The organism is Halobacillus sp. K22 (assembly GCF_052246795.1).
GTDB lineage: Bacteria > Bacillota > Bacilli > Bacillales > Halobacillaceae > Halobacillus.
On record NZ_JBQQCN010000003.1, the window covers coordinates 1 to 230,686 of the forward strand.

The following is a 230,686-nucleotide window of genomic DNA, read 5'->3' on the forward strand; positions in this document are numbered from 1 at the left end:
CCAGCCGTTGATGAACGGCTTATGTCTCGAGTGTCTGGGTGATGGAACAAGACGAGTTATTTCCCCACCAGCCCTTCTCACCATTTGATTAACGGATCCATTTATCTCGAAATCGAGTCTTCAACTAACCGGCCCTTTAGCTTAATAATGAAAAATCTCTTTTCGTTATTAAGCGGCAAGCCATTTTAATGGGTTACGTTGCGCTCCCCAGGCTTATAACAATTATTTTCACCGAGCTTTCCATTTATGAATATTGTATTAATCAGACTTATGTGTTTGAGGTATTTATAGGCTTAGTCAGTTTTAGTAGGGATGAATTTATTACAGGAAAAACTGTTAATTATTGGAGTATTGGATTTCATTGATATGGCCCTATCCGTGTTGAATCATTATCTGCAATATTTACATGTGCGGAAAAGGAAACTTCACTTTAGGTGTTTCCATCATGCGCTGGTCCCCTTGATATAAATAATTAAGAGGAAACTCGCTATGACTCTCGAGGAAAGGACTCCGATAACGAAAGCATGAACTAAAAAAATATAAGCTTATTAGAGTTAAAACTTGAACAAGGAAAGGTAAATTTAATGAATATTTATGAACAAAATTACTGGTCTGTGTACGTGAACTTCCTTGAAGATTTTCAGGATTTAGAATATAAGGGTTATTCAATACCTTACCTATGTCATTATGCAAGCTTGGTTAGAAGTAATAAAAGATTAGTAGCGAAACTTCATAATAAAAATTTTTTTAAAAGCTTAAAAGTAAAAGTTTATGATTCAAAGGAAGTACAAGAAAAGTTTAATGACTTTATAAATGCTCATAAAAATGAAAGAAAGGTTAAAACAACAGGCAAAGTCGTTATACATGATGTTTATAACCTTTTGCGTTTCCCTATACAAATAAAGAGAAATCTTTTTACAAAGGATAATAGCTTGTTTTTAACAGAGTCCACGAAAAGTAAGCCAAAAAGCAAACCAAAAAACAAACAGGAAAATAAAAAGAAAATTAAACAAAGAAATAAAAAAAGTAAATCGAGATATAAACGAAGTAAAGAAATAAGCAGGCCACAGAAACAAAGAAAGAAACAAAAAATCAAAGTGTCTAATGGTATTAAGGTGAAAGTTAAAGCAAGAAGTCGCTCGACTTTAGTTAATAGTAATACCAATCATGCGAGCCATCGTAAGACTTTCAACTCTTATCTTCCGTCCTTTGATCAATCTACTATTAAACGTATGCAGATTAAAGCAACCCGGATCATAAATACTTTTCCAAGGAACCACGTATATCATGACAAAATATTTAAAAAACGATTTTTCGCGCAAATTAGCAAAATAATAAGTCGAATTGAAGAGTGTAACGGTCTTTTTGCACAGGAGGATGTATCTGCAGTCATTGTTCCATCTACGCACTACCCTGAAAGTAGAACCTTAGTCATGGTGGCAGCGGAAAAAGGGATCCCTACCATATGCATGCAGCACGGTATCATCTCGAGTGAGTTTGGATATTTACCTAAGATCGCTGACGTTGATGGGGTATATGGTCAGTTTGAAGTGGATTGGTTTAAGTCAAAGGGGATTGATGAAAATGGACTGAGTATCATAGGCCATCCCCGGTTTGATTTCTTAAACAGACCACCATCCATGAAAAAGGCAGATATGATAAAGGCGTTAGGGTTGCAGCCTAATAAAAAGAATATTTTGATGGTCGTAAGAGGAAATAACCAACTTGGTATGTGGAAAACTTTTCTTGATCATATCCCTTTTAAAAAGGAAGCAAATATAATTATCCGCGACTTTACCACTAAGCCACACTCATTAACTCAATCCCATCCATTTACATTCTCTTCAAGACACGTCCGCCTTTATGATCTTATAAAGGCCTCTGATGTAGTTGTATCCTATTGTTCTACGGTAGCTCTTGAGGCTATGATCGCCGGAAAACCTGTTTTCATTATGAATGAACAAATCCCAGGCTATGTTGGCTACTATGATGGGTTAAAGGATTTGTTCCATACTAATCCTGCCACTTTATCTGCGACAGTTAACGAGTACATCAAATCTAAGAAAAGCCATAAAAAATATTCGGAAATAAAAAGGGAATTTCTAGCATACGCTTATCCTGGTGGAAAGCTTTCTCATGTACGACTCATGAAGTTAATACGAAGGTTAACCTCATAATATTCTCAGCGCCAAATATATATGGTGAATATAAAGGGAGAGTGGGCTTATGAATATTCTGGTAACAGGAGGCGCTGGTTTCATCGGTCGCTGGGTAGTGAAGCTCTTATTAGAGGAACATCACAATGTGTGGGTGCTAGATGACTTATCGAACGGAAGTATTAAAAACATTGAAGAACTGCTGGTGTATAAAAATTTCAAAGCATTTATTCATGGAGATATCAAGGATCAAAAGACGGTAGAGAATCTTTTTTATCCTGGGATTGATTTGTGTTATCACCTCGCAGCCAGCATCAATGTTCAGGATAGTATTGATGATCCAGAAACCACTTTTAATAATGATACAGTCGGTACTTTTTATTTGCTGGAACAATGCCGTAAGCGCAACGTCAAAATGGTGTTCATGAGCACGTGCATGGTGTATGACCGTGCGGATGAGAAAGGGATTACGGAAAAAGATCCGATCAAGCCTGCATCCCCTTATGCAGGGGCAAAAATTGCCGCTGAAAATATGGTTTTATCCTATTATTACGCCTATGGACTTCCTGTAACGGTGGTTCGTCCATTCAATACGTATGGACCGTTCCAAAAGACTGGGGGAGAAGGTGGAGTTGTTGCGATCTTTATTAAAAATAAGTTAAATGAACTTCCATTGCAAATATATGGAGATGGAACGCAGACGCGAGATCTCTTGTATGTAGAGGATTGCGCAAGTTTTGTGGTGCAGGCTGGCTACAGGGACGAAGTAAATGGAGAAATTGTGAATGCCGGGTTAGGCCGTGATATTTCTATAAACGAGCTGGCTGAAATGATTGCAAGCGACCCCAGTCATGTTAGGCATGTGGAGCACATACATCCGCAAAGTGAAATTCCTAAATTGCTTTGTGACTACAGCAAGGCGAAACGTTTGCTTGGGTGGGAACCTGCGATTTCCTTATCAGAAGGGATTCAAAAAACGGAAGAGTGGATCGCCAATACGAGATTAATTTAAAAGGGGCTTAAAAACGTGGGAGAAAAGCTAGCCATTTTTGGGGGAACCCCCGTACGTGATTCCATGCTTCCTTATGGAAAACAGGCGATCGATGACCAGGATATTCAAAAAGTCGTCGAAACTTTGAAAAGTGATTATATCACCACGGGGCCGGCTATCAGGGAATTCGAAAAAGGGGTGGCTGATTATGTAGGAGCGGCGCATGCTGTCGCCTTTTCCAATGGTACTGCCGCTTTACACGCTGCATGTTTTGCGGCAGGAATCGGCAAAGGAGATGAGGTGATTACGACTCCATTGACTTTTGTCGCCAGTGCAAATTGTGTGTGGTATACAGGTGGAAGACCGGTGTTCGCTGATGTAGATCCACACACATACAACATCGACCCTGTTTCAATTGAGTCGCAGGTGACTCGAAGAACGAAAGCGATCATTCCTGTGGATTACTCAGGTCAGCCGGCAGATTATGAAAAGATTCAAGCGATTGCAGACAAATACGGATTGGTCATTATTGAAGATGCCGCGCATGCTATTGGAGCTGAATATAAAGGAAAAAAAGTAGGTTCTTATAGCGATATGACAATGTTCAGCTTTCATCCTGTTAAGCACATTACAACAGGTGAAGGGGGCGTCATTGCAACAAACAACCGTGATTATTACGAGAAGTTAATGATGTTCCGAACACACGGTATTACCCGAGATCTTGAGAAGCTTTTAGAGAAGCGCCATCCCTGGGAATATGAAATGCAATTTTTAGGTTATAACTACCGAATGACCGATATTCAGGCAGCTTTAGGGAGCAGCCAATTGAAGAAGCTGGACCGTTTTGTAGCGAAACGTCGGAAGTATGTGAAGGATTATAATGAGGCGTTTGCAGCTTTGAATTACCTTGGAATTCAGGAGCAGCTTGCCGATACGGTATCTTCTTACCATCTATACGTGATTCGCTTGGATGGACCATTAAAAGGTTTAAGAAAAGAAATTTTTGATGCGCTTCGCGCAGAGAATATTGGTGTAAACGTCCATTACATCCCTGTGCATACCCAACCCTATTATAAAGAGCGAGGGTACACCAAGGGATTATGTCCGGTTGCGGAACACGTATATGAACAGATCCTAAGTCTACCTTTATATTCAGGAATGAGTCCCGATGATGTTCAGGATGTTGTCAAAGCTGTAAAAAAAGTCATAGCTTATTATGTGAATAACGCTGGTGGTGTTTGATGAAAATTGCTTTCAGAGTAGACGCCTCATCCGATGTGGGCACAGGACACGTCATGAGGTGTCTCACACTTGCGAATGAACTTCGAACGTTAGGGGCAGCGTCCTTTTTTATATGCCGTAAGAATCCTGGGGACATGATCGACCACATTAAAAAGCAAGGCTATCACGTCTATGAAATTTCAGGTGGATCGGATGCTTGGAAATATGAGGAAGACCAGGTCATACAGATATTGGAAAAACAATCAGAGATAGATTGGCTTGTGGTGGACCATTATGGTCTTGATGTGCAGTGGGAGAAGATAGTCCGTCCTTTTGTTCATAAGGTCATGGTGATTGATGATTTGGCTGATCGCCACCATGATTGCGATTTGCTCCTTGACCAAAACTTGTATCAAAACATGAACCTTAGGTATGATGGGCTTGTTCCTGAGAGTGCGACGCTATTCTTGGGTCCCTCCCACACACTTTTAAGAGAAGAATTTTTATCAACATCTAAGAAAGAAGAGTGGGATGGAAGAATTGAACGGATCCTTGTTTCATTTGGAGGAAGCGACCCGACAAATGAAACGTTGAAAGTACTTAGAGCTATAGAGATGCTAGATCAAAAACCGAACGTGGACGTTGTAATTGGGAAATCCAGTCCACATGTAGAGGAAATTTGCGACTACTGTCAGGAGAAGACATGGACTAAGGTTCATATTCAAACAAAAGAAATGGCAAAGCTCATGGCAGCTGCTGACCTTGCCATAGGGGCTGGCGGAAGTACGGTGTGGGAGCGGTTTTATATGCGTCTTCCTTCACTTGTTATAGAAACAGCCTCGAACCAAAAAGAAATCATAACCTTTTTACAGGAAAAAGGAGCGATCGTTTATTTAGGACATAGCATCGCGGTCAGTGATAAGGATATTTTCATTCAACTGAAAAAAGTCTTAGATGACAAACCATATATCATGGGGGTTTGGCAATCTATGAATGAGATTTGGAAAGATCATCAACCTTACGGGGTTTCCAAATACATGATGGGTGGAGAACATCATGTATGATTTTCAGTTACGGAGTATGGAAAAGGCTGATTTACCGCTAGTATGGCAGTGGAGAAATGCCGAACATATCAGGAAGCACATGTATAACAATCAAATAATTCCCTGGGAAGACCATCTGGCTTGGTATGAAAAGGAACAGTCCAATCCATCCGCCGTTTCCAAAATTTTCATACACCAGGGTCGTCCTCTTGGTGTCGTCCGGTTCACAGGTATTGATCAGGAAAATGAAACGTGTAAGTGGGGTTTTTATATTGGAGATAAAGATGCGCCTAAGGGTTCCGGGACCATCATGGGTATATTAGCGCTCGACTTTATTTTCGGAACTTTTCCAATCAGGAAAGTGTGTGCGGAAGTGCTTGATACCAATCAGGTTAGTCTCCGTTATCATGAAAAGCTAGGGTTTAAACAAGAGGGTCGTCTTCTCCAACAGCTAAAAAGGAAGAAGCTGCTCATCGACGTTATCCCAATGGGGTTGTTTAGAGACGAATGGATCAAGCACCGTGAAATTCTGGCTGGGAGGCTGTGATATGGAAATAAGAGTTGGAAACAGGAAAATTGGACCTGGATCTCCCCCTTTTATCATTGCTGAAATGTCGGGTAATCATAACCAGTCTCTTGACCGGGCACTTGCAATTGTTGAAAAAGCGGCTAGTGCAGGTGCTCATGCATTGAAAATCCAAACATACACGGCTGAAACGATGACTTTAGATCACAAGGGGCAGGATTTTCTGATTACTGATTCCGGGAGTCTATGGAAAGGAAAGAATCTTTATCATTTATATAAAGAAGCCTACACACCTTGGGAGTGGCATGAGGAAATCTTCACTAGATGCCGTAAACTTGGTGTGATTGGTTTCAGTACACCATTCGACGAATCGTCCGTGGACTTTCTGGAAGGTTTAAATGTTCCTATGTATAAAATCGCGTCCTTTGAAAACACGGATTTACCATTAATCCGTAAAGTAGCAAAAACCGGAAAACCTGTCATTATATCGACAGGAATGGCAACAGTCGGTGAAATATCTGAAATGGTAGAAACATTTAAACAAGCGGGAGGGCAAGAGCTTGTGCTGCTTAAATGCACGAGTAGTTATCCCGCAAGCCCTGAGTATTCTAATATTTCTACGATTCCCCACATGCGGGACTTATTCCAATGCCAAGTCGGATTATCTGATCATACGCTCGGGACGGGGGTAGCCGTTGCGAGTGTGGCCTTAGGAGCTACGGTCGTTGAAAAACATTTTACATTGGCGAGGAAAGATGGGGGTGTGGATGCCCAATTTTCATTAGAACCATCTGAGATGAAAGAGCTGGTAGAAGAGACGACACGAGCCTGGCAATCAATTGGACATATACAATATGGACCAACGGAAAGCGAAAAAGAATCAGGCAAGTTTCGGAGGTCGTTATACATCACCGAAGATCTGAAAGCAGGCGATTCACTTACCAAAGATAACTTGCGTACCATTCGGCCAGGTTTTGGTTTGCCTCCAAAGTACTACGAATTGTTGCTCGGAAAGAAAGTAAATGCTGAGGTGAAAAGAGGTACGCCGATGTCCTGGGATTTTATTGGATAGTAAAGAGGTGAATCTATGAAAGTGCTGGCTATTGTGCAAGCAAGAATGGGATCAACTCGACTCCCTGGGAAGATCCTGAAGCAAGTAAACGGAAAGTCATTACTTGAATATCAAATAGAGAGAATGAAGCGGGCGAAGAACATTGATCAATTGGTTGTAAGTACTTCAAGTTTGAAGGCTGACGATCTTATTATTGATCTGTGTCAAAAATTGAATGTGGATACGTTCCGCGGCTCAGAAAAAGATGTACTTGGGAGGTATTATGAAACGAGTTCTTTTTATAAAGGAGAAGTGATTGTGCGTCTAACGGCGGACTGCCCTCTTATTGATCCTGAGGTCATAGACGGGGGAATTTCCTTATTTCTAAAGAATTACCCTAAGTTCCTGTATGTTTCCAACACGAGAAAAAGATCCTATCCCAGGGGGATGGATACAGAAGTTTTTTCCTATCAGCTGCTCCAGGACGCTTTTATGAATGCCAATATGCCCCATGATCTGGAACACGTCACTCCCTTTATGATCAAAAGGATCGACAGCTCTGCTGTGGGACAATTCGTGTACCATCGTGATGAAAGTAAGCACCGATGGACAGTAGATACAATGGAGGATTTCGCATTGATCGAAAAAATACTGAGCACACTTTATCCTTCAAAGCCTAAGTTTTCGATGGAAGATGTATTGGACTTATTAGAAAGAAACCAGGAATGGTTACGAATTAATGAAAAAGTGAAACAAAAAGAAGATGGGACTAATTAAAATATTATTTTGATCAAGAAGCCGAAGCTAGGGAGCTTATCGGCTTTTTTGTAGTCATGATGGTGTGGTAGCTGGCTTATGAGAGTGGCAAGTTGAAATGAAGCAGGGATAGTTATTGAAAAGTGTAATCATAGGGTCATTCGGGAAAAGGATGAAATAAATGTTATAGAGGCTAGAAAAAGTAAGGTTCTACAGCTAATTATTAGAAGGAGGTAAGTGGAAATGGCTGATCAAAACTCAGAAAACCAGGAAGCCCTTAAGAAAATTAAAGACTTGATTAAAGATGAGAAAGTGGCAATGCTGACAACGATATCCCCTGAGGGCAAACTTATGTCCCGGCCCATGCACACCCAGGAAGTAAAATTGGACAAGGAAGAATTTTGGTTTATTACTGAAAAAGATACAGAAAAATATAGGGATATTGGCCGCAATTCAGCCGTTAACCTGGCCTATTCCGGAAGTTCCTATGTATCGATCAGCGGGACGGCTGAATTCGTTCAGGATGAAGATAAGAAAAAAGAATACTGGAATAAGATTGTCGAAAAAGTGCTGAACGCTTCAGCTGATGATCCGAATGTTATCCTGGTGAAAGTGAAGCCTGAAATTGCTGAATACTGGGAATCCGGCTTGAATGTCAAGACCGTTAAAGAATTTGTGAAAAAGATGGCCAGCAGTAATTCGATAGAAGAAGAAAACGAATTGAAAGATACTGTTCACTTCGATGAAAAGTCGAGATAACTTCTTACTAAGCATATTCTGATGATTTACTTTATAATTTGTAATCAAGCAAGTGAACAACTTTAAGATGATGATACTAGAAAAGATATTCACTTAAAATTATTAAACCCTACCAGAGTTCCTTAGAACTAAGGTGGGGTTAATTTTTGGTTTTATTTCGCTATTGTTTTGGTGTCGGATTAGCACAGCCACATCTAAAATGAAAGTGTTCAGTGCAGTAAGCCGGGAAGAAGTTCTTCTTTACTTCATTTTGGAAGCTCGATGACAAACTCCTCTTTTACAGGGTTCGATTTGGCATCATCATATTTATAAGTGTTTAAATAGGGTGAATATGTGTTGACATAAATTTTATTTTCGTTTGATTTAACATTCAACAATCGCATGTAGCCTTGTCCGCCTTCTGGCCCACTTTGATAATTGGCCATCATTTGATATACCTTCCTATCTGGTTTACCATCGTCATTATCATCAATTTCATCAATGCGTGTTTTACTGCCATAGTAGTGCCCGCTCAAGGTAGCTACAACGTTTTTATTGGGTTCTACAACGTTTTCAAATATTTTCTCACCGATCGGGCTGTGCTTTCCAGAAGCTAATAAATAATCGTGAAAACTGAGAAAAGCGATATGATTAGGATATTTGGCCAACACACGGTTTACCCAGTCGATTTCGTCCTTCGAAATTCCCCAGCCCATGTAAACCATAATATAATCATCCCCGTTCTCGCTGATTAAATCATAATGGCCTTGATTATCTTTATACGACCCGCCGTATGATGACTGCTTCTCAAAACGATGATTTCCAAAATACTTTGAAAACTGTATATATTTACTGGGACTATTTAGGTCGAGATCATGGTTACCGGCTAAAATTCCATAAATAATTTTAGCTTTTTCTAGAATTTTCATGTACATATCAGCGTACTGCCACTGTTCTTCATTATTCCATTCATTTACGATATCGCCGGTATGAAAGACGTAAGGAATGTTAATATAGTCTCTGTTTGCAGCAATCCAATCAACCATATTTTTGTATATATGAGGATAGTTTTTTGAATAATACTGGGTGTCTGACATCCACACGAAAGTGTAATCATAGGGTGAGTCTTTCTCGATTTTACTGTTAACCGATATGGAAGACGTGGACGTGTCACCAGAAGCGATTGTTACCTGGAAAATGATAATCATAAGAAAGCTTGCAAATAGGGTGGCGACCAGTATTTTTTTAAGGATATGCTCCATAGCTGTCCCCCTTTAAAATGTGAATTTTATTAAATCATGTTGATTACTTGTCCTTTGAATTTAGTGTAGCTTCACAGGGAAATTATTATACAGCAGGGAGGCGCGGCAGAGGTTGGTAAAATTTAAAAGTGGTAAAAAGCCAAACTTATCGTTTAAGCAGGATTAAGTGATTACCACTTCCGGTTGCTCGGGGGTTAGTTAAATAAGTAACTAATATAAATTGACATCTTTTGTACTTTCTTGCTATTATTAAATTGTTCTTTATAACGAAATTTTAGTTGGTAATCCCTTTAATAAAAGGAGGCAATCAATGAAAAAGGAATGGAAGCAACCGACATTAGAAACGCTTCATGTAACTCAGACGATGAAGGGCGGCCACTGGGGCTGGGATGGTGACCATAAAGATGACCACGACCATGATGAAGATTGTTGGCCAGTAGGTGGAGTAGGCGATAGCTGAAGAGCTATCGCCTGTTTTTTCTCTATAGAGAATGCCATAGAGGGAGGGTATTACTGTGTTTCAGCTAGTCACAACAAAAAAACATCAAAAAAATTTTGAACGGACCTGGGAGTATTTTTGTCATAAGAATCGCTGGTACAACGATCCTTATGCCAGCAATGGGGTTCGTTATAATCTTATGAATAAAAACGAAACCATCGGTACCATAGAATTTATCCCTTTCCTACCCAATAGCCCCACTAGCACAATTGAAGGGAAATCCTGTGACTTTTCAAGATTTTATGATATAGCCAAACAGGGAGGAAAGGTTTGGGAAGTAGATAAATTATGTATCAAAGAAAAATATCAAAGGAGAGGATATTTTGATCAATTCATTCAAGTCCTCTATGAGCATATGTCTGAATACAAACCTATCTACTATCTAGCCTTTATAGAAGAAAAATTTTATCGAATGCTGAAAATAAACTTTGGACTTCAAATGGAGGTTTTAGGGGAACCTTTGATGGAACACAGTACAAAGCTTGTTCCCATTTCTATTAAGGTGGAAGACCTTATCCAACGTCATGATCAGGAGTTTGAAGGAATGAAAGCTGCGCGGGGAAGAAAAAGAGGTTTGTTTCGATTATTAAGAGCCTTCTGGATCAAAAGAAGAGAATGAACATGTTCTCTATTTTCGATGAATAAATCTGCCATAAATTAGATAATTATAGGTATTATATTAAGTTTAAATAATACTTTGTAAAATAAAGTTCACGTTTTTTGTTGTATAGTATTGACACGTTCTTTATATAGAACTAAACTATATAGTAATATCAGCTCACAAATTAAGGAAATATTTTTTTGTTCGTACGTTCGTTATATAGCACTAATGTACTTATATAAGAAAAGGTGGATCTCATGAGAAAGAAAACATTGATTTACGATGATCATATGTCCAAAGATATCAATATCAAGGAGTATTTTGACGTATTAAGAGATCGCTTTTGGCTTATTTTAATCATTACCCTTGTAACGACTACATTTGGGTATGCTTACAGCCAAATGAATAGCACGTCGCTTTACCAAACGTCAAAGAGAATTATTCTCGGATCTGGTGAACAAGACATGAATACTTTAATGGTCATGATTAAAGACCCAATCATCATGAGTGAAGTTCAAAGTAAGCTGGGATTAGATGGCTCCCCTGAAGGGCTGGCTAACCGGATTGAAGTTTCCAGGATCGATGAATCACAAGTTGTTTTAATTTCTGTCACGGATACCAATCCTGAACGAGCTGCTCAGATAGCAAACACGACAGCCAGCGTGTATAAAAGCAAAATTGTCGAGATCCTGAATTATGAGCAAGTTCAGCTTCTATCACAAGCAAGTGTCAATCCTGTTTCAATCACTACAAATCAAAACCGGCCAATATTTATCGGGTTTCTTTTCGGACTAATCACAGCTATTGGGCTTGCTTACTTATTGGATTCAATTGATGGAGCTGTTAAATCAAGGAGAGAAATTGAGGATATACTTAACCTCCCTGTTCTTGGTGAAATTTCGTATATGAATCGTCGGAACTCGGTGACTAAAAAAGCAAAAAAAGGATCAGAAAATATGGAAGTAAGGAGTGAATCTGTTGGTATTAAGCAAAATTAGGAAGTTAACGAACAAAAACAAGAAACCATTAGTCACCTACACGAACCCCAATTCCATAATTGCCGAACAGTTCCGTACCATACGGACTAACATCCACTTTTTAACCGATCAAAACAAGCGTAAAGTGTTTCTCATTACTTCGCCGAATAAACAAGAGGGAACATCCACTGCGATTGCGAACTTAGCTATTTCAATGGCTCAGAATAAGGAAAAAGTTCTCTTGATCGATGCGAACTTACGAAATCCCAGCTTGCATCAATTATTTAAAGCCTCCAATAATATCGGATTGACCAATGTAATTAGTGGTAGTTCTAAATTAAATGAAGCCATTGACCAAACTGGAATCTCTCAATTGAATTTATTGACGAGTGGCACGATATCCCCAAATCCATCGGATCTCATGGGGGACTATCGGATGGAAAATCTTCTTCAGGAAGTTGGAGAAGCGTACGACCTTGTTCTGATCGACACTCCGCCTGTACTTAAGTCCACTGAAACTCGAATATTGGCAAGCCTCTGTGATGGTGTGTTTATCCTTTTAAATCGTGGCAAAACGAAAGTAGAGGAAGCGGAAGAATCAAAAAAAATTATGGATCTTGCTCACGCCAACGTACTTGGTCTCTTATTAAATGACAATAAATAACTTATGCTCTTACGTTCTTAATAAAGAATAATAATTCGTTAAAACGTGGTGATGTCTCCTCGCCATTATCAATGGAGGCACTCGGTCATGCTGTGGGTTATGTTGATCAATATAACCTTAGACGCTAGTCGTCGGTGGTGTGGCGTGAGGGCGGGTTGAATGCCCATTCTTTTAAAATTTTTAGGAGTAGGATTTATGAGGTCCTTTTCCTAAAAATTTTGAAAGTCCTACATATTATTTGTTACATCTAGAGTTTGCACTAAAGAAGGGAGCGAATGTATGACATATCGACAAAGGTTGTCTTTATTCATATTCATTGATTCATGCATTATTCTTAGCTCAATTTTATTTAGTCGTTTGTTGGTTACTTCTGAATTGTATTTAGCAATGTTACCGGTTGTTATTACCATTACAGCTATCCTGCTCAGTCACCTGATCTTTGCATACCGATTGAGCTTATATCGAAAAGCCTGGGAGTATGCAAGTATTGGGGAATTGATTCTTATATTAAAAACCGTCTCCTACTCCTTGCTCACTACAGCCGGCTTGCATTTCCTTTTCTTTCAGACGGTGTACCCAAGAGCGATTGCGGTCATTTGGATGATGAACCTTCTAGTAATAGGTGGTTCTCGTTTCATTTGGAGAATATATCGTGACAATTATTTAATACAGTCCGAAACGAACAAAAGGACGTTGATCATAGGAGCGGGGGCAGCCGGAACTATGGTAGCAAGACAGCTGCTAAATAATTACGATACAGACTTATTGCCCGTGGCTTTTATTGATGATAGTCCTAGGAAACAACGCTTAGATATCTTCGGAATACCCGTTGTAGCAGGTGTCGATCAAATTCAAAAGTATGTGGAGAAGCTCAATATTGAAAATATCATCATCGCGATTCCTTCGCTAAGTCGAAAGGGTATCCAGAACATCTTTCAAGAATGTGCGAAGACAGACGCTAAAACGCAGATATTACCAATGTTAGAGGATCTGGTAACAGGAAAAGTTTCTGTGACACAATTTCGGGATGTGAAAGTTGAAGATTTATTAGGTCGCGACCCGGTTGACTTGGACATCGACCAGATTTCAGATTATGTCCATAATCAAATCATTCTTGTAACAGGAGCAGGTGGATCCATCGGCTCGGAGATTTCCAGGCAAATCGTTAGATTTAAGCCTAGACAGTTAATTTTGCTTGGCCATGGAGAAAATAGTATTCATGCCATTGAAATGGAATTAAGGGAAACATACGCAGACATGAACGTTGATATTAGGACAGAAATCGCTGACATTCAAGATGATCAAAAAATGATAGATGTCTTCAATTTCTATCATCCGGATGTCGTCTATCATGCTGCAGCGCATAAACATGTGCCTCTTATGGAACGTAATCCGGAAGAAGCTGTGAAGAATAATGTTATTGGCACTTTCAACGTTGCAAAGGCTGCTAGTTGGAGCAACACGGGAAGGTTCGTAATGATTTCCTCCGATAAGGCGGTTAATCCTACAAGTGTGATGGGAGCGACCAAACGACTTGCCGAAATCATTATTCAAAACATGAATAAAGTGAGTGAAACTAAATTCGTTGCAGTACGATTCGGTAATGTACTTGGCAGCAGGGGAAGTGTCATTCCTATTTTTACTAAGCAAATTGAAAATGGCGGGCCCGTTAAAGTCACCCATCCTGATATGGTTCGCTTTTTCATGACCATCCCTGAAGCGTCCAGTCTTGTTATTCAAGCCGGTGCGTTGACCGAAGGGGGAGAAATTTTCGTGCTTGATATGGGAGAACCCGTTAAGATCGTTGACCTTGCTCAAAACTTAATCAAACTTTCTGGTCATAATATGGAAGAAATCGGTGTTGAATTTACAGGAATTCGTCCGGGGGAGAAGTTATATGAAGAATTGCTTAAAGATGAAGAAATCGAAAAAGAGCAAGTGTATCCGAAAATCCATTTAGGTAGAGCAACGGATATGATCATGGATGATATTGAAGAAATTATAGACAATTATCATCACCTGGATAAAGCCACGTTAAGAGAACAGTTATTGATTTTAGCAAATAACGAAAGGTTGCCCCGACCGGGATCTCCTGTTTCAATTACAAGTTGATAAAGGTGGAAGAATACCATGACTAATAAAGTTTTATTTTGCGCCACTGTAGATTACCATTTTCAACTGTTTCACTTACCTTACTTGAAGTGGTTCAAGGAAGAAGGGTGGGAGGTTCACGTCGCGGCCAATGGAAATATCCAACTGCCCTATGTAGATGTGAAATACGATATTCCCATTCAGAGATCTCCACTTGCCCAGAAAAATATAGAGGCCTACAAAACCTTAAGACATTTAATGGATGAAACCCATTACCAAATTGTTCACTGCCATACACCTATGGGAGGAACACTGGCGCGGCTTGCAGCACGGACTGCCAGAAAAAAAGGGACCAAAGTAATCTATACCGCTCACGGGTTTCATTTTTGCAAAGGGTCCCCCCTATCCAACTGGTTATTGTATTATCCGATTGAATGGAAGCTGGCTTCCTATACGGATTGTTTAATCACCATCAATCAGGAAGATTATCAGTTGGCTAAGAAGAGATTTAAAACCAAACATATCGAACACGTTCATGGTGTAGGAGTGGACACCGATGAACTTAAGCCATTATCAACTAAAGAGAAGATGGAAGCTAGAAAGTCATACGGCTATAAGCCGGATGACTTTTTATTATTTTATGCGGCAGAGTTCAATAAGAATAAGAATCAGAAGCTTCTTATTCAAGCATTAACTTTATTGAAAAAAGATGTTCCACAAGCTCGGTTATTATTAGCTGGTGAAGGGGAGACCTCGAATGATTGTAAGGAACTCACCAAAAAACTGGGGGTTGCACATATGGTTGAGTTCCTCGGGTATAGGAATGATACCAGAGAATTAGTAGCGATGTGTGATGCTGTAGCAGCTTCAAGCTTAAGAGAGGGACTGCCTGTCAATATCATGGAAGCCATGGCCTGTTCGATCCCGGTAGTCGCCATTAATAATCGAGGGCATCGCGAACTGGTGAAAGATAATGTAAATGGGTGGGTCTTACCAAAAAATGATGTCCCCGAATTTTCAAAAAAACTGAAATCAATCGCCGATTTTGCAGATGTGAAGGAAAACCTCGGTATAAACGGACGGAGTATGATTTTGAATAAATATAGTACGAATAAAGTGATCAAGCAAAATAGCCGTGTTTATCAAACATATATGACTGGAGGTGAGCGGAATCTATGGGCAGTCCATTGAGAGTCTTGCATGTGGTGGTTAATATGAATCGAGGCGGAGCGGAAACCTTAATTATGAACCTTTATCGCAACATAGACAGATCGAAGGTTCAATTCGATTTTCTTACATGTAAGAAAGGCGTTTTCGATGAAGAAATTAAAGGTCTGGGTGGAAGAATACACCGAATCCCTTATGTAACGGATATTGGCCATAAAGGATATATCACTTCTTTACAAAAATTCTTTCAGGAAAATCAGAACTATCGAATCGTCCATTCCCACATGGATAAAATGAGTGGTTTTGTGCTGAAGGCGGCGAAACATGCGAAAATTCCGGTAAGGATTGCGCATAGTCATAATACAAACAGTGAAGGGGGAACAGGTGCTAAACTATATAAATGGTATGCGGGGAAGCAAATTTCAGATAATGCGAATGAATTCTATGCCTGTTCAAAAGCTGCAGCGTACTGGCTTTTTAAGAAAGAGGCGAATTCAACAAAAATTCTAAAAAATGGTATTGAACAAAAAAAGTTCACCTTTACGACTTCTATAAGAGAAAAGGTGCGCTCCTCTTTACGAATTGAGAAAAATACATTGCTTATTGGCCACGTAGGGAGATTCTCACTTCAAAAAAATCACATGTTTCTACTTGAGGTTTTCGCTGAATACCGAAAAAATAATTCTCAAGCCAAATTAATGCTGGTGGGTGATGGAGCATTAAAAGAAAAAATTATAGAAAAGACGAGAGAGTTAGATATTGAAGACGACGTCTTATTGTTAGGGGTTCGAACAGACATCCATGAATTACTTCAAGCGATGGATGTATTCGTATTTCCATCTTTTCATGAGGGTTTACCTGTTACTTTGATTGAAGCACAGGGAGCTGGAATTCCATGTGTGATATCAGACAGAATTTCCAATGAAGTGGATATGGGTGTGGGGTTAATTGAGAAATTACCCATAGGTCCTGACAACTTCTCCAGGTGGGTGAATGAAATCGACCTTACATCAAATTACATTCGCCACTCTATTCCTGCTGAAGTGTTAAATAGTAAAGGGTATAACATTAATTATACAGCTAAACACATTCAACAGGAATATTTGCATCTGGGAGGTGTTGGTAGTTGAATCTCCTAACTGTGTTCACTCCGACATATAACCGAGCCTATTGCTTAGATAAATGCTATGAGAGTTTAAAAAAGCAAACCACACAAGACTTTGTTTGGTTGATTATTGACGATGGTTCTTCCGATCATACGGAAGAATTGGTGAAAAGTTGGGTAAAGGAAGGATTTATAAATATTCAATATGTAAAGCAAGAAAATCAAGGAATGCATGGCGCCCACAATACAGCTTATGAGTTAATTCAGACCGAATTAAATGTTTGTATCGATTCAGACGATTATATGCCGGAGGATGCCGTTGAAAAAATAACATCATTTTGGAGGAAATATGGAAATCACTCGGTTGGTGGAATGATTGGTCTTGATTCTTATACGGACCAGAAGATTATAGGAACAAAGCTTCCTGACCATATCAAACGTTCTACGCTTTTTAATCTATATCATAAATATAAGGTCCAGGGTGATAAGAAGCTAGTTTATCGAACAGAACTTACAAAAAAATACCCTTACCCATTATTTAATGGGGAAAAGTATGTTGGATTAGCGTACAAGTACTTCAAGCTTGATGAACAGTATGAAATGCTTTTGTTGAATGAAGTGTTATGTTGTGTCGAGTACTTAGAGGACGGATCGTCGAGGAACATGTTAAATCAATATCGAAGAAATCCAAAGGGTTTTTCCTTTTATCGAAAAGAACTTATGAAATTATCATTCACTGGTCCCACCTTCCAATTCAGGCAATCGATCCATTATGTATCTAGTAGTCTACTGGAAAAAAACTGGCGTTTTATGAGTGAATCACCAAAAAAGTGGTTAACTTATTTGGCTATCTTACCCGGAACTCTATTGTATTTATATATAACGAATAAAACGAAGGATGTCACCTATTGATTGTCGTTCCTTTTGAAAGGAAATGAATATGGCTCAATTATGGATGAACCTTGCGCTGGTATTCAGTTTATCTTATTGTGCAAGATTTGCTGGAGTGAACATACAAACGAAGACAGTCATGCTGCCAAAGCCGAACAAGTTTTTTGTATTATTAGCATTAGCTGCTCTGGTTGTCGTATCTGGATTACGGTCAAATATAGGAGATACGTATTTTTACAAACGAATCTATGAAATAAACGACTTCACATGGGAGTTTATTCAATCACAAAAAGATATTGGTTTTGGAATTTTGCAAGCTATTCTTAAGAACATCTCCAGTGATCCACAACTCATGATATTCACGACTGCTCTTATTACGAACACACTAATTGTAGTAGTGCTTTACAAATATTCCAGACTATTCGAACTAAGTTTATACGTTTATATTACCGGTGGTTTGTTTATCGTATCTATGAATGGTATTAGACAAGTTTTAGCTGCTGCGATAGCTTTCACAGCTTTGAAGTACATTATGAATGGAAATGTGAAGAGGTATATAATGGTCATTCTATTTGCCTCTTTATTTCATCAAAGTGCGCTAGTATTACTGCCTATTTACTTTCTTGTACGTTTTAAAGCATGGTCAAAAGCAACAATTGCTTTATTGTTATTATCCGTTGTTATAGTTATTGGATTTGATCAATTTTCACTAGTATTGTTCAATGCGATAGAAGATACCCAGTATGGTGAATATGAAGAGTTCACTGAAGGAGGAGCTAGTTTATTAAGGGTGATTGTTTTTGGCGCTCCGATCCTATTGGCATATCTCGGAAGGGATAAATTAAGGGAGATTTTCCCTAAGAGTGATTATATCGTTAACTTAACCTTAGTTGGTTTAGTTTTTATGATCGTTTCTACACAGAATTGGATATTCGCCAGATTCTCTATTTATTTTACTTTATATCAATTAATCCTTATCACATGGGTAGTTAAGCTTTTTCGTCCACGGGATGAAAAGCTTATTTATTTTGCCATTATTGTCTTATACTTCGGATATTTTTATTTTGAGAATGTTATAAACTTGAATTTAGAATATCGGAGTGACTATTTATCTTGGTAATAATCTTTAGGAGGTTTGTTTATGACCGTTCTTGTAACAGGTGGCGCCGGATATATTGGCAGTCACACTTGCGTGGAGCTGTTGAACGCTGGTCATGATATTGTAGTGATAGATAATTTCTCCAATAGTCATCCAGAAGCATTGAAAAGAGTAAAAGAAATTACAGGAAAGACTTTTCACACTTATTCCATCGATATATTGGATGAAGATGGTTTAGCACGCATTTTCACAGAGCATGAAATTACTGCTGTGATTCATTTTGCCGGCTTGAAAGCCGTAGGGGAATCCGTTTCTGAACCTCTTTGGTATTATAGCAACAACGTTATTGGGACCATCCTTTTATGTGAAGTGATGAAGAGAAATGGTGTAAAGAATCTGGTATTCAGTTCATCTGCTACAGTATACGGTGAACCTGATACAGTACCTATACCGGAGAATTCGTTATTAAAAACGACAAACCCTTATGGAAGAACGAAGTATATGATTGAAGAAATTCTTAGAGACATTCATTTTGCAGATCCTGAATGGAGTATAGCACTGTTAAGATACTTCAATCCGATAGGAGCTCACGAGAGCGGGAAGATTGGAGAAGCGCCACAAGGAACACCGAATAATTTACTTCCATATATCTCTCAAGTTGCCGTCGGGAAGTTAGGTGAATTGAAGGTTTATGGTGATGATTACCAGACCCATGATGGAACAGGGGTGCGCGACTATATTCATGTGATTGATTTGTCACTAGGTCATGTTAAAGCATTGGAAAAGGTGAAAAGTTCAAAAGGAGTTCATACTTATAACTTAGGTACAGGCCGAGGATATAGCGTTTTAGAAATGGTTAAAGCATTTGAAAAAGCTTCAGGACGTGAAATTTCCTATACCATTTTAGGAAGGCGTCCAGGTGATATCCCTGTATGTTTTGCAGATACGAGCAAGGCTTTTGAAGAGCTTGGCTGGAGAGCAGAAAGAGAAATCAATAAAATGTGTGAAGATACATGGAGATGGCAAAGGAGAAATCCAGAAGGCTATACTTCTATAGAAACAGAGAAACAAACTTCGTTGGAGAAAGAACCGACGAAGTTTTTTGTTACTCATAAACAGGAGAAGGTTCTTAATGAATAAACTAAACGAATTGACACAGACCCATGTGTATCATGTTTTATTAAGTGTTTACAATAGAAGTCATGAATCGAAAGAACTTGACGTAGTCGACATTATCCACGAGATGAAAAAGAAACTCTCTTCTAATATTCAGTCCGTTCATAAAAGGAGTTAATCGTACAATGAAGAGAATGTTAGATTTCGCTATTTCCTTTATTATGATTCTTTTACTGGCGGGTGTTTTCCTGATTGTTAGTTTAACAGTGAAATTGAAAATGGGATCTCCTATCTTATTTAAACAAAAAAGACCTGGTCTGAATGGTAAGCCTTTTGAACTTTATAAGTTCCGGACGATGAATGACCGTAAGGATGGTCAAGGTGATCTTCTTTCCGATGAACAAAGGATGACAGCGGTTGGTGAGTTCTTAAGAAAGTATTCTTTAGATGAGATTCCGCAGCTCCTTAATGTAATGAAAGGGGATATGAGTTTAGTTGGACCAAGACCATTATTACTGGAATATCTCCCTTTATACAATGAAGAACAATCAGTGAGGAATGATGTCAAACCTGGAATAACAGGTTGGGCTCAAATCAATGGAAGGAACGCCATTACTTGGGAAGAAAAGTTCAAATTGGATGCCTGGTATGTAAATAATCGTACTTTGCTGCTCGATTTAAAAATCTTACTCTTAACTTTCTCCAAAGTAATAAAAGGTGAAGGAATTCACCAAGATAACCACGTGAGCATGGAAAAATTTAAAGGATCACAGGATGTGATGTAAATGGAATTGCTGTTGATTGGGGACGGAGGGCACAGCAAAGTCATTCAAGATATCATCCATGCTGAAGGTAAGCACAAGATAATAGGATTACTGGATGATAAATATGAGAAAAAGACAATAAGGCAGCACACCTTCGTAGGACCTCTCGATACTATTTTTGACTTGAATCGAGAAAATGTAGGGATCATCTTAGCTATTGGAAATAATAGAGTTCGAAAAAAGCTGGTCAAGCAATTTCAGATCCATCCGAGTCAGTTTATCACTGTTATTCATCCATCAGCTATCGTAAGCCCATCAGCTAGGATAGGACGAGGAACTGTCATTATGCCGAAAGTGGTCGTTAATGCAAACGCAGTTGTAAGAGATCACTGTATTTTAAATACCGGATCAACGGTAGAACACGACTGCTTTGTTGAGAACTTTACACATTTGTCTCCAGCGGCTACTTTGACTGGTCAGGTGGTTTTAGAAGAAGGAGTGAACATAGGTGCTTCTGCTACTGTTATACCAGGCTTGAAAATTGGCAGTTGGACAATTATTGGAGCAGGAGCGACGGTGGTTGAGAATATTGCGGCGAATCAAACGGCAGTTGGATGCCCTGCCAAGATCATTTCAAAAGCATCAGTAATTTAAAGAGGATGTGTGTAAATGTCTGATTCCAAAATTTTTTTATCTCCGCCACACATGACTGGAAATGAACAGAAATATATTAAAGAAGCATTCGATTCAAATTGGATTGCTCCTGTAGGGAGAAACATTGACTTATTTGAACAAGAGATTGCTCATTATGTTGGGGCTAAGGGAGCCGTCGCTGTCAGTTCAGGAACAGCCGCGATCCACTTAGCTCTTTCTTTATTAGGTGTAAAAAAAGGTGATACAGTATTTTGTTCAAGTTTGACGTTCGTTGCAAGTGCCAACCCTATCATATATCAAGGAGCCGAGCCGGTTTTTCTTGATTCAGAACCAGATACTTGGAACATGTCTCCCCAGGCCTTAGAAAGAGCCTTAATAGAAGCAAAGAAAAAAGGAAATTTACCGAAGGCCATCATTGTCGTCCATCTGTATGGGCAACCTGCAAAAATGGATGAAATCATGGGACTGAGTGAGGTTTATGGTGTTCCAGTTATCGAAGATGCTGCTGAAAGCTTAGGATCCACTTATCAAAAGCAAATGACCGGAACTATCGGCAAATTTGGAGTTTTTTCTTTTAACGGGAACAAGATCATCACAACATCAGGAGGCGGTGCATTGGTGTCAGACGACTTGGAAGCTTTGGACCGCGCCAGGTTTTTAGCTACGCAAGCACGTGACCCTGCGATTCATTATCAACATAGTACAGTTGGTTTCAATTATAGAATGAGCAATATTCTTGCCGGTATCGGTCGAGCTCAAATGGAAGTGATTGTAGATAGGGTTAAAGCGAGGAGAGAAATTTTTAATAGATACCAGCAACCACTCTCTTTTCTTCCAGGAGTCAGTTGTATTCCGGAGTTAATAAATACCGAAAGTAATCGATGGCTGACTGCTCTTACCATTAATGAAGAACTAGCTGGAACAACAAGCTTGCAAATTGTCCGTGAAATGGTGAAACAAAATATAGAAGTTCGTCCGGTGTGGAAACCTCTGCATTTGCAACCTTTATTCAGAGGCAACAACTATTACTCACACCAAGAAGGAGCTAGTATCTCAGATCTTTTGTACACACGCGGTGTTTGTTTACCATCTGGTTCGAGCCTGACGGAAAATGACCAAAGTAGAATCATAGAATGCTTAAGGTATGTAATTGAGCATGCTGAGGTTACAGAAAGAATCGTATGACTCTATATGAAAAGGGATTTTTATAATGATTGGAAAAAATATAATGAAAATCAGAAAAAGGAAGAACCTATCGTTATCAGAGTTAGCTGAGCGGGCGTGTATATCCAAGTCTTACTTAAGCAATATCGAGAGAGAAATCAATCAAAATCCTTCTATATTAATGATCCGAAAAATATCCATAGCTTTAAATGTTGATATCGAAGAAGTTCTTAATTCGAGTAAATCTCTCCAAAATTATTCCTTACCTATCGAGAAAGAGTGGATCGAATTCGTCTATGATTTACAGTCTTCCGGGATGAAAAAGGATCAAATTCAAGAGTATAAAAGTATTATGGAGTTCATCCGGTGGCAGAACTTGCAGCAGAATAAATAACCAATGAAAGGAGTGAACCTTCAATGACCAAACCTATTCGCATCCTCCAGGTGGTGGGAGGGATGAACCGTGCAGGAACAGAGACCATGCTGATGAATTTGTATAGAAACATGGATCGGAAACAGATTCAATTCGACTTTATATCTTATAGTCCAGAAGAGGCGCATTATGATGAGGAAATTAAGCGTCTCGGAGGCAGAATTTTTCACCTTTCACATACTTATTCCATCAAAGAACTTTATCAAATCATCAAAAAAAATGGGCCTTATCAAGCCATCCATTCTCATACCCTGTTTCATTGCGGAATTTCTAATCTTGCTGCATGGTTAGCGGGAATTAAAACGAGAGTTTCCCATGCCCATACCACCCTTGATAAAAGTGATTCGTTGATGCGGAAGATGTATCTATTCTGTATGAGAGGAGCAGTCAGGATATTTTCAACTCATTATTTAGCTTGTAGCGAAAAGGCTGGTTTATATCTATTCGGTAAAAATGCTCCATCTCACCCGAAATATAAATATTTTCCTAATCTTATCAACTATCAAGACTATTGGAAGGTCCACGATGATGAAGTAAAAGCACTGAAAGATGAATTAGACCTTGAGAACAAACTGGTGGTCGGGCATGTCGGGCGTTTTGTGGATGCAAAAAACCATCACTTTCTTTTAGATGTTATGAAGGTTCTCATTCAGAAAAATAATAACATCCAATTGCTTTTAGTGGGAGACGGCGATTTAAAAAAGGAAATCGAAGCAAAAGCTAGAGAATATAAATTAGAAAATCACATTCGATTTTTAGGAATTAGACAAGACATCCCTACACTTCTCCATTGTATGGACGTTTTTGTTTTTCCATCTACTTATGAAGGGTTAGGTCTGGTATTACTTGAAGCTCAGGCAACCGGACTTCCATGTGTGGTTTCCGAAGCGGTTCAACCAGAAGCTGATCTAAACCTTGACTTGATGAAGAAATTGGAATTACATTCCGGTCCTGATTTATGGGCAGAAAAAATCATGGAACAAGTTGGACAGAAAGAAGAGAGCAAGGAGAAAATTCAGGATCGATTCGAGAATCATGAATATAGTGTTCCGCAAGCCGTTCATAAAATAATGAAGATTTACAAACCGACAGGTGGGAAGTTGTATGAAAGACGTATTGATCGCTTCGTATGATATGGAAGTAGGTGGCGTGGAAAGAAGTTTAATCAGCCTTTTGCACAACTTTGATTATGACCAATATAAAGTAGATCTCATGCTATATAGTCATACCGGCGACTTTATGGATTTACTTCCCTCCTCTCCTCATCTAGTAAATGAAATGAAGCCATATAAAACCTTTCGAATGTCCATCCTTCAGACGATGAAAAGTGGACATTTTCTGATTGGCTTGATGAGACTTCTAGCTAAATGTCAGGCAAGACGACACCAATCAGAAGAAAACGGATATAAGCAAATGCAATATATATGGAAATTATTGATACCTTATCTTCCGAAATTCGAAAAGACCTATGATGTAGCCATCAGCTATCTGTGGCCTCATTACTTCGTAGCAGAGAAAGTGAAAGCAAAAACTAAAGTAGCCTGGATCCACACTGACTTTTCAACTGTTGATACGGATGAGAAATTGGATATCGAAATGTGGAACCATTTTGATCATATCGTAGCTGTTTCTGAGGATTGTAAAAAGACTTTTATAAAGAAGTACCCTTCTCTTATCTCAAAAGTTGAAGTTATTGAGAATATAACCTCTCCGGATCTTGTTAAAGAATTGGCTGAAGAGCAAATTGAGAATCCAATGAAAATGGATGAACGCTTCAAACTGGTTACCGTGGCAAGGCTTTCCTATGCAAAGGGAATCGATCAAGCAATTTTGGCATTAAAACACCTGAAAGAACGAGGCTATAAAGATATCGCCTGGTATGTAGTCGGGTATGGGGGAGACGAAGAAGAATTGAGGAAGCTTATCCAAGAACATGAATTAGAAGATGATTTTATTCTTCTAGGAAAGAAAATCAATCCCTATCCCTTTATCAAAGCATCTGATCTATATGTACAGCCTTCCCGATATGAAGGAAAGGCTGTAACAGTAACTGAAGCGCAGATTTTAAGTAAACCTGTCCTAATTACTAAATATCCGACGTCGAGAAGCCAAGTGAATGATAAGGTGGACGGAATCATTTGTGAGAAATCTTCGGAAGGGATCGCTGATGGAATAGAAAAATTGTACTTACATCCATCGACTAGAAATCAATTATCATCACACTGTGAGAAAAAGGATTTTAGCAATCCTGAAGAACTGAACAAATTATATGAGTTGGTATAGAAGGGAGGGAGTCAGGTGGATGCAGAGAAAGTTAGTATAGTTGTTCCAATTTACAAAGTGGAAAAATATATCCACCGGTGTATAAAGAGTATTCTCCAGCAAACCTATACAAATATTGAAGTTATATTAGTGGATGATGGATCGCCAGATAAATGTGGTGATATTGCTGATGAATATGAGAGGCGCGATTCGAGAGTGAAAGCTTACCATAAGGAAAATGGCGGTTTATCCGACGCAAGAAACTATGGAATGTTACATGTAACCGGTGAGTACACCATGTTTGTGGACAGCGATGATTGGTTGGAACTAGAGGCAATTGAGAAGATGGTCTATCATAGCAAGGCCTTCAAAGCGGATGTCATACAATCCGCTTTTTATTATGCCCATGAATCTTATCTGCTCTTTGATCAAAGGTATTATTCCAAAAATGGTGACATTCTTATTCTTGATAATGAAACGCTCATGAGGGAGCTAATAAAAAACGAAACAGTAAAGAATTTTGCCTGGGGAAAGCTTTATAAAACTACCTTGATCAAGGATATACCATTTAAAAAAGGAGTTCTGTTTGAGGACGTATTTTGGGCTCATCAAGTCATGCATAGAGTTAAGCTGTTTATTGTGATCCAGTCTCCTTTATACAATTATTTGCAACGAGAAAACAGTATTGTCGCTACTTACTCGGAGAAAAACTTGGATATTCTGCAAGGATTGAAAGAAAGACACGCTTTTGTAGAAATACATTATCCTTTCTTAAAGAATGATTCATACAAAGTACTCTTAGAAACAGCCCTTATTCATTATAATCTTATATTACTTAGTAGAAAGATCGATCAAGGTCATAGATACCGTAAAGAAATAGAAGAGTATGTAACGGAAAGATATAGGGAGTTTAACAAAGCAACGATTAAAGAGAAGCAGTTGAATTGTCAGCTGCGTTTATTTAAAACAAATCCACATTTGAATATTCTTTATCTCGGAGTTAAGAAATATAGTAGAAAAATTAAAATTTTTGAGAAACAGCATAGACTAGAAAAAATAACCTTAATTAAATTGAAGGGATAGTGTGGTGTTTATATAGTGAAGAGAATTCACGAGAGAAATGATGATAGATTTAACCTAAAAAGAGTAGAAAATAGGGAAGTTTTAGAAGGATCAAAAGTAGAAGAGGTTGATCCTAAATTTTTAATAAATAGTAAACGTTTTGACATCATGGCTAAATATATATATGGAAAATGTGTATTAAATAATATTGAAAGTAAATGGGCCTATAATCTTTATGAGAATCACCTATGGGTATTTAATAGATACGATGAAGATGATGGATCAGGTAAAAAGGGGATTAAAAAATTCGTAAACTCCTATCACAAAACTTTGGAGTCCATAAAAGAAAACGGTTTTGATGAAGAGAAGTCAATAATTCCTGTTGATGAGAATTATGTACCTATAGATGGAGCTCATAGAATAGCAACAGCAGCATTATTAGGGGAAAAAGTAAAAATTCAAAGGTTCAAGGGTTCCCACCAAGGGTATAATTATAAATTCTTTCAGGATAAAGGAATGTTAACTAGATGGTCTGATGAAATGGCTTATGAATATTGCCAAATAAAAGGTAATACTTATATATGGGTAATTAAGCGCAGAACAGAAGATGAAATGAAGATGATAACCAAATATCTAGGTGATGCTGGTGTAGGTATTTATTATGAAAAATTAGTTAAATTTAATAATAAAGTAAAAAAAATTTCAATTTCTAGGAATGAAAAAAAAGACGAATACCTAACTGTATTCTTGCTAGAATTTCCAGAAAAAGCTTCTCTAAACAAGCTTAAAAATGACTTTCAAACCAGATTTAATTGTGGTGTGTATATGTCTAAAACTAAAGATGAAACAAATACATTAAGCCAGAGATTTTTTAAAGGTAATATTTTTAATGATAATAATAGTTATAAAGGTTTAGAATTACAAGTAGATAAGGAATTAATTAAGTATTGTTTAAACAAAGTTTTCAATAGAGGAAAATTGATACTTATAGATCTTAAACAAAATATCAGAACCTCATTAGAGGGGAGGAAGAGGATATAATGAAAAAAAATTTATTGTTTGTTATTGACTCACTAAATTGTGCAGGAGCTGAAAAGAGTTTAGTTACACTATTATCTTTATTGGATTATGATAAATACAATGTAGATTTATTGTTATTTGGTTACGGAGGATCTTTAGAAAAGATAATACCAAGAGAAGTTAACTTACTTCCTCCCCTAAGGTACACCGATTTTAGTTCTTTAAGTTTTCGAAAAGCCATAAATACATCTTTGCAAAACTCAGAGTATAATATGATGTATGCTCGGTTAAAATATTCTTTTTTAGTGAGAAAGAAAAAAAGTCTTCGTAATGTTGTAAAAGCTCGAATGTATTGGGAAAGTGTCTCAAGGGTAATAGACGAGAGGAAAAAAGAGTATGATACTGCTATTGCATATGCGCAGGGTGTACCAACTTTTTATGTTGCTGAAAAAGTTAAAGCTAGGCAAAAGCTCGCTTGGGTGAATATCAGTTATAGGATGGAAGAAAAAGATAAGGAATTCCAGACGGAATATTACGATAAGTTTGATAAAATTGTTGCGGTATCGGAAACCACAGAAAAAGTTTTTAAGGAAACTTTCCCTAATTACTCTTATAGTATTAAAGTGATCTACGATATTAATAATGAAAAATTAATAACCAAGATGGCTGAGGAAGAACAACCATATAAAAATGATAGTCAACCTTTAAGAATTCTTACGATAGGAAGGTTAGATTATCAAAAAGGATACGATATAGCTTTAGAAGCTTGTGAAAAATTGAAGCAGAGAGGTGTTAACTTTAAATGGTATGTTTTGGGCAAAGGACCATTACAAAGAGATATAGTAAAAGCTATTAACGACAAAGGATTGGGAGACTATTTTATATTGTTAGGAGTAAAAGCTAATCCCTATCCTTATGTAAAAAATTCTGACATTTATGTGCAAACTTCTAAATTTGAAGGTTTTGGTCTTGCTATTGCAGAAGCGAGAATGCTAAATGTTCCTGTGGTTACCACTAGGTTTGATGCCGTTTATAATCAAATGATCCACGGGAAGAATGGCTTGGTGGTTGATATGGATGGCCATAGTATTTATGAAGGAGTAATGAAGTTAATAGAAAACCCTTCACTTAGGAAACAAATTATAGAATATCTAAAAGAAGAGAAAAAAGGAAATACGGAGGAACTAGAGAAATTTTATGATTTAATAAGTTAACTTGAGGTGGTGGAGGGATGAAAAAAAGAGTATTATTCATGGTAATCAATATGAATATTGGCGGTACTGAAAAAGCATTACTTAATAAGATAGCTGAGATGCCAAGTGATCAGTATGATATAACAGTTTTAATGTTAGAAAAAAAAGGCGAATTATTGAAATATATCCCTGAACATGTTCATATTGATGTTCTAGATAATTATTCAAATATTAAACCTATAATCAATACCCCACCACGAGAATTAATTAAAAAGGGTATAAAGGCAGGGAATATTGTTAATGGACTAAGCTTTTCAGTGATATACATTTTATCTAAATTCTTGAATAATAATAATTTACTTATGAAGTTTGTATTGAAGGACATTAAGAATTATAAAGGTACTTATGATCAAGCAATAGCTTATGCAGGGCCAATGGACCTCATAAGCTTTTTTATATTGAATAAAGTAAGAGCTACTGAGAGAATTCAATGGATTCATTTTGATGTGACAAAAATTGGGTTCAATAAAGGTTATGCTGAAAAAATATACAGTAATTTTGATAGAATTCGTGTAGTTTCAGAAGAAGGTAAAAGAAGCCTTCTAAAAGTGGCACCAGGATTGAAAGAGAAAGTTCTGGCCTCTCCTAACCGAATATCAGAGACGAAGATTAAAGAAATGGCAAGTGAAAGCACAGGGTTTCAGGATAATTATAATGGTTTCAGGATACTAACTGTTGGTCGTTTAAGTTATGAAAAAGGACAAGATTTAATAATAAAGGTAGCTGCGGATCTAAAAAGAACTGGATTTAAAATTAGGTGGTATTGCATTGGTGAGGGGAAAGCAAGAGAAGAATATGAAGAATTAATAAAATTATATGGACTGCAGGAAGACTTTATATTATTGGGAGCAACTTTAAATCCTTATCCATATATGAAAGAGTGTGACCTATATGTACAACCCTCTAGACATGAAGGGTACTGTTTAACACTAGCTGAAGCGAAAGTCTTTAACAAACCCATCGTCAGTACTAACTTTACAGGAGCATATGAACAGTTGGACCAAAGGAAAAACGCAAGGGTTGTGAACTTTGATGAACTTGAAATGAATGAAAACATAATTATGCTACTAAAAAACATTAACAAAGTTTATCAGTTGTTTTAGAGACAAGAAAAAACTTATCTAAATCTGGATACATTAAGAAACGTAGCGGCTACTTTCGCACTCCAAAAGTTATGTTAGGAGATAAATTATAAAAAGTGAATACTTTTAATAAAGATATTTATGAATATATGGTGATATTAAATGGTATTAACATTAGAAAATTATTCATAAGAGGTAAAAAATAGTCTAAGAAAAATACTTCAATAATATTAATTAGGTGGTCTGTTATGAAAAGAATATTAGTGGATGCGTATTACTACCTTAATCTAGGAGATGACCTCTTCTTAAAAATTCTATTTGATAGATATCCAAATGTACAATGGGATTTATTAACTCCCTATAAAAAATATGAATTGGTTTTTAAGGAATATCGTAATGTCAAAATAATTAAATCATTAAGTCAGAAAATTATTAATCGAAAATATAATTTGTTTAAAAAGATTAACGATAACTTTTTTGATTATAAAAAATACGACGCCTATGTGAATATTGGTGGGTCGATTTTTATGGAGAGAGAAGGTTGGGAAAATAATATACAAAGCAGAAAGAACATTCCATTAAGATTTAAAAAGAATGGAAAAAATACTTTTATTATCGGATCTAACTTTGGTCCGTTTGAAAGTAAATCATATATAGAACAACATAAAGAATTATTTAAATATTTTGATGATATATGCTTTCGTGATTTTTATTCTTACAATCTTTTTCATAATCTAAATCAAGTTAGAGTTGCACCTGACGTGGTATTTTGTTTAGATACTGATGGTTTCTATTCTAAAGAGGAAAAAAGCGTAGGTTTTTCCTTAATAGATTTACAAAATAGGAGTGGTTTAAGTGAATATCAACAACATTATGAAAATAAGATTATTGAGTTTATAGAAGAGTATCTGAAAAGAGACTATAAAATCAAATTATTCTCTTTCTGCAAAAACGAGGGAGACCTATATGCTATAAATAGAGTACTTAATATGATGAACACCGTTCGAAGACATAATATTAAAGTTATTAAATATGAAGGAGATATTAATTATTTCCTTAAAGAATATAAAAGTTGTAAAACCATAATAGGAACTCGTTTTCATTCAATAATATTGGCACTGATATTTAAACAAAATGTATTTCCAATAGTATATAGCGATAAAACATTTCATGTTTTAGAAGATTTAAATATGACAGATCATTATAGTTATATTAAGAATGTTAACGATTTACGTGTAAAGGAAGTTATTAGAAATATTCATGATAACACTCTCAATAATGAAAATACTTTAATTTCTGCTGAAGGACAATTTAAAGGTTTAGATAATTTGTTAAAGGAATCCTGAATCATAATATATTATAATTAGTAAGTGTAACCCATATTTGTTACTAAAAATCAGTGATGGGAGTAAATGACAAGCATTAACATAGAATGATGGACAAAGTATTCTATACAGGAGTAACTGACATGGAGGTCCCTGAATAAAAGGTTACAGCTTATTCATTAATTTATGTAACTTAAACAAGAGGAGAAGGATATGAAACCTTTAATAAGTATTATAGTTCCAGTATATAATTCCGAATATTTTATCGGAAATTGCATTGAATCTATTCAAGCTCAAAAGTTGAAGGATTTTGAACTACTGCTAATAAATGATGGTTCAACAGACAACAGTGGGGAAATTTGTGAGAAGTATAGACTGGAAGATATAAGAATAAAGGTGTTTCACAAAAAAAATGGTGGTGCAAGCTCCGCGAGGAACCTGGGTATAAGAATGTCATCAGGAGAGTATATAGGCTTTGTAGACAGTGATGACGTAATTAATGAGGGAATGTACTTTAAGATGTATGAATCTATTAAAATAAATAATGCGGAAATAGTAGCGTGTGGCTATAAAGAGATTAGCGACTTTACAAAAGAAACAAAAGATTTTCTAACTCCACTTAACCATAAAGATGTAATAATTGGTGATGAGATTAAAAGAGAATTAGAAAAATTATTAGTTCAAAACAAAATTTTAGGTTACTCAAGTCTCTGTAATAAATTATATAAAAATAGTCATATAAAGAAAAATGGTTTATATATTAGTGAGAATATAAGTATTGCGGAAGATCTTTGCTTTAATATAAATGCTGTAGCTCAGGCGAATTGTATCTGTTCTATTAACGAATCCTTATATACTTATAGAAGGGTAAACCCAAAAAGTATCATGAATAGTAGTAATTCGTTATGTTTACATATAGATGCTAGGAAAGAGATTTTAAAAACATTAAAGAAAAATCACATTACTAATAATGTTTATGAGAAATGTTTAAGATACGAAAATTATAGAACTGTGGCGGATTATATTAGTGAATTTAAAAAAATTTCATATTCTAAAAATACTCGGAAAGATAAAATCATCAAATTATATAGATTAATTCACCATCCTTACTTTATAAAAGCTCTTAATAATTATAATCAATCACTTTTTTTGAGAAAAGCTAAAGTTATAATAGTCATGATAAAAAGCTATCTGGTATTAGAAAGAATATTTGTAAAACCTAAGAATTACAACATGAAAAGGAGCTGAGGGTAATTTCTATAGATATTAGTATAATTGTTCCTGTATTTAATGTAGAGAAATATTTAAGTAAATGTATAGAATCTATATTAGCTCAGAAATTTACTAATTTTGAATTGATTTTGGTCAATGATGGATCTAAAGATCGTAGTGGTACTATATGTGATCATTACGCTTCTCATAATAAAAAAGTAAAAGTTTTTCATACTGAAAATCGTGGCCAAGCAGCTGCGAGGAATTTGGGATTAAGAAAGGCTAGTGGAGAATATATAGGGTTTGTAGATAGTGATGATTGGATAGAAAGCAACATGTTTAGTTTACTATACAAGCAGAGCTCAAAAAATAAATCTGACATTTCTATTATAGGAATTAGAGAAATTGATGAAAATGGTAGGCAACTAAGCGAGTATATACCAAAAGAAATTACTTTCCGAGATATACTTCAGAGAGCTTACCCCTGCAATAAACTTTTTAAAAAGGAATTGTTTATTAATAACAACCTTTACTTTAAGGAAGGTAGATATTATGAAGATTTAAATCTTATTGCTAAGCTATATATTAAATCAAACCACATTAGTTTAATTGATGAAATTTCTTATAATTATTTAAAAAGAAGTGACTCAACTACATCCACAAGAGATAATAGAATCTTAGATAATTTATGGGCTTACACAGAAATTAAAAATTATTTAATAAATGAGGGTTTATACAAAGAATTTGGTAAGGAATTTGAAGAAGGTATTAAATATTTTAGAGTTTATTATATTAAATTGCTATATGACTATCCTACTTCTTTTTTCTTTAAAAACGCATTTCGGTTTATTAAAGATTTTGAAAAAATTGGTGGTTTTGGAAATTTGAACTATATTAAGCTATTCAATAAACATATTATTTATTGTTTTTATAAAAGTTGTTTTAGGATCAAGAAATACACTTTTAAGATACTAAGGTGAAAGGCGTGAATTATATGTTAGAGACGGTGAAAAAAATACTTATGCTCTTTAACAAAAGAGAAAAGAAAAAACTTACTATTTTATTTATTATGATGATAATGGCCGCTCTTTTAGAGACATTAGGAATAGGTCTCATTATTCCATTTGTAGGAATCATCACTAATCCTGATCAGATACAAAATCAAGCAATACTTAATAATATTTATAATACGTTAAATTTCCAATCACATACATCCTTTGTCGTTTTTGCAGTGGGGGTATTTCTCTTTGTTTTTTTAGTGAAAAATCTATATTTACTTTTATTCCAATACTCCCAATTTCGAGTTATTTTAAACCAACAGGTTAAATTATCAAGAATACTGTTTAAAGAATATTTAACTAAGCCTTATACCTTTCATTTGCAGCGCAATACGTCAGACTTACTGCGAAATGTGAATGGGGAAATATCTAAAGTTTTTCAAGGGATTATTATGTCTAGCTTTCAATTGTTTACTGAACTACTAGTAATTACTTGTATCCTGATTTTGTTATTTATCACATCTCCTATAGCAACTCTTTCTGCTTTCATCCTCTTAGGTGGGGGCGTTTTAATTTTCTTTAAATTCTTCCGTAAAAAAATATCAACATTGGGTAAAGAACAACAAAAGGTAAGCGGATTAATGATTAAATGGATAAATCAAGGTCTTGGTGCTAGCAAGGTGGTGAAGGTATCTGGTAAAGAAAACTTTTTTATCAACGCTTTTACTAGACAGAGTCAAATAAAAGCCAACAATAGCCGGTATATGAAAATGCTAGAACAAGTACCAAGGTTATTTATTGAAACATTATTAGTTTCAGTAGTTTTAATTACCATGGTTATTATTGTTATACAAGGAAAAGATACTACAGAACTCATTTCTACGATGGCGCTGTTTGCTATGTCCGCATTTCGCCTAATGCCTTCAATCACTAGAGTAGTCGCAATGATTACTTCCATCAAATATAGTCAACCTGCTTTGTCAGTCATATATAATGATTTGTATTCTGATGAAGACACATTCTCAGATGTAATAACAAAACCAACCAACTTTTTTATCAATAAAGGTGAAAAAACTTTTAAAGATTCTCTACAAGTTGATAATGTTTCCTATAGATATCCTGATCAGGACGTTTACTCAGTAAAAGATGTTTCTCTAACCATACCAATTGGAGAATCTGTAGCATTTATAGGTGAGTCCGGAGCCGGGAAAACGACAATTGTTGATATCATATTAGGTTTGTATACCCCGGAAAAAGGAAGGGTGCTTGTAGATGGAAAAGATTTAAATACTCAAAAGTCTATGTGGCAACAAAAAATTGGATATATTCCACAATCTATATACCTGTCAGATGATTCTATAAGGGGAAATATTGCATTTGGCATAGAGAGTGGAGACATAAATGATGAAGAAGTTTGGAGAGCATTGGCTCAGGCACAATTAAAAGAGTTTGTTATGGAACTTCCTCAGCAATTGGACACTAAAGTAGGCGAGAATGGAGTTAGATTATCAGGAGGTCAAAGACAAAGAATAGGTATTGCCAGGGCATTATATCACAACCCTGAGATATTATTTATGGATGAAGCCACATCCGCTTTGGATAATAATACAGAATCGGAAATAATGAAAGCAATTGATGGTTTAAAAGGAGAGAAAACCTTAATTATTATTGCTCACAGGTTAAGCACCATTAAAAATTGTGATCTAGTTTTCGAAATGAATAAAGGCGAACTTGTATCTATAGAAGATCATAGAAGGAAAAAGTCAATTATGTAGATGAATAATATAGATATATGCTGATTATCTCGTAAAGGAGAAACGGATGGAATTCTCAAAAAATGATATTAAAATTCTTCAAGGGGTAGCTATCTTAATGATGCTAGCTCTTCATTTATTTGCAAGAAAAGATGTAGGGGGTCTATACGAAACTTTTCCTTTATTTAATGATGTACCACTTGTATATTACTTTGGTTTGTTTGGGGATGCTTGTGTTCCTATTTACTTATTTGCAAGTGGATATGGATTATATATAACAATGAATAAGAGTGTATCTAATAGCAGTAAAAACCTAAGAAGGATAGTTCAATTACTTATAAGATTTTGGGTGATATTATTCACGTTTTTAGGGATAGGTCTAATTATGGGAAATATGCAGGCATTTTCAGGAGGGTTTTATGAATTTTTCCTGAATTTTTTCTTATTATCTAATTCTTATAATGGTGCATGGTGGTATCTGCAAACCTATACTATTCTTATTATATTGAGTCCCTTCCTATTTAATTTTATTAAAAAGCATAACCCTTGGTTGGTAGTCATGGTATCTGGTCTGATATATCTTTTAGCTTATATCCAACGTATTAAGCACGTAATTGATTTTGGTGATAATAGTGTAGTTAATATAGTTGTAAATGCCTTAGTATTAGTTGGTACGTCTCAATTTGCGTTCTTAGCCGGAGCCATATTTGCTGAGAAAAAAATATATTCATGGTTTACTCGGCAACTTCAAAAGCTCAAAAGAAAAAATACTTTATGTATATTAGGGATAGTATTGTTGATTATCATTCACTCCATTTATGAATCTATGATTATTGCTCCTTTAACAGCTATTAGTTTTATTTGTCTGTTTAGTGCCATGGATAAATCCAAATTTTTAAGAAAAGTTTTAACCTATTTTGGTGTTCATTCCACAAACATATGGCTAACACACATGTTCTTTTACATGTCGATGTTTCCTGCAATAGTATTTGCGCCTAAATATCCCATCCTCATATATATGTTGTTAATTGTTCTGTGCTTGGTTACTTCGTATCTTATTAATCTTATATATAGTCCTCTTCAGCAGCTTATCGATAAACATTGGAAAAAAGATATAAACCTTATTCCTAAGAGGAGAAAATACCAGACCACTAATGTCGGTTGACGTATTTTGGAGAAATCGTAAGAAAATTCAATAATGATATTGCGTTCTTTAAGAAAGTATAGTATGTTCTTTATATAGAACTGTATTAGTTAAAGTCTTTTATCATAAATAAGGGACGTTTATTTTTTATTATAACGTTCTTTATTGAGAATTTAAATTCGTTATTCAAGTGAAAATATAAAAGAGGGATTATATGAGTGCGATTCTAGGGGTTGTCAGTATTAGCAATGATAAGACCATTCAAGCAGATCAGTGTAATTTAATGATGGATACATTAAATCAATATCCCTGTGACGATAGGCAGACATGGGAAGAAGATCATGTGTTCTTTGGGTGTCATCATCAATGGATCACGCCTGAATCTGTGAAAGAAAAGCTGCCGTTTCATGACCATGAAAGAAAACTTGTAATTACAGCTGATGCTATTATTGATAACCGTGAAGAGTTGCTTGAAATTCTACAAGTTACAAAAGCAAGAAGGAATATACCTGATAGTCAATTAATCTTATTAGCCTATCAAAAATGGGGTAGGGATTGTCCGAAGCACTTAGTAGGAGACTTTGCATTTTTAATATGGGATGCACGTGAAAGGAAGTTGTTTGGGGCAAGGGACTTCTCTGGAGCTCGAACTTTATATTATCACTATTCCGATAATGTTTTTAGTGTGTGCACTACTATAGAACCAATAAAAGAAAGATTTAATTGTAGGACATTAGATGAAGGTTGGATAGCGGAGTATTTAGCAATAACAGGGACGATTGACACTTTAGATGCTCATTTAACTCCTTACAAAGATATAAAACAGATTCCCCCATCGCATTCTATCACTGTTAATCAAGATGGATTAGAGCTTGAAAGGTACGTGTATTTATACCCTGTGGAGAAGCTGAAGCTTAAATCCAGTGAGGAATATGTAGAGGCCTTTCAAGAAGTATTTAAAAAAGCGGTAGATTCAAGGTTACGTTCTATAAAGAAGGTAGGGTCCCAACTAAGTGGCGGATTGGATTCTGGAGCAGTGGTGGCTTTTGCTGCAGATACTTTATTTAAAGAAAACAAATCATTAGATACTTATAGTTATATTCCTCATAAGGATTTTGAAGATTTTACACCAAAGCAATTAGTTCCTGATGAAAGGCCCTATATAAAATCCACAGTTAATCATATACCAGGTATAAACGATCATTATTTAGATTTTCAAGGAGAAGACTCTTATTCTATTATTGATGATTTAATAGATACAATGGAAATGCCTTATAAATTTTTTGAAAACTCCTTCTGGTTAAAAGGGATTTATGAATATGCTAGTCGTAATGGAGCGGGGGTACTCTTAAATGGAGATAGAGGAAATTTCTCTATATCATGGGGGCCGGCTTTGGATTTTTACTCGATATTGTTTAAGAAAATGAAATGGTTACAGCTCTATCAGGAGTTAAATAGCTACAGTCATAGAGTAGGTGGGGCAAGGATCAGATTGTTGCCCGAAATTGTGAACATTGGATTCCCAAAGCTAAAGTTATTAACAAAGCAAACAAGCTCTTCATCAACCAATAAGTTTATCAATGAAAATTTTGCGGAGCGAATGAAAGTATATGATTATTTTTCCGGAAGAGGGATTGACCGTTCTGGGTGGTTGAATTCATCTAACTCATATGAAGCTCGAGAAAGTATTTTTTCTAATATGTACCCTTGGAATACAGGGAGTACATTAACTACTAAATTATCTTTAAAGCATAGTTTATGGAAGCGTGATCCTTCGAATGATCTTAGAGTTGTCCGTTTTTGCCTTTCGGTGCCAGATGATCAATTTATCCAAAAGGGTATGGATAGAGCGTTAATAAGACAGGCGACTAAGGGTTTTTTACCAGATCAAGTACGCTTGAATCAAAAGAGTCGAGGAGCTCAGGGTGTAGATTGGCTCCATAGAGTGAAACCGCACTGGAACTCTATCGAAAATGAAATTAACGAATTAACAAAAGATAAAGCAATGCAAGAGTATGTCAGTGTTGAAACTATAGAAAAAGCCTTAGAAATAACAAAAAATGAAAAGAATATTACCGCAATAAGCTCAAATTATAAAGTATTGATGAGAAGCTTAATATTTTATAGATTTATGAAAAGAAATTATTGAGAGGAGGTGATAAATATGAAGAAAGAATGGACTTGTCCTAAATTAGATGAATTAAATGTTACAGAAACGATGCTTGGTCAAGAAGGAGACCATCTTGATAATGACTTCCCAGAAGGCACTCATAGAGGTGATCTTACCTTTAGTTAATGGTCATACGTAAAGGCGTACATTAATTATTAAAAGCCCCCTAGTGCAAGATAAGGCTAGGGACTTTTAATAGTTAAAAATCTTTACTTCGAGAAAGGCGTTGAGATATGAAGGAAACTTTCTCTTACCAAATTTTTGGTTTGAATATATCTAGTGATTTTGAGTTATTTAATAGAAGTTTACAGATTAATGGTACTCCCGCTATACAAGTTGAAGAATTGGATTTAGTAGACAAACGGTTAAAGGAATTAAAAGAAGCTCAATATTATAAGATTGAAAGAAATTCTGCTTTATTTTATATCCCTGATGTAGCTATTTTCTTAGTAGAGAATGGAAGAAACATTTATTATACTTCACTGACTAGTAAGCGAAGGGATCACATTCCGTTATACATCCTTGGCACTTGCATGGGAATCATCCTTATGCAAAGAAGAATACTCCCCTTACACGGCAGCGCTATTTCCATCGACGGAAAAGCCTATGCCATCGTCGGAGATTCCGGAGCAGGGAAATCAACCTTAGCTTCAGTATTTCTAAAAAGAGGACATAAATTATTAAGTGATGACGTCATCCCAGTCTCGTTTTCTGAGGAAGGTGTCCCAATGGTGACGCCAGCTTATCCGCAACAAAAGCTATGGCAGGAGATTATGGATCATTTTGGTTTAGAGTCTAGTGGGTATGAGCCGATTATTGATAGGGAAACGAAATTTAAGGTGCCTGTGGTGGATCAATTTGAGGAACGTCAGCTGCCACTAGCTGGAGTGATTGAATTGACGAAGTCGGAAGACGATCAGATTTATATGGAACCAATTCAGGATTTATATCGATTCAGTACTTTGTACAACCATACGTATAGGAATTTTATTATTCGTCGGGCCGGTCTTATGGATTGGCATTTTAGCACCTCATCCAGGATCTTGCCACATATTGATATGTTTCATATGAGAAGACCAGTTTCGCAGTTTACTGCCAATGAATTGGCGGACAAGATTTTAAGTGCCATAGGTAAGGAGGAATCAGTAGTATGAGTCAATCAGTAGCTTTGATGAAAGTGGTCCAGCAAAAGGAAGGGCAGATTGTGAGTGATATGGATGGAGAGCGCGTGATGCTCAGCATTGAAAATGGAAAGTATTATAATTTAGGAGAGCTTGGCGGTGAGATATGGGACAGGATTGAAGAACCGAAAGCTGTCCGTGATTTAATTGAAGATTTGTTGGAGACTTACGAGGTGGAGCGGGGCATGTGTGAAGAACAGGTCCAATCGTTCCTTAACCATTTAAAGGAAGAGAATTTAATAGAAGTGAAAGCGAAGGCTTCAGAATAACAGTCTTGGAAAGGAATTAAGCTCATGAGGAAATGGATGACTTTTTTGTCCTTGAGTAAGGAATCGAAAGGGTTGTTGCTGGAGTCTTATTTTTATTTAGGTTGGGCGAGAATTCAAAAACGCCGGCCATTTTCTGAGTTAGCTCCTTCCCTGGGAGAATATATGAAGGAAACGGGTAAGGAAAAAGAGGCTACAGACCGTAATACAGTAGCGAAAGTTTCTCAAGCTATCCATATCATGAGTAAGTACACGTTGTGGGAGAGTCGCTGTCTTGTTCAAGCATTGGCGGCAATGAAAATGCTTGAAAAAAGAGGCGTCGAACATACTCTTTACTTGGGTACGGCAAAAGAGGATAGCGGAGAGATGGTCGCTCATGCCTGGTTGAGGAGTGGTCCTTATTTTGTCACAGGCGCGAAGGGAATGGAGCGCTTTACTGTTGTCAGTACCTTTGCGAAGCAGTTAGGAGGTGAATCCCTTGAGCAGAGATACAACTCTTCAATTAGCGAACGTACCTAAAGAGGTTCATTTAATTATTCAGTTGCTTAAATCAGAAAAACAACAAGAGGTTGATGACCTCTCGGAAGAATGGTTTAAGGAAATCGATTGGCAATTATTCATCAAACAGGCGATGCATCATCGACTGTATCCGTTGCTGTATTCCAAAGTAAAAATGGTCGGTGCGGAACGTATTCCTGAGTTTGTGGAAGAAAAACTTCGTGTTGAATATAAGCGTAATACTTTTCAAATGTTGCAATTGAGTGGCGAGATGGAGCGTATGAGTCGTTTGTTCTCATCTCATAACATTCGGTTGCTTTTTTTGAAAGGCCCGATGCTATCACATGAGCTTTATGGGGATGTTTCCTTAAGGACATCGGGGGACTTGGATGTGATGATTCCATTAAATGACCTCGAAAGGGCAGAGGAGCTTCTGGCAAGCCATGGGTATCAAAAAGATGATTATATCGAGACCGTGTTAGCAGATTGGAAGTGGAGACATCATCATGTCACTTACTATCATCCACAAAAGAAAGTGAAAATCGAGCTTCATTGGCGTTTGAATCCCGGTCCGTGTAAAGAGCCTGGATTTGAACATTTATGGAAGCGGAAGGATATAAGCTCGATCTCAAAAACCCCCATCTACATACTGGGGAAAGAAGATTTATTTTTGTTCTTGGCTGCACATGGAGCGAGGCACGGGTGGTCCAGATTACGGTGGTTGGTAGATATGGACCGATTGGTGAAAGTACCAATGGACTGGAAGCATCTCCGCCAACTATTGAATCAATATCACTTCCAGCACGTTGGAGCTCAAGCTCTTTACCTATCCTCTGTCCTTTTGGGCACCCCTGTTCCATTGGACATGCCCATAACGAAAAAGTCTCGTACATTGGCGCAGCAAGCCGTTTTCTACTTAGAGTCTATGGTCAACCTTCATTCAGAACCTTTACCTCAAGAGATTGCAGATTATCACAAACGTCATTTATTTTCATTGATGTCATCGAATCAGAAATTCTTTTTTATACTGAGTTTTTTGTATCCTTATCCTGAGGATGCTGAGCTTTTGCCATTGCCTAAAAGACTTCACTTTTTATATTTTCCGCTGCGACCATTTCTGTGGGGGTGGAGGAAGACAAGGAAACATGCAATCACATAGGGGGACGCGAGATAATGAAGTATGTTCTCTATTTTTTGAAGGAGATCAATAGCTATTCAGGAAAAGTCTTATATATTAATTTATTTGCCATGACTATCATCGGGCTTCTTGAGGGTGTGGGCATCTTACTACTTGTCCCTTTAATTAGCTTGAGTGGAATTGTGGATTTAGGCACACAAGGCTTGCCTTTTATGGATGCTTTTCAGTTCGTCGAACAAATTCCGCCTGAAATTGGACTTCCATCGATCCTTTTATTTTATGTAGGAATTGTTATTGCTCAAAATTTACTTCAACGAAAGATAACAGTAAGAAATGCAGTGATCCACCAAGGGTTTATGAGGCACTTGCGATTGAAAACGTATGATTCACTTCTTCATGCGAAATGGCATTTTTATTTGAATACTAGAAAATCCGACTTAGTGAATATTATGACAGGGGAAATTGCTCGAGCCGCCAGTGGTACCCAGTCTTTTTTACAGTTTGCAGCATCTTTAGTTTTCACGTTGATTCAAGTGGGGCTCGCGTTCCTTTTGTCTCCTAATATTACAACCTTCGTCATTACCTGTGGCTTTATTCTTATTCTTTTTAACCGGAAGTTTTTGAAGCGTTCTCTTGAATTGGGAAATCGCAGTTATAGTTTGAACCGGCAATACCTTTCTGGAGTAACGGACCAGATGAATGGTATGAAGGATTTGAAGAGCAATACGCTTGAAGAATCAAGGAGTCGTTGGTTCGATAGAATTACCAAAGGAATGCAGGATGAACAGGTGGAATACACGAAATTGAAAGCGACCTCCAGGCTGTACTATAAAATGGCATCTGCTGTTTTGATCGCTGCGTTTATTTTTATTGCAATTCAATTATTTAATGCTCAAGCCGGGCAATTGATGTTAGTGATCGTCATTTTCTCTCGATTATGGCCGAGGGTTACAGGAATTCAAGCCTCTATGGAGCAAATCGCAAAAGTCATCCCCTCCTTGAAAGCAGTCAATGAATTAAGGAATCAAAGCGAGCAGGACCGTGAATTTCTGGAAGAAAATCAATGGAATGACCCATTGGAGGTGAACGAAGCCATCCAGTGCCGCAACCTTTCTTTTCGTTACAAAAAGGAGAGCCATTATGCTCTTAAGGATATTAATATAGACATTCCCTCTAATCAAATGACGGCTTTTGTCGGGCGCTCAGGAGCGGGGAAGAGTACATTAATTGATATGCTGATGGGGTTGAATCACCCGGACCAGGGAGAGGTCCTTATTGATGGAGAGCTGATTACGGATCAAAAAATCCGTTCCCTTCGAAAAGCCATTAGTTATGTACCTCAAGATCCATTTCTTTTTAATGAAAGTATTCGAGATAATTTGGAACTAGTCGATCCGAATGCGAGTGAAGAAGAGATATGGGAAGCTTTGGAGTTTTCATCCGCAGCAGAATTCGTACGGAAGTTACCTCAAGGACTTGATACACTCATTGGTGATCGTGGAATCAAGCTTTCCGGAGGAGAACGTCAGCGCTTAGTGTTAGCCCGCGCGATCTTAAGAAAACCATCAATTCTCATTTTAGATGAAGCAACGAGTGCGCTGGATTCTGACAATGAGAAGAAAATACAAGAAGCCATTGAACAATTGAAAGGAAAAATGACAATCATAGTTATCGCCCACCGATTGTCAACCATCCGAAATGCAGACCAGGTTATTGTCTTAGAAGAAGGAGAAGTAGTGCAAAAAGGGGAGTTTCAGCAACTGGCTAATGATAAGAAAAATGTCTTCAGTCATTTGTTGAGTAATCAAATGAAAGTCGTTCATTAAAAAATTTTTGAAGTGCCGTTCTTTATTAAGAATAGATAGGAGAAAAGAGAAAATCATTCTCTTCTTTCACGATCGTTTCATAATCTATAGGTCTAGTATTAAACTGAGTAACACCGATTAACTATAGGGCAAACCTATCTCCAGCTTTTTATTGTAATACGAAATAGTTCCATGATTAATGCAAAGATGCTGAACGGAAGACGTGCGGAGGGAATGGCAAAATGAAAACATTGTTTGTTATAGTCATATTTGTACTTACTTTATGCATCATTTTAGTCATTCCTTATACAATTTGGGATAACAAAAGAGTGAAGATCGTGGAAGAAGAGGTTACTATTGAAGGTTTATCAGCTCAGTTGAATGACCTGAAAATCTTGCAAGTATCAGATCTTCATGAAAAATCTTTTGGAGCCAAGCAAAAGAAACTGATTGATAAGGTTAATGCAGTCGATTATGATGTCATCCTTTTTACAGGAGACATGATGGATGGAATCGCGAGTTCGAACGAAGCCCCTTTTTTTAATTTGATTGATGGAATTGACAATAAAGAACATGCTTACTATGTCGCAGGGAATACAGACCCTTCTAGTTATGAAGTCGAGGGAGACTCACTGGTAAGAAGTTCTTTTATTAGAGAAATGGAGCAACGAGGAGTGCAGCTTCTTGAATCTTTAGAAGTGCTTAAGTATGGAGGGGAAGAACTTAGGATTATTGACTTTGAACTATCTGTTTTAAAAGCTGAACATGGATTTGTGGTTGCAAATGGAAGAGTAAAGCCCAGGCACTCCCGCACCAAACCATATATCGAATATCATAATCAATTATTGCAAGAACTTGCTCAAGAACTGGATATTGAGAATAATAAGGGTCTGACGGTAGCTATCAATCACTATCCTGTTTCTGATCCTCGTATTGATCAGTTGAAAAATACTTCTTACTATAATTTGAGAGACTATGATTTAATTATAGCTGGTCATTATCATGGAGGACAAATACGCCTCCCTTTAGTAGGTGCACTATTTATTCCCGAACCCTGGTATGCAAATGGAGGAATACTTCCACCGAATAATCGTGTGAAAGGGCTGTGGGAATATGAAGGAATTAAACAGTATGTAAGCACTGGTCTAGGGAGCAGTAATGCGATCGGCTTTTTGAATTTTCGTTTGTTCAATACTCCGGAAATAAACGTCATCACTTTTAAAAGGGGTTAGTATTCTATGTGAGTCGGTTTATATCAGAGGAAGAGAGGGTTATAAAATAGATTGAATGTGCTATGACTGTCACTGGGATTAAAAAATAAAAATAACCCAAATAAGAGGTTTAATGACCTGTTATTTGAGTTATATAGAACGGTAGATATTTTTTTAGTCTAATGCACGATACAAGAAAGCACTGAATTCAGCTCTTGTTGCTTCTTCATTAGGTCGGAATGTGTTGTCAGCGTATCCTGTAGCGATAGAATTGTCAGCTAATGTGTACACATCATCATATGCCCAATGAGAAGATTTGATATCTTTAAAGCTGTAAGAACTGCTTGTACTGTTTAATTCGAAAGCTCTAGTAATCATGGCTGCTATTTCAGCTCTGGTAATATCTTCATCTGGTTTAAATGTGTTGTTCCCGTAACCATTGATTACCCCAGCTTTGACTGCAGCGTTTATGTATTCATAGGCCCAGTGAGAAGAAGAGACATCTTCGAATTGGCCAGACGAAGAAGGTTGAAGATCTAGTGACTCGCTCACCATTTTAGCAACTTGCGCTCTGGTGACATTGGCGGCAGGTCCAAAACTACCATTAGATAACCCATTGATGATCCCTTCGTCACTTAAATGCTTAATTTCGTCATAAGCCCAGTAATCAGGTGATACATCGCTGAAGAAAATATCATCTATAAATCTTTTAGCGCCTGTGTATTTATCTCCCCAATAACCAGAGAAGACGGGGTCAATGGCCACTCCTCTGCTTTTGGTAGCGGAAATCATTTCCCCATCACCTATATAAAACCCTACATGGGAAATACCTGCTTTATGTGTTCCAGAGAAGAAAACCAGATCTCCTTTTTGGAGATTTGATGCTGCTACATATGTACCTTCTTTATATTGGTCATAGGAACCTCTTGGAAGATTGAGTCCTACTTTGTCCATTACATAGTATGTAAATCCCGAACAATCAAACCCATCCGGTGTTTCTCCACTCCATTGGTATGGAGCTCCGAGGTGCTTTTTTGCGCGATCAATCACTTCATAGCCTGAAGCTGCTCCTGCGTATGTATGCGGTACGAATAAAAACATTCCCATAAGACTAGCTATAACGACACTTACAAATTTCCTCCCCAAAAAAATACCTCCTAAATTATGTATGGATTGGTAGCTTATTCTCATATATTATCGTAGCATATGATAATTCGACACGATTTTACAGTTGTATAACAAATATGATAAATTTCTATTACTTTTTGTAATCCATCAGGCTATGGTTATTTTTCCTCATCAGTTAGGATATAGGAAAGTAGACTTAGATGGTTGGAATTTGGACTTCACCCGTCTTCCTCTACGACTCAATTTTCATGTAGTATAGTCGTTGTCTCCGCCTAAATCTAAAAAGAAGCTGACCTCCCGTGAGAAACGAGAGACCAGCTTCTTATTTTTTCTGTTCAAACCTTTACTTTACCCATTCATCAATTAAATCCTGATTTTCTTCCACCCATTTTTCAGCCCCTTCAAGAGGCTCTTCAGTACCTTCTACATATTCGATAAGCTCACCGATTTGTTGATCATTCATCTTCCAATTTTTAAACCACTCGCTCACTTTTGGATAATCTTCCTCAAATCCTTGTCTTGTAGCATGGTGGATTTTCTCTACGCCACCGTAAGTGTTTTGTGGGTCTTCGAGGAATTTCAAGTCATATTTAGAGAATACCCAGTGCGGACTCCAAAGTGGTGCAACAATTGGTTCTTCATCTTTGACGGCTTCTTTAATTTCAGCTAGCATCGCGGATTCAGAACTTGAAAGCAGTTCATAGTCAAGTTCATAATCCTTAATTAATTGTTCCGTTACTTCCATTGTACCTGCGCCAGGACCAAAACCAACAATTTCGCTATTAAACAGTTCTTTATGTTCATTTAAGTCTTCTATGCTATTCACTTCTTCTACATATTCAGGAACCACAAGTCCTACTTTTGCATTGTCATACCAGGTAGCTTCTGAAAAATTAACCGAATCTTGATATTTCTCCAAGTAATTCGCATCCTGAACCGGTAACCAGATTTCCAAACTGGCATCTAGATCGCCACTTTCTAACGCCTTCATCGTACTACCCATATTTAAATTGTTTAATTTTACGTTATAACCTTTTTCTTCTAAAATTACTTTCCACATATTTGTTACGGCAATGTTTTCGGCCCAGTTAACTTGACCAATCGTTAATTCTTTATTCTTTCCCTCTGATTCTGTATCTGTTTGCTCACTATTTGATTCCCCGCTAGTACTTCCACATGCGGTCAGTACGACCACCATCAGAATCGCTAAAATAAAACTAAGTTCCTTTTTCCACTTGTACATACTGAAAACTCTCCTTTGTTGTTATTTATTTTAATTTTTACAAACTGTAAAAAATTAAATACGTTAAGAATTTTTTTAATATAAAAGGTATGAAGAAGTCCACTCTTCCTTAGGAAAGAGGGGACTAACCCTGTGACAAGGCAGGCTGTAATTGTTTTCTATAGACTGCCTGAACACTTCCTGGCGCCTTAATCTTGTGGATCTTTCGGTAAAAATTCGAAAATCTTACCGCTTCTTATACTTTCAACTAAGTCCTCTAACCAATGGTAGTATGTTTTAGATTCTTCTAATTGGTCATAGTATTTTTTTGCTTCTGCAACAATTTCAGGTGTACTGGCAGAATCTTTTATAACATTTATAAAATCCTCTTGAGCTTCCGTAATGGCTTCCAAGTTCATCTTCGCTTCGCGTTCCCACATCTGACAATAAAACGACATAAAGGATCGGAAGAAATTTTTCTCAGCTGCATACGTATGTTTCCTGGAACCTCGGGTGAATGTTTTTTTCACCATATCTATTTCCTGGAGCCTGCGGACGCTTGTACTCATACTCGGTTTACTCATTCCAAGTTCGGTACGCATTTCATCAAGTGTCATCTGATCTTTGAAGTACATCGTCGCATATAAGTTTGCAGCAGCTGGTGTCACTCCATATAAATCCATTGTCTCTGCAATGGCACCAATAACTTTATCCTTGGCTTTTTCCATTTTAATGCTTGATCTTTCAGTGTCACTCATAAGGTCGCTCCTTCAATATAAAGTAAACTGTGTTAAATTTTTATCAAATGTTCTTCACAAACCTAATATTAACGTGTTCAGTTTAAATGTCAAATTAGAATCTAATTTTCGGCCCTGATGAAACACCGCCACCATAGTAATCATAAGCGTTATAGTTTGCTTCATTTTTTCCTGTGATTTAGATTCTAAATAGTTTTGACAGCATTTTAAAGACGTGTTAATGTTTACTTTGTTAAATAAATTTTTAATAAAGTTAATTTACTTCGGAATTGGAGTTGATAGATATGGATCTAAAACTAAAACAATACATCAATGGCAAATGGGTGGACGCGGACTCAGGAAATACGCGCACCATTATTAATCCATTTAATCAGGAAATTATTGCTACGGTTCCAGAAGGTGATGAATCAGATGCTAAAGCAGCCATTTCTGCAGCGAGAGAAGCATTTGATAATGGAGAATGGGCTTCTACCCCAGCAACGGAACGCGGGACGATCGTAAATAAAATTGCCAGTTTGATTGAAAGAGATAAAGAAGAATTGGCGCACTTAGAATCGTTGGATACTGGTAAGACAGTAGACGAAAGCCGTGGAGACATGGAAGATATCGCTGGAGTTTTTCGCTATTACGGGGAGATTGCAGATAAAGATGGAGGAGAACTAATTGATTCTCCTGTACCGAACTCAAGCAGCAAAGTGGTACACGAACCAGTTGGAGTTTGCGGGCAGATTACACCTTGGAATTATCCGTTACTGCAAGCTTCCTGGAAACTGGCTCCAGCTCTTGCGACGGGAAACACCTTAATTATGAAGCCGAGCGAAATCACCCCACTTACTACTATTAAAGTCTTCGAATTGATGGAAGAAGCTGGCGTACCTGCTGGTGTGGCTAATCTTGTGCTTGGTGCAGGCAATACGATTGGTGCTGAGTTGTCAAGCAGTACAGATGTAGATCTTATTTCTTTCACAGGTGGTATTGCGACAGGGAAGAAAATTATGCAGGCGGCTAGTGGAAATGTGAAGAAGCTCGCTCTTGAGCTCGGCGGCAAGAACCCGAATATTATCTTCGCGGATGCCGACTTTGAATTAGCTGTCGACCAGGCGTTAAACGGAGTATTTTTCCACGCAGGACAGATTTGTTCCGCTGGTACAAGACTGATTGTTGAAGAAAGTATTCACGATGAGTTTGTTCAGGCACTTGTGGAACGAGTGAAGCAATTCAAATTGGGAAGCGGATTTGACGAAGACACTCAAATGGGGCCACTTATTTCAGCGGAACATCTTGCGAAAGTAGAAAAATATGTTCAAGCAGGGGTTAGAGAAGGAGCTACATTAGCTGTAGGCGGTAAACGTCCGGAAGATCCAGAATTACAAAACGGCTTCTTCTTCTTGCCTACAATCTTTACAGACTGCACTACAGAGATGAGCGTTGTACAGGAGGAAGGTTTTGGGCCAGTCATTACGGTTGAGAAGTTCTCTGCAGAACAAGAAGCCGTAAAGCTTGCCAATGACTCCATCTACGGTCTTGCCGGCGGTGTCTTTACAAACGACATTGCAAAAGCGGAACGCTGTGCAGCGAAGATGCGGATGGGAACGGTTTGGATTAATGAATTTAATCTTTATTTTCCACATGCACCATGGGGTGGATTTAAGCAATCTGGCATTGGGCGTGAACTAGGCAAATTAGGGATTGAAGAATATACAGAGACGAAACATATATTCCAAAACCTTAAACCTGAACCGATCAACTGGTTTTAAACTATTTAACTAGCAATCTTTAAGGGAGAGACCTAAGTCTCTCCCCAGGTTTATGGATGATATCAATCAAATGAATTTCATAATGAAGAAGGTCTTCTGAGCAAGGATTTTATCTTGCTTGTACTTTTTCGAATCACAACATCTAAGGAGGAACACAAAATGGCTATGATTGAATCATATGATTATGTAATTGTTGGTGGCGGTAGTGCAGGTTCGGTACTTGGCAACCGTTTAAGTGCAGATGGTAAAAAAAGCGTACTTGTTCTAGAGGCTGGACGCAGTGACTATTCATGGGACTTACTCATTCAAATGCCGGCAGCATTGCCGTTCCCATCAGGGAAAAACCTTTATGACTGGCAGTACGAATCAGATCCTGAGCCGTATATGAATGGGCGTCGAATCCCGCATGCGCGCGGAAAAGTACTTGGAGGTTCCAGTTCCATTAACGGTATGATCTATCAACGCGGAAATCCAAAAGATTATGAACGCTGGGGAGCCGATGAAGGGATGGAAAGTTGGAGTTGGAAGCATTGTCTTCCTTATTTCAAGCGTCTCGAGAATGCGCTTGAATCGCCGAATGATGACCTTCGCGGTAACGATGGTCCAATCAAATTGGAACGCGGTCCAGCTAAAAATCCTTTGTTCGAAGCTTTCTTTGAATCAGGTGTACAGGCTGGGTATAACAGAACCCCTGATGTAAACGGATTTCGTCAGGAAGGTTTTGGTCCATTTGATAAGCACGTGTACAAAGGGCAACGTCTGTCTGCATCCCGTGCTTACTTGCACCCGGTCATGGACCGCGAGAATCTAACAGTCAAGACACGTGCTTTTGTTACAAACATTGACTTCGATGGGACGAAAGCTAAAGGATTAACGTATAAACGAAACGGAAAGATGCATCAAGTACAAGCCGGAGAAGTTATTCTTTCAGGTGGGGCGATCAACACGCCGCAGTTGCTTCAACTCTCTGGTGTTGGTGATGCGAAGCACCTTCGCTCCCTTGGCATTGAGCCAGTTGTCGATCTTCCGGGAGTAGGGGAAAACCTTCAAGATCACCTTGAAGTATATGTGCAACATGCGTGCCCGGTCCCGGTTTCTGAACAGCAAAACCTGAAGAAGTGGCGTATGCCATGGATCGGCCTTCAGTGGATACTTGGACGCACAGGTCCGGCAGCAACCAACCATTTTGAAGGGGGAGGATTTGTCCGTTCTAACGAAGATGTGGACTATCCGAACTTGATGTTCCACTTCTTACCGGTAGCGGTTCGTTATGATGGACAAGTAGCACCGACTGATCACGGATTCCAAGTCCACATCGGGCCTATGTATTCAGATGCACGTGGGTCTTTGAAGATTAAGTCGAAAGATCCAAAAGAGCACCCAAGCATGGTGTACAACTACCTTTCCACTGAACAAGATAAACGTGAGTGGGTAGAAGCGATCCGCATCACTCGTGAGATTATGTCTCAACCTGCTATGAAACCTTACAATGCTGGAGAAATTTCTCCTGGTCCTACGGTTCAAACCGAAGAAGAAATTCTGGATTGGGTAAGAGAAGATGCGGAGACGGCGCTGCACCCGTCTTGTACAGCTAAGATGGGACCTGAATCAGACCCGATGGCCGTGGTTGACCCTAACACGATGAAGGTTCACGGGCTTGACAATGTACGAGTGGCGGACGCATCTGCCATGCCTTATGTAACAAACGGAAATATCCATGCTCCTGTATTGATGCTGGCAGAAAAGGCAGCGGACCTTATCCTTGAGCGTAAACCGCTCGATGCTCTTGATGCTGATTATTATCGTCACGGTGAGCATCCAGCTGATGCAGGTACTGTAACTAAATAATGCTTCTTGTGAGAAGGTCTCTATCAAAAAAAGAGTTTGTTTATGAAGCAAACCTTTTAGATAGAAGGCCTTTTCTCTTTTCATATAGGCTTATTAAGCAAAAGGGCCGGATAGTTGAAGACTCGATTCCTAGATATCTTGTAGAGAAAGGGACTCCAGGGAACGGCTCGCTTTCCGCGGGCATGTGGTGAGCTTCCTCAGGCTTCGCCTTCCGGGATCTCACCGATCATGTTCATCCCGCAGGAGTCTTCGCCGTTCCCTTCCGCCCCTTTGCGATCATTGAGAGCTCAAAATTCTCTGCATAAACGCCTTCCAATGAACAAGTATAACCTAGGATCCTACGAGGGTATAACTGTAAAAACCCTGTTATATAAGCATTTTGAGGCAGATTCAGAATGGCTTCTATCTCCTAGAGCAGGGTCCGTTCACAAGAAATGGCAGGGTTGGTGGGGAAATGGCGAGACTCCCATGGGAGAAAGAACTAGGTGAGATCCCGCAGGGAGTGAAACGACTGAGGAAGCTCGCCGTTCCCCCATAGGAAAGTGTTCAAATGTGGAATCACCCCGATAGACACGAACAGCATAAGCCGACCATCAAAAGGATGGCGGTTTTTCCATCCGTTGATGATCGGCTTATGTCTCGAGGGTCTGGGTGATGGAACAAGACGAGTTATTTCCCCACCAGCCCTCTTCCAAATATAGTAACGATCCCCATTTATCTCGAAACTGAGCCTTCCAGTAAGGGGAGCTTTAGTGGAAGATCAACACGATTATTTTACCCTCTTAAATACAAAAAAACTCCGGAAAAATAGGCTCGTATTCGAACCTGTTTCCGGAGTTTTTTGTATATAAACATGAAGTTTATCTACTAGTTTCTAATCAAGTAATCAAATGCACCAAGAGAGGCATTTGCACCATCGCCCATAGAAATAATAATCTGGTTGTTTGGACAGTCGGTTACGTCACCGGCAGCAAACAGACCAGGTACATTCGTAGAACCTTGCTTATTGGTGATGATTTCACCAATACGGTTGGTTTCTACATCTTCGTCTAACCATTCTGTATTCGGCACAAGACCGATTTGAACGAAGACACCCTGAAGAGCAATGTGCTGTTCTTCACCAGATTCACGGTCGATATACGTAATACCATTTACGTTTTCGTCACCAGTGATTTCTGTAGTTTGAGCATTTGTCTTCACATTAACGTTTGGAAGACTATTTAGTCGTTCTTGGAGAACCTCATCCGCTTTCAGCTCGTCGGCAAACTCAAGTACAGTAACGTTTTGAACAATGCCGGCAAGATCGATAGCTGCTTCAACGCCGGAATTTCCGCCGCCGATGACCGCTACGTCTTTGCCTTCGAACAATGGACCGTCACAGTGAGGGCAGTAGGCTACACCTTTGTTCTTGAACTCTTCTTCGCCTGGAACACCGATTTGGCGCCAGCGTGCACCTGTAGAGATAATAGTACTCTTACTCTTCAGAACCCCGCCATTCTCGAGTTCAATTTCGAACAATCCGTCATTCTTTTCCAAACCTTTGACGCGTTGAAGGTTCATGATATCGATATCATAGTCTTTCACATGTTCTTCAAGGCTTGCTGCGAATTTCGGTCCTTCGGTGTTTTTTACACTGATAAAGTTCTCGATGGTCATGGTATCAAGGACCTGACCGCCGAAGCGCTCGGCTACGACTCCCGTGCGAATCCCTTTACGTGCAGAATAAATAGCAGCACTGGCACCTGCAGGGCCACCGCCGACAACTAACACATCGTATGGGTCACGGTTTGTAAATTCTTCTGGGGAAGGGCCGTCACTGATTTTTGCAACGATTTCTTCAAGAGTTATGCGGCCGCCGCTGAAGAATTCTCCATCAAGATAAACAGCTGGAACTGCCATTACATTATTTTCTTCTGCTTCTTCTTTAAAAGCAGCGCCATCAATCATTGTATGAGTGATGCCAGGGTTTATTACGCTCATAATATTTAGAGCCTGTACCACATCAGGGCAGTTATGACAGCTTAAGCTTACATAAGTCTCAAATTTATATTCTCCGCTGATGTTTTTAATTTGTTCCACCATGGTATCATCAATTTTTGGAGGTCTTCCGCTTACTTGAAGTAAAGCAAGCACTAACGATGTGAATTCATGACCGAGCGGAACACCGGCAAAGGTAATCCCTGTTTCCTCTTGAGGGCGGTTCACGCTAAAGCTGGGTGTGCGTTTAAGTTCTGCATTTGTAACCGTAATTTTCGGTGACATGGAGGCAAGCTCATCGGTGAGAGCCAGCATGTCGCGGGAGACATCATCGTCTCCCGCGCTGACTTTCAGTTCGATGTCACCTTCTAAAAGCTTTAGATATTCTTCTAATTGTGCTTTTATTTGTGCATCTAGAACCATTTATTTCACTCCTTAAATTTTGCCAACTAGATCAAGGCTTGGCGTAAGGGTTTCTTCGCCTTCTTCCCATTTAGCCGGGCAAACTTCGCCAGGATTGTTTCGTACATATTGAGCGGCTTTGATTTTACCTACAAGATTATCTGCATCGCGGCCGATTCCGCCTGCGTTAATTTCTACGGTTTGGATAACGCCATCCGGATCAATCACGAATGTACCGCGTTCAGCCAGGCCATCTTCTTCGTTCAATACGTCGAATTGACGGGAAAGCTGTTGAGATGGATCCCCGATCATTGGATACTTGATTTTGTTAATTTTTTCAGAGCTATCGTGCCAGCCTTTGTGTACGAAGTGAGTATCTGTAGAAACAGAGTATACTTCAACACCAAGGTCTTTCAGAGTTTCATAGTTATTTTGAAGGTCTTCAAGTTCAGTTGGGCACACGAAAGAAAAGTCTGCTGGATAGAAGCAAACAACGCTCCACTGACCTTTGAAATCCTGTTCTGTTACGTCAATAAAGTCTTCACCGTCTTTGAATGCTTTTGCCTGAAATGGTTGTACTTCTTTTCCGATTAGAGCCATAGTAGAATTCCTCCTAATATTTGTGATAAGATTTCTGCTTTTACTAAGCAGTTTTTTATAATAATTCTAATCCAGTAACTATTATTATATAGAATGCGTTTTTTGTCAACACATCCATAATACCGTCGAAAAATCATTTATCCAATGGGTGGTAGGTGGAATTAATTAACCTGTTTGTGGCTAAATAATTCCTTACACTCTACCTATAACAAAGACATGAGTGACTGTCTAGGCAAAAGGGTTAAGACAGGTAGCACTAGATAGTGATTTAATTGTCTTTAGGTGTAATACAAGGATATAGTTACACCCCGCATTATCAATGACTCCCGATAATTGAAATTCGTACCATTAGAGAAAAATCTCTCATAAAACAGGTATTTTAGAAACAAGTAAAACCAATAAATAATCGCCCAATTCGGGAGATTATTTAATGTACAGGGTGAAACGATAAACTCCTTAATAAAGAAAGCCATTGCCATTTTCGAGAATGATTTCTTCTCTTACGAGGCGAGCGAAGTGTTACAACAGTTATTCTTGCCGCGCTTAGAGTAAAGCCAATAAAGAAATGCATTTTCAACGATTCCCCTTATAGTGATCACCAAAACAGGGTTTCTTCTAGAGGCAGGATCGCTCTGGCATGAAGAGTTAAATAATTCCTAAACCATGTAAATGATTGGAAAGTCCTATATAGTATTGACATTGATTCTCACTTGCAATAACATGGTTACAGATGAAAATGATTCTCAATATCAAAAAGGAGGAACACATATGTTAAACCATCTTTTACATAAAAAATGGGGGCTGCTTTTAATTGTATTACTTTTGACTGCACTGCTTGCAGCTTGTGGTTCGGACGGGGCTTCTTCAGAAAGTAATTCATCCGATGAAGGTACTGATTCATCAAGCGAAGAATCCAATACGCGAGAGATTGAACACGCCATGGGGACAACAACCATTGAGGGAACTCCTGAAAAAGTTGTAACTCTTTATCAAGGAGCAACGGATACAGCTACTGCATTCGACATAGAGCCAGTAGGAATTGTTGAATCCTGGGTAGAAAAACCGATTTATAAATATCTTCGAGATGATTTGGAAGGTACGCCATTAGTAGGGGAAGAAACCCAGCCGAATTTAGAGGAGATTGCTAAGTTAGATCCTGAAGTTATTTTTGCATCAAAACTTCGTCACGAGGATATCTATGAAAAACTAAATCAGATTGCTCCTACTGTAGCTATTGACCAGGTCTATGAATTCAAGGAAACCGTCAAACTGATGGGAGAAACGTTAGATAAGCAAGATAAGGCAGACGAAATTCTGACCAACTGGGATGAGCGACTTGAAGACTTCAATACAAAAGCTTCTGAAAAGTTAGGTGACGAATGGCCGCTTAACGTATCTATCCTGAATTTCCGAAGCGATCATGCCCGCATTTATTTTGATAGTTTTGCTGGAACGATTCTTAGAGAAGCAGGATTTACTAGACCAGAGAACCAGCAGTCAGATGAATGGGGTATGAAGTTAACAGATAAAGAAAGCATTAATGAAATGAATGCTGACGTTTTCTATATTTTCATGAGTGATGACCCTGCTATTAAAAACAATTATGAAGAATGGACAAGCCACCCTCTTTGGCAGAACCTGGACGCTGTGAAAAATGATGAGGTTCACATGGTGGATGAGGTTACTTGGAACATGGCTGGAGGGCTACGCGCAGCCAATCTAATGCTGGACGACTTGTATGACCGGTTTGATTTAGAAAAATAAATTCCAAAGATAGGGGGACTCCTCCTATCTTTGTTGCTTTGGGGAGAGGCCTAATGAGCAAATTTACTACCAACCGACATATCAGATGGACGACCCTGCTGGGGTTTGTAGTTCTATTTATATCTGCTGGATTTTTGAGTATAGCTACAGGAAAAACCTCTATACCTCTCTCTACCGTTTGGGACGCATTCGTTCATTATGACCCTTCCAACACGAATCAGGTCATTATTCGAACGTCTCGCATAACCCGGACTTTGATAGCTATGACCATAGGAGCCAGTTTATCCATTGCCGGAGCTCTAATGCAGGCATTAACGCGCAATCCTCTGGCAGCTCCTGACATTTTCGGAGTCAATGCAGGGGCCTTATTTTTTATTGTAGCTTCAGCAACCTTCTTTTCGGTGGAATCCTTAAGCGGGTATATGTGGATTGGTTTTGCAGGAGCGGGAGTTGCCGGAATAATTGTATATTTACTAGGTTCCATGGGGGAAGACGGTTTGTCTCCTATTCGCATTGTCTTAGCGGGTGCTGCAATTAGTACACTTTTTATTTCATTTACTCAAGGGATGCTCGTATTGGATGAACAACGTATGCAAAGCGTATTGTTTTGGCTGTCGGGTTCTGTAGCAGGGCGGGAATTAGACCTTCTGTTGCCAGTTCTTCCTTTTATCTTAGGAGCCATTTTTCTTTCGTTTTTTATTGGGAAGCCTTTGAACATCCTAATGACTGGAGACGATGTGGCTAAGAATTTAGGTCAAAACACTGGTTTGATCAAACTCGTCATTGGATTCACTATTGTATTCTTAGCTGGAGGATCCGTAGCTGTAGCAGGGTCGATTGGGTTTATTGGCCTGGTTGTCCCACACATCGTTAAAGGAATCACTGGACCTAATTATCAATGGATTTTACCGATTAGTGGTCTTTTCGGGGCTACACTTTTGTTGTGGGCTGATGTTGCAGCACGACTTGTTATTGCACCCCAAGAAATGCCGATAGGTGTCATGACGGCTCTTTTCGGAACACCATTCTTCATTTATATCGCTAGAAAAGGGGTGAAGAAAAGTGGGTGAATTTTTCACAATTCGAAGCAAAGGCGACCAGTTTTCGCTGCAATTTCACAAACGCTCATTATATATTTTAATTTCCTTGATGTTGGTGACGTTTGCTGTCTTTCTCATCAGTCTTTCAGCAGGGAGCAGTTACATTCCTGTAGGAGCGGTATTTCAGGAGCTCATTAGTGAAAGTGAGCATGCTTTTGTTCTGAATGAGCTCCGAATGCCTCGAGTAGTTATGGGGTTCCTGGTCGGGGCAGGTCTTGGAGTGGCAGGCTTAATTCTGCAGGGAATGATTCGCAACCCCCTTGGTTCTCCGGACATAGTTGGAGTTACCGGAGGCGCCTCAGTAGGTGCTGTGTTATTTATTGTTTTTTTGCTTGGTGAAATGAGTGTGAACTGGCTTCCTCTTGCTTCCATTACTGGAGCGGCAGTCACCACCGCCATTATTTATTTATTATCGTGGAAAAATGGAGTAACACCTATGCGCTTAATTCTTATTGGTATTGGCATCTCTGCCTTAACCAATGCCATTGTGACCATGTTTATGGTATCGAGTGAATCAGCTATTGCTTCTAAAGTATATCTATGGTTAACCGGAAGCTTATATGGTGCTAATTGGCAGGAAGTAACCATTCTTCTTCCAATTATCCTCACCTTACTCTTTGTCTCGATCTTTTTCACTGGTGTCGTGGATGTTAAGCAGTTAGGGGATGACGTAGCCATCGGTATGGGCGTCCGAGTTCAGTTTTTCCGCTTTCTATTACTTGCCCTGAGTGTGGCCTTGGCTGGAGCGGCAGTGTCTTTTGCGGGCGGGATCGCTTTTGTGGGGTTAATCGCTCCCCATATCGCTCGACTTATATTGCATAACTCGTTTGCCAATTTAGTAGTTGGTTCTGCTCTTATCGGATCGTTAATCGTGATGGCGGCTGATATCATTGCTCGAACAGCCTTTTTACCATCTGATATTCCCGCTGGAGTATTTACAGCTGGAATCGGCGCGCCATTTTTTATCTATTTACTATACCGCAACCGAAAGGCGATGAGTGAATGATTCCAATTCAATCATTAATGGAAGAAGCTGAATGTATTGAATTCTTAAATCACCAACAACAACGTATTTTTGCTCCTAATTTAAAGGTTACAGCGTCCATGATGATGAAGAAGTATGCTCAGGTTCTTCCATCTCAGGTATTGGACTCTATGTTATGGGAAGAGAAAGCGAAAATCATCCCCCTGTCTTCTTGCACTATTAGCAATGAGTTGGAAATTGAGATCGACGATTCACAAGTCAAACGTACGGATTCGCGAAAAGAAGCCTGGGAAGAGCTTTTTGCTCATCACATTCTGCCCTTGCTGCAAGCGTTTCACCAAGTAACGAATCTTCCCACTTTTATCTTATGGGAAAATGTAGCGGTCCGGATCAATTCTTACTTTAGAAAAGCAGTAGAGCGATATCCAGATGAGCATCAGGTGATCGGTCAGCTGGCTGAGGAATTTAATCAATTGGACGGAAGATATTTCCACTGTGCGAAGCATCCTATGCAGAGTTACCTTACAGATCCCAACTCTCTTAGTGAGCAAAAAGTTCGCAGCACGTGCTGTTATTTTCACAAACTGGAAAAAACAAAGGAACTAACCCACTGCCTGGTATGTCCACTTTCTAATAAGGAATGCTCTTCTTAATTATTCGATATTATGTTTATTTCGTTCTCAGTGGTGAGAGGGATATGCTTTATTTATGAGGAGTGGAGGTAATGAAGGTGGAGAGCAGGAGTGAAAGCTTTTCTTACACCTTTTGGGGAGGTTCTTCTCCATAAAGTTCAATTAAATAGGCCAAGCAGGGCGATATTGATTATCTTTATCAGTGTTCGGTGAAAAAAGAGTAGCCAAGTAGCAGGCTACAATTTTAAAGTATTCAGAACCAATTATGCTTCTCTAGCTTCAAAAGTCTTGCAATCAGTTTCTTGTTGGGAAGAAGCTGTTTTGCCGGACTCACTTATAATATAAATGGACGTAGCGCCGCATTTCTCTCCACCTTCGTTATGGACGCAGTTTTTCACTTCACATAATACATCTAAAGCCAATGGGTACACCTCCTTCGACCTGTTATATATATTGGTCCCCAAATAAAATAAAATTACACTTAACAAGCGTGGAATAGTTCGTTCTGTCTCATGCTTTTTTTGTATAGAAAAGTAAATCTTCTTGAGGTAGGTTACCCTGAGATTGGATGTCATTTTCAATTGTGAACAATTAAATAACTTTCATGAAATATAAGGAAATAATAGTAATTAAATGGTAATATATTCTTTATAGCCCGTTGTTTTTGGGTTAGTGGAATAGATCTTTTTGAAAACGTTTTATTAAAATTAGAAAAGGTTGATGAAAAGTGACAATGCCAGTGAAAGAACCCTCCATTTTCGATCATACGGGGCATAAAATTATTACCGAAGACCGTGAAATAGCGATTATCGCTAAGATGGATAATCCGTTGATCGCTATTCTTGGTAATGTAGTGAGTGAGGAAGAGTGTGAAGAGCTTATCTTTCAGTCCAAAAACAAAATGAATCGATCAAAAATTGGCTCAAAACACGAGGTGAGCGACATTCGGACGAGCAGCAGTACCTTCCTGCCAGAAGATGATCTCACGGCCAAAATAGAAAAACGTGTGGCACAAATCATGAATGTACCCGTAGAACATGGAGAAGGACTTCACATCTTAAATTATAAACCAGGGCAGGAATACAAAGCTCATTACGACTATTTCCGTTCAAAGGTTAAAGCAGCGAACAATCCAAGAATTAGTACGCTTGTTTTGTACCTGAATGATGTGGAAGAGGGAGGAGAAACCTACTTTCCGCATATGAATCTGTCTATCTCTCCTCATAAAGGCATGGCCGTTTATTTTGAATATTTCTATTCCGATCCTGTCATTAATGAGCGTACGCTGCATGGTGGCTCGCCGGTTACTTCCGGTGAAAAATGGGCTGCGACAATGTGGGTAAGAAGAAAACAATACAGGTAAGGAAAAAGTATAATAACTTACCAATCAGTGGGGGTTAATTACTTAGGAACATCTTCAAAGTGGTTTATCTGTATAACCCTTTGGAGGTGTTTTTATTTGTTTAAAACCTCATACCAGGGACTCCCGCACTAACAAACTTAAGTGAATCCTTTTTAAAAGAAGGGACTGGCCCCGATCGGATCAGTCCTTAGAAAATTCCATTCTGTTCAGTGAAGTTAGTGAATACTTGGCGTTTCTTAACATTATTTTGAGCTTGTATTTCAAGTAATGTTCCCAGAACATTAACGGCCTCACCAATATAGGATCCTTTGTTCAGCATCACACATTCAGCCCGCTGACCTGCTGCGGCATCTGTAATTTCTGATCGAGCCGGGATTCCTTTTTTAGCCAGATTCTCAAGAACCTGCGTGGCCCAGACTACCGGTGTATGAGCCGCTTCACACATATTGAGGATATCTTCCTGAACATAAGACATATTTTCATATCCTACTTCTACCGCTAGATCACCTCTTGCAATCATGATGCCGAAAGAAGGGAATTCCAGCCCTTTCAGCAGAATCTGCGCAAGGTTCCGGATCGCCGCTTTCGTTTCAATTTTAGCGACCACAGGGAGGTGAGCGGCTCCTCTTACTTGCAGTTCATCTTTAAGTTCCTGGATCTCAGTTGGATGGTGAACAAAAGATATTCCTACGATATCTGCATGCTCTACGACAAAAGAGAGGTTCTCTTTATCATCATCAGTTAAAGCAGGGAATTCTAAGTGGGAGTCGGGCAGGTTCAACCCCTTTTCTTCCTTCACTCTTTTTCGTTTGGGAGATGTGACTTTCATATCAACATAGTCACTGGCTGTTGCCAAACACGTGCCTTCAATCTCACCATCGTCTATGAAAATTCGGTGGCCTTCTTCAACTTTGTCTAATGCTTCCGGAATAGTTAAAGGTATTCCAGCTTTAACTCCTTCTTCCTCCAGATGACCGAGTCTATCTTTCTTTCTGTATAGGCGTAGAACATCACCTTTTTCTACTCTGATTTTCTGGGGGCTTTTAGGTAAAGAGCTAATCATGTATTCTCTATTGTTATCTGATCTGAGTATGGTGCCTTCTTCGATTGAGGCCTCTTTATAGAGGTGGACGTCTGCTTTACCGTCTTCGTGAATGCCTTCAATAGATAGTATACGGCTTCTATCTTCTGAATCAGTAAAGTAAAGCTTATCTCCCTCTTTTAAATCGGAGAGAGTATCCTCTTCAATCGCAAGGATAAAATCACTGTCTTGGTTAGGGTTCTTTAGTGATTGCTCCGCTTGAACATCTACAAGGCCCACTAGAGGATTTTGCCCTGAAGGTTTTAATTTCAAAGTCTTGGGCACTTTTTTTATTTCTCCTGTCCTGATTTTAGGACCACTCAAATCCATGTAAATTTTACATGTGCGATTGTATTTCCCTTGTTGCTTCAAGCGATCTTCCGTTGTTCGGAGGGTTTCGATTAATGCGCTCCATTCTTTTTGAGAGTCATGGGCTGTATTAATTCGGAAACAGTCCATTCCCTGAAGCAATAACTCTTCAATAGTGTCCGGCTGATCGATCATCTTCTTGTCAGCAGTCACCATTATACGTGTCTGTCTTCCTTCTCTGCCTACCCCGAATATGGCTTCTGTACGCAGGCTGTTAAGCTGTAATGCTTCTTCATAACTGATCTTTTCTATAGGAAGTCCCGGAACAGAAGCTTCAGGCAAGTGCTGGATGACCTGTTCAACATTTCCTGCCACATGGCTCTCCAGTCGTCCTAATGAAGATAACCCGGTTTGGGAAAGTTCTAATTGCAGGTCATGCAGGTCGAACTGGCGAAACGCCAGATAGGCAAGTAAATTATCCCGGCTCTGCTGATTTTCTTTCTTTTGAAATGGATAGTTATCCCGGGTTTTATATACCTGTTCATTCACTTGATGATAGATTAATTTTAGTTGATGACCAAGTTCTTCTTTTTGCATTATCCCTCAACTCCATTCAATTTTTTCTGATTTATATAAAAGTTTCCTGTAAACAACCCACATAAACGCTTTCCATAAATATGTAATCTAATTTTTATATTCCGATCAATGCAGGGATAGTTTTTCTTTGCTCTTTTGGTTTAAACAACGTTTAAAGGAGTTCAACTCTGAAAGACCAATTTCGATATGTTATAATACCTTAAATGTCTAAACAGAATATTTACTTGGAATGTGAGCTTTATTTAAGGCGCTGACAGGTACATAAACGAGTGAAAAATTTGAAGGTCGGGAGAGATTTACATGAGTTCAACATCTGAAATGAAGCTATTTACGTTAAATTCCAATGAACCTTTAGCACAGGAAATCTCTGAAATATTAGAAGTGCCATTAGGGAAAAGCTCGGTTGTTCGTTTTAGTGATGGCGAAGTACAAATTAATATTGAAGAAAGTGTCAGAGGGGACGATATTTATCTCATTCAATCCACCTCTCAACCGGTAAATGAACACTTGATGGAATTGTTGATTATGATTGATGCAATGAAGCGGGCTTCAGCTAGAACTATAAATGTAGTACTACCGTATTATGGATATGCCCGTCAGGATCGAAAGGCTCGTTCCCGGGAGCCAATTACAGCTAAGCTTATTGCTGATTTACTTGAATCGGCAGGGATATCCAGAGTCATTACTATGGATATGCATGCTCCTCAAATTCAAGGTTTCTTTAATATACCTGTTGATCAGCTGCTTGGCACATCTATACTGGGTCAATACTATAAAGAAAAAGATATGAAAGACATCGTGGTTGTAGCTCCGGCTACAAGTGGTCTGAGCCGTGCCAGAAGAATGGCCAATTTGTTAGATACCCCAATTGCTTTTGTGGATAAGAGAAGACCTGAACCGAATGCGGATGAAGTTATGAATGTTGTCGGTTCCATTGAAGGGAAAACGGCTCTTATCGTGGATGACATGATTGATACAGCAGAAACTGTTGTGCAGGCAGCGGCAGCTCTGATGGAAAGCGGAGTTAAAGATATTTATGCCTGCGGAACCCATGCGGTCCTATCAGAACCTGCCGTTCAAAAAATTGCTGATTCACCAATTAAGGAACTTGTCATTACTAATACTGTCTGGTTACCGGAAGAAAAGCAGATTGAAAAAATCAAATCACTGTCTGTTGCTCCATTGTTTGCAGATGCGATCGTACGTGTTCAAACGGATCATTCAGTAAGTGAATTGTTCGATTAAAATAGAACGTGAAAAATTTAAAGTGAAATTTGTGAAAAGGATGATCTCGATAAAAAAGAGGTCATCTTTTTTATCGAATCATTGCGCAGTTCCAAACTTGTCAAGGCAAGTTTCTAGACATCTTCCTGTTTTTTCATCTACGATTATTATGAGGCAAACGTAATAAATTCAGATTAATAGTTAGAAAGGATGAAGAAATTATGAAAGTACTTGTTGTTGGAGCAAACGGTCAAATTGGTAAACACTTGGTATCCACTATTCAGGAGAGCGACAATTTGGAAGCTAAAGCTATGATTCGCAAGCAGGAACAGGCGTCCTTTTTTGAAGATAAAGGAGCAGAAACAGTAGTCGTTGATTTAGAGGATGACGTTGAAACAATTACCAAAGCAGCTGAAGGAGTAGATGCAATCGTATTCACTGCAGGATCTGGCCCTCATACGGGGCCGGACAAAACCGTTCTTATTGACCTGGACGGGGCGGTTAAGACAATCGAAGCAGCTAAAGCAGCTGGCGTGAAACGATATGTGATGATCAGCTCGTTTGACACAACCCGTGAAGCCATTCAGAGTGCTCCTTCATCCTTTGCACCATATGTTGTCGCGAAGCATTATGCAGATGATTGGTTGAGAAGAACAGATTTGGACCATACAATCATCCACCCAGGCAGGCTGACGAATGACGAAGGAACCGGGCAAGTAGAAGCTGCATCGAAAGTGGAAAGAGGGGAAGTGCCACGAGAGGATGTGGCAAACGTAATTGCAGCCACTTTGGAAGATGATTCAACCATTGGCAAGGAATTTCAGGTCGTGAGTGGAACGAATATGATTAAGGAAGCTATAAAATCTCTTTAATTAGGCAATATAGTAGAAAAGGCAATTCACCACAATGGTGGATTGTCTTTTTTCTCTATCTGCTGCGTGAGAAAGTAGAACTTGATAGAAAATGAAGCAAGGAGGCACCAGGTACATGGTAAAGCTCACCAAGTAGCTGGTACCGAGGGGGAGTGTGGTTAGGGGTAGACTTCAAGTTTGTCCAGCTTGCTAATAATCAAGTGAATCGTAATAAATCCACCGAAGTACATAAGGGAAGTGTAGAAGATGTTCCATTTTTCATGATAGGTCAATAGATGAATGGCAAGAGCGGTAAATTCAACACCAGTCATTCCAAGAACAAATATTGTGTAGATCCATGCAGGTTGTTTTTCCTTATAGTAAATAAAATACGTAAACCATACAGCTGATATCGTAAAAATACCTAAATCAAGAAACATCGTATTTAACAACCCCACATTTGAAGACGTGTGGATTGTCCAGAGGTCTGTCTGAATTCCTAGCTGGTTTAAAATCAGTGCGATTAAAGCGGCGAATGGGGCAATGGTAAAGAAAATCTTAGGTGCTCTCTTATAGACATATCCAGCGGTCAGCCAAGGAATGATGAAGCCTAGAACAATCATTAACCACATAGTAACCACCTCCTTTGCTATCCATCATTTCTAATAATCTATAGGAAATATACGTGGAAATAAAATGGGAATTGTCGAATGCTGTCTTTGTTATATAAAAAATCCTGTCCAACAAAAGAGTAAAGCATTTTGCAAAGAGTTGGATGCGCTCTAAAAAAACTGATTCAGAGGAGGTTGTACCGAAAGGAATAACACGCAATATACATTATAGGGGATTGTTTAGGTAAGATCATAAGAAACATAAGATAGATAGACTGTAGAAGGGAAGCTCTTCCCTTTTTTCATAACAGGCTTATTACACAATAGGGCCGGATTGTGGAAGACTCGAATTCGAGATATTTGTTGAGCGGGAGGTCCTGCGGGGGACGATTTCGCTTTCCGTGGGCATGTGCTGAGCCTCCTCAACCGGGGTCTCACCGATCATGTTTATCCCATAGGAGTCTTCCACAAACGGGAGCTTGTCCTTAAGATCAACACGGAAGTTTACCAGAGCCAAGGATTTAAGAAGGATCAGATTTGTGTTGAGAACCTCACCCTTGTTCCGTATATTAAATTAAAGGCGTCAGTCCCTATAGAGGATTGACGCTGATTTATTGGGAGTTAACGACGCTTTCCGCAGCAACCGCCAGACTTTTTGTATGCCGCTGTCCGCTTTCCGTTTTTCGTATTAATGACAATCGGGGCATTTTTGTCTTGCGACATTTTGGGAAGGGTAGTTGTGGTTTTAATTTTCCTCTTCACCAACCATCTCTCCTTTCAATATTACAATATTCAATTTTCCTTGAAAGGAGAGGGCTTTCAGTCAGTTAATATAGAGACTGGAATAGGCGTCGGTCGTTTGTTCTTTATATGGTAACACTTCACCTCAGGTGTCTCGCTCTTGAAGGACACAATGACCATGTGTACTTCAGGGTCCGCATGTTGTAAGAGGTCATAGCTTGATGGCCGGGCTGATGTCGTCGGATGAGAGTGAAAGACTGCTAAAATTCTGTCATTCTTTTTGCCAGCATGGTTGATGGCCTCTTCTACATGTTGTTTACTAACATAAAAGCTTTTGTTTGATTCTGCTTCGTTGTGTAAAGGCCAGATGTGGCGAACTTGATTTCCTGCCCCAGACAATAAACCGCACCCCTCAAAAGGTAGATAACTGTGACAATGATCTATCATTTCTTGGAAAATAGTGAAAGGGACCATAAAATGAATATTTTTCATCCTCTTTGAAAAAGGGAGAAAAAGGAGTTCACAGGCGGCTTCCTCTGTGTTTCCATGTTTTTAGTAGTCGCTTCAAAGGACTTTTCGAGTTTTTTTTCTTCTGAATTCATTTCTTTATTTTCTTTCGGTTCCTCTAAACTTTTTTCAATAATAGGCTCTTTATGGACCTCTAACTCTTCAATTGGGGCGTTTATTAACCTTGTTTCTGGACTAGAAGGTTCCATAACCTTTTTATCCTTTACAGGTAGGTGATTAGTCCCCGAGATGCCTTTATTTCCAACATGGACTGTTTCTGGTTGTGAAACAGGGGATTCAATAGTCACTTCTTTTTTTTCATGTAGAGGTTCTTTATTGGGAGTTGAATTTGTATTAATGTCATCTTCCAGTTCTGCTTCTGTAGGAGTGGGCTGTACCTTCACTTCTTCTTTTCCGGTGAGAGGTTCTTTATTGGGAGTTGAGTTTGTATTAATGGACTCTCCTGGTTCTGTGTCTGTAGGATAGTGCTGTGCCGTCACTTCTTCTTTTCCGGTGAGAGGTTCTTTATTGGGAGTTGAGTTTGTATTAATGGACTCTCCTGGTTCTGTGTCTGTAGGAGAGTGCTGTGCCGTCACTTCTTCTTTTCCGGTGAGAGGTTCTTTAATGGGAATTGAATTTGAGTTAATGACCTCTCCTGGTTCTGTGTCTGTAGAAGTGGGCTGGCTCGTTACTTCTTCTTTTATGGACAGAGGTTCTTCATTTGGTATTGAGTTGGTGTTTACGACGCTTGGTGCCTCTGTTTTTAAAAACTTAGGTTTGGACATATTATTATTTTTTACTTGCGCATTTGTCAGTATTTCTTCCTGCACTTGTTTGACGTCGGTGAGTGCTGACTCTGCAGGTCGTTGGTTTATTTCCATACTTGCTGTTTGCAGGTTGGCGTCAGGCTCATCCTTTCGTTTGATCGTTGTACCTTCTGATTTGGGAGGCTTACGGCTAGAAGTAGCGCGTTGTTTCGGTGAATTTAACTTATTGGATTTAACTGTCTTACTTTTTTTGCTTGGAGAAAGCGGCCGGCGACCTTTTGAAGTTCCTTGTTGCATTGAATTAGAAGGGTAATTTCTAGGCGGTGAGGGGTAATTGCCAAGCCCCTGAAATCGACTTTGTTCGTTTGGATCATAAACATGACTGTTCGAACGCACCATATTTCTAAGTTGGCTGAATCCTTGTGGGGCCTTGGTGGCAGGTGGAGCTGGGGTTTCTTTTGGTTGTAATGATTTCTTCAAGCTGGCGATTTCCTCTTTTATCTCCTTAAGTTCATTATTTTTCAGTAATTGATCCTGTTTTTTAAGAATCAGGACAATTTTTTTATTAAGAGAAAGGAGTTCCTGCCCCAGTTCATTTAAATAACCATGAAGGTAATCGAACTGTTCGGTAAAGTAATTGTTCTCCTCTAATTGTTCGTTCTCCATATAATCTTCATCTTGATATTCGCTCTCCAAATGTTCTTCTTCATCATAATACTCGCTCTCCATATACTCCTCTTCCTCATAATATTCGTTCTCCAAATGTTCATCTTTATTATGAAACTTATTCAAAGGTATCACTTCCTCTTTCGTTTGGTAATGACCATGCTGACAAAGAATTTCCTGATAAGCTAGATGCTCCTTTTTCAATGATTCAATCGTAGCTTTATATAAATCGATCTTTGCTTTAATGACTTGCAGGTCATCTGGATCGAACTTTTTTTTATCCATTTCGTCTTCACTCTTTCCCGTTCTATAACATGTTATTTGAGAAATAATAAATCGTTACAACAGTATCTATCGCGGAAAACAACAAAGCTGACTCTAGAATCACACAGCTACTACCAATCATATGCTTCACACGAACAGAATATAATTCTACGGACATTAGGAAAGGCCGGTAATTACTCCCCCAACAAAAAGAACCACTATGTAGAAATAGATAATACATTCTACAACTAACTTTTACGGGACTATTAGGATTAGGGGATTAGCGAATGAGACAATTTCTCACAGGAAGGCTCTCTAAAAGTTTCCTGAGGATATTAAAGTAAAGCTCCCATTACTGGAAGACTCAGTTTCGAGATAAATGGGGACCGTTACTCTATTTGGAAGAGGGCTGGTGGGGAAATAACTCGCTTTCCTATGGGGGAACGCTGAGCTTCCTCGCTCGTTTCACTCCCTGCGGGATCTCACCTAGTTCCTTCTCCCATGGGAGTCTCGCCATTTCCCCACCAACCCAGCCATTTCTTGTGAACGGACCCTGCTATAGGAGATAGAAGCCATGCCACATCTGCTTCCAATGCTTATATAACAGGGTTTCTATAGCTAAACACACGTAAAGACCAGTGTGAATCATAGATGATCCTTGTTCATTGGAAGGCGTTTATGCAGACAATTTTGAGCTCTCAATGATCGCAAAGGGGCGGAAGGGAACGGCGAAGACTCCTGCGGGATGAACATGATCGGTGAGATCCCGGAAGGCGAAGCCTGAGGAAGCTCACCACATGCCCGCGGAAAGCGAGTCGTTCCCTGGAGCCCCTTTCTCTACAAAATATCTCGAAACTGAGTCTTCAACTATACGGCCCTTTAGCTTAATAAGTCTTTTATGAAAAAATAAACACTAACCTTTTACAAAGACTACAGGAAAGGCAGGAACTTGGATGAAAAAAGTGAAAAAAGAGAACACCGTTCTTTATTTACCTATAGAAATAAAGTCCAGGGAATTAGATGCGAAATTATTGCTTGCGTATTATGCTGTAAAGGAAAATTACCGGGTAATTATAGGAGAACACAAAGCGGTAGAGACAGCATCACACAAATTCCCAAAAGGTATTTTCTTTTCAAAAGGGTATCCGGAGCGTATTAGGAAAAGAATGCTTACCAGCGCCAAAAGATTAGGTCATACTCTAGTGGAATTAGATGAAGAAGGTCTCATCATTCATGATGAGGCGGCTTATTTATCAGACAGGATGAATAAAGGGATATTAAGATTGGTGGAACAGGAATATTGTTGGGGGGAGTATCAGCAAAACATAATTAGTACTGCGTATCCCGGAGAGAAAAATAAATGTCATGCAGTAGGGAATCCTCGGTTTGATTTATTACAGGGAAAATTCAGGAAACTTTACGAAGAAAAAGCAAATTCCCTCAGGACTAAACACGGAGAATTCATTTTAATTAATACAAGGTTTTCACTTTATAATCATAGACGAGGAAAGAAGAAGGGGACTTCCAACCCTTCGTCTCTATATATTAAAAAACTTTATTATTCTTTTATTACATTAATCAGAAGGATAAGCGAGAAATATCCATCCGTACCTATTATTATTAGACCACATCCGACTGAGAACGTTCAGTCCTATCGAAAGGCATTATCGAATTGTGAAAATGTCAAAATTATTCAAGTTGGTAATGTTATTCACTGGATACTCGCTTCCAAGATGGTCATACACAATGGCTGCACCACAGGTATTGAAGCGGCTTTACTCGCGAAACCAGTTATCTCCTATATGCCTTTTAAATCGGGCAAGTATGACGTGGATTTACCAAATGAAGTAAGTTTAATTGCGTCAACCGAGAAGGACTTGTTCTCGTTTATTGATAGCTTTTATGATACCCAAAACAGCGATCATTCTAATGAAAGACTCAGGTCCACTTCACTGCCTGATTATTATGCGGGGGTGAAAAGGGGATACGCCTATAAAGACATCATCCGCCTATTGAACAAGCTTAGTGTAAAAAGTCCCCCCCTCGCTCAGGAGCCGACATCATTAAAACCGGAAAAAAAGGATAAGATTAAGTATCGATTCCCTTATTTGAGGAAAGAAGAAATTGAATATTTTTTTGGTAAACTGGATGAAATTGAACAATCTTCATCGTCTAATGTTAACATCAAGGAATTAACTGCCAATTTATTTGAATTGCGCTCAGATTAAAAAATTGTCGGTCAGCAAACTAATTTTTTATCACTTTAATTTCCTCATTAATATGTAAGGTGTATAGTTTGACCCCAAGAAAAAGAAGCATCTTGAAGGAACGTAAATTCCTCAAAGATGCTTCTTTTTCTTGCCGCCTTCAATGATTGCTCCCCTCATTTAAATGCGGTTGCTTTAACTCGCTTTAGAAATTTTTTCTAGACATTTGTCACCATTCAGTTAAACAGTAATAAACTATGGGGAAAGCACAGTTTTACTCAAGTACTTATTATGAAAATTAACCCAGAGTTCCGCTAATGCACTGTACCAAATGTCAATCGCAATCATATGCTACGAATGCAAGAACAATAATTTTCCTTGGAGGTGTTTGCAACTATGCAAGCAAACAATTTAAGTGGTGGGCAAGAATTAATTTGTATTAACGTCGATAAGGTGTACGATTGGGTTATTAACGAAGCAACATTTGATCTTACTTTGACTGACATTGATCTGCCAGATGGAGTAGATTGTATGGATTTTGATACTGCGGATGTAACATGCACGGTTACACCTGGAGTGGTTGAGGTTCTAGAAAGAAACAATCGTACATTCGTGATTGATGGAGTAGAAACGATTCTTCAGGTGGTAAACCTACGTAAGAACTTCGACGTTACTATCTCAATTCCTATCAATGGAAGTATGGAGCTAGTGGAATTGGAATTCTCTCGCTGTGAACAAGTGGTATTGTGCGCACCAGAAGGTACAGAGGTGGATGTAACATACTCAGATGCAGACTGCTTTGTATGTACGTTTGATTGTAACGATGATGGCACAGATACAGACGAACTAGCAACATTTGATGCTCAGATCACTGTTAGACTTTGCCAAAGTATTCAATCATCATTCCCTGTAACGGTTGAATTCCTAGCTGAATTCTGTGAGCCTAGAGACGTATTACCAACTCCTTGTCCTACTCCTGTCCGTCCGCCACAATGTCCAATTGTTTTCCCTGATTTTAACGGTGGTAACGGAGAAGCTTAAGTCTCCGGCCAACGGTGGAGTAAAATTAACCCCACAATGATGAGAGCGTGAAATCGGATTTTAACAATCTTGATTTCACGCTTTTTCATTATTTGGCCGGACGGGGAAGAGTAACAATGGTGATAATAGCTAATAGCCAATCATAAGATAAAGGGAGGTATTTCTCTCTTTATTTTTGTTTTTCAGAAGGGGTGGAAAAAATGAGCGACAGCAAAGAACTGACATCCAAGATTCACGCTTACCACCAGCAGACCCAGGATTACTTGACTCGAATGAAAGAGCTGCTTCAACACTCTGCACCTTCCACACCATTTATCTGCTACTTTACATACAGTCTAAGCATCACCCATGTTCCAGACGATGATAATTTATGCCTGGGATCTTTTCATATCAAAAACTTATCCTCTAGTCCAATAAACAATCCTTACCTCTGTATCAAGATTTCTGAAGGGGCTCCGTTTTCTTTTTCCGGCCGATTTGTTTACGACGAGTCAAAAATGCCGCGTCGTGCTCAGGGAGGGTGGAAGCGGGTAAATGAAAGAGATAATAAAGAAGAGTATTGGTTAAAACCGTTAGAGCAATCCACTATCCCTCCAGGTCAAACACTTACTTTTAACAACTTCCAAGTCAAATGGACCGCAGAAGGCGCCTATGCAGGAAGCATTACGGGATTTGTTTATAGTGAGGAAAATAAAGAGGGGATGGCGGCCCTTAATTCTATCAATCTCAATGGTACCGTGCCAAAGAAGGAGGTAGAGCAGGATGACTGAACAGGATAACCATGAATTATTAATGAAGCAATTGATGAAGGGGTTGTTGGAAAATCAACTCAATGAAGTGAGACAAAACGATAAGGGAAACAGTAGTTTTGTATTCTTGGAGAACCATACCTTGAATTTGCTTCTTCTCAGTTATTTGTCCCGAAGCAATGGAAGTTCATATGTTCCTTCTGCAGTAGCTTCACCTCCAGAGGATTTTAGTGCCGCCATTAAAGAAGTCGAACGGATGACAGATGAGAGCAGGGGGGAGTTTGAAGAAGTGCTCAAAATGATAGAAGAGAAATCCTAATTTTGAATGGGAGGACTTTTTAATGAAGAAGGATTCGATTCAGTTGCAGCAAAGGATCATCTATTACAGGGCTGAACTGGATAAATATAAAAAGAAAGTCCAAGACTATCAAAATAATTATCATTACTCTCAGCTGGAGAAGTTAAAAGTCGAGAATTCAGTGCTCATGCAGGAAATAGAAGAATGGCGGAATCAGGAAACAGTGGTCAGGGGAGAATTAAGCAAACGTCTCCAGGGATTTGAAGAACGTACGGCTCGTTTAGAAAAGCAGGAAGAAAGGCTCCAGAAAGAAATACAAGATTGGCAGGAGCAGAATGCGGAATTAAGAGAGCAAAAACGAGATTTGAATCACACAGTTAAGGAATTGGAAGGAAACCTTGGAGAAGTTCGTGTAAGGTTATCGCAGTCACAGAAAGATAATAACCTTCTTCATGTCAGTTATGTCCAGGTAAAGAAAGAATTTCAGAGGGCAAAAGAAGCGAAGTCGATCTCTGATCAAGAAATCGTACTGTTAAGAAAAACGTTATCCGAGGTTAAGCAACAGCTGGAAGATACACGAGCTGTAAACGAAGAGTTGAAAAAACGTATTCAAGGATTTGAAGAACGTACGGCCCGTTTAGAAAAGCAGGAAGAAAGGCTCCAGAAAGAAATACAAAATTGGCAGGAGCAGAATTCAGAATTAAAAGATCAAAAACGAGATTTGAATCACACGGTTAAGGAATTGGAAGGAAACCTTGGAGAAGTTCGTGGAAGGTTATCTCAGTCACAGAAAGATAATAACTTCCTTCATGTCAGTTATGTCCAGGTAAAGAAAGATTTTCAGAAGGCAAGAGAGACGATGTCTGCCTCTGATCAAGAAAATGTGCAGTTAAGAAAAACGGTAGCCGAAGTTAAACAGGAGATGGAAGACAAACTTAAAGAAGCCAACCAAACGATTTCCCAATCTAAAGAGGTTCAGGAATCTCTAAGGTCTAAGGTAAGTAATTTAGAGGCAGCCATTACTCTTCAGGAGAAGGAATGTGAAAATAAATCTATTGAAATAAAGAGTCTACAAACGGAAAACCAGGAGGTAATGACTCAAAAAAATCATTGGAAGGAAAAATACGAAAAAGAAGGGGAAAGTTTAAGAAACAAGATCAAAGAGTATGAGGAGAAAAATAGAAGACACCAGGTAGAAATGAAAAACATTGTAAATGAAAAGGAAAAGCTGAGTGAAGACTTTGAAAGACAAAGATCATCCTGGTTAAAGCAATCGAAGGATCACAAAACTAAAGTGGATCAATTGTATGCTGACATAGAACATTTAAAAAACGAAAACTCGATTCTAAAAGAAAAATATGAGGATCAAAAAACAACTTTAGAAAAAGAGAAAGTAGAAGAGGCAGCTCTTTTATCGGATATGGAGAAGCAAATGCATTTCCTATTGGGTGGAACTATGAGAGAAGGAAATCAATTCAATGGAAAGGTCGCTTTTGTTAAAGCATTAGAACGAAAGTTAGAGGAACTGACGAGTGATATTCATGAGTTAGAAGATAGTATAGATGAAATAGATTAAATGAGCAGGAGTACTAGTATGAATCGAGTTCAACATTCGTTAAATTCTTACCGATGAAGCAAGAGGCTGACTAAGAAAAAGGGGACAAAGAAGGCATATATTCCTTGTAATATGATAATGCTGTGGGAAAGGCAATTCACTGAAATGGTGGATTGCCTTTTTAGGATTTTTACAGAATTCTTGTGGATGTCATGTGGTCCTCGAAGTGAAAAGGTCATAACCAATTGCATATCTTAAATTTATTTCCATAATAAAGGTGATTACATAATTCTGGAGAATACTTAATACATCAAGGAGTAAAACAAAAATCGAGTTAGTGAGGTGTATGTAAAATTAAAAATGAGACTAAAAAAGGCAGTCAATTTTTAATGGAAGAGTATGTTAATCATCATTCACGTGAACTTAATGACATGATCTTAATGAGTTCTCCATCACTGATTTCTTTTATGGATAAAGGTAAAGATATGACTTGGTATTCTCCATTGGAAAATGAAAATCATAAAGAATATCGTAATGAATTTCTCGATTTAGAGGATGAATGGAAGAGTGCTAAATCTCAAATGAAGGGTTATTGGCCTGCTCAAGGTCCGAGGTGGGATGGCATTGCAATGGTCCGTGGAAAGGATGGCAGGAAGGGGTTATTGTTAGTAGAAGCAAAAGCTCATGTAAAGGAAATGAGATCAAAAATAAAAGCAACGGATTCCCATAGTGTAGATCTGATCGAACGAACTATAAGAGAGACAAAAGCCGTTTTTGGGTCAGAGTCCTTGATGCATATATGGTTAAATCAGTACTATCAATTATCCAATCGTTTAGCTTACTTGTATATATTGAATGAAAAAATGAAAATTCCTACGTGGCTTGGGCTCGTGAATTTCGTCGATGATGAAAGTCTCGGTAAAGAAACATCCCTGGATCAGTGGCTGGATCACTACCAGGAAGTATTTGCAGATATGAATATAAAATTTGATTCTTCAAGTCTGCTTAATCGGTTAGTGACTATATTTCCAAAAGGTTTAAAAGGTTAAAAATGGAGGTGAAATGACTTCAAAGATATACGAAAAAGCACTGAAATTACCCGGTAGAATATCGTAACTTAAAAATTTTAATCGATAGTTTTCTACCTTAACAGGGGAAACCGGTGTGTTCCTGAAAGACTACTATTCATAGCAAACTATAAAAATCATTATAAAATCTCTTTCTTTTGTCCATACTGATTCTAAAAAGGATGATAAGCGTGAGTTATATGGAGAAGACCAACCAGGTGATCATGGAAATGAAGCAAGAGGAACGCGCGCAGTTCGGGAATTATTCTTATAGTCCAAGTGGTTTCACCGATGGAAAACAAGAGGTACCTGAGTGGGAAGTTCGTCAATTTGTTCTCAACTATTTTTTAGTTCTCGAAAACTCAAGTAAATACCAATACAAGTAAAAAGCTCCCTTCTGGGGAGTTTTTTCGTTTAGCGGAATATTTTTAGCAGTCTTTTTTTGTTCATCTTCAGTGTGCTTGTTTTCTGGAAAAACGTTTTATTCAAGGGGGAAAAGGAATATTATGTATCATAACTGTTTTTGAAAAGGAGTGTTCCAATGGGTAAATTTATTATGAATCTACTCGCTTATCTGCTTGTTGTCATCGTTAATGGACTCGCCAATGCGCTTCCTCTTAATGGCCAGACAACAGGTGAAATTTCAAACAGGCTGAACGTCTTGTTTACTCCGGCGGGATATGTGTTCAGCATATGGGGAGTAATCTACATTCTGCTTGGCATCTGGGTGCTCCGCCAGTTTCCCTCAAGCAGACGGGAGCTGCCGATCTATCAAGCAGTAAGTTCGCTATTCGTTTTAAGCTGCATTCTTAACAGCCTTTGGATTTTTATGTGGCATTATAACTTCTTTGGACTTTCGGTCATCGTCATGCTCCTTTTACTTCTTACTCTTATTCGTCTTTATGTAAAAGCGAAAGCGGTCGATGCTTCGTTTCTGGATCGATTGCCATTTTCCGTGTATCTTGGCTGGATCAGCGTAGCTACAATTGCTAATATCAGCTACTTCCTGACGTACATTGAATGGAATGGGTTTGGAATTTCTGCTTCAATCTGGACTTTCATACTCCTCATCGTAGCAACCCTGCTTGCTTTCTATATTTTAATAACAAAAAATGACTGGGTATATCCGCTCGTGTTTGTCTGGGCGTTCGTCGGAATAGGTATTAGAAATCAAGATGCCGATGTGCCGCTTGTAGTGTATTCCTCTTATATTCTTGCGAGTCTCATTCTGTTGGTTACGGTTTTTTATGCCTTTAAGCAAAGAAAAGGACAGAGATAAAATTCACAGAAAAGGGTGCTTCTCACTAATTGGAGAAGCACCCTTTTTCATGTTTTGCTTGATCAGATTATTGGACTCGCTTAGCCCGGAGAGTGAATTTATATTCGTCACTTTTAAAATAGTTCTCGCTGTATTCGAAAACCGTCCCATCTGTAAAAATACTATAGGACTGCATTTTTAAAATCGGAGAAGACTCATCTACGGTTAAAGCCTCAGCTATATCCGGGGTTGGTAAAACAGGGATCACTTCCTGAAAGCTTTCCTTTATTTTTTTTCCTACCTCTTTCTCAATATAGTCATATTTTGATCCAGTCATAATTCCATACGATAGATTTGGAAACATCATTACTGGGAGATAGGTTTCTTCCAATACATAGGGAACTTCATCCACAAGTCGCTGCCTGCGTACAAAAAAGACTTTTTCCCCGTCGGAAAGCTGAAGCATTCTTTTTATATAATCAGTAGGATCAATTAATTGGAAATCAAGAATGCGATTGACCGGTTGTTTATCAAGCTTTCTCATTTCTTCTGTAAAACTGATTAATTCAAATATATTGTGTTCAATCTTTTGTTCTTTTACATAGGTGCCGCTACCCTGAATTCTTTCCAGTAATCCTTCTTCCACAAGAACTTTAACCGCCTGCCGCACGGTGACGCGCGAGGCCTGGTATTGTTCAGAAAGGTGGAGTTCTGTTGGTATAGCCTCTCCTTCTTTCCAAACCCCTTCAGAAATATCCTCTTTTATTTGTTGTGCAATCCTTCGATATAAAGGAGCTGCCATACGAATTCCTCCTGTTCATCTATATCCATATTATAACCAATGATCATAAAAATTTCGATACAAATGTTGACGCTTTCATAAATATGTATTATATTCATATTAACAATTATTTAATACAAATATAAGACCTATCAGGAGGCGTATCCTATGAAAAAGCAAAATCTTGTTGTGGTTGGCGGCGGTAGCACTTATACCATTGGCATGATTATGAGTTTAGTGGCGGAGAAAGAACAGTTTCCGTTAAAGTCGATTACATTCTATGACACCAATGCGGAACGTCAGGAGAAAATAGCAAAAGCATCAGAAATCATCTTGCGCGAGAAATATCCAGAACTTGAATCATTCAATTATACGACGGATAAGAAGGAAGCATTAACAGACGCTGATTTTGTTTTTGTGCAAATTCGTACCGGTGGGCTTGCGATGCGTGAGCAGGATGAACAGATTCCACTTCGATACGGGGCTGTAGGGCAGGAAACATGCGGCCCTGGCGGCATGGCTTACGGGCTTCGTTCCATTGGAGATATGATTGATCTCGTCAATGATATTCGCCATTACTCCCCTGAAGCCTGGATTTTAAATTACACGAATCCAGCTGCCATTGTTGCGGAAGCTCTCCGCCGTGAATTTCCTGAAGATAAGAAGCTGCTGAATATTTGTGATATGCCGGCGGCAATTATGGTGAGTTATGCTGGAATACTAGGTAAGGACGTATTTGATCTTGTCCCTGAATACTTTGGTCTTAATCACTTTGGCTGGTTTACTAGAATCTTAGATAAAGATGGCAAGGATCATACAGACACGATTAAGCGTGCTATTACAGAGGATGGATTTATTCCTGAAGATGCTGAGATCGCTAATGATCCTTCCTGGATTAAAACGTTCAAACAAGTCGAACAGATGGTGACGGATTTTCCTGAATATTTACCTAACACGTATTTGCAGTATTATTTATATCCTTCACAGATGGTGGATAAAGAAGAGCCGGATAATACCCGTGCCCGCCAGGTTATTAACGGTCGCGAAAAGCGGGTTCATACCCTGGCTGATCAAATTATTGCGGACGATACTACTGAAAATGTAGAGCTTGAAGTAGATATCCATGGCCGTTACATGATTCGAGTGGCGGCATCCATGGCCTATAACAACGGTGACATTTTTATTGTCATGGTCGAGAACAATGGAACGATTGCCAATTTACCTGACGATGTCATGGTGGAGGTTCCTTCAGTCATAACCAATCGCGGACCCAAACCATTCGCCGTAGGTCACATTTCTACTTTTTATAAAGGGCTAATTGAAGGCCAGTTGGCTTACGAAAAACTCGTGGTAGATGCTTACTATGAAAATAGCTATGAGAAGGCCTTGCAAGCCTTGACCTTAAACCGCACCGTGGTCGATGCTCCAAGAGCAAGAAAGATCCTTGACGATATGATTGATGCGAACAAGAACTATTGGCCAGAATTGTACGCTAGTAAAAACGCTCAAACGGTTTAATTAAAATAGATAGACCCGGACCGTGTATTCGGGTCTATTCTTTCCCTTAGTAAGAAAGCGTTTGCTTAAAAGGAGGATAAGCTAGATCATGAAAAAACATTTTGGAGCTTTACAGAAGTTTGGTAAGTCGTTGATGGTGCCAGTCGCCCTCTTGCCTGCCGCAGGTATATTACTTGGAATTGGCGCCGCCCTTACGGGTCCACTGTCAGAAACGCTGACCTTTTTACAAAATGATGCGATTCAGTTCATCGGTCAAGGAATGTCGGACATTGGAATCAGCATATTCAATAACTTGGCTATTATATTTGCCCTTGGTGTCGCAATCGGTCTAACGAATGGGTCGGGAATTGCTGCACTGGCTGCACTATTAGGGTACGTTATTATGAATAAAACCATTTCTTTTGCGCTCAGCATCACACCTGAGATGGTACAGGAAAGCGGAGAATATGGTTCTGCCCTGGGCATTCCCACTCTGGAAACGGGAGTGCTCGGAGGGATTGTTGTCGGTTTACTCGCTGTTTTTATTTACAATAAATTTCACGAATTTGATCCACCCGAAGTACTTGGATTCTTTGCTGGGGATCGTTCGGTCGGGATAGCCATGGTTTTCTCTTCCATATTTCTTGCTATGGCTATGATGGTCGTGTGGCCTCCGATTCAAGGTGGCATTAATGCAGTAGCTAACGTGATTGCCAATGGAGCAACGAACCCGCTTTACATTGGATTATACGGTTTCCTTGAAAGGGTTCTTATACCAACCGGACTTCACCATATTTGGTACGCCCCGTTTTTATGGACCTCACTAGGTGGTACAGCTGAAGTTGCAGGAAGTGCTGTATCCGGAGACCAGTACATCTTTTTAGCACAAGTGGCTGAAGGAGTGGAAGTAACCGCTGGACGTTTCATGGCTGGTAAATTCCCTGTGATCATGTTTGGACTTGTCGGAGCGGCTCTTGCTATGTATCGTCAGGCGGACAAGAAAAACCGTCCCGTAGTAAAAGGAATGCTTGTGGCTGCTGCTGGTACAGCCTTTATTACCGGAATCACAGAGCCTATTGAATTTACATTCTTATTCGTAGCGCCTCTCCTATTTGTGTTTCACGCCGTATTAGCTGGCATATCCTTTGCGGCTATGTATATGTTAGACGCTAATATCGGCTGGGCAGGAGGATCCGGCCTCATCGATTATGTGCTGGTCAATGCGATTCCAGGCACAAATAATTGGTGGATGAATATCGTAGTCGGAGCCATCTTCTTCGTTGTTTATTATTTCTCATTCTCCTTTGCTATTAAAAAATGGGATTTGGCTACTCCAGGCCGTGGAGGTCAAGAGAACAAGCTTTACACACGTAAGGATTTCAACGAAAAGAAAAAAGGTGGAAAATCCGAACAGACTCGTGAAACGGCCGCATCGATTATGACGGCTTTAGGCGGGGAATCCAACTTGAAACATGTGGATGCCTGCTTTACCAGATTAAGAGTCGAAGTAAACGAAGTCAGCAAGATCGATGAAGAGGAGTTAAAAGCTCTTGGAGCCGCCGGCGTAGTTAAAGTAGATCAGAATATTCAAGCGATCTTCGGAGGCCGTTCCGATCTTTATAAAAATGAGATTAATCGTATTAGGGAGAATTCAAGTGTATCCTGATGAAGCTTGAATAATCATTTTCGGGTTTGAGTGAAGATAAAAACCTGAATCAAAAAAGCCTGCCATGAGTTCAAAAAGCTCATGCAGGCTTTTATTTTATAAAGGTTATTGTTGATATTTAACAGAGGTTTATTACGTTATAGGGCCGGATTGTGGAAGACTCAGTTTCGAGATAATTCGGGTCCGTCGCCTTAAATTGATGAGGGAGGCTACGGAAAACAACTCGCTTTCCTGCGGGGGAACTGGCAAGCCTCCTCGGTCGCTGTCACTCCCTGTGGGGTCTCGCCTAGCTCCTTCTCCCGCGGGAGTCTCGTCGTTTCCTTCGCCTCCCTATGATGAAGAGTGCACGGACCCTTCTATAGGCGAAAAGAGAGTTTGATTCGCCTCAAATGCTTATATAACGAGGTTCATTCATCTGGATAAGCTCGTTGTTAAAAATGTTTCTCCATCATAAACCAGAGGTTTTCAAACATGATTTCGAGCTCCATATATCGAAAGGTCCGAAGGGGGACGATGCAGACTCCTGCGGGATGAACATGATCGGTAAGATCCCGGAAGGCGAAGCCTGAGGAGGCTCAGCACAGAAGAGGAGGTTCGACTAAGAACGCCACGTCGTGTGGCAACGTCGAACGACCCTGCGTCGTGCAGGGCCGGAAAGCGAAATCGTCCCCCTCCGGACCTAATTCTCACAAAAGTCTCGAAACTGAGTCTTCCAGTAACGGGAGCTTTACTGGAATTTTAATTCGGAAGTTTAACTTGGTCTGTAAATAAAGCAAGAAGGGAAAGGTGAGGAGATAGACTTAAATTACATTTACATATACCACACTTCATTATTTGTTGAGGAAATGGCGATGGCTCCTGCCTGTAAGGCTGTAACGACATCTACTTTTTCGCAAACTAAGCCACTCGCTATGATGGGTACATCAATTTTATCTTTTACCCAACCGATGGCCTTAGGCATCATGCCTGGAAGAATTTCGATGAAGTGCGGGTTGGAGTTTGCGATTTGTTTATCAATGCTTTTGAAAGAAATAGAGTCGACCAGAAAGAAGCGATGTACCGTGTAAAAGCCATAGTTTCTTGCTGCATGAACCATCTGAGCTTTTGTACTAATAATGCCGTCGGCTTTGGTGCTTTCTTTTAAGAATTGCAAAGCGACTTCCTTATTAGACGTACCTTCTAAGAGATCCACGTGTACAAAAGCAAGCTTTCCATGAGCTTTAACTTGATCCACGATTTTTCCGACATTGATGATATCGCTATTTAAAATAAAGATAATATTACAATCTGTTTGAATGGCTTCCTGCAGTCCATTGCTGTCTTTGACCGCAGCGATGACGGGATTTTCTTCGAGGACTTCTTCTACATGCTGTTTCATGACAATCTCCTTATCCAGTAAGTTTTCTCTAATTATTATATAGCAGATACAGATTGATGGAAAATTAAACGGGTTGCTTGTTGAATGGGACTGGTTCGGCTGTAAAGTCGTATAAAGGGGAAAGTTGACAGCTTTTGGAGAGAGTCCTATACTAATAGACAGATAAGTTACTAGAGCCGAGAGAAAAGTAACTTCCCCTGGGGGAAGTATGCTTTTCTCTCTTTTTTTTGGCTCATTATTTTAGGAGAAGGGAGTGATACAGCTGTGAAACTGACAGATTTTACGATGGATTTCTTTTCCCTCGAAGGTCAAACGGCTCTCGTAACTGGAGGGAACTCTGGTCTCGGCCGTGCATTTTCTGTGGCTTTAGCTGAAGCGGGTGCAGATGTCTTTATTGCAAGTTTGACAGAGGATGATGGAACAACGAGAGAACTTATTGAAAGTAAAGGCTCCCGCATGGAATTTATGCAAGTAAATATTACAGAAGATGGAGCTGCCAAGCGCACGATTGAGCAGTGTGTAGAAACGATGGGATCACTCGATATTGTGGTAAATAGCGCCGGACTCAATAAGGTTGCCGGGTTTGATGAATTCGGAAGAGATAAATGGGATCCACTGATCCAGGTAAACTTAACGGCTGCATTTGAAATTAGCCATGAAGCTGCAAAAGTCATGATTCCTAAGAAGCGTGGGAAAATTATTAACATTTGTTCCGTGTTTTCTTTTCACGGAGGGAGCGGCTCACCTGCCTACGCAGCCAGTAAGCATGGAGTAGCAGGATTAACGAAGGCTTACTGTGATGAGCTGGCAGGTTATAACATCCAGGTGAATGGTATAGCACCCGGCTACTATGCTACGGAGCTCACTCAGGAAACAAGAAACAATCCGGAGACCAACCAAAAAGTATTGGATCATACACCGGCCAATCGATGGGGAGAGCCTATGGACTTGATGGGGGCAGTCGTCTTTCTGGCCAGTCGTGCGTCAGACTATGTGAATGGCCATATTGTAGCAGTGGACGGCGGCTATCTCGTTCGATAAGACAGAATCGAAGGGAAGGTGGCACAAAATGAATAATAAATACTTAATCGGAGTAGATGGAGGTTCACAGAGTACGAAAGTAGTGATCTTTGACCTGCAAGGAACAATTGTCAGTGAAGGAAAAAAAGAGCTAAAGCCTATGGATCTTCCAAAGCCTGGGGTGGTGGAGCATCCTGAGGATGATTTGTGGGATTCTTTAATTGATGCAAGTCAAGAAGCGATGAGCAATTTTTCCGGAAACAAGGAAGATATCATTGGCCTTGGTCTTTGCACCATCCGCTTTGTCCGTTGTTTACTCAAAAAGGACGGAACGCTTGCTTCTCCGGCATTAAGCTGGATGGACGAACGAGTGTCTAAGCCTTATGAACATGTCAATTCTGAGGTTGCCTATGTCACTACCTCTTCCGGATATATCACACATCGGCTGACTGGTCAGCTCAGGGATTCAGCTGGCAATTACCAGGGTATGTGGCCGATTGATACAGATACGTGGGATTGGAGTGAAAGCGAAGAGGTTTTTGAACAATATAACATTCCACGTGATATGCTCTTTGATCTTCAATATCCAGGTACGGTTCTTGGCCACATCACGAAGGAAGCTTCTGAGGCAACAGGAATTCCTTTGGGCCTGCCAGTTGTTGCAACCGCGAATGATAAAGCGGTGGAAGCTCTGGGAGCTGGTATGATTTCTGAGGATGCTGCCCTCGTTTCGCTTGGAACATACATAGCGGGTATGGTTCATGGGCACGAGAATCCTGAAGCTCCTGAACATTACTTTGCTAACTTTGCAGCTGTTCCCAATGAATACCTTTACGAATGCAGCGGCATACGTCGCGGGATGTGGACGGTGAGCTGGTTCAAGGATCTGTTGGGAGAAGAGCTCACGAAAAAAGCAGATGAGTTTGGTTTGTCCCCCGAAGAATACTTAAATAAAGAAGCTGCAGAAAATGTACCAGCTGGCAGTGATGGTTTAATGACCGTGCTGGATTGGCTTTCTCCGCCGGACGAACCCTTTAAAAAAGGGATAATGATTGGCTTTGATGGCCGGCATACCAGGGCTCATATGTATCATTCCATTCTAGAAGGCATTGCCCTCACAATGAAAACCAATGTGGATGCCATGAGTGAAGAGCTTAACAAGACACTTCGTAGTCTTTACATTACGGGCGGAGGTTCTAACGGGGATTTGATGATGCAGATATTTGCCAACGTTTTTGGGATCCCGGCCAAGCGGACAAAGGTTAACGGTTCGGCCAGTCTGGGTTCTGCGATTAATACGGCTGTAGCTCTAGAAGTATATCCCACTTATGAAGAGGCGATTGAACAGATGGTTCAAGTGGAGGATACGTTCCTTCCAGAGGAGAATAAGCATCAGTTTTATACCCGAATGAACCACGAGGTATACCAGCAGATAGCCTCGCATGCAGACGAACTATTGAAGAAATCTTACCAGCTTTTTCATGAATCATAAGCTCGTTCTGTTTTTATAAAAAAAATACGCAAAGGAGTTTTTAATGATGACGTTAACGAAAGAACAAATTATCAGCGATGTTCAGTCCATTGTTTCTGCGGAACAAGTGATTACAGATGAGGAAGTGCTAAAGGAAAATAGTGTTGACCGTTTTAGAAAGTATGAAACGATTCATGGTGTTTATACACAGCCGCTTCCGGCAGCCGTCGTTAAAGTGAAAAATGAACAGGAAGTATCCGCGCTTCTAAAGTATATGAATGAAAATAACATTAACGCGGTACCAAGAACAGGCGGATCCGCTACAGAAGGCGGGCTTGAAACCGCCGTGGAAAACTCCCTTGTGATAGATGGATCAGCTATGAATGAAATCGTGAGCATTGATTCTTATGACATGCTGGCCACGGTTAAGTGCGGAGTACCTTTGGAAGAGCTTGAAGATCAATTGCGCGAGCAAGGATTAACAACCGGGCATTCTCCTCAGTCTAAGCCGCTTGCTCAAATGGGCGGTTTAGTAGCCACAAGAAGTATCGGTCAACTTTCTACTCTGTACGGCGGTATTGAAGATATGGTAATCGGCGTCGAAGCCGTGTTCCCAAACGGCGAAATCACGAAAATAAAGAACGTACCAAGACGTGCGGCAGGGCCGGATATTCGCCATGTCATCATTGGTAATGAAGGAGCCCTTTGCTACATTACAGAAGTTACGGTGAAAGTGTTCCAATATCAGCCGGAAAATAACCAGTACTATGGTTATCTTTTAGACGACATGAAAACAGGCTTCGAAATTTTAAGAGAGGTCATGGTCCAGGGCTATCGTCCTTCTGTCGCTCGTTTGTATGACCCTGAAGATGCGGCGGATCATTTTACGTTCTCTAAAGGAAAATGTGTATTGATCTTTATGGCGGAAGGACCGAAGCCTATTGTTGAAGCAACTGGAAAGGCGATTGAAGATATCGTTGCTCCATACAATGAAGGAGAACGCGTGGAAAGCAACTTAATCCAAAACTGGTTCGAGAATTTGAACTGGGATCCTTCCAAGGTTATAGAAGAACGTCAGCAGATTAAAGAAACCGACAACATTGGTTTTACTACAGAAGTATCCGGCTCCTGGGGGGTAATTAACGATATTTATGAGCGCTGCATTAAGCGCGTTCGTGAGGAAATCCCTCATATCACTATGCTTGGTGGACACTCTTCCCACAGCTATATGAATGGAACAAATATGTATTTCGTTTACTACTACGATCTTGTAGATATTAAGCCAGAGGAAGAAATTACAAAATATCACTACCCGATTAACAAGATTATTGTAGAAGAAACCATCGCAGCAGGTGGATCCATGGTGCACCATCATGGAGTTGGAAAGCACCGGACCCCTTGGATTAAAGATGAGTACGGTTCTTCTTATTACATTCTGGAAACGTTGAAGAAAGCCTTTGATCCTAATGGAATTATGAATAAAGGCACAATTTTTCCTAAAGAAGACTAAGAAATATACGGTAAAAAATATTGCTGGGAGGACGAGCTGCGTGAAAAGTCGCGGCTCGTCGCCTTCCTCCATGTTTAAAAAGAAGAAGGGTATCCTTCTTTCACATAAGTAATCTCCATTAATGAAAACGTTTACTAAACATAGAAGACTTAGGATCAACTGATTAAATCAAGGAGGAAAAATATGAACAATTTAAAGAAGAATATGATTCGGCCGCTGGTCTTTTTTCCGGCGTTTATATTGCTTTTAATTACTATTATCCTGAACTTTGTTAATTACGATTGGTTTCTTCGTGTAACGACCGCAGCACAGAACTTTATGACTCAAGAAGTAGGCTGGGTCTTCAGTCTAGCGGGAGTGGCTTGTGTCATTCTAATTATCTTTGCTTACTTTTCACCTCTTGGGAACGTAAGAATTGGGGGAGAAGATGCGAAGCCGCTGTTGAAAAAGAGAACCTGGTTTGCGATTACATTAACGACAACGATTGCCGCAGGTATTTTATTTTGGGGAACAGCCGAGCCTATTTCTCACTTGACTTCTCCTCCTAAATCTCTGGGAATTGAACCGATGTCCCCTGAAGCGGTGCTATTCGCAATGGAAACATTGTATCTTCACTGGACATTCATTCCCTATGCCTTCTATTCCGTCCCGACCATTGTATTTGCGTTTGCTTACTACAATATGAAGCGTTCCTTTAGTGTAGGCGCACAAATATCTCCAGCTCTAAGAAACTATAACCAGGATAAAATTAACGTCGTTGTTGATGCTGTAATACTTTTTGCGGTTGCTGCTGCGATTTCATCTTCATTCGGTACTTCCGTTATGAATATGGGGGGAGGCATTAACTCCTTAACTGGTATTGATAATGATAAGTCTCTATGGATTGTAATTACGATTATTGGAACGATTGCCTTCATCGTTTCTTCCAGTACTGGACTTATGAAAGGAATCCGGGTGCTAGCCGACTTCAATATCTATCTTTATTATGTGATTTTAGCTGCTCTCATTATTTTAGGTCCGACTGTGTATATGTTCAGTTTAGGAACGGAGAGTTTTGGAGGCTTCTTGTCAGGATTCTTTGATAAAGCTCTCTTTACAGGTCAGGCCGCTGGGGATTCATGGGCTACGGGCTGGACAACCTTTTATTGGTCAAACTGGATGGCCTGGGCCCCTGTAACAGCCGTTTTTCTGGCGAGGATAGCCTATGGTTATACGGTTAAAGAAGTAATCATGATGAACTTTGTTATCCCTGGGCTCTTCAGCGTCATTTGGATGACTGTGCTTGGCGGAACAGCCATCAACTTTCAGATGACAGGAAAAGTAGATATCGCAGCTATTATTGACGCCCAAGGAACAGGAGCAGCAGGTTATGCTGTCTTGAGTGAAATTCCGTTTTCCGGCATTCTGATTGTTCTCTATTTGTTAGCTGTAATGATTTCCTTCGTAACAGCAACGGACTCGACAACCAATGCGATGGCGAGTATCAGTGCTACGGGCATAACGGAAGGTGCTCAAGAGGCCCCGATCTTTATTAAGATTACCTGGGGACTGATCGTTGGAGCTGTAGCACTCATTTTCATTTCGACTCTTGGTATTAATGGGATCATGACCTTGTCCTACCTGGGAGGATTTCCAGCGCTATTCTTAGGAATTCTCAGTATATTATCTCTGATTGTGGTGATGAGAAATCCAGCGAAATTTGACCGTCATTCGAAAAAGCAAAAACAAAGGGATTCAGCTTAAAAGAGCTAGTAGAGACTGTACTGCTTTATAAAAAATCTATTCTTCTTTGGCAGTCTATGTATCTTATTATCAAATAGTGAATTCTAACTTAACAATAACAAGAGCCACTCTACTAGGGTGGCTCTTGTTTTTTTACCAGAAGAAAGCTGAAGCCAGAGCGACACCAGTGATGGCGCCGATTGCAAATGGAATACCGAACCCGTACCCTCCGTAAAAGAAAAAACCATATCCACGTGGACCCGGGAATGGACGCAGCCACACATGGTTGCGAGTCACTCGGGTAATTCTGCCGTAATGAACACGGCCATCACCACCGGTTAGACGGACATCTCTACCATGATAACGGCAGCAGAGACCATAAATGTTGGATTGAGACAAGTAAACACTTCCTTTCTTTCCTACATAGAGGACTATGATTATAGAATATGTTTGCAGACGAGTTTTGCGTAGACGAATGTTGATATTTCGGCATAGTTTATAATAAAAATGTTTTTTGCACTAAAGTCATAGAATGAATGAGAGCCAAATTAGAGAGGGTGTGTAAATTGGGAATCATAGATACTTCACGTGCGGTGGGAGCTTTTAATGAAAAATGTAAGAGAAAGTCTCCATTGCAATCTCCTTATATCGTCCAACGAGAAACAATGTGTCAGCCTGCTCAACATCCCTTCGAGGGGCTGACAGAAGAAGAGATTCAGTATATTTTGTTATCCTATGGTCTATTCAAGCCAGATGCATGGAGAAGAGCCTGTAAGTTGGTGAAGAAGTGGAAGGAAGATGGACTATATGGAAAGTTGGAAAAGGAATACCACCATCTAAAAAAAATATGGAAAGGTCCGGATGTTCCTGTGTATCTTTATCCCTTCCAGGAAGGAAGTTCTTTCCTAAGAGGGGACAAAAAAAATAAGGGAGGGGTAGCATTTAAGGAAGGATTATACCTGTTTTACGGAGAGCCAAAAAGAGAGGATGATTGGAAAGCGGTTTTAGCTCACGAATACAATCATGTCTGCCGCTTAACAGAAAAGAACGTGGATATGGAGCATGTAACGTTGCTTGAGTCCCTGGTAATTGAAGGTTTGGGAGAGTACGCTGTCTGCGAGGTTTATGGAAAGGATTATACATCTCCGTGGACGACCCTTTACAGTGAGAAGCGGTTGAATCAACTATGGCGGGACAAATTCATTCTCAATCTTTCAACCGAAGAGCGTGAACGTCATATGGATTTTCTTTACGGAAACAAAAAGCGCGGCCTTCCCAGGTGGGCAGGGTATCAGATTGGCTATAAAATTATAGAGTCTTATCATGAAGCCCATCCAGAACAAAGTCTGCAAAAGATGATGAAGCTAGAGGCAGAGGATTTGATTAATGGATCTTCTTTCTCATTAAACACAAACCAATAATAGGTATGAATTCAAGAGAATAGGGACAACTGCTGATACCTCCCTCGGTTCATTTTCATAGAATACTTAAGAATTCCAGGAAATGACGAAGGAGGTTTATTTTTTGTTCGATAAATTTGAGAAAAAGACCGGCGTTAAAATGGATGAAGTTTTTAAATTAGCGAGGTCGCTGCAGGGTGCGAATTTCAAAGATGAGAAAACGGTCAGAAATGTAATAAAGAAAGTCTCCGCAATGGCAAACCGACCGGTTTCCAAGCAGAAAGAGGACATGATTGTAAAGGCAATTCTTGATGGAAAAGTACCGAAAGATCTGTCATCAATAGAAAAAATGATGAAGAAGAAATAATATAATGAAAGATAGCCTCTTCGATAGTGGACTGATCGAAGAGGACTTTTAATATACATTACTTTTCGCAGAGAAAGATACGGTAGCTTAATGACTTTTTATGGGCCTTTAAGAAAGCATGGTGCTCATCCCAAAGATCATACAGATCCTCACTAATATTGTTGGAAGGGTGGAGGTCCGTAATTTGAGTCTCGACTATTGTATCAACGTCGGGCACACGGGAAACACGAGCAAATCCTGCGCTGCTCAGTTTGTCTATCCACTGTCCTTCTGTTAATACCTCTTCAATCCCATACAAATCTTTAACGGTCGAGAGTTGCTTTTTAGATAATCGTTTGGCTGCTGTCATTTCGTTACATAGGAACACTCCTTTTTCTTTTAAAACCCGGTGAATTTCGTGGAGTGTTTTTTGAGCGTCTCCTGTAAATGAAATTACAGATTCGGCCAGTACCATATCAAACGTGAGGTCGGCAAATTCGAGGTTCATTGCACTTCCATACTGGACGGCTGCTTTTGATTGTAATCGTTTGGCTGCTTTCTCCACCATAAGAGGGTGGTTGTCTATAGCTGTTACGGTGTAACTTAAATGGTCTGAGAGATATTCGGCGGTTTGGCCGGTTCCACAACCAATGTCTAATACAGATGATGAAGGAGGCAGTGGAATGGATGACAACACTTTTTTCGTTAAAGGAAAACCACCGGGATGTGCGCCTCCCACTCCGAATTCTGCTAGTAAATCAAGATAACGATTCCCCATAATCATTTTTCTTCCTTCCCCTTTGAATTGTTAACAGTGTATGAATAAGAGCGGAACGAGTGAGCAATCTGTGTTGTAATTAACAAAAAGCAGCCCCTCCAAATCTATTGGAGAGGCTGCTTTTATGGTAGTCTCAATTTAATCTTCATCTCCAGGCCCCATGACCGTAGTGAGTTGGGTTCATCCATTGTGGATCCGATAAACCTCCCCTTTGAATTTAAAGATAAGCTCCCGATTCTGGAAGACTCAGTTTCGAGACTTTTGTGAGAATTAAGTCCTGCGGGGGACGATTTCGTTTTCCGCGGCCCTGCACGATGTAGGGCCATAGGAAAGTGTTCAAATGTGCAATCACCCCGAAAGACACGAACAGCATAAGCCGAGCATCAAAAGGATGGCGGTTTTTCCATCCGTTGATGAACGGCTTATGTCTCGAGTGTCTGGGTGATGGAACAAGACGAGTTATTTCCCCACCAGCCACCTCCTCATCTCGTAACGGACCCAATTTATCTCGAAACTGAGTCTTACACTATACGACCCTATAGCTTAATAATCCTTTTATAAAAATCAACAGTAATACTTAACGGAGCTGTCATTATAAAAGCAGAGCTTAAGAAAAGTTTTTCCTAGACACCTCTCTATAAAAAAATTTTGCCATCTACTAAGCCGATTTATTTTCCTGCTCTTCCACATTTTTTTGCAGCTCCTGCTTGTCGGCTTTCAATGCTTTAAACAGGGAGAATACCATAAGCAGCATGATAAATGAAAACGGGAAGGCTGCTGAAATTAAGGCATTCTGTAAAGCAGTAAGACCTCCTGTATATAAGAGTACAGCGGCTATGGCAGACTGTGCGATTCCCCAGATAAACTTCACCGTTTTCGGGGGATTGAGTGAGCCATTGGTCGTCTGCATCCCTAGCACAAAGGTAGCAGAGTCGGCAGAAGTGATGAAGAAGGTTCCAATCAGCATCATCGCAACAATGGACAGAAAAATACTCATAGGAAACTGATCAAATACTCCAAACAGGGCCTGTTCGTCAGGAAGGCTGCCGATATCAGCCCCGTTTTGCTGAGTTTGAATGCCCGTTGCTCCAAAGGCGGTCATCCATAGAAAACTGACGACAGAAGGTACCAGAAGGACGCCGGAAAGAAATTCTCTTATGGAACGTCCTTTCGATACACGTGCGATAAAAATGCCTACAAATGGAGACCAGGCGATCCACCAGGCCCAGAAGAAGACGGTCCAATCCATAACCCATTGTTTTTCTTCCTCACTATTCGGGTTCATCCGTAAACTCTCGGTAGCAAGCGTTTGAATATAGGATCCAAGCGTATCCGTGAAGGTGTTGGCTATATAAACAGTGGGTCCAATAATCAGCATGGTGATAAATAAAATAGCAGCAAGCCCCATGTTCGCGTTACTTAAATACTTAATTCCTTTACTCAGCCCAGTATAGGCAGACACCATGAATAAAGCTGTAACGACTATAATAATGAGGAGCTGGACCCAAAATTGTTTTTCGATATCCAATAAGTAGGTAAACCCGCCATTGATTTGGGCCGCACCAAATCCTAGAGTAGTGGCTACCCCTACTATGGTGGCAAATACGGCGATTACATCAATGGCTTTCCCCCATGCTCCTTTCATTTTATCTCCAAAAATTGGCTCAAGCGTCGCACTGATCAAGCCGGGTTTTCCGTGGCGGAATTTAAAATAGGCAAGTATTAAAGCGACAATAGCATAAATGGCCCATGCATGAACCCCGTAATGGAAAAAGGTGATCCGCATAGAATCGCGGATGGCTTCTGTTGTGCCGGGCTCAGCGAGAGGAGGGGTTTTAATAAAGTGGGATACCGGGGAGGCGGCGCCGTAAAAGACAAGGCCAATACCCATGCCTGCACTGAATAACATGGCAAACCATGTAGAATAGCTGTAATCGGGTTTATCATCAGGTTTGCCAAGTTTGATTTTACCGTAAGGACTGAAAATAAGGTAAATACATACAAGAACGAATAAAGATACAATTAATAGATAATACCACCCAAAGTGAATGGATATGTAGTTCTTTACATTTGCTGAAATAGTTTCGAAATTTTTAGGGGCAAGTGCTCCCCAGACCGAGGCAGACAATGTAATGGCTAACGTGATCCAAAATACGGATGTTAATTTTTTCATTTGACTCTCCTTCCGGAATTCAACCTAAACATAATATAGGAAGAATTCAATATTATGTAATTTTAATACCCAGAAGAATGTAATATAAACAAGTGAGGTGTTCTTATTTGCCTTATTTAGGTATAATTATTCAGAAAATGTCGAAATTTATTAGTGAGAATAGGTTTGTCATTACCCATTTTTTAGAAATAAAATAGAATATTTAAATTAGGTAAAAAGTTTGTTTATAGCGTTCTAATGAATTGTTTGAGGTGAAAGCTGGTTGTCGTATCAACGAAATTTGGGTTAACGGTGGTATTCTGTTATTCATGGGCTTGAAACAGCAAATTAAAAAATCCCCGCCGCAGCTTTTTTTGCGAGTCAGGGATTTTTAATATCATACCTTAATTATTTATCCTCATCCTCATAAGGGTAAAGTTCTTCGGAAGCTTCTGTACTTAATTGAGGATTGGGGCTCATATTTTCTGTTCCTGCTTCCTCACCATCCAAGTTGCGCGCTACAGACTGGTGGAAGAAGTATTCAAAAATCGTGAGGGAGATGGTCGCAATTAGTGTTGCTGAAAAGACATTGTCTCCGACAGTGAGTGCATCCGTCATCAAGTAAACCAAAAGGAACGTGAACACGAAATCTGAAATCGTAGCTGTGGTATTACTTGATCGGGACAGGATTAATAAGTCGCCCACAGCATAAGAAACGGCTGTTAAAACCAATGAGATTAAGAACACATTTCCAAAAGATACGTCAAATCCGCCACCTAAAATGATAAGAAGGATCGGGAAAGTGAACAAAAACTTCATAGCGATTAATTTCAAGTGTTCCATGAATAATCACCTCCTGCGTCTTTAGCTTCCTTCAAATCCATTTGTTCTATACCTTATTTACGGTTAATTTACAAATGGTTTTTAGGGGAATTGTCTCGAAGGGGGAGCTTCTGCAGGTGTTGGATAAGTGAAGTTCATATCATGAAGTTAGCCGGATAAAGGCCACATAAGCAAATTAATCGAAAAAACAAGCCCTACATAGGCGCTTGCTTTTTTGATTAATGTATCGAATCGTTGCGCTGATCAACATACAAACTGCCATCTTTTTGAACTTCTGCGTAGAAGACATCGGAAATTGATAATACACCAGCTGATTTAAGCTGTTGGTGAAGCCATTTTTGATCGATGTTTAAAAGTTGCAAATTTGCCTCGACTATTTTTCCATCTGAAACGAGGGTGGTGGGAATGGGATAAACAGCAGGACTCCTTGTAACTGCATTCGCGTCTTTTTTTGTAAACGGCTGATCTCCCGTTTTTTTCATAACAGAAAGCGTGCCGTCGGTTTCGAAAATAGCATAATCCACTTCATTTATAGAAAATACGTTTTTCTTTCGAAGTAATACGTGCAGGGAATCCAGATCAAGACGGGCTTTTTTTAAAGCACCTTCAAGCACTTTCCCTTGTTTCACAACGATGAGAGGATGGCCGTCGATTACCGATCTGACATCCTTCGATTTGATGTCCATATACCCTAGAAAAACAGTAAATAAAGCCCAGCTTACTAATGCAATCAATCCATTACGTACACTTAAGGAAGCATCAATGGCAAGAGACGCACCGATCGTACCTATGGAAATAGCGGATACGAAATTGAAAAACGTCAGTTGGGAAATTTCTTTTCTTCCCATTATTCTTGTAAGAACTAAAAGGATAGTAAAAGCTAATACCAGTCTTATTAGTAATTCAGTAACATCCATGGCTCAGATCCTCTCTTTGACTCGTCCTCATTGTAAAGTTCCTAACCTTTTTAACTTGAGCCTGCCCTCCGATGGTTCACAAGTAAGGTATTTTAGGCTTCTCGGTGTGTGCGTCGTACAAGGTAGCGCCGAAGAAGTTTCTAAATGCTTCCGGAACTGAATTCCGGTTTACAGCTGCGATAGCCGTCGTTAAAGGTAGCCCTTTAGGGCAGGACTGTACACAGTTTTGAGAGTTGGAACATGCTTCAATTTCTCCTACTCTCTAAATATTTCCAAACCGCCTATGGGTTATACGAAAATTTTCTATAATAGCAAAAAGCCAAACCGCTCCGTTTATCACCTTGTTGGTGCTGCTTTAACCAAAGGCTATATCGATTTCTTCATATATAAATTCACAGGATGTGTCGATGAAACCATCTCACTCAGACCCGTAGCCTACTATGGATTTCGAAACAAATCGGAGATTGTAATTTTCCAAAAAAAGGACATGGAATCGAGATTGCGGGCTGAAAAGGACTTGGAAACGCTTTATAAATAGATGGTTACATAATTATGTGAACTTTCTTAACATAGGAGTTGTTTTAATATTTAGAATTTGGTAAAGTATAATATAACATCTGATGTTAGAAAATATCACATAGAAGGGGATGGCTATTATATGGATGCAACTTTTTTAATGAACAACTTGTGGATTGTCGTTTGTACGGTTCTTGTTTTATTGATGCAAGGTGGTTTTATTTTACTAGAAGCAGGATCCACGCGAATGAAGAACGCGGGTCACATTGCGGGTAAGACGGTATTTACGGTAGGAATTGTATCTCTGGTGTTCTGGGCCGTGGGCTATGGATTGATCTACGGAGAAGGGAATGCATTTATTGGATTTTCTAATTTTTTTTATGGTGATGCGACCACAATGGGAGAGGGGTTAGCAGGCTCTGTTGACTTTATGTTCCAGCTTGCGTTTGCAGCAATTGCTCTGACGATTGCATTTGGCGGTTTTGCCGAACGCGCGAAGCTAGTGGCTTACGTAATTTTTGCTATTTTATTTTCTATTGTTATTTATCCTGTCATCGCCCACTGGATCTGGGGCGGAGGCTGGTTAGCTGGCCACGGCAAGCAGGATTTTGCGGGTTCGACCGTCGTACACTTAACAGGGGCAGCGGCTGCTCTTGCTGCCACAATGATCTTGAAACCGCGTATTGGTAAATATAATAAAGATGGTTCTTCTAACGAAATTGCCGGACATAACCAGGTTTTTACTGCGTTAGGTGTACTTATTCTCTGGGTAGGCTGGTTTGGTTTTAATGCAGGAAGTACATTTGGTGTAGCCGATGCTTTCTTCGGTTATGTAGCTCTTAATACACAGCTTGCTGCAGGTGCAGGGGCTATTGGTGCTATGCTGATGGTTTGGGCTGTTACAGGTAAAGCTGACGTGCCTACCACACTAAATGGCGCACTGGCGGGTCTCGTTGCAATTACTGCATCTTGTGCGTTTGTTGAGCCGTGGGCTGCTGTCATCATTGGGATTGTCGGGGGAGCTTTTGTATTCTTCAGTATGAGGTTCTTTGATAAGAAAAGAATTGATGACCCGATCTTTGCCTTATCTGTTCACGGTACGGTCGGTATATGGGGAACACTTTCTAACGGATTGTTCGCCACACCGGAACTGGCTACAGTCGGCCGTCCAGGTTTATTTTATGGCGGCGGTTTTGAACAGCTTGGTGTACAGATCTTAGGTGTTGTAAGCAGTGGCTTGTATGCCTTTATTGTTTCGTACATTATCCTGAAGGTTATGGATAAAGCCATGGGAGGTCTTCGAGTATCAGAAGAAGAAGAGATTATGGGTCTTGATTTGAGCGAACATGGAGGCTATGGCTATCCGGAGAACTTTAATCCCCCTGAAAAGAATCCAGGCGCGTAAACATGTATAAAGGGATGGTTCGTTATGTTTGAAACTTATGATGAAATCAGCCAGTGGCGGGAAGAGACCATGGGATCTGTGGCTGACGATTATCGCCAATTAAATGCTTTTCATGATCAGCTGATGTATCAAACGTTACGAATTGCCCAAGAAACGATCGAAAGTGAGCAGGGTCCTCCTCCTGCTCCTTTTGCGTTTTTTCTAATGGGTAGTGCGGGGCGGTCTGAGCAGTCGGTTTGGAGTGACCAGGATCATGGCATTATTTTCGATGGTGCATCTCATTGCCAGGATTATTTTTTAAAACTCGGAGCCGAAATCAGTCATGGTTTAGCTATTGCTGGTTATGAAAAATGTGAAGGCAATGTGATGGCTTCTAATCCTTTGTGGTGTCGTTCGATCGAATCATACAAAAAGCAAATCCAAGATTGGCTTAATGAAGAGAGTTGGCAGTCACTCCGGAATTTTTCGATTCTTTTTGACTCGCGGGTGTTAGATGGAAATGAGGAATTTTTATTAAGGATGAAGCGCAAATCTTTCGCTGTCTTAGAAGACCAACCGCATTTGTATTCCCGTTTAGTCGACAACTTTGAGTTTATAAAGAAAGGAGTTGGAGTGTTTGGGCAGCTGCTTACGGAACAGCGTCAAGGAATGAAGGGGGAGATTCATTTGAAGGAAACAGCTTATTTTCCCTATGTAAATGCCTTAAGAATCTTGGCCTTGAAAAAAGGAGTGAGTGCTGCTCCGACTTTGGATCGTTTTGAAATTTTATCTTACTCCTATCCATTCATTGAAGCGTATGAAAACGATTTTCGGAAGCTGCTCAACTTTCGGCTGCGTTATAAAAAAGCGGCGGTAAGCTATGAAAAAGTCCACTTGCTTCCGCTGGATCAAATGTCGAAACAGGATAAGCAGGAGCTCAAACATTTAATCAAACGCGGTCAGCAGCTGTTTGCCAAATCGAAATCAGTTCTTAAAGAAGAGAGTTCCTTATGAATCCATTTGTACAATTTGTGAAGGATGTGTCAGATCGGCTGGGGAGTGGCTTTTCTTCCTTAAATCAGAATGATCCTTCCAAAGAAGCTTATATAAGAAACTTAGAGCGGCAGTTAAAAAGCAAAGATGATTTGGATGTTCCATTTGATGAATTAAAAGTTGTGGTGTTTGATCTGGAAACGACCGGGTTTTATCCCTACAAAGGGGATGAAATTTTATCCGTAGGCGCTGTAAAAGTGGATGGGACTAACATCATTGAAGAAGAAGCATTTTACTCTCTCGTGTATAGCGAATCAGGCCCTTCAAAAGAAATTGAGGATCTAACAGGAATTACCGGCGATATGCTGGCAGATGCTGAACCGCTTCGAGACGTGCTGCATGACTTCTACTCTTTTGTTAAAAGTGATGTTTTGGTAGCCCATCATGCGAATCATGAGAAGCAGTTTATGAATCATGCTACATGGCTTGCCCTGAGAAAAAATTTTCAGCACCGGATTGTAGATACCACTTTCTTAACCAGAATTGCTCATCAGGAAAAAAAACTGATCAGTCTGGATGAATGCTGTGAACATTATGGCATTGCTATTGACCAGCGTCATCATGCTTTAGGGGACGCAATAGCGACGGCGAAGCTTTGGGTGAAAAGTATTCAGGATATCAAACAACTGGGTTATACAAATTTGAGGGATGTTTATACACATCTTGCGACTTTAGACTAAGATCATTAAAGGAAGCTTTGGCAGAGGCCAGGGCTTTTTTTATTGGGTAAGTTTGAAGTGAGATTGCACAGGATATAGTCACATTAGAATAAGTAAAGGAGGATTATCGATATGGGAATTATTTTATATTTAATTGTCGGTGGCCTGATCGGCTGGCTTGCTGGAGCTATCATCGGCCGTGATATGCCGCTTGGAATTATAGGTAATATTATTGCTGGAATAGTAGGAGCATGGATTGGCGGCGAATTACTAGGATCGTTCGGACCGAGTTTAGCAGGAATAGCAATCATTCCTGCCTTAATAGGGGCTATAATCTTTGTCTTTATTGTCAGCTTAGTTATGAAAAAAACACGAAAAAAATAGTATAAAAACAACTCAAGGCTCCTTCAGCCTTGAGTTGTTTTTATCATTCATCGACAGAAGACTCCCTCTTCAAGCGCCGTGTCGAAGACCGGTGGTAAGGGGGAGATGAATGCCGTCGCCGTAAGGCGAATGCCTTTGAATATTCTCCCTTCCGTGATATCCTAAAGTAAGAACATATGTTCCTGATTAGGAGGTGGAAAGGTTGAGGCATAAAGCGTATAACTTTCGTATCTATCCAAATAAAACCCAAGAATTGCTCATCGCTAAGACAATCGGTTGCGCTCGTTTTGTCTTCAATCATTTCCTCTCTGAATGGAGCCGTGCCTACAAGGAAACCGGAAAAGGTTTGAGTTACTCTACTTGTTCCAAACAACTACCCAAGCTGAAAAGAGAATTCCTTTGGTTAAAGGAAGTGGATAGCACGGCCATCCAAACTTCGGTCAAACATCTTTCTGACGCTTATGAACGGTTTTTCAAAAAGCAAAACCAACCTCCGCGGTTCAAATCAAAGAAGAACAAAGTCCAGTCCTACACCACAAAATGCCCAAACGGAAATATTGCCATCCAGGATCGCAAAATCAAGCTGCCTAAGCTGGGGCTTGTGAGATTTGCCAAGAGTCGTGAAGTGAAAGGCCGCATCTTGAGTGCGACGGTTCGCCGCAATCCGACCGGAAAATATTCTGTATCGATTCTTGTTCAAACAGATATTCAGGAACTTCCTAAATCCAACGCTTACGTTGGCATTGATCTCGGATTGAAAGACTTCGCTGTTCTCTCGAATGGCACCACCTATGAAAACCCACGATACCTACGTAAGACCGAAAAGAAACTAGCAAAAGCTCAACGTATCCTTTCCCGAAGGGAAAAGGGATCTTCGAATTGGCATAAGCAACGTATTAAAGTAGCTAGACTTCACGAGAAGATAGCGAACTCCCGCAAAGATTATCTGCATAAGATTTCTACCGAAATCATCAAAAACCACGATGTGATCGGTGTAGAAAATCTCCAAATTTCCAATATGCTCAAAAACCGAAAACTATCCAAATCGATTAGTGATGTGAGCTGGTCGATGTTCACGTCTATGCTCGAATACAAAGCAAAGTGGTACGGGAAGCAGTTGGTACCCGTATCGAAAGTTTTTGCGAGTTCACAGCTGTGTTCCAAGTGCGGATACCAAAACAGTGAGGTAAAGAATCTCGCTGTTCGAACGTGGGATTGCCCAGATTGCGGCTGCCACCACGACCACGACCTAAATGCGAGCTTCAATATATTGAAGGAGATTCAAAGAATCCTTCCAACCGTTGGTGCGACGGGGCTAGCCTAATCATTTGAACGAACCGTTAGGTTCGTGCTCTTAGGAATCCCCCAACTTCAAGGAGTTTCAGCGAGTAAGTGGGGGTAGTTCAAGTTTATATGATGTTATTGCTTGTTAATGTAATCGGTGATTATTTTTTTGAAGGTCCTTTATTTTCATCTGCGTTTGTTTTTTGGGCTGGAATCATCGCTCCAAGTGGATGGGCCTTTATTTTAGATCTAAAGGATAAACGTCGTCAGAAAAAAGCTTCCTAAAGAACTGTTCTTGACGAATTCTATACAAGAAAGAACTCTTTTATGGAAAAAAATCACCCACATTGTTTCACAGAGCTAATAAAAAATCAGACTGCCGAGTTTCTCCTCGACAGTCTGATAGAATACTTTTAAACTGTGAATACTTATTCCCTTGATCAAACTCTTTATTTTGTAACAGGCAACGGTGCCTCAGAGGAAATAAATCCTTTATCCACTAGTTCATCCCAGAATTCTTTCGGGATTTCGCTCTGAATCATCTCAAGGTCTTCCTTGATTCGGTCAGGACGAGTAGATCCCGGGATGATTGATTTTACTGCAGGATGGGCTGTTGAAAACTGCAAGGCAGCTGCTTTTAATGGAACATCGTATTTCTGCCCCACTTCATTTAACTGGTTCACCCGCTCTATGATTTCTTCAGGTGCTTTCTCATAGTTGTAATGTTTGCCGCCAAGCAATACGCCGGAGTTGTAAGGGCTCCCAACTACAATGTCGACATCGTTTTCTTCCGCTGATTTCATCATGTTCTGTAAAGCTTGCTCGTGCTGCAGCAGGGTGTACTGGGTAGCTGATAAGCATATATCCGGCTTCGTGTCTTCAAGCTCCATGGCGAGCTCAATCGGTTCAGTGGTGTTCACACCTAAACCCCAGCCGCGGATAACTCCTTCTTCACGCAGTCGTGTCAGAACGCGGAATGCGCCTTCTTTAGCCTCTTCAAATTTATCTTTCCATTCGTCCCCATGAAAGTCGGGGGAGACATCGTGAACAAATACAAAGTCTAAGCGATCTGTTTTTAGACGTTCCAGACTTTGTTCAATTGACTTCTCCGTAGCTTCTGCGGTGTAATCCGTGATGACCTTGTTCTCACGGGCATCCTCGAACAATCCTTCTTTTTCTTCTTTTTCCTCTGTCATATAGCGGCCGACTTTTGTACTTAACACATAGTCGTCACGGTCATAATTCGATAATACTTCGCCGAGACGCATCTCAGCTAAACCTGCCCCGTAAAAAGGAGCGGTATCAAAATAGCGCACGCCCTGATCCCAGGCGGTTTGAATCGTGGATCGAGCTTCATCTTCAGGCACTTCCCTGAACATATTTCCAAGCGGGGCTGTGCCGAGTCCTACTTTATGTTTTAAAGCCTCTTCAAATGATTTCATAAATTCCATGCCTCCTACGTTTCATTGATACAGGTATGTATCCTGATAGCCTGCCATTTAAACCCAGGCGTTTATGAAGGCCCCTGTCTCATACCTATTTAAGCATTCAATAATGAAAGATAGTGTAGTTAATTACTTTTTTCTGATCAGACGGATTTCTACCATTAAATAGTTCGATAAAAGGCTTTTACAATAATCCCGTCATCCGCGGGTTCAAAATCATGCTGTGGCACGCGCTCGAATCCATACCGTTCATATAGAGAAATAGCTCCAGACATAAAATCACCGGTATGAAGTCCGATCGAACGGTAACCCTTAGCTTTGGCTCTTTCGATACAGGCATCTATTAAAGCAGACGCCACTCCTTTGCCGCGAATTTCAGGCGACACGGCAAGCACTCTTATTTCTGGATAGTCCAGTTCATCTACATACCCTTCATATGCGTCCGTATTAGCAGGAAAAAGTGCAACGCTTCCCGCAAGAATTCCATTGAGTTCGGCAACTAGCAGATCAACGCCGGGCTGCTGGTCAGCCTCTGAGGAAATCGCTTGTTTGAGGGCCTGCCAATGCTCGTCAGGTAAGGCATGAACGTGGTCTTCATAGGCTTGAACTCGTTGCTCCCGAATCGAGCCGAGCTCTTCTTGGTTGGCTTCTCGTATCGTAATGGTCATAACTTTATCAATTTCCCCTTTATATTAAAAACTTCTTTTCTATGATCCAGTATATCGTGATGAATTATCTTGAAGTCAAGGAATATAGCTTCTGAATAAGCAGCTTAGTCCCAGACCTTGAGGATTTTTCATAAGATTCATATTACGCAATAGGGCCGGATTGTGTAAGACTCAGTTTCGAGATATCGGGTTACAGTGAAGGTCCTGCGGGGGACGATTCGCTTTCCGTGGGCATGTGCTGAGCCTCCTCGAGCTACGCTCTCCGGGGTCTCACCGATCATGTTTATCCCACAGGAGTCTTCATCGTCCCCCTCCGGACCTTGCTGAAATAAGATACTCGAAATCATGGGGGATACCTCTTGTATAGACAGCATGTACAAAATGCTATAAGCTTCTGTTTCTCCATAGATTTCATCGAAAAACCCTGGTACAGCTTGATTTAACCAACAGCTACACTTCTAAAGAAGGGGCCGTTCTTCATAACCATGTTGGGTTGATGGGGAAATGGCGAGACTCCCATGGGAGAAGGGACTAGGTGAGATCCCGCAGAGAGTGAAACGAGCGAGGAAGCTCATGGTAAAAGGAGGATCGACTAAGGTCGTCACGTCCTGTGGCAACGTCGATCGACCCTACGTCGTGTAGGGCCATAGGAAAGCGAGTTATTTCCCCACCAACCCTTATCCATATTACGTAACGGACCTAACTATGTAGAAATCAAGTCTTCAAGTAATGGGAGCTTAACCTTAAAATCATCGCGGAACTTTAAAAGAGCCAAATAAAAAAGCTTAGAGGAATGGCTCTAAGCTTTACTTATTTCATAAAGTGAGTTTGGATTCGCGTTTTTGGAAATCCACATCCTGGTAATATGTGTTTTTAACCAAGGCATTGGGTCCGAGACATTCAACAGCCGGGCAATGACAGTTTAAACTTTTTGCTGTGCTCGACTCCAGCCAGTTTTCAAACGCTTCCGGAAGGGAAGTGTGCTGTATGTTCCCAAGACCAGCTTCATCTGCAAAGTCTGTGACGATGATATCTCCGCTGAATATATTGACGTTTAACCTGGAACGGCCGTCTGGATCATTACGGACAGTTACATTTTTCTCCCGGTATAAGCGTTTTAGCATATCAAGGTCTTCCTGAGAGGAACTGCAAGGATAATAAGGAAGTGTTCCGAATAACATCCACATGTTTTCGTTCCTGTGGTCCAGCAGTCGATTGATTCCTTTGCGCATATCGTCAAGGCTTAAAGTTTCAAGGCTGCTCGCAAAATCTACAGGGTACATTGGATGCACCTCATGCCTGGCACATTTCATCTCGTTCACGTGGTCGTGAATGGCTTCCAGGTAAGGGAAGGTACGCCGGTTAAGCATGGTTTCGGCGGATACCATCACGCCTTCATCGGAAAGGCGCTGGGAGTTTTCAACCATCCGGTCGAAATACATTTTACGATTATCTTCTGAAGGCTTTCTTTCCATACGGGCAAAACCGGTATGTATAAATTCTTCGATGGTGCCCCAATTATGGGAAATGTGCAGCACATCCAGGTATGGAATGATCGGGAGGTACCTTTTATAAGGCAAGGTTAAATTTGAATTGATCTGGGTCCTGACACCGCGGCTGTGTGCATACTTTAACAGCGGCAGTACATATTGGTCTACTGATTTTTTGGACATCATAGGCTCCCCGCCTGTAATGCTAAGCGTTCGTAAGTGAGGAATTTCATTCAGACGTTTAAGTATCATGTCGATGCGCAGTGCATCTGGATCTTTATCTTGGAGTGTGTACCCGACCGCGCAGTGTTCACATCTCATATTGCACAATGTTGTAGTGGTAAATTCTATATTAGAAAGTGTCATTTTTCCGTGCTCTTTTACATCCATATAGGCTTCCCATGGGTCGTATGATGGTGTGAGCTGGCGAAGCGTAGTATTGTTTTCTGACATTATAGGAAACTTCCTTTCTGTGATACGTTTCGATCTGAGTCAAACCTATCCTATTCTAACACTAATTCGTTCCCAACCCCCAGGATTCCTTTATAAAAAGACTCCGTAAAACATCCGTGCCGATATTAAAGTAAAGCTCCCGTTTCTTTAAGACTCAGTTTCGAGATAACTCGGGTCCATTGCCAGAAAAAGGAGGGGGCGGCTACGGAAACAACTCGCTTTCCTGCGGGGGGACTGGCAAGCCTCCTCAGTCGTTACCACTCCTTGTGGGGTCTCGCCTCGCTCCTTCTCCCGCGGGAGTCTCGTCGTTTCCTCCGCCACACCAACGATATCTAATGAACGGACCCTGCTATAGAAGACAGGAGCCAAGCTTTATCTGCCTCAAATGCTTCTATAACAGGATTTCTATACGTAAAAAATCAAGGTGGATTATAGATGATCCTGGTTCATGGGATGGTGTTTATGCAGAGAATTTTGAGCTCTCAATGATCGCAAAGGGGCGGAAGGGAACGGCGAAGACTCCTGCGGGATGAACATGATCGGTGAGATCCCGGAAGGCGAAGCCTGAGGAAGCTCACCACATGCCCGCGGAAAGCGAGTCGTTCCCTGGAGCCCCTTTCTCTACAAAATATCTCGAAACTGAGTCTTCAACTATACGGCCCGATTGCGCAATAAGGGTCTTATGAAAATCAGCAATAAACTTTAACATGGCCATTAAAAAAAGGGGAAAATGATCGTTTTATCGAATTTTAAACAGACGCTGATTAGGAGGCGATTGAATGAAAAAAACGGTATTAATTACGGGTGCTTCTAGCGGCTTTGGTTTTCAAACCGCCGTAAAGTGCGCTGAAAAAGGATTTCACGTGATAGCCACAATGAGAAATATGGATAAAGCCAAGGCATTTTTTTCAGGAGATATAGACGAAGAAATCACTCGCCGAATTGAAATTTGGCCGCTTGATGTGACCGATTCTTTCTCATTATTTGAATTCGAGAATCGAGTGCAGCAGGCTGAACGCATTGATATATTAGTCAACAACGCCGGTTATGCTTTGGGTGGATTTGTTGAACAAGTTCCTATCGAAGCGTACCGACGTCAATTTGAAACAAACGTATTTGGTGTAATTCGCGTAACACAAGCCGTCCTGCCAATTATGAGACGCCAGAAAAGCGGAAAGATCATGAATGTCAGTAGTGTGAGTGGTTTAATCGGCTTTCCGGGATTATCCGCCTATGTTGCATCCAAACATGCACTTGAAGGGTTTTCCGAGAGTCTGCGGCTCGAAATGAAACCATTTGGAGTCGATGTGGCTCTCATTGAGCCTGGATCCTACCAAACGAATATTTGGTCATCTGGAATGGAGCTTCCTGAGGAGACCCACAACCCTGAATCACCATACGCCGATTATATGAAAGATCTTTGGAAAGCTATGCAGCAGGGGAAACGGAGTGACCCTGGCGATGTGTCCCGGTTAATGACTAAGCTGGCTGATAAGGACAGCCTATCCAGACTTCGGTATCCGATTGGCCCCGGTGTCCGGTTAAATATTGCCTTGAAAAGGATTCTTCCCTGGTCATGGCTTGAAAAGCTGATTCTGAGTCAAATACGATCCTCCTAGTTTCGTAATCCAAAATATGGGTAACAGTACAGAAGGAAATGAAAGGGGAGATCGGTCATGGCAGAACAACCAATTATATTAAAAGGAGCAGAGGAAATCCGCTTCGAAGGTAATGAAGTAGGTATCCTCATTTCTCATGGATTTACTGGAACCACTCAAAGCATGAGGCCGCTGGCGGAAGCTTATGCTAGGGAAGGATATACCGTTTTCGGTCCGCGATTAAAAGGCCACGGAACTACACCTGAAGATATGGAAACCACGACCTATGAGGACTGGATCGAGTCCGTAGAAGATGGCTATCATTGGCTGAAAGAACGCTGCGACATGATTTTTGTGGTCGGTTTATCCATGGGGGGTACATTAGCTCTTCATATCGCTGAAAAATTTCCAGATATTAAAGGCGTCATTCCTATTAATGCGGCTATAAAAATCCCGGCAATGGAAGGAACAGTCGCCATGGAAGAGCGTTTTATAGATGCCATTGGTTCCGATATTAAAAATCCGGAAGTGGAAGAACTGGCTTATGAGAGAACGCCTGTAAGTTCAGTAAATCAGCTGCTTACCTTAATGACCCGGGTTGAAGAAGGTCTTTCAGGTGTGCATTGTCCGATTTTAATATTTGTTTCGGATGAAGACCATGTGGTTCCACCTCATAACTCAGAGATGATCTTTGATTCCGTTTTTTCAGAGCACAAAGAAATTGTTCATTTAGAAAATAGCTACCATGTGGCTACGCTTGATCACGACCAGGATCTAATTATAGAGAGAAGTCTTGAATTCTTTGAAATGTATGCAAAGACAATGGGATAACTCTCCGACTTTCAGGGGCGCTAAGACAGATTAGTTGAAACTTAAAAGTAAATCTACTATAATATGGAATATATCAAGAAAAGTAACGGTATAAAGCCTTCAAGGGGAGCCTTCCGGCTGAGAGTGAACGATGTTCAGACCCTTAGAACCTGTCAGTTAATACTGACGCAGGGATGGCGGCTTTTTTGATGGTGCAATGCAGTCGGGAATCCTCCATCAGGAAGCTTCCCTTTTGGCATTGCTTTTTTTGTGTCTTTAAAAGGAGAGGATACAATGCAAAACAGAAGAGTACTATTTATGGTAGAGGTGGCGATTTTCTCAGCACTTGCCATCTTGCTCGATATAATTCCGTTTTTATCCTTTAAGCTGTGGGCTCAGGGCGGATCAATATCATTCGCTATGGTGCCGGTCTTTATTATGGCCTTCCGCTGGGGTGTGAGAGGCGGAGTGTTAACCGGATTGTTACTGGGCTTCTATCAAATCCTGACTGGAGCCATAATCATTACCCCCGTTCAAACCATTATCGACTATATATTGGCTTTTGCCGTCATCGGCCTTGCTGGAGTGGTAGCCAAACCGCTATGGCATTCGATAAAAGAGAATCATAAAAAGTCGTTAGTCATGTGGATAGCTCTCGGCTGTCTCATTGGCAGCTCCCTTAGATTTATTGGCCACTTTATTGCCGGTATCATATTTTACGGGAAGTTTGCACCAGAAGGGCAGCCGGTTTGGTTATATTCCCTGCTCTATAACGGTGGTTATATGCTGCCTGCATTTATCCTGAGCGCCCTGGTGGTCAGTTTACTATTTGTTAAGCGTCCAAAGTTAATTATCAGATAATGAAACCCTGACTAGAGTCCCTCTCTCTAGTCAGGGTTTTTTAGGTGTATTAACCTATTATTTACCAGGTTTGAGCCAAAAGGATTAGGGCTAAACTGTAAAGTGTTTAAAAAAGGGGGGGTAAAATGTGAAAAAACTAAAGAAATTACATAAAAGCAAGGTCTTTTGGATTATATTGGCATTTATAACTATTCTTTCAATTACGATCGGTTATCATACATCCTGGAAGGCACTTCCTGAGGGAGTTTCTTATCAGGGAGATGTCCATTCCATGGATGATATCGAATTCTTTTATGATCTGACTTACGAAAATGAATCAGGGGAAACGGTGTACGATCGGCAAATCTTTCAAGAGTTAAACAACACGATCGCTGAAGCTGATGACTTTATTGTCGCAGATATGTTTTTATTTAATGGTTATACGAATGGAAAGAACGACTTTCCTGCGATCTCAGAAAATCTGGTAAATGCGATTGTTCGGCAGAAAGAAGAAGTTCCTGATCTTAAAGTTGTGTTTATTACCGATCAGATTAACACGATTTATGGGTCCTATGAGTCTGAGACCATCCGCCGTTTGGAGGATGCGGGAGTCGATGTTGTGTTAACCAACCTGAATCAGCTGCGAGATTCCAATCCTGTCTACTCCAGCATCTGGCGTTTGTTTTTTTCCTGGACAGGTACAGACGGTGAAGGCTGGATCGGTAATCCTCTGGCTATAGAGGCTCCCGATGTTACCCTCCGGTCCTATTTAAAATTGTTAAATATTAAAGCCAACCATAGAAAGCTGCTTGTTACGGAGGATGCCGCCATGGTTTCAACAGCTAATCCTCATGATGCCAGCGGCTACCACGAAAACGCAGCGTTCAAAATGGAAGGGCCAATTATTAAAGATATCTTAGAGGCAGAGGAAGCAGTAGTTAATTATTCTGGAGAAGCCGATTTCCCTGAGTATGAAAACCGCTCCTGGGAGAAGCAGGAGGGTAATTTGAGCGCACAGTTTGTAACGGAAGGAAAAATCTATCGCTCGATACAAAAAGAATTGAAAAAAGCGGGAGATGGCGATGAAGTATGGCTCGGCATATATTACTTGTCGGACCGAAATATCATCGACCTTCTGGACAGGGCGGCAGACCGTGGCGCGACGGTTAATATTGTCATGGACCCGAACAAAAAATCCTTTGGCCACGAGAAGCCAGGGCTTCCTAATTTACCGGTAGCAGCGGAAATGGAGCGGCTTGGAAATAACAACATTAACTTACGGTGGTATGATGTAAATATTGAACAGTACCATACAAAAATGCTGTATATTAATAAAGGCAGCGATAGTGTAATCATCGGCGGTTCTGCGAATTACACCCGGCGTAACCTGGCGAATTTGAATCTGGAAGCGGATGTAGTTATTAAAGGAAATTCAGACGAGGATATTTTTCAAGAAGTAGATCAGTATTTTGAACGGATTTGGAGTAATGAGAGCGGGAATTACACAGCGGATTATGAGGAATATCAAGGGAATCTAACTCTTGTTCGCTACATTACCTATCATTTGCAAAAATGGACCTGGTTTACTACCTATTAAAAAAAGCTCACTGACAGCATCAGTGAGCTTTTTACTTTTATTTAGTCTAAAATACCTGAAGATTTCTCCTGATCGGTCAGGATAAGAAGAACTTTACCTTCATCCATATCTTCTTCATATTCTTCAGCTTCAGTTTCTGAAAAGCCCATTTCCTGAAGTTTTGTTCTTAATTCGTCCCCTTGCTTACTGAAAATGTTGCTGATGATATTGGTGAAATCCTGCTCGGAAAACCCGATCGTATTTGCATCCACATTATTAGCAATACGATTAGTACGGTCGTCATCATGGGAAAGAATGTAAATATCTTTTGGATGGATACCATTATCTTGTAATTTTTTAACGTCTGTCATTAATTTTTCATCATTGCTATATTCACGAATCATTGGTTTCATTAGTCTCAGCTCCTCTTTTCTATAATGATGTACAGTAGTAGTAATACCCGTTGATTTATTATAGAAACATAGGAATGTTCTCAAATTTTTTTAAGAAGGAATTATCAGGGCAGGGGTCGAAAGAGTACGGAATGGAGGGAAAAATATGCATATAAATAAATCTAATATTATTGCCACCTTTTCCATCGCCGGACATGATCCGAAGACGGGAGAGTTAGGAGTGGCTGTACAGTCGAAGTTTCTAGGAGTAGGTTCGGTGGTCCCGTGGGCCAAAGCAGGAGTGGGAGCTATTGCTACCCAGGCTTTTGCTAACCCGTCCTACGGGCCGAATGGACTCGCACTTCTTGAAGAAGGTTATTCTGCGAATGAAGTTATTGAGAAACTAACAGCTGAAGATGAATTTTCAGAAGATCGCCAGGTAGGCGTAGTAGATGCAAAAGGAAATACCGCAACATTCACAGGCCAGCAGTGTTACGACTGGGCAGGAGGCATTACAGGGGAACATTATGCGGCCCAGGGAAATATTCTGGTTAACGAAGAAACAGTCACCCACATGGGTCGTGCTTTTGAAGAAGCTTCAGGTTCCCTGGCTGAGCGCTTGTTGGAAGGATTAAAAGCTGCACAGGAAGCTGGAGGAGACAGCCGTGGGAAGCAGTCGGCTGCCATTTATGTGGTCAAGGATAAAGGCGGGTACGGCGGATTAAGTGACGTTTTTGTCGATCTTCGCGTCGATGATCATCCTGAGCCTATCCAGGAGCTAGTGCGCATTTATCAACTGCAGCAGCTCTATTTCGGAGAAACGCTTGAGGAGCATAGGTTGCCGATTGAAGGGGAAGTGAAAGCGGATATTAATGCTCATCTTCACCGCTTAAATTACACGCAAACCGTCGATTTGCCCGACTCTGAATTGTACGATGCTCTAACAGCTTATTTGCATACGGAAAACTTTGAAGGCAGGGAACAGGAAAGAGGCTGGATCGATCAGAAAGTCCTTGCGTTTATGAAAAACCAGAAATAGGGACGAATCTCTTATAAAAAGAGAGCATCCAATCATCTTATTGCTTCTTGTAGATAAGCTCCCGTTACTGTAAGACTCAGTTTCGAGATAAATGGGCCCGTTACTCTAGTTGGAAAAGGGTTGGTGGGGAACTAACTCGTCTTGTTCCATCACCCAGACACTCGAGACATAAGCCGCTCATCAACGAATGGAAAAACCGCCATCCTTTTGATGGTCGGCTTATGCTGGTCGTGTCTAACGGGGCGATTCCACATTTGAACACTTTCCTATGGCCCTACACGATGTGGGGGCGATCGACGTTGCCACAGGACGTGGCGACCTTAGTCGATCCTCCTTTTACCAGGAGCTTCCTCACTCGTTTCACTCCCTGCGGGATCTCACCTAGTTTCTTCTCCCATGGGAGTCTCATCATTTCCTCACCAACCCAGCGATATCTAATTAACGGCCCCCTCTCCAGGAAGGCAAGGACACAGCCTAAACCTCTCGCAAATGCTTATATACCAGCTTTTTCACCTGCATAGATGGAAGAAAGGGGATCGTTGAAAAAGGCGACCCTTTGATGATCAGCCAGGTGCTTTCCTGTATTTTCAGAAAACTATATATCGTCCCCCGCAGGACCTTTCTTCTCACAAAATATCTCGAATTTGAGTCTTCAACTGTCCGGCCCTATCGTAATGAGTCTTTAATAAGAGGTGCATTTCTATTCAATTAATTGGTTAAATATGTTAAATTGAGGTTAATCAAGAATATCATGTCACTTTAATAAAGGTGGTTTTCAGGATGGGTTTAGTCATTGTACTCCTGATGATTGCAGCGCAAGCTATGTTTCTAATCAGCTGGGGCAAGTCAGGCTACGATTGGGGAACATTTGAAGAGGACCGTAAAGATAAGTGATGCATAACACCACAGTTTAGAAAAGAAAAATTGAAGACCCAATGAATAATCATTGGGTCTTTTTGTCCTTCCACTTAACACATAGTAGAGGTAATTTGTTGACTTCGGAGTTGATTTGAATGGGAAGCGATGTAGTGAATTATGGTTTTGGCCTGGATTTTTTTATTATTATGGCAGTAATTATCGTTCCTCTAATAGGTATACCGATTATTTTGAGATACCTATTAGGGGCAGATAAAAAGAAATGGTTTTCCTATAATCATATTAATGAGTTTCATAAAAAAGGGGACTCAAGGCTTCGTGGTTTATTTATTATCCTAATCCTCGCATCGATGCCGTGGACTATAAATAAACCCTTTGCTATATCAGTAATGTTAGCCGTATTTACAGTAGTCCTACTTGGCTTTCAGACCTTCGCAGAATGGAAGTTCTCATCTAACTGGCAGAATTATAAAGTATCTCTGGTGGAAATCGCACTATTTTTTATAGCTTTTCTAGGTGTAGTACTCTGGTTTAGCTAGAGAAATTATTCAAAATGTAAAGAAATTGAGGTTCGTAAATGAATGATCAAAGAGATAAAGTGTATGGAAGCATTCTGGTGGCAGCGGGTGTGATTATTGGAATCACCCTGTTGCTTTCCTATGTGGGTCTGTTTGAAGATTACCACATGCTGCGAACTTTGATCGTCGTAGTAATGATTGTGCTTATTATAGTCATTCTGGTTCGCTGGAAAGAAAGATTAGATGAAAAATATAAATAACAACAAAGCTATATAGTGTCAGCTTAGATATGTCTAAGCTGATTTTTTTATGGTTACATAAAGAAAATCTAGGTTGACTTTACACATTAATTTCATTACCATCTAATTAGATGAATAACTAATTAGATTGAAAGGGAGTTTTATGATGCAGTTAGATAAAATGGTAGCTTTTCATAAAGCTGCAGGGGATCCGACCCGATTAAGGATTATTGCTCTGCTTAGACAGGGACCGCTTCATGGTCAGGCCATCGCAGGAAAACTAGGACTTCGGCCGCCGACGATTACTCATCACTTAAAGAAATTAAGGGATACGGGAATGGTCTATTCCCGTCGCGATAAAAACACGATTTACTTTTATCTGGATGAAAAGAAACTTACATTCATGGCTGAAGCTGTGACGCGAATAGGAGATGAAAAAGTGAAGGCGGATAAAGAGTGGCAGGTAACAGAGAAAGAAGAGCGTCAGATTCTCCAGAACTTCATTACTGTAGATGGAAAGCTTAAGCAGCTGCCAAGTCAGCTAAAAAAACGGGTCGTTATTCTTGCCTACTATGCTAAAGCATTTCAACGGGGAAGAACCTATGAAGAAAAAGAAGTGAATGAATACATTAAGACTTTCTTTGAAGACTATGCTACGTTACGAAGAGAATGGATTATGCATCACTTTATGTACAGGGAGAATAATCGTTATGAACTGAATCCAGAGGAAATGTGGCCTGTCATCGTCTAAAGATGACCCAGGTCTCTTTTTTTATCCATCTAATTAGATGACAATCTAATTTAATTTTTGTGGAGGTTCAATATGTTAGTAAACCGTTCGTACCGCTATTTATTTTATTCCGGAATTATTAATGGACTGGGGGATAGGTTCAGTCAGGTCGCCGTGTTGACTCTTATTCTGCAGATTACCGGGTCAGGGATCGCAGTAGGAACCGCACTGGGCCTGCGGATTCTTCCTTATCTTTTCCTTTCACCGCTCGGTGGAAGAGCCTCCGATCGAATCGCTCCACAGAAGCTTATGATAGCCGCTGACCTGCTTCGAATCCCATTTGCTCTAAGCTTTACTTTGATTGAATCCGAGAAAGATATGTGGATTGCTTTTACCGGGATTTTATTCCTGTCCTGCGGGGAGGCATTTTACCAGCCAATTAGAAAAAGCACGATTGGAAAGATTACTGAACCGTCTCAACTGGCGGCCGTGAATGGACTGGAACAATTTAAAGTAGGAATTGTACTTATCTTAGGGTCAGTAACCGGGGGCGCAGTCGCTTATTTATTTGGGACAGATATGGCGTTTGTATTTAATGCCTTGTCATTTGCTGCAGCAGCCTTTTTTATTAGAAAGCTGAAAGTAAAGAAAATCCCTATTGAAGAGAACTCTGAACCTGGAAGAATAGAGATGAAAGTCAAAGACTGGCTGGGTACTGGTCTTCTTCTGGTTGTCTTTATTCAATGGACAGGAGCGGGTATGGACGGGATTTTTAATGTACTGATCAGTGTGTATGCCGTTGAAATTTTTTCGGGCGGGGAGCTTGGGGTAGGGCTTCTTTATGGGGCGCTTGGAACGGGACTGATGACGAGTTTTTTCTTAATGAAACGGTTGAAGCATCATCTTCTACTTTTCTCCATAATTGCTCTGGTAGTAGAAGGGATACTGCAGGGGGCTGCGAGCCAGGCAGGAACATTGTTTCAACTTATGCTCTACTTTTTTGTGATATCCCTGATTGGGGGGATGTCAGGAGCTTCCCTGGACACACTCGTTATGAAAAGAGTTCCTTCCGATAAGCAGGGAGGTGTTTTTGGATTTATTGAGGCCTGGTCAAATGTAATCCTTGGGGTGATGATGTTTGGAGGCGGGTTAGCCTTGGAAGTCGTCCCAAGCAGGAGTTTAGGATTGTCAGGAGGTATGATCGGTTTGGTTGGGGGACTGGGTATTCTTATGTTCTTTTTGCTCCGTCGAAATGGGTTGAAAAATAAGGGATAAACTGGAACAATAGGGAGTTAGAACCAGTATTAAACTGGAATGCTTTGAATTCAAAGGTTTAAAACTTTCCGAAAAAGGATAATGAATTGTAATTACTGGGAAGTGGGAGGAAATATGAGTAAAGGTACAAAGACTTGGAATATGGTTCGCGTAGATGGTTCTAACTCCTATGCAACGACAGACATTGTGGCCGAAGAGTTTCCTCTCACCATTATGATTAATGGCCAGGAATTTGCCACAATGGTCTGTACCCCGGATCATCTGGAAGAGCTGGTGATTGGGTTTCTAGCAACCGAAGGAGCGATCTACACAACAAAAGAAATTAAGCAGCTGTCTATAGATGAAGAACGAGGATTTGCTTATGTGGAAACTTCTCGTCCTATTCCAATGGGAGAGAGTGAACAAAAGCGCTGGATTGGTTCCTGCTGCGGTAAGAGCCGGGCTTTTTATTTTCAAAACGACGCGAAAACAGCCCGCACCGTGATGAACCAGTTTACTTTATCTCCGGAAAGCTGTATGCAGCTGATGGAATCGTTCCATGAAAACGCCCATACCTTTCAGCGTACGGGCGGTGTCCACCAGGCGGCTATAGCTTCAGATGGAAAAATAGAAATTCAGTTTTCTGATATAGGAAGACATAATGCTTTAGATAAGCTTTATGGCCATGTGATTAAAAACGGAGGCCGCAAAAAAAATCACGTCATCATTTTCAGCGGCCGCATTTCTTCAGAGGTACTTTTAAAGGTTTCCAAAATGGGAATCGGGTGCTTGCTGTCTAAGTCGGCTCCAACCGATTTAGCCTTGCAGCTGGCTGAAGATTTAAACATAACCGCTGTTGGATTTATTCGCGGTGGGAGGATGAATGTCTATACTCATCCGGAGCGTATCGAGTTAAAAGAAAATGATGAAATCGTCACACCAAACAGGGAGGAATTCAATTGATCGACAGAGATCATACCGTCGTGACCATTAATGGCACGGAGTATCTTGCAGACCCGGGACAGAATTTATTAGACTTACTCAACACTACTGAGGAAAATATACCTCAATTATGCTACAACGAGTCCCTTGGACCGATTCAGACGTGTGATACCTGTATGGTACAGGTGGATGGTGAGATTCAGCGAGCCTGCGGAATGAAAGTTGAAGCAGGAATGCGGGTTCAGACGAAGCTGCCTCATGTACATAAAGCACAGAAAGAGGCGCTTGACCGTGTTCTTGAAAAGCACGAACTTTACTGCACGGTTTGTGATTATAATAATGGAGATTGCGAGATTCATAACACAATGGCGGACTTTGGACTCGATCATCAGTCCCGTCCGTTCCAGCCTACACCTTACAACCGTGATGACTCTGGATCTTTTTACCGATACGATCCGGATCAGTGTATCCTTTGCGGACGTTGTGTAGAAGTGTGTCAGGACGTTGTAGTAAATGAGACATTAACCATTGACTGGGAACGTCAGGAGCCAAGAGTCATCTGGGACAAGGATGTTCCGATTGATCAATCTTCCTGCGTAAACTGCGGTCAGTGCTCTACGGTTTGTCCTTGTAATGCCATGATGGAAGTAGGGATGGAAAAAGAAGCCGGATTCCTAACCGATCAGCAACCAGGCATATTGAAATCTATGATCGATTTAACAAAAAAAGTAGAAACGGGTTATGGACCTTTATTTGCCATTTCGGATTCAGAAGCTGCTATGCGTGAAGAGCGAATTGAGAAGACGAAAACGGTATGTACGTATTGCGGAGTAGGGTGCTCTTTTGATGTGTGGACCAAAGACCGTGAGATCCTAAAAGTAGAACCTCATCCTGAGTCTCCGGCCAACGGAATTTCTACCTGCGTAAAAGGAAAATTCGGCTGGGATTATGTGAATTCAGATGACCGTCTGCAAAAACCTCTAATCCGCCGCGGGGATACTTTTGAAGAAGTGGAGTGGGAAGAAGCGATTGCTTTCGCAGTTCGTCGAATGAACGAAATTAAAGCTGAAAAAGGAGCAGATCACCTGGGATTCATTTCTTCTTCTAAAGCGACGAATGAAGAATCTTATTTGATGCAAAAATTATCCCGTCAGGTTATTGGCACCAATAACGTGGATAATTGCTCTCGATATTGCCAGTCGCCTGCCACCAAAGGATTATTCCGTACGGTCGGATACGGAGGAGATTCAGGCTCCATTGATGATCTAGCAGAAGCAGAATTAGTGATGACGATAGGCTCTAACACAGCTGAATCCCACCCGGTACTGGCCTCCCGTATTAAACGTGCCCACAAACTTTATGGTCAAAAATTATTTGTGTTTGACCTTCGTAAACATGAAATGGCCAAGAGAGCGGATCGTTTTTATAGTCCTAAGTCTGGTACCGATCTTGTATGGATTTCTGCTGTAACGAAGTACATTCTGGATCAGGGATGGGAAGACAAAAACTTCTTGAATGACTGGGTGAATGGATTTGACGAGTACAGAGAAAGCCTGAAACCTTTCACTTTGGAATATGCTGCAGAGATGACTGGGTTCTCTGAAGAGGACTTGAAAGACCTGGCGAAGGAGATTGTGGAAGCCAAAACGATGTCAATTTGCTGGGCGATGGGTGTAACGCAGCATATGCTTGGAAGCGATACGAGTACAGCCATTTCCAATTTGTTATTGATTACTGGAAATTACGGAAAACCTGGTACAGGAGCCTATCCACTCCGCGGTCACAACAATGTACAGGGCTGCAGTGATTTCGGAAGCCTTCCGAACCAGTTTCCAGGATACGAGAGCGTTGAAGATAGTGAAGTAAGAAAACGTTATGAAGATGCCTGGGGTGTTGATCTGCCGGAGAAATCAGGCATGGACAATCATGAAATGATAGAAGCCATTCACGACGGAAACCTCTCTATGATGTATGTGATCGGTGAGGACACAGGCATTGTGGATGCGAATATCAATTATGTAACAGATGCTTTTGAAAAGCTGGACTTCTTTATTGTGCAGGATTTATTCCTCACGAGAACAGCAGAGTATGCAGACGTTGTCCTTCCGGCTTCTCCAAGTTTAGAGAAGGAAGGAACCTTTACGAACACGGAAAGAAGGATTCAACGATTGTATAAATCCTTTGATCCGCTGCAAGGCACAAAACCTGATTGGGAAATTTTACAAGAGGTAGCGAAAGAGGCAGGCTTTGATTGGAAATATGAGAGTCCATCAGAAATTATGGACGAAGCGGCAAGTCTCGCTCCTTTATTTGCCGGTGTAACTTACGACCGACTGGAAGGCTATAATTCTCTTCAATGGCCGGTAGCAGAAGATGGAACAGACGAGCCGCTGCTATTTACAGAAGGTTTTCCTTTTGAAGATGGAAGAGCACGTCTCTACCCATTAGATTTTGAATTAATGTATGAGCCCACGGAAGAATATGATTTACATGTAAATAATGGGCGTTTACTTGAACATTTCCACGAAGGAAATATGACGTATCGGTCGCACGGTATATCCAGGAAGACACCCGATTCATTCGTCGAAGTTTCAGAGGAACTGGCAAAAGAACGAGGCATCAAAGAAGGAGCCCGGGTCAAACTGATCTCTCCATCAGGAGAAGCGACTGGAACGGTAACCGTTACGGACCGAGTTAAAGGGAAAGAACTGTTCGTACCGATGAACGGGACCGGGAAGTCTGCGGTAAACTACCTCACAGATAACCGGGTTGATAAGGATACGGATACACCGGCTTATAAAGAAATTGCAGTCAAAATGAAAGTTCTGACAAAAGAAGGTAAATCACCAATTCCTGTTAACAATCATAGACGCGGAAATCCTGTCCCTCAAATCAGTGTCAAAGTTGAGGAAAAATGGAAGCGTGACGATTATGAATTTCCTGGAAGTCAGGTGAAGCGATAATGGCGAAACCAATTACTAGTATTAAAAAGTATGAAGCGAGACGTGAAGAGCAAGTTGAGAAAGATTTTGAGGAAGTGAAAACGGCCATAGCCGATAATAAAACAGCCATTCTAAAAGGAATTGATCTTTTAAAAGCTCTTGAGGAAAGTGAAACGCTTGAAGCGGCTACGGCTTTCACCTACAAACGAAAAGAAATACTCGCAAACATTGTAGAGGAAATCAACCGTGATATTTATACTGGTATTCTGGAGAACATTCCGGAGATTGTCTATCTGCTCGGCGACCTGGACCTGAAAACGGTTCGGGAGGTGACTTCAAAGCTTAACCAGGGGATGGAGGAGATGAACGCTGCTGCATCCTCCAATGAAAAAACTTCTGTTCTGGATTTAGCTAAAGCGTTGAAAGATCCTGAAATTAATCGCAGTATTACGATGCTGATGAATTTCTTAAAAGGTATGGGAAGAAATTAAATAATGAATGTGTAAAGCCACCCTCTCCTTCAAGCTTCTGGGAGAGGGTGGCTTTTTAGTTTAGTTTCTCTGAAAAGAATGAACCTGAATAATTATCGTGTTGATTTTTCATTAGAGTAATCTTCAACAATCGGGCCGGTTAGTTGAAGACTCAGATTCGAGATATTCTATGGGTCCGTCGCCATAAAAGAATGAGAGTTGGTGGGGAAATGATTCGCTTTCCAGTGGGGAACGGCGAGCCTCCTCGGTCGTTATCACTCCCTGTGGGGTCTCACCTAGTTCCTTTTCCCACGGGAGTCTCATTATTTCCCCACCAACTCAGCTACAGGAGAATAACGGCCCCTTCTAGAAAAGAAAATGCTCTCCTTCTTAACTGGTCTTAAATGCTTCTCTGCCAGGCTATTCCACATCTTTATAGCATGAAAGTAACCTTATGTTCACATGCTCTTTTACTCATCATTCTTCAGTGGTTTCGTGTTTCTCATTCGGCCAGGTCCGGAGGGGGACGGGGAGACTCCTGTGGGATAAACATGATCGGTGAGACCCCGGAAAGCTTTAGCTTGAGGAGGCTCAGCACAGAAGAGGAGGTTCGACTAAGATCGCCACGTCCTGTGGCAACGTCGTCGTGCAGGGCCGGAAAGCGAGTCGTTCCCCGCAGGACCTAACTCTCTCACTAGATATCTCGAAACTGAGTCTTAAACAAACGGGAGCTTAACTGTAATAATCAATACGGAATGTTAGTGGAACTTTGAATAGAAAAGAGAAAAATTCGTAAAGGTGGTAAGATAGTAATCAAGCTCGCTAGGAAAGGAGATTGTGTATGCAGTTAAAACCAATCTATAGAATTAGAACCTTCGTTGTTCCAGGTTACTTGGAGAAAGTCATCCAAGGGGTATTAGAGGTGGATGACTTGAATTATGGGAAGTATAAAAACGTGGTCTGGCATTCCAATGATGGAGTGGAACAGTTTGTTCCTTCTGAAACCTCTGTACCGACAGAAGGGAACATAGGAGAAACGACTAAACTAGCTTCAGTTCGAGTGGAATTTTCCATCCCAAGAGATGAGGAGCTGCTAACAAAAATCATTGAGCAAGGTATCTACCCTAACCATCCATGGGATGAGCCAGTTGTACAAGTAACCGAAGAGTTAGAAGCTAGAAAGCATGATTAAATAGGAGTAGTCGGGGAATAGAAATAGAACTCAATAGTAAAAGCTTTACCAATACGAAAAAAGTCCCGGATCGATACCACCTGGGACTTTTCCATACTTTTAAATCTCAAAGAAAAACCAGATAATCATAATAAGCTGAATGACGATTTTAGCCACAGTCCCACTCAAAAATCCAAACAGAGACCCGATAGCGGCTTTCCATGCTTCCTCATTTGATCTCTTTTGAATCAATTCAGTTACGATAACGAGAATGAATGGAAGAATGATGATCCCAAACGGCGGGATAATAAATGAACCCACGATAACTCCGACAGCAGCCATGCGTTCTCCCCACTTACTTCCTCCATAGCGTTTTACAAAGTAACTGTTAGCAATAATGTCCGAAACAATGAGTAAGACGGTTAATAATAGGACTCCGATCCAGAAAAACCACGACAATTCTTCGCCATTAATAAAGAAGAAATAAGCCAGGAATCCGATCCATAATACCAGTGGACCAGGAATGATCGGGAAAATAATACTTGCGAAGCTGGCTAAGAAACAAACGATAATGATTGCCCATATGAAAACTTCCATAGATTGACCTCCTTTACTTTCGTTCCTACATACGAATGAGCAGGGAAATGGTTCCCTTACCATCATAGAAAAACCGAGCTTGGCAGGCAAGCTCGGTTTTTTTATATGGTTTTATTTAAGACCTAATTCCTGACGGTCAGGTGGAGCCATAAACTCAGGCCCAACAGGGTCTTTGATATGCTTCTGCAGGATTTCATCAATATCTTGCATGGTTTCCTGATCAATACTGAAGTTTTCCACTTCTTTAACAGGATCAAGCTGGTCTGGACGGCGGCCGCCCATGAGAGCGACACCGGAGCCTGGCTGATCAAGTACCCAGCGCAGAGCGAGATGCAGAACGCGTTTGCCGTAACGGTTTTGCGCTAGCTGATCCAGTTCCTGAACCGCATTTAAATACTGTTTGAATCTCGGCTGTTGGAACTTAGGATCATCATTTCTCAAATCATCGCCTTCAAATTCACGGTCAGAAGACATTTTCCCTGAAAGCAGACCGCGGCACAGAGAGCCATAAGAAATTGTGGTCATATTGTGCTCTTGGACATAAGGGAGAATATCCTTTTCAATATCTCTTTCAAATAAGTTATAGGGTGGCTGCAGCGTATGAATCGGTGCTGCTTCTCTGAATATATCCATCTGTTCCGGTGAAAAGTTACTCACACCGATGGCTTTAATTTTTCCTTGCTTGTGAAGATAATGCAGAGCTTCTGCTGTTTCATGAATCGGAGTAATCGGATCAGGCCAGTGTACCTGATAAATATCAATATAGTCTGTCTGAAGGCGCTGCAAGGAATCTTCCACTTCTTTATGGATTCTTTCTTTGCTGCCATTTCTAAATACTGCATCGTCGTGCCAGTCCATGCCTACTTTGGTGGCCAGAACGATATCGTCTCGATCACCGTCGTATTGCTGAACAGCTTTTCCGACAATTTCTTCGGAGCGTCCAAAACCATATACTGGAGCGGTATCAATTAAGTTAATTCCTTGATCAAGGGCGGTATGAATAGTGTCTATGGATTGTTTTTCATCCGTTCCACCCCACATCCAGCCCCCGATGGCCCAAGTTCCTAAGCCAAGTCGGCTTGCATTGATGGATGTACCTTGAATATTTGTTTTTTCCACTTCCGTTCACCTCCAAAAATATAGCATCGCATGCTTTGGAGTATGTACCCTGTACGAACCGTGTCTAATCATCACAAAACCTGTTCAGCCTCTTCAATCTCGTTCATTAATTTATAAAAATAAGATATAATGGCAAGGGGGAGTGATGAGATGGAAACGGCTAAACGTACATATACAGAACCGAAGCCGAGAAAACGATGGAAAAAAATCACCTTCATCATAGGGATGGTTGTGATCGCAGTTCTCATAGGTTTAGTTATTTTTGTAAGCGTTTACACGGGTCGTAGTTTACCTGAAGTCAGTGGGGAAATTCAGGTTGAGGCTCTGGGAAGTTCGGTTGAAGTTGTGCGGGATGAACAGGGAGTGCCTCATATTACAGCGGATTCAACGCGTGATTTGTTTATAGCGCAAGGGTATGTTCAGGCGCAAGATCGATTATTTCAAATGGAAATGGCGCGCAGGCAGGCTTCAGGAACATTAAGTGAAGTGGTCGGTGAAGCAACTATCGAACAGGATCAATATTTTCGAACGCTTGGATTAAGAAGAGCGGCTGAAGCGTCGCTCTCTGCCTATTCCGATGAAGCTGTCGAAAGTCTCGAAGCTTTTGCTGAAGGGGTGAATGCTTATATAGAAGAGGCTGAAAATGGGAATCGCCTGCCGCCTGAATTTGCGTTAATGGGCTTTTCTCCGGACCCGTGGAAACCGGTGGATTCATTAACGATAGGAAAGTACATGGCTTTTGATTTAGGCGGTCACTGGGAGCGCCAGGCCTTTAATTACTTTTTGACCAACGAATTTTCAGAAGAACAGGCGATGGAATTGTTTCCTGCTTATCCGGAAGAGGCTCCGAAGGTTTTAGAGGAAACGGAAAAAGTAGACGTAGCTGCAAGCTTTAAAGATATTGTAATTCCACACGAGTTTAACGGCAGTAATAACTGGGTGGTGAGCGGGGAGATGACCGAATCAGGCGCCCCTATACTTGCGGATGATCCTCATCTCGGACTGGCCACCCCGTCCATTTGGTATCAGATGCAGTTAAGTGCACCGGGCTATGACGTGTCAGGGGTTATCTTTGCAGGGATTCCAGGGATTATTTTAGGACATAACAACCACATTGCCTGGGGAGTGACCAATGTCGGTCCGGACGTTCAGCAGCTTTACTTGGAGAAAAGGAACCCCGAGAATAGCCGTCAATTTTTATTTGAAGACGAATGGGAACAGGCAGAAGTAATCCAGGAGCCGATTCGGGTAAAAGATCAGGAAACCCTGGACTATGAAGTTGTGGAAACCAGACATGGTCCAGTGATTAGTGAATTCGCGGAACAAAGCGGAGAAGATGTTGTTTTATCTCTCAGATGGACGGCCCTGGACCCTACAACTGAACTGGAAGCCATACTGGAAATTAATGTGGCGGAAAACTGGAACGAGTTCGAAAAAGGGCTGGAAAAATTCCTGGCGCCGGCTCAGAATTTCGTATTTGCTTCTGAGGATGGCACAATAGCTTATAAAGCGAATGGGAGAATTCCTATTTATAATAATGGCGACGATGCTTTACTTCCAATGAGAGGCTGGAAGGAAGAAGACCTATGGCAGGGGTATATTCCTTTTGATGAGCTTCCGAAAACCGTCAATCCTGAAAAAGGATACGTAGCTACCGCCAATAATAAAATTACGGACGATAACTACCCTTATCATATCAGTCATAACTGGGCTCAGCCTTATCGCTATCAGCGTATTGTCGAGATGCTTGAAGAAAAAGAACCATTAACTTCTGAGAAAGTAATGGATATGCAAATGGACGTGAAGAATTTACAAGCGCAAGAGTTCGTACCTTATTTGCTTGACGTTACGAAAGATGAAGATTTTTCTGGTCCAGAGTCACAAGCACTCAAGCTCATGAGGGAATGGAACTATGAGGATCAGAAGAGCCTTGCCCAGCCGCTTATTTTTCACACCTGGATGGCCCATATTCAGGAAGAGTTATACAACGAAGTGATCCCGAAAGAAATGCTTGATTTATTCCATGGAGCCGGACAGACCACCGATGAATTGCTGCGTCAAGTTCAGGATGGTGGATCTTCGATTTGGATGGATAATAGCGGAGGTGTATCTGAGGTGGTCACCACTGCCTATCAAAAAACAATTCGTGAATTAAGCGAGCAACACGGGGAAGCACCGGAGAACTGGACATGGGGAGCAGGTCATGCCGTTGAATTTACTCATCCTTTATCGAATATCCAAGTGTTGGAGCGTTTCTTTAACCCTGGCGAACCTCTGCCGGTCAGCGGCAGCCGGGTCACAGTGCGGGCAGCAGGATTTAACAGTAAGGGTCTTGTTAATCACGGAGCATCCTGGCGGTTTGTAATGGACCTTGAGAATATGAAGGAAGCCTATCACCTGGTAGGGCCGGGGCAATCCGGGCATTTCAGAAGTGAATGGTACCATGATCAACTGGAAGACTGGGTGGAAGGCGAGTACCACGTTACGAAAACAGAGGGATACGAAGGACGGGAGTTAACTTTAACTCCGCAGTGAGAATAAATAATGGACATTTTCCCACTGGAAACAACCATCTTACTGAGAGAGTTTCTGTGGCCATCGTAAAAAAAGCTCTTCTCTAAAATAAGAGAAGAGCTGACAAGCTGTTAGGGCTTTACTTTTCTTCAAGAGCTCCGACCATCAATTCAGCAGCGCGTTCACTTGACATTGGATTTTGCCCAGTGATTAAATTACCGTCTCGTACGGCATGTGACGTCCAATTTTTTTTCCCTTAGAAAAAAGAGCATCGAGCTCCTTGAGTTCTGTTTCAAGCATGAAAGGCTTAAAAAGATCGAGCTCCATGCCAATCTCTTCTGAATCTGTAAAAGCGGCGACGGCTTTTCCTTGAACAATAGGAGTTTGATCTTTATAAGTCGCATGCACAAGTCCGCTAATACACGTTTGCTGCTCATGATTGTCGGCCTCCTATTATGGAATTTGTTGGATGGTGATTATTTTGTACTACGCTTATTGTTATACCATGCGAAATAAAAAAGCAGAAATAGTCTGCTCATTTACAGTAAGTTTAAGTGCTTGCTAGCAGGATAAGGGACGTAGTAGAACGGTATATCCAATACATGCTTCATCAAGCGGAAATGTTACTATTTTCCTAGACGAGGTATAAATAAAAATTGCTGGTGTGAAAAGGGTCGGCAGGAGTAAATATGTTTTATGTTTTCTTACATGTTTATTCTTTCTTACGGCAGGGTAATTCTTTTAGTGTAACCCAGTTTCTAGAGAAAGGATGAGTACAAAATGGCACGTAATTCACAGTATCAACCAATCGGTGGAAGTGGGTTTAAACTTTCAGATGCTCAGGAAGTAGCCTATGCAAAAGAATTTAAACAAGCAGATATCGCTGGAGGTTATCGTAAACCTCGAGTTGAGCAGGCTAAACAAGAAAATCCTAAATTAAAGCAATAAATATTTGAAAAAAATATTGGTTTGAAAAAGCTCAGGTAGTGGAGGGAGAGAACCCCACAGCCTGAGCTTTTCTACGTGCTTTTTCACCCCTCAAAATGTAAACGCTTCCTTGAAAAACCCCGAGAAATCAGGAGTCTGAACACTTGATAAAAATAGTCAGAACTCTTATAGTAATAAAAACAGAGCGCACATTATCGCTCTAAAGCATAAACTTGAAAAAGTTTACAGTGCTGAACAGATGATGTCCATCTTAAAAAGATGTGAAGAATGAGATAGATCTTTGGAATCGATCCCATATGGAAGCAGAAATTTCTGAATATTCTGGGTAATTTGAATTCCGGTCTTATTCAAAAAAAAAGATATTATTCACTCCAGTGGAAATATAGGAGTAATTATAAGAAAAACTCAAACGAGCGGTTCTGGAAATAGGATTCGTTTGAGATCAATTGGGAGGAGTACAATCATGACAATTAAAACAGAACAAACCGTAAAAACATTAATTCATGGGGAATGGAATGTAAGTGAATCTGGAAAAAGCGTTGAGATTTCGTCCCCTCACAAAGGTGAAACGATCGGACATATTCCATCGCTTTCTCAAGAAGAGCTTGATGCGTCTATTAAGAAGACGGTAGCCGCTCAGTCTGAATGGGCTGAGAAATCAATTCAGGAACGCGGGGAAATACTTAAAAAATGGGCGGAAATACTTGAAGAGCGCAAGGAAGAAATCGGCGAATCCATTATGCTCGAAGTGGCTAAGAAACGAAGTTCCGCCATTTCAGAAGTTTCACGTACCGCTGAATATATCCGCTATACGGTAGAAGAGGCATTCCGTTTAAATGGCGATGTAAAACGAGGAGACGGCTTTAAAGGCGGGAACCCAAATAAAATTGGTCTTGCAGAAAAAACGCCGCGTGGTACGATTCTCGCTATTGGACCTTTTAACTACCCTGTTAACCTTTCCGCGTCTAAAATTGCACCGGCATTAATGCAGGGAAACAGTGTAATCTTTAAGCCTGCGACCCAGGGAGCAATCAGTGGAATTAAGTTAATCGAGGCGCTGATTGATGCTGGTCTTCCGTCTGAACTGGTAACAGTAGCGACTGGCCGCGGTTCTGTTATAGGTGACTTCCTTGTCCAGCATCCCGAAGTGGACATGATCACCTTTACTGGCGGAACAGCTACTGGCCGTCACATTGCGGATCTGTCTTCCATGATCCCGTTAGTGCTCGAGCTTGGCGGGAAAGATCCAGCGATTGTTCTTGAAGATGCTGATTTGGATAAAGCTGCGAAAGAAATTGTAGCCGGTGCCTATAGCTACTCTGGACAACGCTGCACAGCGATCAAACGTGTACTGGTTCAAAATGAAAAAGCAGATGAACTGGTCAGCAAGATTACTGATCAAGTCAATGGTCTTTCAGTCGGTATGCCGGAAGATGATGCTACCGTTACACCGTTAATTGATGATAAAAGTGCGGATTATGTACAAAGCCTCATCGATGACGCGAAAGAAAAAGGCGCAACCGTCGTTACAGGAGACAAGCGCGAGGGGAACTTGCTGTATCCTACCCTGCTTGATCACGTAACCCCTGATATGAAGATTGCCTGGGAAGAACCATTCGGTCCTGTCCTCCCAATTATCCGAGTGGCTGACACTGAAGAAGCCGTCCGTCTGGCGAACGAATCCGACTACGGTCTTCAGGCAAGTGTCTTCTCTACAGATATGGATAAAGCGATCGGAATTGCACAGAAGCTGGAAGTAGGAACCGTTCAGCTTAACGCTAAAACAGAAAGAGGCCCGGATCACTTCCCATTCCTTGGTGTTAAAGGCTCAGGCCTTGGGGTGCAAGGTATTCGTGAAAGCCTTGAATCTGTTGTACGTGATAAAGTAACTGTTATTAATATGTAAGTAGATGGACAAAGGTGCCGAGAATTTCTCGGCACCTTTTTTCTATGGGTTTAGTTAAACCTTTCGGGCCGGTTTTATGAAAAATAAACATCAGGCAGACGACCTAACGATGAGAGATAGAATGTTTAGGCTTCAGTCATTGAGGATACTAATAGATAAATTGTTCAAGAATAACAATAAGCAATTTATTCATCTATCGGTCCTGATTGTTGATGAATCAGTTTCGAGATGTCTCGGGTTCGTCGTCGAAAAGTTGAGGGGGGCGGTTATGGAAACAAGTCGCTTTCCTGCTTCGTGCAGGATACTATAGTAAAAATAGGGATAATGTGACACGATATTATAGAAATACATAAATTGGGAGGGTAAACATGCACGAATTCCACGATGCTTTTATTCAAATATTAATTTTACTTGCTATTTCTATCACCGTAATCGGAATTGCAAAATTATTGAAAGAACCTTATTCCATTGCACTCGTACTAGTCGGGCTGGTTTTAGGTTTAACAGAGTTTCCGATTATTGAAGAAGCCGAATTTTACATAACTCAGTCTGATGTTTTCCAGGCAACTGTCATTTCTTTGTTTCTACCTATCTTACTAGGTGACGCTACCTTGAAGCTGCCGTTCCACCACCTTTATCAGCAAAAGAAGCCTGTGATTGGCCTCGCCTTTATCGGAACATTTATATCCTGGCTGGTGATTGGCGGAGGGGCTTACTTTCTGCTTGATCTGCCTCTGGCCGTGGCCTTCACTTTTGCTGCCTTAATGAGTGCGACTGACCCGATTAGTGTATTATCGATCTTTAAATCGTTAGGTGTACCTGAAAAGTTATCGACCGTTATGGAAGGCGAATCATTGTTTAACGATGGGATAGCGGTTGTGTTATTTAAAATTGCGAGTATTTACCTGCTCACCTATATCGAGATGGGGTGGGCCGGTCTGGGAAGCGGTGTGCTGCTATTTTTACAATTTGCGTTAGGTGGCGCATTGATCGGATTGATTCTTGGATTTATATTATCTCAAATCATTCGTATATTCGATGATTACCCGCTTGAGATTGCCTTCAGCGCTCTGTTGTTTTTCGGGAGTTATTTCATTGCCGAACACTTTCACACATCTGGTGTTATTGCGGTGGTAGTGGCTGGATTTATGTTCGGAGATTACGGAGCAAAAATCGGCATGTCTAAAGAGACTAAAACAAACATCAACACCTTCTGGGATGTGATTACCCTGCTTGCCAACTCGTTGATTTTCTTAATGGTTGGCATCGAAATTAGAAATATCGATTTTACGGGACAGTGGATGCTGATTCTGTCAGCGATTCTCATTGTCCTTGCGGGGAGAACGATTGCTTTATACATTAGTACGGGATGGATTAAAGATTTAAATGCCAAAGAAAGAATCCTTATAAATTGGGGAGGACTGCGAGGAAGTTTGTCCATTGCACTCGCCCTCAGTCTGCCACAGGACTTTGGTGGAAGAGAAGAGGTACTGCTATTTACGTTCTGTGTGGTACTGTTCTCACTTATTGTTCAAGGCCTCACCCTGAAACCATTGATTCAGCGATTAGGTATCACAAAAGCATAGCTTCATCAAAGCTCACCAGCCTCCAAGAACTGGTGAGCTTTTTAATTACAGGCTCCGTTAAACTTCCGTGCTGATTTTAAGGTAAAGCTCCCGTTTGTGGAACACTTAGTTTCGAGATAATTGGGCCCGTTACTCTAAATGGAAAAGGGTTGGTGGGGAAATAACTCGCTTTCCTGTGGGGGAACTGGCAAGCCTCCTCAGTCGTTATCACTCCCTGTGGGGTCTCGCCTAGCTCCTTCTCCCACGGGAGTCTCGTCATTTCCCAACCCACCCAGCGATATCTGGCGAACGGACCCTTCTATAGGAAAAAGAAGACATGGTAAATCTGCCTCAAATGCTTCTATAGCAGGTTCATTCACGTGGTAACGCAACAAAACCAATGTGTTCAGAATGTTATCTCTTTCTCGTAATATTGCTCTACTCCAAAGAAGTTCGAGACACAATTATCGCAAGGTCCGGAGGGGGACGATGAAGACTCCTGTGGGATGAACATGATCGGTAAGATCCCGGAAGGCGGAGCCTGAGGAAGCTTACCACATGCCCACGGAAAGCGAATCGTCCCCCGCAGGACCTTCGCTCTAACCCAATATCTCGAATTCGAGTCTTCAACTATTCGGCCCTATTGTGTAATAAGGCTCTTATGAAAAATCAACTATAAAATTTAAGGGAATTTAATTTAAAAAGCTTCCAGTCACTTGGTGGGGTACTGCTATCGTGTGTGCTAAAAATGAAATGAAAAAGACCAGCTCCGAGATGGTAGGAGCTGGTCTTCATTTTACCGTTATAAAGAAGAAAGATAGCTTCTTAGTTTCTCAATAGATGCAGATAAATCATCATGGACTACATAATCAAATAACCGGTCCTTAACGGTTGGCTCCCTATTAATTAAGGCTGCTTCTATACCAACTTCCTGCTTGGCGTAATGAGGCAGAAGATTGAAAGGAGTGACCATAAGAGAGGTCCCCATGACAAGCAGGAAATCCGCCGTTTGAATAGCCTGTTCTGATTCATCATGAGCCGTGATCATATCACCGAACAATAAGACATCCGGTTTTAGTACAGCACCGCAGTTTTGGCAGTAGGGTGTTTCAGTACTCATCACATAATCCAGGGAGTACGATTCCCCGCATTCTGGACAGCTGGCTTGATTTAACGTGCCGTGATACTCAATGACATGACTGCTGTCGGCTGCCAAATGCAGGCCATCGACGTTTTGAGTAATGACCGTTACATTGTCTTTATCTGATTCGAGTTCTTTAATAAATTGATGGACAGGATTTGGTGTATAATCCTTTAGCAGTTTCATTTGAAAAATGGTTTTGTATTTGTTCCAGAAATCTACTGGATCGTGATAGAAATAATCACTGGACATATAATACTCTCGGCTTTCATCCTCCGACCACAGTCCTTCACTGGAACGGAAATCAGGGATACCGCTTGCTGTGGAAACCCCGGCCCCCGTCAGGACTACGATAGAATTTGCTTTTTTAAGCTTGGAAGCCAAGTCTTTCAACATGTTGATCACGCTCCATTATTCTTTATCGTTTATTAAAGCCTTTCTTTTGCACAAGATCAGTGACATCCATTCTCATAGGTGTAGTAAAACGGCGAAGCATCTGATCCGTCCAGGAGTCAATGCGTTTGTTGCTGGATCTGGATTGATAATATTCTTTAATACGGGCATCAAATGTTTCTACAGCCTGAGTGGACTCTTTGTATTCATTTTCAAAATATATCCCTTTTTGCGGGAGACGTGGTTTACGCTCTGGCTGGTGATCGGGTACACCCGCGACCATTCCAAAAAGAGGAATGACATGCTTCGGCAGGGAAAGAAGTTCATCTACCTGGCTTAAGTTATTGCGAATACTGCCAATATAGCAGATACCAAGATCCATCGATTCTGCAGCGATGGCTGCATTTTGAGCAGCTAAAGCAGCGTCTATAGAGGATACTAGAAAATGCTCGCTGTTTTCAAGGTTAGGGAGCATCTGCTCATATTCTTCCTCCGATGCCATCTTGGTCGGCCGGCGCAGGTCCGCGCAGTAAATGAAAAGGTGACCATTCTTTTTAACGTATTCTTGCCCCGTGATTTCAGCAAGCTTTTCTTTTTTCTCTGGGTCTGTGACCCCGATAATACTGTATGCCATCATATAGCTTGAAGTTGAGGCCAGCTGGGCAGCTGAAAGAATCGTATCTAATTGTTCATCAGTTAATGGAATGTCTTTAAATTTACGAATCGACCGATGGTTCAATATCGTTTCAATAGTCTGGTTCATATTTATGCCTCCTGAAGGTAGTTGTAAGTTAAGTTTGCATAAATATAAGGTAACAGATTCTATCAGCTTTGAATAATGATTGAATTCAATGCTAGCCTCACGTAACAGTTGTTTAATGGGTTTTCACAAGCGGTCGTTAAACTAAAGTGCACTATTGTTACTGACGCGATTATGAGAAATGGCTTGGTGAAAGGGGTGGAGATTTTCCTTCCGCGGGAGGGATGACACCACTGAAGTGGAGTTAATTGAGGATGGTGACGGCACAATTGAGTGCACGGACGGCGCAATCGAGTGGTTTGACGGCGCAATCGAGTGGTTTGACGGCGCAATCGAGTGGTTTGACGGCGCAATCGAGTGGTTTGACGGCGCAATCGAGTGGTTTGACGGCGCAATCGAGTGGTTTGACGGCGCAATCGAGTGAATTGACGACGTAATTGAGTGTACCAACGGCGCAATTAAGGCATGTTATAGAAAATTTGCCATAATTGCAGATGAAAAGTGTACAATCCCAACTGGTTACGCCGTGATTTCAATTGAACACAGCCCGATTAAAGGACCTTAATAGTGGTGAAGTTCAGAATATACCCGTGTAAAAGACCTTTCAAGAAACAAAAAAGATGATGTATCTTTAGGATACTCATCTTTCAGCTTTGGCTTTTCTTAGAACTGCGCGAGTTCACTATGCCCATATAAAATTGTAGGATTCCGAGTCCCAGCACGACAGCCCCTGCCATTGCAGGTAGGAGAGGACTCAGGACGGTCTGAACCATACCGGTTGCGATCATCAAACTGAATTTTTGCTGTTTGAAGCTATAAAATGACCCTATTAAAGTCACCAGTAAAATGATGGTTAAGCTCGGAGCCATCCACGTATAAGTTTGCAGCATTTCCAAATTCATCGGCTCACCTCCTTGAATTTATTTTCAGATAATTTGTGATTTTATTCATCGTATCACCCTCAAAACCCCGTAGCAACAGGGAATCATGTCTAGTATTGATGGATTTCTTGTTTTTTACACGAACTTAATAATTCCCAGTTTATATGCCGGTTAAACGGAAGGATTATTAATTCTATGTAAAAATTATTCAATGTGTCACTGGGAATGCTAAGGGGGTGAAATTGTTGTGGAATTTCGTTATCTTAAAGGTAAGCATTTTTTTGACACTAGTGCCGAAAATTTTAGTAGGAGTGATGGCCGTGAATGGGAAGATTGAAGTTGAACATTTATCTAAGACCTTTAAGAAGGGAAATGTGCAGGCGGTAAAAGATGTATCATTTACTGTGGAAGATGGAGAATTCTTTGCATTTCTGGGTCCTAACGGGGCCGGCAAATCCACAACGGTGCAAATTTTGACCACTTTAATCAACGCAACAGGCGGGAAGGCAACCGTAGCCGGGCACGATGTGATTAGAGAGCCGGAGAAGGTCAGAAGATATATTGGGGTTGCTCTCCAGGAAACAGGAGTGGACCCGGATCTTACAGGACGGGAAATGATAGAACTTCAAGCCAATATCTTTGGTTTTTCAAAAGTCGATGCTAAAACTAGAGCGGAAGAACTGCTGAATATCGTACAGCTTAAAGATTCAGCGGAACGCAGAATTGGTAACTATTCAGGCGGAATGAGAAGAAGGCTGGATTTAGCTCTAACGCTCGTAAACGAGCCGAAGATTTTATTTTTAGATGAACCGACGACAGGTCTGGATCCTTCCAATCGAATGGCGATCTGGAAAGAGCTGCGTCGATTAAATGAAGAGAATGGAACAACGATTTTCCTTACTACTCAGTACTTGGAGGAAGCTGATTCCCTGGCCCACCGCATCAGTATCATTAATGATGGGGAAATTGTTGCTACTGGAACACCAAAAGAGCTTAAGGCTCAAATTGGGAATGACCTGATCGCTTTTACTTTTTCAACGAGGGAAGAAGAAGAAAAGGCTGAAACAATTTTAAAAGAGCATATGAATGCAAACGATGTTATTTTACAAAATCGTAAGCTGACCGTATATGTAGAAGATGGCACGAAGCAATTGTTAGAGCTGGTGAGGATGCTGGATCAAGAGGATATTGAGGTCGCCACTGTTAATTTATCTTCACCAACCCTTGATGACATATTCTTGAAAATTACAAGTGAACAGGCTGAAAAGGAGGGAGAAGTTCATGGGGAATAGCGTATGGAAAGATACATGGTTGATCACACTTCGAAATATCAAGACAACGCTTAGGAACCCGTTTTCTTTTATTCCAAACTTAATGATTTCCGCTTTCTTTTTATTAGTTTATGAAGGGGGATTAAGCGGGATTTCTCAGCTTCCTACGTTTGAAGGAGCTAATTACCTGGCTTTCATCCTGCCTGTTTCCATTGTGTCCGCTGCGATCGGAGGAGCAGGGGGAGCTGGACAGGGAATCGTGAAAGACATTGAGAACGGATTTTTCTCCAGACTGTTGCTTACCCCTGCTTCGAGACTGGCCATTGTGCTTGGTCCTATCATTGCTGGAATGCTGCAGTTATTTATCCAGACTTTATTAATTATCGGCATTGGATTTCTATTGGGACTGGAAGTTGTAACCGGCTTTGGTGGTATTCTATTTGTATTATTAATCGCGATCGGATGGGGACTTGCATTTGCGGGTTACTCTGCCGGAGTTGCACTTCGTACGAAGAATGCACAGGCAGCTCAGGCAGGTACGTTTATCTTCTTCCCGCTGATCTTTTTAAGTACTACCTTTGTCCCTTACGAGTTAATTGAAGCCCAGTGGCTTAAAGTAGCCGCTACCATTAACCCGACCACGTATATTTTCGAAAGTATGCGGACGGTCTTAATTGATGGATGGATTTTCTGGGACTTAATGCAGGGTGTTATTGCTATCGTTATTGCCTGCACCATTACGATTACCTTTGCCGCTGTTTCAGCTAAGAAGGCTGTTTCACGCGGCTAAAGAAATTACCAGACTGACATATGAAAAGTTGCAAGAAAGAGCAAAGGCCTTTGACGGGTTTTGCTCTTTTCTTGTTTTATCCCTTCCTCCTATTCCTATTAGGAATTTCATCCTTCTTTTACATACGTGCTCATCCTCTTTAACCATTCCATATTCACCTGGAATTTTGCTTTTTGATTAAGTTCTCACCTGATACACTTGATCCAGTCCTCCCTAGAATTCTACATAAACGCACGCCAATCCTCACATCATTCAACAATGGGTTTAGGAGAAAGGTTTGAGTGAAAAAGATATACTATATTTCGGAAGAGGAGACTAAAAAATGAAAAATGTAAGATGGGGAATCATCGGTTGTGGTGATGTCACCGAAGTGAAAAGTGGGCCTGCATTCCAATTAGCAGAAAATAGTTCATTGACGGCGGTTATGAGGAGGAATGGAGACCTGGCGAAGGATTACGCTGAACGTCACGGTGTTCCGAAATGGTATGATCAAGCTGAAGATTTAATCAACGATCCTGAAGTGGATGCTGTGTATATCGCAACTCCTCCAGCTTCTCATAAAGAATACACCCTGAAGGCAGCTGAAGCAGGAAAACCGGTATATGTGGAAAAACCAATGGCTCTGAATGTCGAGGAGTGCAAGGAAATGGTCGAAGCCTGCAACCTACAGCAAGTCCCTCTATATGTAGCCTTTTACAGACGTTCTCTGCCTCGGTTTTTAAAAGTAAAAGAACTTCTCGACAATAAAGAGATTGGAGACATTCGTTTTGTTTCCATCCAGCAGACACAAAAACTAGTGCAAAAAGACGAGAACAATAACCTACCCTGGAGAGTTCAGCCTGAAGTAAGCGGCGGAGGCCTGTTTTATGATGTAGCCTCTCATACATTAGATTTGTTTGATTATTTACTAGGACCTATTAAAGAGGCAAAAGGAATCGCGTCCAATCAAGCGAAAGCTTACCCGGCAGAGGATATTGTAAGCGGAACTTTCCTTTTTGAGAGTGGAGTACTCGGAAATGGTGTCTGGAATTTTTCTTCTTACAAAAATGAAGATATCAACCGAATCGTAGGCTCCAAAGGGGAAATCACTTTTTCCTCCTTTGATGAAAAGCCGGTGACACTTATTAAGGAATCAGATACCCAACAATTTATTATCGAACGGCCCAAACATATTCAGAAGCACCTCATTCAGGAGATTGTAGATGAACTTACCGGTAAAGGAAGCTCCCCAAGTACGGGTGAGACCGCTTTACGTACCAATCGTGTGATGGATGAACTGGTGAAAGATTACTATCAGGAATAATTAAGCGTACTAATAGGAGGATTTAAATGCCACAACCCATTCGAATTGGAATTATTGGAGCTGGAGGAATTGCCAGAAGTGCCCATATTCCGAGCTACCAAAGCTATGGTCAGGACGTTCAGGTTATAGCTGTGGCTAACCATAATAAAGATAAAGCCGTAGAATGTGCAGAAGAGTTTTCTATCCCTTATGCCTATGAAGATGAACAACAGATGCTTGAAGAACAGGAACTGGATGTGGTCAGCATTTGTACCCCAAACAAATTCCACGCTTCTCAAGCGATTGCAGCTTTGCAGGCTGGATGCCATGTGCTTTGTGAAAAGCCGCCGGCGATGACGGTGGAGGAAGCAGAGAAGATGTCCTTGGAAGCAGAAAAAGCTGGAAAAATTTTAACCTATGGTTTTCATTTCCGTTTTCAACCTGAGGTGGAGACGTTAAAGAAATACATTGATGGTCATGAATTAGGCGAAATTTATGCAGCACAAACACATTATAACCGGAGAAGGGGAATCCCGGGCTGGGGCGTATTCACGAATAAAGAACTCCAGGGCGGAGGAACGCTTATCGATAATGGTGTTCATATGCTGGATACAGCCTTGTATTTAATGGGTTATCCTAAGCCTAAAACGGTTTTAGGGGCTACTTATCAAAAGATTGGTCAGCGTCCCGGAGTAGGTTTAATGGGTGAATGGGATTATGAAAACTTTTCAGTAGAAGATATGGCGAGGGGAATGATTACGTTTGAAAACGGTTCTTCTCTAATATTTGAATCTACTTTTGCCGCGAATGTAGAAGAGCTGAGCAGCAAAAAAGTATCCGTTATAGGTGACGAGGGCGGAGCGGATCTTTTTCCACTAAAAATATTCCAGGAAAAATACGACACCCTGGTAGATACAACTCCTGCCTATGTAGAAAATCGGGATGCAAACGAATACCTTATTCATGATTTTATAGACTGTATTCTCCATGACAAACAACCATTAAGTACTCCATCAGAAGGTGTGCGGATCCAGCAAATTATCCAAGCCCTTTATGAGTCAGCAAAAACGGGAGAAGCTGTAAACATAAACTGAATTTAGTGAAGGCTAATTCAACTTTATAGTTCGTTATTCAGAGGTTTATTCTTCCACAAGAGGACTGTTTTCTGTAAGACCCAGTTTCGAGATAACTCGGGTCCGGTGCCAAAATATAGACTGGGGCGGCCCAGTATCGGGAGCTTAGCTGTAAGATGAATGCGGGGTTTTAACTGAGCTTTAACTATAACTAAAAGCAGTCACTGGAAAAGAATTGTACTCAGAAGAGTATGGTTCTTTTTTTTAGTTCTATAAGAATCAAGCAGTTGAAATCTTAGGAAAAGAAATTCTACATGAAATCCTATCCTCTACTCAAACTAGTAGTGGGAGGTTTCGTGTATGAAATTAGTTAACATATTTGTTTTCTTATTGCTTATTTCTCCATTTAGTCAAAGCGGGGATATATCAATCACGCATCAAGGAAAAGAAATAATTACCATTCACCCAGGTGATGTGCTTATGAATACAGTTCTCCAGCCATTTACAGACCATACTAAAGTGGATCAAATTATGGAGCAAGTGGGGAAGATCGTTAAAGAAGAACCGATTAACGCTAAAATAGGTGAATCTGGTGAAATAGTAGCTGAAAAAGCTGGTTATAAACTCGATCCTAAAGTCTTTACTGAAAAGTTGTATGATTCTCTTTACAGCCAAAGTGAACGTAAAATTGAAGTTCCATTGGCCACCATTCATCCGAAAGTAGACAGTGAGGTTCTTGCCAGTATCCGTGCTAAAATAATTGGTCATTATGATACGTATTTCAATTCCAATAACAAAGAGCGTACCCATAATATTCGGCTGGCTGCTGAGAGCATCGACAGTACGGTAGTGTTTCCGGGGGAAACATTCTCTTTCAATAAAGTGGTTGGAAAACGAACGAAGGAAAAGGGGTACATGCCTGCCCCGGTTATTGTCAGAGGTGAAGTGTCGGAAGGAATTGGCGGAGGAATTTGTCAGGTTTCTTCAACCATCTTTAACGCCGTAGACAATGCAGGGGTGCAAATTGAACAGCGTTATTCCCACAGTAAACGAGTGCCTTATGTACCGGAAGGCCGGGATGCAACGGTCAGCTGGTACGGACCTGACTTCACGTTTAAAAACATATATAATCAGCCATTACTGCTCCGTGCCAATGTATACGGCGGGCAGATGAGTGTTTCGGTTTATTCCTCAGATGTAATTAATTTCGAATCGAGGGACATACCAGGGGCTTCAAAGAAACTGCCGGAAGAAACCGAATTAGAGCACCGGAGAGTAAATTAGGTGTTATTCTCTATAATTATGTCGGGTGTAGATAGGGAAACCACCCGTACATGAAAAATAAATTTTATATAAGGAAGTGAACATATGGAGTGGCAGATAGCAGAACTGACAGAACAACAAAAAAGAAGCATTATGGAGCTTGAGAGTGAATTAGGTTATATACTCATCGCTTATGATAATGGGAAACATGGCTTTTCCACATCGGATGACAAAGTGGAATACTACTCCATGTTACACGGGACAGTAGAAGATTAAAGCAGGTTATCTGAGGACGCTTCTATAATCATGACAAAAAAGTTTAGCACCCTCAGTTGTTTTTTCTGCTATACTAAAAAGTAATTACACGTTAGGAGTTGATGTTTTATGGCAATCACAATGAAGAATTTTAATCATGCATCCATCACATTATTCAGTGGAGGACCTATCAACTTCTGACGTCCTCCGCGCTCAGGAGGAATTAAATGAAACGGAACGTAAGAAAAGATTTTCATGAGCATTTCAGCAAACAAATGAACGAACAGGAACAAGCGGGGCGTGTGGTTCGAGCTACTCATGGGATTTATAGCATTACAGCGGGAAACCAGTCCTATACAGGCTCGTTATCGGGACGCTTTCATAATGAAATAACCGAGAATAGAAACTACCCGGCCGTAGGAGACTGGGTTATTTTTCAACCTTATGATAACGATACGAAGGCTTTAATCCACCGGGTTCTACAGAGAAAAACCTTGCTTTCGAGGAAAAAAGCGGGTACAGGGAATGAAGAGCAGGTCATTGCAGCTAATATTGATGCTGTATTTATCGTTACGGCTCTGACGAAAGAGTTTAACGTAAGGAGATTGGAACGATACGTACAGCAGGTGTATGAGAGCGGTGCAAGACCGGTAGTAGTTTGTACAAAACGGGACTTGTGCGATACGGTCTCGGAAAAACTCTGGCAAGTAGAGCGTGCCGCCCCTGGCGTTCAGGTGTATGCGGTTGATAATATGACAGGAGAGGGGATGGATTCGCTCCTTGAGGAAGTAAAAGAAGGAGAGACCATATCCTTAATAGGTTCCTCAGGAGTAGGTAAATCCACCTTAATTAATCGACTGCTTCATAAAGAAGTCCAGGCCACAAAAGATGTCCGCGAGAGCGATGGCCGGGGACGTCATACCACTACGCACCGGGAGTTATTTGAATTACCGGGAGGTGCCTTTGTAATTGACACTCCGGGGATGAGAGAGTTGCAGCTTTGGGGTGATCAAGAAACGATAGAAGGGACCTTTTCTGATATCGAAACCTGGAGTCAGCAATGTAAATTCAGGGACTGCCAGCATGAGCAAGAACCAGGATGCGCAGTTCAGCAGGCTATTGCAGAGGGAGAGCTTGAAGTTGAACGGCTGAATAGCTTTAATAAACTTAAACGTGAATTGCACCGTTTGGAGCTGAAAGATCAATACGGAACTCATCGAACGAATCGCATGCTTCATGGTCCTAATAAAGGAAAGTTTTATCCCTCATAAAAAATACCCCCATCTTAGATGGGGGTATTACTTTTTATTTGTTCATATACTTGTCGACTTCCCACTGGCTGACTTGAAGAGAATAGTCGGTCCATTCTTCTTCTTTATCATCAATATAAGCCTGCGCTGTGTGCTCGCCTAGCGCATCGAGAAGAACTTCATCCTTCTTAAGAGCTTCAATTGCTTCTTTTAAGTTTGTAGGAAGGGTTGGTACACTGTCGTCATCAACTTCATACAAGTTACGGCTTTCTGCTTCTCCTGCATCCAGTTCATTACGGATACCTTCAAGTCCAGCTTGAATAAGAACAGCCAGCGTCAAGTAAGGGTTCGCTGTTGGGTCCGGGTTACGCACTTCAAAACGAGTTCCTTTCCCGCGCGTAGTCGGTACGCGCATCATACAGCTTCGGTTGGAGTGAGACCAAGCTACGCTTACAGGAGCCTCATATCCAGGAACTAGACGCTTGTACGAATTAACGTTAGGATTGGTGATGGCAGCAATTCCACTCGCGTGATGAAGAATTCCAGCAATGAACTGTTTCATTGTCTTAGAAACGCCATCTTCAGCATCTTCATCGAAGAACGCACTATCGCCGTCCTGGAATAAGGAAAGGTGGCAGTGCATACCGGAACCATTCTCGCCAGTAATCGGTTTAGGCATGAAGGTTGCGTGATAGTCATGGTTCGTTGCAATATCTTTTACAACGTTTTTGAATGTCTGGATATTATCTGCCGTTTTCAGCATGTTGTCAAAACGGAAGTTAATCTCATGCTGACCCATGGCAACTTCGTGGTGAGAAGCTTCCATTTCAAAACCATATTTTTTAAGCGTGCGTACGATATCACGACGCACTTTATCGCCTTTATCTTTAGGAGAAGAGTCGAAATAACCAGCTCGGTCATTGAACTTTCTAACTGGATATCCGTCTTCATTAAGTTTAAATAGGAAGAATTCTGGTTCAGGACCTACGTTAACGGTATAGCCCATATCTTCCGCTTTTTGCATAGCGCGTTTCAAAATATAACGAGGGTCACCTTCGAAAGGTGTACCGTCCGGCTTATAGATGTCGCAAATAAAGCGAGCACTTTGATCTTCGTCTACCAGGGAAGGCAGAACCAAGAACGTATCTAAGTCTGGAACAAGGTACATATCACTTTCTTGGATGTCAGAGAAACCTGAAATGGAAGAACTGTCAAACATAGCTTCTTCGTTTAATACCATATCTAGTTCATCGATAGGGAGTTCTACGTTTTTAGTTTCCCCAAGCATATCTGTAAATTCTAGTACGATGAATTCTACTTTGTGTGCTTGTACTTCCTGCTTAATCGTTTCTTTCGTGTAAGTCATACATTACCCTCTCTTTAATTTATTATGAGGAGTTTCGCTCCAAGGGAATTGGAGTAGAACCTCACTTAGTTGGTGTATGTAAGGAATTCTAACACAAAGTGTTATTAGTTCTCAAACATCTTTTTTACTTTTACCCCGCATCCTTCCTCTTTAAACCTTCTCAGTTCAGTCATGCCACAGGATTTACGGATTTAAAAAATTTTTAGAAATATTTGAATCTCCTCATCGTATGCTTACTAGTAGAGGTGATAAATGGTGAAGCGTACGTACTGGGTAATTCTTGGACAGGCAATAATGGTATTTATTTATCTATGGATCGCTTCTCTGTTATTCCAATATTTACAAATGAAAGCTAATGAAGCAGACAGCTTTTATTTGTATCTGTTATTTAGTCAGACTGCGTACATTCCTGTAGGCTTTTTAATGGGGGCAGGCTCGCTGATAAGAGAGTGGAATACTAGAGGGAGATTTAAAATGAATAGATTTTTGATTGCTTTATTGGTAGTTCCTTCCCTTTATATATTATTTGTACCCTATTTTCTACCCTTTCCATCCATAACGCCTACCATTATCTTAACAAATCCTTCAGCCGGGACCGTTATCCAAGTTATGGCAGGTTACGCTTTTGTCAAAAGCATTCATAAAATGAGTGAACGGTAGGGAGCATGTCATTCTCTATCCGTGCGTTGGTTGATTAATCGTATCTTACAGCGATAAGTTGGACGAGAGGCTATTTTTGTCTTATAATCGTCACTGTAAAAGACGTACATAACTACGCACATGGAGAAAGGAAGATGACAATGAGTAAAACATTAATCTTTGGCCATAAAAATCCTGATACAGATACAATTAGTTCAGCGATTGCTTATGCCGCACTAAAAAATTCACTCGGCTTTGATACAGAGCCTGTCCGTTTAGGGGAAATTGGTGGAGAGACGCAATACGCTCTTGATTATTTTGACGTAAAAGCACCAAGGCTGGTCGAGAAAGTTTCTGACGAAGTTGAGCAGGTTATCTTAGTTGACCATAACGAGCGCCAGCAAAGCGTGGAAGATCTTGAAGAAGTTAAAATCCTGGAGGTTATTGATCATCACCGTATTGCTAACTTCGAAACGGAAGGGCCTCTTTATTATCGTGCTGAACCCGTGGGCTGTACGGCTACGATTTTAAACAAACTTTATAAAGAAAATAACAAAGAGATCTCTAAACCGATGGCCGGACTGATGCTTTCTGCCATTATTTCTGACTCTCTATTGTTTAAATCTCCAACGTGCACAGATGAGGACCGTCAGGCTGCTGAAGAACTGGCAGGTATTGCAGGCGTGAACGCAGAAGAGTACGGACTGGAAATGCTAAAAGCAGGTGCTGATATCAGCGGACAGTCTGCCGAAGAAGTTATTTCCCTTGATGCTAAAGAATTCTCAATGGGTGACAAAAACGTTGAAATAGCTCAGGTGAATACCGTGGATACGGATGATGTTCTTGCCCGCAAATCAGAGCTTGAGCAGGCTATGGAAAAAGCTGTAGCAGATAAAGGATCAGAATTGTTCTTATTGGTCGTAACGGACATCCTTACGAATAACTCTACAGTTGTAGCGGTTGGGAATAAAGAAGCTGTTGCGCAGGCGTTTAATGTGACTCTAGATGGCAACCAGGCTGTACTTGAAGGCGTAGTTTCCCGTAAGAAGCAAATCGTACCGCCGTTGAATCAATATTTCGCGTAAACTTAAAAAACGATCCTTAAGCAAAAGGACCGTTCAGGGATCGCCGAGTTTAACTCGGCGGTCTTTTTTTCTATCTGTTAAACTTTGTAGATCATTTATATTTAAAAACTTATTAAGCTATAGGGCCGTTTACTTTAAGACTCAGTTTCGAGATATTGGTTATGAGGAAGGTCCTGCGGGGGACGATTTCGCTTTCCGCGGGCATGTGCTGAGCTTCCTCGGGCTTAACAGCCCTGCGGGATCTCACCGATCATGTTCATCCCGCAGGAGTCTACATCGTCCCCCTCCGGACCTTGCCAAATCAGCAACTCGAAGCCACTTGAGATATCTTCTTGATGCACAAAATGAGCATGGGAGCTTTTCTTTAATAATCAACACGGTGATTTAGAGGGGCGGTTGGGTTATTGGAAGATTTGGTTAAACTTCTGTATTTCCCCGGTTACTGAACGGAATACGTCTTCGTCTGCCACTGAAAAATCCTCAGCAGAAGTGATCTTTGTAATCTTACTAATAAGATTACTTAGTTCCTTATCCACTTGCTCAGCACTTCTGTTCTCATTTTCAGTTTGGCCTACCGAGTAGTCCGTAATAATGAAGTCTAAGGTCCGGAGGGATTCCGTGTATTCCCTGAACCATTGCCCGCTTAAAAGGCTGCTTCTCTGAGCAGTGTTGAACAACCGCGTTTGGTCATGTAAATCCATCAATTGATCCGACAACAGAGAGTCAAGCTGGAAATTTTTCTGCTCTCCTGATTCTCGCTCATGATACAAATTAAATGTCTGCTTCACGTCTTCGAGTTTACGTGGCAGCTCTTTGACCGCGGAGGAAGACGCCTGAACAGCAAAAGACTCGATAGGCTGAGACTTTGAGGCATCGTACCACATATACGTTAAGATGATGGAAAGAAATAAAAGCGTTATCGACGTTACCTTGTAAATCTTTAATTTAGTCACGATTCATCTCATTCCATTCTTCTCGCAGCACGCCCATTCGGATGGAATCGTAAAATTCACCTTCGTAAATTCGGCATTTCCTCATTCGTCCTTCTAGTGTTAATCCTAACTTCTCTCCCACTTTCATCATTCGTTCATTTTTCGACCAGGTCGTTAAACCAGCACGCACAATAGGAAGCGATTGAAAAAGATGGTCAATCCATAACGATAATGCTTCTGTACCGTAACCGCCATTCCAGTAGTACGGGTCATAAATGCCGATGCCTACCTCCAGCCATAAAGAGGGTTTGTGCTCCCAGTAATAAGTCACGGTTCCGATGATTTGACCTTCTACCTCGATCAGCAAGCGTGAATCCGGCTCATCCGGACCTAAACGTTCTTTGCGAGCGTTCTCATGGCTGCGGTAGCTTTCCAGCGTATGTGGTTCGAGAGGGTAGTAGGGGGCGTCCCATTTCTTCCACTCCTGTTCGTTTGAGTAAATTTTTTCCCAAAGCAGGGGGATATCTTCATCTTGAATGGAGCGCAGGGTTACTTTTTCCCCTGTTAAACGGGTGTTGAATTTTGAATTTTTCATAGTATACAAGCTCCTTAAGAGTTCTTCAGTTTTATCCTATCACAATGGAAGAATCAGGTTGAGTGTTTTCTCTTATTCTCAGCAGGGTATGAGTAGAAGAAGTTACATATGTAAGAGGTGAGTATATGATTCATGTCACGGCCTATTCGAATAAAGATGGACTTCAAAAGAACTTAACGCTTGAGCAACTATCCTCACTCGACTGGAACTGGTACTGGGTGGATTTTGAATCACCTACGGATGAAGAAGTTAAGCTGCTGGATAGCTATTTCCACTTTCACCCTTTAGCTATTGAAGACTGTCTTCACGAGCTGCAGAGACCCAAGTTAGATTACTATGATGACCATACATTTTTTGTTCTTCATTCCGTAAATCGAGAAGAACTTGAGAGGGAAGAAATCGATATTTTTCTTGGAGAGTGCGCCATCGTTACGTTTCACAAAGAGCCTGCTCCTTCGCTTGATATAGCTGAGCGGCTGCTCAAACGCAGCAAGGATATGAGCAAAGTAGATGAATATTTCATACTTTATCAGATCCTGGATAAAGTAGTGGATAACTATTTTCCTATCGTTTATGAAATTGAAGATCATATTAACGAAATTGAATCCAATACGAAAAACCTTTCCATGGAAAGACTGCTGGATGAACTGTTTGACCGCAGAAGTGAACTGCTTACACTGAGACAGACTGTGCACCCGATGCGTGATTTGCTCTATCGGGTACTGAACACACACCATTTAGAAGGGGTGCGTGATCGTAGTGAATATTTTGCGGATATCCATGATCACTTAATAAAAGTAGCGGATATTATCGCATCGAACCGTGAGATGACGCAGGATATCAGGGACAGTTATTTGTCTTTAAACTCTCATCAAACCAATCGAACGATGCAGATCTTAACAGTTATATCCGTTATATTCATGCCTCTGACTTTTATCGTAGGGGTCTATGGAATGAATTTTCAGCACATGCCTGAGCTTGACACTCAATATGGATATCTGGTCGTTTGGATCATTATGATTGGTGTATCTATAGGAATGTTCACGTGGTTCAAGCGTAAAGGCTGGTTCGATTAAAGAGGCTGAACTGGCTTACGTCTGAAGACTGAAAGAAAATCACCCGGCGGACTGTTATAGAAAAGACTGAATTCGACTACACTTTAAATATCATCAATCAAAGGAGATGAATTTATCGTGTTTAATGAATTAGAAGTCTCTCTTGACGTGCAGGAGCGCCGGACTAAATAATTTAAAAAAGCTATCCCAAATTAAAACGGGATAGCTTTTTTAGGTTATACATTCCGGGCGTGACTAAAGAGTGCCCGATTTTTTTGTGGATATATTAAAGTGGTTGTCTTGAAAAAACTAAAAACGAGTAGAATTATTGAGTGCTGGGATAGGGAATCTCTAAGGTGACCTGGAGGATTAAGATTTCAAAACATCGTGATCAACGTAGCGTGTACCTTTAAGGGCGCTGATAACATTAACCGCTACTCGTGCTCCGTCTCCTGCGGTGATGATGGTGTGGACACTAACTCCGGCAACGGTTCCAGCGGCCCATACTTTAGGGTAAGATGTATGGCCTTTTTTATCCACCTGAATGATTTTGGCTATCCTTGGTTCAAGACCATCCTGTGTTTCTAAACCGAAAGACTCGGCTAATCTAACGGACATCCCCGTAGCAAAAATAATGTGTTCTGCATCATAAGAACCTTCAGATGTTTTAATTGTGTACATAGCTCCATTTTCAATAATCCGCTCAACTTCCTCTTTCACGAGATCCGTGCCGAATTTAACAGCTTGTTCCTGACCGGTTTGGAGCAGAGAAGGACCTTCTATTTCTTTTACTCCATAGTGATTTTCCACCCATGCTTTCGCTGTTATACTCTTGCCGCTGTCGAACATTACTGTCTTCACACCTGATTTCGCTGCAAATAAAGCAGCACTGGCTCCGGCTGGTCCTGACCCGATAATAGCTACATCATACATAGAAAACTCACTCCTTAGGAAAAGTAGGTACACTTTCATTATATCGAATTTTAAGCAGGGAAGAAATCAGGTAGGTGAAATAGGGGATTATTTTTGCTTAATTACAGCGTGAAAGCATATCATATTGCCATGCAAGCTAGTCTTTATTTAGCAATCCTTAAACGTGTACACCTCTAATCTCCTGCCATTATTTGGAAATAATTAGTTGACATGTATGCATTAAAATGTGTATGTAGGAAGAGACTGCCCAAAAATTATCTTACGGATGGAGGTATTAAGTATGTTTGAAGTCTGGAAGACGGATTCACAAGATGATCCTTACAGATTAAGTAGCGTAGGTACAAAGACTATTGAAGATTTCGAGAAAAGCCTAAAGAGAAGACTACCAGAGGAATACAAAGATTTAATCCGGAAACAGAATGGGGGCCGCATTACACATAATTCAGTTAACGTAGGTGAGTTTTCAGATGAAGACGATTTAGAAATTGACCATATTTATGGTTTGGGTAGTCCGGGCTTATTAGATAGTTCATACATAATTAAGGAATGGGGGCTCCCCAAAAACATTTTAATATTCAACGGGGAAGGAAATGATTGGTTTGCCTTGGATTATTCTACAGAGATTCCTGCAGTCATTTATATTGAATGGGATAGTGAGGAAATAATAAAAGCAGCATCAAGCTTTGGAGACTTTATTAAGAACCTCACGAATAAGGAATTAATTTCAGCAAACGAGGAAGACGAGTGGACCTGGACTAAAGAGGAAGCTGAAGCTATTTTATAGGAGAAGATAATTCTTTAATAACGGAGGGGCTCTTTAGTTTTCTTTATACAGAGGATTTAGAATGGTATTTAGACAAATTAAACCAACTTTCCAACCACTCTAGCCTATTAGTAAGAGAAGGGGTAGTGAGTGTACTAAGAGATAGCTTTGAATACATGTTCTCTGAAACCCAAATGTCTTCAAAAGAAACATTAATAGATATTTTAAACAAGTTAAATAAAGATCAGGATAAATATATTAGATTAGAAATAAGCGAAATAAAAGAGGAGTATATAATTAGATGACTTATGGGAGAACGATTGGTCTTTTATTACGTGAACAAAATCGCCAAAGCCATAAAAAAAGAACTCAATTCCTTTAGGAGGTGAGTTCTTTTTAGTGGATCAAGATCCATATTCCACGTGCTGTAAGTATTTATCTCTATGGGGGTTAAACGAATATAGACGTATTGCTATTTATGATAGAATCTGTGTACTTTCTCCGGCAGCTAGCCTCTGAGATGTTCTCCTGCCACGAGTTTTCAATCTCCTGAAAGGTTTTTTCCACTTCTTCGCCGTCAATAATCATAACAAGCGGCTCTTTAATATCCATTAATAGAAAAAATGACATAAGCTTTGGCAGGTGGCCACCGTCAGCGATCAAATGGTTTTGGTGTAAATAAACGTTCTGATTGCTTCTTGAAACTAATTTGTAGAGTTTCATAACCTGGTTGGTTTGTAAGGGTTGGTGCAGGTGCAATTGATATGATGATAGTTCTTCCATCCTTGTCACCTCCATGTTCTCTGCTTGCTTTAACACTACCCGGGGGTCAAGGGTCCTAAACCTGATTCCCCGTTTTTTTGTTAATGTTTGTAAATCAATTTCCTTGTCATACCGCCGTCCACAGTCAAATTTTCTCCTGTAACAAAATCATTGGATTGATCAGTTAAGTAGAAACAGGCTTTTGCGACATCCTCAACTTTTCCAACTCGATTAGATAAGTGCTGGTCATGATCGACCTCTCGAAGCTGTTCATAGTTCTCTGTCTGAATCCAGCCCGGACTGATGGAATTTACACGAATGTTATAATTAGATAGAGAGGAAGCTAAAGCGTGAGTAAGTGCTATGATGCCACCTTTACTTGCCGCATAAGCCTCCGAATCGGGTTCAGACATGAAAGCCCGTGTCGAAGCTATATTGACGACTCTTCCCTGTATTCCTTCATTCTTCCACAGCTTTCCGGCTCGTTTGGAAAATAAAAAAACGCTCCTTAGGTTGGTCTGAAGCACATCATCCCACTGATCGATATCCAGCTCGAAAAGCGGCTGGAATGAACTGACTCCGGCATTGTTAATTAAAATCGAGATGGTGCCGACGTGTGCTTTTATCTCATCGAATAAATCATCTATATTTTTCGGATCGCGTACGTCACAGTAAAAAAAGAAACCGCTCCCGCCGTTCTCTCTAATTTCTCCGACCAGCTGTCTGCCATGTTCTTCATCTATGTCACAGGCAATCACGGTAGCACCCTGCTCGGCATAGGATAAAGCCAGGCCACGGCCGATTCCATTACTTGCGCCCGTGATTAAAACAATTTCATCATGAAAATTCATAGTAATCCCTCCTGCCTCCCTTTACCTTAATGCATTAATTCGTAAACCTTTGTCGGATAATGGACTGAATAAGGCTTGTAGAGCAGGGTGGAACATGGTATTATCTTAAAAAATTGGAGGTGATCGTATCAAACGCGTAACATTAGTCGATGTATTTAAACATCGTATTACACAGAAATATTTACAGCGATCAGGCATCCATCACGCGGTCACCGTAGCGGGTTATGCATATGATATGGCGATTGAATCCAATGTAGATCCGGATCTTGCGACAAAATCAGCTTTACTTCATGACATGGGACATTATGAGTGGTACCGGGACGGGAAATGGGACTACGAAGAATACCGAAAACATGATATTCATGCAATTAAAGGAGCAGAACGCGCTCATAAATTACTGATCCGGCTCGGGGAAGACCGTCTGGTGGCTAAAGAGGTATCGCTTGCCGTACTTCTTCATACAGACAGTTATCTGCCTTTTTCGCTCGAAGCCCAGCGAACAGACCTTCAAGAAGTGGTGAGAGTAGCCGATGAAAAAGATGAGCAGCCATCCGGACTGCATCACTATAAGCAAATGGACAAGAGCGAAGCGATCCAATTATTACACCAATTGGATCTGAAAGTTGAAGCAGCTTTAGAAGAACGGGGAGAGCTTTCTAGTTAAATAGTATAACTTTTTTCCTAATTAGGCTTTACTTTTAAATAACCCTTCTATATAATTTCCATTGAAAGCTAAATTTTCTGAAAGCGAGGTCGACATAAATGATGAACATAAAAATGACAGTAAACCAGACAATCGAACATCGGCCTGCGCAAATAGGAATTAGCGAGTAAACTTTTTCATCAATTTATTCATAACTGCCGCAGGTTACGCATATTGTATTCCTGTGGCTTTTTTAATGAAAGCATTATATCGTTTGCTTAAAACGAAGCCACAGGGGACCTGTGGTTTTTTGTTATGCTATCATAGGGTAATTTTACCCTTTTGATATAAAAATACACAAGTTTAGGAGGTGGAAAATATGACGTTTCATTTGTTTATTTTTAAAATTCAAGTAAGTAGACGCCAGGAAGAGAAATATGCGCCGTTGCCCGGATACCATCCGTCTGCAGAAGAGCAATGGCTGGACCGAAAATCATCTTTTATCCATTATATGTAATTCTAAAAGGAGTGAAAAATTATGAGCAGCACACTAAGGATGGAATTTATGGATTGGTTAAACGACGAGAAGGATACCGCTTAGTTATGTAGTATTGGAGGGTTAAACATGCGGATCAATGTGCTTATTTTTACGATTTATATCCAAAAGCTAGACCGGGCAGCAAGAGATCGCTCAGTCCAAAGGTCAAAAGCAATTGGAGAACAAATCAATCAAACTAATTTAAAATACACCTCATTATAAGGGGCGCCCCCAGTCATTATTGGCTGGGGGTTTATCATTTCTAATAAAGTAATAACGTGATATAAGAATCGAAACCTTTGAAAAATACTGTCAAATCCGTTAAGGTCAGGAAAAGATGCTCTGGAGAAAATTTTAAATAGAAAGGCTTTGTTGACATGAATTTACATAGAAAACCTATGCCTGTACCGGATGCTGTAGATTCGGTTTTAACTTATAAAAAGAAGGCTGAGGCTGAAATTATTCCGTTGGAGTCTTCTGATAACCGGACATTAGCAGAAGATATAGTCGCTACTCACCCGGTTCCTCCTTTTAACAAGTCGCCTTATGACGGTTTTGCGTTACGGTCCGAGGATTCAGAAGGACTATCAAAGGAAAATAGCGGGCATTTCCGAGTAATGGAAACCGTGGGGGCGGGTCATCGTGCCAGCCGGCCATTAAAGGAAGGAGAAGCCGTTCGCATCATGACGGGGGCAGAAATTCCTTCAGGCGCTGATTGTGTAGCTATGTTCGAAATCTGTCAGACCTATGAACAAGACGGGCAGTCCTGGATGACCTTAAAGCGCCCCATGGAAAAAAATCAGAATATCATTGAAAAAGGATCGGAAACCAAAGAAAATGACCTGCTGGTAGAAGCTGGCACGAAGGTTAACCCAGGAGTAAAAGCCCTGCTTGCCACTTTCGGTTATAGCGATGTTAATGTATATAAAAAGCCAGTTGTCGGCGTGTTCGCTACGGGGACTGAATTGCTGGATGTAGAGGAACCTCTGGAACCTGGGAAGATAAGGAATTCCAACGCCTTCATGATTGTTTCACAAGTGAAACGTGCAGGAGGAGAGGCTCATTATTTTGGAAAGTTAGAAGATGACTTTGATATTTGTTATCAGTCTGTATCCGAGGCTTTAGATAAGGTGGATGTGTTAATTACGACAGGCGGCGTATCGGTCGGTGATTACGATTTAATGCCTGATATTTATGAGAAATTAGAAGCGGACGTTTTATTTAACAAGGTAGCCATGAGACCAGGAAGCGTGACGACAGTAGCTTCCTGCCAGGGCAAGCTGTTGTTTGGATTATCAGGAAACCCTTCCGCCTGTTATGTAGGATTTGAGTTATTTACTTATCCCATCATTCTCTCCTATTTAGGACGGTCGCAGCCTTTCCACCAACGGATCCAGGCTACATTAGGGAAAGATTTTAAAAAGCCCAACCCTTTTACCAGATTTGTGCGGGGCTGTATACGGTACCGGGAGGGGAAGGTCTTTGTAGACCCTGTGGGTATGGACAAATCCGCCGTTGTGTCTTCGCTTGCCCATACCAATGTGCTCATTATGCTTCCAGGAGGTACAAGAGGCTATGAAAAAGGAGACAGCGTGGAAGCCCTTTTACTAGAAGATCAGACAGGACAGCAAAGTTTCTGAGACGACATAGAAGGAGTGAAGGTATGACCGATTATGTATTAGATCAGCATGAACGCCCAATGAAGGATTTACGAATTTCTGTTATTGATAAGTGTAATTTTAGATGTACGTACTGTATGCCGGCAGAGATTTTCGGTGATGATTATAAATTTATGCCAAAAGATGAGCTTCTAAGCTTCGATGAAATCATCCGCCTTGTTCAAATCTTTTCTAAATTTGGAGTCGAGAAAATCCGGCTTACAGGTGGAGAGCCTTTGATGAGGAAGGACCTTCACGAGCTTGTTGCCCGACTAAACGAGATAGACGGCATTAAAGACATTGCCGTTACAACCAATGCTGTGTTTCTCGTTAAACAGGCGAAGAAACTCAAAGCAGCAGGGCTTAATCGTGTGAATGTAAGTCTTGATGCAATTGAAGATGAAGTCTTCCAGCAGACGAACGGCAGAGGAATTAAAACAAGTCCTGTACTTAAAGGAATTGAAGCAGCCAGGGAAGCGGGCCTTGAGATCAAAATAAATATGGTTGTGAAAAAAGGTATGAACGAAAGCCAGATTCTTCCGATGGCTCGTTACTTCAAGGAAACTGGTGACACTTTGAGATTTATTGAATTTATGGACGTAGGAAACCATAACGGCTGGAATATGGATTCCGTAATCTCTAAAAAAGAGATTATTGAAGAAATTAACCAGGAACTTCCCTTAGTTCCGCTTGATGCAAACTACTTTGGAGAAGTAGCTTCCAGGTATCGTTATGAAGGAAGCGATGCAGAGATTGGAGTGATCTCTTCTGTTACAGACGCATTTTGCAGTAGCTGCACGCGCGTGCGTCTTTCAGCAGATGGAAAGCTGTTTACCTGTCTCTTTGCTTCCGAAGGTCATGATATTCGCAAATTACTGCGAGAAGGCGAGCCGGATGAGGCGATTGTATCCAATCTTATTAAGATCTGGACGAGAAGAGATGATCAATACTCCATCGACCGTGCGAAAGGAAAACCAACGAAGAAGAAAATAGAAATGTCGTATATCGGCGGCTGAAAAAAGCCGGGTACCCCTTGCAAGGGCTACCCGGCTTTATTACTAGGGTTTCTAAAGCGTTAGTGAGAATTTAATAAGCTAGATCTTCCGCTATAGGAACTGATAGTTGAGGACTCGCTTTCGAGTTATTTTGTAGAGATAGGGGCTCCAGGGAACGACTCGCTTTCCGCGGGAGAAGGAGCGAGGCGAGCCCCCACAAGGAGTGTTAACGACTGAGGAGGCTTGCCAGTTCCCCCGCAGGAAAGCGAGTTGTTTCCGTAGCCGCCCCATCCTTTTTTGGCAATGGACCCGAGTTATCTCGAAACTGACTGAGTCTTCCAGAAAAGGGAGCTTTACTGGGTGAGTAAACAACGAGGGTTTATGGTATTAATACAATCTTTCCGGTTTTACCGGCTTTCTTAAAGTAAGTCTGGGCTTCTTTGGCTTTTTCCAGAGGGAAAGTACGATCGATGACTGGTTCAATCTTTCCTTCTGAAATGGCTTGAAGCATGCGCTTGAATTCAGCTCGGGTTCCTAGCACCGATCCATAGAGAGTGATATGCTTTAGGTAGAGCTTACGAAAGTCCAATTCGGTCTTCTGTCCGCCGGCAGATCCGGACGTACAGAATTTACCGCCTTTTTTCAGTACTTCCAGAGAAGTAGAAAACAAAGCGTCTCCCACGACATCTGCGACAGAATCGATCGGTCCGCCGTTGGCCTCAATAATCTCTTCGGCCAGTCGCTCAGATCGATAAGAAAGTACGTGGTCTGCACCCAGTTCTTTCAACCTTTCTTCTAATGCTAAGTCTCCTACAATGGCAATAACTTTGGCGCCAAATACTTTAGAAGCAATTTGTACGTTTAACGAACCAACGCCTCCGTTCGCTCCTGTCACCATAATAGTCTCTCCTGGCTGTACTTGAAGTTGTTCAATCATATGCCAGGCTGTCATTCCACTGACCGAGAACACCGCGCTTTCCGTGTAGTCAGAGAGGGGCATGTCAAAGCATAGCTCCGCAGGCCAAACTACATATTCAGCATAGCCGCCATCGTACTCTGAGCCAATAAAAGACATATCCTCTGCTATATGTTCCTTGCCTTCATCTCCGCTTGAAGTGAAAGGGAAAACCACCACATCTTTGCCAATCATACGCTCGTCTACCTGGTCGCCGATTTTTTCGATAGTACCTGTAATATCAGATCCTGGTATGCGCGGAAACTGGACACCTTCCGGCCGCCAGCCTGATTTGCCTCCTGTTCCGTAGGCCCCTTCTCTCATCCAAATTTCTGTATTATTAATCGCACAGGCTTTTACTTTAATTAATACCTCTGTGCTTTTAGGTTCCGGGATGCTTTTTTCCACCACTTCTAATTGATCGACATCCCCATATCCGGTTACTTGAACTGCTTTCATTGAATAATTACCTCCCTGTTTGTATTCTAAGCTTGTCTCTATTAGCTTACACGTAATTGAGCCGTTCATCCAATCTGCAAGTTTAATGAATGAACAATCAAGCTGCCTGGTTTTTTAATAAAGGGTCTGTTAAACTTCCTTGTTGATCTTAAGGATAAGCTCACGTTACTGGAAGAATCAGTTTCGAGACTTTTGTGAGAATTAGGGGTCCTGCGGGGGACGATTTCGCTTTCCGGCCCTGCACGACGCAGGGTCGTTTAAGGCCATAGGAAAGTGTTCAAATGTGGAATCACCCCGATAGACACGAACAGCATAAGCCGACCATCAAAAGGATGGCGGTTTTTCCATCCGTTGATGATCGGCTTATGTCTCGAGGGTCTGGGTGATGGAACAAGACGAGTTATTTCCCCACCAGCCCTTCTCACCATTTGATTAACGGATCCATTTATCTCGAAATCGAGTCTTCAACAATCCGGCCCTATTGTGTAATAAGCCTCTTATGAAAATCAACAAAAAACTTTAACGGAGTCTTAAATAAAAGCTAGGTTCTTTACGTTCTCTCTATGCTTAAATTACTCAGCCTTTGCTCAAATCGTAACCGTCCTCTATAATATAGGTAATATGTGTTTGTGGAGGGGAGATTCCATGAAAACCTTTAAATTAATTTCTTTGGATATCATAGAAGAGAAACACGAAGATATTACTCAAAGACGGATTAAACTGCTTGATGGACTCATTATTAACCGTGAAGACGATCATGGCCGGTGGATCATAGAAGCATATGTGGATCAAAGCTATCAGGATTTTTTCCAGTCTATGTGCACCAACAATGAGGAAATTATGGTACAGGTGAAAATTACAAAACCAAGCAACCAGCCTGCTACATTTCTAGTGACACCGATTGATACAAATGTAATTGGGGATCATATTAATGTCATATTCATGGGGTCTATCGTTAATCGCCAACAGGAGCAAATAGAGAAGACTCTGCGGCAGCTAATGGATGAAGGATATCAGAATGAAGAACTGCTGGCTGCTTTCAAGAAAAAAGCAGAAGAATCCTCTTCATAACTTGCTCCATAGCTCCTTACATAGGAAAAGTATTCAAAAAAGTAAATCAGGTAAAGAAAATTATAAATCACCCTGCTATAATAGGAATGGTGTTCAATCATTAAGTCGGAAACAGCATGGTTAAAGGAGATATCGTATGTGGGTGAGAAGAAAGAGCCTGCGCTGGCTGAATGAATTATCGCCATTTCAATTAATTGCCATATATTATCTAATTGCGGTTACCATTTCATCTATACTAATTGCCTTGCCAGTAGCCCATAAGCCGGGTGTAAAACTGGAGTTCATAGACGTATTATTCACAGCTGTCAGTGCCGTGAGTGTAACAGGCTTGACTACTGTTACAACGGCGGAGACATTTAGTACGACCGGGGTATTTATATTAGCTTTAGTATTACAGTTTGGCGGAATTGGAGTTATGACACTCGGCACGTTGATCTGGCTCATGCTCGGAAAAAAAATAGGTTTAAAAGAACGTCGTCTCATTATGACAGACCAAAACCGGACTTCCTTCCAGGGGATGGTTCAAATGGTCAAAGAAATAGTGCTCGTAGTACTTCTCATAGAATTAATCGGTTTTCTAACTCTTGGGACGTATTACCTTCAGTACTATGATCCTGGCGAAGCTTATTTACAAGGATTTTTTGGGACGATTAGTGCTATGACAAACGGTGGTTTTGATATTACCGGTCAATCTCTTATTCCTTTTAAGGATGACTATTTTGTCCAATTTATTAATATGATCTTAATAATTGCAGGAGCAATTGGTTTTCCAGTGCTTATTGAAGTTAAACAGTATTTATTTAATAACAATGATGTTCAGACGATTCGCTTTTCACTATTTGCCAAGCTGACCAGCTTCACTTTTTTTGTGCTTGTTCTGCTTGGGACTGTTATGATTATCATTCTTGAGTTTAATCATTTCTTTGCGGGCAAAGACTGGCATGAAGTATTTTTCTATGCCCTGTTTCAGTCAGTCACCACAAGGAGTGGCGGGCTTTCAACCATGAATATTAACGAATTTACGGAACAGACGCAGTTATTTATGTCTTCGTTAATGTTTATTGGGGCATCGCCAAGCAGTGTTGGGGGAGGAATACGTACAACTACATTTGCGCTTGTTGTCATATTCATTTTAACCTTTGCCAGAGGAGGCAGTCGGATTCGTTTGTTTAGAAGAGAGGTTCATAATGAAGATTTAAACAGAGCCGTGGTGGTTATGATGATGGCCATGCTGCTTTGCTTTATTGCTTTAATGGCTTTATCAATCAGTGAACCGTTTACTTTAAATGAACTATTATTCGAAGTGTGTTCCGCGTTTGGAACGGTGGGACTTTCGCTGGGTATTACACCGGGAATGACCTCGTTCGGGAAAATAGTATTAATGCTTCTCATGTTCCTCGGCAGAATCGGTATATTGACTTTCTTATTCTCTTTCCAAAAAGACAAAACAAAAGGGGATTATCATTATCCGAAGGAAAGGTTAATCATTGGTTAAATCAAAAAAGGCACAGCCCTATGGCTGCGCCTTTTTTTGATCGTAATTATCAATCTTCCGGATTTATAAACTTCTTTGTCACTGGAAGATCAGTCATTTACATTAGCAGTAAAATGCTGCACCTACAATCACCAATAGGATGAACAATACGACGATTAAGGCAAAGTTGTTCCCATAACCAGCTCCACCATATCTTCCGCAACGTCTTCCTCCGTAAGGATAGCCTCCGTACATAAGCTCACCTCCTGTTGTTTACACTCTCAGCGTATGCTGGAGGCAGCAAATGTGTATGGTTATTCACCCAGAGACCATTAATTCATAAATGTGGAAGGAGCCATTTTAATAATTTTGCTCTTTTGGTGGAGGAATTCCTTTTGGGAATCGTTTAAGTTTTGTTCACTGCATTCAATCTCTTCACACCAGTGATTTAACTGCTCATTGATCAACCTTTTCTGATCAGGAGAAGAAGTCACATGGGAAGGGAAATAAGGTCCAGAAATTCTTTGGTTAGCGTACATCACCATCAGCCTCCTTGCTTGCTTATTATTTGCGAATCTTAAGAAATTATGAAGGAGTCTTAGGTTTAACGGCGAAAAGGATAGTTTACATACAATCGTGCGAGGATGTGCTTCCCCTGGTTTCTTCCTCGATAATAAGGGAACGCGAATGGGAGAGGTATTTACAGTAATAACGAAAGAAGCACATGAGCACATCGAATAGGGGCTATCATTCGTTTACTATATAGATATTTTGTATAATGATTTTAGATTAGCCGTTATATAGAGAGAAGGTGAGCGCGATGAAAAAAGTGGCAGTGATAGGAGCAGGACCTGGAGGATTAGCTTCGGCTATGATCCTTGCTTCAAAAGGTTACGACGTTCATGTATTTGAGAAACAGCCATTCGTCGGAGGAAGAAATGGTCATTTTTCTCTTGGCGACTATACATTCGATATAGGTCCAACGTTTCTGAGTATGCCTCATATCGTCGAGGAATTATTTGAAATGTCCGGCAGAAATGCCCATGATTACATGGATTTAATTGAACTTGCGCCCATGTACGAACTTCAATTTGACGGAAAACGGGTGCCGATGTACCGGGACCGTATGAAAATGCTGAACGTGATCTCCAAGCATTTCCCAGGCAATGAAAAAGGCTACGTCCGTTTTATGAACGATACGAGAAAGAAAATGGACGCCTTGCTTCCTTTGCTTCAGACGCGCCATAATAAGCTGACCGATTATGTAAGTCTGCGTGCTTTAAAAGCACTCCCAAAACTATCGCTAGGAAAATCCGTTTATCAAGTGTTATCCGATTACTTTACAGATGAAAAGTTAAAAATTGCTTTTACATTCCAGGCGAAATATTTAGGCATGTCTCCATGGGAATGTCCGGGAGCTTTTTCAATTCTCTCATATATGGAACATGAGTATGGAGTCTTTCATCCAAAAGGCGGAGTCAACCAGCTTTCCAAGTCCATGGCAAAAGTGACCGAAGAACATGGAGGGAAGATTCACCTGGGGAACGGCGTGCGTAAATTTAAGACAGAAGGTAAAAAAGTCGTAGGCATTGAACTCGATTCCGGAGAAGAATTTGAAGCGGATGAGTTCATTGTAAATGCTGATTTCGCTAACGCCATGAGTCATATGGTAGAGGGGGATGAACTGAAAAAATATTCAGAGAAAAATCTGGCTAAGAAAAAATATTCCTGCTCCACGTTTATGATCTATGTTGGATTGGATAAACTTTATGATCAGATGCCTCACCACACGATTCTCTTCGCGGAAGATTATAAGAAAAATGTCGATGAAATGACGAAAGATCTTGTTCTTTCAGATGAACCATCGATCTATATTCATAACGCAAGTGTGACAGATGATACATTAGCACCAGAAGGGCATTCCGCTGTTTATATTTTAGCGCCTGTACCTAACAACTACTCGGAAATCGATTGGGACGAAAAGCAGGAGACATTTAAAAATCTAATTTTTGATGAGCTTGAAAAGAAAACAGGATTCACTGACATTCGTGATCATATTGTCACAGAGAAAGTGTTAACTCCAAAGCAGTGGCAGACTGATCATTATGTTCATAAAGGCGCTACGTTCAGCCTGGGGCATCAGCTTTCTCAAATGATGTATTTCCGCCCTCATAACCGTTTTCAAGAGTTGGATCACTGCTGGCTCGTCGGCGGAGGAACGCATCCGGGAAGCGGACTGCCAACCATCCTTGAGTCAGCCAGAATTACGACAGGCTGGATCAGAGAGGAGGCAGAGACCTCATGAAGCAGAGACATACGACTATCGTTGGCGGTGGGATCGGTGGCTTAGTAACGGCCCTGCTGCTTTCCAGAGAGAACGACAGAAAGATTACCATTTTTGAAAAGAATGAGTATCTGGGCGGTCGACTGACTTATGAGAAAAATGGGCCTTACAAAATCGACCAGGGACCGACCATTGTTCTGTTGCCGGAAATGCTGCTTAGCATATTGGAAGAAGGCGGTTTTGAGCGAAAAGATATTCCGCTGATTCCATGTGACCCGCTTTATGATATCCGGTTTAAAGACGGAAGTACGTTTACTAAATATTCGGATCCTGAACAGCAAAAGCAGGAATTGAAAGCCAAGTTCCCGGGCAATGAGAAAGAATTTGACCGGTTTTTAGAGGATATGAAAATTCGCTTCATCCGAGGGAAGTCTCAATTTTTGGAGCAATCCTTCGTGAACAAACGACATTTTTTCTCGAAACAGAATATTAAAACTCTGATTCAGCTGAAAGCTTATCAAAATGTTAAAAAAATGATGAGAAGCTATTTTTCTGACGAGCAGCTAATTGAAGCTTATACATTACAAACCCTTTATATTGGCGGTCATCCGGAACAGTCTCCTGCGATGTATTCGCTCGTTTCCTACAGCGAACATGAACACGGAATCTGGTATATGAAAGGCGGATATGCCCATCTGGTTGACTTGATTGTCGAGCGCTTAAAAGAACGTGGGGTAGAAATCCATACCAGCACGGAAGTGAAACAGCTTCACACGTCGCAAGCCAAAGTGCGTTCCATTACAGCTGGGGACGAGGAAGTTGCTGTAGATGAACTCATTCTAAATGGGGATTTTCCTACCATGGACCGGTTACTGCCTGAAGAGCGACAGCTTAAACGCAAATATACCCCTTCATCCGGCTGCTTGCTTCTATACATGGGATTGGATAAAATCTATCGGAATCACACCATCCATCAATTTTTTATGTCATCTAATTTTGATAAGCACATGAAGCAGGTATTTGAAACCAAAGAGCTGCCTGACGATCCTTCTTTTTACACGTTTCATCCTTCGATCATTGATGACTCATTAGCGCCTGCTGGTAAAGGGGTTCTCTATACCTTAATCCCTGTTCCTACCGGCGACGAGGTGGACTGGAGTAAAAAGGACCACTTAATTGAACATGTGCTTCAGCAGATGGAGGAGAGAGGATTTCCTGAATTAAGGAAACATGTGAACTGGATGAAGGTGAGGACGCCTGAAGAAGCAAAAAGAGACGGGCTCTATGGAGGTGGAAGCTTCGGAATTGCGCCAACACTGTTCCAATCTGGAGTGTTCCGTCCTCAGCTTAAGCCCTATTCTCTTTCAAATGTTTATGCGGTTGGTGCATCGATCCATCCAGGAGGAGGCATTCCCATTGTTATGCAGGGTGCTAAGCTGCTTTCGGATCATTTGCAAAATAGTTCAAAAGAAAGGCATAATTATAAGCGAGGTGTTTAGAGATGATGGACTTGAATCAGGCATATGACCATTGCAAAAACATAATAGAGAAACATTCAAAGACATTCTCGAAAGCTTTCGCCATGCTCCCTAAACATCAAAAGAGGGCTGTATGGGCTATTTATGCCTTTTGCCGCCGGGCTGATGACATTGTTGATGAAGGTGAAAACCCGAAAGAAGAGCTGGAAATCTTTGCGCTTGAGTTTGATCTTTTTATGGAGGGCACTCTTGAAACAGAAGATCCATGCTGGATTGCCCTTCAGGACGCTTTTGAACGCTTCCCGCTTGATCCGGAGCCTTTTTACGAGATGATTGCCGGTCAGCGCATGGACTTATATCCGAAAACGATTGATACGAAAGACGATCTCCTTCATTATTGCTATCATGTCGCAAGTACGGTGGGGCTTATGCTTCTGCCTGTACTTGCCCCCGGAAAAGTCTCCAGACTGAAAACAGGTGCCATTGAACTTGGCTATGCTATGCAGATCACCAATATCCTGAGGGATATAGGGGAAGATCTGGATAATAATCGAATTTATATTCCTGAACAGTTGATGATAGACTATGGTTACTCCATTACAGATCTCCATAACAAGAGGGTAAATGAAGCATTTGTACAGCTCTGGGAAGACTTAGCCCAGGATGCTGAGCACTACTATCGTAATGCATTAGCTACGTTACCAGAGTATCCTCTTTATTCCAGAACTCCAGTCGGTGGAGCCGCGAAAATGTACAGAGCAATCATTCAGTCAGTTAGAAATAATGATTATCAGGTCTTTGGGAAACGAAACTTCGTATCTGACCAAGTAAAAAAGCAGATTATTGCGGAAATGCAATAATCTGCTTTTTTTCTGGCTCTATTAAACTTCTGTACTGATACTTAAGTTTAGTTCCCGATACTGGAAGACTCAGTTTCGATATAGATGGGGTCCGTTACTATATGTGCAAGTGGGCTGGTGGGGAAATAACTCGTCTTGTTCCATCACCCAGACCGTCGAGACATAAGCCGATCATCAACGGATGGAAAAACCGCCATCCTTTTGATGGTCGGCTTATGCTGTTCGTGTCTATCGGGGTGATTCCACATTTGAACACTTTCCTATGGCCCTAAACGACCCTGCGTCGTGCAGGGCCGGAAAGCGGAATCGTCCCCCGCAGGACCTTCACTCTAGCCCAATTTCTTGAAACTGAGTCTTCCATAATCCGTCCCTATTGAGTAATAAGCCTCTTATGAAAAATCAATAATAAATTTTTAACTGAGGCTTTTTCCTATTCAGTATGAACAATTTTGCCAAGGATCTTGTTGGCTACGTTTTGACCGCTGAGAACCACCATGGGAGAGCCGCCTCCTGGGTGAGTACTGCCCCCGCAGAAATATAGATTACTGAAATCCTGAGACTGGTTAAATGGTCTCATAAACGCCTGCAGCCTTCGGTTAGAAGAAGGACCGTAAAGAGAGCCGCGGTACGCTCCGAAGCGGTTTTCGATTTCCTCAGGACCGATCACTTTTTCGTAAGATACATGGTTTTGGATAGGCAGTCCGGCTTGGGATAAGTCCTCATAAATCCTCTTTTTATAATGTTCTTGATCTACTTCATTTGAATGACCAAGTGCCGGGGCATTAACCAGGATGAAACAATTATCTCTTTCAGAGGCAAGCGCCGAATCCGACTTAGCAGATGTTCCAATATAAATGGTAGGCTCTTCCGCATAGTCCCCTTTTTTCAAACTTGCAAATTCCTTTTCATAATCACGGGAAAAAAGGACATGGTGATGATGTAAGGCCGGAAGAGTAGTGTCCAGCCCAGCCATAATAACGAACGCCGAAATAGAAGGGTCGAAAGAACGAAGTTTTTTATTAGACAGGGAGGGGCGTTTTTCGTTATTAATTAGTTCCGGAACGGTTTTTAATAGGTCTCCATTCACGATAATATAGTCCGCTTCATAAGTATTTCCTTCAGCAACGATGCCGGTCGCCTGGTTGTTATGGGTTAGTATTTTTTCTACCCGGGTTCCCTTATATAACCGGGCTCCCTGTTTTTCAGCAGCTCTTGCCATGCTTTCCGCAATCTTCGTATTTCCGCCTGGCACGTAATAAACCCCTTCATTTAATTCCAGGTGGGCAATCATCGCAAATGTAGCCGGAGTAACGTAGGGATTCGAGCCTATGTAGGTAGAATACCGGTTAAGAGACTGAATGATTCCGGAATGGGAAAAATATCTCCTGAAGAAATGATCCATCGACTCAAGAGGCCTCACCTGCGCAAAACCTTTGGCCAGGGAAGGGGAAAGGTAATCTTTCCACCCGGAAAACGTGCGGTGTAGAAAATATTTTTGCGATAAATGGAACAGTCGTTCAATTTCCAGTAAAAAAGCATCATAGTTTTCAAAGCCTTTTTTGTCCAGATGGTAGAGCTGCTTCTTCATATATTGACGATCTGAGGAGAGATCAAAAGTTGTGCCGTCCTTGAACTGGTTTCTTGTGTGATGGGTAAGTTTTGTAAATGAAAGTTCATTTTCTAATCCGCCTTGCCGGAGGACATCTTGAAAAACTTCCGGCATGGTGATGGTATTCGGACCAAAATCAAAATGATAGCCTGCTTCATCGACAGGCATCATCTTCCCGCCAAAATGATCGTTCTTTTCAAAAAGCTTAACTTCGGCTCCGGCTTTGGCGAGCGTGACCGCAGCCGAAAGCCCTCCTAATCCGCCCCCTACTATAGCAACTTTCATTCGTAAGACCTTCCTTTCCACTGATAGGATTTTCCCCTGATATGTACCGTCATGGAAGAAATCATAATTAAAATAAGCAAAACGATCGACACGGGGATGAAAAAGGACAGCCATAATGGATGCCCTGTGCGAGCATCTACATACATTTTAAAGGATACGGTTAGTAAGTAGGGCAGCACATACAGCCAGCTGCCTTCTACAAAAGCAACAGCGATAAATCCGAACGGGACAAGAAACAAAAGGGTATAGAGCAGCGATAAGATTACCACCAGTGCCGCTGATCGTCCTAATCCGGTATAGATGTTTTTCTGGAACCCGGCCCACGTTTCTTTAGGATGATGGTACATATACGAGAGGACGGAAGGTGTAATATTGGCAAGCACCATTTTATAACCCTTCTTTTTCATTTCCCTGCTGATATGAACATCCTCAACGAGCGAGCCTTGAACGGACTCGTGTCCGCCGATCGCTTCATAGGCTTGTCGTTCCACCATAATAAAAATGCCACAGGCCGCTGTGAACATCGGTTGTTTCGTGAAATTAGCCACAGCAAGCGGCAGGTGAAGCTGCACGACCATGTGCTGAAGGGGTACGAGCATATGACTTAGGAAATGATCGTTTGGATAATGTGGGAACCCACTGAGCATGGAAGCACCATGCTTTACCATCGTGGCAAGGGTCTGCTGGATAATCGTCGGTGCGACGCGCGCATCGGCATCCAAAAATAAGTAATAGTCACCACCTGCTAACTGGGAAAGCTGATAACAGGCATGGACTTTTCCATTCCAGCCATCCGGCAGCTCTTTTCCTTGATGAACCTGAAAACGCGGGTCATTTTGGGTTTCATGTAAGAGCTTCTCGTACGTTTTATCTTCTGAATGGTCATCTAAAAAAATCACCTCAAGAGATGGATAGCTCAACTTATTAATGGAGTTCATCAGCCCTTCCACATTTTCCTCTTCGTTTCTTAAAGGAATGAGAAGGGAGACACGAGGCTCGCTTTTTAAATTTTCAGCTGAGGATAAAGGAAGTAAGAAAAAGCTGTTTAGGATCGTCCATAGATTGAGAAGAACCGTCATAATCAGGACAATGGTAAAAAAAGTCATGGTATCTCTTCCTTTCTGCTACATGGTTCTAAACGATTGATGATCTTCCTTTATAATCGTTTCACGCAGCTGATCCAGTTGTTCGGTTGAAAGATTTTCAAAATAACGCGTCATTTCTTTTCTATTTAAAGAAGAATACGTTTCGCGGTCCAGTGGCTCTCCCACCTTAATGTAGACGTTCGGTTTTTTGGTATGTTCAAACGAATAGTAAATGGAAATCGGCACTACAGGGACGGTGGGACACTTCTTAGCTATGTAAGCGACTCCTGTAAAAAACTCAAGAGGCCGTTTCTCCAGATGCTGCTCCTCACCTTGAGGGAAAATCCACACCGTACGGCCTTGTTCAAGCAGCGCTTTACTGTAATTCAACGATTGAAGCAGATGTCTGCGATCATTGGTGTTGATGGAAAAAGCACCAATCCGGCGGAAAAAGGGAAAGCGCCTGATGCCGTCCTCGTGCATCATCCCGTAGCCGTCGGACTGAATGATCTCTTTATTCAAATGGTAAATCATCAGGGGGTCCCACCATGTGGAATGGTTAATCAAGAATAGGGCAGGTCCCTCCGGCAAAGTTGAGTAAGATATGTTGATGCGCTTAAACTGTGATTTTAACAAAAAGCGATTAAATCTGGAAAAACCCCATTCAATGAATGAATTCTTTTTAGCTTTAAGCATAGCCTTTTTTCCTCCAAAAATAAATGATGTACCATATTACGGCAAGAAAACCTACTAGAACAGGAGCGCCAACCAGTCCTCCGCTGATGGCCATGATACAGAACATACCAATGATTAATCCAAATGTTAGGGACATCCGGGACGGCCAGAGGGAAGAGTGAGAGACTCTAACCGGGCTCCATAGTAGAAATATGGTGTGAAAAAAAGCGGCCAGTATAAACCAGCCCATGAAATTTGATAAGGGGATATCGTAGTAAACTCCAGGCTCCTGCCAAATCCAGTATTCTTTAACTTTATATGATACCGGATCGAGGATTAAATCCATCGTAACAGCGAGAAGTCCTCCCGTAATAATAAAAGAAACATAACGGAAGAAACCGTTCCACTTCTCCGTAATCCCTCGGGCCAATTCATGAGAACAGCCGATAATCAGCATCCAGGCAAACCCGATCGTTACAGGCGTATCGAAAACCTTTAGTCCAAAATTCTGGTTATAATCATAGGAACCAAACAGAAAATTGTAAGCTACTCCCAGGTGTTCTACGTATATACTGACAACGATAATAAATAAACTGTAAAGCACGCCTCCAGCTGCCCCGTACATACGAATAAAATAAATAATGGCAATCACACCTGCAGTAATTAAAAATACACTGTTGGCCCATTCCAGCCAGGGAGGCAGCAAGTCGAATGTAAGTAAAATAACACCGCATATGTACCAGAAAATGAAAAAGCGATAAATGATTGTGTCCATTTGTTCACCCTGCTCTCGAATTAAAAAGTTATGTATTGTAAAGTATTTTCTATCTAATCATACCTCAAAGGAGAGGGGGTTAAACAGAAAGAAGTCCTATGGAATATGCCATAGGACTTTAACAATTTTTAATAATGATTAATGGGCCAGCGTTTTCCTTTTAGGCCAGGCTATCTTGCGAGGAAGATGAGGAAGAACCCAGCGGTCAAGTCCGTACTTACCTGCGTTAGCGCCCGCTACTAACAGGAAGACAGTCAGTATTACCATCTGTGGATTCGTGCTGGTGGTACCACTGAACAGAAATGCGAAGTTCATCAAGATGCCTCCAAGAGCAGCGATATTAGTAAATAATCCAAGTATGAGTGCGATCCCGGCAAATACTTCCCCCCACATGACGAGAAAAGCAAACAATTCATGGTTCGGAAGGGCAAACTGTTCTAGAAATAACGCCCACCACCCCTGCACTGCAGGATGAGCACCTTCTGCCTTTCCAATGGCACCCATTAGAAAGCCATCTACTTCAAATCCTTCTGTAACTTTTCCTAAGCCAGATGTGAGCCAAGTATAACCTAAGTACACACGAATGACGGTCAAAATAAGTGCTGCTTTCTCGTTGTTTCTAATCCATTGATTAATCATAATACTCACTCCTTTAGTTTGTTCAACATTTCACATGATTAGCTAATCTCTTGCTTACACCTATAGTATATAAGGGGGATCGATATGGCGCTATACTTTGTTCAATCATTCACAAAGCGGACTTAAAGTTATGTCAGTTCAATGAATTTTAGTGGTTTACTTTTCAATAAGCACGTGAATCTCTTATAATGGATGGATAGGATCATTTCGACTAAAAATAGACTCAGCAGATTCATTTGTTTTTTGCTAAAATGGGAGTAGAGGAAAGGAGTGAGGATATGGCTGAAGTAGTTATGTTCATTGTCTGTGTAATTGTTTCACTAGGTCTCATTGGAATGTGTATTTTCGATCGAGGATAATCTGTACTTAACTTTGGAAAGACATATCATATAAGAGAGAAAGAAGGCTCGCAGGACTGGCTGGTTAAGCTGATCCGGTGAGTCTTTTTTTTTGACACCTATTTGAGCTTCCCTTCGATTATAGAAGTGAAGGGAGGTGAAACATAATGGCAGTAACCACTGAAATTGTACGCTCACAACTTCAACTCGTTTTTGAAAATGGTCAAGATGAGAAAGGAAAAACCGTTTTCCGTACTAAGTCTTTCAACAACATCAAAATGACAGCAACTAAAGATCAGCTGTACCGTGTAGCAACGGCAATGGCGCCTCTTCAACAGCGTCTGCTATATGCTGTTGAACGTAATGACAATTCCATTTTGGTCGATTTGTAAGAAATAGAATAGAAAAGGAGAGATGAACTTGAAAAAGCTTGAGCTAAAGTTTTTGAATGAAGAAAATGGTACGGTAACCCTTACTCTGGACGAGCCTATTGAGCCGGCAGATCCGGTCCAGATTAATGCCGTCATGGATACGATTCTGCTGGAAAATTGTTTTACTACCGGCGGTGGGGATTTAGTCGCTAAAAAAGAAGCACGAATTGTAGAACGCAATGTGTTTGACGTAGAAATTTAATAATAGAACACAGCCGCTATTTACCAAAATAGCGGCTTTCTTTCTAAAAAAAGGAAACCGTTAGAGACAGCGTGGAAAATCCACTAAAGCTCCCGTTTGTGGAAGACTCAGTTTCGAGATAACTCGGGTCCATTGCCAAAAAAGGATGGGGCGGCTACGGAAACAACTCGCTTTCCTGCGGGGGAACTGGCAAGCCTCCTCAGTCGTTAACACTCCTTGTGGGGTCTCGCCTCGCTCCTTCTACCGCGGGAGTCTCGTCGTTTCCTCCGCCACCCCAACGATATCTCGTGAACGGACCTTGCTATAGAAGACATGGGTCAAGCTGGATCTGCCTCAAATGCTTCTATAACAGGGTTCCTACACGTAAACAGGCAGTAAAAATCAAGGTGGATTATAGATGATCCTTGTTCATTGGAAGGTGTTTATGCAGAGAACTTCGAGCTCTCAATGATGGCAAAGGGGCGGAAGGGAACGGCGAAGACTCCTGCGGGATGAACATGATCGGTGAGATCCCGGAAGGCGAAGCCTGAGGAAGCTCACCACAGAAGAGGAGGTTCGACTAAGAACGCCACGTCGTGTGGCAACGTCGAACGACCCTGCGTCGTGCAGGGCCGGAAAGCGTAATCGTCCCCCGAAGGACGTTCCTCATAACCAATATCTCGAAACTGAGTCTTCAACTAACCGGCCCTATAGCTTAATAAGCTCTATAGGTAATTTGGAACGTTTAACGCTCACAACAAAAAATAATGTTGGCGGGGATTTCAGGGGGAAGGAACTGGATTTCTAATTAGGTATAGTAATACCAACTTCTTTTGTAAATATGTCACAGAAGGGAGGTGAACGAGGTGGAAACTTGGATGCCTTTCATTACAGACGTCGGCTTCCCTATTGCGGTGACTTTTTATTTGCTGCACCGCGTGGAAGGAAAACTTGACCTATTAATTGAAACGCTGCATCAACTGCCTGAAAAGATCTATTCGGCCAAATAAAAAAGACGAGTCTGAAAGTGTACACACACTCCTCAGACTCGTCTTTTCACTAATTAATTAGTTAGACCCCACTCATTAAACGGATAGATCACAAGCTCTGTTCGACCGATAATCTCGCTTTCTTCAACGAAGCCAAGACCATTACGACTGTCTTTACTAATAGAGCGGTTATCTCCCATTACGAAATAATGACCTTCCGGAACCTCTACCTCACTAAAATCTCTAGTGGATTGGATAGCTGACTGATTAAGGTAGGGCTGGTTTTGTTCTTTCCCATTTATAAATAAGGTATGATCACGTATTTCAATAGTATCCCCCGGCTGGCCTACAATGCGTTTAACATAACTCTTTACAGGCTTTTCAATAATGACGATGTCCCCCCGTTCGGGTTCATCAATATAATAAATAATTTTGTTGAACATGACGCGTTCACCATTTTCAAGTGTCGGGTCCATACTGGCGCCTTCTACAATAGAAGTAGCAAAGAAAAAAGTACGTAAAATGAATGCTAACGCAATGGCTACGACGATGGCTTTAATCCATTCGAGCCCTTCGTTCTTAGATTGCTCTGACACTTTTTATCTTCCTTTCTCCATGAACATGGGATTAGATAATGTTCACTTCTTCTATATTTTATCACATCCCACTTAAAAGAAAAGACAGGAAAGCATTGATTTAACAGATAATTTACATGTGTAAAATTATTGTCGAATGAATAGAAGTTTTAGCAAGCACATTTACAAATATCAAAAAAATTGAGATAATTTTTCTGTCAATGGGAACACACATTCTTTCCCGTTGAATTGTTGTCACATGCCCATTAGGTCAAGGAGGTAGCCAGTTGTGTCTACATCTAAGGAAGACCCGGTTTCCGCTAAAATAGAAGCGCTTCGTAAACTCATGACTGAAGTTGCGTTAGAAAAAGGTTTTTCCAGTGATGAATCGGTTAAAATCAGTCAGGAGTTAGACGCTGTCCTCAATCAACTTCAACATAAAGCTAATAAGTAAAAGCCTGCAGCTTGAGCTGCAGGCTTTTTTAACGAGCTAGAAAAGCTTCCAGTCTGTCCAGTCCTTTTTTGAGGGTGTCCTGACTATAGGCATAAGATAGCCGCATATAACCTTCTCCGTATATAGAAAAGGCATCCCCAGGAACCAGGGCAAGACGACTCTCCTCTAAAATCTGGACGGCTTTATTAAAGCTTGTCATCCCTTCCAAAGGAAACTTAGGAAAAATATAAAAGGCTCCGTCAGGCACTACATAGTCAAGACCCATTCCAGATAAACGCTTCATTACATAATCCCTTCGCTCTTTATACTGATCCTTCATTAGAGAAGGGTCTTCTTTTCCATTTGTCAACGCTTCAAGCGCTGCATACTGGCTGATGGAAGTGGGACAGGAAACATTGTACTGATGTACTTTTAAAATATGCTTGGCGAGCCAGGACGGAGCAAGTAAAAATCCAATCCTCCACCCGGTCATGGCGTGAGACTTAGAAATACCATTAATTACGATGATGTGGTCCCGAATGTCAGAGAACCGGGCGATGGATGTATGATTCCCGGTGTAAACGAGTTCGCTATAAATTTCGTCAGCCAATCCAAACACTTTATGTCTCTTCAATACGTCTGCAATTCCGCGTAATTCTTCTTCCGTTAACGAAACACCGGTGGGATTAGATGGATAAGGAAGAATGACGGCTTTTGTTTTCGAAGTAATGGATTGTTCAAGCTGCTCAGCCGTCAGCTTGAAATCCTGATCTCTCGTATCTACGTACACGGGAGTAGCTCCTGCCAGCTTAATCAAAGGTTCGTAACCAGGGTACACAGGGCCTGGGAGAATGACTTCGTCTCCCGGTGTAATGATGGTTCGGAGTGTGGCATCAATTGCCTGGGAGGCACCGACCGTCACTATTATTTCTTCCTCAGCTTTATAGGATAGTTCATATTTCTCAGATACATATTGTTCGATGGCTTTTCTTAACTCGAGAATTCCAGCATTCGGAGTGTATGTCGTCTTATTATGCTGAATGGCATCGATAGCTGCCTGCTTAATATGATCAGGCGTGTAAAAGTCTGGCTGACCAATCGTCAGTGAAACAACGTCTTCATATTGACTAACCATATTAAAGAAGCGGCGAATCCCAGATATTTGAATGTCATTTAGGCGGGGGTTAATAAGTTGTTCCATGGTTGAACACCTCTTTACATATATTTAACAAAATGTTCAAACTATTTTGATAGCTCTTTTGTAGAATTTTGTTATAATTTGATTGTAGCTTAATAGAAAGGAGTTTGATGATTATGAGAACGAGTCGAATCTCTTTCGAAGAGTTAGTCGCTCAAAATAAACAGCAGCTTTTAAAAGATCAGAAAGCCATTGATAAAATCGAAGAACTTATAGATGAAAAACACGTAAAGAAACTTGAAGACTCTTATGTTAACTGATGATACCATACGATAAAAGCAGCCGTATAGAAGAGGGCTGCTTTTTTCATTCTCTGAAGTAGAATGAGAGGACGCTCAAGACACTCGTTTACAGAATCGTTTAAATTTCACAGGCCGCTGGTATAATAAGGGACACAAGCACAAAGGAGGTCCATTTGATGAAGGATACGGGATTAGTGTTAGAAGGCGGAGGCATGAGGGGAGCTTATACGGCAGGTGTGCTGGATTTTTTCCATGATGAAGGAATCCAATTTCCATTTGTGGTTGGTGCTTCAGCAGGTGCCTGCAATGGGAGCTCCTACGTTGCCGGGCAGAGAGGTAGAAATTATGAAGTGATGGTGGAATACGGGGATCACCCGGAGTACATATCCTATAAACGAATGTTTACGAAACGGCAGTTATTTGGAATGGATTTCATTTTTGATAAACTTCCGAATGACTTGGTTCCGTTTGATTATGAATCGTTTCAATCTAAAAAGGCTGATTTTGTGGTTGGAACAACCGATCTTGAAACTGGGGAACCCCAGTTTTATGATCATTTCCCAACGAGGGAAAGTCTATTGAAAGTGATGCGTGCATCGAGTTCTCTTCCATTGGTTGCCCCGAGCATTATGTATGATGGGAAACAATTGATGGATGGGGGGATTTCTGATCCGATTCCAGTCGGTCCTTCAATGAAGCATGGCAACTCTAAACACGTCTTTATCTTAACGAGAAATGACGGATACTTAAAAGGAAAGGTGAAACTAGGCTGGTATTTTAACCGGAAATATAGACAGTTCCCGATGTTCGCTCAATCCCTGATTAACCGCCATGAACGTTATAATGAAAGATTGCAAGAAGTGAAGCGGATGGAACATTCAGGTGAAGCTTTTGTTCTTCGTCCGCTAAAGCCGCTCCAGGTCAGCCGCATTGAAAGGAATCGGGATCGTCTTCACCAGCTTTACACTCAAGGGTATGAGGAAGCGCAAAGTCAGGCAGATCAATTAGCGGCTTTTTTACAAAATTAGAGAAGGGAAGACCTGTGTGAAGAAAAGTGAACAAATCAAGACCACAATCATTCATGCGTTTCAAGAAAACCAAAACGAAGAGCACAGGCCCGCCATGGAAGCTTACATGAAAAATCATTTTCCGTTCTATGGTATTAAGAGTCCGGAGCGCACAGCTATTCTGCGTCCGATCTTTAAAGAATTCAGCTCTGTATCGGAAACTGAACGGTTAGATGCAGCCATCCTGTTATTTCAGGATGCGGAAAGGGAATGCCACTATGCCGCGCTTGGATTATTGGAGAAAGGACTGAAAAAAGCCGTCCCATCCTCAATTGCTGTGTATAAAGAACTGATCATGACAGCCTCGTGGTGGGATACCGTCGATATGATTGCTTCCACATTATGCGGTGGCTATTTTAAACGTTATCCTGAACGATTAAGACCACTCACTGAGAACTGGAGCCATTCCAGTAACCTTTGGGTGCGGCGCTCAAGCATGCTTCATCAATTAAAGTATAAAGATCAAACAGATCAGAAGTTATTATTCGAAACAGCACTCCAATTGAGGGAGGAGAAAGAATTCTTTATCGAAAAAGCTATAGGCTGGGCGCTCAGGGAGTACAGCAAAACAGATACGCAGGCCGTGGCAGAATTTTTAGAGTCAGAATCTTTCCGTCCTTTGACCAAAAGGGAAGGGTTAAAGTGGGCAAAGAATAAAGGCCTATTACCTTCTTAAGTTTATTCTCCAGGGGATGTGTTCATAATGGTTGTATAATGAACATGGGGAGATGCTTTTTATGGAAGATTGGATTGATTATTCTATCTTGGATCACGTGATTGCGATGTTAAATGATGAGGTCATCCGAATGATCGGTTTAAAACCTGAGCACGTGCAGTTTTTTCTCGTTTTCACCCTGGTCATGGCACTGATGTGGGTAGCTCGTCCCATTATTGAATGGATGATGCTAAAAAACTGGAACACCTTTGTCAGCTATTTTATCAGCAGCTTAATCACAATTGCTTTCTTACAGCTCGTGGACAGGTATGCGATGAGCCAGGAACAATCAGCACTTCCGGAATATTACTGGTCTATTTGTCTGCTGGCGGTCAGCTCCTATGGGGTCATACATGTTCTGGTTAAGATGGTCAAAAAAACCTGGATCCATTTAAGAAAGCGAGCTAAAAAGCAGGCTGCTTAATTCACTGAAACCTTCTTTCTTTACGATACGTAAAGTTTAAAGAAGGGAGATGACACCATGATAGAATTTAATCTGACACTGCTCTTCGTCTTTGCACTATTTGGTCTGCTTTTACTGGTTCTAAATATTATAACGAGTATTTGGGCCTACCGTGATTCACGAAGAAAAGGGAGAAGTCCGGAATTTGCTATTCTGATTTTACTCGGGACTTTGTTTTTTCCACTTATAGGACTGATCGTCTATCTGGTCATCAGAAATGATATATAGACCACCCTCTACCGTGAGGGTGTTTTTTATGATTTTTTTCGGTTGAACAAGGGGTTCGTACAGACGAGATAGAAAGAGTCGGAGCGGATGCCCAAGTTTCAAAACCCGAAATTCTTGCACTGGTCAAATGGATGGATGACTATATCTTGTAACGGAAAAAAGCCGCTGAATTTTCAGCGGCTTTTTTCATTACTTTTCGATATTCAACCGTTTGTAAAGTTCATCGTGCCAGGCGTATGCCTGCTTGGATAATGTTTCGGGTCCAGTTTTTGTAGGGGAAGCTTCAACAATGATTTTTTGCTGATGCTCCGACAAGTGTTCAAAAGCAGCACGCATTTCTGTTGTGTATTCCATGTATTTCTTTAGATGGTATTGGAAATCTTCCAACATGTCAGTACTCATTTGTATCATCCTCCTCTACAATCTCTATTTCCTTATTATTCAAGCGGTGAAACATGGTTCGAAACATTACTGATGACTAATGATGCTTACGGCGTCTTTGATTCCATGGGGAAACATCTCTTTGACCAAGCATACTAGCAACAGGGCGGGACGGAGAGGCGTAGGCTGGCTGTTTCTTTACAGGCTGTTCCCAGTTCAAATAACGGTACAAAATTCGTTTGGCTTTGGAAAGAGACAGTTTTGGTTTTGGATTCCTGTACGACTGGTCGACTTTACCCAGATGTTTTAACTGATCGAAATCCTGTTTATTTGCTGGAATATGAAAGTAGTACCCGGCAATTTCAATGAGGAGAGTAGAATGCTGCTGGCTGAGTTTAGGGTGATCTGAGAAATGGAGTCCAATTTTTTTTGCGCGGCTTTCCTGCAGAAGTTTTTCAATTGTATATTTTTTTATATCATATAAATGTTTAGGTTCGGGTGCCGTTTTTGCGTGACGATTAACAATGAACAGGGATTCGGCCAAATCTCTGTTTGACAGGGCATGATTCTTCATAACATTTCTCCTTTCTATCCAATTGTGTAAATCTATCATATGTGTTTTTTGTTATAATTGCAAAAAATTTACATTTAATTTTTTGAAAATAGTATATGTGACTGTTGGAGATATAAGAAAGATCTCTCACTATGGAGACGTATACTGCAAGACTCAATTTCAAGATATCTTGTGGAGCATGGGACTCCGGGGGAACGACTCCTTTTCGCTTCGCCACGGAAAGCGAGTCATTTCCGCGAACCCATTTTTCTAAACAAAATAAACGAAATCTACCCAATCAGGAGTTTATCTTGAATCATCTATGGGACGATTTCAAACTCTATTGATTTTGTTTTAATGTTTGTAAGTCTTCAATAATCTGATCTAAACTTCCAGCTTCTGTGCCATTATAGCTTTTAATGACTTCTCCTTCTGGAGTGACCAGATAAAAGCTGGTTCCGTGAGCAACTTGATTGGAATTTTCCAGTTGTTTAAGTGGTGACTGAAAAGACTTGATTGAAAACTCTTTCACCTCTTGGAAGGAATAGCCAGTAAGGAAATTCCATTGGCTGAAATCAGGCTGATATGGTTCGGCAAAAGACTTCATTTTCTGAGGAGTATCGGTCTCAGGATCAACACTGATGGAAACGAGAGGGACCTCCATCCCTTCTTCCTTCAGTTCTTGTTGGAGGCGAGCCATATTACCGGTCATTGGCGGACATACCGTTTCACAGCTGGTAAATATAAAGTCAGCGATCCAGTATGTACCGTCGTAATCTTTCGGAAGAGTGACCTTTTCACCCTCCTGATTCACAGCTTCAAGGGAGTTCACATCCCTTGACATATTCGTTTCTATTGGGGAACCACACGCTGCCAGAAGTAAAACCAGCATACAGACTCCCCCTATTATTTTTTGTTTCATTTAAATCCTCCAAATTATTTTTCTCTCTCCTAAGTTTACCACTGCTTAAGCCGTGAAAGTCTTCGATGGATAACTGTCACACAATAGTTAAACTTCTGGTGATTTTAACCGGAAGATCGAGACCTCCGGGCGACAAAGGAAGCGGTAAGGCATACGCGTGGTACCCAGTCCACGGCTTACAAATAAGTCCATTCCTTCACTAAGGCGATAATGTCCCTCCACGTATTTTTCAGCTAAAGGAGGTGTAACCAGATAGCCGTAGATAGGGAGTTGTACTTGTCCGCCGTGACTGTGACCAGATAACTGGACATCTACCCCGTACCGCTCGACCTGGTCGGCTATATCAGGTTCATGGGCTAGAAAAAGCGTGAAGCTGTTTTCGCTGCGTCCTGCCAGGGTCTCTTCTACGTCTGGACGGCCAAGCATTACGTCATCCAGTCCGGCAAGGATAAAGGATTCCCTGCCTCTTTGAATAGAGGTATGTTCATTTTGCAGCAGGGTGAACCCTCCGCGTGACATTACTTCATAAATCTTTTCTGTACCGTATCCACCGTGATCATGGTTTCCATAAATCCAGTACTTCCCGAGCGGAGCATTCAAGCGGTTTAATAAGGCTGGCAGCCGATCCGTAAATGAATAGGTCTGCGGTTCATCTACTAAGTCCCCGGTAAATAAAATTAAATCCGGATTATTTTGATTGATGGTATCGACCAGCTGTTCAAATTTATTCAAATCATAATGAAATCCGATATGAGTATCAGAGAATTGAATGATATCGACGTTATGAAAGCTTTTTGGAATCTTCGAATGGTTAATGCTGAACTTTTTTATGGATAATAAATCAGGTTCTATATATTTGGCATAGTAGTAGCTCAGTCCACTCAAACCTAGAAAACCAAGAAAACTGCGCACCATATTTTTAATAAACTTGCGCCTGGTTAATTTCATAGAAAGCCCTCTCCCGTGAATTCTTTGGTCATTATACCACGAAAATCTTTATTCAAACTTAGGAACATCTTCCTTCTTTTAATATTTTTTAAAAAATGAACAGGAATTCATTTTTTTATGTGGAATGTAGATATATAGAGAGATAGGAGGATGATGAAATGAATAATCAGGTGGTAATTGTTACAGGGGGCTCGAGCGGTATGGGGCTCTATATGGCTAAAAGGTTTCTGGAGGAAGGCGCTAAAGTTGCCATAACAGGGCGATCACAGGAGCGACTGGAGGAAGCAAAGAAACAGATTGCTGGAGAGAATGGTGACAATCTTCTACTGATTTCTATGGATGTACGGGAAGTGGAAGATACAAAGAGGATGGTCCATGAAACCGTAGATGCATTTGGAAGAATTGATCATTTAGTTAATAACGCAGCGGGTAATTTTATTGTACCTGCAGAAAAGCTATCCCCAAACGGGTGGAATTCGGTAATAAATATAGTGTTAAATGGGACGTTTTATTGCAGTCAGGCTGTCGGTAACTATTGGATAGAAAATCAAATAAAAGGCTCTATTTTAAATATGGTTGCTACATATGCCTGGGGTGCGGGAGCGGGTGTTATTCATTCAGCGTCGGCGAAAGCTGGTGTGCTTGCTATGACGAGAACGCTTGCCGTAGAGTGGGGAAGTAAGTATGGAATCAGAGCGAATGCAATTGCTCCTGGCCCGATCGAACGTACGGGAGGAGCGGAACGATTGTTCCAATCCGAAGAAGCGACAAAACGGACCTTGAAGTCTGTTCCTCTTGGAAGGGTCGGCCAGCCTGAAGAAATTGCTGGTCTCGCTCGTTTTATGCTTTCAGATGAAGCCGCTTACATGAACGGGGAAGTCGTCACTTTAGACGGAGGTCAATGGCTGAATAAATTTCCTTTTTAATAGAGTATGATAATCTTCAGTGTTGATTTTATCGAAAAGCTCTGTTAAAGATTATTGTGATTTTTATAAGAGCCTTATAAACGCAATAGGGTCAATAGTTGAAGACTCAATTTCGAGATATTGGGTTTTCTACCCATTTTCAGGATGTAACGACCTGCAACAGACTGTCCTAATAGCATTTAATCCAGTTTAAGCAGGAGAATCTTTCTCTTCTGGAAGGGTCTGTTTTTCTTAATCATGCTGGTTTGGTGGGGAAATAGCGAGACTCCCAGGGTGAAAAAAAGGAACAATAGTGGAAGATTATTAACCATGATATACACAAGTAGACGGATGGTCTATGAGGTGTTTACCTTATACCACAAGCTTACTTCATTAAAGAAACCGCTGCGGAGTGCAGCGGTTTCTTTGTGAAGATTAGATTACATAGAAAAAGATAGTGAAAAAATGGAAAATAGAGCCCCCAATCACAAATAAATGCCAGACCATATGGTGATACGTAAAACTTCTCCATACATAAAAGATGGAACCGATGGAATACATGACTCCTCCGAGAATCAGGTAGGTTATTCCAGCCGCCGGCACTTCAGTGGTTAAGGGTCCCCAAGCCAGAATAAGGAGCCAGCCCATCAGTACATAGAATAATGTAGAAAGAACCACAAACCGTTTAACGAAAAAGATTTTAAAAACCACACCTAAAATAGCCATGCCCCATATAATTCCAAAGAGTGTCCATCCTAAAGAACCGCGCAGCGGTACGAGTAAGATGGGGGTATAGGTCCCTGCAATAAATAAATAGATTGCCGAATGATCAAAAATCTCAAATAAGTCTTTCATTTTCCCAGCTGGAAAACTATGGACAAGTGTAGAAGAAACGAACAGCACAAGCATGGTAACCCCGTAAATTGAAACCGACACAATATGCCAGGCATTTCCTTCCAAACTTGCAAATACGACCAGCATGACCAGCATACCCACACTTAATACAGCACCGATCCCGTGTGTAATCGCATTCGCTATTTCTTCGCGTCTTGAAAACGTATGTGTCATCATTAGTTTTTCAGCCCCAATAAATTCATGTTGGTTTTTATTATACGCGTAAGTAATTATTTAATAAACAGCAAGGTTTATATATACAGATAATTGGGGTATTAAAAACAGACTGCAAACCCTTCAGTAAAAGGTTTGTCGGAATTTGCAGGTCGAGATTTATGCAGATGTATGTTACTATATTTATTGATTAATGAAAGCGTCTTTCTGCTCCTTCATTTGTAAGAGAAAAAGGAGAGAACAAGTTTATGGTAAGTTTAGAAAAAGAAGCATTAGTTATTCCAAAAGTATCCGAGTTAATGATTTCTTCTGAAAAAGTAGCTCATGTCCAAGTTGGTAATCCATTGGAGCACGCTTTGCTGGTGCTGGTAAAAACCGGCTATTCTTCTATTCCTGTTTTGGACCCGACCTTTAAATTTAAAGGGGTCATCAGTAAGTCGAAGATTTTAGAAGAAACCCTTGGCATTGAAGAATTTGAATTAAACCGATTATCTGATATTCAAGTAAAAGAAGTGATGGATAAAGATGTTCCATACCTCCATCATGAAGACAGTATGATTGACGCTTTGCATAAGTTGATTGATTTTCCTTTTGTTTGTGTGATTGATGACGATGGGGAATTTGATGGAATTGTCACCCGGCGTACCATTCTAAAGCAATTTAGTAAGCATTATCACGAGACATTTAAATGGGTATAAACAAAAGACTATAAATAGCAGCTATGATAAAATGGAGGGCATCAGATTGGTGCCCTCTATTTTTTTATGGTTCAGTTAAATCAACAAGATGATTTTCCAATAAAGCTCCCATTACTTGAAGACTCAGTTTCGAGATAACTCCGGTCCGTTGCCAAAAAAGAATGAGGGGCGGCTAAGGAAACAACTCGCTTTCCTACGGGGGAACTGGCAAGCCTCCTCAGTCGTTAACACTCCCTGTGGGGTCTCGCCTAGCTCCTTCTCCCGTGGGAGTCTCGTCGTTTCCTTCGCCACCCCAACGATATCTAGTGAACGAACCCTGCCATTGGAGATAGACGTCATACTTCAACTGCCTCTAATGCTTACATAACAGGGTTACTGCAATTAAACACACATGTAGACACAGTTTGGATCTTAAAGCATCCTTGTTCATTGGAAGGCGTTAATGCAGAGAATTCAAGCTCTCAATGATCGCATGGGGGTGGAAGGGAACGGCGAAGTTTCCTGCGGGATGAACATGATCGGTGAGATCCCGGAAGGCGAAGCATGAGGAAGCTCACCACAAGGGATGTTCGACTAAGTTCGCCACGTCCTGTGGCAACGTCGAACGACCCTGCGTCGTGCAGGACCGGAAAGCGAAACTGAGTCTTCAAGTAACCGGCCCGATAGCTTAAGAAACTTTATGAAAATCAACAATAATAGAGCCTTAATTGAGAATTAGAGGAAGCGATAGGGTGCCGGGGTCCGACTTGCTTCCTGAAAAATCTGTCTAACAGGCACAAAATAGAGTCTTCCAGTACGTTTCTATGAAGTGATTGACTCTATCATAACTGTAGCAACGTTTAATCTAGCGTATGGTTTAAAGGGTGGATGTCCGCATGAAAAAGAAAAAGAGAAGAAATCGCGGTCTTGTTTTAGCTTCCATTATGATGGCTATGTTTCTCGCAGCTATCGAAGCAACCATTGTGTCGACGGCGATGCCGAGCATCGTGGCAGATCTCGGGGGATTCAGTTTATACAGCTGGGTTTTCTCAGCATATTTATTGACCAATGCTGCGACAGTATTATTATTTGGACGCTTGTCTGACATTTTTGGCCGCAAGCCCATTTTTATGATGGGGATCAGCTTGTTTTTAATTGGAGCAGTTACTTCTGCGCTTTCACCTTCTATGGAAGTATTAATTGTAGCCCGATTAATTCAAGGGTTTGGGGCTGGAGCCTTAATGCCGATTGCAACAACCATCGTCGGAGATATTTATACAAAAGAAGAACGAGCGAAAATACAAGGATACTTGTCCAGTGTCTGGGGAATCTCAGCAGTGACAGGGCCAGTCCTTGGGGGATTTTTCGTAGATGTTCTCAGCTGGCCTTATGTTTTTTGGATGAACGTGCCGCTTGGCCTTTTGGCTTTACTTGGCGTGATCTTTTTCTTCCACGAAGATGTTTCTGAAGAAAAACGCTCCATCGATGTGGCAGGTTCTTTCTGGGTAGTGATTACGATCAGTACGCTTATGATTATCCTCGTAGAGGGAGGGGTAGCTATTCCCTGGCAGTCATGGTCTATGATTGCTTTATCAGGTGCCTCCATTATTAGCTTTATTATCTTTTTCCTTGTCGAAAGAAAAGCACACGAACCGATGATGCCTTTTCATATTTGGAAGTATCAGTCCATCCGCTATGCGAACCTAACCTCTTTGACGACAGGGATGATTCTCATGGGGGTTACGAGTTATCTTCCAGCGTTCGTACAAGGGGTTATGGAGCAGTCAGCCACTATAGCAGGGTTCACACTGACGACTATGTCAATTGGCTGGCCAATTGCCTCCACACTTGCTGGGCGGCTCGTGCTTCGAATCGGTTTTCGGCCGACTTCAATTTTAGGCGGAGTATCTCTTATCATTGGAGCTGGACTATTTTCAGTTCTGACGCCAGATAAAGGCCCTCTATTTGCTGCAATTGGCTCTCTCTTTATTGGAATTGGAATGGGACTCTCGTCCACCTCCTTTATCGTCTCTATTCAAAATACGGTCGAGTGGAAAACGAGAGGCATAGCCACAGCCACGAACATGTTCATGCGAACAATTGGCAGTGCGATTGGTGCTGCTTTACTGGGTGGACTGCTGAACAGTCGGATTAATGCGGCGATTGAGCAATCGGGTTTACCTGACACATTTACCGTAGATTCCACGAATTTACTATTACGGGAAAGCGGGGGAAACGAGTTAGGCAAACAAGCACGGGAAGTGTTACAATCAGGATTATCTTCTGGTCTGCATGTGGTGTATATAGGAATATTCATACTTGCAATTATCAGTTTTTTATTAATTTTGCGGCTTCCAAAAAAAGAAGTTTGATATTATCCTGGCCGCTTTGATAAAGTAAAGGGTGAAAGAAGTACATAAAGGAGGAGTTTATCTTGAATCAAATGGATGCTAATGAAATTATTTCATTTATTTCAAACAGTAAAAAATCAACACCTGTGAAAGTATATTTAAAAGGGGATCAGCTTGAAAGCCTCGATTTTGGAGAGCAAGTACAAGACTTTGTCTCCGGACAATCTGGCGTCATTTTTGGAGAGTGGAAAGTCATCCAGCCTCTACTTGAAAAATACAGCAGTCAGATTAAAGATTATGTCATTGAGAATGATCGACGTAATTCAGCTATTCCACTTCTTGATCTGAAAAAAGTAAACGCACGTATTGAACCAGGCGCTGTCATCCGAGACCAGGTAGAAATTGGAGACGGAGCCGTCATTATGCTTGGTGCTATGATTAATATCGGATCTGTGGTCGGAGAAGGCACGATGATTGATATGAACGTCGTGCTTGGAGGTCGTGCTACGGTAGGTAAAAATTGCCACATCGGAGCTGGTGCTGTACTAGCTGGGGTTATTGAGCCTCCTTCCGCGAGTCCTGTTGTTATTGAAGATGGCGTGGTAATCGGTGCAAATGCTGTTATTCTTGAAGGCGTGACTGTCGGTGAAGGCGCTGTTGTAGCAGCCGGATCGATCGTTACCGCTGATGTAGAACCTAATACACTTGTAGCAGGAACACCGGCTAAGAAAATTAAAGATATCGACGACCAGACAAAATCAAAAACAGAAATTAAACAAGAACTTCGTAAATTAGATCAATAAGCACGAATGAGGCCTTGCTGAAGCAGCAAGGCCTTTCTTATAAGGAGGGTCCCTCGTGGAACTGGAACAATTAATAGAAGTACGACGAAATCTTCATCAGATCCCTGAGCTTGGATTTCAAGAAGAAAAAACGCAGAAATTCTTATTGAATTATATCAAACAGCTCCCTCAGGAGGCTCTGACCGTTGAAACATGGAGAACCGGCGTTTTTGTAAAAGTCGAAGGGGAAATTGGTAAGAAAACAATTGGCTATCGCGCAGACATCGATGGATTACCTTTAAATGAAGAAACGGGCTTCGACTTCTGTTCGGTCCATGAAGGAAGGATGCACGCCTGCGGTCATGATTTTCATATGACGATTGCTTTGGGTGCCTTGACGAGGCTTGCTTCAGAGCCGGCAGATTCTCATGTGGTTTTTCTTTTCCAACCGGCAGAAGAAGGCCCGGGAGGCGCAGAGCCTATGCTTCAGGCTGATTTTCTAAAGCGGCATAAACCCGATACCATATTTGCGCTTCACATCGCTCCAGAGCTGCCAGTAGGATCGGTATCCACGAAACCCGGCCTGCTATTTGCGAACACAAGTGAATTATTTATTGATTTTAAAGGTACAGGTGGTCACGCAGCTTTTCCTCATATGGCAAAGGATATGGTCGTTGCGGGCAGTACATTTGTTACTCACCTTCAGCAAATCGTCGCCCGGCGCGTCGACCCGCTCGACAGCGCAGTTATTACTATAGGTAAAATGGAAGCTGGCACAGTACAGAATATTATTGCTCAGGAAGCGAGACTTGAAGGAACAATCCGTACACTAACACCAGAATCTATGGATCAAGTGAAAGCTGAAATTGAAAAACTGGCCAGAGGATTTGAAATAAGCAACGACTGTCAGATTTCTATTCAATACGGCTCCAATTACCATCAGGTCTTTAATGATAAAGAAGCCGTGCAGAACTTTGCGCATGTGGTAGGTAGCTCTCCTTACAATTTCCAAGATGCAAATATGGCTATGACAGGGGAAGACTTCGGATACATGCTGAAGGAAATACCAGGCTTTATGTTTTGGCTTGGAGTAGATTCTGAGGCTGGACTGCATCAATCTGCGTTAAATCCTAAAGAAGAGGCTCTGCTTGTAGGGGTTAACCTGGTGGAAAGTCATATTAGAAGCCTAGAAACGAAATAGATGCATACCCATCTGCCTTCAGTAAACAATAAGAGATGGTTGTTAAAACAAGGCAGGGAGGTGGATGGTTATGAAAAGAATAGGGATTGAACAAAATCTGAGTGATATACGTTCAGCTCTTCAGCAAAAAGGGTATGAGTTGATTGAGATGAAAAAACAGGAGGATGCAGCAAGCTGTGACTGCTGTGTTATTTCCGGTCAGGACCGTAACGTCATGGGGATCATGGATGCCGAGACAAAAGCTTCTGTTATCGATGCTCATGGAAAAACTGCGGATGAGGTTTGTCAGGAAGTTGAGGCTCGTTTCTCCTAAGAAACAGATGGAGGTTTTTACCTCCAGTACATAGAACAGGGAGAGTTGCATTATGGAATCGACGATTAAACTATTAGCCGTAGCTGTTTTGATCATCCTCACAGCTTTTTTTGTGGCCAGCGAATTTGCGATTGTAAAAGTTAGAAAAACTCGGGTGGAAGCAAAAGCTGCAGAAGGAAATAAAAAAGCAAAAAATTCCCTGCGTGTTTTGAATAATCTTGATTATTATTTATCAGCCTGTCAGCTGGGTATTACAATTACCGCTTTAGGACTCGGGTGGCTTGGGGAGCCAACGCTTGTAATCCTGCTTGATCCTTTACTCGGTAATTTCAATTTACCCTCAGGAATTACCCATACCATTTCCTTTGCTATATCTTTCTTTATTATTACGTTTTTGCATGTAGTACTTGGAGAACTTGCTCCTAAAACCGTAGCGATTCAAAAAGCTGAAGCTATCACCCTTCTCCTAGCGAGACCTTTGATGCTTTACAGCAAACTCATGTATCCATTGATTTGGCTGTTAAATGGCTCAGCCAATGTACTGGTTCGACTGTTTGGTTTTCAAACGGCTAACGAGTCTGAGGAAGTCCATTCAGAAGATGAATTGAGACACATTTTAACGCAAAGCTATCAAAAAGGAGAGATCAACCGGTCTGAATACACCTACGTGGATCGTATTTTTGAGTTCGATAACCGGACGGCGAAAGAAATAATGATCCCACGGACTGAAATGGCTGTTATTGATATTAATCATTCCCTGAAAAACACTCTGCGTGAGATGAAACAGGAGCGGTATACGCGTTATCCAGTAGTCGATGGAGATAAGGACCAGGTGATCGGCATTATTCATATGAAAGAATTTTTTTATGAGGATGTCGAAGAACAGGGGTCGATTCGGTCTTTCGTCCGTCCGGTTATGAAAGTGTTTGAAAATGTACCGATTCATGATTTGCTGGTCAAAATGCAGAAGGATCGCACTCACATGGTTGTGCTGATGGATGAGTACGGCGGGACGTCTGGCATAGTAACTGTAGAGGATATACTCGAAGAAATCGTGGGTGAAATTCGGGATGAATTTGATCATGAAGAAGAACGGGAAATTAAGCGCTTGAAAAATGGACACTTCCTTCTGGAAGGTAAAACATCCATTCAGGATATCAATGAGTTCTTTGAATTAGATCTGGAACATGAAGATATTGATACGATTTCCGGTTGGATTTATACCCGCGATTATGATGCCAGGGAAGGGACGATTGTAGCTGAAGATAAATTACAGTTTAAAATCGTGGATATGGAAGACGGACAAATTAAGAAAGTGGAAGCATGGGAAGATACACAATAAAATAGCCCGGGTTTCCCCGGGCCAGTTGTAGAAAAAGAGTGCGATTAATCGTTCTCTTTTTTTGTTACATATACTTGATGCGGATAAGGAATTTCTATACCTGCCTGATCGAGAGCTTCTTTCATTGCTTTTCTCAAGTCTCTTTCTACAGCCCACTGTTCCATGTTTTCCGTTTTACCTAAGATGCGGATGACCACATCAGAAGAACCCAGGCTCTGAACACCAAGCACGCTTGGACCTTCTTTGAAACGCTCATCTGCTGCGAATTCGTCGGCTACTTCTTTTAATACAGTCATAGCCTGATCCATGTTTTCATCATAGCCAATACCGATATCCACCAGCGCGCGCATGTTTCCGCGGGAGTGATTGGCTACGCCTGAAATGTTCCGGTTTGGGATAAAATTCAGCGTTCCATCGAAACTGCGAAGCAGAGTCGTACGGATCCCTACTTCCTCAACTACTCCGTCATATCCGCCAGCAGTAACGTAGTCTCCTACTTCAACCTGCCGCTCTGATAATAGGAAAAAGCCTGTCACCACATCGGAAACCAGTCCTTGAGCACCAAAGCCAATGGCAAGACCCACAATTCCGGCTCCGGCGAGCAACGGTCCGATTTCGATTGTAAGCGCACTTAACACCATGACAATGAAAATGAAAGTAAGGGAATAGGAAAAAATATTAATAGCCAGTTTTTCAAGCGTCTGACTTCGTCCATCTGATAATTTCCGCTGATTGCTCATCCGCTTCATTGCCGCACCTATTGCTTTTTTGCCAAGTGGTTTCACAATAGAAAAGGCAATAATTAAAAGGAGAATCTTCAGTCCTCCTGAGATGATCCACTCTACGACCACAGAAGGATTGAACTTAAAACCTTCTTCAAATATATTCATTTTACGACTCCTTTCTCCAGAAACTTGCAAGGGTTCCTTTATAGAATATCGGAAAGTCCAGAATCATTTCAATTATTATTTTGTTTTTTGGTGAATGGTTAGGAATTTAATGGGCGAAATGGATATAGTTTTACTTTTCCGTTCATCTATTGTTTAATGAGAAACGGAGTGGTACATACTAATCGTAAGAAATAGTGTAAGTCATTCGAGAACCAGGCAGATTAAAATAATTGTTAGTTAACATTGACTATAATAAGGGTTCTCGTTATACTAAGTATTGTTAAAAAATGACTAATTTTCTAATTATTTTTCGGAGGGATTCAAATGGCAGAACGTATGGTAGCCAAGCAAGCACCACGCTTTGAAATGGATGCAGTACTTCCTAACAAAGAATTCGGTAAAGTTTCACTGGAAGAGAACATGAAGAACGACAAATGGACAGTCCTTTTCTTCTACCCTATGGACTTCACGTTTGTATGCCCTACAGAAATTACAGCGCTATCTGATCGTTTCGATGAATTCGAAGATCTAGATGCTGAAGTGATCGGTGTATCTACGGATACAATCCACACCCATCTTGCGTGGATCAATACTTCCCGCGAAGATAACGGTCTAGGTGACCTCGAATATCATCTGGCTGCAGATACAAATCACCAGGTCTCTAAAGACTACGGTGTTCTGATAGAAGAGGAAGGTGTGGCCCTGCGCGGTCTATTCATTATCAGTCCAGAAGGTGAACTGCAGTATCAGGTAGTTAACCACAACAATATCGGACGTGATGTGGACGAAACCCTTCGTGTGCTGCAGGCACTTCAAACTGGTGGACTATGTCCAGCTAACTGGAAGCCAGGTCAAGAAACCCTATAAATTCCCTTTACTAGATGAACGAAAGATTTAGGGTCTAACATGGCAGATGTTAGACCCTTTTTCACCTTATAAGAAGGAAGAGGAGGATTTTGAGTATGCGTTTAAGAACACCGATGCCAGAATTACCAGAAGCAACTACATGGTATAACAGTGAGCCATTAACGAAAGAAGATCTAGTCGGGGGTAAACCGACGTTAATCCACTTTTGGTCAGTCAGCTGTGGACTGTGTAAAGAAGCGATGCCCAACGTGAATGAATTTCGAGATGAATACAGCGAGAATCTAAACGTGATTGCGGTCCATATGCCGCGTTCCGAAAAAGACCTAGATTTAGATCAAATTCAGGAAGTAGCTAAAGAGCATGGTATTACTCAGCCGATATACGTGGATAATCAGCACGCTCTTACAGATGCTTTTGAAAATCAGTACGTTCCGTCTTATTATGTTTTCGATGAAGAAGGTAAGCTTCGTCACTTCCAAGCTGGCGGAGGCGGAGTGAAGATGCTTCGAAAGCGTGTAAACCGTGTACTTGGCATCAACCAAAAATAAGGAATGACAAGAAAGCAATTCCCATATAACTAGGGGGATTGCTTTTTTTATGTCAGCGGAGGTTAAATTATGGGTTTGTCATGTTGTTTTTGGTTTTTAATAAGGGACTGCGGGGGGACGGCTTGCTTTCCACAGCCCTGGATCGTGCATGGTCGAATCTGATCTTACGTAATCGGGGGCTTATAAAAATCATTTTTTATATTCAATACGGACTGATAAAAAGAATACGACCATTGTCACTGGATGAATGATTCAAAATGGCAGAAATTTTTAAAAATTGGAACGTAAGGGTGGCATTTTATTTCGATACCCGATATATTTATAACTACGTTAAAAATATTTGGAGGAGGGGGATTATGGAGACTTTTAAAAAATTAAAGCAGTTTTACTGGCCCTACCGCAAGTTCTTTTTCTTATCGGTATTATCACTGATATTTGTAGCTGGAATTACGGTAGTTTATCCAGTCATACTGCAAAAAACGATTGATGAAGTAATACGTGGTGAGGAGTATAGTTTAATCCCATACATTTGCGGCATTTTTATTTTGTTAATGATCGTGAAGGGAATTGCGACCTATTTTCATCAATACTTAGGAGAGTACTTCGGAATCAGCTCCGTTTTCACTTTGCGGGATGAATTATATAAAAAGCTGCAACGTCTATCCTTTAAATATTACGATAATGCGAAGACAGGAGACTTGATGTCACGGTTAACAGCAGATGTAGAAGGGTTCCGCTTCTTTTTATCCTTTGGTTTTTCTGAACTCATTCGTATTACATTGTTAATTGTGATCAGTTTAAGTGTGATGTTTTATTACTCCATTCCTCTTGCTCTCGTGACGATGGGGGCTATGCCGTTCCTTGCTATTGTGGTTTATAGTTTTGATCGGAGAGTACACCCGGCTTTCCGGCGGATTCGGAAGTCGTTTGGGAAACTGAATACGAGAGTACAGGAAAATATCAGCGGCATGAATACGGTGAAATCATTGTCGAGGGAAAGTTTTGAGATCGGCAGGTTTTCGGATCGAAGTGAAGATTATCGATCGAAATATATTACGACATCCAATATATGGGCGCGTTTCTTTCCACTGATGGAATTCATCGGTAACGTATGCGTGGTTGCTCTGCTTGCATACGGAGGTTACTTAGTTATCGAAGGATCGCTTCAATTAGGGGAATTGGTCGCCTTTTTCAGTCTAGTATGGTATATTCTTGGACCGCTTATGAACTTAGGGTTCGTCATTAACCTTTTCTCCCAATCAAAAGCTTCTGGAGAACGATTACTTGAGATTCTGGAAGCAGAAGAGGATATTAAGGAGAAAGAAGATCCCATTGTCGAAGATCGCTTGCAGGGTCATGTGACATTTGAAGATGTGACCTTAACCTATTCAAAAGATGATGATTCAGCCCTGAAACATATTTCGTTTGATGCCCCTCCCGGCAAAACGATTGGTTTAATTGGTGCCACCGGTGCAGGTAAAAGCAGTATTACGCAACTGATCACCAGATTTTATGAACCAGAGAAAGGACGGGTTTTACTCGATGGTACGCCGGTTCAAGCATTTGGACTGAAGACTCTTAGGAAAAACATCGGATTTGTCCTGCAGGAATCTTTCCTGTTTTCTACTACGATTAAAGAAAATATATCTTACGGCAATCCAGATGCCACGATTGAAGATGTGATGGATGCAGCTAAACGGGCGCAGGCACACGACTTCATCATGGAAATGCCGGAGGGTTATGACACCCTGCTTGGTGAACGCGGCATGGGACTGTCTGGAGGGCAGAAGCAGCGGATTGCGATTGCACGAGCTATCCTGATTGATCCTTCTGTACTTATTTTAGACGATGCAACTTCAGCCGTGGATATGGAAACGGAGTTTCAAATTCAAAAGGCGCTGCAAGAGGTCATGAAAGGGAGGACAACCTTCATTATTGCCCACCGTATCTCTTCCTTGAAACATGCGGATGAAATTCTCGTACTGGAAGACGGGGAAGTAAAAGAGCGAGGCATTCATGACGAACTTGTTGAAAACGGCGGTCCATATCAGAGGATCTATGATATCCAGTATCAGGATAAAGAAAAAATACTCAATGCTTCTAATGCTTAAAGAAGGGAGGAGAACCAGGTGGCAAAAAAACCGAAACATAAACCTGTCACGAATAAACATTTAAATCGTTTTAAATATACACAGGATCAGGCAGTTGAAAAGCCCTTTAACTGGTCGCAAATGTGGAGACTGCTGCGTTATGTAAAGCCTTACTCTAAAACATTGCTTCCAATTTCTATCATCGCGATGCTCGTATCAACGATTGTCCGTCTGGTAGTGCCAATCTTAATTGGTCGAGTAGCCATTGATAAAGCGATCGGCAACAGTGATACTAATCTTTTAATTCAACTCGTTGTCGGTATTTCTATTCTTTATCTGCTTAGTTATATTGCAAATACACTGCGGATTAAATATGTAAATATTTTAGGTCAGAATGTGATTTATGACCTCCGGCAGCACTTGTTTTCGCATGTACAGCGGCTTTCTCACAAATTCTTTGATTCAAGATCAGCAGGTTCCATTCTAGTAAGAATTATGAATGATATTAACTCCCTTCAGGAATTGTTTACGAATGGTATTATTAACTTACTTATGGATGTGGTTATGCTTACCGGGATTATCGGAATTTTGTTCTGGATGAGCCCGAAGCTTGCCTTAGCCATACTTGTGATCATGCCGCTTATGTTTTACATTTCTACTAAGCTGCGCCGTAATATCAGGCGCTCCTGGCAGGATGTGAGGATTCAGCAGTCTCGACTCAACTCTCATTTGAACGAAAGCATTCAGGGGATTCGAATTACGCAATCTTTTTCACAGGAAAGAGAAAATGCGGAGTACTTCGATGGCGTGAACACAGATAATTTTCAGTCCTGGAATACGGCCACTAGAAAAAGTGCCATGTTCCGGCCGTTTGTAGAGATGAGTAATGCGGTAGGAACCGTTATCCTTATTTCTTTCGGTGCTTATTTGATTCTGAGCGGAGATATCTCGATTGGTAAATTCGTTTCCTTTGCCTTTTTCCTGGGTATGTTCTGGGAGCCGATTTCAAGGCTTGGCATGATGTACAATCAAATGCTTATGGCCATGGCATCATCAGAAAGGATTTTTGAGTTCCTGGATGAACAGCCAAATGTAGAAGAAAAGACAAATGCGGTTGAACTGAAAGACATGAAAGGTCATATAGAATTTGATCATGTTCAATTTGCTTATGATGAAAAACGGATTGCCCTCCATGATATCAATTTAGAAATGAAACAAGGAGAGACAGTGGCTCTCGTCGGGCACACTGGGTCCGGGAAATCGACCATTGCGAATTTAATCAGCCGTTTCTACGATCCAACAAAAGGAGCGGTTAAAATTGACGGAGTCAATTTGCAGGATGCGACGATTGACAGTGTGCGCCAGCAAATCAGTGTGGTCCTGCAGGATACCTTTATCTTCTCCGGAACCATTCTTGAGAATATCCGCTTTGGTCGTCCAACTGCCAGTGATGAAGAAGTGAAGGAAGCGGCTAAAGTGGTAGGAGCAGAGGATTTCATTAACCGTTTAAGTGATGGGTATGATACAGAAGTAGAAGAGCGTGGTAGTATTCTATCGGCTGGAGAAAAACAGCTGCTTTCATTTGCCCGTGCTTTACTTGCAAATCCGCGGATTCTTATTTTAGATGAAGCTACCGCAAGCATCGATACTGAAACGGAAGTTCGCATCCAGAAAGCCCTGCGTAAACTATTACACGGTCGAACGGCCATTATTATTGCTCACCGGCTGTCCACGATCCGTGAAGCAGACAATATTTATGTCCTGGAAAATGGACATATTCTTGAGAACGGTTCACACGATGAATTAATGGATCAAAAAGGTGAGTATTACGAATTAGTGAAAGCACAATTCCAAATGCTTGATGCGATTTAAAGAAAAGTTTCGCAAAATGACTCCATGCTTGTCAGATCCGTGTGGTTTGGAAGGAGCCATTTTCTAATCAGGGAAGAGCTGCTTACGAAGCCAGGTCGTTATCCGTAAATCCTTTAGTCTGATTATAAAAGACACCCTCTTCCGGGGTGTCTTTTTGTGTGCAATTTTTCGTTAGAAACCTTAGGGGATAGGGAATAGAAATTACATAACATTCAAGCGAACCTTTAGACATAAATGCTTGTATCGTGTATCATAAATTTAAAATTAAGACTTTGTGAAGTTTGTCACAAAATAGTCAAATACCTATTATGCCTAAACCGTTTTCACCTATTATACTAGGAATAGATTGTCTGAAAACATAAGATTGACTAGCAGTAAGAGGGGGAAGGGAAGATGTTTGATTTAGATAGTGCAACACTAAGCCGTATGCTGACTGCACTTACTCTCGGGTATCACGCGATTTTTGCGACGCTTGGAGTAGGTATTCCCGTCATGATATCCATAGCAGAATTTATAGGAATTAAAAAGAAAGATCCTCACTATACGCTGCTTGCAAGACGCTGGACAAGAGGATTTACCATAACAGTGGCCGTAGGGGTTGTGACAGGAACCGCAATTGGATTGCAGCTCTCCTTGTTATGGCCGAGTTTTATGCAGCTGGCAGGTAAGGTAATCGCTTTACCTTTATTTATGGAAACTTTCGCTTTCTTCTTTGAAGCGATATTTTTGGGGATCTATCTTTATACATGGGACCGTTTTAAAAATCCTATGTATCACTGGCTGTTATCTATTCCTGTAGTGATCGGTTCTACATTATCAGCTTTCTTCATCACTTCGGTTAACGGTTTTTTAAACACTCCGCAAGGGTTTGAACTTGAAGGAGATACAGTCACTTCTATTCAACCGTTAGCTGCAATGTTCAACCCAGCGACGCCTACGAAGGTTTTTCACGTCGTTTCTACATCTTATTTAACCGCAGCAGCTGTCCTGGCAACTATTGCTGCCATTTATCTATTGAAAAAGAAAAATACCCTCTACCACATGAAGGCGCTAAAGCTTACGGTGGTTTCTGTGTTTATTTTTGCCATAGCTACGGCTATTGCAGGTGACTTATCTGCCAAGTTTCTTGCTGAAGAGCAGCCGGAAAAACTAGCAGCTGGAGAATGGCATTTTGAAACGGAAGAAGGAGCAGACTTAGTGGTCTTTGGGACATTAAATGAAAATCAGGAAGTAGAGAATGCGATTCGAATTCCAAATGCCCTAAGCTTTTTAGCACACGGTGATTTTAATGCAGAGGTCACCGGACTGGACCAAATTCCAGATGACGAAGAGCCGCCGCTTTGGATTCACTATATGTTTGACTTGATGGTATCAATCGGTTTCTTCACTCTTGGAATTTCCCTTATGTACCTGGTTTTCTGGAAGGTGAAGAAGTGGAACGAATATCATCCGCTGCTCTTATGGGGGATTGCATCGCTGGGACCACTGTCCATGGCCGCGATCGAATTTGGCTGGGTATTCGCTGAACTTGGACGTCAGCCATGGATTCTGAGAGGATTTATGACTGTCTCTGAAGGGGCAACAACTTCTCCATATGTCGGATGGATGCTTATTCTGTTCATCGGCTTATACACTGTACTCTCGATCGGCTGTGTGATTGCGCTTCGTAAGATATTTAAAGGAAACCCGGCTGAACATGAGCTTGAACATCGTTATCCTGAAGTAGCCGCTGCAAAGGAGGGTAACTAACTCATGAGTTACGAATTAGTTGGTATTTCTGTACTTTGGCTGTTTCTATATGGCTACCTGATTGTGGCATCGATTGACTTCGGTGCCGGGTTCTTTGCTTATTTTGCTAAAGTTACAAAAAAAGATCACATCATTAATAAACTGATTTCTCGTTACCTATCCCCTGTCTGGGAGGTAACCAATGTATTTTTCGTGTTTTTCTTTGTTGGATTGATTGGATTTTTCCCGGATATGGCTTATTACTTTGGCCAATCCTTATTAATCCCGGGAAGTATTGCGATTGTCCTGCTTGCTATTCGAGGCTCGTTTTATGCCTTTGAAAACTATGGTTCAAAAGAGAATCATCTGTACATGTTTTTGTATGGAGCCACAGGCCTGTTGATACCCGCTGCTCTATCGACGGCCCTCACCATATCGGAAGGTGGTTATATTAAAGAAACGGAAAACGGGGTGCAGCTGATGTACGGAGAGCTGTTTTCCAGTCCTTATTCCTGGAGTGTCGTTTTCCTAGCCATCGTCTCTGTTCTGTATATCAGTTCCATGTTCCTAGCCTATTATGCAAAGCGTGCCGGGGACGAGCCTGCTCTTGATTTAGTTAGGAAGTATGCATTGTTCTGGAGTTCGCCAACCATTATTGCCAGCCTGACCACGTTTATCGCACTCAGTCAGCAAAACCCAGAACACTTCCAGCGGGCGATCGATCTGTGGTGGGTTTTTGGAATTTCGGTAGCTTTCTTTATGGCTGCAGTCTTCCTAATCTATCAAGGGAAATATTATGGATGGGCGTTCATCGCCGTTATGCTTCAATTCTTTGTAGCCTTTTTCGGGTACGGAGTCTCCCATCTTCCTTATCTCCTTTACCCGTACGTAACACTGTCTGGCGGAGTGACAAGTGAAGCTATGGCGGTAGCCTTAATTGTCGTGTTTATAGCCGGATTATTTTTACTCATTCCATCCCTTATCATGCTGATGCGGATGTTCCTATTTGATGCGGATTATGTCAAAGGTAAGAAGTAAAAAGTTGTTCATGCAGCTTGCAGAGGACCTGCCTGGTTCTCTGCAAGTTTTTTTTAATTGTATTTTGATGGATTTTGACACATTTTTACTTTATGATGTGCAGAAGCGTATAATGTGATAGAATAACGTTAGATTTTTACTGAAAAGATGGAGGACGCGCCATGAAAAAAGAATTTGCCGTGATAGGTCTTGGGCGGTTCGGCGGCAGTATCTGCCGTGAGCTAAGCCGTGAGGGAATGGAAGTATTAGCTCTGGACCTTGATGAAGATAAAGTGAACGAATATAGAGATATAGCGGCTCATGCTGTAATCGCTGATTCTACAGATGAAAACGTGCTGCGAGAACTTGGCCTGCGTAATATTGATCACGTCATTGTGGCGATAGGAGATAATATACAAGCGAGCATTCTCACGACATTAATGCTGAAGGAATTAGGCATCAAAACGATCACTGTTAAAGCTCAGAATGATTATCATGAAAAGGTATTGGCTAAAATCGGGGCTGATCACGTCGTTCACCCTGAGCGTGATATGGGTAAACGTATCGCTCATAATATCATTTCCAATAACATACTTGATTACATTGAACTCTCCGATGACCACAGTGTCGTAGAGGTTAAAGCAGGAAGCAAAATGAGCGGACGTACCCTTGTGGATCTTGATATTCGTGCTGAATACGGGTGTAACGTTGTTGCTATTAAAAGAAAGAAAGATGTCATTGTTTCCCCAATGGCTACAGAAGAAATTCGCGAAAATGATGTATTGATTGTCATTGGAGCGGATAAAGATATTAGTCGTTTCGAAAAGAATCTCGTAGTCGAGGACTAATCATAGCCATTAGAAACCCTGCCCAGTTGGCAGGGTTTTTTTAGTTTGGATCGTGACACTATCATGAAGCTTTTCATTAATGGGCTTAGTTAAATCTTCGTGTTGATTATTAAAGATAAGCTTCCGTTTGTGGAAGACTCAGTTTCGAGATAAATGGGGTCCGTTACAATATGAGGAGAGGGCTGGTGGGGAAATAACTCGTCTTGTTCCATCACCCAGACACTCGAGACATAAGCCGTTCATCAACGGCTGGAAAAACACCATTCTTTTGATGCTCGGCTTATGCTGTTCGTGTCTTTCGGGGTGATTGCACATTTGAACACTTTCCTATGGGGGAACGGTGAGCTTCCTCGCTCGTTTCACTCCCTGCGGGATCTCACCTAGTTCCTTCTCCCATGGGAGTCTCGCTATTTCCACCCAACCCAGCGATTTCGAGATAAACGGACCCTGATATAGGAGAAAGAAGGCATGCTCTATTTGCCTCAAATGCTTATATAACAGGGTTTCTACAATTAACCACACGTAAAGATCAGTGTAGATCATAGATGATCCTTGTTCATTGAATGGCGTTTATGCAGAAAAATTTCGAGCTCTCAATGATCGCAAAGGGGCGGAAGGGAACGGCGAAGACTCCTGCGGGATAAGCTGTTTAGGTGAGACCCCGGAGAGCTTTAGCTCGAGGAGGCTCAACAAACGCCCGCGGAAAGCGAGTCGTTCCCTGGAGCACCTTTCTCCACACAATATCTCGAAACTGAGTCTTATAGTACACGGCCCGATACTTAAATAAGCTTCTTATGAAAGTCAGAAAAATGATTTAACAGAATGAATTAGTCAAAGAAAGTTATTTCTTCATATTCATTTTTTAATAGCAACTAAATATCTCTTCCTGTGAAGGTAGTTTCAATGAAACCTTGAAACCATTTACAATAAATGGCATGAAAAGGAGCTAAAAATATTTATTTTTTCTGGTTAGTTTACTTCTTAAGTAAAAGGGAAATATAGGATGCTATAGACGATATTCATCGCACTAGGAAACTTAGGAAGGATGATACTTATGTTCGATCAACGTACAGGAGAGCTATTAACCCAGCAATTAATTGATTGGGGAGTCCATCATATATACGGAATGCCGGGAGATTCCATTAATGAGTTTATTGATGATATAAGAAAAAGAGAAGAGGAACTTTCATTTATTCAGGTAAGACATGAAGAGACAGGGGCGCTCGCAGCAGCAGCTTATGCGAAACTTACCGGAAAATTAGGAGTTGCACTATCCATCACTGGTCCAGGGGCTATTCATCTATTGAACGGTCTCTATGATGCCAAAGCCGACCAGGCGCCTGTTCTGGCTATTGTAGGCCATGTTCATAGCGATGAAGTGGGAACCGGGGCCTTTCAGGAGCAAAACCTGGAGCGCATGTTTGATGATGTAGCCGTCTTCAATAAAAGGGCTGCCTCTCAAGAACAGCTGCCGGACCTCATGGATCAGGCCGTAAGAGAAGCTTACGCAAAAAAAGGTGTTTCTGTGCTGATTGTCCCGGATAATCTTTTTGCAGCTAAACAAACGGATGACGTACGCTTAAGATCAAGTAATATATTTCAGCCTGAAATGATGCCAAAACAAGATCATATGCTGGAAGCAAAGAAATTAATTGAGCAAGCAGAAAGACCGGTTATTTTAGCAGGTAAAGGAGCAGCCAATGCAAGAGAAGAATTAATGGCTTTTGCTGAAACCATTAAAGCTCCTGTAATTTTGAGTCTTCTTGCCAAAGGGCTATTACCAGATCACCATCCATACTGCCTCGGGCATACTGGACAAATTGGTACGAAGCCGGCTTATCATGCCATGAAAGAAACAGATCTTCTTATTCTCATAGGAACTCAGTTCCCTTATCGCGATTTTCTTCCCGATCAAGTAGATGCTATTCAAATTGATAATAAAACGGAGCACCTCGGCAAATATTATCCAATTAAACTAGGTTTAGCAGGGGATGCGAAAGAAACGATGGAGGCTCTGGCTAAAGGGATAACCACCATAGAAGAACGTCCTTTCCTGGAAAAATATCAGGAAAAAATGAAGAACTGGCATATTGCGCTTCAAGAGGAGAAGCGTTCGGAAGAGAATCCATTACATGCACCTCAGGTTATGTACGAACTTGAAAAGCACATGGAGTCCGGAGCGGTCATCTCAGGAGATGTAGGGAATGTGACAGTTTGGATTTCACGGTTCTTATCGTTTGTCGATCAGAAGTTTGTTATTTCTGGATGGCTTGCAACCATGGGAAGTGGGCTGCCGGGTGCGATTGCAGCTCAAATTGCCTATCCAGAGAAACAAGTAATCGGCATTGTAGGCGACGGCGGATTTTCCATGGGTATGCATGACTTTGTTACAGCCGTTAAATATAATCTCCCTATAAAAATTATTGTGTTAAACAACAGCAAAATCGGCTTAATCAAATATGAACAAGCTCAAATGGGCCATGCCAATCATGCCACCAATTTAGGTGAGATGAATTTCGCGAAATTCGCTGAGTCCTGCGGAGGGCAAGGGTATCGAATTGAAAGCTATGAAGAGCTGGGACCAAAAATGAAGCAGGCTTTCGTATCCAACCAACCGGTAATTATCGATGTAGCCATTGAAGACATGGCTCCGCTGCCAGGGCACATCGACTATCAGTCGGCTGTTAACTACTCCCAATATATTGTTAAGAACTTTTTTGAAAATGGATCTTTAGAGCTCCCAGATTTGAAAAAAGCTTTAAAACGATTATAAATTTATAATGCTTTTACAGCCGTAGCTTGGTGCCTTTACGAGGTTACGATTTAAGCGAACTCCTTATAAAAAAACCCCCGCTGAATTAAATTCAGCGGGGGTTTTTCCATGTCTTAAACTTCCATAATGATCGGAAGGATCATTGGACGTCGTTTTGTTTTTTCAAATAAGAACGGTGCAATGGTATCTGTAATCTCATTTTTAATTTCAGACCACTGCGTGGTACGGCGTTCCATAACTTTTTCAACATGATTGTTTACAAGCTTCTGCGCTTCTTTAATCAAGTCTTCCGATTCTCTCATATAGACGAATCCGCGAGAGATGATGTCTGGACCTGAAGCGATCTTGAACTCTTTCATGTTAATACTTACTACAACGATAACAAGACCTTCTTCAGAAAGAATACGTCTATCTCTCAGTACGATGTTACCAATGTCACCAATTCCGCTTCCATCTACATAGACGGAGCCGGATGGAATTTTACCGGCAACCATGGCTTCATCTTTACCAAGAGCTAAAACATCACCGTTATCCATTACAAAGCAATCTTCAGGAGCTAGATCACAATCGTGACTTAACTTCGCATGTTCTTTCAGCATACGGTACTCACCGTGGATCGGCATGAAGAAGCGAGGCTGAATCAGACGAAGCATCAGCTTCATTTCTTCACGGCTGCCGTGACCGGAGGTATGAATGTCATTCAATGGGCCGTGGATGACTTCGGCTCCTGCACGATATAATTTATTAATCGTGCGGCTGACACTGATCGTGTTACCAGGGATTGGGGAAGAGGAAAACACGACGGTGTCGCCAGGCATAATTTGAATTTGACGGTGAGTTCCATTGGCAATGCGGGATAGAGCTGCCATTGGTTCACCTTGAGAACCGGTACACAGGATAACCACTTCGTTGGCCGGAAGACGGTTGATTTGCTGCGCATCAATGAACGTATCTTTAGGTGCGCGGATATAACCGAGCTCCTGTCCGATACGAATGGACGATTCCATACTGCGTCCGAAAACAGCAACTTTTCTGCCGTTTTTAACCGCCGATTCAACAACTTGCTGTAATCGGTGGATGTTTGAGGCAAAGGTTGCGAATATCAAACGTCCGTCTACGCGAGTGAATATATCATCAATGCTTTGTCCAACTACACGTTCTGACTTGGTAAAGCCAGGTACTTCACTATTCGTACTATCTGATAACAGGGCGAGAACTCCTTCTTTTCCAATCTCAGCCATACGAGCTAAATTGGCAGGTTCTCCGACAGGGGTGAAATCAAATTTAAAGTCTCCGGTATGAACAATGTTACCCGGAGGTGTTTTCACAACGATTCCGTAAGAATCCGGAATGCTGTGAGTGGTACGGAAAAAGGATACAGATGTTTTACGGAATTTAATTACGTCGTCTTCCTGAATGGTATGCATCTTCGTGTTACGAAGCAAACCGTGCTCATCAAGCTTATTACGAAGTAAGCCTGCAGCTAGTTTACCAGCATATATAGGAATATTGATTTCACGTAATAAATAAGGGATCCCGCCAATATGGTCTTCGTGACCATGCGTGATAAAAAGTCCTTTAATTTTATCCTGATTTTGAACTAAATAGGTATAGTCAGGAATAACATAGTCAATTCCCAGAAGTTCATCTTCAGGGAATTTAATACCTGCATCAATGAGGATGATTTCGTCTTGAAACTGAACGCCGTATGTGTTTTTTCCAATTTCGCCGAGGCCGCCAAGGGCGAATACAGCTGTTTGGTCGTTTTTAACAAATTTCATGCGTTACAGATTCTCCACTTTATAATCTTCGGATTGTTGCTCATAAGCCAGGTGATCCTCATTAAGCACCTGGATATATTCGATGTTAAATCCTTTATTAGCCAATTTTTCACGAACTCTTCTTTCGGTTTCCGCTTCTACGTACATGGCTTGTGTACGTTCACGGACAGGAACTTCTTTCGCCAGTTCCTGATATAGTACTTTGTATATCATTACTTTATCGCTCCTAACTAGATATAATTTCCACATTCTTGTCCTGTCATTAATAATAGCACGTTTAATTATCGTATGGTAATGATAACGGTAGTTGAACTAGCTGTAGAGCCATCCGGCCAGTGAGCTCTCTAAGCATATGTCTTACGTTCCATCAATTTTTTCCAACGTTTTTTCAGCTTTTTTAACAATCGCTTCATCATGGTGAATCCATCCCCTTTCACTGATGAAAAAAGCACTAAAACGCTAACCGCCCAATCCCTGTTACTACTAGTATAATACGGTTTGATAAAGAATGAAACATTTACATAGTAGAATTTGTTATTATGGTTTGTTTTTCTTCTCAAATTTATCCTCTCGTGCTACAGTATAGCCAAACAATTTACTTAATTATGATAGGATATCCAAATAGTTATGAAAAACAGAGATGGAGGAACTTTTATGGACAAGAAAATCGCCTTTTTCGATATCGACGGCACATTACTAAATCATCAAAAACAATTGCCAGAAGAAACGAAAGAAGCTATTAAACAGCTGCAAAATTCTGGCGTGTACTGTGCCATTGCTACAGGACGTGCACCATTTATGTATGAAGAAATAAGGGAAGAACTTGGAATCGATTCCTTTGTAAGCTTTAATGGTCAGTACGTTATTTTTGAAGGGGAAGTGGTGTATAAGAATCCTCTTCCAGAAAATTATTTAGAAGAATTATATGAACACGCTCAGGAAAATGACCATCCTATGGTGTTTATGAATCATGAAACGATGAGAGCTTCCGAATCGGACCATACACATATTGAAAAAAGCCTGGGTTCTCTTTTTTTCGATTACCCTCAAGTAGATGATTCTTTCTATAAAGGCCGGGAAATCTTTCAATCCCTACTGTTTTGCCAGGGAGGGGAAATTGATGATTATCGAGATGTCCATAAAGCGTTTGATTACATCCGTTGGCATCCTTACTCCTGTGATGTTTTACCAGGAGGAGGGTCAAAAGCCGAGGGGATTAAAAAAATGATTGAAGCAGCTGGTCTTCGAATTGAGGATTCGTTTTCATTTGGGGACGGGTTGAATGATATTGAAATGCTGCGGGAAACAGGTACAGGAGTAGCCATGGGAAATGCTGTTCCTGAAGCTAAGCAGGTAAGTGATATGGTTACCACGGATGTAAATGAAGGTGGACTAGTAAAAGCCATCTACGACTTGGGACTAATAAATACCCGCACCTGAATAGGAAGTATTGATAATAAACTAAAGCTCCCGTTTCTGTAAGACTCAGTTTCGAGATAACTCGGGTCCATTGCCAAGAAAAGGGTGGGGCGGCTACGGAAACAACTCGCTTTCCTGCGGGGGAACTGGCAAGCCTCCTCAGTCGTTAACACTCCCTGTGGGGTCTCGCCTCGCTCCTTCTCCCGCGGGAGTCTCGTCGTTTCCTCCGCCACCCCAACGATATCTAGTGAACGGCCCCTGCTATAGAAGACAGGAGCCAAGCTGTATCTGCCTCAAATGCTTCTATAACAGGGTTCCTACACGTAAACAACCAGTAAAAATCAAAGGGAATATAGAGGATTCTTGTTCATGGGAAGGTGTTTATGCAAAGACTTTTGAGCTCTCCATGATCGCAAAGGGGCGGAAGGGAACGGCGAAGACTCCTGCGGGATGAACATGATCGGTGAGATCCCGGAAGGCGAAGCCTGAGGAAGCTCACCACATGCCAGCGGAAAGCGAGTCGTTCCCTGGAGCCCCTATCTCTACAAAATATCTCGAAACTGAGTCTTCAACTAAACGGCCCTATTGTTGAATAAACCTGTTTTGAATAACACTAATAACGTTTGAACGTTAGGATTATGTTCTCTGATAAAACCATTAAAAAAAGCCTGCCGGACTCCTGGCAGGCTTTTTTATTTTATCGATCAGCGGGTACAGCATTTTCGGGTTCTTTGAATGGATCATCCGGGTCGATATGGTCATAAAACATAATGCCATGAAGATGATCAATTTCATGTTGAAACACAATGGCTGCATAATCTTTAAGCCGTAATTTTACCTCCGTGCCTTCAAGGTCTGTAGCTTTTACCGTGATCCGGCGATACCTTGGCACATAACCAGGTACTTCACGGTCCACAGATAAGCATCCTTCTCCAGTCGAAAGGTAGGTACGTTCCACCGAATGGCTTACAATACGCGGGTTAAATAGTCCGTAGCTGTAAAGTTTATCTTTCAAATCAATAAAATGCACAGCAAGCATTCGCTTGTTTACGTTTATCTGCGGCGCAGCTAGCCCAACGCCTGGACGCAGACCATATCGATCACACACTTGTTCATCTTGACTATTTTTCAAATACTGAAGCATAGATTCCAATGTTTCATTGTCTTCTTCAGAAGGAGGGAGCGCTACTTCCTCTGTCACTTTCCGGAGGGCAGGGTGCCCTTCACGGACAATATCTTCCATAGTTATCATACTAAACATCCTTTCCCACTTGAACATTATATCATCTTATATAAATAGGGAAGCAGACCTGTGTCTTTGCTCCAAGATTATTGGAAACATTTGAAAAAAGTCACTTCCAATTTAATTTCATTTATTATACTATTGTACATATCACAAGATTACAATCATGTTTTTGGACAGTCTGCATAAAGGGGGAGACAGTGATCGTGCGTTTACGTTTGTTTATGGTATTGGCAGCAGCCGTATTTATTATGTCTGCTTGTACAGGTCCTTCGGCTCAAGAAGAGGTGTATAATCACCTTGAGGAAGCGGTTAAGAAAGAGGAAGGATTCCGGGAACAACAGCAGCCTCTCGTTAAGTTGGAAAACGAAGAGCAGGAGCTCTATGAGAAAATAATTGATTTGAATATGGATCAATTCGATAAAATTCAGTCGCTCTCTAAGGAAGCAGCCGGAATTGTACAAGAAAGACAGGAGAAGCTAGAAGCTGAAAAAGAAAGTATTGAAGCCGCCAAGGAAGAATTCGATGAGATCAAACCACTTATCGATGAGTTAGATGAAGAACAGGCAGATGCGAAAGAAAAAGCCGAGGCGCTGGTGGAGACAATGGATAACCGTTATCAAGCCTATCAGAAATTATACGATGCTTATAATGAAGCCTTAAAACTTGATAGTGAGTTGTATGAGATGCTTCAAAACAAAGAGTTAGCCGAAGAAGACATGCAGAAAAAAATTGAAAGTATTAATAACAGCTATAATCAGGTAATTGAGGCAAACGAAGAGTTCAACCAATATACAGAACAGTATAATAATCAGAAAAAAGAACTTTACGAAGCACTTGAGCTCAATGTATCTTATGAAGAAAGTGAAAAGTCTGAAGAATAGCTCAATCAAAAAGCAAGTTTTACATATTAATCAACCGTCAGCGTCTGGCGGTTTTTTTATTTGCATGAAACAGAGAAAAAACTTAAAATTAATACAGGCTTAATTTTTCAATGGTACAGTAGATACGTTAATTCTCACTTTTTTCTCGTTTTATCCACCCTTTATGCAGGGCATAGAACTATATATAGGTTATAGGTGAGGTTGTAATTGACGAATGATGACGAATTGAGCTAAACTACTAAGTGGAGCTACATTGTACCATTAAATAATCCAGGGAAAATGTAACAGTTTTACTGAGATCTTACGTATGATTAGTGAAGTTGTGTACAGGGTAATACGTAAAGAGCAAATCTGTACAGTTTTTTTTCATATTTGGGAAAGCTACTCACATCATCTATTTTTAGAATAAGAAAGGAAGAGGTGAACGATTTTGAAACGTACTCTTGAGAACATCGAAAATCAGTTCGAAATGTTTCAAATCATGAACGAAGAAGGCGAAATCGTCAATGAAGACGCAATGCCTGATTTGTCAGACGAAGATTTAAAAGAAATTATGAAGCGTATGGTTTATACGCGTATTCTGGATCAGCGTTCCATTGCGTTAAACCGTCAGGGACGTCTAGGTTTCTACGCTCCTACAGCAGGACAGGAAGCTTCTCAGCTTGGAAGCCAGTATGCATTGGAGAAAGCAGATTTTATCCTTCCAGGCTATCGTGATGTGCCTCAGCTGATCTGGCACGGCCTTCCGTTATACCAGGCTTTCCTATTCTCCCGCGGCCACTTTAAAGGGAATCAAATGCCAGAAGGCGTAAATGCAGTAAGTCCTCAAATCATTATCGGTGCTCAAATTACACAAGCAGCTGGTGTTGGACTAGGCTTTAAAAAGCGCGGCCAAGATGCAGTGGCTATTACTTATACCGGCGACGGCGGAGCATCCCAGGGTGACTTCTATGAAGGAATTAACTTTGCCGGAGCCTTCGGTGCACAGGCGATTTTCGTTGTGCAGAATAACCGCTTTGCGATCTCTGTACCAGTTGAAAAGCAATCCGCAGCTCAAACCATTGCGCAAAAAGCGGTTGCAGCTGGTATTGAAGGAATGCAAGTAGACGGTATGGACGTACTTGCTGTTTATGCAGCTACAAAAGAAGCTCGTAAACGTGCAGTTGACGGTGAAGGTCCTACATTGATTGAGACTCTTACTTACCGTTATGGCCCACACACAATGGCTGGTGACGACCCAACACGTTACCGTACAGACGAGGAAGACAGCGAATGGGAGAAGAAAGACCCAATCGTCCGTTTCCGTAAGTATCTTGAAGGTAAAGACTTGTGGTCTGAAGAAGAAGAAAATGAATTAATTGAAAAAACAAAACAAGAAATCAAAGCTGCAGTTAAAGAAGCAGACAATACACCTAAACAAAAAGTTACTGATCTGATCAGCAACATGCACGAACAACTTCCACCTAACTTAAAAGAACAGTTGGAAGAATATAAGGAAAAGGAGTCGAAGTAGACCATGGCACAAATGACAATGATCCAAGCTATCACAAACGCGATGCATACCGAGCTTAAAAACGATGAAAACGTGCTGATTTACGGTGAAGACGTTGGTCAAAACGGCGGAGTATTCCGTGCGACAGAAGGTCTTCAAGACGAATTCGGTGAAGATCGCGTATTCGATACACCACTAGCTGAATCTGGAATTGGCGGTATGTCCATCGGACTTGCTTTGACTGGGTTCCGTCCAGTACCTGAAATTCAGTTCTTCGGTTTCGTTTATGAAACAATGGACGCTATTAATGGTCAAATGGCCCGTTACCGTTATCGTACAGGTAACACACGCTCCATGCCGATTACGATTCGTTCACCTTTCGGCGGCGGGGTGCATACACCGGAACTTCACGCAGACAGTCTCGAGGGGCTAATGGCTCAGCAGCCTGGTGTACGTGTGGTTATTCCATCTACCCCTTACGATGCAAAAGGACTATTAATTTCTTCTATTCGTGATAATGACCCGGTCCTTTTCCTTGAGCATATGAAACTCTACCGCTCTTTCCGCGGCGAAGTTCCAGAAGAGGAATACACGATTGAACTTGATAAAGCAGATATTAAACGTGAAGGAACCGATGTTACTCTAGTAGCGTATGGTGCAATGGTTCACTCCTGCCTGAAAGCAGCTGAAGAACTAGAAGAAAATGGTGTAAGTGCTGAAGTTATCGACCTTCGTACAGTCAGCCCAGTTGACTACGAAACCATTCTTGAATCTGTTAAGAAAACAAACCGTGCTGTTGTTGTACAGGAAGCACAAAAGCAGGCAGGTATTGCAGCAAGCGTAGCTGCTGAAATTCAAGAAAAAGCTATTCTGCATCTTGAGGCTCCAGTACTGCGTGTTCATGCACCAGATACTGTTTATGCATTCACTCAAGCAGAGGAAGTTTGGCTTCCAAACTACAATTCTGTAGTTGAAAAAGTTAACCAAGTAATGAACTTTTAATTATTTTAAAAATGGGAGGTAGTAAGCGTGGCATTTGAATTTAAACTGCCTGATATCGGTGAAGGTATCCACGAAGGTGAAATTGCCAAATGGTTTGTAAAACCAGGTGATGAAATTAAAGAAGACGACGTCATTTGCGAAGTGCAAAACGATAAAGCAGTTGTTGAAATTCCGTCTCAAGTCGATGGTACAGTAAAAGAAATCCATGTCGATGAAGGCGAAACAACTACAGTAGGAACGGTCATTATTACAATCGATGACGGCTCCGAAGACACAGGTTCTGATGAAGGTTCTTCTGATGATTCCGCAGAGGAAACTAAAGAAGAGCCGAAAGAAGAAAAACAATCAGAGCAACAAGAAGAAAAATCTGCTTCTGAACAGCCAGCAGCTCAAGATGACAGCGACGTAGATGACGATAAGCGCGTGGTAGCTATGCCATCCGTTCGTAAATTTGCCCGTGACAACGATGTAGATATCCGTAAAGTACAAGGCTCTGGTAAAAACGGCCGTATCTTGAAAGAGGATGTCGAAAGCTTCATGAGCGGTGATCAAGCAGAAGCTCAAGATACGACGTCAACAGAAGAAGCAGAAGAGCAAGAAACAGCAGCAGCGGCTCAGACAGCTCCAGCAGCTGGAGAAGCGTATCCTGAAACTCGCGAGAAAATGAGCGGTATGCGTAAAGCTATTGCTAAAGCTATGGTGAACTCTAAACAGACAGCTCCTCACGTAACCCTTATGGATGAAGTAGACGTTACGGAACTTGTCGCTCACCGTAAGAAGTTCAAAGCAGTGGCTGCTGAACAGGATATTAAGCTGACTTACTTGCCTTATGTAGTAAAAGCGCTTGTATCAACTCTTAAGAAATATCCTGTATTAAATACGTCACTAGATGACGATAAAGATGAAATTATTCAAAAACACTATTATAATATTGGTATTGCGGCAGACACCGACAAAGGCTTACTTGTACCAGTGGTGAAAGATGCAGACCGTAAGTCGATCTTCTCCATTTCAAGTGAAGTGAACGAATTGGCAGTCAAGGCCCGCGATGGTAAACTAACATCTGAAGAAATGAAAGGCGCATCTACAACGATTACAAATATCGGATCCGCCGGCGGTCAATGGTTTACTCCAGTAATTAACCATCCAGAAGTTGCTATTCTTGGAATTGGACGTATTGCTGAAAAACCAATGGTTCGTGATGGCGAAGTAGTAGTGGCTCCTGTTCTTGCAATTTCCCTAAGCTTTGACCACCGTATCATCGATGGTGCAACAGCTCAGCATGCAATGAATAACATCAAGCGTTTACTGAACGATCCACAACTAATTATGATGGAGGCGTAAAGTATGGTAGTAGGAGATTTTCCAATTGAACTAGATACGTTAGTCATTGGAGCGGGACCTGGCGGCTATGTAGCTGCCATCCGTGCCGCTCAAACTGGACAGAACGTAACAATCGTAGACAAAGGTAACCTTGGAGGTGTCTGCTTGAACGTAGGCTGTGTACCTTCCAAAGCGCTTATTCAAGCGGGTCACCGCTTTGAACATGCTAAAGGTGCCGAAGACATGGGCATTAAGTCTGAAAACACAACAGTAGACTTTTCCAAAGTACAAGAGTGGAAGAGCGGAGTCGTTCAGAAGCTTACTGGCGGTGTAGAAGGACTGCTTAAAAACAATAAAGTCGATATCGTAAAAGGTGAAGTCTATTTCGTAGATAAAAATACCGTGCGCATTATGGATGATAAGAACTCCCAGACGTACACGTTTAAAAATTGCATTATCGCGACTGGCTCCCGTCCAATTGAACTTCCTAACTTCAAGTTCTCCAAGCGTGTCATAGACTCAACTGGAGCACTAGCTCTTGATGAAGTACCGAAAAAATTAGTCGTTATCGGCGGCGGTTATATTGGTACAGAACTTGGTACAGCCTATGCGAACTTCGATACGGAAGTAACAATCCTTGAAGGCTTAAACGACATTCTAGGCGGCTTTGAAAAGCAAATGTCTTCTCTTGTTAAGAAACGCTTGAAGAAAAAAGGCGTAGATATCGTTACTAATGCAATGGCACAAGGTGTAGAAGAGACAGAAGATGGCGTAAAAGTAACCTATGAAGTAAAAGGTGAAGAGAAAACCATCGAAGCTGATTACGTACTTGTAACCGTAGGACGCCGTCCGAATACAGACGAAATCGGTCTGGAAGAACTTGGCGTTGAAATGAGCGATAAAGGTGTTATTCAAATTGATAAGCAATGTCGCACAAACTTTGATAACATTTATGCGATCGGTGACATCGTTGATGGACCTCCGCTTGCTCATAAAGCTTCATATGAAGGTAAAATCGCAGCGGAAGTTATTGCTGGTGAGAAATCAGAAATTGATTATCTAGGCATCCCTGCTGTAGTGTTCTCCGATCCTGAACTTGCTTCTGTCGGTTATACAGAAGATGAAGCCAAGGAAGCTGGATATGATGTGAAAGCATCTAAGTTCCCATTCGGCGCTAACGGACGCGCGCTTTCTCTTAATGATAGTGACGGGTTCTTGAAACTGATTACTCGTAAAGATGATAATTTAGTAATTGGTGCTCAAATCGCTGGACCAAATGCAAGTGACATGATCTCTGAACTAGGTCTTGCTATTGAAGCAGGCATGACTGCTGAAGATCTTGCCTTGACTATTCATGCTCACCCAACTCTAGGTGAGATTACCATGGAAGCTGCTGAAGTAGCTATGGGCAGCCCAATTCACATCACTAAATAAAGATATTAAAAACTCCTGAACCACACGGTTCAGGAGTTTTTTTGTTATTAATTTTACGAACCAATGCTTGGAAAGAGATGATTCAGGGAACGTGAGGAAACGCCGAAAAGAGCAGGGAACCTTCTTACACCTTAGGAAGCAAATACGAAAAATTACTGCCGAGACAAGGATGGGAAAAAGTTAGGGAGGCGGGGTATGCTTTATTCTCCAGGCACGTTGTGGCATTTTAAAGGGTTTAATAGGTAAGGAACTAGTATATGTACTGTAAACTATGAAGGTGGAGCAGGAACGAGTAGAATTCTTTTAGGCAAAGTGCTCTCTATTGTAAAATAAAAACTCCTGAGCGCATTAGTTTAGGAGTTTTTATTACTTAATGATATGGAACTTTCTAATTTATTCATTATATCTTGAGACCTTGAATCGCCTGAAATCAATTCTACAACCTTCCCATCTTTTTTTACAACTAGAGCGGGAAGTTGGTCCTTATTGACATCAATCTGGCCTGTGTTAGCCTCTGACTGCTCAAATAAAAGAGATTCATGATTATGTTTCATTTTCCAATCAAGAAGAGCTGATAAATAATTATCGGCTTCTGATGGATAATCATCATCCAATTCCGTATATAAATAAACAGCGTAGGATTCAGAATGTGCTTGTAAAACTTCCACATTGTCAGTTTGAGGAATGCAGCCTGCTAATAAAATGATAAGTAATAATGAAGTAATTCTACTGTAAGTCATTTGCTTGTCTGCACTCCTTTCTTATCTGCTGCAGAGCAAGTGTAACAAACAAAAAGGACAAATCATTCGTTGTAATGGATATGTCATTGAAATGATAACCGAGTGTTTTATCATTAATCGATATGTTAATAAATAATCAATTTTGTAACACGAAAAAGAGGAGAACGGACCGATATCGTGCTTGAAAGATAACTAACTATTACATATTCCAGCACTCAACAGGTTATAAAAAACGAAAAAACCTTTAATGAAACACCTTCGGCTGGTAATAGGGAGTTGCTTTATTTTAAAATAACTCTTTTAATCTTACCGTGTTGATTTCCAGAAAAGCTCCCGTTACTTGAAGACTCAGTTTCGAGATTTTTTGTTAGAATTAGGTTCTGCGGGGGACGACTCGCTTTCCGGCCCTGCACGACGCAGGGTCGTTCGACGTTGCCACACGACGTGGCGTTCTTAGTCGAACCTCCCCTTCTGTGCTGAGCCTCCTCAGTCTTCGACTTCCGGGGTCTCACCGATCATGTTTATCCCACAGGAGTCTACATCGTCCCCCTCCGGACCTAGCCGAAACAGCAACTCGAAACCACTTAACACACTGTTTGCTTGGGAAAAATACATAGGATAAAGCGTTTATTTTCATGCTAGCACGATGTGGAAAAACTTGTCATAGAAGCGTTTAGGTCCTATTTAGAAGGAGAGCAATCTCTTTTGGAAGGGTCCGTTATTCTCCCGTGGCTGGGTTGGTGGGGGAATGGCAAGACTCCCAGGTTGAAAGCGGAAGCACCTTGGTCAGCGGCGTATGGACTGGACTGAGCTGGCGGAATAAAGAAAACACGAAGAGCAAAGCGATTCGATGTTGCCTTATCGTACAGAAGTGAGGGAAGTCTCACTAGCCGCTAGGTGCTGGAGCTGGATAGCACTCCACGCCGTTTAGGCATTTGCTTATGACTCCGTCGATCATGAGTGTAAGAACGGGAGAAGGAACTAGGTGAGATCCCGCAGGGAGTGAAACGAGCGAGGAAGCTCATGGTAAAAGGAGGATCGACTAAGGTCGCCACGTCCTGTGGCAACGTCGATCGACCCTACGTCATGTAGGGCCATAGGAAAGTGTTCAAACGTGCAATCACCCTGAAAGACACGACCAGCATAAGCCGAGCATCAAAAGGCTGGTGGTTTTTCCAGCCGTTGATGAACGGCTTATGTCTCGAGGGTCTGGGTGATGGAACAAGACGAGTTATTTCCCCACCAGCCCTTCTCACCATTTGATTAACGGACCCATTTATCTCGAAATCGAGTCTTCAACTATCCGGCCCTTTAGCGGAATAACCCTTTTATGGAAAAGTAGCTGTAATGTTCAGGCAAGTATTGGAGACTAAATGAAGTAATTGGTTTTTTAGCTTAAATACTCCAGCAATTCTGTTTTTATCAATTTAGCTGAAATTACTAAAAGTAGTGGGAATAAGAAAGCAATATAAAAAAGACCGCCGAGAGAGTCTCGACGGTCTGGCAACCCCCTATAAAGGAGGGGGAAATTTAACTTCAGCTAGACGCTTTTTTCTTTTTAAGGCCAGCTTCTTTTGCATCTGCATTAAACGTCTTATATAGCGAGAAGCAGATCAAAATCATGATAATGGTGAAAGGGAAAGCTGATATAATAGCTGCTGTCTGTAAGGCGCCTAATCCGCCCTGCCACAGAAGTACGGCAGCTGCTCCGGCTTGAATAACACCCCAGGTAAATTTCACCTGATTTTTAGGGTTTAAGCTGCCATTGGTCGTCTGCATTCCAAGAACGAAAGTAGCTGAGTCAGCTGACGTTATAAAGAATGTACTAATTAATAGAAGACCAATCATGGACATCACACCGCCTAGAGGGATGTGCTCAAGCATAGAGAATAGAGCAACCTCGTTACCAAGTTCATTTACATCGGAAATGATGTTAACACCATCGAAATATTCTAGAGAAATGGCCGTACCGCCAAATACGGAGAACCAGAGAGCACCAAAGAAGGTTGGTACTAGAAGTACACCTAGAATAAATTCGCGGATTGTACGTCCTTTAGAAACACGAGCAATGAAGGTTCCTACGAATGGAGCCCAGGAAAGCCACCAAGCCCAGTAGAAAATGGTCCAGTCTTTCACCCAGGTACTATCTTCTGCGAACGGTGTCAGACGGAAGCTCATATACGGAAGGTCACGTACGTATGAACCGAACGTAGTCGTGAAGAAATCCATAATAAAGTTCGTAGGTCCGGCGAACAGTGTAAAGACCATAAGTAGTAGAGCCAGTACAATGTTGGTATTACTCAAGTACTTAATTCCTTTATTTAAGCCGGTCATCGCCGAGACCATAAACAGTATGGTTACTGCGAGAATAATGATTAATTGTAAAGTGAATGTATCTTGAAGACCATCAAAAGTAAAGGCAAGTCCACTTGAAATCTGCAGTGCCCCAAGTCCAAGGGAAGTAGCTACACCAAAAATTGTCGCAAATACGGCAATAAAGTCAATGAGTGTTCCAAGTGGACCTTTTACTCGTTTCTCCCCTAATAAAGGAACTAAAGTTGCACTGATTACGCCTGGCGCATCTTTTCTGAATTTGAAGTAAGCAAGTGCCAAAGCAATTACAGAATAAAAAGCCCAAGGGTGTAAGCCCCAGTGGAAGAAACTGTATTTCATAGCTGATTGTGCGGCTTCTTCTGTTGCGGGCTCCTGACCAACAATAGGCGGAGTGTGGAAGTGGGAAAGTGGTTCAGCTGCTCCCCAAAATACAAGCCCGATCCCCATGCCTGCACTAAATAACATTGCAAACCAGGTGATATAAGGGTATTCCGGTTCATCATCAGGCTTTCCTAGTTTTAACTTCCCAAATTTAGAAAAGACTAAATAAATAGCGAAAATAACGAAACCGGTAGCTGATAATAGATAGAACCAGCCGAACTTATCCGTCAAGAAACCTTGAACATTAGATGTTATGTTACTTAAATTCCAAGTAGGCAGCACGCTTTCAGGGATGACTCCCCAAGCGATAAATAATAGTGCTACTACTACTGAAATGTAGAATACTTTTGAAACCTGTTTCACTTTGATCATCCCTTCTTACTTTATTTTCCAGAATTCCAAGTAAAAATTGTTACTGTCCATAGCAGTCTTGGACTAATTTTTGCTGCTTATGAGACATGTTTTGAAGTTCTTCCAGTACATCATGAAAACATAAAAGTTCATAAATGAGAATAGTTTGCTGCGGCAAATGGTGTCTGTACCTGGAGTCCCTTTGCACATGCTCTTCTTTCCATTTCCAAAAGACTTGGTCTAGCTTTTCGACCCTTGTAAACTGATCTTCACTAATAGTATGGGTGGGGTCTTGCAGTACTTTAACATAATTCTCAGTCAGACCTTCAAGCAACTGGATTTCAGCCTCAGTAAAATCCGCAGCTTTTGTATTTACATACTGCAGGTTACCCAGATGGTAGGCGATCTGCTGAAAAGTTCTGAGCTTTTTCTGAGAAAATTGAAAAGCTAACATTTCTTCTTTCGTATGTCTGTGATATTTCCACTCTTCTCTTTGAAATTGAGACAGCTGATATGTTCTTTCCAAATGGGCAGTTAACTGCCGATAGGATTTTTGAATCCCGCGGTTTTTCTCTTTAGAATCTGCAGTTATGCTTGATATTATGCGCTGGAGCATGACACCAGCCTGATTATACAAACCATTAATATTTTTGTAAATCATGGGGGAATAATTAGGTGGTAAAAGGAAAAAGTTTACAAGAGTCGAAATAACTATGCCAATTGAAGTAGTACCCAATCTACTGAAAAACGAAACAATATGATGGTCTTGAAATTCTGGGATCATAGCAGTGGCTGTAATAGTGGCCACAATAATCCCGTCATCCAGTTTTAATTTGTGGCAGACAGCAATTGTCAGCATGGCCACTAGAGCAAAGGTTAAAGCTCCCTTGCCAAGGAAACTGTAAAAGACGGTTGCTAGCAATGCTCCGATAGCAGAGGCTGGAAAGCGTACCATCGCTTTTTTAATCGAATCAGCAGCCGTATGCTCAACTGTAACAATGGCTGTTATGACAGCAAAAACTATAGGCAAATTAAAAAAACCACAAATTAGTGCGGTTAAAAATACAGAAATCCCCGTTTTTAAAGTACGTCCACCTAAAATTTTAAAACGCTTCAATTTTTGAAACATACATACCACCTAAATTTTTAATAACTGCCCAAAGGTTAACGATTAAATATTATAACCTAAATTTCTACATAACGATAGCCGAAATCCACATTCTTCTTATATAATAGTGTAGTTGGAAATACATAACAGTGGAGGGACTTCAATGAAAAGATGGGGAATATTTTTGTGTTTATTGGTATTATTGGCGGCTTGCGGCGGTGTGAATGGTCAAGAAGACGGGGGAAAAGAGCAAGAAAAGAATAAAGAGCAGGCAACTCAGGAGGCAGACGAGAAAAAAGATTCAGCTAAAGAAGAAAACGAAGAAAATAAAGCTGAAAAAGAAGAAAAAAGCGAGAAATCAGAAGAAGCTGCTGCCGAAGCTTCACCTGAAGAGCCCAAAGAGGTTCAATATCAGATTACCGGTAACTGGGGATTTGAACCGATAAAAGATGCTAATCCTAATGTAGCTCTTTTAACGATAGATGATGCTCCGGATGAACATGGGGTAGAAATGGCTGAAACATTAAAAGCAGCGGAGGCACCAGCTATATTCTTCGTGAATGGACATTTTATCGATTCAGAAGAAGGGAAAGAAGAACTGAAAAAGATTCACGAACTAGGATTTCCAATCGGCAACCACACGATGACTCATGCTTCTTTACCTGACTTATCCCAGGAAGAGCAGAAAGAAGAGATCGTTGGATTGAATGATAAAATTGAGAAAATCATTGGGGAACGTCCTAAGTTTTTCCGTGCACCTTTTGGTCAGAATACAGAATATTCCAAACAGTTAGCTGCTGAAGAGAAGATGCTGCTCATGAATTGGACTTATGGGTACGATTGGAATGAAGAATACATGGAAGCTGACAAACTAGCGGATATTATGGTGAATACGGAATTACTGGGCAATGGAGCGAACCTTCTCATGCATGATCGTGAATGGACGGCTGAAGCGCTTGATGACATTGTAGAGGGACTTCGCGGCAAAGATTATGAGCTCCTTGACCCTGCATTAATTAAAACTCCAAATTAACACGAAAAAAAGGGGAGATTACTTAATCCCCCTTTTTTAATGGACTATTTTAAGCCACAAAAACATACTATGATAGGAGTGCATCTTATTAGTATGTCACATTTTTAAAAATGTTATACTTTTGGGCTTGATTTTTGAAATGTGTCATATTAAAATGAATGTACATTGAAAGCGATTACAAATTATAAGGAGTGGATGTTAATGGGTACAATCGTTTGTCAGGACTGTCAAAAAGTGATTGAACACTATGAAAATGAAAAGGTATCTACCCTTTATAGCACATGCCCTACGTGCCATACATCGGAAAAATAATAGACGCAAAAAGCCCGCTGCCGGAGAGCAGCGGGCTTTTTTTATTTGAAGGCTTTTTGTTCGGTAATGACATGAATGGTTTCAAGTGTTGAATCTTCCGGCCCTTGCACAGGCAGACCTGCTTGAATGTTTTCATGGATATAAGCGATATTATCAGAGTTAATGATCTCTCCAGGGATGAAGATTGGGATACCTGGAGGATAAACCATGACAAATTCAGCACTGATACGACCCACTGCTGAGCGAAGTGGCAGTACTTCCGTAGATGCATAGAAAGCTTCGCGGGGGGAGAGAGAAAGTACTGGAATGTCAGGTACCTTGACTACAATTTCTTTTGGTGCGATTGTTCCGGAGGATTGCTCCGAAAGATCTGTGAGAGCTCCGATTAGCCGGTCAATGTCTTCTTCTCTGTCTCCTGGAGTGATGAGACACAAGATATTATATAAATCCGAAAGCTCGACCTCAATGTTGTAATTCTCTCTTAACCATACTTCTACGTCATAGCCGGAGATGCCTAAATTTTTGACAGAGATAATCAGCTTTGTAGGGTCGTAATCATGTGTAGCATCACTAGCCAAAATTTCGTCTCCCGGACAATAGATAGAAGGAATTTGGTTTATACTTTTGCGCGCGGTTTCAGCAAGCCTTATACACTTCTCCATAAGTTCATGACCATTCATGGCCAGATGACGCCTGGCTGTATCCAGAGAAGCCAGCAAAATATAAGAGGTAGATGTGGTCGTAAGCATCGACATTATCGTCTGCACTCGCTCATGAGATACGAGTCCTTCTCTTAAATTTAACACCGAGCTTTGAGTAAGTGACCCGCCAAGCTTATGAACACTTGTTGCTGCAAGGTCCGCCCCTGCCTGCATAGCAGAGAGCGGAAGACGCTCATGAAAGTGGATGTGTACCCCGTGGGCTTCATCGACGAGTACAGGAATGTCAAAGGAATGAGCAATATCCACGATGTGACTTAGGTCGGCAGTTATTCCGAAGTAAGTCGGGTTAATAACAAGCACACCTTTAGCATCCGGGTGTGCCGTGCAGGCTCTTTCTACAGCTTCTGGGGTTATTCCGTGTGAAATGCCAAGCCTATTGTCCAGCTCTGGATGAATGAACACAGGTTTAGCGCCTGAAAAAATGATAGCTGTCGTGATCGATTTGTGCACATTTCGAGGTACGATGATTTTATCTCCTGGTTGGCAGACGCTCATGATCATCGTCATGATGGCTCCAGAGGTTCCCTGAACGGAGAAAAAGGTATAATCTGCTCCAAAAGCTTGAGCTGCGAGATTTTGAGCATCCTTAATCATACCCTGGGGATGATGCAAGTCATCCAGGGGTTCAATATTGATTAAATCAATGGAAAGGGCGTTATCCCCTATAAACTGCTGAAATTCTTTATCCATCCCTTTGCCGCCTTTATGGCCGGGTATATGAAACTGAGTTGGTTTTTTATCTGCATGATTTTTAACCCCTGTAAATAAAGGAGTTTCGTTCTGATTCATAGCGTATAAGCACCTCTTTTCAATAGAAAGCATGTGAATTATAGCAAAGTACCTTTGGATTTGCTAGTAAAAAAACCAAGCTTGTGCGTCACGTAAGACCTCGTGGTAAACTGTTCTTAAAGGAGGAGAAGCCATGAATTGGAAGACCCAAGTAACAGAGAAATTAGGGATTACTTACCCTGTTATCCAAGGGGGGCTGGCCTATCTTGCGTACGCGGAACTTGCAGCTGCAGTTTCCAATGCGGGAGGTCTTGGACAAATAACAGCCATGAGTATGAATAGCCCAGATGAACTGCGGGCGGAAATTAAGCGGTTGCGTACCTTAACTCGGAATCCATTTGGGGTAAATTTTGCTATTGGACAGCAACGAAGACCATTTGAAGAAATGGTTGCTGTGGCTGTCGAGGAAAACGTTCCCGTCATATCAGTTACGGGCGGTAATCCTAAGCCTGTACTGGAGATGGTAAAGGGTAAAGGTATTAAGACACTTGTACTCGTTGCTGCTAAGCGTCAGGCAGAGAAAGCCGAGGAACTGGGCGCAGACGCAGTTATGGTTGTTGGTCAGGAAGGAGGCGGACATATCGGAAGAGATGATGTCGGCACTTTCGTTTTGACGCCACGTGTGGTGGATGCGGTATCCATTCCTGTGATCGCTTCCGGCGGGATTGGGGATGGCCGGGGACTTATGGCTGCTCTTGCTCTAGGAGCGGAAGGGATCGAAATGGGGACCAGGTTTATAGCAACAAAAGAGTGCCGTCATGCCCATGCCACTTATAAACAAGCGCTTATAGATGCAACTGAGACTTCAACTACTGTCATAAAAAGAAGTCTGAAAGCACCTGCGAGAGCCTTGAATAACCCATGGACGGATGAAATATTAAAGCTGGAAGCTGAGGGCCAGGGGTATGAAGGGTTAAAAAATTACATTAGCGGCGATGCGAATAAGAAATACATTTATGAAGGAGAAGTGGAAGAAGGGTTTGCCTGGGCAGGACAAATTGCTTCAAGCATTACAGATGTACCATCGGTCGGTGAACTGTTTCAACGAATGATTCAAGAGGCTGAAGAAATTCGCAATAAGTGGAGTTAGTACATAAGGAGGTATAAGATGAGCTATCATTATCCAATTGATGAAATTTACTGGACGAAAGAGGAAATTATCGATGTGGTTAACTTTTATTCGAAGGTCGAACAGGCGTATGAAAAACAAGTAAACCGCGAGGAGCTTCTTCTTTCATACACACGCTTCAAACAAATTGTCCCATCTAAAAGTGAAGAAAAGAAGCTTTGCGGCCAGTTTGAAAAGGAATCCGGGTATTCTTGCTATCGGACAGTAAAAAAAGCGAAGGAGTCTGGGGTAGGAGACAAAATAAAAATGGAATCATAAATAATGAAGCAGCCGCATTCCTTGCGGCTGCTTTTCTAATCAAGCTTTTTTTGTATAGCGGTACAATGGTTCGAGCGTTTGGAACGTATCTTTGCAGAGACTTAAAAACGCCTCAGGATCTTTAAGTCTGGCGTCATCACGCTCAAGCTGCTGCCCGCACAAGATTTCTGCTTTCTTAACATGCTTCAGCCTGTCCGTCATGGCATCAAACTTATCAGAATCTACTTCTCCATGAGAGATGGCTTCAGGCTTAGTGTGATCCCCAGACCAGACGAAGTGATCAGGGATGTGATTCATAATCTCTTTTTTGTGAGACTTCAGTATATCGGCGTAGTTTTCTTTAATAGGGCTTTCATATATGACTGCAAACCAAATAAATACGTGCGTTTCCCATAAGCCTACTTGGAAGTGGGGCAGTTTTTTATAGCCTCGTTTATTTGAAGCTAAAGCTGCCCACGTATCGTTTGGAGGGTTAGTTTTACGCCTCGCGTGGCGGGCCACGTGCACAAACATTTCATCTCCAGTCATGGCAGTTACGTCGGGCGCAAGCTCGTTAGCAACCGCCTCTAGTTTCGGAGAAATATTCTTCTTTAAAGCCTCCATGCGGTTATCGAGACCTGGAATGGAGAAAACGTCAAAATCTTTTTGGGTAAATCCTTTAAAAGTGGTCACTCTATCAACTCCTCGGTAAACAATCGGTCTTATTTTACCACATGTAAAAATCTTTACTAAGCAATCTGTTTCAAGGGTTTGAATTTTCTAAAAATGGGTTACATATAAGTAATCTTATTGAAACTTCTCAAGCAATTTCCACATATATATAAAGTAAGGATTTGAAAGGGAGGGTAATGGCAATGAAACATGTCATGGAAGCACTGCGTAAAAGAGAAGCTGAAGAAAAGCTCCCGGTGATCCGCTTGGAGATTGATTACGAATTGGTTACGTTGCATGATGCAATGCTAGCGGAGGATGAAGCCCAGATAAGGAAGAGTAAAAACAGGCTTGCCGAACTTCGTAAACAGCTGATTGAATGGTCTATCGATTAACGAGCAACATATAGTTGCTTGTTTTTTTTGATTTGGTTCTGGTAAACATGCTTATGAATTTCTCATAAAACGGCTTATTCAACTAAAGGGCCGGTTACTTTAAGACTCAGTTTCGAGATAAATGGGGTCCGTTACGAGATTAGGAGGTGGCTGGTGGGGAAATAACTCGTCTTGTTCCATCACCCAGACACTCGAGACATAAGCCGTTCATCAACGGCTGGAAAAACCACCAGCCTTTTGATGCTCGGCTTATGCTGGTCGTGTCTTTCAGGGTGATTGCACATTTGAACACTTTCCTATGGGGGAACGGTGAGCTTCCTCGCTCGTTTCACTCCCTGCGGGATCTCACCTAGTCCCTACTCCCGTTCTTACACTCATGATCGATGGAGTCATAAGCAAATGCCTAAACGGCGTGGAGTGCTATCCAGCTCCAGCACCTAGCGGCTTAGTGAGACTTCCTTCACTTCTGTACGATAAGGCAACATCGAATCGCTTTGCTCTTCGTGTTTTCTTTATCTCCGCCAGCTCAGTCCAGTCCATACGCCGCTGACCAAGGTGCTTCCGCTTTCAACCTGGGAGTCTCGCCATTTCCCCACCAACCCAGCCAAGGGAGAATAACGGACCCTTTCAGAAGAGAGAATGCTCTTCTTCTAAATAGGTCCTAATGCTTCTATGACAAGCTTTTTCACATCGTTTTAGCATGAAATACACTCTTCATCCTATCCTTTTTCTCGTCAAGCAACCAGTGTATTTAGTGGTTTCGAGTTTCTGATTCGGCCAGGTCAGGAGGGGGGACGATGTAGACTCCTGCGGGATGAAAATGACAGGGGAGACCCCGGAAGGCGAAGCCTGAGGAGGCTCCGCGCAGAAGGGGAGGTTCGACTAAGAACGCCACGTCGTGTGGCAACGTCGAACGACCCTGCGTCATGCAGGGCCGGAAAGCGAAATCGTCCCCCGCAGGAGCTTCCGCTCAACAAATATCTCGAAGTCAGTCTTCAACTAAAGGGAGCTTTTCTGTGAAGATCAATGTGGAGAGATAATATAGCTTTAGAGGTAAATATGTGAAATAACCCCCCGGGATTTGATATGATAGAAACCATCTGATGTAAAGGAGTATGAGAACATGGATATACAAAGAAAAGAAGAGCTTTATGAGCAAGCTAAGCAATGGATTTTGGAAGCAGGATCCCATATACGAGACCATATCGATGCTCCAAGATCGATTCAGACGAAATCGAACCCTAATGACTTAGTAACGGAAATGGATCAGCAGACAGAGCAGTTTTTTGCCGATAAAATAAGGGACAACTACCCCGATCATCTGTTATTAGGTGAGGAAGGTTTTGGAGATTCACTAGAGGACTTAAAAGGCACCATCTGGATAGTCGATCCAATAGACGGTACAATGAACTTCGTTCATCAAAAAAGGAATTTTGCAATCTCGATTGGTCTATATGAAGATGGAGTTGGTGAAATCGGTCTTATTTATAATGTAATGGAGGACGTATTGTATTCAGTTAAAAGAGGACAAGGAGTCTTTAAAAATGAAAAGCAGCTTCCTAATCTTAACGATTCAAGACCACTTAAGGAATCCATTCTTACGTTAAATACAACATGGCTGATCCCTGAAAATCCACATGTAGAGCATAAAAGTATTCAGGAATTAGTAAAAACCATTCGAAGCACACGCTCCTATGGTTCGGCTGCTCTTGAGTTAGCATTTGTTGCTGAAGGTATTGTGGACGGGTATTTAACTATGTCGCTGATGCCATGGGATTATGCGGCCGGAGCCATTATGATTCAAGAAGTAGGAGGGACCGTTACACGTGCAGATAAGGGTGAGCTTGATCTTTTAAATTCAACCACTGTTTTAGCGTGCCGCTCCAATATATATCACGAAATTATCGACGATTATGTACAGCTCAAAACAAAAGAAAGCGACCGCTAAAAAGGGTCGCTTTTCTTATGTATTCAGTTTTCTCTTTAATCGAAGTCCAAAGCTCATAATACCGAAACCGAGTATAAAAAAGAAGCCGGCCAGCCAGAAGTTTTCCTGGCCAATAGCAAACCCTACAGAAATAAACGATAGTATGACAAAGATGGCCAACAAGACCATGTTCATTTGAAAGTTCTTCAACAAGTTCACCCCTATTCAAAAACTATTATAAAGGATTTGTCCAAAAAATGAAAATTGTTGAATGGGTAGCTTCTTTAGATTGTATCTAGTATCATAAAGCGTAGAATAGAGGAGAATACGAGGAGGAACATCATGGCAGACAACACAACATTGACCGTCCCGAGCGATTTATGGCCGATCGCTGATTTCTTTTTCCAGGGTCTCGGCAATGAAGTAAATATGAATGACGAATCGGAAGTAGGAATGTTGTTTCGTTCCTTTCTGCTTTTATACTTAACCACTGTTATTCTGGCTATTGTTACCTTTAAGCTGGGTTTTGCCCGAAAGCTCCCGCTTATGAAAACAATAGTCGTATATGCGGTACTAATCATTGGTACTTTTCTATTAACGCTGATTCTGGGATTGAACCTGCCCCTGCCAGAAAGTTTATTAGTAGCTGCTGTGATTATGGGCGTGTACAGGCTGCGATTGCACCGGGAACGAAAAGAGAAACAATCTTAAAAAGGAAGGCTCCTGTATAAGAGGGAGCCTTCCTTTATTATTGGTAGCCATCAACTATGGCAAATGGTTTTCTTTTTTTCGTTCACGATTGAAGCGGAATTGACCGGTAGCCAGCCGTTTTTTTGTGTTTTCTTCAATACGGTCATGGCAGGTCTGGCACATATAGGTGTGAATCCGTCTATTTCTCAATCGCTTAGCTTGCAGACAGTAGCTGTCTATTTTTTCAATGTTGTCGCAAATAACGCACTGTACACGCACAATTCTCACCTCAATACTAACTATCAATGTATCCATCATAACATATTTGATGGATATAAGTGTAATTTTATCCGTTTTCATGTTTGAGTTTCACATGGGAGGGAAAGGTTAAATACAAGTAATAGAAAGGATGGTTTTTGTGAGAAAACGTTGGATTGTTACCGCAGTAGGAGCCGTTGCCGGAGGTACGATTGCTTACTTCATGAAAGACGAAGACAATAGAAAGCAAGTCGTCGATAAGGCAAAATCCGTAAAAGATAATTTTGGCCAAAAAGATAACCTCCCAGTAGAAGAAGCTGGAAGACCTGAAGAAACCGCAGATCATGATAATGCAAAGATGGTTTCTGAGGGATCCCAGTTTGGTGTTCAATACTATAATGAACTGACAGAGAAAGAAAGAGAAATTCTAGAAAAAAGCAACAGCTAAATCCTTCAGGGATTTAGCTGTTTTTCTGTCACTGTTCTTTGGATTGTTCTTTTTCAATTTGGTTCAGTTTCTTATTTTCGTTTTTAGGAATGGACTCCTGATTTGGGTTCGTTGGCGGAGAGTCATTGGCAGGACCTTCAGGCATATACCGCGCAACGATCTGGGTGAGTTCATCTGTTACAGCTTCCACCGGATGTCCCTGGGACATCTTCTTGCCAAGACCGCGCAGGCGCTCAACCCCGTCAGCATCAGCTATGACGAGCGCCTGTTTACCGTAAGGATCGTGCTTTAGAGCTTCAGCGACAGAATATTTTATAACGCCTACTCGAGAACGATCTAAATCTTTATCTACGTCTACTCCTACGGCTACATAATTGCCTAAAACGATGGCTGTAGCATCATGTACATCAGGGACTTCAACAGCAAGATTCGCCAGGCGGCGAGCAATTTGCTGACTGGTCATATTCTTTCGCTTAATTGGATCAGAATCACTAACATACTGAAATTCCGAATTATTCTGTCTTTCTTGCAATAGAGACTCTTCATCAGTTTGCTGACATGCTGCGAGAAGCAGCAAAAGAACGGCAAATAATAATTTTTTCAATTGGCACACCACTTTTTAGTTCTAGGTTGCGTTTTATCTAAAAAATTATACAAAAAAGGACAGCTTGAAAAGCTGCCCCATTCTTTATTTCATAATTATTTTTTTTATTCCTTTAATCGGTTGGGAACGGTTAGAGCCATCATTAAAATATAGATGGACCGGTCCATTTTCTTTTAGTGGTTTTCCTTCTTCGGCGAATAGAACTACTGATTCCGCAAGCTGATCAGCTGTAATGGTGTGTTCTCCTTCGTCTGTCACAAGGGCCGCTTCCTTTACTTCTGGGTCTGGCTCGCTGGTATGAAGAAAAGGTTTTAGTGGCATAAGAAATGTACCTTTTAATATTTGTTCTTTTTCCTGACGGCGTATGCTTTTATTTACGGGAGGGTTAAGCTTTTGCTGATAAACTTCCCTGGTGAAACGTAAAGACTTTCTTTTTATTTCATCTTCTTCTTCCTCTTCGGCTTGTGCTTTCTCAGGGTGAAATACTTGATCGAATGTCATTTTACGGTCATCAAATATCCAAACTGTAGGATCTAGCGTAATTGGAAATTTCACATTTCCTTGTATTTGAACAATCATGGATGCAGCCACCTTTCATTTAAAAATCATCCATCCAAATCATAGCAAAAAATGAAGTCGATTTCATTAATAGGAGGTCTTTTAGCATGAATAAAGAAATTACCACTGAAATTTTGGAAGAGTGGTTAGAGAATGTCAGACCGTATGCCTATGATGGGCAAGTGGCTGATTATATACCCGCGTTATCCCGCCAGAATCCAGAAGAATTGGCTGTCGCCATCCATTATATAGATGGCAGCTCCATTCATGCGGGGGAGATCGAGGCAACTTTTACCCTGCAAAGTATTACGAAGGTTATTTCTCTGGCTTTGGCATTAATGGATAATGGCGAAGATTATGTATTTGATCATGTCGGGATGGAGCCGACAGGGGATCCTTTCCATTCGATTTATCGGTTGGAGCAGCTCCCTTCCAAGCCTTTAAATCCTATGATCAATGCCGGAGCTCTCTCCGTTACCCACATGATTCACGGAGATACTCCTGACGAAAAGGTGGGAAGACTGCTAAGCTTCGTCCATGAAATGACGGACGATCATACCATTGGCTATAACCAGGAAGTGGCAGCCTCTGAGTTTGAAACTGCTTTCTTGAATCGTTCTCTACTCTTCTATATGAAACAGCATAAGATCGTTACAGGAAGCGTTGAAGAAACACTTGATGCCTATACGAAGCAGTGTGCTATTGAAGTTAATGTTCCGCAACTGGCAAGGATTGGGGCGTTATTTGCTAATGAAGGCAGAGACTTAGATTCTGGACGTCAGATCATTCCAAAACACTTTGCACGTATTTGCAAAACGTTTATGGTTACTTGCGGCATGTACGATGCATCCGGCTCTTTTGCGATTAAAGTAGGAATGCCGGCCAAGAGCGGAGTTTCCGGCTCAGTGGTGGCTTCTTTAAACGGATTCGGCGGAATTGCCGTCTATGGTCCTAGTCTTGATGAGAAGGGGAATAGTGTCGTTGGCCTCAGACTTTTGGAACTATTGTCGAATCGCTATAATTTGTCTATTTTTTAAATAGATAAGCTAATTGAATCTTGCAATTTTCCTTCCCAGACGATAATATTATTAAAAGAATGACTGTAATGGGAGGGGATAATGATGTTGTCTGATGTGGCTGTGGATCATCGTGAGAAAGCCTACGCCCTTCTAAAAGAAGACGCTGATAAGATTTTAAAATTAATAAAAGTACAGATGGACAATTTGACTATGCCTCAGTGTCCACTTTATGAAGAAGTTTTAGATACACAAATGTTCGGTTTATCACGCGAAATTCATTTCGCCGTCCGGCTGGATTTAATCAGCGAAGAGGAAGGTAAACAAATATTAGATAATTTAGAACAACAACTAAACGTCTTACATGAGGCTGCTCAAAAATCATGAATGGACAAGCTCAAATTGCGACAAGTTCTGTTGTAATTTGAGTTTTTTTTGTAAAAGTGAGCTTGAAGCTCATACATATTGAAATGGAATGTCTAATAAGAAGGAATTTTGCAGTAGGAAAGAGAACAAATATATAAAGTAGGGATGAATAAACATGATTCGACATTTAAAAACGTATGATTTTAGCTTATTATTTGCCCCTATTGCTCTGGTAGCTTTCGGCACCGTCATGATTTACAGTGCAAGTATGGTTTATGGACCGATTCGGTATGATGTCGCCAGTAACCACTTCCTTATGAACCAGCTTCAATGGTTCGGAATTGGTCTGTTCCTGATGATCACCGTTTCTTTAATCCCTTACCGGCATTGGCAGCGCCTCTCTAAGCTTGCAGTACTGCTTATGATTTTTTTGCTTGGAGGTTTATTTTTCTTCGGTACAGAAGTGAATAACGCCGTGTCGTGGTACAACTTAGGATTTATGAACTTTCAGCCGGCTGAATTTGTTAAAGTCGGGCTTATTATCTACCTTTCTTCTGTGTTTTCAAAGAAACAGCGATACATTAACCATTTTTCAAAAGCCGTAGTTCCACCGCTTATTTTAACCATTTTGATCCTTGGCATGATAATTAGACAGCCGGATATTGGATCAGCAGCTGTCATTGGATTAATTGCCAGCCTTATCATTATGAGTTCGGGTATCCGTGGAAAACACATTTTGTTTTTAGTTGGCGTGACAGCCGCGATTCTTGTGGTCGGCGGTTCACAGATGGTGACAGATGAACGGTTGGAGCGGTTCTCAGGAGCTTATCAGCCTTTTGAATCTCCAGACGAGGATGGTTATCACTTAATTCAATCTTATGTAGCTATTGGAACTGGAGGTCTGTTGGGCGAGGGGCTCGGACAGGGAGTCCAGAAATTAGGGTACTTACCAGAACCTCATACCGATTTCATTATGGCCGTTATTGCAGAGGAACTAGGATTTATTGGAGTCGCCATTACTGTCGGGCTTTTAGCACTAATTGTTTTAAGAGGACTTTACATTTCTTCAAAATGCAGGGATGCATTCGGAGCCCTTCTCGCGATTGGCATATCCTCAATGGTTGCCATACAGACCATGATCAACCTTGGAGCCATGAGCGGACTGTTACCGATTACAGGAGTCACGCTTCCGTTTGTGAGTTACGGAGGTTCATCCCTGATCATTCTCATGTTTGCGATTGGGATACTAAATAATATTGCCCGGACTGTCAAAGCGAAGGAAGAAGAGCACGAGGAGTTCGAAGTGCCAGAGCAGACGAGTACGAATCGTTACAGGACTAATGGAGGAGTGAGATCGTGGCAGAACTAAGAAAAATTAATAAAGTATTAGTAGCGAACCGCGGAGAGATTGCTATCCGAGTTTTTCGGGCATGTACCGAATTAAATATACGAACGGTAGCGGTTTATTCTCAAGAAGACACTGGCTCCTATCACCGCTATAAAGCGGATGAAGCCTACCTGGTCGGAAAAGGAAAGAAACCGATTGATGCTTATCTCGATATTGAAAACATAATCGAAGTTGCTAAAAGCGTTGGAGTGGATGCTATTCACCCGGGGTACGGTTTCCTATCGGAAAATATCGCTTTTGCCCGCAGGTGTGAGGAAGAAGGTCTGATCTTTATCGGACCGACAAGTGAGCATTTAAATATGTTCGGCGATAAAGTAAAGGCCAGAGATCAGGCTGTGCAAGCAGACATACCTGTTATTCCAGGAAGCGATGGACCCGTAGACGGACTGGAAGAGATTCGTGAATTCGGCGATCAACATGGCTATCCGCTGATGATCAAAGCTGCTATGGGCGGAGGTGGACGAGGAATGAGGGTTGTCCGCAGTGCTGAAACCTTGTCCGAATCTTATGACAGGGCTCGCTCTGAAGCCAAGGCAGCCTTTGGCAGTGATGACGTTTATGTAGAGAAATTGATTGAAGAACCGAAGCACATCGAAGTTCAGATTATCGGGGATCATGAAGGAAATATCGTTCATCTGTATGAAAGAGACTGCTCGGTGCAGCGGCGTCATCAGAAAGTGGTCGAAGTTGCACCCAGCGTTTCTCTAGATGAACAGTTAAGAGAAAAGATTTGTCAGGCTGCCGTGCAGCTGATGGATAACGTAGGTTATATAAATGCAGGAACCGTAGAATTTCTAGTTACAGGAAACGAATTTTATTTTATAGAAGTCAATCCGAGAGTCCAGGTAGAGCACACCATTACAGAAATGATTACGGGTGTGGATATCGTGCAGACTCAAATCCTGATAGCTGAGGGCCACGCTTTACATAGCTCAGAAGTCGCTATCCCTCACCAAGAAGAGATCCGAACGCACGGGTATGCTATTCAGTCAAGGGTTACAACTGAAGATCCTCTTAATAATTTCATGCCGGATACCGGAAAAATTATGGCGTACCGGACCGGAGGAGGTTTCGGGGTGCGTCTCGATGCGGGGAATGGGTTCCAGGGAGCCGTGATCTCTCCATACTATGATTCACTGCTCGTTAAATTATCGACTTGGGCGCTGAATTTTGACCAGGCTGCGCATAAGATGGTCCGTAATTTAAAGGAGTTTAGAATCCGTGGAATCAAGACCAACATCCCGTTCTTAGAAAACGTTATTCAGCACAAGCAATTCTTAAACGGAGAATATAATACGATGTTTATTGATCGTTCTCCTGAATTGTTTGTTTTTCCTAAACGAAAAGACCGCGGTACCAAGATGCTTTCCTATATTGCTGATCGGACTATTAATGGATTTGAGGGCTATGGAAACCGGAAGAAGCCCACTTTCCATAATCCAAGAGTGCCAGACTTAAAATTTTCTGAGTCTATGCCGACAGGGACGAAGCAGATTCTAGACGAGAGAGGGCCGGAAGGTTTAGCAGAATGGTTGAAGGCACGGCCTGAAGTATTACTTACGGATACAACATTTCGCGATGCTCACCAGTCTCTTCTTGCGACAAGAGTCCGGACAAAAGATTTAGAGAATATTGCGGAACCGACTGCCCGCCTGCTGCCCCAGTTGTTTTCACTGGAAATGTGGGGTGGAGCTACGTTTGATGTATCCTACCGCTTTTTGAAAGAAGATCCATGGGAAAGATTACTGAAATTAAGAGAAAAGGCACCTAATGTCCTTTTTCAAATGCTGCTTCGTTCTTCGAATGCTGTAGGTTATAAAAACTATCCAGACAATCTCATTCGTGAGTTTGTAGAAAAAAGCGCCAGTGCAGGTATCGATGTCTTCCGTATTTTCGATAGTCTTAACTGGGTGGAAGGTATGAAACTGACCATTGATGCGGTGCGTCAAAATAATAAAGTTGCGGAAGCTGCTGTCTGCTATACCGGTGATATTTTAGATTCAACAAGACCGAAATATGATTTGGAATATTATAAGAAAGTAGCGAAAGACTTACAGGATGCAGGCGCTCACATTCTTGGAATTAAAGATATGGCAGGGCTTTTAAAACCTGAAGCTGCTTACCAATTAATCACCACTCTGAAAGAAACTATTGATATCCCGATACACCTGCATACACATGATACAAGCGGAAATGGTATTTTTACCTATGCTAAAGCCGTGGAGGCAGGCGTGGATGTGGTGGATGTAGCGGCCGGCCCAATGGCAGGCTTAACCTCCCAGCCAAGTGCAAACAGCCTGTACTATGCCCTTGAAGGAAGTGCAAGAAAGCCCGAAGTAGATATTCAGTCGTATGAAAAGCTAGGGCACTTTTGGGAAGACACAAGGAAGTACTATACCGACTTTGAAAGCGGTATGATGGCGCCTCATACTGAGGTATATGAACACGAGATGCCGGGAGGACAGTACAGTAATCTCCAGCAGCAGGCTAAAGCTGTAGGATTGAGTCCCCGCTGGGATGAAGTGAAAAAGATGTACCGGCGTGTGAATGACATGTTCGGCGATATCGTGAAAGTGACCCCTTCTTCAAAAGTCGTCGGGGACATGGCACTTTATATGGTACAAAATGGTTTAAACGAAGATGATGTCTATGAGCGTGGTGATTCTCTGGACTTTCCAGACAGTGTAGTGGAATTTTTCCAAGGTTATCTAGGTCAGCCTTACGGAGGATTTCCTGCAGAATTGCAGCGCATTATCCTTAAAGGCCGCGAGCCGCTTCTTGTTCGTCCGGGAGAGCTACTAGATCCTGTAGATTTCAACAACCTTAAAGAAACCTTATTTCATTCCCTGGACCGTCAGGTGACAAGCTTCGATATGATCAGTTATGCTCTTTATCCAAAAGTTTTCATGGACTATCAAAAATTCACAGAGCAGTATGGAGATATGTCCGTACTGGATACACCTACATTTTTCTATGGAATGCGACTTGGTGAAGAAATAGAAGTGGAAATTGAACAAGGGAAAACACTAATTGTTAAAATGGTATCAATTGGGGAAGCACAAGTGGATGGAACAAGAACCGTTTATTTTGAACTGAACGGTCAGCCGCGTGAAGTGGTCGTGCGCGACGAAAATGTTAAAGCCACTGTGCAACAGCGTCCTAAAGCAGATAAATCTAATACAAAACATATAGGTGCCAGTATGCCTGGAACTGTTATTAAAGTAATTTCTGCGCAGGGTGAAAATGTGAAAAAAGGTGATCATCTCATGATTACCGAAGCCATGAAAATGGAGACGACCGTTCAAGCTCCATTTGATGGGGTAATTAAAGCTATTTATGTGGAAAATAATGAAGCTATTCACGTAGGAGACCTATTGATCGAATTTGAGTAATATAGTTTAGACGATCTGCCTGTTCGATAAAGGCAGATCGTTTTTTGATGTCTCCACAGGTAATAGAGTAGATATGAAGAAAAGAAGCCTGGATTTATTATTAGTGATCATAAACGAAAGTTTGTACGTTTTTGGCATATTAATTATGTAGGTTATTAAACTAAAGGGCCGTTTACTGTAAGACTCGATTTCGAGGTATTCCAGGTCCGTTGCTAATAAAGAGAGTGGGCTGGCTACGGGAACAACTCGCTTTCCTGCGGGGGAACTGGCAAGCCTCCTCAGTCGTTACCACTCCTTGTGGGGTCTCGCCTAGCTCCTTCTCCCGCGGGAGTCTCGTCGTTTCCTTCGCCATCCCAACCATAGGAGAAGAACGGTCCCTTCTATAAGAGAATCCAGCGTCCTACATTAATCTTACATGCTTCTATAGCGGGGATTATGCACACGTACGCGCTTATTGTGATAAGTTGATCTCCATCATAAACCGGCACGTTTCCCAAGGTTTCGAGCTCCATGTATCGCAAGGTTCGGAGGGGGACGATGTAGACTCCTGCGGGATGAAAATGACAGGGGAGACCCCGGAAGGCGAAGCCTGAGGAGGCTCCGCGCATTCCTGCGGAAAGCGAAATCGTCCCCCGGAGGACCTTCCGCTCAACAAATACCTCGAAATCAAGTCTTCCAGAAACGGGAGCTTTACTGTGAAATCAAGATGAGAATAATTTAGCTATATGCTGGATTTATAGACGAAGTGATGCCTTGAAAAACCATTACCGAGATGTAACATTATTTTTACTTTTTATGAACGAAACCTTGCATTCCGGTCTGGAATTTGCTAGAAATAAATAGGTGGCTGACAATCGTCAAGAAATAGTCAATAAATGTCAGCCTATAATAACATGCTGTACGTTACAATAGGTATAAACATGGGATTTTGGCCTGTGAAAGATGTCACAGATTTGTCACAAATTAATAAAAATCTATTGTTTAAATAGATAGAAGGTTAATTCCATGATACAATTACCTTGATGTTTCTTGTCCTCAAAGGATTTTTAGAGGCAGAAACAGTTCTCAACTTTACGCTCACCAGCAGATGTAAAGGAAGTGTAAAGAAGGTAGAAGGAGGAGGATATTACGATGGACAACCCTAGAACAGTCGAATCCGCTTCTACAGACATGATCGGTCAGACACCTGTCCGAGAATCTTCAATGTTAGCTGATATAAAGAGTCTGATTAAAGTAGGTATCATCAATTCCAATTTAATAACAACATTTGCAGGATTCTGGCTTGCTTTGCATTTCACAGGATCTTCTTTTATAGACCACTGGGTCACTTTCCTGTTGACCATGGCCGGTACCGCTTTAGTGATAGCGGGTGGCTGTATTATTAACAATTGGTATGATAGAGATATCGATCCGATTATGTCGCGTACGAAAAATCGTCCGACAGTGACCGGAACGATGTCATTATCTCTAATAAAAGGGCTCGGAATCGGCACATCCCTGCTTGGGTTTCTGGTTCTGTTATTTACCACTGTGGAAGCCGCGCTCTTTGGAGCGTTTGGATGGTTTGTCTACGTCGTACTTTACACGATGTGGTCTAAGAGACGGTACACTATTAACACAGTGGTGGGAAGTTTCTCAGGTGCTGTACCCCCATTAATTGGATGGGCAGCTATTGATCCTGGCCTTCAGCTTGAAGCTATCATCTTGTTTCTGATCATGTTTATATGGCAGACGCCTCATTTCCTAGCATTAGCCATGAAGAAAAAGGAAGACTATAAAGCAGCTGGTATTCCTATGCTCCCGGTTGTGCATGGTTTTGAAATGACAAAGCGTCAAATTGTCATCTATGTAGCGTGTTTACTTCCGCTGCCGATTTATCTGGCTTCATTAGGCAGCATATTTTTAATTATTGCCTTCACGCTGTCAGCCGGCTGGCTGGTACTTGGCATCTACGGATTCTTTATGAAAGATGATTACAAGTGGGCTACTTGGATGTTTGTTTATTCTTTGAACTATTTGACGATCATGTTCTTAATGATGGTTGTAGTTACACTGCCGTTTCCTTTTTAAAGTACTGACTCAATTTTTATTGAGTCAGTTCCTTAATAAATAAAGTACTTACAAGAGAAAGAGAGGTATCACTTATGAGAGGTTGGATGGGAAAATTCCGTACTCTGGCGCTATTCGGAGCTCTTACCTTAATCCTGTCGGGTTGTGGTGTAGATAATCTGAGTGCCTTGAAACCTAAGGGCTACGGAGCGGAATTATTATTAGATCTTATGATGATCAGCATTGCGATCATGATTTTTGTATTCGTTATCGTAATGGCCATTTATGCATTTGTTCTTATTCGTTATCGACAGAGGAAAGGACAAGAGAACATTATTCCGAAGCAGACGGAAGGTAATAAAGCACTGGAAGTAATTTGGACAGTAATACCAATTATATTACTTCTTGTATTAGCTGTGCCTACCGTACAGGCTACCTTTGATTTAGCGGATCAATCATCTCAAGAAGATGAAAGCGCTATGACGATTGAAGTTACAGGAAATCAGTACTGGTGGCACTTCAACTATCCAAAAGAGGAGATTGCCATAAGTCAAGAGATGTACATCCCTACAGGGGAACGCGTATACTTAAATCTTAAATCCAGTGACGTTATTCACTCTTTCTGGCTGCCTTCAATTGCTGGAAAAATGGATACAAACCCTGGTGAGAACATGAACACGATGTACTTAGAAGCATACGAAGAAGGAGTATATTGGGGGCATTGTGCAGAACTGTGCGGTCCTTCCCACTCCTTAATGGACTTCCGGGTCGTAGCGGTCAGTCCTGATAAATTCGAACAATGGAAAGAAGACATGCAGAACGTAGATCCTGAAGCAACTCCTGAGACTACATCCGCTCAAGAGGGACAGGAATTGTTCAATAATAACTGTATGAGCTGTCATGCGATTGGAGGATCATCGGCCGGTGTAGGTCCAAACCTGACGAACTTTGGAAACCGCGAGAAGATAGCCGGTATATTAGAACCTTCCAAAGAAAATCTGGTGAATTGGATTGTTCACCCTGATGAAGTTAAGCCAGGCAATAACATGCCAGCAAACCTTGTATCAGAAGAGGAAGCCGGTAAAATTGCCGATTATTTACTTCAGCTTAAACATTCAGAAGTAGGAAATGATATCCCTACTCGAAATACAGATAAGTAAATTATTCAAAATCGAGAAAGAGGTTTGAAAAGGGAGGTTAAAGCGTGAGTACTACAGCAGCGCAAAAAGGTGGGCTCGGCGCTGCGATTTGGGATTACTTGACTACTGTAGACCATAAGAAGATTGCACATCTTTACTTGGTAGCAGGCGGTCTGTTCTTCTTAATCGGCGGGCTAGAAGCCATGTTAATACGAATTCAATTGATGAAACCAGATAATAATTTCATCTCTGCCGGGCTTTATAATGAAATGATTACGATGCATGGTACAACAATGATTTTCTTAGCAGCCATGCCGCTTATATTCGCTTTAATGAATGCGGTGGTTCCGCTGCAGATAGGAGCGCGAGACGTAGCGTTTCCATTCTTGAACTCATTAGGGTTCTGGCTGTTTCTTTTTGGCGGACTAATGCTAAATGTTTCCTGGTTTACAGGAGGAGCTCCGGATGCGGGTTGGACTAACTACGCACCGCTATCCACCACATCACCGGGACATGGAGTAGATTATTATGTGATGGGGCTTCAGATTTCAGGGGCTGGTACATTAATCGGTGGGATTAACTTCCTTGTAACCATCGTTAATATGAGAGCGCCAGGGATGACTTATATGCGTATGCCACTGTTTACATGGTCTACGTTTGTTACAAGTACGCTGATTCTGTTTGCTTTCCCTGCGTTAACAGTAGGACTGTTCCTTATGATGTTTGACCGCATGTTTGGTGCCGCATTCTTTGATGTGGCAAAAGGCGGAAACGTCATTATCTGGGAGCACTTATTCTGGATATTCGGACACCCGGAAGTTTATATCTTAATTCTTCCTTTGTTTGGAGCATTTAGTGATATATTCTCAACTTTTTCTAAAAAACGATTGTTCGGTTACTCAGCGATGGTTTTCGCAACCGTTTTGATTGGTTTCCTTGGTTTCATGGTGTGGGCTCACCATATGTTTACCGTAGGTATGGGACCAATCGCGAACTCCATATTTGCCGTAGCAACAATGGCAATTGCTGTTCCAACCGGTATAAAAATATTTAACTGGCTCTTCACAATGTGGGGCGGACAGATAAGAATGACCTCAGCTATGCTCTGGTCTGTAGCGTTCATTCCTTCTTTTACTATCGGAGGTATGACAGGCGTTATGCTTGCAGCAGCTGCAGCTGACTTTCAGTATCATGATACTTATTTCGTGGTTGGTCACTTCCATTACGTTATCGTTGGTGGTGTAGTCTTTGGTATATTTGCAGCACTGCATTACTGGTGGCCGAAAATGTTTGGTAAAGTACTTAATGAAAAGCTTGGTAAATTGGCATTTTGGCCGTTCTTTATTGGCTTCCACTTAACATTCTTTATCCAACACTTCCTTGGTCTCATGGGGATGCCGCGACGTTACTGGGTTTTCCTTGAAGGACAAGGGCTTGAAGCAGGTAATATGATTAGTACAATCGGTGCATTCTTTATGGCTATTGGTACTGTTATCTTCTTGATCAATATTGTCTATACATCGGTTAAGGAGAAGAAAGTGAGCGGTGATCCTTGGGACGGCCGTACATTGGAATGGACGATACCTTCACCGCCACCTCATTATAACTTTGTGCAGACACCATTAGTACGTGGATTAGATCCACTATGGGTTGAGAAAACGGAAGGCAAAGAAGGTATGACACCGGCAGAACCACTTGGCGACATTCATATGCCAAACGCTTCCATCCTGCCTTTCACAATGTCATTAG

At 41.2% G+C, this 230,686-nt stretch carries 218 protein-coding genes, 1 pseudogene and 1 riboswitch (1 of these 220 cut by a window edge); of the genes and pseudogenes, 156 read left to right on the forward strand and 63 right to left on the reverse strand.

Features of this window, described 5'->3' with window-relative positions; genetic code table 11:
• Positions 1-584: 584 nt before the first annotated feature.
• The 8 genes from ACTWPM_RS03090 to ACTWPM_RS03125 all read left to right on the forward strand — a co-directional run bounded on the left by ACTWPM_RS03090 (position 585) and on the right by ACTWPM_RS03125 (position 8,503).
• Positions 585-2,177: a hypothetical protein gene (locus ACTWPM_RS03090; protein WP_443131613.1), complete on the forward strand. Its 1,593-nt coding sequence runs from the start codon at positions 585-587 to the stop codon at positions 2,175-2,177.
• 49 nt (positions 2,178-2,226) lie between these two features.
• Entirely contained in the window at positions 2,227-3,168 is a 942-nt protein-coding gene (locus tag ACTWPM_RS03095) for a dTDP-glucose 4,6-dehydratase (RefSeq protein ID WP_443131614.1), read from the forward strand.
• A 63-nt stretch (positions 3,169-3,231) separates the two neighbouring features.
• Positions 3,232-4,389 (forward strand): UDP-4-amino-4,6-dideoxy-N-acetyl-beta-L-altrosamine transaminase, encoded by a 1,158-nt coding sequence (pseC, locus tag ACTWPM_RS03100; protein WP_443131849.1) that lies wholly within the window; start codon positions 3,232-3,234, stop codon positions 4,387-4,389.
• Positions 4,389-5,432, forward strand: a complete 1,044-nt coding sequence (gene pseG / locus ACTWPM_RS03105; protein ID WP_443131615.1) for a UDP-2,4-diacetamido-2,4,6-trideoxy-beta-L-altropyranose hydrolase — start codon at positions 4,389-4,391, stop codon at positions 5,430-5,432. The genes pseC and pseG overlap by 1 nt, the downstream gene beginning before the upstream one ends.
• Positions 5,425-5,958, forward strand: a complete 534-nt coding sequence (pseH, locus tag ACTWPM_RS03110) for a UDP-4-amino-4,6-dideoxy-N-acetyl-beta-L-altrosamine N-acetyltransferase (protein ID WP_443131616.1) — start codon at positions 5,425-5,427, stop codon at positions 5,956-5,958. The genes pseG and pseH overlap by 8 nt, the downstream gene beginning before the upstream one ends.
• A 1-nt stretch (position 5,959) precedes the next feature.
• Complete coding sequence (gene pseI, locus ACTWPM_RS03115; protein ID WP_443131617.1) at positions 5,960-7,009, forward strand: pseudaminic acid synthase; 1,050 nt, start codon at positions 5,960-5,962, stop codon at positions 7,007-7,009.
• 15 nt (positions 7,010-7,024) lie between these two features.
• Positions 7,025-7,765 (forward strand): cytidylyltransferase domain-containing protein, encoded by a 741-nt coding sequence (locus tag ACTWPM_RS03120; RefSeq protein WP_443131618.1) that lies wholly within the window; start codon positions 7,025-7,027, stop codon positions 7,763-7,765.
• Positions 7,766-7,987: 222 nt separating this feature from the next.
• Complete coding sequence (locus tag ACTWPM_RS03125; protein ID WP_443123484.1) at positions 7,988-8,503, forward strand: pyridoxamine 5'-phosphate oxidase family protein; 516 nt, start codon at positions 7,988-7,990, stop codon at positions 8,501-8,503.
• A 245-nt stretch (positions 8,504-8,748) separates the two neighbouring features.
• On the opposite strand, the gene ACTWPM_RS03130 is transcribed toward ACTWPM_RS03125, so the two are convergent.
• On the reverse strand, positions 8,749-9,744 hold the full coding sequence (locus ACTWPM_RS03130; protein ID WP_443131619.1) for a metallophosphoesterase: 996 nt from the start codon (positions 9,742-9,744) through the stop codon (positions 8,749-8,751).
• Between the two features lie 310 nt (positions 9,745-10,054).
• Here ACTWPM_RS03130 and ACTWPM_RS03135 point away from each other — a divergent pair, with 310 nt between their 5' ends.
• The 34 genes from ACTWPM_RS03135 to ACTWPM_RS03300 all read left to right on the forward strand — a co-directional run bounded on the left by ACTWPM_RS03135 (position 10,055) and on the right by ACTWPM_RS03300 (position 44,371).
• Complete coding sequence (locus ACTWPM_RS03135) at positions 10,055-10,204, forward strand: paeninodin family lasso peptide (protein ID WP_443131620.1); 150 nt, start codon at positions 10,055-10,057, stop codon at positions 10,202-10,204.
• Positions 10,205-10,259: 55 nt separating this feature from the next.
• Complete coding sequence (locus ACTWPM_RS03140; protein ID WP_443131621.1) at positions 10,260-10,862, forward strand: hypothetical protein; 603 nt, start codon at positions 10,260-10,262, stop codon at positions 10,860-10,862.
• Between the two features lie 239 nt (positions 10,863-11,101).
• A complete protein-coding gene (locus ACTWPM_RS03145; protein ID WP_443131622.1) occupies positions 11,102-11,842 on the forward strand; it encodes a YveK family protein in 741 nt (246 codons plus the stop codon).
• Entirely contained in the window at positions 11,814-12,485 is a 672-nt protein-coding gene (locus ACTWPM_RS03150) for a CpsD/CapB family tyrosine-protein kinase (protein WP_443131623.1), read from the forward strand. The genes ACTWPM_RS03145 and ACTWPM_RS03150 overlap by 29 nt, the downstream gene beginning before the upstream one ends.
• Positions 12,486-12,764: 279 nt before the next feature.
• A complete protein-coding gene (locus ACTWPM_RS03155) occupies positions 12,765-14,597 on the forward strand; it encodes a polysaccharide biosynthesis protein (protein WP_443131624.1) in 1,833 nt (610 codons plus the stop codon).
• Positions 14,598-14,615: 18 nt separating this feature from the next.
• A complete protein-coding gene (locus ACTWPM_RS03160; protein ID WP_443131625.1) occupies positions 14,616-15,767 on the forward strand; it encodes a glycosyltransferase family 4 protein in 1,152 nt (383 codons plus the stop codon).
• A complete protein-coding gene (locus tag ACTWPM_RS03165) occupies positions 15,752-16,873 on the forward strand; it encodes a glycosyltransferase family 1 protein (RefSeq protein ID WP_443131626.1) in 1,122 nt (373 codons plus the stop codon). The genes ACTWPM_RS03160 and ACTWPM_RS03165 overlap by 16 nt, the downstream gene beginning before the upstream one ends.
• Positions 16,870-17,760, forward strand: coding sequence for a glycosyltransferase family 2 protein (locus tag ACTWPM_RS03170; protein WP_443131627.1), 891 nt, complete (start codon positions 16,870-16,872; stop codon positions 17,758-17,760). The genes ACTWPM_RS03165 and ACTWPM_RS03170 overlap by 4 nt, the downstream gene beginning before the upstream one ends.
• 28 nt (positions 17,761-17,788) lie before the next feature.
• On the forward strand, positions 17,789-18,859 hold the full coding sequence (locus tag ACTWPM_RS03175; RefSeq protein ID WP_443131628.1) for an EpsG family protein: 1,071 nt from the start codon (positions 17,789-17,791) through the stop codon (positions 18,857-18,859).
• Positions 18,860-18,880: 21 nt separating this feature from the next.
• Positions 18,881-19,978 (forward strand): UDP-glucose 4-epimerase GalE, encoded by a 1,098-nt coding sequence (galE, locus tag ACTWPM_RS03180; protein WP_443131629.1) that lies wholly within the window; start codon positions 18,881-18,883, stop codon positions 19,976-19,978.
• Complete coding sequence (locus tag ACTWPM_RS03185) at positions 19,971-20,132, forward strand: hypothetical protein (RefSeq protein WP_443131630.1); 162 nt, start codon at positions 19,971-19,973, stop codon at positions 20,130-20,132. The genes galE and ACTWPM_RS03185 overlap by 8 nt, the downstream gene beginning before the upstream one ends.
• Before the next feature lie 7 nt (positions 20,133-20,139).
• Positions 20,140-20,739: a sugar transferase gene (locus ACTWPM_RS03190; RefSeq protein WP_443131631.1), complete on the forward strand. Its 600-nt coding sequence runs from the start codon at positions 20,140-20,142 to the stop codon at positions 20,737-20,739.
• The gene (locus ACTWPM_RS03195; RefSeq protein ID WP_443131632.1) at positions 20,740-21,372 is read left to right on the forward strand and encodes an acetyltransferase; all 633 of its coding nucleotides are present in this window, start codon (positions 20,740-20,742) and stop codon (positions 21,370-21,372) included. It abuts the gene before it with no gap.
• A gap of 15 nt (positions 21,373-21,387) precedes the next feature.
• On the forward strand, positions 21,388-22,557 hold the full coding sequence (locus tag ACTWPM_RS03200; protein ID WP_443131633.1) for an aminotransferase class I/II-fold pyridoxal phosphate-dependent enzyme: 1,170 nt from the start codon (positions 21,388-21,390) through the stop codon (positions 22,555-22,557).
• A gap of 43 nt (positions 22,558-22,600) precedes the next feature.
• Positions 22,601-22,930, forward strand: coding sequence for a helix-turn-helix domain-containing protein (locus ACTWPM_RS03205; protein ID WP_443131634.1), 330 nt, complete (start codon positions 22,601-22,603; stop codon positions 22,928-22,930).
• Between the two features lie 23 nt (positions 22,931-22,953).
• Positions 22,954-24,102, forward strand: a complete 1,149-nt coding sequence (locus ACTWPM_RS03210; RefSeq protein ID WP_443131635.1) for a glycosyltransferase family 1 protein — start codon at positions 22,954-22,956, stop codon at positions 24,100-24,102.
• Positions 24,074-25,252: a glycosyltransferase gene (locus ACTWPM_RS03215; RefSeq protein WP_443131636.1), complete on the forward strand. Its 1,179-nt coding sequence runs from the start codon at positions 24,074-24,076 to the stop codon at positions 25,250-25,252. The genes ACTWPM_RS03210 and ACTWPM_RS03215 overlap by 29 nt, the downstream gene beginning before the upstream one ends.
• 15 nt (positions 25,253-25,267) lie before the next feature.
• Positions 25,268-26,314: a glycosyltransferase family 2 protein gene (locus ACTWPM_RS03220; protein ID WP_443131637.1), complete on the forward strand. Its 1,047-nt coding sequence runs from the start codon at positions 25,268-25,270 to the stop codon at positions 26,312-26,314.
• Positions 26,315-26,329: 15 nt separating this feature from the next.
• On the forward strand, positions 26,330-27,334 hold the full coding sequence (locus ACTWPM_RS03225) for a hypothetical protein (protein ID WP_443131638.1): 1,005 nt from the start codon (positions 26,330-26,332) through the stop codon (positions 27,332-27,334).
• On the forward strand, positions 27,334-28,527 hold the full coding sequence (locus ACTWPM_RS03230) for a glycosyltransferase (RefSeq protein WP_443131639.1): 1,194 nt from the start codon (positions 27,334-27,336) through the stop codon (positions 28,525-28,527). Before ACTWPM_RS03225 ends, ACTWPM_RS03230 begins: the two co-directional genes overlap by 1 nt.
• Before the next feature lie 17 nt (positions 28,528-28,544).
• On the forward strand, positions 28,545-29,669 hold the full coding sequence (locus tag ACTWPM_RS03235; RefSeq protein WP_443131640.1) for a glycosyltransferase: 1,125 nt from the start codon (positions 28,545-28,547) through the stop codon (positions 29,667-29,669).
• 227 nt (positions 29,670-29,896) lie between these two features.
• Positions 29,897-30,994 (forward strand): polysaccharide pyruvyl transferase family protein, encoded by a 1,098-nt coding sequence (locus ACTWPM_RS03240; RefSeq protein ID WP_443131641.1) that lies wholly within the window; start codon positions 29,897-29,899, stop codon positions 30,992-30,994.
• Between the two features lie 192 nt (positions 30,995-31,186).
• A complete protein-coding gene (locus ACTWPM_RS03245; RefSeq protein WP_443131642.1) occupies positions 31,187-32,221 on the forward strand; it encodes a glycosyltransferase family 2 protein in 1,035 nt (344 codons plus the stop codon).
• A 26-nt stretch (positions 32,222-32,247) separates the two neighbouring features.
• On the forward strand, positions 32,248-33,165 hold the full coding sequence (locus tag ACTWPM_RS03250) for a glycosyltransferase family 2 protein (RefSeq protein WP_443131850.1): 918 nt from the start codon (positions 32,248-32,250) through the stop codon (positions 33,163-33,165).
• Between the two features lie 14 nt (positions 33,166-33,179).
• Entirely contained in the window at positions 33,180-34,958 is a 1,779-nt protein-coding gene (locus ACTWPM_RS03255) for an ABC transporter ATP-binding protein (RefSeq protein ID WP_443131851.1), read from the forward strand.
• 46 nt (positions 34,959-35,004) lie between these two features.
• Positions 35,005-36,102, forward strand: a complete 1,098-nt coding sequence (locus tag ACTWPM_RS03260) for an acyltransferase family protein (protein WP_443131643.1) — start codon at positions 35,005-35,007, stop codon at positions 36,100-36,102.
• Between the two features lie 193 nt (positions 36,103-36,295).
• Complete coding sequence (locus tag ACTWPM_RS03265) at positions 36,296-38,230, forward strand: asparagine synthase-related protein (RefSeq protein WP_443131644.1); 1,935 nt, start codon at positions 36,296-36,298, stop codon at positions 38,228-38,230.
• A 15-nt stretch (positions 38,231-38,245) separates the two neighbouring features.
• Positions 38,246-38,377 (forward strand): paeninodin family lasso peptide, encoded by a 132-nt coding sequence (locus ACTWPM_RS03270; protein ID WP_443131645.1) that lies wholly within the window; start codon positions 38,246-38,248, stop codon positions 38,375-38,377.
• A gap of 107 nt (positions 38,378-38,484) precedes the next feature.
• Positions 38,485-39,405, forward strand: coding sequence for an HPr kinase/phosphorylase (locus ACTWPM_RS03275; RefSeq protein ID WP_443131646.1), 921 nt, complete (start codon positions 38,485-38,487; stop codon positions 39,403-39,405).
• Positions 39,402-39,701, forward strand: a complete 300-nt coding sequence (locus ACTWPM_RS03280; protein ID WP_443131647.1) for a lasso peptide biosynthesis PqqD family chaperone — start codon at positions 39,402-39,404, stop codon at positions 39,699-39,701. The genes ACTWPM_RS03275 and ACTWPM_RS03280 overlap by 4 nt, the downstream gene beginning before the upstream one ends.
• A 15-nt stretch (positions 39,702-39,716) precedes the next feature.
• Positions 39,717-40,217 carry a lasso peptide biosynthesis B2 protein gene (locus ACTWPM_RS03285; RefSeq protein ID WP_443131852.1) on the forward strand — a complete coding sequence of 167 codons (501 nt, stop codon included), beginning with the start codon at positions 39,717-39,719 and terminating at the stop codon, positions 40,215-40,217.
• Positions 40,177-41,355 (forward strand): nucleotidyltransferase domain-containing protein, encoded by a 1,179-nt coding sequence (locus tag ACTWPM_RS03290; protein ID WP_443131648.1) that lies wholly within the window; start codon positions 40,177-40,179, stop codon positions 41,353-41,355. Before ACTWPM_RS03285 ends, ACTWPM_RS03290 begins: the two co-directional genes overlap by 41 nt.
• A gap of 14 nt (positions 41,356-41,369) precedes the next feature.
• Positions 41,370-43,160, forward strand: a complete 1,791-nt coding sequence (locus tag ACTWPM_RS03295) for an ABC transporter ATP-binding protein (RefSeq protein ID WP_443131649.1) — start codon at positions 41,370-41,372, stop codon at positions 43,158-43,160.
• A 221-nt stretch (positions 43,161-43,381) separates the two neighbouring features.
• Positions 43,382-44,371, forward strand: a complete 990-nt coding sequence (locus ACTWPM_RS03300; protein WP_443131650.1) for a metallophosphoesterase — start codon at positions 43,382-43,384, stop codon at positions 44,369-44,371.
• 153 nt (positions 44,372-44,524) lie between these two features.
• Here ACTWPM_RS03300 and ACTWPM_RS03305 read toward each other — a convergent pair whose 3' ends face one another.
• The 3 genes from ACTWPM_RS03305 to cudC form a co-directional block, all read right to left on the reverse strand.
• Positions 44,525-45,496 carry a C40 family peptidase gene (locus ACTWPM_RS03305; RefSeq protein ID WP_443131651.1) on the reverse strand — a complete coding sequence of 324 codons (972 nt, stop codon included), beginning with the start codon at positions 45,494-45,496 and terminating at the stop codon, positions 44,525-44,527.
• Positions 45,497-45,821: 325 nt separating this feature from the next.
• A complete protein-coding gene (locus ACTWPM_RS03310; protein WP_443131652.1) occupies positions 45,822-46,721 on the reverse strand; it encodes a glycine betaine ABC transporter substrate-binding protein in 900 nt (299 codons plus the stop codon).
• Positions 46,722-46,909: 188 nt separating this feature from the next.
• The gene (cudC, locus tag ACTWPM_RS03315; RefSeq protein ID WP_443131653.1) at positions 46,910-47,458 is read right to left on the reverse strand and encodes a choline uptake/conversion transcriptional regulator CudC; all 549 of its coding nucleotides are present in this window, start codon (positions 47,456-47,458) and stop codon (positions 46,910-46,912) included.
• A gap of 284 nt (positions 47,459-47,742) precedes the next feature.
• On the opposite strand from cudC, the gene betB reads away from it, so the two are divergent.
• On the forward strand, positions 47,743-49,215 hold the full coding sequence (betB, locus tag ACTWPM_RS03320; RefSeq protein ID WP_443131654.1) for a betaine-aldehyde dehydrogenase: 1,473 nt from the start codon (positions 47,743-47,745) through the stop codon (positions 49,213-49,215).
• Between the two features lie 165 nt (positions 49,216-49,380).
• Entirely contained in the window at positions 49,381-51,063 is a 1,683-nt protein-coding gene (betA, locus tag ACTWPM_RS03325; RefSeq protein ID WP_443131853.1) for a choline dehydrogenase, read from the forward strand.
• A gap of 867 nt (positions 51,064-51,930) precedes the next feature.
• On the opposite strand, the gene ahpF is transcribed toward betA, so the two are convergent.
• Positions 51,931-53,463, reverse strand: coding sequence for an alkyl hydroperoxide reductase subunit F (gene ahpF, locus ACTWPM_RS03330; RefSeq protein ID WP_443131655.1), 1,533 nt, complete (start codon positions 53,461-53,463; stop codon positions 51,931-51,933).
• Positions 53,464-53,475: 12 nt separating this feature from the next.
• A complete protein-coding gene (gene ahpC / locus ACTWPM_RS03335) occupies positions 53,476-54,042 on the reverse strand; it encodes an alkyl hydroperoxide reductase subunit C (protein ID WP_014641731.1) in 567 nt (188 codons plus the stop codon).
• A gap of 768 nt (positions 54,043-54,810) precedes the next feature.
• On the opposite strand from ahpC, the gene ACTWPM_RS03340 reads away from it, so the two are divergent.
• The 4 genes from ACTWPM_RS03340 to ACTWPM_RS03355 are packed head-to-tail and all read left to right on the forward strand — an operon-like array spanning position 54,811 to position 58,544.
• Positions 54,811-55,806 carry an ABC transporter substrate-binding protein gene (locus ACTWPM_RS03340; protein WP_443131656.1) on the forward strand — a complete coding sequence of 332 codons (996 nt, stop codon included), beginning with the start codon at positions 54,811-54,813 and terminating at the stop codon, positions 55,804-55,806.
• Positions 55,807-55,859: 53 nt separating this feature from the next.
• Positions 55,860-56,876 (forward strand): FecCD family ABC transporter permease, encoded by a 1,017-nt coding sequence (locus ACTWPM_RS03345; protein WP_443131657.1) that lies wholly within the window; start codon positions 55,860-55,862, stop codon positions 56,874-56,876.
• Positions 56,869-57,912, forward strand: coding sequence for a FecCD family ABC transporter permease (locus ACTWPM_RS03350; protein ID WP_443131658.1), 1,044 nt, complete (start codon positions 56,869-56,871; stop codon positions 57,910-57,912). The genes ACTWPM_RS03345 and ACTWPM_RS03350 overlap by 8 nt, the downstream gene beginning before the upstream one ends.
• Positions 57,909-58,544, forward strand: a complete 636-nt coding sequence (locus ACTWPM_RS03355; RefSeq protein WP_443131659.1) for an IucA/IucC family C-terminal-domain containing protein — start codon at positions 57,909-57,911, stop codon at positions 58,542-58,544. Before ACTWPM_RS03350 ends, ACTWPM_RS03355 begins: the two co-directional genes overlap by 4 nt.
• Positions 58,545-58,786: 242 nt before the next feature.
• Here ACTWPM_RS03355 and ACTWPM_RS03360 read toward each other — a convergent pair whose 3' ends face one another.
• On the reverse strand, positions 58,787-58,945 hold the full coding sequence (locus tag ACTWPM_RS03360) for a DUF1540 domain-containing protein (RefSeq protein WP_443131660.1): 159 nt from the start codon (positions 58,943-58,945) through the stop codon (positions 58,787-58,789).
• Positions 58,946-59,256: 311 nt separating this feature from the next.
• On the opposite strand from ACTWPM_RS03360, the gene ACTWPM_RS03365 reads away from it, so the two are divergent.
• Complete coding sequence (locus ACTWPM_RS03365; protein WP_443131854.1) at positions 59,257-59,886, forward strand: 2OG-Fe(II) oxygenase; 630 nt, start codon at positions 59,257-59,259, stop codon at positions 59,884-59,886.
• A 187-nt stretch (positions 59,887-60,073) separates the two neighbouring features.
• Here ACTWPM_RS03365 and ACTWPM_RS03370 read toward each other — a convergent pair whose 3' ends face one another.
• Complete coding sequence (locus tag ACTWPM_RS03370) at positions 60,074-61,873, reverse strand: pyruvate kinase (protein ID WP_443131661.1); 1,800 nt, start codon at positions 61,871-61,873, stop codon at positions 60,074-60,076.
• A gap of 300 nt (positions 61,874-62,173) precedes the next feature.
• Here ACTWPM_RS03370 and ACTWPM_RS03375 point away from each other — a divergent pair, with 300 nt between their 5' ends.
• The gene (locus ACTWPM_RS03375; protein WP_443131662.1) at positions 62,174-63,118 is read left to right on the forward strand and encodes a ribose-phosphate diphosphokinase; all 945 of its coding nucleotides are present in this window, start codon (positions 62,174-62,176) and stop codon (positions 63,116-63,118) included.
• 200 nt (positions 63,119-63,318) lie between these two features.
• Complete coding sequence (locus ACTWPM_RS03380; protein ID WP_443131663.1) at positions 63,319-63,969, forward strand: SDR family oxidoreductase; 651 nt, start codon at positions 63,319-63,321, stop codon at positions 63,967-63,969.
• Positions 63,970-64,127: 158 nt separating this feature from the next.
• Here ACTWPM_RS03380 and ACTWPM_RS03385 read toward each other — a convergent pair whose 3' ends face one another.
• The 4 genes from ACTWPM_RS03385 to ACTWPM_RS03400 all read right to left on the reverse strand — a co-directional run bounded on the left by ACTWPM_RS03385 (position 64,128) and on the right by ACTWPM_RS03400 (position 67,525).
• Positions 64,128-64,580: a hypothetical protein gene (locus tag ACTWPM_RS03385; RefSeq protein ID WP_443131664.1), complete on the reverse strand. Its 453-nt coding sequence runs from the start codon at positions 64,578-64,580 to the stop codon at positions 64,128-64,130.
• Between the two features lie 600 nt (positions 64,581-65,180).
• The gene (locus ACTWPM_RS03390; protein WP_443131665.1) at positions 65,181-65,321 is read right to left on the reverse strand and encodes a hypothetical protein; all 141 of its coding nucleotides are present in this window, start codon (positions 65,319-65,321) and stop codon (positions 65,181-65,183) included.
• 57 nt (positions 65,322-65,378) lie between these two features.
• The gene (locus ACTWPM_RS03395) at positions 65,379-65,792 is read right to left on the reverse strand and encodes a Mov34/MPN/PAD-1 family protein (protein ID WP_443131666.1); all 414 of its coding nucleotides are present in this window, start codon (positions 65,790-65,792) and stop codon (positions 65,379-65,381) included.
• Complete coding sequence (locus ACTWPM_RS03400; RefSeq protein WP_443131667.1) at positions 65,789-67,525, reverse strand: hypothetical protein; 1,737 nt, start codon at positions 67,523-67,525, stop codon at positions 65,789-65,791. The genes ACTWPM_RS03395 and ACTWPM_RS03400 overlap by 4 nt, the downstream gene beginning before the upstream one ends.
• 932 nt (positions 67,526-68,457) lie before the next feature.
• Between ACTWPM_RS03400 and ACTWPM_RS03405 the strand changes: the two genes are divergently transcribed.
• The 8 genes from ACTWPM_RS03405 to ACTWPM_RS03440 all read left to right on the forward strand — a co-directional run bounded on the left by ACTWPM_RS03405 (position 68,458) and on the right by ACTWPM_RS03440 (position 75,700).
• The gene (locus tag ACTWPM_RS03405) at positions 68,458-69,732 is read left to right on the forward strand and encodes a surface carbohydrate biosynthesis protein (RefSeq protein ID WP_443131668.1); all 1,275 of its coding nucleotides are present in this window, start codon (positions 68,458-68,460) and stop codon (positions 69,730-69,732) included.
• Positions 69,733-70,242: 510 nt separating this feature from the next.
• Positions 70,243-70,752, forward strand: a complete 510-nt coding sequence (locus ACTWPM_RS03410) for a hypothetical protein (RefSeq protein ID WP_443131669.1) — start codon at positions 70,243-70,245, stop codon at positions 70,750-70,752.
• Between the two features lie 200 nt (positions 70,753-70,952).
• The gene (locus ACTWPM_RS03415) at positions 70,953-71,522 is read left to right on the forward strand and encodes a hypothetical protein (RefSeq protein ID WP_443131670.1); all 570 of its coding nucleotides are present in this window, start codon (positions 70,953-70,955) and stop codon (positions 71,520-71,522) included.
• The gene (locus ACTWPM_RS03420) at positions 71,515-71,820 is read left to right on the forward strand and encodes a hypothetical protein (RefSeq protein ID WP_443131671.1); all 306 of its coding nucleotides are present in this window, start codon (positions 71,515-71,517) and stop codon (positions 71,818-71,820) included. Before ACTWPM_RS03415 ends, ACTWPM_RS03420 begins: the two co-directional genes overlap by 8 nt.
• 22 nt (positions 71,821-71,842) lie before the next feature.
• On the forward strand, positions 71,843-73,375 hold the full coding sequence (locus ACTWPM_RS03425; protein ID WP_443131672.1) for a hypothetical protein: 1,533 nt from the start codon (positions 71,843-71,845) through the stop codon (positions 73,373-73,375).
• A gap of 368 nt (positions 73,376-73,743) precedes the next feature.
• Positions 73,744-74,403 carry a hypothetical protein gene (locus tag ACTWPM_RS03430; RefSeq protein ID WP_443131673.1) on the forward strand — a complete coding sequence of 220 codons (660 nt, stop codon included), beginning with the start codon at positions 73,744-73,746 and terminating at the stop codon, positions 74,401-74,403.
• A gap of 209 nt (positions 74,404-74,612) precedes the next feature.
• Positions 74,613-74,807 (forward strand): hypothetical protein, encoded by a 195-nt coding sequence (locus tag ACTWPM_RS03435; protein WP_443131674.1) that lies wholly within the window; start codon positions 74,613-74,615, stop codon positions 74,805-74,807.
• Positions 74,808-74,962: 155 nt separating this feature from the next.
• Positions 74,963-75,700 carry a TspO/MBR family protein gene (locus ACTWPM_RS03440; protein WP_443131675.1) on the forward strand — a complete coding sequence of 246 codons (738 nt, stop codon included), beginning with the start codon at positions 74,963-74,965 and terminating at the stop codon, positions 75,698-75,700.
• A 67-nt stretch (positions 75,701-75,767) separates the two neighbouring features.
• Here the strand turns inward: ACTWPM_RS03440 and ACTWPM_RS03445 are convergent, their stop codons facing one another.
• Positions 75,768-76,481, reverse strand: a complete 714-nt coding sequence (locus ACTWPM_RS03445) for a GntR family transcriptional regulator (RefSeq protein ID WP_443131676.1) — start codon at positions 76,479-76,481, stop codon at positions 75,768-75,770.
• A 147-nt stretch (positions 76,482-76,628) separates the two neighbouring features.
• Between ACTWPM_RS03445 and ACTWPM_RS03450 the strand changes: the two genes are divergently transcribed.
• Positions 76,629-77,978, forward strand: a complete 1,350-nt coding sequence (locus ACTWPM_RS03450; protein ID WP_443131677.1) for a 6-phospho-alpha-glucosidase — start codon at positions 76,629-76,631, stop codon at positions 77,976-77,978.
• Positions 77,979-78,066: 88 nt separating this feature from the next.
• Entirely contained in the window at positions 78,067-79,623 is a 1,557-nt protein-coding gene (locus tag ACTWPM_RS03455; protein ID WP_443131678.1) for a PTS transporter subunit EIIC, read from the forward strand.
• A gap of 811 nt (positions 79,624-80,434) precedes the next feature.
• Here ACTWPM_RS03455 and ACTWPM_RS03460 read toward each other — a convergent pair.
• Complete coding sequence (locus tag ACTWPM_RS03460; protein WP_443131679.1) at positions 80,435-81,001, reverse strand: glycerol-3-phosphate responsive antiterminator; 567 nt, start codon at positions 80,999-81,001, stop codon at positions 80,435-80,437.
• A 264-nt stretch (positions 81,002-81,265) separates the two neighbouring features.
• On the opposite strand from ACTWPM_RS03460, the gene ACTWPM_RS03465 reads away from it, so the two are divergent.
• The 4 genes from ACTWPM_RS03465 (at position 81,266) to ACTWPM_RS03480 (ending at position 86,745) form a co-directional block, all read left to right on the forward strand.
• Entirely contained in the window at positions 81,266-82,042 is a 777-nt protein-coding gene (locus ACTWPM_RS03465) for an SDR family oxidoreductase (protein ID WP_443131680.1), read from the forward strand.
• Positions 82,043-82,070: 28 nt separating this feature from the next.
• Positions 82,071-83,513: an FGGY-family carbohydrate kinase gene (locus ACTWPM_RS03470; RefSeq protein WP_443131681.1), complete on the forward strand. Its 1,443-nt coding sequence runs from the start codon at positions 82,071-82,073 to the stop codon at positions 83,511-83,513.
• 43 nt (positions 83,514-83,556) lie between these two features.
• Positions 83,557-85,002 (forward strand): FAD-binding oxidoreductase, encoded by a 1,446-nt coding sequence (locus tag ACTWPM_RS03475; RefSeq protein ID WP_443131682.1) that lies wholly within the window; start codon positions 83,557-83,559, stop codon positions 85,000-85,002.
• 183 nt (positions 85,003-85,185) lie between these two features.
• Positions 85,186-86,745 (forward strand): BCCT family transporter, encoded by a 1,560-nt coding sequence (locus ACTWPM_RS03480; RefSeq protein ID WP_443131683.1) that lies wholly within the window; start codon positions 85,186-85,188, stop codon positions 86,743-86,745.
• Between the two features lie 132 nt (positions 86,746-86,877).
• On the opposite strand, the gene ACTWPM_RS03485 is transcribed toward ACTWPM_RS03480, so the two are convergent.
• Positions 86,878-87,123, reverse strand: coding sequence for a hypothetical protein (locus ACTWPM_RS03485; protein WP_443131684.1), 246 nt, complete (start codon positions 87,121-87,123; stop codon positions 86,878-86,880).
• A gap of 167 nt (positions 87,124-87,290) precedes the next feature.
• Between ACTWPM_RS03485 and ACTWPM_RS03490 the strand changes: the two genes are divergently transcribed.
• Together ACTWPM_RS03490 and ACTWPM_RS03495 are read left to right on the forward strand one after the other, a co-directional pair.
• Positions 87,291-88,145, forward strand: a complete 855-nt coding sequence (locus ACTWPM_RS03490; protein WP_443131685.1) for a DUF2268 domain-containing protein — start codon at positions 87,291-87,293, stop codon at positions 88,143-88,145.
• A gap of 82 nt (positions 88,146-88,227) precedes the next feature.
• Positions 88,228-88,491 (forward strand): stage VI sporulation protein F, encoded by a 264-nt coding sequence (locus ACTWPM_RS03495; protein ID WP_443131686.1) that lies wholly within the window; start codon positions 88,228-88,230, stop codon positions 88,489-88,491.
• A gap of 58 nt (positions 88,492-88,549) precedes the next feature.
• On the opposite strand, the gene ACTWPM_RS03500 is transcribed toward ACTWPM_RS03495, so the two are convergent.
• The 5 genes and pseudogenes from ACTWPM_RS03500 to ACTWPM_RS03520 all read right to left on the reverse strand — a co-directional run.
• Positions 88,550-89,248 (reverse strand): class I SAM-dependent methyltransferase, encoded by a 699-nt coding sequence (locus ACTWPM_RS03500; RefSeq protein ID WP_443131687.1) that lies wholly within the window; start codon positions 89,246-89,248, stop codon positions 88,550-88,552.
• A gap of 658 nt (positions 89,249-89,906) precedes the next feature.
• Positions 89,907-91,421: a glycine betaine uptake BCCT transporter gene (locus ACTWPM_RS03505; protein ID WP_443131688.1), complete on the reverse strand. Its 1,515-nt coding sequence runs from the start codon at positions 91,419-91,421 to the stop codon at positions 89,907-89,909.
• Between the two features lie 387 nt (positions 91,422-91,808).
• Positions 91,809-92,243 (reverse strand): YndM family protein, encoded by a 435-nt coding sequence (locus ACTWPM_RS03510; protein ID WP_443131689.1) that lies wholly within the window; start codon positions 92,241-92,243, stop codon positions 91,809-91,811.
• Between the two features lie 218 nt (positions 92,244-92,461).
• Positions 92,462-93,160, reverse strand: a complete 699-nt coding sequence (locus ACTWPM_RS03515) for a YetF domain-containing protein (protein ID WP_443131690.1) — start codon at positions 93,158-93,160, stop codon at positions 92,462-92,464.
• Between the two features lie 76 nt (positions 93,161-93,236).
• Positions 93,237-93,401 (reverse strand): annotated as a pseudogene (locus tag ACTWPM_RS03520) (hypothetical protein); the annotation flags it as partial.
• A gap of 417 nt (positions 93,402-93,818) precedes the next feature.
• Here ACTWPM_RS03520 and ACTWPM_RS03525 point away from each other — a divergent pair.
• From ACTWPM_RS03525 to ACTWPM_RS03550, 6 genes are all read left to right on the forward strand, one after another.
• Positions 93,819-95,081 carry an ammonium transporter gene (locus ACTWPM_RS03525; RefSeq protein WP_443131691.1) on the forward strand — a complete coding sequence of 421 codons (1,263 nt, stop codon included), beginning with the start codon at positions 93,819-93,821 and terminating at the stop codon, positions 95,079-95,081.
• Between the two features lie 24 nt (positions 95,082-95,105).
• The gene (locus tag ACTWPM_RS03530) at positions 95,106-96,074 is read left to right on the forward strand and encodes a DUF294 nucleotidyltransferase-like domain-containing protein (RefSeq protein WP_443131692.1); all 969 of its coding nucleotides are present in this window, start codon (positions 95,106-95,108) and stop codon (positions 96,072-96,074) included.
• A complete protein-coding gene (locus tag ACTWPM_RS03535; RefSeq protein ID WP_443131693.1) occupies positions 96,071-96,793 on the forward strand; it encodes an exonuclease domain-containing protein in 723 nt (240 codons plus the stop codon). Before ACTWPM_RS03530 ends, ACTWPM_RS03535 begins: the two co-directional genes overlap by 4 nt.
• Before the next feature lie 111 nt (positions 96,794-96,904).
• Entirely contained in the window at positions 96,905-97,156 is a 252-nt protein-coding gene (locus tag ACTWPM_RS03540) for a GlsB/YeaQ/YmgE family stress response membrane protein (protein ID WP_443131694.1), read from the forward strand.
• A 193-nt stretch (positions 97,157-97,349) separates the two neighbouring features.
• On the forward strand, positions 97,350-98,480 hold the full coding sequence (tnpB, locus tag ACTWPM_RS03545; protein WP_443131695.1) for an IS200/IS605 family element RNA-guided endonuclease TnpB: 1,131 nt from the start codon (positions 97,350-97,352) through the stop codon (positions 98,478-98,480).
• 68 nt (positions 98,481-98,548) lie between these two features.
• The gene (locus ACTWPM_RS03550; protein ID WP_443131696.1) at positions 98,549-98,725 is read left to right on the forward strand and encodes a hypothetical protein; all 177 of its coding nucleotides are present in this window, start codon (positions 98,549-98,551) and stop codon (positions 98,723-98,725) included.
• Between the two features lie 164 nt (positions 98,726-98,889).
• On the opposite strand, the gene ACTWPM_RS03555 is transcribed toward ACTWPM_RS03550, so the two are convergent.
• From ACTWPM_RS03555 to yfkAB, 3 genes are all read right to left on the reverse strand, one after another.
• Positions 98,890-99,882: an aldo/keto reductase gene (locus tag ACTWPM_RS03555; protein ID WP_443131697.1), complete on the reverse strand. Its 993-nt coding sequence runs from the start codon at positions 99,880-99,882 to the stop codon at positions 98,890-98,892.
• Positions 99,883-100,046: 164 nt separating this feature from the next.
• Positions 100,047-100,553 (reverse strand): GNAT family N-acetyltransferase, encoded by a 507-nt coding sequence (locus ACTWPM_RS03560; RefSeq protein WP_443131698.1) that lies wholly within the window; start codon positions 100,551-100,553, stop codon positions 100,047-100,049.
• 815 nt (positions 100,554-101,368) lie between these two features.
• Positions 101,369-102,496 (reverse strand): radical SAM/CxCxxxxC motif protein YfkAB, encoded by a 1,128-nt coding sequence (gene yfkAB / locus ACTWPM_RS03565; RefSeq protein WP_443131699.1) that lies wholly within the window; start codon positions 102,494-102,496, stop codon positions 101,369-101,371.
• 779 nt (positions 102,497-103,275) lie between these two features.
• Between yfkAB and ACTWPM_RS03570 the strand changes: the two genes are divergently transcribed.
• From ACTWPM_RS03570 to ACTWPM_RS03585, 4 genes are all read left to right on the forward strand, one after another.
• Positions 103,276-104,115, forward strand: coding sequence for an SDR family oxidoreductase (locus tag ACTWPM_RS03570; RefSeq protein WP_443131700.1), 840 nt, complete (start codon positions 103,276-103,278; stop codon positions 104,113-104,115).
• A 57-nt stretch (positions 104,116-104,172) separates the two neighbouring features.
• Positions 104,173-104,925, forward strand: coding sequence for an alpha/beta hydrolase (locus tag ACTWPM_RS03575; protein ID WP_443131701.1), 753 nt, complete (start codon positions 104,173-104,175; stop codon positions 104,923-104,925).
• A gap of 92 nt (positions 104,926-105,017) precedes the next feature.
• Positions 105,018-105,116, forward strand: a riboswitch (TPP riboswitch).
• 82 nt (positions 105,117-105,198) lie between these two features.
• The gene (gene thiT, locus ACTWPM_RS03580) at positions 105,199-105,765 is read left to right on the forward strand and encodes an energy-coupled thiamine transporter ThiT (protein ID WP_443131702.1); all 567 of its coding nucleotides are present in this window, start codon (positions 105,199-105,201) and stop codon (positions 105,763-105,765) included.
• A 127-nt stretch (positions 105,766-105,892) separates the two neighbouring features.
• On the forward strand, positions 105,893-107,341 hold the full coding sequence (locus ACTWPM_RS03585) for a phospholipase D family protein (protein ID WP_443131703.1): 1,449 nt from the start codon (positions 105,893-105,895) through the stop codon (positions 107,339-107,341).
• Positions 107,342-107,382: 41 nt separating this feature from the next.
• On the opposite strand, the gene ACTWPM_RS03590 is transcribed toward ACTWPM_RS03585, so the two are convergent.
• Positions 107,383-107,733 carry a general stress protein gene (locus tag ACTWPM_RS03590; protein ID WP_443131704.1) on the reverse strand — a complete coding sequence of 117 codons (351 nt, stop codon included), beginning with the start codon at positions 107,731-107,733 and terminating at the stop codon, positions 107,383-107,385.
• Positions 107,734-107,878: 145 nt separating this feature from the next.
• Here ACTWPM_RS03590 and ACTWPM_RS03595 point away from each other — a divergent pair, with 145 nt between their 5' ends.
• The 9 genes from ACTWPM_RS03595 (at position 107,879) to ACTWPM_RS03635 (ending at position 117,914) form a co-directional block, all read left to right on the forward strand.
• Positions 107,879-108,751 carry a DUF1028 domain-containing protein gene (locus tag ACTWPM_RS03595; RefSeq protein ID WP_443131705.1) on the forward strand — a complete coding sequence of 291 codons (873 nt, stop codon included), beginning with the start codon at positions 107,879-107,881 and terminating at the stop codon, positions 108,749-108,751.
• 1,013 nt (positions 108,752-109,764) lie between these two features.
• Entirely contained in the window at positions 109,765-110,166 is a 402-nt protein-coding gene (locus ACTWPM_RS03600) for a DUF4181 domain-containing protein (RefSeq protein ID WP_443131706.1), read from the forward strand.
• A gap of 38 nt (positions 110,167-110,204) precedes the next feature.
• Complete coding sequence (locus ACTWPM_RS03605) at positions 110,205-110,405, forward strand: hypothetical protein (protein ID WP_443131707.1); 201 nt, start codon at positions 110,205-110,207, stop codon at positions 110,403-110,405.
• 145 nt (positions 110,406-110,550) lie between these two features.
• Positions 110,551-111,135 carry a DUF2087 domain-containing protein gene (locus ACTWPM_RS03610; protein ID WP_443131708.1) on the forward strand — a complete coding sequence of 195 codons (585 nt, stop codon included), beginning with the start codon at positions 110,551-110,553 and terminating at the stop codon, positions 111,133-111,135.
• Positions 111,136-111,207: 72 nt separating this feature from the next.
• Entirely contained in the window at positions 111,208-112,389 is a 1,182-nt protein-coding gene (locus ACTWPM_RS03615; protein WP_443131709.1) for an MFS transporter, read from the forward strand.
• Between the two features lie 114 nt (positions 112,390-112,503).
• Positions 112,504-113,331: a formate dehydrogenase accessory sulfurtransferase FdhD gene (gene fdhD / locus ACTWPM_RS03620; RefSeq protein ID WP_443131710.1), complete on the forward strand. Its 828-nt coding sequence runs from the start codon at positions 112,504-112,506 to the stop codon at positions 113,329-113,331.
• A complete protein-coding gene (fdhF, locus tag ACTWPM_RS03625; protein ID WP_443131711.1) occupies positions 113,328-116,273 on the forward strand; it encodes a formate dehydrogenase subunit alpha in 2,946 nt (981 codons plus the stop codon). The genes fdhD and fdhF overlap by 4 nt, the downstream gene beginning before the upstream one ends.
• Positions 116,273-116,743, forward strand: coding sequence for a DUF1641 domain-containing protein (locus tag ACTWPM_RS03630; protein WP_443131712.1), 471 nt, complete (start codon positions 116,273-116,275; stop codon positions 116,741-116,743). Before fdhF ends, ACTWPM_RS03630 begins: the two co-directional genes overlap by 1 nt.
• Positions 116,744-117,563: 820 nt before the next feature.
• Complete coding sequence (locus tag ACTWPM_RS03635; RefSeq protein ID WP_443131713.1) at positions 117,564-117,914, forward strand: hypothetical protein; 351 nt, start codon at positions 117,564-117,566, stop codon at positions 117,912-117,914.
• Between the two features lie 99 nt (positions 117,915-118,013).
• On the opposite strand, the gene ACTWPM_RS03640 is transcribed toward ACTWPM_RS03635, so the two are convergent.
• Positions 118,014-118,490, reverse strand: coding sequence for a DUF456 domain-containing protein (locus ACTWPM_RS03640; protein ID WP_443131714.1), 477 nt, complete (start codon positions 118,488-118,490; stop codon positions 118,014-118,016).
• A gap of 111 nt (positions 118,491-118,601) precedes the next feature.
• Positions 118,602-119,609, reverse strand: a complete 1,008-nt coding sequence (locus ACTWPM_RS03645; RefSeq protein ID WP_443131715.1) for an aldo/keto reductase — start codon at positions 119,607-119,609, stop codon at positions 118,602-118,604.
• Between the two features lie 150 nt (positions 119,610-119,759).
• On the opposite strand from ACTWPM_RS03645, the gene ACTWPM_RS03650 reads away from it, so the two are divergent.
• The 4 genes from ACTWPM_RS03650 (at position 119,760) to ACTWPM_RS03665 (ending at position 126,563) form a co-directional block, all read left to right on the forward strand.
• Complete coding sequence (locus tag ACTWPM_RS03650; RefSeq protein WP_443131716.1) at positions 119,760-122,144, forward strand: penicillin acylase family protein; 2,385 nt, start codon at positions 119,760-119,762, stop codon at positions 122,142-122,144.
• A 759-nt stretch (positions 122,145-122,903) separates the two neighbouring features.
• Positions 122,904-123,071, forward strand: coding sequence for a YfhE family protein (locus ACTWPM_RS03655; protein WP_014642969.1), 168 nt, complete (start codon positions 122,904-122,906; stop codon positions 123,069-123,071).
• 469 nt (positions 123,072-123,540) lie between these two features.
• Entirely contained in the window at positions 123,541-124,977 is a 1,437-nt protein-coding gene (locus ACTWPM_RS03660; protein WP_443131855.1) for an NADP-dependent glyceraldehyde-3-phosphate dehydrogenase, read from the forward strand.
• Positions 124,978-125,345: 368 nt separating this feature from the next.
• The gene (locus ACTWPM_RS03665; RefSeq protein WP_443131717.1) at positions 125,346-126,563 is read left to right on the forward strand and encodes a cation:proton antiporter; all 1,218 of its coding nucleotides are present in this window, start codon (positions 125,346-125,348) and stop codon (positions 126,561-126,563) included.
• Positions 126,564-127,344: 781 nt separating this feature from the next.
• Here ACTWPM_RS03665 and ACTWPM_RS03670 read toward each other — a convergent pair.
• Both ACTWPM_RS03670 and nfsA read right to left on the reverse strand, forming a co-directional pair.
• Entirely contained in the window at positions 127,345-128,079 is a 735-nt protein-coding gene (locus ACTWPM_RS03670) for an NAD-dependent protein deacylase (RefSeq protein ID WP_443131718.1), read from the reverse strand.
• A gap of 22 nt (positions 128,080-128,101) precedes the next feature.
• Positions 128,102-128,839, reverse strand: a complete 738-nt coding sequence (gene nfsA, locus ACTWPM_RS03675; protein WP_443131719.1) for an oxygen-insensitive NADPH nitroreductase — start codon at positions 128,837-128,839, stop codon at positions 128,102-128,104.
• A 235-nt stretch (positions 128,840-129,074) separates the two neighbouring features.
• Here nfsA and ACTWPM_RS03680 point away from each other — a divergent pair, with 235 nt between their 5' ends.
• Positions 129,075-129,260 carry a hypothetical protein gene (locus ACTWPM_RS03680; RefSeq protein ID WP_443131720.1) on the forward strand — a complete coding sequence of 62 codons (186 nt, stop codon included), beginning with the start codon at positions 129,075-129,077 and terminating at the stop codon, positions 129,258-129,260.
• Positions 129,261-129,483: 223 nt separating this feature from the next.
• Here ACTWPM_RS03680 and ACTWPM_RS03685 read toward each other — a convergent pair whose 3' ends face one another.
• On the reverse strand, positions 129,484-129,738 hold the full coding sequence (locus ACTWPM_RS03685) for a hypothetical protein (protein WP_443131721.1): 255 nt from the start codon (positions 129,736-129,738) through the stop codon (positions 129,484-129,486).
• Positions 129,739-130,031: 293 nt separating this feature from the next.
• On the opposite strand from ACTWPM_RS03685, the gene ACTWPM_RS03690 reads away from it, so the two are divergent.
• The 7 genes from ACTWPM_RS03690 to rsgA all read left to right on the forward strand — a co-directional run bounded on the left by ACTWPM_RS03690 (position 130,032) and on the right by rsgA (position 136,922).
• Entirely contained in the window at positions 130,032-131,009 is a 978-nt protein-coding gene (locus ACTWPM_RS03690; RefSeq protein ID WP_443131856.1) for an ATP-binding cassette domain-containing protein, read from the forward strand.
• Positions 130,999-131,778, forward strand: a complete 780-nt coding sequence (locus ACTWPM_RS03695) for an ABC transporter permease (protein ID WP_443131722.1) — start codon at positions 130,999-131,001, stop codon at positions 131,776-131,778. Before ACTWPM_RS03690 ends, ACTWPM_RS03695 begins: the two co-directional genes overlap by 11 nt.
• Before the next feature lie 322 nt (positions 131,779-132,100).
• Entirely contained in the window at positions 132,101-133,081 is a 981-nt protein-coding gene (locus tag ACTWPM_RS03700; protein ID WP_443131723.1) for a Gfo/Idh/MocA family protein, read from the forward strand.
• Between the two features lie 26 nt (positions 133,082-133,107).
• Positions 133,108-134,154, forward strand: a complete 1,047-nt coding sequence (locus ACTWPM_RS03705) for a Gfo/Idh/MocA family protein (RefSeq protein ID WP_443131724.1) — start codon at positions 133,108-133,110, stop codon at positions 134,152-134,154.
• A 339-nt stretch (positions 134,155-134,493) separates the two neighbouring features.
• The gene (locus ACTWPM_RS03710) at positions 134,494-135,417 is read left to right on the forward strand and encodes a VanW family protein (protein ID WP_443131725.1); all 924 of its coding nucleotides are present in this window, start codon (positions 134,494-134,496) and stop codon (positions 135,415-135,417) included.
• Between the two features lie 84 nt (positions 135,418-135,501).
• The gene (locus ACTWPM_RS03715; protein ID WP_443131726.1) at positions 135,502-135,672 is read left to right on the forward strand and encodes a hypothetical protein; all 171 of its coding nucleotides are present in this window, start codon (positions 135,502-135,504) and stop codon (positions 135,670-135,672) included.
• 206 nt (positions 135,673-135,878) lie between these two features.
• Complete coding sequence (rsgA, locus tag ACTWPM_RS03720; RefSeq protein WP_443131727.1) at positions 135,879-136,922, forward strand: ribosome small subunit-dependent GTPase A; 1,044 nt, start codon at positions 135,879-135,881, stop codon at positions 136,920-136,922.
• A gap of 34 nt (positions 136,923-136,956) precedes the next feature.
• Here the strand turns inward: rsgA and ACTWPM_RS03725 are convergent, their stop codons facing one another.
• On the reverse strand, positions 136,957-138,267 hold the full coding sequence (locus ACTWPM_RS03725; RefSeq protein WP_089753135.1) for a glutamine synthetase family protein: 1,311 nt from the start codon (positions 138,265-138,267) through the stop codon (positions 136,957-136,959).
• Between the two features lie 252 nt (positions 138,268-138,519).
• Between ACTWPM_RS03725 and ACTWPM_RS03730 the strand changes: the two genes are divergently transcribed.
• Positions 138,520-138,927 carry a hypothetical protein gene (locus ACTWPM_RS03730; protein WP_443131728.1) on the forward strand — a complete coding sequence of 136 codons (408 nt, stop codon included), beginning with the start codon at positions 138,520-138,522 and terminating at the stop codon, positions 138,925-138,927.
• Between the two features lie 140 nt (positions 138,928-139,067).
• Positions 139,068-139,991 (forward strand): manganese-dependent inorganic pyrophosphatase, encoded by a 924-nt coding sequence (locus ACTWPM_RS03735; RefSeq protein WP_443131729.1) that lies wholly within the window; start codon positions 139,068-139,070, stop codon positions 139,989-139,991.
• A gap of 401 nt (positions 139,992-140,392) precedes the next feature.
• Here ACTWPM_RS03735 and ACTWPM_RS03740 read toward each other — a convergent pair whose 3' ends face one another.
• Positions 140,393-140,944 (reverse strand): hypothetical protein, encoded by a 552-nt coding sequence (locus ACTWPM_RS03740; protein ID WP_443131730.1) that lies wholly within the window; start codon positions 140,942-140,944, stop codon positions 140,393-140,395.
• A complete protein-coding gene (locus ACTWPM_RS03745) occupies positions 140,937-141,518 on the reverse strand; it encodes a GNAT family N-acetyltransferase (protein WP_443131731.1) in 582 nt (193 codons plus the stop codon). Before ACTWPM_RS03745 ends, ACTWPM_RS03740 begins: the two co-directional genes overlap by 8 nt.
• 125 nt (positions 141,519-141,643) lie before the next feature.
• Between ACTWPM_RS03745 and corA the strand changes: the two genes are divergently transcribed.
• The gene (gene corA / locus ACTWPM_RS03750) at positions 141,644-142,594 is read left to right on the forward strand and encodes a magnesium/cobalt transporter CorA (RefSeq protein WP_443131732.1); all 951 of its coding nucleotides are present in this window, start codon (positions 141,644-141,646) and stop codon (positions 142,592-142,594) included.
• A 348-nt stretch (positions 142,595-142,942) separates the two neighbouring features.
• On the opposite strand, the gene ACTWPM_RS03755 is transcribed toward corA, so the two are convergent.
• Positions 142,943-143,506 carry an FAD-dependent oxidoreductase gene (locus tag ACTWPM_RS03755; RefSeq protein ID WP_443131733.1) on the reverse strand — a complete coding sequence of 188 codons (564 nt, stop codon included), beginning with the start codon at positions 143,504-143,506 and terminating at the stop codon, positions 142,943-142,945.
• 280 nt (positions 143,507-143,786) lie between these two features.
• Between ACTWPM_RS03755 and ACTWPM_RS03760 the strand changes: the two genes are divergently transcribed.
• A complete protein-coding gene (locus tag ACTWPM_RS03760; protein WP_443131734.1) occupies positions 143,787-144,290 on the forward strand; it encodes an SMI1/KNR4 family protein in 504 nt (167 codons plus the stop codon).
• Positions 144,291-144,719: 429 nt separating this feature from the next.
• Here the strand turns inward: ACTWPM_RS03760 and ACTWPM_RS03765 are convergent, their stop codons facing one another.
• Together ACTWPM_RS03765 and ACTWPM_RS03770 are read right to left on the reverse strand one after the other, a co-directional pair.
• Positions 144,720-145,052 carry a hypothetical protein gene (locus tag ACTWPM_RS03765; RefSeq protein WP_443131735.1) on the reverse strand — a complete coding sequence of 111 codons (333 nt, stop codon included), beginning with the start codon at positions 145,050-145,052 and terminating at the stop codon, positions 144,720-144,722.
• Positions 145,053-145,132: 80 nt separating this feature from the next.
• A complete protein-coding gene (locus tag ACTWPM_RS03770; RefSeq protein WP_443131736.1) occupies positions 145,133-145,882 on the reverse strand; it encodes an SDR family NAD(P)-dependent oxidoreductase in 750 nt (249 codons plus the stop codon).
• Positions 145,883-146,009: 127 nt separating this feature from the next.
• Between ACTWPM_RS03770 and ACTWPM_RS03775 the strand changes: the two genes are divergently transcribed.
• The 4 genes from ACTWPM_RS03775 to moaA all read left to right on the forward strand — a co-directional run bounded on the left by ACTWPM_RS03775 (position 146,010) and on the right by moaA (position 149,737).
• Positions 146,010-146,546 carry an HD domain-containing protein gene (locus ACTWPM_RS03775; RefSeq protein WP_443131857.1) on the forward strand — a complete coding sequence of 179 codons (537 nt, stop codon included), beginning with the start codon at positions 146,010-146,012 and terminating at the stop codon, positions 146,544-146,546.
• A gap of 358 nt (positions 146,547-146,904) precedes the next feature.
• Positions 146,905-147,042, forward strand: coding sequence for a hypothetical protein (locus ACTWPM_RS03780; RefSeq protein WP_443131737.1), 138 nt, complete (start codon positions 146,905-146,907; stop codon positions 147,040-147,042).
• 398 nt (positions 147,043-147,440) lie between these two features.
• Positions 147,441-148,703 carry a molybdopterin molybdotransferase MoeA gene (locus ACTWPM_RS03785; RefSeq protein WP_443131738.1) on the forward strand — a complete coding sequence of 421 codons (1,263 nt, stop codon included), beginning with the start codon at positions 147,441-147,443 and terminating at the stop codon, positions 148,701-148,703.
• Positions 148,704-148,726: 23 nt separating this feature from the next.
• Positions 148,727-149,737: a GTP 3',8-cyclase MoaA gene (gene moaA / locus ACTWPM_RS03790; protein WP_443131739.1), complete on the forward strand. Its 1,011-nt coding sequence runs from the start codon at positions 148,727-148,729 to the stop codon at positions 149,735-149,737.
• Positions 149,738-150,095: 358 nt separating this feature from the next.
• Here the strand turns inward: moaA and ACTWPM_RS03795 are convergent, their stop codons facing one another.
• Positions 150,096-151,130 (reverse strand): zinc-binding dehydrogenase, encoded by a 1,035-nt coding sequence (locus ACTWPM_RS03795; protein ID WP_443131740.1) that lies wholly within the window; start codon positions 151,128-151,130, stop codon positions 150,096-150,098.
• Between the two features lie 645 nt (positions 151,131-151,775).
• On the opposite strand from ACTWPM_RS03795, the gene ACTWPM_RS03800 reads away from it, so the two are divergent.
• Complete coding sequence (locus tag ACTWPM_RS03800; RefSeq protein WP_443131741.1) at positions 151,776-152,201, forward strand: YwpF-like family protein; 426 nt, start codon at positions 151,776-151,778, stop codon at positions 152,199-152,201.
• Positions 152,202-152,337: 136 nt separating this feature from the next.
• Positions 152,338-153,696 (forward strand): TrkH family potassium uptake protein, encoded by a 1,359-nt coding sequence (locus ACTWPM_RS03805; protein WP_443131742.1) that lies wholly within the window; start codon positions 152,338-152,340, stop codon positions 153,694-153,696.
• Between the two features lie 102 nt (positions 153,697-153,798).
• On the opposite strand, the gene ACTWPM_RS03810 is transcribed toward ACTWPM_RS03805, so the two are convergent.
• Positions 153,799-153,930, reverse strand: a complete 132-nt coding sequence (locus ACTWPM_RS03810) for a YjcZ family sporulation protein (RefSeq protein ID WP_087946066.1) — start codon at positions 153,928-153,930, stop codon at positions 153,799-153,801.
• Between the two features lie 77 nt (positions 153,931-154,007).
• The gene (locus tag ACTWPM_RS03815; RefSeq protein ID WP_443131743.1) at positions 154,008-154,214 is read right to left on the reverse strand and encodes a hypothetical protein; all 207 of its coding nucleotides are present in this window, start codon (positions 154,212-154,214) and stop codon (positions 154,008-154,010) included.
• A 281-nt stretch (positions 154,215-154,495) separates the two neighbouring features.
• Here ACTWPM_RS03815 and ACTWPM_RS03820 point away from each other — a divergent pair, with 281 nt between their 5' ends.
• From ACTWPM_RS03820 to ACTWPM_RS03830, 3 genes are read left to right on the forward strand one after another with little or no spacing between them, the layout of a single operon-like run.
• Positions 154,496-155,980, forward strand: coding sequence for a phytoene desaturase family protein (locus ACTWPM_RS03820; RefSeq protein ID WP_443131744.1), 1,485 nt, complete (start codon positions 154,496-154,498; stop codon positions 155,978-155,980).
• Positions 155,977-157,458 carry a phytoene desaturase family protein gene (locus ACTWPM_RS03825; RefSeq protein WP_443131745.1) on the forward strand — a complete coding sequence of 494 codons (1,482 nt, stop codon included), beginning with the start codon at positions 155,977-155,979 and terminating at the stop codon, positions 157,456-157,458. The genes ACTWPM_RS03820 and ACTWPM_RS03825 overlap by 4 nt, the downstream gene beginning before the upstream one ends.
• Positions 157,459-157,460: 2 nt before the next feature.
• A complete protein-coding gene (locus ACTWPM_RS03830; RefSeq protein ID WP_443131746.1) occupies positions 157,461-158,297 on the forward strand; it encodes a phytoene/squalene synthase family protein in 837 nt (278 codons plus the stop codon).
• Positions 158,298-158,727: 430 nt separating this feature from the next.
• Here ACTWPM_RS03830 and ACTWPM_RS03835 read toward each other — a convergent pair whose 3' ends face one another.
• From ACTWPM_RS03835 to ACTWPM_RS03855, 5 genes are all read right to left on the reverse strand, one after another.
• Positions 158,728-160,191 (reverse strand): phytoene desaturase family protein, encoded by a 1,464-nt coding sequence (locus ACTWPM_RS03835; RefSeq protein ID WP_443131747.1) that lies wholly within the window; start codon positions 160,189-160,191, stop codon positions 158,728-158,730.
• Entirely contained in the window at positions 160,188-161,297 is a 1,110-nt protein-coding gene (locus tag ACTWPM_RS03840; RefSeq protein WP_443131748.1) for a glycosyltransferase, read from the reverse strand. Before ACTWPM_RS03840 ends, ACTWPM_RS03835 begins: the two co-directional genes overlap by 4 nt.
• 18 nt (positions 161,298-161,315) lie before the next feature.
• Entirely contained in the window at positions 161,316-161,972 is a 657-nt protein-coding gene (locus ACTWPM_RS03845; protein WP_443131749.1) for a lysophospholipid acyltransferase family protein, read from the reverse strand.
• Positions 161,965-162,726: a carotenoid biosynthesis protein gene (locus ACTWPM_RS03850; protein ID WP_443131750.1), complete on the reverse strand. Its 762-nt coding sequence runs from the start codon at positions 162,724-162,726 to the stop codon at positions 161,965-161,967. Before ACTWPM_RS03850 ends, ACTWPM_RS03845 begins: the two co-directional genes overlap by 8 nt.
• Before the next feature lie 138 nt (positions 162,727-162,864).
• Positions 162,865-163,365 (reverse strand): DoxX family protein, encoded by a 501-nt coding sequence (locus ACTWPM_RS03855; protein ID WP_443131751.1) that lies wholly within the window; start codon positions 163,363-163,365, stop codon positions 162,865-162,867.
• A gap of 505 nt (positions 163,366-163,870) precedes the next feature.
• Between ACTWPM_RS03855 and ACTWPM_RS03860 the strand changes: the two genes are divergently transcribed.
• From ACTWPM_RS03860 to ACTWPM_RS03870, 3 genes are all read left to right on the forward strand, one after another.
• Positions 163,871-164,095: a DUF1659 domain-containing protein gene (locus ACTWPM_RS03860; protein ID WP_443131752.1), complete on the forward strand. Its 225-nt coding sequence runs from the start codon at positions 163,871-163,873 to the stop codon at positions 164,093-164,095.
• A 28-nt stretch (positions 164,096-164,123) separates the two neighbouring features.
• A complete protein-coding gene (locus ACTWPM_RS03865) occupies positions 164,124-164,336 on the forward strand; it encodes a DUF2922 domain-containing protein (RefSeq protein WP_443131753.1) in 213 nt (70 codons plus the stop codon).
• An 845-nt stretch (positions 164,337-165,181) separates the two neighbouring features.
• Entirely contained in the window at positions 165,182-165,325 is a 144-nt protein-coding gene (locus ACTWPM_RS03870; RefSeq protein WP_443131754.1) for a YvrJ family protein, read from the forward strand.
• Between the two features lie 53 nt (positions 165,326-165,378).
• Here the strand turns inward: ACTWPM_RS03870 and lepB are convergent, their stop codons facing one another.
• Positions 165,379-165,900, reverse strand: coding sequence for a signal peptidase I (lepB, locus tag ACTWPM_RS03875; protein ID WP_443131755.1), 522 nt, complete (start codon positions 165,898-165,900; stop codon positions 165,379-165,381).
• A gap of 268 nt (positions 165,901-166,168) precedes the next feature.
• Here lepB and ACTWPM_RS03880 point away from each other — a divergent pair, with 268 nt between their 5' ends.
• On the forward strand, positions 166,169-166,333 hold the full coding sequence (locus ACTWPM_RS03880; RefSeq protein ID WP_443131756.1) for a Spo0E family sporulation regulatory protein-aspartic acid phosphatase: 165 nt from the start codon (positions 166,169-166,171) through the stop codon (positions 166,331-166,333).
• 28 nt (positions 166,334-166,361) lie between these two features.
• Here the strand turns inward: ACTWPM_RS03880 and ACTWPM_RS03885 are convergent, their stop codons facing one another.
• Positions 166,362-167,513 carry an aminotransferase A gene (locus tag ACTWPM_RS03885; protein WP_443131757.1) on the reverse strand — a complete coding sequence of 384 codons (1,152 nt, stop codon included), beginning with the start codon at positions 167,511-167,513 and terminating at the stop codon, positions 166,362-166,364.
• Between the two features lie 110 nt (positions 167,514-167,623).
• On the opposite strand from ACTWPM_RS03885, the gene ACTWPM_RS03890 reads away from it, so the two are divergent.
• The 5 genes from ACTWPM_RS03890 (at position 167,624) to ACTWPM_RS03910 (ending at position 170,225) form a co-directional block, all read left to right on the forward strand.
• Positions 167,624-167,770, forward strand: a complete 147-nt coding sequence (locus tag ACTWPM_RS03890) for an FbpB family small basic protein (RefSeq protein ID WP_443131858.1) — start codon at positions 167,624-167,626, stop codon at positions 167,768-167,770.
• A gap of 158 nt (positions 167,771-167,928) precedes the next feature.
• Positions 167,929-168,780 (forward strand): patatin-like phospholipase family protein, encoded by an 852-nt coding sequence (locus ACTWPM_RS03895; RefSeq protein WP_443131758.1) that lies wholly within the window; start codon positions 167,929-167,931, stop codon positions 168,778-168,780.
• A gap of 16 nt (positions 168,781-168,796) precedes the next feature.
• Complete coding sequence (locus ACTWPM_RS03900; RefSeq protein ID WP_443131759.1) at positions 168,797-169,495, forward strand: DNA alkylation repair protein; 699 nt, start codon at positions 168,797-168,799, stop codon at positions 169,493-169,495.
• Between the two features lie 61 nt (positions 169,496-169,556).
• Entirely contained in the window at positions 169,557-169,958 is a 402-nt protein-coding gene (locus ACTWPM_RS03905) for a hypothetical protein (protein ID WP_443131760.1), read from the forward strand.
• 57 nt (positions 169,959-170,015) lie between these two features.
• Complete coding sequence (locus ACTWPM_RS03910; protein WP_443131761.1) at positions 170,016-170,225, forward strand: PLDc N-terminal domain-containing protein; 210 nt, start codon at positions 170,016-170,018, stop codon at positions 170,223-170,225.
• A 189-nt stretch (positions 170,226-170,414) separates the two neighbouring features.
• Here ACTWPM_RS03910 and ACTWPM_RS03915 read toward each other — a convergent pair whose 3' ends face one another.
• From ACTWPM_RS03915 to ACTWPM_RS03930, 4 genes are all read right to left on the reverse strand, one after another.
• Positions 170,415-170,627, reverse strand: a complete 213-nt coding sequence (locus ACTWPM_RS03915; protein ID WP_139205846.1) for a hypothetical protein — start codon at positions 170,625-170,627, stop codon at positions 170,415-170,417.
• A 76-nt stretch (positions 170,628-170,703) separates the two neighbouring features.
• Complete coding sequence (locus tag ACTWPM_RS03920) at positions 170,704-171,180, reverse strand: YkyB family protein (protein WP_443131762.1); 477 nt, start codon at positions 171,178-171,180, stop codon at positions 170,704-170,706.
• Positions 171,181-171,499: 319 nt separating this feature from the next.
• Positions 171,500-172,081, reverse strand: a complete 582-nt coding sequence (locus tag ACTWPM_RS03925) for an SCO family protein (protein ID WP_443131763.1) — start codon at positions 172,079-172,081, stop codon at positions 171,500-171,502.
• Between the two features lie 87 nt (positions 172,082-172,168).
• The gene (locus ACTWPM_RS03930) at positions 172,169-173,029 is read right to left on the reverse strand and encodes a metallophosphoesterase (RefSeq protein WP_443131764.1); all 861 of its coding nucleotides are present in this window, start codon (positions 173,027-173,029) and stop codon (positions 172,169-172,171) included.
• A gap of 158 nt (positions 173,030-173,187) precedes the next feature.
• Between ACTWPM_RS03930 and fadH the strand changes: the two genes are divergently transcribed.
• The gene (gene fadH, locus ACTWPM_RS03935) at positions 173,188-173,955 is read left to right on the forward strand and encodes a 2,4-dienoyl-CoA reductase (protein WP_443131765.1); all 768 of its coding nucleotides are present in this window, start codon (positions 173,188-173,190) and stop codon (positions 173,953-173,955) included.
• Positions 173,956-174,369: 414 nt separating this feature from the next.
• Here the strand turns inward: fadH and trhA are convergent, their stop codons facing one another.
• Entirely contained in the window at positions 174,370-175,005 is a 636-nt protein-coding gene (trhA, locus tag ACTWPM_RS03940; RefSeq protein ID WP_443131766.1) for a PAQR family membrane homeostasis protein TrhA, read from the reverse strand.
• Between the two features lie 245 nt (positions 175,006-175,250).
• Between trhA and cbpB the strand changes: the two genes are divergently transcribed.
• The 6 genes from cbpB (at position 175,251) to ACTWPM_RS03970 (ending at position 181,668) form a co-directional block, all read left to right on the forward strand.
• Entirely contained in the window at positions 175,251-175,700 is a 450-nt protein-coding gene (cbpB, locus tag ACTWPM_RS03945; RefSeq protein WP_443131767.1) for a cyclic-di-AMP-binding protein CbpB, read from the forward strand.
• Positions 175,701-176,575: 875 nt separating this feature from the next.
• The gene (locus ACTWPM_RS03950) at positions 176,576-178,051 is read left to right on the forward strand and encodes an MDR family MFS transporter (protein ID WP_443131768.1); all 1,476 of its coding nucleotides are present in this window, start codon (positions 176,576-176,578) and stop codon (positions 178,049-178,051) included.
• 62 nt (positions 178,052-178,113) lie between these two features.
• Positions 178,114-178,833, forward strand: coding sequence for a 2,3,4,5-tetrahydropyridine-2,6-dicarboxylate N-acetyltransferase (gene dapD, locus ACTWPM_RS03955; protein ID WP_443131769.1), 720 nt, complete (start codon positions 178,114-178,116; stop codon positions 178,831-178,833).
• Positions 178,834-178,888: 55 nt separating this feature from the next.
• The gene (locus tag ACTWPM_RS03960) at positions 178,889-180,013 is read left to right on the forward strand and encodes an N-acetyldiaminopimelate deacetylase (protein ID WP_443131770.1); all 1,125 of its coding nucleotides are present in this window, start codon (positions 178,889-178,891) and stop codon (positions 180,011-180,013) included.
• 70 nt (positions 180,014-180,083) lie between these two features.
• Complete coding sequence (locus tag ACTWPM_RS03965) at positions 180,084-180,326, forward strand: YkuS family protein (protein ID WP_443131771.1); 243 nt, start codon at positions 180,084-180,086, stop codon at positions 180,324-180,326.
• Between the two features lie 52 nt (positions 180,327-180,378).
• Complete coding sequence (locus ACTWPM_RS03970) at positions 180,379-181,668, forward strand: hemolysin family protein (RefSeq protein WP_443131772.1); 1,290 nt, start codon at positions 180,379-180,381, stop codon at positions 181,666-181,668.
• Between the two features lie 44 nt (positions 181,669-181,712).
• Here the strand turns inward: ACTWPM_RS03970 and ACTWPM_RS03975 are convergent, their stop codons facing one another.
• Positions 181,713-182,558: a mechanosensitive ion channel family protein gene (locus tag ACTWPM_RS03975; RefSeq protein WP_443131773.1), complete on the reverse strand. Its 846-nt coding sequence runs from the start codon at positions 182,556-182,558 to the stop codon at positions 181,713-181,715.
• Between the two features lie 324 nt (positions 182,559-182,882).
• On the opposite strand from ACTWPM_RS03975, the gene ACTWPM_RS03980 reads away from it, so the two are divergent.
• The 8 genes from ACTWPM_RS03980 to ACTWPM_RS04015 all read left to right on the forward strand — a co-directional run bounded on the left by ACTWPM_RS03980 (position 182,883) and on the right by ACTWPM_RS04015 (position 194,301).
• A complete protein-coding gene (locus ACTWPM_RS03980; protein ID WP_422167788.1) occupies positions 182,883-183,425 on the forward strand; it encodes a peroxiredoxin in 543 nt (180 codons plus the stop codon).
• Positions 183,426-183,520: 95 nt separating this feature from the next.
• On the forward strand, positions 183,521-183,973 hold the full coding sequence (locus tag ACTWPM_RS03985; protein WP_443131774.1) for a TlpA family protein disulfide reductase: 453 nt from the start codon (positions 183,521-183,523) through the stop codon (positions 183,971-183,973).
• A gap of 356 nt (positions 183,974-184,329) precedes the next feature.
• A complete protein-coding gene (locus ACTWPM_RS03990; protein ID WP_443131775.1) occupies positions 184,330-186,084 on the forward strand; it encodes an ABC transporter ATP-binding protein in 1,755 nt (584 codons plus the stop codon).
• A gap of 18 nt (positions 186,085-186,102) precedes the next feature.
• A complete protein-coding gene (locus ACTWPM_RS03995) occupies positions 186,103-187,935 on the forward strand; it encodes an ABC transporter ATP-binding protein (protein WP_443131776.1) in 1,833 nt (610 codons plus the stop codon).
• Positions 187,936-188,328: 393 nt separating this feature from the next.
• Positions 188,329-189,684 carry a cytochrome ubiquinol oxidase subunit I gene (locus ACTWPM_RS04000; RefSeq protein ID WP_443131777.1) on the forward strand — a complete coding sequence of 452 codons (1,356 nt, stop codon included), beginning with the start codon at positions 188,329-188,331 and terminating at the stop codon, positions 189,682-189,684.
• A 3-nt stretch (positions 189,685-189,687) separates the two neighbouring features.
• Positions 189,688-190,701: a cytochrome d ubiquinol oxidase subunit II gene (locus ACTWPM_RS04005; protein ID WP_443131778.1), complete on the forward strand. Its 1,014-nt coding sequence runs from the start codon at positions 189,688-189,690 to the stop codon at positions 190,699-190,701.
• A gap of 161 nt (positions 190,702-190,862) precedes the next feature.
• The gene (locus ACTWPM_RS04010) at positions 190,863-191,528 is read left to right on the forward strand and encodes a potassium channel family protein (protein WP_014643042.1); all 666 of its coding nucleotides are present in this window, start codon (positions 190,863-190,865) and stop codon (positions 191,526-191,528) included.
• A 1,054-nt stretch (positions 191,529-192,582) separates the two neighbouring features.
• Complete coding sequence (locus ACTWPM_RS04015) at positions 192,583-194,301, forward strand: pyruvate oxidase (protein ID WP_443131779.1); 1,719 nt, start codon at positions 192,583-192,585, stop codon at positions 194,299-194,301.
• Positions 194,302-194,414: 113 nt separating this feature from the next.
• On the opposite strand, the gene rnjA is transcribed toward ACTWPM_RS04015, so the two are convergent.
• On the reverse strand, positions 194,415-196,082 hold the full coding sequence (gene rnjA, locus ACTWPM_RS04020) for a ribonuclease J1 (protein WP_014643044.1): 1,668 nt from the start codon (positions 196,080-196,082) through the stop codon (positions 194,415-194,417).
• A 3-nt stretch (positions 196,083-196,085) separates the two neighbouring features.
• Positions 196,086-196,295, reverse strand: a complete 210-nt coding sequence (locus ACTWPM_RS04025) for a DNA-dependent RNA polymerase subunit epsilon (protein ID WP_443131780.1) — start codon at positions 196,293-196,295, stop codon at positions 196,086-196,088.
• A gap of 441 nt (positions 196,296-196,736) precedes the next feature.
• Here ACTWPM_RS04025 and ACTWPM_RS04030 point away from each other — a divergent pair, with 441 nt between their 5' ends.
• Positions 196,737-197,522 (forward strand): Cof-type HAD-IIB family hydrolase, encoded by a 786-nt coding sequence (locus ACTWPM_RS04030; RefSeq protein WP_443131781.1) that lies wholly within the window; start codon positions 196,737-196,739, stop codon positions 197,520-197,522.
• A 676-nt stretch (positions 197,523-198,198) separates the two neighbouring features.
• Here ACTWPM_RS04030 and def read toward each other — a convergent pair.
• Positions 198,199-198,753, reverse strand: a complete 555-nt coding sequence (def, locus tag ACTWPM_RS04035) for a peptide deformylase (RefSeq protein WP_443131782.1) — start codon at positions 198,751-198,753, stop codon at positions 198,199-198,201.
• A 191-nt stretch (positions 198,754-198,944) separates the two neighbouring features.
• On the opposite strand from def, the gene ACTWPM_RS04040 reads away from it, so the two are divergent.
• The 5 genes from ACTWPM_RS04040 to lpdA all read left to right on the forward strand — a co-directional run bounded on the left by ACTWPM_RS04040 (position 198,945) and on the right by lpdA (position 204,879).
• The gene (locus ACTWPM_RS04040; RefSeq protein ID WP_443131783.1) at positions 198,945-199,628 is read left to right on the forward strand and encodes a YkyA family protein; all 684 of its coding nucleotides are present in this window, start codon (positions 198,945-198,947) and stop codon (positions 199,626-199,628) included.
• A gap of 469 nt (positions 199,629-200,097) precedes the next feature.
• Entirely contained in the window at positions 200,098-201,141 is a 1,044-nt protein-coding gene (pdhA, locus tag ACTWPM_RS04045) for a pyruvate dehydrogenase (acetyl-transferring) E1 component subunit alpha (protein ID WP_443131859.1), read from the forward strand.
• 3 nt (positions 201,142-201,144) lie between these two features.
• A complete protein-coding gene (locus tag ACTWPM_RS04050; protein WP_443131784.1) occupies positions 201,145-202,122 on the forward strand; it encodes an alpha-ketoacid dehydrogenase subunit beta in 978 nt (325 codons plus the stop codon).
• A gap of 27 nt (positions 202,123-202,149) precedes the next feature.
• Positions 202,150-203,466, forward strand: coding sequence for a dihydrolipoamide acetyltransferase family protein (locus tag ACTWPM_RS04055; RefSeq protein ID WP_443131785.1), 1,317 nt, complete (start codon positions 202,150-202,152; stop codon positions 203,464-203,466).
• A gap of 3 nt (positions 203,467-203,469) precedes the next feature.
• On the forward strand, positions 203,470-204,879 hold the full coding sequence (lpdA, locus tag ACTWPM_RS04060) for a dihydrolipoyl dehydrogenase (protein WP_443131786.1): 1,410 nt from the start codon (positions 203,470-203,472) through the stop codon (positions 204,877-204,879).
• Between the two features lie 353 nt (positions 204,880-205,232).
• Here the strand turns inward: lpdA and ACTWPM_RS04065 are convergent, their stop codons facing one another.
• From ACTWPM_RS04065 to ACTWPM_RS04075, 3 genes are all read right to left on the reverse strand, one after another.
• Positions 205,233-205,619, reverse strand: coding sequence for a hypothetical protein (locus ACTWPM_RS04065; protein WP_443131787.1), 387 nt, complete (start codon positions 205,617-205,619; stop codon positions 205,233-205,235).
• 1,536 nt (positions 205,620-207,155) lie between these two features.
• Positions 207,156-208,697 carry a glycine betaine uptake BCCT transporter gene (locus tag ACTWPM_RS04070; RefSeq protein WP_443131788.1) on the reverse strand — a complete coding sequence of 514 codons (1,542 nt, stop codon included), beginning with the start codon at positions 208,695-208,697 and terminating at the stop codon, positions 207,156-207,158.
• A gap of 49 nt (positions 208,698-208,746) precedes the next feature.
• A complete protein-coding gene (locus ACTWPM_RS04075; RefSeq protein WP_443131789.1) occupies positions 208,747-209,814 on the reverse strand; it encodes an FUSC family protein in 1,068 nt (355 codons plus the stop codon).
• A gap of 142 nt (positions 209,815-209,956) precedes the next feature.
• Between ACTWPM_RS04075 and ACTWPM_RS04080 the strand changes: the two genes are divergently transcribed.
• Entirely contained in the window at positions 209,957-210,826 is an 870-nt protein-coding gene (locus ACTWPM_RS04080; protein WP_443131790.1) for a polysaccharide deacetylase family protein, read from the forward strand.
• Between the two features lie 201 nt (positions 210,827-211,027).
• Positions 211,028-211,138, forward strand: coding sequence for a GapA-binding peptide SR1P (locus ACTWPM_RS04085; protein WP_443131791.1), 111 nt, complete (start codon positions 211,028-211,030; stop codon positions 211,136-211,138).
• Between the two features lie 41 nt (positions 211,139-211,179).
• Here ACTWPM_RS04085 and ACTWPM_RS04090 read toward each other — a convergent pair whose 3' ends face one another.
• The gene (locus ACTWPM_RS04090; RefSeq protein ID WP_443131792.1) at positions 211,180-212,649 is read right to left on the reverse strand and encodes an aminotransferase class I/II-fold pyridoxal phosphate-dependent enzyme; all 1,470 of its coding nucleotides are present in this window, start codon (positions 212,647-212,649) and stop codon (positions 211,180-211,182) included.
• A 133-nt stretch (positions 212,650-212,782) separates the two neighbouring features.
• Between ACTWPM_RS04090 and ACTWPM_RS04095 the strand changes: the two genes are divergently transcribed.
• Together ACTWPM_RS04095 and ACTWPM_RS04100 are read left to right on the forward strand one after the other, a co-directional pair.
• Entirely contained in the window at positions 212,783-213,739 is a 957-nt protein-coding gene (locus tag ACTWPM_RS04095) for an NAD(P)H-dependent flavin oxidoreductase (RefSeq protein ID WP_443131793.1), read from the forward strand.
• An 18-nt stretch (positions 213,740-213,757) separates the two neighbouring features.
• Positions 213,758-214,036, forward strand: coding sequence for a UPF0223 family protein (locus ACTWPM_RS04100; RefSeq protein WP_443131794.1), 279 nt, complete (start codon positions 213,758-213,760; stop codon positions 214,034-214,036).
• 39 nt (positions 214,037-214,075) lie between these two features.
• Here ACTWPM_RS04100 and ACTWPM_RS04105 read toward each other — a convergent pair whose 3' ends face one another.
• Positions 214,076-214,708 carry a YktB family protein gene (locus ACTWPM_RS04105; RefSeq protein WP_443131795.1) on the reverse strand — a complete coding sequence of 211 codons (633 nt, stop codon included), beginning with the start codon at positions 214,706-214,708 and terminating at the stop codon, positions 214,076-214,078.
• A gap of 182 nt (positions 214,709-214,890) precedes the next feature.
• Between ACTWPM_RS04105 and ACTWPM_RS04110 the strand changes: the two genes are divergently transcribed.
• Together ACTWPM_RS04110 and ACTWPM_RS04115 are read left to right on the forward strand one after the other, a co-directional pair.
• A complete protein-coding gene (locus ACTWPM_RS04110) occupies positions 214,891-215,082 on the forward strand; it encodes a hypothetical protein (RefSeq protein WP_443131796.1) in 192 nt (63 codons plus the stop codon).
• 1,123 nt (positions 215,083-216,205) lie between these two features.
• Complete coding sequence (locus ACTWPM_RS04115) at positions 216,206-217,030, forward strand: inositol monophosphatase family protein (protein WP_443131797.1); 825 nt, start codon at positions 216,206-216,208, stop codon at positions 217,028-217,030.
• 15 nt (positions 217,031-217,045) lie between these two features.
• Here the strand turns inward: ACTWPM_RS04115 and ACTWPM_RS04120 are convergent, their stop codons facing one another.
• Positions 217,046-217,228: a DUF5325 family protein gene (locus tag ACTWPM_RS04120; protein ID WP_443131798.1), complete on the reverse strand. Its 183-nt coding sequence runs from the start codon at positions 217,226-217,228 to the stop codon at positions 217,046-217,048.
• A gap of 123 nt (positions 217,229-217,351) precedes the next feature.
• On the opposite strand from ACTWPM_RS04120, the gene ACTWPM_RS04125 reads away from it, so the two are divergent.
• Complete coding sequence (locus tag ACTWPM_RS04125; protein ID WP_443131799.1) at positions 217,352-217,720, forward strand: YlaH-like family protein; 369 nt, start codon at positions 217,352-217,354, stop codon at positions 217,718-217,720.
• A gap of 54 nt (positions 217,721-217,774) precedes the next feature.
• Here ACTWPM_RS04125 and ACTWPM_RS04130 read toward each other — a convergent pair whose 3' ends face one another.
• Entirely contained in the window at positions 217,775-217,978 is a 204-nt protein-coding gene (locus tag ACTWPM_RS04130; protein WP_224895624.1) for a YlaI family protein, read from the reverse strand.
• A 130-nt stretch (positions 217,979-218,108) separates the two neighbouring features.
• Between ACTWPM_RS04130 and ACTWPM_RS04135 the strand changes: the two genes are divergently transcribed.
• A complete protein-coding gene (locus ACTWPM_RS04135) occupies positions 218,109-218,405 on the forward strand; it encodes a hypothetical protein (RefSeq protein ID WP_443131800.1) in 297 nt (98 codons plus the stop codon).
• A 28-nt stretch (positions 218,406-218,433) separates the two neighbouring features.
• Here the strand turns inward: ACTWPM_RS04135 and ACTWPM_RS04140 are convergent, their stop codons facing one another.
• Both ACTWPM_RS04140 and ACTWPM_RS04145 read right to left on the reverse strand, forming a co-directional pair.
• Positions 218,434-219,009, reverse strand: coding sequence for a YhcN/YlaJ family sporulation lipoprotein (locus ACTWPM_RS04140; RefSeq protein WP_443131801.1), 576 nt, complete (start codon positions 219,007-219,009; stop codon positions 218,434-218,436).
• A gap of 84 nt (positions 219,010-219,093) precedes the next feature.
• Positions 219,094-219,588, reverse strand: coding sequence for a hypothetical protein (locus tag ACTWPM_RS04145; protein WP_443131802.1), 495 nt, complete (start codon positions 219,586-219,588; stop codon positions 219,094-219,096).
• 86 nt (positions 219,589-219,674) lie between these two features.
• Between ACTWPM_RS04145 and glsA the strand changes: the two genes are divergently transcribed.
• The 7 genes from glsA to ctaD all read left to right on the forward strand — a co-directional run.
• Complete coding sequence (glsA, locus tag ACTWPM_RS04150) at positions 219,675-220,604, forward strand: glutaminase A (protein ID WP_443131803.1); 930 nt, start codon at positions 219,675-219,677, stop codon at positions 220,602-220,604.
• Positions 220,605-220,688: 84 nt separating this feature from the next.
• On the forward strand, positions 220,689-220,970 hold the full coding sequence (locus ACTWPM_RS04155) for a DUF1507 family protein (RefSeq protein WP_443131860.1): 282 nt from the start codon (positions 220,689-220,691) through the stop codon (positions 220,968-220,970).
• 154 nt (positions 220,971-221,124) lie between these two features.
• Positions 221,125-222,318, forward strand: a complete 1,194-nt coding sequence (ftsW, locus tag ACTWPM_RS04160) for a putative lipid II flippase FtsW (RefSeq protein ID WP_443131804.1) — start codon at positions 221,125-221,127, stop codon at positions 222,316-222,318.
• Positions 222,306-225,749: a pyruvate carboxylase gene (gene pyc / locus ACTWPM_RS04165; RefSeq protein ID WP_443131805.1), complete on the forward strand. Its 3,444-nt coding sequence runs from the start codon at positions 222,306-222,308 to the stop codon at positions 225,747-225,749. Before ftsW ends, pyc begins: the two co-directional genes overlap by 13 nt.
• Positions 225,750-226,880: 1,131 nt before the next feature.
• Positions 226,881-227,819 carry a heme o synthase gene (cyoE, locus tag ACTWPM_RS04170; protein WP_443131806.1) on the forward strand — a complete coding sequence of 313 codons (939 nt, stop codon included), beginning with the start codon at positions 226,881-226,883 and terminating at the stop codon, positions 227,817-227,819.
• A 74-nt stretch (positions 227,820-227,893) separates the two neighbouring features.
• Positions 227,894-228,958 (forward strand): cytochrome c oxidase subunit II, encoded by a 1,065-nt coding sequence (coxB, locus tag ACTWPM_RS04175; protein WP_443131807.1) that lies wholly within the window; start codon positions 227,894-227,896, stop codon positions 228,956-228,958.
• Between the two features lie 44 nt (positions 228,959-229,002).
• Positions 229,003-230,686 carry the 5' portion of a cytochrome c oxidase subunit I gene (gene ctaD, locus ACTWPM_RS04180; RefSeq protein ID WP_443131808.1) on the forward strand. The gene runs 185 nt beyond the window's last position, so the window shows 1,684 of its 1,869 coding nt (coding positions 1-1,684); it begins with the start codon at positions 229,003-229,005; its stop codon lies off the right edge, out of view.

Excerpts from the sequence above, each read along its gene's own strand:
- ACTWPM_RS03090 (WP_443131613.1), top strand. The coding sequence starts at position 585 with ATGAATATTTATGAACAAAATTACTGGTCTGTGTACGTGAACTTCCTT.
- ACTWPM_RS03095 (WP_443131614.1), top strand. The coding sequence starts at position 2,227 with ATGAATATTCTGGTAACAGGAGGCGCTGGTTTCATCGGTCGCTGGGTA.
- pseC (WP_443131849.1), top strand. The coding sequence starts at position 3,232 with ATGCTTCCTTATGGAAAACAGGCGATCGATGACCAGGATATTCAAAAA.
- pseG (WP_443131615.1), top strand. The coding sequence starts at position 4,389 with ATGAAAATTGCTTTCAGAGTAGACGCCTCATCCGATGTGGGCACAGGA.
- pseH (WP_443131616.1), top strand. The coding sequence starts at position 5,425 with ATGTATGATTTTCAGTTACGGAGTATGGAAAAGGCTGATTTACCGCTA.
- pseI (WP_443131617.1), top strand. The coding sequence starts at position 5,960 with ATGGAAATAAGAGTTGGAAACAGGAAAATTGGACCTGGATCTCCCCCT.
- ACTWPM_RS03120 (WP_443131618.1), top strand. The coding sequence starts at position 7,025 with ATGAAAGTGCTGGCTATTGTGCAAGCAAGAATGGGATCAACTCGACTC.
- ACTWPM_RS03125 (WP_443123484.1), top strand. The coding sequence starts at position 7,988 with ATGGCTGATCAAAACTCAGAAAACCAGGAAGCCCTTAAGAAAATTAAA.
- ACTWPM_RS03130 (WP_443131619.1), bottom strand. The coding sequence starts at position 9,744 with ATGGAGCATATCCTTAAAAAAATACTGGTCGCCACCCTATTTGCAAGC.
- ACTWPM_RS03135 (WP_443131620.1), top strand. The coding sequence starts at position 10,055 with ATGAAAAAGGAATGGAAGCAACCGACATTAGAAACGCTTCATGTAACT.
- ACTWPM_RS03145 (WP_443131622.1), top strand. The coding sequence starts at position 11,102 with ATGAGAAAGAAAACATTGATTTACGATGATCATATGTCCAAAGATATC.
- ACTWPM_RS03155 (WP_443131624.1), top strand. The coding sequence starts at position 12,765 with ATGACATATCGACAAAGGTTGTCTTTATTCATATTCATTGATTCATGC.
- ACTWPM_RS03160 (WP_443131625.1), top strand. The coding sequence starts at position 14,616 with ATGACTAATAAAGTTTTATTTTGCGCCACTGTAGATTACCATTTTCAA.
- ACTWPM_RS03165 (WP_443131626.1), top strand. The coding sequence starts at position 15,752 with ATGGGCAGTCCATTGAGAGTCTTGCATGTGGTGGTTAATATGAATCGA.
- ACTWPM_RS03175 (WP_443131628.1), top strand. The coding sequence starts at position 17,789 with ATGGCTCAATTATGGATGAACCTTGCGCTGGTATTCAGTTTATCTTAT.
- galE (WP_443131629.1), top strand. The coding sequence starts at position 18,881 with ATGACCGTTCTTGTAACAGGTGGCGCCGGATATATTGGCAGTCACACT.
- ACTWPM_RS03185 (WP_443131630.1), top strand. The coding sequence starts at position 19,971 with ATGAATAAACTAAACGAATTGACACAGACCCATGTGTATCATGTTTTA.
- ACTWPM_RS03190 (WP_443131631.1), top strand. The coding sequence starts at position 20,140 with ATGAAGAGAATGTTAGATTTCGCTATTTCCTTTATTATGATTCTTTTA.
- ACTWPM_RS03195 (WP_443131632.1), top strand. The coding sequence starts at position 20,740 with ATGGAATTGCTGTTGATTGGGGACGGAGGGCACAGCAAAGTCATTCAA.
- ACTWPM_RS03200 (WP_443131633.1), top strand. The coding sequence starts at position 21,388 with ATGTCTGATTCCAAAATTTTTTTATCTCCGCCACACATGACTGGAAAT.
- ACTWPM_RS03205 (WP_443131634.1), top strand. The coding sequence starts at position 22,601 with ATGAAAATCAGAAAAAGGAAGAACCTATCGTTATCAGAGTTAGCTGAG.
- ACTWPM_RS03210 (WP_443131635.1), top strand. The coding sequence starts at position 22,954 with ATGACCAAACCTATTCGCATCCTCCAGGTGGTGGGAGGGATGAACCGT.
- ACTWPM_RS03215 (WP_443131636.1), top strand. The coding sequence starts at position 24,074 with ATGAAAGACGTATTGATCGCTTCGTATGATATGGAAGTAGGTGGCGTG.
- ACTWPM_RS03230 (WP_443131639.1), top strand. The coding sequence starts at position 27,334 with ATGAAAAAAAATTTATTGTTTGTTATTGACTCACTAAATTGTGCAGGA.
- ACTWPM_RS03235 (WP_443131640.1), top strand. The coding sequence starts at position 28,545 with ATGAAAAAAAGAGTATTATTCATGGTAATCAATATGAATATTGGCGGT.
- ACTWPM_RS03240 (WP_443131641.1), top strand. The coding sequence starts at position 29,897 with ATGAAAAGAATATTAGTGGATGCGTATTACTACCTTAATCTAGGAGAT.
- ACTWPM_RS03245 (WP_443131642.1), top strand. The coding sequence starts at position 31,187 with ATGAAACCTTTAATAAGTATTATAGTTCCAGTATATAATTCCGAATAT.
- ACTWPM_RS03255 (WP_443131851.1), top strand. The coding sequence starts at position 33,180 with ATGTTAGAGACGGTGAAAAAAATACTTATGCTCTTTAACAAAAGAGAA.
- ACTWPM_RS03260 (WP_443131643.1), top strand. The coding sequence starts at position 35,005 with ATGGAATTCTCAAAAAATGATATTAAAATTCTTCAAGGGGTAGCTATC.
- ACTWPM_RS03265 (WP_443131644.1), top strand. The coding sequence starts at position 36,296 with ATGAGTGCGATTCTAGGGGTTGTCAGTATTAGCAATGATAAGACCATT.
- ACTWPM_RS03270 (WP_443131645.1), top strand. The coding sequence starts at position 38,246 with ATGAAGAAAGAATGGACTTGTCCTAAATTAGATGAATTAAATGTTACA.
- ACTWPM_RS03275 (WP_443131646.1), top strand. The coding sequence starts at position 38,485 with ATGAAGGAAACTTTCTCTTACCAAATTTTTGGTTTGAATATATCTAGT.
- ACTWPM_RS03280 (WP_443131647.1), top strand. The coding sequence starts at position 39,402 with ATGAGTCAATCAGTAGCTTTGATGAAAGTGGTCCAGCAAAAGGAAGGG.
- ACTWPM_RS03295 (WP_443131649.1), top strand. The coding sequence starts at position 41,370 with ATGAAGTATGTTCTCTATTTTTTGAAGGAGATCAATAGCTATTCAGGA.
- ACTWPM_RS03300 (WP_443131650.1), top strand. The coding sequence starts at position 43,382 with ATGAAAACATTGTTTGTTATAGTCATATTTGTACTTACTTTATGCATC.
- ACTWPM_RS03310 (WP_443131652.1), bottom strand. The coding sequence starts at position 46,721 with ATGTACAAGTGGAAAAAGGAACTTAGTTTTATTTTAGCGATTCTGATG.
- cudC (WP_443131653.1), bottom strand. The coding sequence starts at position 47,458 with ATGAGTGACACTGAAAGATCAAGCATTAAAATGGAAAAAGCCAAGGAT.
- betB (WP_443131654.1), top strand. The coding sequence starts at position 47,743 with ATGGATCTAAAACTAAAACAATACATCAATGGCAAATGGGTGGACGCG.
- betA (WP_443131853.1), top strand. The coding sequence starts at position 49,381 with ATGATTGAATCATATGATTATGTAATTGTTGGTGGCGGTAGTGCAGGT.
- ahpF (WP_443131655.1), bottom strand. The coding sequence starts at position 53,463 with ATGGTTCTAGATGCACAAATAAAAGCACAATTAGAAGAATATCTAAAG.
- ahpC (WP_014641731.1), bottom strand. The coding sequence starts at position 54,042 with ATGGCTCTAATCGGAAAAGAAGTACAACCATTTCAGGCAAAAGCATTC.
- ACTWPM_RS03340 (WP_443131656.1), top strand. The coding sequence starts at position 54,811 with ATGTTAAACCATCTTTTACATAAAAAATGGGGGCTGCTTTTAATTGTA.
- ACTWPM_RS03345 (WP_443131657.1), top strand. The coding sequence starts at position 55,860 with ATGAGCAAATTTACTACCAACCGACATATCAGATGGACGACCCTGCTG.
- ACTWPM_RS03355 (WP_443131659.1), top strand. The coding sequence starts at position 57,909 with ATGATTCCAATTCAATCATTAATGGAAGAAGCTGAATGTATTGAATTC.
- ACTWPM_RS03365 (WP_443131854.1), top strand. The coding sequence starts at position 59,257 with ATGCCAGTGAAAGAACCCTCCATTTTCGATCATACGGGGCATAAAATT.
- ACTWPM_RS03370 (WP_443131661.1), bottom strand. The coding sequence starts at position 61,873 with ATGCAAAAAGAAGAACTTGGTCATCAACTAAAATTAATCTATCATCAA.
- ACTWPM_RS03375 (WP_443131662.1), top strand. The coding sequence starts at position 62,174 with ATGAGTTCAACATCTGAAATGAAGCTATTTACGTTAAATTCCAATGAA.
- ACTWPM_RS03380 (WP_443131663.1), top strand. The coding sequence starts at position 63,319 with ATGAAAGTACTTGTTGTTGGAGCAAACGGTCAAATTGGTAAACACTTG.
- ACTWPM_RS03385 (WP_443131664.1), bottom strand. The coding sequence starts at position 64,580 with ATGTGGTTAATGATTGTTCTAGGCTTCATCATTCCTTGGCTGACCGCT.
- ACTWPM_RS03395 (WP_443131666.1), bottom strand. The coding sequence starts at position 65,792 with ATGAAAAATATTCATTTTATGGTCCCTTTCACTATTTTCCAAGAAATG.
- ACTWPM_RS03400 (WP_443131667.1), bottom strand. The coding sequence starts at position 67,525 with ATGGATAAAAAAAAGTTCGATCCAGATGACCTGCAAGTCATTAAAGCA.
- ACTWPM_RS03405 (WP_443131668.1), top strand. The coding sequence starts at position 68,458 with ATGAAAAAAGTGAAAAAAGAGAACACCGTTCTTTATTTACCTATAGAA.
- ACTWPM_RS03410 (WP_443131669.1), top strand. The coding sequence starts at position 70,243 with ATGGATTTTGATACTGCGGATGTAACATGCACGGTTACACCTGGAGTG.
- ACTWPM_RS03415 (WP_443131670.1), top strand. The coding sequence starts at position 70,953 with ATGAGCGACAGCAAAGAACTGACATCCAAGATTCACGCTTACCACCAG.
- ACTWPM_RS03420 (WP_443131671.1), top strand. The coding sequence starts at position 71,515 with ATGACTGAACAGGATAACCATGAATTATTAATGAAGCAATTGATGAAG.
- ACTWPM_RS03425 (WP_443131672.1), top strand. The coding sequence starts at position 71,843 with ATGAAGAAGGATTCGATTCAGTTGCAGCAAAGGATCATCTATTACAGG.
- ACTWPM_RS03430 (WP_443131673.1), top strand. The coding sequence starts at position 73,744 with ATGGAAGAGTATGTTAATCATCATTCACGTGAACTTAATGACATGATC.
- ACTWPM_RS03440 (WP_443131675.1), top strand. The coding sequence starts at position 74,963 with ATGGGTAAATTTATTATGAATCTACTCGCTTATCTGCTTGTTGTCATC.
- ACTWPM_RS03445 (WP_443131676.1), bottom strand. The coding sequence starts at position 76,481 with ATGGCAGCTCCTTTATATCGAAGGATTGCACAACAAATAAAAGAGGAT.
- ACTWPM_RS03450 (WP_443131677.1), top strand. The coding sequence starts at position 76,629 with ATGAAAAAGCAAAATCTTGTTGTGGTTGGCGGCGGTAGCACTTATACC.
- ACTWPM_RS03455 (WP_443131678.1), top strand. The coding sequence starts at position 78,067 with ATGAAAAAACATTTTGGAGCTTTACAGAAGTTTGGTAAGTCGTTGATG.
- ACTWPM_RS03460 (WP_443131679.1), bottom strand. The coding sequence starts at position 81,001 with ATGAAACAGCATGTAGAAGAAGTCCTCGAAGAAAATCCCGTCATCGCT.
- ACTWPM_RS03470 (WP_443131681.1), top strand. The coding sequence starts at position 82,071 with ATGAATAATAAATACTTAATCGGAGTAGATGGAGGTTCACAGAGTACG.
- ACTWPM_RS03475 (WP_443131682.1), top strand. The coding sequence starts at position 83,557 with ATGATGACGTTAACGAAAGAACAAATTATCAGCGATGTTCAGTCCATT.
- ACTWPM_RS03480 (WP_443131683.1), top strand. The coding sequence starts at position 85,186 with ATGAACAATTTAAAGAAGAATATGATTCGGCCGCTGGTCTTTTTTCCG.
- ACTWPM_RS03495 (WP_443131686.1), top strand. The coding sequence starts at position 88,228 with ATGACGAAGGAGGTTTATTTTTTGTTCGATAAATTTGAGAAAAAGACC.
- ACTWPM_RS03500 (WP_443131687.1), bottom strand. The coding sequence starts at position 89,248 with ATGGGGAATCGTTATCTTGATTTACTAGCAGAATTCGGAGTGGGAGGC.
- ACTWPM_RS03505 (WP_443131688.1), bottom strand. The coding sequence starts at position 91,421 with ATGAAAAAATTAACATCCGTATTTTGGATCACGTTAGCCATTACATTG.
- ACTWPM_RS03510 (WP_443131689.1), bottom strand. The coding sequence starts at position 92,243 with ATGGAACACTTGAAATTAATCGCTATGAAGTTTTTGTTCACTTTCCCG.
- ACTWPM_RS03515 (WP_443131690.1), bottom strand. The coding sequence starts at position 93,160 with ATGGATGTTACTGAATTACTAATAAGACTGGTATTAGCTTTTACTATC.
- ACTWPM_RS03525 (WP_443131691.1), top strand. The coding sequence starts at position 93,819 with ATGGATGCAACTTTTTTAATGAACAACTTGTGGATTGTCGTTTGTACG.
- ACTWPM_RS03530 (WP_443131692.1), top strand. The coding sequence starts at position 95,106 with ATGTTTGAAACTTATGATGAAATCAGCCAGTGGCGGGAAGAGACCATG.
- ACTWPM_RS03535 (WP_443131693.1), top strand. The coding sequence starts at position 96,071 with ATGAATCCATTTGTACAATTTGTGAAGGATGTGTCAGATCGGCTGGGG.
- ACTWPM_RS03540 (WP_443131694.1), top strand. The coding sequence starts at position 96,905 with ATGGGAATTATTTTATATTTAATTGTCGGTGGCCTGATCGGCTGGCTT.
- ACTWPM_RS03555 (WP_443131697.1), bottom strand. The coding sequence starts at position 99,882 with ATGAAATCATTTGAAGAGGCTTTAAAACATAAAGTAGGACTCGGCACA.
- ACTWPM_RS03560 (WP_443131698.1), bottom strand. The coding sequence starts at position 100,553 with ATGACCATTACGATACGAGAAGCCAACCAAGAAGAGCTCGGCTCGATT.
- yfkAB (WP_443131699.1), bottom strand. The coding sequence starts at position 102,496 with ATGTCAGAAAACAATACTACGCTTCGCCAGCTCACACCATCATACGAC.
- ACTWPM_RS03570 (WP_443131700.1), top strand. The coding sequence starts at position 103,276 with ATGAAAAAAACGGTATTAATTACGGGTGCTTCTAGCGGCTTTGGTTTT.
- ACTWPM_RS03575 (WP_443131701.1), top strand. The coding sequence starts at position 104,173 with ATGGCAGAACAACCAATTATATTAAAAGGAGCAGAGGAAATCCGCTTC.
- thiT (WP_443131702.1), top strand. The coding sequence starts at position 105,199 with ATGCAAAACAGAAGAGTACTATTTATGGTAGAGGTGGCGATTTTCTCA.
- ACTWPM_RS03590 (WP_443131704.1), bottom strand. The coding sequence starts at position 107,733 with ATGAAACCAATGATTCGTGAATATAGCAATGATGAAAAATTAATGACA.
- ACTWPM_RS03595 (WP_443131705.1), top strand. The coding sequence starts at position 107,879 with ATGCATATAAATAAATCTAATATTATTGCCACCTTTTCCATCGCCGGA.
- ACTWPM_RS03600 (WP_443131706.1), top strand. The coding sequence starts at position 109,765 with ATGGGAAGCGATGTAGTGAATTATGGTTTTGGCCTGGATTTTTTTATT.
- ACTWPM_RS03605 (WP_443131707.1), top strand. The coding sequence starts at position 110,205 with ATGAATGATCAAAGAGATAAAGTGTATGGAAGCATTCTGGTGGCAGCG.
- ACTWPM_RS03610 (WP_443131708.1), top strand. The coding sequence starts at position 110,551 with ATGCAGTTAGATAAAATGGTAGCTTTTCATAAAGCTGCAGGGGATCCG.
- ACTWPM_RS03615 (WP_443131709.1), top strand. The coding sequence starts at position 111,208 with ATGTTAGTAAACCGTTCGTACCGCTATTTATTTTATTCCGGAATTATT.
- fdhD (WP_443131710.1), top strand. The coding sequence starts at position 112,504 with ATGAGTAAAGGTACAAAGACTTGGAATATGGTTCGCGTAGATGGTTCT.
- ACTWPM_RS03630 (WP_443131712.1), top strand. The coding sequence starts at position 116,273 with ATGGCGAAACCAATTACTAGTATTAAAAAGTATGAAGCGAGACGTGAA.
- ACTWPM_RS03635 (WP_443131713.1), top strand. The coding sequence starts at position 117,564 with ATGCAGTTAAAACCAATCTATAGAATTAGAACCTTCGTTGTTCCAGGT.
- ACTWPM_RS03640 (WP_443131714.1), bottom strand. The coding sequence starts at position 118,490 with ATGGAAGTTTTCATATGGGCAATCATTATCGTTTGTTTCTTAGCCAGC.
- ACTWPM_RS03650 (WP_443131716.1), top strand. The coding sequence starts at position 119,760 with ATGGAAACGGCTAAACGTACATATACAGAACCGAAGCCGAGAAAACGA.
- ACTWPM_RS03655 (WP_014642969.1), top strand. The coding sequence starts at position 122,904 with ATGGCACGTAATTCACAGTATCAACCAATCGGTGGAAGTGGGTTTAAA.
- ACTWPM_RS03665 (WP_443131717.1), top strand. The coding sequence starts at position 125,346 with ATGCACGAATTCCACGATGCTTTTATTCAAATATTAATTTTACTTGCT.
- ACTWPM_RS03670 (WP_443131718.1), bottom strand. The coding sequence starts at position 128,079 with ATGTTGAAAGACTTGGCTTCCAAGCTTAAAAAAGCAAATTCTATCGTA.
- nfsA (WP_443131719.1), bottom strand. The coding sequence starts at position 128,839 with ATGAACCAGACTATTGAAACGATATTGAACCATCGGTCGATTCGTAAA.
- ACTWPM_RS03685 (WP_443131721.1), bottom strand. The coding sequence starts at position 129,738 with ATGAATTTGGAAATGCTGCAAACTTATACGTGGATGGCTCCGAGCTTA.
- ACTWPM_RS03690 (WP_443131856.1), top strand. The coding sequence starts at position 130,032 with ATGGCCGTGAATGGGAAGATTGAAGTTGAACATTTATCTAAGACCTTT.
- ACTWPM_RS03695 (WP_443131722.1), top strand. The coding sequence starts at position 130,999 with ATGGGGAATAGCGTATGGAAAGATACATGGTTGATCACACTTCGAAAT.
- ACTWPM_RS03700 (WP_443131723.1), top strand. The coding sequence starts at position 132,101 with ATGAAAAATGTAAGATGGGGAATCATCGGTTGTGGTGATGTCACCGAA.
- ACTWPM_RS03705 (WP_443131724.1), top strand. The coding sequence starts at position 133,108 with ATGCCACAACCCATTCGAATTGGAATTATTGGAGCTGGAGGAATTGCC.
- ACTWPM_RS03710 (WP_443131725.1), top strand. The coding sequence starts at position 134,494 with ATGAAATTAGTTAACATATTTGTTTTCTTATTGCTTATTTCTCCATTT.
- ACTWPM_RS03715 (WP_443131726.1), top strand. The coding sequence starts at position 135,502 with ATGGAGTGGCAGATAGCAGAACTGACAGAACAACAAAAAAGAAGCATT.
- rsgA (WP_443131727.1), top strand. The coding sequence starts at position 135,879 with ATGAAACGGAACGTAAGAAAAGATTTTCATGAGCATTTCAGCAAACAA.
- ACTWPM_RS03725 (WP_089753135.1), bottom strand. The coding sequence starts at position 138,267 with ATGACTTACACGAAAGAAACGATTAAGCAGGAAGTACAAGCACACAAA.
- ACTWPM_RS03730 (WP_443131728.1), top strand. The coding sequence starts at position 138,520 with ATGGTGAAGCGTACGTACTGGGTAATTCTTGGACAGGCAATAATGGTA.
- ACTWPM_RS03735 (WP_443131729.1), top strand. The coding sequence starts at position 139,068 with ATGAGTAAAACATTAATCTTTGGCCATAAAAATCCTGATACAGATACA.
- ACTWPM_RS03745 (WP_443131731.1), bottom strand. The coding sequence starts at position 141,518 with ATGAAAAATTCAAAATTCAACACCCGTTTAACAGGGGAAAAAGTAACC.
- corA (WP_443131732.1), top strand. The coding sequence starts at position 141,644 with ATGATTCATGTCACGGCCTATTCGAATAAAGATGGACTTCAAAAGAAC.
- ACTWPM_RS03755 (WP_443131733.1), bottom strand. The coding sequence starts at position 143,506 with ATGTATGATGTAGCTATTATCGGGTCAGGACCAGCCGGAGCCAGTGCT.
- ACTWPM_RS03760 (WP_443131734.1), top strand. The coding sequence starts at position 143,787 with ATGTTTGAAGTCTGGAAGACGGATTCACAAGATGATCCTTACAGATTA.
- ACTWPM_RS03765 (WP_443131735.1), bottom strand. The coding sequence starts at position 145,052 with ATGGAAGAACTATCATCATATCAATTGCACCTGCACCAACCCTTACAA.
- ACTWPM_RS03770 (WP_443131736.1), bottom strand. The coding sequence starts at position 145,882 with ATGAATTTTCATGATGAAATTGTTTTAATCACGGGCGCAAGTAATGGA.
- ACTWPM_RS03780 (WP_443131737.1), top strand. The coding sequence starts at position 146,905 with ATGACGTTTCATTTGTTTATTTTTAAAATTCAAGTAAGTAGACGCCAG.
- ACTWPM_RS03785 (WP_443131738.1), top strand. The coding sequence starts at position 147,441 with ATGAATTTACATAGAAAACCTATGCCTGTACCGGATGCTGTAGATTCG.
- moaA (WP_443131739.1), top strand. The coding sequence starts at position 148,727 with ATGACCGATTATGTATTAGATCAGCATGAACGCCCAATGAAGGATTTA.
- ACTWPM_RS03795 (WP_443131740.1), bottom strand. The coding sequence starts at position 151,130 with ATGAAAGCAGTTCAAGTAACCGGATATGGGGATGTCGATCAATTAGAA.
- ACTWPM_RS03800 (WP_443131741.1), top strand. The coding sequence starts at position 151,776 with ATGAAAACCTTTAAATTAATTTCTTTGGATATCATAGAAGAGAAACAC.
- ACTWPM_RS03805 (WP_443131742.1), top strand. The coding sequence starts at position 152,338 with ATGTGGGTGAGAAGAAAGAGCCTGCGCTGGCTGAATGAATTATCGCCA.
- ACTWPM_RS03810 (WP_087946066.1), bottom strand. The coding sequence starts at position 153,930 with ATGTACGGAGGCTATCCTTACGGAGGAAGACGTTGCGGAAGATATGGT.
- ACTWPM_RS03815 (WP_443131743.1), bottom strand. The coding sequence starts at position 154,214 with ATGTACGCTAACCAAAGAATTTCTGGACCTTATTTCCCTTCCCATGTG.
- ACTWPM_RS03820 (WP_443131744.1), top strand. The coding sequence starts at position 154,496 with ATGAAAAAAGTGGCAGTGATAGGAGCAGGACCTGGAGGATTAGCTTCG.
- ACTWPM_RS03825 (WP_443131745.1), top strand. The coding sequence starts at position 155,977 with ATGAAGCAGAGACATACGACTATCGTTGGCGGTGGGATCGGTGGCTTA.
- ACTWPM_RS03830 (WP_443131746.1), top strand. The coding sequence starts at position 157,461 with ATGATGGACTTGAATCAGGCATATGACCATTGCAAAAACATAATAGAG.
- ACTWPM_RS03835 (WP_443131747.1), bottom strand. The coding sequence starts at position 160,191 with ATGAAAGTTGCTATAGTAGGGGGCGGATTAGGAGGGCTTTCGGCTGCG.
- ACTWPM_RS03840 (WP_443131748.1), bottom strand. The coding sequence starts at position 161,297 with ATGACTTTTTTTACCATTGTCCTGATTATGACGGTTCTTCTCAATCTA.
- ACTWPM_RS03845 (WP_443131749.1), bottom strand. The coding sequence starts at position 161,972 with ATGCTTAAAGCTAAAAAGAATTCATTCATTGAATGGGGTTTTTCCAGA.
- ACTWPM_RS03850 (WP_443131750.1), bottom strand. The coding sequence starts at position 162,726 with ATGGACACAATCATTTATCGCTTTTTCATTTTCTGGTACATATGCGGT.
- ACTWPM_RS03855 (WP_443131751.1), bottom strand. The coding sequence starts at position 163,365 with ATGATTAATCAATGGATTAGAAACAACGAGAAAGCAGCACTTATTTTG.
- ACTWPM_RS03860 (WP_443131752.1), top strand. The coding sequence starts at position 163,871 with ATGGCAGTAACCACTGAAATTGTACGCTCACAACTTCAACTCGTTTTT.
- ACTWPM_RS03885 (WP_443131757.1), bottom strand. The coding sequence starts at position 167,513 with ATGGAACAACTTATTAACCCCCGCCTAAATGACATTCAAATATCTGGG.
- ACTWPM_RS03895 (WP_443131758.1), top strand. The coding sequence starts at position 167,929 with ATGAAGGATACGGGATTAGTGTTAGAAGGCGGAGGCATGAGGGGAGCT.
- ACTWPM_RS03905 (WP_443131760.1), top strand. The coding sequence starts at position 169,557 with ATGGAAGATTGGATTGATTATTCTATCTTGGATCACGTGATTGCGATG.
- ACTWPM_RS03910 (WP_443131761.1), top strand. The coding sequence starts at position 170,016 with ATGATAGAATTTAATCTGACACTGCTCTTCGTCTTTGCACTATTTGGT.
- ACTWPM_RS03915 (WP_139205846.1), bottom strand. The coding sequence starts at position 170,627 with ATGAGTACTGACATGTTGGAAGATTTCCAATACCATCTAAAGAAATAC.
- ACTWPM_RS03920 (WP_443131762.1), bottom strand. The coding sequence starts at position 171,180 with ATGAAGAATCATGCCCTGTCAAACAGAGATTTGGCCGAATCCCTGTTC.
- ACTWPM_RS03925 (WP_443131763.1), bottom strand. The coding sequence starts at position 172,081 with ATGAAACAAAAAATAATAGGGGGAGTCTGTATGCTGGTTTTACTTCTG.
- ACTWPM_RS03930 (WP_443131764.1), bottom strand. The coding sequence starts at position 173,029 with ATGAAATTAACCAGGCGCAAGTTTATTAAAAATATGGTGCGCAGTTTT.
- fadH (WP_443131765.1), top strand. The coding sequence starts at position 173,188 with ATGAATAATCAGGTGGTAATTGTTACAGGGGGCTCGAGCGGTATGGGG.
- trhA (WP_443131766.1), bottom strand. The coding sequence starts at position 175,005 with ATGATGACACATACGTTTTCAAGACGCGAAGAAATAGCGAATGCGATT.
- cbpB (WP_443131767.1), top strand. The coding sequence starts at position 175,251 with ATGGTAAGTTTAGAAAAAGAAGCATTAGTTATTCCAAAAGTATCCGAG.
- ACTWPM_RS03950 (WP_443131768.1), top strand. The coding sequence starts at position 176,576 with ATGAAAAAGAAAAAGAGAAGAAATCGCGGTCTTGTTTTAGCTTCCATT.
- ACTWPM_RS03965 (WP_443131771.1), top strand. The coding sequence starts at position 180,084 with ATGAAAAGAATAGGGATTGAACAAAATCTGAGTGATATACGTTCAGCT.
- ACTWPM_RS03970 (WP_443131772.1), top strand. The coding sequence starts at position 180,379 with ATGGAATCGACGATTAAACTATTAGCCGTAGCTGTTTTGATCATCCTC.
- ACTWPM_RS03975 (WP_443131773.1), bottom strand. The coding sequence starts at position 182,558 with ATGAATATATTTGAAGAAGGTTTTAAGTTCAATCCTTCTGTGGTCGTA.
- ACTWPM_RS03980 (WP_422167788.1), top strand. The coding sequence starts at position 182,883 with ATGGCAGAACGTATGGTAGCCAAGCAAGCACCACGCTTTGAAATGGAT.
- ACTWPM_RS03985 (WP_443131774.1), top strand. The coding sequence starts at position 183,521 with ATGCGTTTAAGAACACCGATGCCAGAATTACCAGAAGCAACTACATGG.
- ACTWPM_RS03990 (WP_443131775.1), top strand. The coding sequence starts at position 184,330 with ATGGAGACTTTTAAAAAATTAAAGCAGTTTTACTGGCCCTACCGCAAG.
- ACTWPM_RS04000 (WP_443131777.1), top strand. The coding sequence starts at position 188,329 with ATGTTTGATTTAGATAGTGCAACACTAAGCCGTATGCTGACTGCACTT.
- ACTWPM_RS04005 (WP_443131778.1), top strand. The coding sequence starts at position 189,688 with ATGAGTTACGAATTAGTTGGTATTTCTGTACTTTGGCTGTTTCTATAT.
- ACTWPM_RS04010 (WP_014643042.1), top strand. The coding sequence starts at position 190,863 with ATGAAAAAAGAATTTGCCGTGATAGGTCTTGGGCGGTTCGGCGGCAGT.
- ACTWPM_RS04015 (WP_443131779.1), top strand. The coding sequence starts at position 192,583 with ATGTTCGATCAACGTACAGGAGAGCTATTAACCCAGCAATTAATTGAT.
- rnjA (WP_014643044.1), bottom strand. The coding sequence starts at position 196,082 with ATGAAATTTGTTAAAAACGACCAAACAGCTGTATTCGCCCTTGGCGGC.
- ACTWPM_RS04025 (WP_443131780.1), bottom strand. The coding sequence starts at position 196,295 with ATGATATACAAAGTACTATATCAGGAACTGGCGAAAGAAGTTCCTGTC.
- ACTWPM_RS04030 (WP_443131781.1), top strand. The coding sequence starts at position 196,737 with ATGGACAAGAAAATCGCCTTTTTCGATATCGACGGCACATTACTAAAT.
- def (WP_443131782.1), bottom strand. The coding sequence starts at position 198,753 with ATGATAACTATGGAAGATATTGTCCGTGAAGGGCACCCTGCCCTCCGG.
- pdhA (WP_443131859.1), top strand. The coding sequence starts at position 200,098 with ATGTTTCAAATCATGAACGAAGAAGGCGAAATCGTCAATGAAGACGCA.
- ACTWPM_RS04050 (WP_443131784.1), top strand. The coding sequence starts at position 201,145 with ATGGCACAAATGACAATGATCCAAGCTATCACAAACGCGATGCATACC.
- lpdA (WP_443131786.1), top strand. The coding sequence starts at position 203,470 with ATGGTAGTAGGAGATTTTCCAATTGAACTAGATACGTTAGTCATTGGA.
- ACTWPM_RS04065 (WP_443131787.1), bottom strand. The coding sequence starts at position 205,619 with ATGACTTACAGTAGAATTACTTCATTATTACTTATCATTTTATTAGCA.
- ACTWPM_RS04075 (WP_443131789.1), bottom strand. The coding sequence starts at position 209,814 with ATGTTTCAAAAATTGAAGCGTTTTAAAATTTTAGGTGGACGTACTTTA.
- ACTWPM_RS04080 (WP_443131790.1), top strand. The coding sequence starts at position 209,957 with ATGAAAAGATGGGGAATATTTTTGTGTTTATTGGTATTATTGGCGGCT.
- ACTWPM_RS04085 (WP_443131791.1), top strand. The coding sequence starts at position 211,028 with ATGGGTACAATCGTTTGTCAGGACTGTCAAAAAGTGATTGAACACTAT.
- ACTWPM_RS04090 (WP_443131792.1), bottom strand. The coding sequence starts at position 212,649 with ATGAATCAGAACGAAACTCCTTTATTTACAGGGGTTAAAAATCATGCA.
- ACTWPM_RS04095 (WP_443131793.1), top strand. The coding sequence starts at position 212,783 with ATGAATTGGAAGACCCAAGTAACAGAGAAATTAGGGATTACTTACCCT.
- ACTWPM_RS04100 (WP_443131794.1), top strand. The coding sequence starts at position 213,758 with ATGAGCTATCATTATCCAATTGATGAAATTTACTGGACGAAAGAGGAA.
- ACTWPM_RS04110 (WP_443131796.1), top strand. The coding sequence starts at position 214,891 with ATGAAACATGTCATGGAAGCACTGCGTAAAAGAGAAGCTGAAGAAAAG.
- ACTWPM_RS04115 (WP_443131797.1), top strand. The coding sequence starts at position 216,206 with ATGGATATACAAAGAAAAGAAGAGCTTTATGAGCAAGCTAAGCAATGG.
- ACTWPM_RS04125 (WP_443131799.1), top strand. The coding sequence starts at position 217,352 with ATGGCAGACAACACAACATTGACCGTCCCGAGCGATTTATGGCCGATC.
- ACTWPM_RS04135 (WP_443131800.1), top strand. The coding sequence starts at position 218,109 with ATGGTTTTTGTGAGAAAACGTTGGATTGTTACCGCAGTAGGAGCCGTT.
- ACTWPM_RS04145 (WP_443131802.1), bottom strand. The coding sequence starts at position 219,588 with ATGATTGTTCAAATACAAGGAAATGTGAAATTTCCAATTACGCTAGAT.
- glsA (WP_443131803.1), top strand. The coding sequence starts at position 219,675 with ATGAATAAAGAAATTACCACTGAAATTTTGGAAGAGTGGTTAGAGAAT.
- ACTWPM_RS04155 (WP_443131860.1), top strand. The coding sequence starts at position 220,689 with ATGTTGTCTGATGTGGCTGTGGATCATCGTGAGAAAGCCTACGCCCTT.
- ftsW (WP_443131804.1), top strand. The coding sequence starts at position 221,125 with ATGATTCGACATTTAAAAACGTATGATTTTAGCTTATTATTTGCCCCT.
- cyoE (WP_443131806.1), top strand. The coding sequence starts at position 226,881 with ATGGACAACCCTAGAACAGTCGAATCCGCTTCTACAGACATGATCGGT.
- coxB (WP_443131807.1), top strand. The coding sequence starts at position 227,894 with ATGAGAGGTTGGATGGGAAAATTCCGTACTCTGGCGCTATTCGGAGCT.